General features: G+C 66.6%; 185 protein-coding genes, 3 tRNA genes, 1 pseudogene and 1 riboswitch (2 of these 190 only partly in view). Of the genes and pseudogenes, 68 read left to right on the forward strand and 121 right to left on the reverse strand.

Going from position 1 to position 230,686, the window contains the following annotated elements; genetic code table 11:
• Nucleotides 1–1,078 carry the 3' portion of an MFS transporter gene (locus tag CAL29_RS27620; RefSeq protein ID WP_094856085.1) on the forward strand. It extends 296 nt beyond the left edge of the window, so the window shows 1,078 of its 1,374 coding nt (coding positions 297–1,374); its start codon lies off the left edge, out of view; its stop codon occupies nt 1,076–1,078.
• A 31-nt stretch (nt 1,079–1,109) separates the two neighbouring features.
• Here the strand turns inward: CAL29_RS27620 and CAL29_RS27625 are convergent, their stop codons facing one another.
• The 5 genes from CAL29_RS27625 to CAL29_RS27645 form a co-directional block, all read right to left on the reverse strand.
• Nucleotides 1,110–2,114 (reverse strand): Bug family tripartite tricarboxylate transporter substrate binding protein, encoded by a 1,005-nt coding sequence (locus CAL29_RS27625; RefSeq protein WP_094856086.1) that lies wholly within the window; start codon nt 2,112–2,114, stop codon nt 1,110–1,112.
• A gap of 175 nt (nt 2,115–2,289) precedes the next feature.
• Nucleotides 2,290–3,030, reverse strand: coding sequence for an amino acid ABC transporter ATP-binding protein (locus CAL29_RS27630; RefSeq protein WP_094856087.1), 741 nt, complete (start codon nt 3,028–3,030; stop codon nt 2,290–2,292).
• A 60-nt stretch (nt 3,031–3,090) separates the two neighbouring features.
• Entirely contained in the window at nt 3,091–4,188 is a 1,098-nt protein-coding gene (locus CAL29_RS27635) for an amino acid ABC transporter permease (RefSeq protein WP_094856088.1), read from the reverse strand.
• Nucleotide 4,189: 1 nt separating this feature from the next.
• Complete coding sequence (locus tag CAL29_RS27640; protein ID WP_094856089.1) at nt 4,190–5,380, reverse strand: amino acid ABC transporter permease; 1,191 nt, start codon at nt 5,378–5,380, stop codon at nt 4,190–4,192.
• Between the two features lie 115 nt (nt 5,381–5,495).
• The gene (locus CAL29_RS27645; RefSeq protein WP_094856090.1) at nt 5,496–6,512 is read right to left on the reverse strand and encodes an amino acid ABC transporter substrate-binding protein; all 1,017 of its coding nucleotides are present in this window, start codon (nt 6,510–6,512) and stop codon (nt 5,496–5,498) included.
• A gap of 162 nt (nt 6,513–6,674) precedes the next feature.
• On the opposite strand from CAL29_RS27645, the gene CAL29_RS27650 reads away from it, so the two are divergent.
• From CAL29_RS27650 to cheD, 3 genes are all read left to right on the forward strand, one after another.
• Nucleotides 6,675–7,400 (forward strand): cell division ATP-binding protein FtsE, encoded by a 726-nt coding sequence (locus tag CAL29_RS27650; protein WP_094856091.1) that lies wholly within the window; start codon nt 6,675–6,677, stop codon nt 7,398–7,400.
• On the forward strand, nt 7,397–8,305 hold the full coding sequence (locus tag CAL29_RS27655; RefSeq protein WP_094856092.1) for a cell division protein FtsX: 909 nt from the start codon (nt 7,397–7,399) through the stop codon (nt 8,303–8,305). The genes CAL29_RS27650 and CAL29_RS27655 overlap by 4 nt, the downstream gene beginning before the upstream one ends.
• Before the next feature lie 258 nt (nt 8,306–8,563).
• The gene (cheD, locus tag CAL29_RS27660) at nt 8,564–9,211 is read left to right on the forward strand and encodes a chemoreceptor glutamine deamidase CheD (RefSeq protein ID WP_094856093.1); all 648 of its coding nucleotides are present in this window, start codon (nt 8,564–8,566) and stop codon (nt 9,209–9,211) included.
• Between the two features lie 40 nt (nt 9,212–9,251).
• On the opposite strand, the gene CAL29_RS27665 is transcribed toward cheD, so the two are convergent.
• Complete coding sequence (locus CAL29_RS27665; RefSeq protein ID WP_094856094.1) at nt 9,252–12,926, reverse strand: indolepyruvate ferredoxin oxidoreductase family protein; 3,675 nt, start codon at nt 12,924–12,926, stop codon at nt 9,252–9,254.
• 280 nt (nt 12,927–13,206) lie between these two features.
• Here CAL29_RS27665 and CAL29_RS27670 point away from each other — a divergent pair, with 280 nt between their 5' ends.
• Nucleotides 13,207–14,337 (forward strand): A/G-specific adenine glycosylase, encoded by a 1,131-nt coding sequence (locus tag CAL29_RS27670; protein WP_094856095.1) that lies wholly within the window; start codon nt 13,207–13,209, stop codon nt 14,335–14,337.
• A gap of 75 nt (nt 14,338–14,412) precedes the next feature.
• On the opposite strand, the gene rodA is transcribed toward CAL29_RS27670, so the two are convergent.
• The 5 genes and pseudogenes from rodA to CAL29_RS27695 all read right to left on the reverse strand — a co-directional run bounded on the left by rodA (nt 14,413) and on the right by CAL29_RS27695 (nt 20,487).
• A complete protein-coding gene (gene rodA, locus CAL29_RS27675; RefSeq protein ID WP_094856096.1) occupies nt 14,413–15,549 on the reverse strand; it encodes a rod shape-determining protein RodA in 1,137 nt (378 codons plus the stop codon).
• Between the two features lie 503 nt (nt 15,550–16,052).
• Nucleotides 16,053–17,891: pseudogene (gene mrdA / locus CAL29_RS27680) on the reverse strand (penicillin-binding protein 2); the annotation flags it as partial.
• A gap of 18 nt (nt 17,892–17,909) precedes the next feature.
• Entirely contained in the window at nt 17,910–18,434 is a 525-nt protein-coding gene (gene mreD, locus CAL29_RS27685) for a rod shape-determining protein MreD (RefSeq protein ID WP_306430709.1), read from the reverse strand.
• Nucleotides 18,435–18,462: 28 nt separating this feature from the next.
• Nucleotides 18,463–19,362, reverse strand: coding sequence for a rod shape-determining protein MreC (gene mreC, locus CAL29_RS27690; RefSeq protein WP_094856099.1), 900 nt, complete (start codon nt 19,360–19,362; stop codon nt 18,463–18,465).
• An 81-nt stretch (nt 19,363–19,443) separates the two neighbouring features.
• A complete protein-coding gene (locus CAL29_RS27695; protein WP_057653883.1) occupies nt 19,444–20,487 on the reverse strand; it encodes a rod shape-determining protein in 1,044 nt (347 codons plus the stop codon).
• A 293-nt stretch (nt 20,488–20,780) separates the two neighbouring features.
• Between CAL29_RS27695 and gatC the strand changes: the two genes are divergently transcribed.
• Genes gatC through gatB form a run of 3 tightly spaced genes read left to right on the forward strand, consistent with a single transcriptional unit; the run spans nt 20,781 to nt 24,094 of the window.
• A complete protein-coding gene (gene gatC / locus CAL29_RS27700) occupies nt 20,781–21,089 on the forward strand; it encodes an Asp-tRNA(Asn)/Glu-tRNA(Gln) amidotransferase subunit GatC (protein ID WP_094856100.1) in 309 nt (102 codons plus the stop codon).
• Between the two features lie 2 nt (nt 21,090–21,091).
• A complete protein-coding gene (gene gatA / locus CAL29_RS27705) occupies nt 21,092–22,633 on the forward strand; it encodes an Asp-tRNA(Asn)/Glu-tRNA(Gln) amidotransferase subunit GatA (protein WP_094856101.1) in 1,542 nt (513 codons plus the stop codon).
• 3 nt (nt 22,634–22,636) lie between these two features.
• Nucleotides 22,637–24,094 carry an Asp-tRNA(Asn)/Glu-tRNA(Gln) amidotransferase subunit GatB gene (gatB, locus tag CAL29_RS27710; protein ID WP_094856102.1) on the forward strand — a complete coding sequence of 486 codons (1,458 nt, stop codon included), beginning with the start codon at nt 22,637–22,639 and terminating at the stop codon, nt 24,092–24,094.
• Between the two features lie 302 nt (nt 24,095–24,396).
• On the opposite strand, the gene pyrE is transcribed toward gatB, so the two are convergent.
• A complete protein-coding gene (gene pyrE, locus CAL29_RS27715; RefSeq protein WP_094856103.1) occupies nt 24,397–25,074 on the reverse strand; it encodes an orotate phosphoribosyltransferase in 678 nt (225 codons plus the stop codon).
• 116 nt (nt 25,075–25,190) lie between these two features.
• On the opposite strand from pyrE, the gene CAL29_RS27720 reads away from it, so the two are divergent.
• Nucleotides 25,191–25,973: an exodeoxyribonuclease III gene (locus CAL29_RS27720; RefSeq protein WP_094856104.1), complete on the forward strand. Its 783-nt coding sequence runs from the start codon at nt 25,191–25,193 to the stop codon at nt 25,971–25,973.
• 49 nt (nt 25,974–26,022) lie between these two features.
• Here the strand turns inward: CAL29_RS27720 and CAL29_RS27725 are convergent, their stop codons facing one another.
• The 6 genes from CAL29_RS27725 to metX all read right to left on the reverse strand — a co-directional run bounded on the left by CAL29_RS27725 (nt 26,023) and on the right by metX (nt 31,719).
• Complete coding sequence (locus CAL29_RS27725; protein WP_094856105.1) at nt 26,023–26,214, reverse strand: hypothetical protein; 192 nt, start codon at nt 26,212–26,214, stop codon at nt 26,023–26,025.
• A gap of 108 nt (nt 26,215–26,322) precedes the next feature.
• Nucleotides 26,323–27,267 (reverse strand): universal stress protein, encoded by a 945-nt coding sequence (locus CAL29_RS27730; RefSeq protein ID WP_256977776.1) that lies wholly within the window; start codon nt 27,265–27,267, stop codon nt 26,323–26,325.
• A gap of 147 nt (nt 27,268–27,414) precedes the next feature.
• Nucleotides 27,415–28,377 (reverse strand): universal stress protein, encoded by a 963-nt coding sequence (locus CAL29_RS27735; RefSeq protein WP_094856953.1) that lies wholly within the window; start codon nt 28,375–28,377, stop codon nt 27,415–27,417.
• 112 nt (nt 28,378–28,489) lie between these two features.
• Complete coding sequence (locus CAL29_RS27740) at nt 28,490–29,734, reverse strand: muropeptide transporter (protein WP_179284265.1); 1,245 nt, start codon at nt 29,732–29,734, stop codon at nt 28,490–28,492.
• A gap of 30 nt (nt 29,735–29,764) precedes the next feature.
• On the reverse strand, nt 29,765–30,379 hold the full coding sequence (metW, locus tag CAL29_RS27745; protein WP_094856107.1) for a methionine biosynthesis protein MetW: 615 nt from the start codon (nt 30,377–30,379) through the stop codon (nt 29,765–29,767).
• On the reverse strand, nt 30,379–31,719 hold the full coding sequence (gene metX / locus CAL29_RS27750; protein ID WP_094856108.1) for a homoserine O-succinyltransferase MetX: 1,341 nt from the start codon (nt 31,717–31,719) through the stop codon (nt 30,379–30,381). Before metX ends, metW begins: the two co-directional genes overlap by 1 nt.
• A riboswitch (SAM riboswitch) is annotated at nt 31,709–31,787 on the reverse strand. It overlaps the preceding gene by 11 nt.
• A 233-nt stretch (nt 31,788–32,020) precedes the next feature.
• On the opposite strand from metX, the gene CAL29_RS27755 reads away from it, so the two are divergent.
• Nucleotides 32,021–32,377, forward strand: coding sequence for a helix-turn-helix domain-containing protein (locus CAL29_RS27755; protein ID WP_094856109.1), 357 nt, complete (start codon nt 32,021–32,023; stop codon nt 32,375–32,377).
• Here CAL29_RS27755 and CAL29_RS27760 read toward each other — a convergent pair.
• Nucleotides 32,289–32,852, reverse strand: a complete 564-nt coding sequence (locus CAL29_RS27760) for a hypothetical protein (protein ID WP_094856110.1) — start codon at nt 32,850–32,852, stop codon at nt 32,289–32,291. The two genes, CAL29_RS27755 and CAL29_RS27760, sit on opposite strands and share 89 nt — an antisense overlap.
• Nucleotides 32,853–33,094: 242 nt before the next feature.
• Here CAL29_RS27760 and gshA point away from each other — a divergent pair, with 242 nt between their 5' ends.
• Nucleotides 33,095–34,672: a glutamate--cysteine ligase gene (gene gshA, locus CAL29_RS27765; RefSeq protein ID WP_094856111.1), complete on the forward strand. Its 1,578-nt coding sequence runs from the start codon at nt 33,095–33,097 to the stop codon at nt 34,670–34,672.
• A 15-nt stretch (nt 34,673–34,687) separates the two neighbouring features.
• On the opposite strand, the gene CAL29_RS27770 is transcribed toward gshA, so the two are convergent.
• A complete protein-coding gene (locus CAL29_RS27770) occupies nt 34,688–35,029 on the reverse strand; it encodes an STAS domain-containing protein (protein WP_094856112.1) in 342 nt (113 codons plus the stop codon).
• A gap of 146 nt (nt 35,030–35,175) precedes the next feature.
• Here CAL29_RS27770 and CAL29_RS27775 point away from each other — a divergent pair, with 146 nt between their 5' ends.
• The 7 genes from CAL29_RS27775 (at nt 35,176) to CAL29_RS27805 (ending at nt 43,169) form a co-directional block, all read left to right on the forward strand.
• Nucleotides 35,176–35,601, forward strand: a complete 426-nt coding sequence (locus CAL29_RS27775; RefSeq protein ID WP_094856113.1) for an ATP-binding protein — start codon at nt 35,176–35,178, stop codon at nt 35,599–35,601.
• A 142-nt stretch (nt 35,602–35,743) separates the two neighbouring features.
• Nucleotides 35,744–36,880, forward strand: a complete 1,137-nt coding sequence (gene alr / locus CAL29_RS27780; protein ID WP_094856114.1) for an alanine racemase — start codon at nt 35,744–35,746, stop codon at nt 36,878–36,880.
• The gene (locus CAL29_RS27785) at nt 36,877–38,940 is read left to right on the forward strand and encodes a SpoIIE family protein phosphatase (RefSeq protein ID WP_256977778.1); all 2,064 of its coding nucleotides are present in this window, start codon (nt 36,877–36,879) and stop codon (nt 38,938–38,940) included. Before alr ends, CAL29_RS27785 begins: the two co-directional genes overlap by 4 nt.
• A 35-nt stretch (nt 38,941–38,975) precedes the next feature.
• The gene (locus tag CAL29_RS27790; protein WP_256977779.1) at nt 38,976–40,277 is read left to right on the forward strand and encodes an ABC transporter substrate-binding protein; all 1,302 of its coding nucleotides are present in this window, start codon (nt 38,976–38,978) and stop codon (nt 40,275–40,277) included.
• A gap of 95 nt (nt 40,278–40,372) precedes the next feature.
• The gene (locus CAL29_RS27795) at nt 40,373–41,293 is read left to right on the forward strand and encodes a LysR family transcriptional regulator (RefSeq protein WP_094856115.1); all 921 of its coding nucleotides are present in this window, start codon (nt 40,373–40,375) and stop codon (nt 41,291–41,293) included.
• A 128-nt stretch (nt 41,294–41,421) separates the two neighbouring features.
• Nucleotides 41,422–42,771, forward strand: coding sequence for an acyclic terpene utilization AtuA family protein (locus CAL29_RS27800; RefSeq protein WP_094856116.1), 1,350 nt, complete (start codon nt 41,422–41,424; stop codon nt 42,769–42,771).
• Nucleotides 42,768–43,169, forward strand: coding sequence for an AtuA-related protein (locus CAL29_RS27805; protein ID WP_094856117.1), 402 nt, complete (start codon nt 42,768–42,770; stop codon nt 43,167–43,169). The genes CAL29_RS27800 and CAL29_RS27805 overlap by 4 nt, the downstream gene beginning before the upstream one ends.
• A gap of 59 nt (nt 43,170–43,228) precedes the next feature.
• Here CAL29_RS27805 and CAL29_RS27810 read toward each other — a convergent pair whose 3' ends face one another.
• The 7 genes from CAL29_RS27810 to CAL29_RS27840 all read right to left on the reverse strand — a co-directional run bounded on the left by CAL29_RS27810 (nt 43,229) and on the right by CAL29_RS27840 (nt 53,760).
• Nucleotides 43,229–45,367, reverse strand: a complete 2,139-nt coding sequence (locus CAL29_RS27810) for a prolyl oligopeptidase family serine peptidase (RefSeq protein ID WP_094856118.1) — start codon at nt 45,365–45,367, stop codon at nt 43,229–43,231.
• Nucleotides 45,368–45,504: 137 nt separating this feature from the next.
• On the reverse strand, nt 45,505–46,353 hold the full coding sequence (locus CAL29_RS27815) for an EcsC family protein (RefSeq protein ID WP_094856119.1): 849 nt from the start codon (nt 46,351–46,353) through the stop codon (nt 45,505–45,507).
• 236 nt (nt 46,354–46,589) lie between these two features.
• Complete coding sequence (locus CAL29_RS27820; RefSeq protein WP_094856956.1) at nt 46,590–47,705, reverse strand: porin; 1,116 nt, start codon at nt 47,703–47,705, stop codon at nt 46,590–46,592.
• A 410-nt stretch (nt 47,706–48,115) separates the two neighbouring features.
• Complete coding sequence (locus tag CAL29_RS27825; RefSeq protein WP_143277758.1) at nt 48,116–50,587, reverse strand: TonB-dependent siderophore receptor; 2,472 nt, start codon at nt 50,585–50,587, stop codon at nt 48,116–48,118.
• Between the two features lie 161 nt (nt 50,588–50,748).
• A complete protein-coding gene (locus tag CAL29_RS27830) occupies nt 50,749–51,729 on the reverse strand; it encodes a FecR domain-containing protein (RefSeq protein ID WP_094856120.1) in 981 nt (326 codons plus the stop codon).
• Nucleotides 51,726–52,235, reverse strand: a complete 510-nt coding sequence (locus CAL29_RS27835) for a sigma-70 family RNA polymerase sigma factor (RefSeq protein WP_218831904.1) — start codon at nt 52,233–52,235, stop codon at nt 51,726–51,728. The genes CAL29_RS27830 and CAL29_RS27835 overlap by 4 nt, the downstream gene beginning before the upstream one ends.
• A gap of 151 nt (nt 52,236–52,386) precedes the next feature.
• Nucleotides 52,387–53,760 carry an HdeD family acid-resistance protein gene (locus CAL29_RS27840; protein ID WP_094856121.1) on the reverse strand — a complete coding sequence of 458 codons (1,374 nt, stop codon included), beginning with the start codon at nt 53,758–53,760 and terminating at the stop codon, nt 52,387–52,389.
• 93 nt (nt 53,761–53,853) lie between these two features.
• Between CAL29_RS27840 and CAL29_RS32335 the strand changes: the two genes are divergently transcribed.
• The gene (locus CAL29_RS32335; protein ID WP_373559840.1) at nt 53,854–54,027 is read left to right on the forward strand and encodes a helix-turn-helix domain-containing protein; all 174 of its coding nucleotides are present in this window, start codon (nt 53,854–53,856) and stop codon (nt 54,025–54,027) included.
• Between the two features lie 574 nt (nt 54,028–54,601).
• Nucleotides 54,602–55,807, forward strand: coding sequence for an AAA family ATPase (locus CAL29_RS27850; RefSeq protein ID WP_094856123.1), 1,206 nt, complete (start codon nt 54,602–54,604; stop codon nt 55,805–55,807).
• Between the two features lie 35 nt (nt 55,808–55,842).
• On the opposite strand, the gene CAL29_RS27855 is transcribed toward CAL29_RS27850, so the two are convergent.
• The 4 genes from CAL29_RS27855 to CAL29_RS31755 form a co-directional block, all read right to left on the reverse strand.
• Entirely contained in the window at nt 55,843–56,118 is a 276-nt protein-coding gene (locus CAL29_RS27855) for a BrnA antitoxin family protein (protein ID WP_094856124.1), read from the reverse strand.
• Nucleotides 56,105–56,371 (reverse strand): BrnT family toxin, encoded by a 267-nt coding sequence (locus CAL29_RS27860; protein WP_094856125.1) that lies wholly within the window; start codon nt 56,369–56,371, stop codon nt 56,105–56,107. Before CAL29_RS27860 ends, CAL29_RS27855 begins: the two co-directional genes overlap by 14 nt.
• Before the next feature lie 142 nt (nt 56,372–56,513).
• Complete coding sequence (locus CAL29_RS31450; RefSeq protein WP_143277759.1) at nt 56,514–57,050, reverse strand: hypothetical protein; 537 nt, start codon at nt 57,048–57,050, stop codon at nt 56,514–56,516.
• A gap of 195 nt (nt 57,051–57,245) precedes the next feature.
• Nucleotides 57,246–57,386 carry a hypothetical protein gene (locus CAL29_RS31755; protein ID WP_179284204.1) on the reverse strand — a complete coding sequence of 47 codons (141 nt, stop codon included), beginning with the start codon at nt 57,384–57,386 and terminating at the stop codon, nt 57,246–57,248.
• Between the two features lie 164 nt (nt 57,387–57,550).
• Between CAL29_RS31755 and CAL29_RS27875 the strand changes: the two genes are divergently transcribed.
• A complete protein-coding gene (locus tag CAL29_RS27875; protein WP_094856128.1) occupies nt 57,551–57,736 on the forward strand; it encodes a DUF3606 domain-containing protein in 186 nt (61 codons plus the stop codon).
• A gap of 56 nt (nt 57,737–57,792) precedes the next feature.
• Here the strand turns inward: CAL29_RS27875 and CAL29_RS27880 are convergent, their stop codons facing one another.
• The 26 genes from CAL29_RS27880 to CAL29_RS28005 form a co-directional block, all read right to left on the reverse strand.
• A complete protein-coding gene (locus tag CAL29_RS27880; RefSeq protein ID WP_094856129.1) occupies nt 57,793–58,173 on the reverse strand; it encodes a response regulator in 381 nt (126 codons plus the stop codon).
• 469 nt (nt 58,174–58,642) lie between these two features.
• Nucleotides 58,643–59,167 carry a hypothetical protein gene (locus CAL29_RS27885; RefSeq protein WP_094856130.1) on the reverse strand — a complete coding sequence of 175 codons (525 nt, stop codon included), beginning with the start codon at nt 59,165–59,167 and terminating at the stop codon, nt 58,643–58,645.
• Complete coding sequence (locus tag CAL29_RS27890; protein ID WP_094856131.1) at nt 59,164–59,622, reverse strand: hypothetical protein; 459 nt, start codon at nt 59,620–59,622, stop codon at nt 59,164–59,166. The genes CAL29_RS27885 and CAL29_RS27890 overlap by 4 nt, the downstream gene beginning before the upstream one ends.
• Complete coding sequence (locus CAL29_RS27895; protein WP_094856132.1) at nt 59,615–59,950, reverse strand: hypothetical protein; 336 nt, start codon at nt 59,948–59,950, stop codon at nt 59,615–59,617. The genes CAL29_RS27890 and CAL29_RS27895 overlap by 8 nt, the downstream gene beginning before the upstream one ends.
• Nucleotides 59,950–60,456: a glycoside hydrolase family 24 protein gene (locus CAL29_RS27900; RefSeq protein WP_094856133.1), complete on the reverse strand. Its 507-nt coding sequence runs from the start codon at nt 60,454–60,456 to the stop codon at nt 59,950–59,952. The genes CAL29_RS27895 and CAL29_RS27900 overlap by 1 nt, the downstream gene beginning before the upstream one ends.
• Before the next feature lie 62 nt (nt 60,457–60,518).
• Nucleotides 60,519–60,968 (reverse strand): hypothetical protein, encoded by a 450-nt coding sequence (locus CAL29_RS27905; protein WP_094856134.1) that lies wholly within the window; start codon nt 60,966–60,968, stop codon nt 60,519–60,521.
• A 13-nt stretch (nt 60,969–60,981) separates the two neighbouring features.
• Nucleotides 60,982–62,205 (reverse strand): hypothetical protein, encoded by a 1,224-nt coding sequence (locus CAL29_RS27910; protein ID WP_094856135.1) that lies wholly within the window; start codon nt 62,203–62,205, stop codon nt 60,982–60,984.
• Nucleotides 62,205–63,095: a hypothetical protein gene (locus CAL29_RS27915; protein WP_094856136.1), complete on the reverse strand. Its 891-nt coding sequence runs from the start codon at nt 63,093–63,095 to the stop codon at nt 62,205–62,207. The genes CAL29_RS27910 and CAL29_RS27915 overlap by 1 nt, the downstream gene beginning before the upstream one ends.
• Entirely contained in the window at nt 63,092–68,671 is a 5,580-nt protein-coding gene (locus CAL29_RS27920) for a phage tail length tape measure family protein (RefSeq protein WP_094856137.1), read from the reverse strand. The genes CAL29_RS27915 and CAL29_RS27920 overlap by 4 nt, the downstream gene beginning before the upstream one ends.
• 35 nt (nt 68,672–68,706) lie before the next feature.
• A complete protein-coding gene (locus CAL29_RS27925; protein ID WP_256977884.1) occupies nt 68,707–69,018 on the reverse strand; it encodes a DUF1799 domain-containing protein in 312 nt (103 codons plus the stop codon).
• Entirely contained in the window at nt 69,015–69,338 is a 324-nt protein-coding gene (locus CAL29_RS27930) for a phage tail assembly chaperone (RefSeq protein WP_094856138.1), read from the reverse strand. Before CAL29_RS27930 ends, CAL29_RS27925 begins: the two co-directional genes overlap by 4 nt.
• Nucleotides 69,339–69,424: 86 nt before the next feature.
• Nucleotides 69,425–70,081 (reverse strand): phage tail protein, encoded by a 657-nt coding sequence (locus tag CAL29_RS27935; RefSeq protein WP_094856139.1) that lies wholly within the window; start codon nt 70,079–70,081, stop codon nt 69,425–69,427.
• A gap of 99 nt (nt 70,082–70,180) precedes the next feature.
• Nucleotides 70,181–70,621: a hypothetical protein gene (locus tag CAL29_RS27940; RefSeq protein WP_143277760.1), complete on the reverse strand. Its 441-nt coding sequence runs from the start codon at nt 70,619–70,621 to the stop codon at nt 70,181–70,183.
• Nucleotides 70,618–70,971: a DUF3168 domain-containing protein gene (locus CAL29_RS27945; protein ID WP_094856141.1), complete on the reverse strand. Its 354-nt coding sequence runs from the start codon at nt 70,969–70,971 to the stop codon at nt 70,618–70,620. The genes CAL29_RS27940 and CAL29_RS27945 overlap by 4 nt, the downstream gene beginning before the upstream one ends.
• Complete coding sequence (locus tag CAL29_RS27950) at nt 70,949–71,458, reverse strand: HK97 gp10 family phage protein (protein ID WP_094856142.1); 510 nt, start codon at nt 71,456–71,458, stop codon at nt 70,949–70,951. Before CAL29_RS27950 ends, CAL29_RS27945 begins: the two co-directional genes overlap by 23 nt.
• Nucleotides 71,442–71,798 carry a phage head closure protein gene (locus tag CAL29_RS27955; RefSeq protein ID WP_256977780.1) on the reverse strand — a complete coding sequence of 119 codons (357 nt, stop codon included), beginning with the start codon at nt 71,796–71,798 and terminating at the stop codon, nt 71,442–71,444. Before CAL29_RS27955 ends, CAL29_RS27950 begins: the two co-directional genes overlap by 17 nt.
• A 112-nt stretch (nt 71,799–71,910) precedes the next feature.
• The gene (locus CAL29_RS27960; protein ID WP_094856143.1) at nt 71,911–72,390 is read right to left on the reverse strand and encodes a head-tail connector protein; all 480 of its coding nucleotides are present in this window, start codon (nt 72,388–72,390) and stop codon (nt 71,911–71,913) included.
• A 2-nt stretch (nt 72,391–72,392) separates the two neighbouring features.
• Nucleotides 72,393–72,569 (reverse strand): hypothetical protein, encoded by a 177-nt coding sequence (locus tag CAL29_RS31760; protein WP_179284205.1) that lies wholly within the window; start codon nt 72,567–72,569, stop codon nt 72,393–72,395.
• 69 nt (nt 72,570–72,638) lie between these two features.
• Nucleotides 72,639–73,913 carry a phage major capsid protein gene (locus tag CAL29_RS27965; protein WP_094856144.1) on the reverse strand — a complete coding sequence of 425 codons (1,275 nt, stop codon included), beginning with the start codon at nt 73,911–73,913 and terminating at the stop codon, nt 72,639–72,641.
• A 4-nt stretch (nt 73,914–73,917) separates the two neighbouring features.
• Nucleotides 73,918–74,784 (reverse strand): head maturation protease, ClpP-related, encoded by an 867-nt coding sequence (locus CAL29_RS27970; RefSeq protein WP_094856145.1) that lies wholly within the window; start codon nt 74,782–74,784, stop codon nt 73,918–73,920.
• Nucleotides 74,750–75,952 carry a phage portal protein gene (locus tag CAL29_RS27975; protein WP_444979154.1) on the reverse strand — a complete coding sequence of 401 codons (1,203 nt, stop codon included), beginning with the start codon at nt 75,950–75,952 and terminating at the stop codon, nt 74,750–74,752. Before CAL29_RS27975 ends, CAL29_RS27970 begins: the two co-directional genes overlap by 35 nt.
• A 71-nt stretch (nt 75,953–76,023) precedes the next feature.
• On the reverse strand, nt 76,024–77,736 hold the full coding sequence (locus CAL29_RS27980) for a terminase large subunit (protein ID WP_094856147.1): 1,713 nt from the start codon (nt 77,734–77,736) through the stop codon (nt 76,024–76,026).
• Complete coding sequence (locus tag CAL29_RS27985; protein ID WP_094856148.1) at nt 77,737–78,060, reverse strand: hypothetical protein; 324 nt, start codon at nt 78,058–78,060, stop codon at nt 77,737–77,739.
• Nucleotides 78,061–78,459: 399 nt separating this feature from the next.
• Nucleotides 78,460–78,708, reverse strand: coding sequence for a hypothetical protein (locus tag CAL29_RS27995; RefSeq protein ID WP_094856150.1), 249 nt, complete (start codon nt 78,706–78,708; stop codon nt 78,460–78,462).
• Complete coding sequence (locus tag CAL29_RS28000; protein WP_094856151.1) at nt 78,705–79,022, reverse strand: HNH endonuclease signature motif containing protein; 318 nt, start codon at nt 79,020–79,022, stop codon at nt 78,705–78,707. The genes CAL29_RS27995 and CAL29_RS28000 overlap by 4 nt, the downstream gene beginning before the upstream one ends.
• A gap of 76 nt (nt 79,023–79,098) precedes the next feature.
• Nucleotides 79,099–79,173 (reverse strand) — tRNA-Arg (locus CAL29_RS28005).
• A gap of 405 nt (nt 79,174–79,578) precedes the next feature.
• On the opposite strand from CAL29_RS28005, the gene aqpZ reads away from it, so the two are divergent.
• Nucleotides 79,579–80,301 (forward strand): aquaporin Z, encoded by a 723-nt coding sequence (gene aqpZ, locus CAL29_RS28010; protein WP_094856152.1) that lies wholly within the window; start codon nt 79,579–79,581, stop codon nt 80,299–80,301.
• A 192-nt stretch (nt 80,302–80,493) separates the two neighbouring features.
• On the opposite strand, the gene CAL29_RS28015 is transcribed toward aqpZ, so the two are convergent.
• The 8 genes from CAL29_RS28015 to CAL29_RS28045 all read right to left on the reverse strand — a co-directional run bounded on the left by CAL29_RS28015 (nt 80,494) and on the right by CAL29_RS28045 (nt 85,985).
• Nucleotides 80,494–81,084 (reverse strand): hypothetical protein, encoded by a 591-nt coding sequence (locus CAL29_RS28015; protein WP_094856153.1) that lies wholly within the window; start codon nt 81,082–81,084, stop codon nt 80,494–80,496.
• Complete coding sequence (locus CAL29_RS28020; protein ID WP_094856154.1) at nt 81,081–81,488, reverse strand: hypothetical protein; 408 nt, start codon at nt 81,486–81,488, stop codon at nt 81,081–81,083. The genes CAL29_RS28015 and CAL29_RS28020 overlap by 4 nt, the downstream gene beginning before the upstream one ends.
• Nucleotide 81,489: 1 nt before the next feature.
• Complete coding sequence (locus CAL29_RS32355; protein WP_444979155.1) at nt 81,490–81,843, reverse strand: DUF7696 family protein; 354 nt, start codon at nt 81,841–81,843, stop codon at nt 81,490–81,492.
• Nucleotides 81,844–81,986: 143 nt separating this feature from the next.
• A complete protein-coding gene (locus CAL29_RS28025; RefSeq protein ID WP_094856155.1) occupies nt 81,987–82,892 on the reverse strand; it encodes a PriCT-2 domain-containing protein in 906 nt (301 codons plus the stop codon).
• The gene (locus CAL29_RS28030) at nt 82,889–84,439 is read right to left on the reverse strand and encodes a DEAD/DEAH box helicase (RefSeq protein WP_094856156.1); all 1,551 of its coding nucleotides are present in this window, start codon (nt 84,437–84,439) and stop codon (nt 82,889–82,891) included. Before CAL29_RS28030 ends, CAL29_RS28025 begins: the two co-directional genes overlap by 4 nt.
• Nucleotides 84,432–85,565, reverse strand: a complete 1,134-nt coding sequence (locus tag CAL29_RS28035) for a hypothetical protein (RefSeq protein WP_094856157.1) — start codon at nt 85,563–85,565, stop codon at nt 84,432–84,434. The genes CAL29_RS28030 and CAL29_RS28035 overlap by 8 nt, the downstream gene beginning before the upstream one ends.
• Complete coding sequence (locus CAL29_RS28040; protein ID WP_094856158.1) at nt 85,562–85,756, reverse strand: hypothetical protein; 195 nt, start codon at nt 85,754–85,756, stop codon at nt 85,562–85,564. Before CAL29_RS28040 ends, CAL29_RS28035 begins: the two co-directional genes overlap by 4 nt.
• Complete coding sequence (locus tag CAL29_RS28045; protein WP_218831906.1) at nt 85,749–85,985, reverse strand: helix-turn-helix domain-containing protein; 237 nt, start codon at nt 85,983–85,985, stop codon at nt 85,749–85,751. The genes CAL29_RS28040 and CAL29_RS28045 overlap by 8 nt, the downstream gene beginning before the upstream one ends.
• Before the next feature lie 69 nt (nt 85,986–86,054).
• Here CAL29_RS28045 and CAL29_RS28050 point away from each other — a divergent pair, with 69 nt between their 5' ends.
• From CAL29_RS28050 to CAL29_RS31455, 3 genes are all read left to right on the forward strand, one after another.
• The gene (locus CAL29_RS28050) at nt 86,055–87,098 is read left to right on the forward strand and encodes a S24 family peptidase (protein WP_094856159.1); all 1,044 of its coding nucleotides are present in this window, start codon (nt 86,055–86,057) and stop codon (nt 87,096–87,098) included.
• 124 nt (nt 87,099–87,222) lie between these two features.
• The gene (locus tag CAL29_RS28055) at nt 87,223–88,089 is read left to right on the forward strand and encodes a DUF6731 family protein (protein ID WP_094856160.1); all 867 of its coding nucleotides are present in this window, start codon (nt 87,223–87,225) and stop codon (nt 88,087–88,089) included.
• A 4-nt stretch (nt 88,090–88,093) separates the two neighbouring features.
• On the forward strand, nt 88,094–88,564 hold the full coding sequence (locus CAL29_RS31455; protein ID WP_179284206.1) for a hypothetical protein: 471 nt from the start codon (nt 88,094–88,096) through the stop codon (nt 88,562–88,564).
• A 124-nt stretch (nt 88,565–88,688) separates the two neighbouring features.
• On the opposite strand, the gene CAL29_RS28060 is transcribed toward CAL29_RS31455, so the two are convergent.
• The gene (locus CAL29_RS28060; protein WP_094856161.1) at nt 88,689–89,066 is read right to left on the reverse strand and encodes a hypothetical protein; all 378 of its coding nucleotides are present in this window, start codon (nt 89,064–89,066) and stop codon (nt 88,689–88,691) included.
• On the reverse strand, nt 89,056–89,478 hold the full coding sequence (locus CAL29_RS31460; RefSeq protein WP_143277762.1) for a hypothetical protein: 423 nt from the start codon (nt 89,476–89,478) through the stop codon (nt 89,056–89,058). The genes CAL29_RS28060 and CAL29_RS31460 overlap by 11 nt, the downstream gene beginning before the upstream one ends.
• Before the next feature lie 816 nt (nt 89,479–90,294).
• Between CAL29_RS31460 and CAL29_RS28065 the strand changes: the two genes are divergently transcribed.
• From CAL29_RS28065 to CAL29_RS28105, 9 genes are all read left to right on the forward strand, one after another.
• On the forward strand, nt 90,295–90,999 hold the full coding sequence (locus tag CAL29_RS28065) for a hypothetical protein (protein WP_094856162.1): 705 nt from the start codon (nt 90,295–90,297) through the stop codon (nt 90,997–90,999).
• Entirely contained in the window at nt 90,992–91,282 is a 291-nt protein-coding gene (locus CAL29_RS28070) for a hypothetical protein (protein WP_094856163.1), read from the forward strand. The genes CAL29_RS28065 and CAL29_RS28070 overlap by 8 nt, the downstream gene beginning before the upstream one ends.
• Nucleotides 91,279–91,557, forward strand: a complete 279-nt coding sequence (locus CAL29_RS28075; RefSeq protein ID WP_143277763.1) for a hypothetical protein — start codon at nt 91,279–91,281, stop codon at nt 91,555–91,557. Before CAL29_RS28070 ends, CAL29_RS28075 begins: the two co-directional genes overlap by 4 nt.
• The gene (locus CAL29_RS28080; protein ID WP_094856165.1) at nt 91,557–92,381 is read left to right on the forward strand and encodes a BRO-N domain-containing protein; all 825 of its coding nucleotides are present in this window, start codon (nt 91,557–91,559) and stop codon (nt 92,379–92,381) included. Before CAL29_RS28075 ends, CAL29_RS28080 begins: the two co-directional genes overlap by 1 nt.
• Nucleotides 92,378–92,875, forward strand: a complete 498-nt coding sequence (locus tag CAL29_RS28085; protein ID WP_094856166.1) for a hypothetical protein — start codon at nt 92,378–92,380, stop codon at nt 92,873–92,875. Before CAL29_RS28080 ends, CAL29_RS28085 begins: the two co-directional genes overlap by 4 nt.
• On the forward strand, nt 92,872–93,504 hold the full coding sequence (locus CAL29_RS28090; protein ID WP_094856167.1) for a hypothetical protein: 633 nt from the start codon (nt 92,872–92,874) through the stop codon (nt 93,502–93,504). Before CAL29_RS28085 ends, CAL29_RS28090 begins: the two co-directional genes overlap by 4 nt.
• A gap of 4 nt (nt 93,505–93,508) precedes the next feature.
• Nucleotides 93,509–93,829, forward strand: a complete 321-nt coding sequence (locus CAL29_RS28095) for a hypothetical protein (RefSeq protein WP_256977781.1) — start codon at nt 93,509–93,511, stop codon at nt 93,827–93,829.
• Nucleotides 93,826–94,242, forward strand: coding sequence for a hypothetical protein (locus tag CAL29_RS28100; protein WP_094856169.1), 417 nt, complete (start codon nt 93,826–93,828; stop codon nt 94,240–94,242). Before CAL29_RS28095 ends, CAL29_RS28100 begins: the two co-directional genes overlap by 4 nt.
• A gap of 429 nt (nt 94,243–94,671) precedes the next feature.
• Nucleotides 94,672–95,850, forward strand: coding sequence for a tyrosine-type recombinase/integrase (locus CAL29_RS28105; RefSeq protein ID WP_094856170.1), 1,179 nt, complete (start codon nt 94,672–94,674; stop codon nt 95,848–95,850).
• A 72-nt stretch (nt 95,851–95,922) separates the two neighbouring features.
• On the opposite strand, the gene CAL29_RS28110 is transcribed toward CAL29_RS28105, so the two are convergent.
• A tRNA-Arg gene (locus CAL29_RS28110) sits at nt 95,923–95,997 on the reverse strand.
• A gap of 196 nt (nt 95,998–96,193) precedes the next feature.
• Between CAL29_RS28110 and CAL29_RS28115 the strand changes: the two genes are divergently transcribed.
• A complete protein-coding gene (locus CAL29_RS28115) occupies nt 96,194–97,138 on the forward strand; it encodes a c-type cytochrome (protein WP_094856171.1) in 945 nt (314 codons plus the stop codon).
• Between the two features lie 116 nt (nt 97,139–97,254).
• On the opposite strand, the gene CAL29_RS28120 is transcribed toward CAL29_RS28115, so the two are convergent.
• Complete coding sequence (locus CAL29_RS28120) at nt 97,255–97,863, reverse strand: SecDF P1 head subdomain-containing protein (RefSeq protein WP_094856172.1); 609 nt, start codon at nt 97,861–97,863, stop codon at nt 97,255–97,257.
• Nucleotides 97,864–98,207: 344 nt separating this feature from the next.
• Here CAL29_RS28120 and thiC point away from each other — a divergent pair, with 344 nt between their 5' ends.
• Together thiC and CAL29_RS28130 are read left to right on the forward strand one after the other, a co-directional pair.
• Nucleotides 98,208–100,121, forward strand: coding sequence for a phosphomethylpyrimidine synthase ThiC (thiC, locus tag CAL29_RS28125; RefSeq protein WP_094856173.1), 1,914 nt, complete (start codon nt 98,208–98,210; stop codon nt 100,119–100,121).
• A 114-nt stretch (nt 100,122–100,235) separates the two neighbouring features.
• Nucleotides 100,236–101,081, forward strand: coding sequence for a DUF1444 family protein (locus CAL29_RS28130; protein WP_094856174.1), 846 nt, complete (start codon nt 100,236–100,238; stop codon nt 101,079–101,081).
• A 24-nt stretch (nt 101,082–101,105) separates the two neighbouring features.
• Here CAL29_RS28130 and CAL29_RS28135 read toward each other — a convergent pair whose 3' ends face one another.
• Together CAL29_RS28135 and metH are read right to left on the reverse strand one after the other, a co-directional pair.
• Complete coding sequence (locus CAL29_RS28135) at nt 101,106–101,915, reverse strand: helix-turn-helix transcriptional regulator (RefSeq protein ID WP_094856175.1); 810 nt, start codon at nt 101,913–101,915, stop codon at nt 101,106–101,108.
• Nucleotides 101,916–101,925: 10 nt separating this feature from the next.
• Nucleotides 101,926–105,699 (reverse strand): methionine synthase, encoded by a 3,774-nt coding sequence (metH, locus tag CAL29_RS28140; RefSeq protein WP_094856176.1) that lies wholly within the window; start codon nt 105,697–105,699, stop codon nt 101,926–101,928.
• A 486-nt stretch (nt 105,700–106,185) separates the two neighbouring features.
• Between metH and CAL29_RS28145 the strand changes: the two genes are divergently transcribed.
• From CAL29_RS28145 to CAL29_RS28165, 5 genes are all read left to right on the forward strand, one after another.
• The gene (locus CAL29_RS28145) at nt 106,186–108,132 is read left to right on the forward strand and encodes a TonB-dependent receptor plug domain-containing protein (RefSeq protein WP_094856177.1); all 1,947 of its coding nucleotides are present in this window, start codon (nt 106,186–106,188) and stop codon (nt 108,130–108,132) included.
• 56 nt (nt 108,133–108,188) lie between these two features.
• A complete protein-coding gene (locus tag CAL29_RS28150) occupies nt 108,189–109,166 on the forward strand; it encodes a cobalamin-binding protein (protein WP_256977885.1) in 978 nt (325 codons plus the stop codon).
• A 249-nt stretch (nt 109,167–109,415) separates the two neighbouring features.
• Nucleotides 109,416–110,204, forward strand: a complete 789-nt coding sequence (locus CAL29_RS28155) for a thiazole synthase (RefSeq protein WP_094856179.1) — start codon at nt 109,416–109,418, stop codon at nt 110,202–110,204.
• A complete protein-coding gene (gene thiD, locus CAL29_RS28160) occupies nt 110,201–111,040 on the forward strand; it encodes a bifunctional hydroxymethylpyrimidine kinase/phosphomethylpyrimidine kinase (RefSeq protein ID WP_094856180.1) in 840 nt (279 codons plus the stop codon). Before CAL29_RS28155 ends, thiD begins: the two co-directional genes overlap by 4 nt.
• A 127-nt stretch (nt 111,041–111,167) precedes the next feature.
• On the forward strand, nt 111,168–111,848 hold the full coding sequence (locus CAL29_RS28165; protein WP_094856181.1) for a protein-L-isoaspartate O-methyltransferase family protein: 681 nt from the start codon (nt 111,168–111,170) through the stop codon (nt 111,846–111,848).
• 146 nt (nt 111,849–111,994) lie between these two features.
• Here CAL29_RS28165 and rfaE2 read toward each other — a convergent pair whose 3' ends face one another.
• The 5 genes from rfaE2 to CAL29_RS28190 all read right to left on the reverse strand — a co-directional run bounded on the left by rfaE2 (nt 111,995) and on the right by CAL29_RS28190 (nt 116,855).
• Nucleotides 111,995–112,480, reverse strand: coding sequence for a D-glycero-beta-D-manno-heptose 1-phosphate adenylyltransferase (gene rfaE2 / locus CAL29_RS28170; protein ID WP_094856182.1), 486 nt, complete (start codon nt 112,478–112,480; stop codon nt 111,995–111,997).
• 116 nt (nt 112,481–112,596) lie between these two features.
• A complete protein-coding gene (locus CAL29_RS28175; protein WP_094856183.1) occupies nt 112,597–113,499 on the reverse strand; it encodes a ferritin in 903 nt (300 codons plus the stop codon).
• A 253-nt stretch (nt 113,500–113,752) separates the two neighbouring features.
• The gene (gene ubiB, locus CAL29_RS28180; protein WP_179284207.1) at nt 113,753–115,306 is read right to left on the reverse strand and encodes a ubiquinone biosynthesis regulatory protein kinase UbiB; all 1,554 of its coding nucleotides are present in this window, start codon (nt 115,304–115,306) and stop codon (nt 113,753–113,755) included.
• Between the two features lie 5 nt (nt 115,307–115,311).
• A complete protein-coding gene (locus tag CAL29_RS28185; RefSeq protein WP_094856185.1) occupies nt 115,312–116,010 on the reverse strand; it encodes a ubiquinone biosynthesis accessory factor UbiJ in 699 nt (232 codons plus the stop codon).
• A 113-nt stretch (nt 116,011–116,123) separates the two neighbouring features.
• Nucleotides 116,124–116,855 (reverse strand): GntR family transcriptional regulator, encoded by a 732-nt coding sequence (locus tag CAL29_RS28190; protein WP_094856186.1) that lies wholly within the window; start codon nt 116,853–116,855, stop codon nt 116,124–116,126.
• A gap of 333 nt (nt 116,856–117,188) precedes the next feature.
• Here CAL29_RS28190 and CAL29_RS28195 point away from each other — a divergent pair, with 333 nt between their 5' ends.
• The 6 genes from CAL29_RS28195 to CAL29_RS28220 all read left to right on the forward strand — a co-directional run bounded on the left by CAL29_RS28195 (nt 117,189) and on the right by CAL29_RS28220 (nt 123,453).
• The gene (locus tag CAL29_RS28195; protein WP_094856187.1) at nt 117,189–118,193 is read left to right on the forward strand and encodes an ABC transporter substrate-binding protein; all 1,005 of its coding nucleotides are present in this window, start codon (nt 117,189–117,191) and stop codon (nt 118,191–118,193) included.
• A 17-nt stretch (nt 118,194–118,210) separates the two neighbouring features.
• Entirely contained in the window at nt 118,211–119,026 is an 816-nt protein-coding gene (locus CAL29_RS28200) for an ABC transporter permease (RefSeq protein ID WP_094856188.1), read from the forward strand.
• An 11-nt stretch (nt 119,027–119,037) separates the two neighbouring features.
• Nucleotides 119,038–119,811, forward strand: a complete 774-nt coding sequence (locus tag CAL29_RS28205; RefSeq protein WP_094856189.1) for an ABC transporter ATP-binding protein — start codon at nt 119,038–119,040, stop codon at nt 119,809–119,811.
• A gap of 73 nt (nt 119,812–119,884) precedes the next feature.
• Entirely contained in the window at nt 119,885–120,613 is a 729-nt protein-coding gene (locus CAL29_RS28210; RefSeq protein ID WP_094856190.1) for a maleate cis-trans isomerase family protein, read from the forward strand.
• Nucleotides 120,610–122,097, forward strand: a complete 1,488-nt coding sequence (gene hydA / locus CAL29_RS28215) for a dihydropyrimidinase (protein ID WP_094856191.1) — start codon at nt 120,610–120,612, stop codon at nt 122,095–122,097. Before CAL29_RS28210 ends, hydA begins: the two co-directional genes overlap by 4 nt.
• Nucleotides 122,098–122,109: 12 nt before the next feature.
• Nucleotides 122,110–123,453: an amidohydrolase family protein gene (locus tag CAL29_RS28220; protein WP_094856192.1), complete on the forward strand. Its 1,344-nt coding sequence runs from the start codon at nt 122,110–122,112 to the stop codon at nt 123,451–123,453.
• Nucleotides 123,454–123,721: 268 nt separating this feature from the next.
• Here the strand turns inward: CAL29_RS28220 and CAL29_RS28225 are convergent, their stop codons facing one another.
• The gene (locus tag CAL29_RS28225) at nt 123,722–124,765 is read right to left on the reverse strand and encodes a Tim44 domain-containing protein (protein WP_094856193.1); all 1,044 of its coding nucleotides are present in this window, start codon (nt 124,763–124,765) and stop codon (nt 123,722–123,724) included.
• Between the two features lie 182 nt (nt 124,766–124,947).
• Nucleotides 124,948–125,715, reverse strand: coding sequence for a bifunctional demethylmenaquinone methyltransferase/2-methoxy-6-polyprenyl-1,4-benzoquinol methylase UbiE (gene ubiE / locus CAL29_RS28230; protein ID WP_094856962.1), 768 nt, complete (start codon nt 125,713–125,715; stop codon nt 124,948–124,950).
• A 164-nt stretch (nt 125,716–125,879) separates the two neighbouring features.
• Here ubiE and phoB point away from each other — a divergent pair, with 164 nt between their 5' ends.
• The 3 genes from phoB to serA all read left to right on the forward strand — a co-directional run bounded on the left by phoB (nt 125,880) and on the right by serA (nt 129,360).
• On the forward strand, nt 125,880–126,578 hold the full coding sequence (gene phoB / locus CAL29_RS28235; RefSeq protein ID WP_057653923.1) for a phosphate regulon transcriptional regulator PhoB: 699 nt from the start codon (nt 125,880–125,882) through the stop codon (nt 126,576–126,578).
• Nucleotides 126,579–126,611: 33 nt separating this feature from the next.
• Nucleotides 126,612–127,907, forward strand: coding sequence for a phosphate regulon sensor histidine kinase PhoR (gene phoR, locus CAL29_RS28240; RefSeq protein WP_094856194.1), 1,296 nt, complete (start codon nt 126,612–126,614; stop codon nt 127,905–127,907).
• 244 nt (nt 127,908–128,151) lie between these two features.
• Nucleotides 128,152–129,360 (forward strand): phosphoglycerate dehydrogenase, encoded by a 1,209-nt coding sequence (gene serA, locus CAL29_RS28245; RefSeq protein WP_094856195.1) that lies wholly within the window; start codon nt 128,152–128,154, stop codon nt 129,358–129,360.
• A 40-nt stretch (nt 129,361–129,400) separates the two neighbouring features.
• Here serA and CAL29_RS28250 read toward each other — a convergent pair whose 3' ends face one another.
• Nucleotides 129,401–130,273, reverse strand: coding sequence for a LysR family transcriptional regulator (locus tag CAL29_RS28250; RefSeq protein WP_094856963.1), 873 nt, complete (start codon nt 130,271–130,273; stop codon nt 129,401–129,403).
• 242 nt (nt 130,274–130,515) lie between these two features.
• Here CAL29_RS28250 and CAL29_RS28255 point away from each other — a divergent pair, with 242 nt between their 5' ends.
• Both CAL29_RS28255 and CAL29_RS28260 read left to right on the forward strand, forming a co-directional pair.
• A complete protein-coding gene (locus CAL29_RS28255) occupies nt 130,516–130,950 on the forward strand; it encodes a VOC family protein (protein ID WP_094856196.1) in 435 nt (144 codons plus the stop codon).
• Nucleotides 130,951–131,167: 217 nt separating this feature from the next.
• The gene (locus CAL29_RS28260; RefSeq protein ID WP_094856197.1) at nt 131,168–131,944 is read left to right on the forward strand and encodes a LamB/YcsF family protein; all 777 of its coding nucleotides are present in this window, start codon (nt 131,168–131,170) and stop codon (nt 131,942–131,944) included.
• Nucleotides 131,945–131,946: 2 nt separating this feature from the next.
• Here CAL29_RS28260 and CAL29_RS28265 read toward each other — a convergent pair whose 3' ends face one another.
• The 3 genes from CAL29_RS28265 to CAL29_RS28275 all read right to left on the reverse strand — a co-directional run bounded on the left by CAL29_RS28265 (nt 131,947) and on the right by CAL29_RS28275 (nt 137,835).
• Nucleotides 131,947–132,633 carry a GntR family transcriptional regulator gene (locus tag CAL29_RS28265; RefSeq protein ID WP_094856198.1) on the reverse strand — a complete coding sequence of 229 codons (687 nt, stop codon included), beginning with the start codon at nt 132,631–132,633 and terminating at the stop codon, nt 131,947–131,949.
• A 462-nt stretch (nt 132,634–133,095) separates the two neighbouring features.
• On the reverse strand, nt 133,096–137,061 hold the full coding sequence (locus CAL29_RS28270; protein WP_094856199.1) for a DUF3683 domain-containing protein: 3,966 nt from the start codon (nt 137,059–137,061) through the stop codon (nt 133,096–133,098).
• A gap of 243 nt (nt 137,062–137,304) precedes the next feature.
• Nucleotides 137,305–137,835, reverse strand: coding sequence for a YqaA family protein (locus CAL29_RS28275; protein ID WP_094856200.1), 531 nt, complete (start codon nt 137,833–137,835; stop codon nt 137,305–137,307).
• Nucleotides 137,836–138,109: 274 nt separating this feature from the next.
• Between CAL29_RS28275 and ilvA the strand changes: the two genes are divergently transcribed.
• Nucleotides 138,110–139,618 (forward strand): threonine ammonia-lyase, biosynthetic, encoded by a 1,509-nt coding sequence (ilvA, locus tag CAL29_RS28280; protein ID WP_094856201.1) that lies wholly within the window; start codon nt 138,110–138,112, stop codon nt 139,616–139,618.
• 52 nt (nt 139,619–139,670) lie between these two features.
• On the forward strand, nt 139,671–140,564 hold the full coding sequence (locus tag CAL29_RS28285; protein ID WP_094856202.1) for a LysR family transcriptional regulator: 894 nt from the start codon (nt 139,671–139,673) through the stop codon (nt 140,562–140,564).
• Between the two features lie 21 nt (nt 140,565–140,585).
• Here the strand turns inward: CAL29_RS28285 and CAL29_RS28290 are convergent, their stop codons facing one another.
• The 6 genes from CAL29_RS28290 to CAL29_RS28315 form a co-directional block, all read right to left on the reverse strand.
• The gene (locus CAL29_RS28290; protein ID WP_094856203.1) at nt 140,586–141,557 is read right to left on the reverse strand and encodes a tripartite tricarboxylate transporter substrate binding protein; all 972 of its coding nucleotides are present in this window, start codon (nt 141,555–141,557) and stop codon (nt 140,586–140,588) included.
• A gap of 27 nt (nt 141,558–141,584) precedes the next feature.
• Nucleotides 141,585–142,736 (reverse strand): CaiB/BaiF CoA transferase family protein, encoded by a 1,152-nt coding sequence (locus CAL29_RS28295; protein WP_094856204.1) that lies wholly within the window; start codon nt 142,734–142,736, stop codon nt 141,585–141,587.
• 2 nt (nt 142,737–142,738) lie between these two features.
• Nucleotides 142,739–143,587 (reverse strand): HpcH/HpaI aldolase/citrate lyase family protein, encoded by an 849-nt coding sequence (locus CAL29_RS28300; RefSeq protein WP_094856205.1) that lies wholly within the window; start codon nt 143,585–143,587, stop codon nt 142,739–142,741.
• Nucleotides 143,588–143,599: 12 nt separating this feature from the next.
• A complete protein-coding gene (locus CAL29_RS28305; protein ID WP_094856206.1) occupies nt 143,600–144,052 on the reverse strand; it encodes a MaoC family dehydratase in 453 nt (150 codons plus the stop codon).
• Between the two features lie 321 nt (nt 144,053–144,373).
• Nucleotides 144,374–145,141 (reverse strand): IclR family transcriptional regulator, encoded by a 768-nt coding sequence (locus tag CAL29_RS28310; protein WP_179284208.1) that lies wholly within the window; start codon nt 145,139–145,141, stop codon nt 144,374–144,376.
• A 73-nt stretch (nt 145,142–145,214) separates the two neighbouring features.
• Entirely contained in the window at nt 145,215–145,766 is a 552-nt protein-coding gene (locus CAL29_RS28315) for an adenine phosphoribosyltransferase (protein ID WP_094856208.1), read from the reverse strand.
• 247 nt (nt 145,767–146,013) lie between these two features.
• On the opposite strand from CAL29_RS28315, the gene CAL29_RS28320 reads away from it, so the two are divergent.
• From CAL29_RS28320 to CAL29_RS28355, 8 genes are all read left to right on the forward strand, one after another.
• Complete coding sequence (locus CAL29_RS28320; RefSeq protein ID WP_094856209.1) at nt 146,014–146,994, forward strand: succinylglutamate desuccinylase/aspartoacylase domain-containing protein; 981 nt, start codon at nt 146,014–146,016, stop codon at nt 146,992–146,994.
• Nucleotides 146,995–147,101: 107 nt separating this feature from the next.
• Nucleotides 147,102–147,503 (forward strand): hypothetical protein, encoded by a 402-nt coding sequence (locus tag CAL29_RS28325; protein WP_094856210.1) that lies wholly within the window; start codon nt 147,102–147,104, stop codon nt 147,501–147,503.
• Between the two features lie 163 nt (nt 147,504–147,666).
• Complete coding sequence (locus CAL29_RS28330) at nt 147,667–148,644, forward strand: ABC transporter permease (protein ID WP_094856211.1); 978 nt, start codon at nt 147,667–147,669, stop codon at nt 148,642–148,644.
• A 27-nt stretch (nt 148,645–148,671) separates the two neighbouring features.
• On the forward strand, nt 148,672–149,589 hold the full coding sequence (locus CAL29_RS28335; RefSeq protein WP_094856212.1) for an ABC transporter permease: 918 nt from the start codon (nt 148,672–148,674) through the stop codon (nt 149,587–149,589).
• On the forward strand, nt 149,586–150,587 hold the full coding sequence (locus CAL29_RS28340) for an ABC transporter ATP-binding protein (protein WP_094856213.1): 1,002 nt from the start codon (nt 149,586–149,588) through the stop codon (nt 150,585–150,587). Before CAL29_RS28335 ends, CAL29_RS28340 begins: the two co-directional genes overlap by 4 nt.
• An 8-nt stretch (nt 150,588–150,595) precedes the next feature.
• Nucleotides 150,596–151,681, forward strand: coding sequence for an ABC transporter ATP-binding protein (locus CAL29_RS28345; RefSeq protein WP_094856964.1), 1,086 nt, complete (start codon nt 150,596–150,598; stop codon nt 151,679–151,681).
• A gap of 83 nt (nt 151,682–151,764) precedes the next feature.
• Complete coding sequence (locus CAL29_RS28350) at nt 151,765–152,667, forward strand: alpha/beta hydrolase (RefSeq protein ID WP_094856214.1); 903 nt, start codon at nt 151,765–151,767, stop codon at nt 152,665–152,667.
• A 105-nt stretch (nt 152,668–152,772) separates the two neighbouring features.
• Nucleotides 152,773–153,921 carry a M20 family metallopeptidase gene (locus CAL29_RS28355; protein WP_094856215.1) on the forward strand — a complete coding sequence of 383 codons (1,149 nt, stop codon included), beginning with the start codon at nt 152,773–152,775 and terminating at the stop codon, nt 153,919–153,921.
• A gap of 28 nt (nt 153,922–153,949) precedes the next feature.
• Here the strand turns inward: CAL29_RS28355 and CAL29_RS28360 are convergent, their stop codons facing one another.
• The 16 genes from CAL29_RS28360 to CAL29_RS28435 form a co-directional block, all read right to left on the reverse strand.
• Nucleotides 153,950–156,007: a UvrD-helicase domain-containing protein gene (locus CAL29_RS28360; protein WP_094856216.1), complete on the reverse strand. Its 2,058-nt coding sequence runs from the start codon at nt 156,005–156,007 to the stop codon at nt 153,950–153,952.
• A 7-nt stretch (nt 156,008–156,014) separates the two neighbouring features.
• Nucleotides 156,015–158,258, reverse strand: coding sequence for a primosomal protein N' (locus tag CAL29_RS28365; RefSeq protein ID WP_094856217.1), 2,244 nt, complete (start codon nt 158,256–158,258; stop codon nt 156,015–156,017).
• 374 nt (nt 158,259–158,632) lie between these two features.
• Entirely contained in the window at nt 158,633–159,709 is a 1,077-nt protein-coding gene (gene hemE / locus CAL29_RS28370; RefSeq protein ID WP_094856218.1) for a uroporphyrinogen decarboxylase, read from the reverse strand.
• 46 nt (nt 159,710–159,755) lie between these two features.
• Complete coding sequence (locus tag CAL29_RS32140; RefSeq protein WP_256977782.1) at nt 159,756–160,781, reverse strand: hypothetical protein; 1,026 nt, start codon at nt 160,779–160,781, stop codon at nt 159,756–159,758.
• Between the two features lie 143 nt (nt 160,782–160,924).
• Nucleotides 160,925–162,091, reverse strand: a complete 1,167-nt coding sequence (locus CAL29_RS28380; RefSeq protein ID WP_094856219.1) for a PepSY-associated TM helix domain-containing protein — start codon at nt 162,089–162,091, stop codon at nt 160,925–160,927.
• A 325-nt stretch (nt 162,092–162,416) separates the two neighbouring features.
• Nucleotides 162,417–162,842 carry a F0F1 ATP synthase subunit epsilon gene (locus CAL29_RS28385; protein ID WP_094856220.1) on the reverse strand — a complete coding sequence of 142 codons (426 nt, stop codon included), beginning with the start codon at nt 162,840–162,842 and terminating at the stop codon, nt 162,417–162,419.
• 9 nt (nt 162,843–162,851) lie between these two features.
• Nucleotides 162,852–164,252 carry a F0F1 ATP synthase subunit beta gene (atpD, locus tag CAL29_RS28390; protein ID WP_094856221.1) on the reverse strand — a complete coding sequence of 467 codons (1,401 nt, stop codon included), beginning with the start codon at nt 164,250–164,252 and terminating at the stop codon, nt 162,852–162,854.
• Nucleotides 164,253–164,312: 60 nt separating this feature from the next.
• Nucleotides 164,313–165,224: a F0F1 ATP synthase subunit gamma gene (atpG, locus tag CAL29_RS28395; protein ID WP_094856222.1), complete on the reverse strand. Its 912-nt coding sequence runs from the start codon at nt 165,222–165,224 to the stop codon at nt 164,313–164,315.
• 107 nt (nt 165,225–165,331) lie between these two features.
• On the reverse strand, nt 165,332–166,873 hold the full coding sequence (gene atpA / locus CAL29_RS28400; protein ID WP_094856223.1) for a F0F1 ATP synthase subunit alpha: 1,542 nt from the start codon (nt 166,871–166,873) through the stop codon (nt 165,332–165,334).
• Between the two features lie 35 nt (nt 166,874–166,908).
• Nucleotides 166,909–167,448: a F0F1 ATP synthase subunit delta gene (locus CAL29_RS28405; RefSeq protein ID WP_094856224.1), complete on the reverse strand. Its 540-nt coding sequence runs from the start codon at nt 167,446–167,448 to the stop codon at nt 166,909–166,911.
• Between the two features lie 12 nt (nt 167,449–167,460).
• The gene (locus tag CAL29_RS28410; RefSeq protein WP_094856225.1) at nt 167,461–167,931 is read right to left on the reverse strand and encodes a F0F1 ATP synthase subunit B; all 471 of its coding nucleotides are present in this window, start codon (nt 167,929–167,931) and stop codon (nt 167,461–167,463) included.
• A gap of 134 nt (nt 167,932–168,065) precedes the next feature.
• Nucleotides 168,066–168,308, reverse strand: a complete 243-nt coding sequence (gene atpE / locus CAL29_RS28415) for a F0F1 ATP synthase subunit C (RefSeq protein ID WP_003815363.1) — start codon at nt 168,306–168,308, stop codon at nt 168,066–168,068.
• Between the two features lie 141 nt (nt 168,309–168,449).
• Nucleotides 168,450–169,331 carry a F0F1 ATP synthase subunit A gene (gene atpB / locus CAL29_RS28420; RefSeq protein WP_094856226.1) on the reverse strand — a complete coding sequence of 294 codons (882 nt, stop codon included), beginning with the start codon at nt 169,329–169,331 and terminating at the stop codon, nt 168,450–168,452.
• A 69-nt stretch (nt 169,332–169,400) separates the two neighbouring features.
• Entirely contained in the window at nt 169,401–169,898 is a 498-nt protein-coding gene (locus CAL29_RS28425; RefSeq protein WP_094856227.1) for an ATP synthase subunit I, read from the reverse strand.
• Nucleotides 169,899–170,688: 790 nt separating this feature from the next.
• Nucleotides 170,689–172,176, reverse strand: a complete 1,488-nt coding sequence (locus tag CAL29_RS28430) for a DUF1254 domain-containing protein (RefSeq protein WP_094856228.1) — start codon at nt 172,174–172,176, stop codon at nt 170,689–170,691.
• Between the two features lie 318 nt (nt 172,177–172,494).
• Nucleotides 172,495–173,271: an enoyl-CoA hydratase gene (locus tag CAL29_RS28435; RefSeq protein WP_094856229.1), complete on the reverse strand. Its 777-nt coding sequence runs from the start codon at nt 173,269–173,271 to the stop codon at nt 172,495–172,497.
• A 149-nt stretch (nt 173,272–173,420) separates the two neighbouring features.
• Between CAL29_RS28435 and CAL29_RS28440 the strand changes: the two genes are divergently transcribed.
• Nucleotides 173,421–175,187: a M61 family metallopeptidase gene (locus CAL29_RS28440; protein WP_094856230.1), complete on the forward strand. Its 1,767-nt coding sequence runs from the start codon at nt 173,421–173,423 to the stop codon at nt 175,185–175,187.
• A gap of 146 nt (nt 175,188–175,333) precedes the next feature.
• On the opposite strand, the gene CAL29_RS28445 is transcribed toward CAL29_RS28440, so the two are convergent.
• Together CAL29_RS28445 and CAL29_RS28450 are read right to left on the reverse strand one after the other, a co-directional pair.
• Nucleotides 175,334–175,654, reverse strand: a complete 321-nt coding sequence (locus CAL29_RS28445) for a DUF4148 domain-containing protein (RefSeq protein WP_094856231.1) — start codon at nt 175,652–175,654, stop codon at nt 175,334–175,336.
• Nucleotides 175,655–175,834: 180 nt separating this feature from the next.
• A complete protein-coding gene (locus CAL29_RS28450; protein WP_094856232.1) occupies nt 175,835–176,800 on the reverse strand; it encodes an NAD(P)/FAD-dependent oxidoreductase in 966 nt (321 codons plus the stop codon).
• 109 nt (nt 176,801–176,909) lie between these two features.
• Between CAL29_RS28450 and folB the strand changes: the two genes are divergently transcribed.
• The gene (gene folB, locus CAL29_RS28455; protein WP_094856233.1) at nt 176,910–177,269 is read left to right on the forward strand and encodes a dihydroneopterin aldolase; all 360 of its coding nucleotides are present in this window, start codon (nt 176,910–176,912) and stop codon (nt 177,267–177,269) included.
• Between the two features lie 78 nt (nt 177,270–177,347).
• Nucleotides 177,348–178,331, forward strand: a complete 984-nt coding sequence (gene ttcA, locus CAL29_RS28460; RefSeq protein WP_094856234.1) for a tRNA 2-thiocytidine(32) synthetase TtcA — start codon at nt 177,348–177,350, stop codon at nt 178,329–178,331.
• Nucleotides 178,332–178,349: 18 nt separating this feature from the next.
• On the opposite strand, the gene CAL29_RS28465 is transcribed toward ttcA, so the two are convergent.
• The 5 genes from CAL29_RS28465 to hemA all read right to left on the reverse strand — a co-directional run bounded on the left by CAL29_RS28465 (nt 178,350) and on the right by hemA (nt 182,561).
• On the reverse strand, nt 178,350–178,922 hold the full coding sequence (locus CAL29_RS28465) for a UbiX family flavin prenyltransferase (protein WP_094856235.1): 573 nt from the start codon (nt 178,920–178,922) through the stop codon (nt 178,350–178,352).
• Nucleotides 178,919–179,245 (reverse strand): Grx4 family monothiol glutaredoxin, encoded by a 327-nt coding sequence (grxD, locus tag CAL29_RS28470; protein ID WP_094856236.1) that lies wholly within the window; start codon nt 179,243–179,245, stop codon nt 178,919–178,921. Before grxD ends, CAL29_RS28465 begins: the two co-directional genes overlap by 4 nt.
• Nucleotides 179,246–179,312: 67 nt before the next feature.
• Nucleotides 179,313–180,125 carry a peptide chain release factor N(5)-glutamine methyltransferase gene (gene prmC, locus CAL29_RS28475; RefSeq protein ID WP_094856237.1) on the reverse strand — a complete coding sequence of 271 codons (813 nt, stop codon included), beginning with the start codon at nt 180,123–180,125 and terminating at the stop codon, nt 179,313–179,315.
• Complete coding sequence (prfA, locus tag CAL29_RS28480; RefSeq protein ID WP_094856238.1) at nt 180,126–181,205, reverse strand: peptide chain release factor 1; 1,080 nt, start codon at nt 181,203–181,205, stop codon at nt 180,126–180,128.
• An 81-nt stretch (nt 181,206–181,286) separates the two neighbouring features.
• Complete coding sequence (gene hemA, locus CAL29_RS28485) at nt 181,287–182,561, reverse strand: glutamyl-tRNA reductase (RefSeq protein WP_094856239.1); 1,275 nt, start codon at nt 182,559–182,561, stop codon at nt 181,287–181,289.
• A gap of 224 nt (nt 182,562–182,785) precedes the next feature.
• Between hemA and CAL29_RS28490 the strand changes: the two genes are divergently transcribed.
• Nucleotides 182,786–182,861 (forward strand) — tRNA-Phe (locus CAL29_RS28490).
• 72 nt (nt 182,862–182,933) lie between these two features.
• Here CAL29_RS28490 and CAL29_RS28495 read toward each other — a convergent pair.
• The 8 genes from CAL29_RS28495 to CAL29_RS28530 form a co-directional block, all read right to left on the reverse strand.
• Nucleotides 182,934–183,812, reverse strand: a complete 879-nt coding sequence (locus tag CAL29_RS28495; protein ID WP_094856965.1) for an efflux RND transporter periplasmic adaptor subunit — start codon at nt 183,810–183,812, stop codon at nt 182,934–182,936.
• An 8-nt stretch (nt 183,813–183,820) separates the two neighbouring features.
• Nucleotides 183,821–185,791 carry a preprotein translocase subunit SecA gene (locus tag CAL29_RS28500; protein ID WP_094856240.1) on the reverse strand — a complete coding sequence of 657 codons (1,971 nt, stop codon included), beginning with the start codon at nt 185,789–185,791 and terminating at the stop codon, nt 183,821–183,823.
• A gap of 1 nt (nt 185,792) precedes the next feature.
• Entirely contained in the window at nt 185,793–187,946 is a 2,154-nt protein-coding gene (locus CAL29_RS28505) for a hypothetical protein (RefSeq protein WP_094856241.1), read from the reverse strand.
• An 18-nt stretch (nt 187,947–187,964) separates the two neighbouring features.
• Nucleotides 187,965–189,797, reverse strand: coding sequence for an HlyD family efflux transporter periplasmic adaptor subunit (locus CAL29_RS28510; protein WP_094856242.1), 1,833 nt, complete (start codon nt 189,795–189,797; stop codon nt 187,965–187,967).
• Entirely contained in the window at nt 189,790–222,330 is a 32,541-nt protein-coding gene (locus tag CAL29_RS28515; protein ID WP_094856243.1) for a DUF4347 domain-containing protein, read from the reverse strand. Before CAL29_RS28515 ends, CAL29_RS28510 begins: the two co-directional genes overlap by 8 nt.
• Before the next feature lie 140 nt (nt 222,331–222,470).
• Nucleotides 222,471–224,261, reverse strand: a complete 1,791-nt coding sequence (locus CAL29_RS28520; RefSeq protein WP_094856244.1) for a TolC family outer membrane protein — start codon at nt 224,259–224,261, stop codon at nt 222,471–222,473.
• A complete protein-coding gene (locus CAL29_RS28525) occupies nt 224,254–225,147 on the reverse strand; it encodes a hypothetical protein (RefSeq protein WP_094856245.1) in 894 nt (297 codons plus the stop codon). Before CAL29_RS28525 ends, CAL29_RS28520 begins: the two co-directional genes overlap by 8 nt.
• Nucleotides 225,148–225,207: 60 nt before the next feature.
• Nucleotides 225,208–226,002 carry a SapC family protein gene (locus tag CAL29_RS28530; protein WP_094856246.1) on the reverse strand — a complete coding sequence of 265 codons (795 nt, stop codon included), beginning with the start codon at nt 226,000–226,002 and terminating at the stop codon, nt 225,208–225,210.
• 589 nt (nt 226,003–226,591) lie between these two features.
• On the opposite strand from CAL29_RS28530, the gene CAL29_RS28535 reads away from it, so the two are divergent.
• The gene (locus tag CAL29_RS28535; RefSeq protein WP_218831907.1) at nt 226,592–228,325 is read left to right on the forward strand and encodes a sensor domain-containing phosphodiesterase; all 1,734 of its coding nucleotides are present in this window, start codon (nt 226,592–226,594) and stop codon (nt 228,323–228,325) included.
• Here the strand turns inward: CAL29_RS28535 and CAL29_RS28540 are convergent.
• Together CAL29_RS28540 and CAL29_RS28545 are read right to left on the reverse strand one after the other, a co-directional pair.
• On the reverse strand, nt 228,322–229,434 hold the full coding sequence (locus CAL29_RS28540) for a PepSY-associated TM helix domain-containing protein (RefSeq protein ID WP_094856248.1): 1,113 nt from the start codon (nt 229,432–229,434) through the stop codon (nt 228,322–228,324). The genes CAL29_RS28535 and CAL29_RS28540 overlap by 4 nt on opposite strands.
• 15 nt (nt 229,435–229,449) lie before the next feature.
• Nucleotides 229,450–230,686: the 3' portion of a TonB-dependent siderophore receptor gene (locus CAL29_RS28545; RefSeq protein WP_143277764.1), read on the reverse strand. Its footprint extends 1,040 nt past the window's final position; only the last 1,237 of its 2,277 coding nucleotides appear in the window; its start codon lies beyond the right edge, outside the window; it ends in the stop codon at nt 229,450–229,452.

Genomic DNA, 230,686 nt, shown 5'->3' on the forward strand with positions numbered 1-230,686 from the left:
CGGCGCCATGATGGTGCCGGTCGGCCGACTGGTGCTGCTGCGCGGCGTCCGCCGCGAGGACCTGCTCTCGGCCACCACCTGGCTGTCCATGCCGGCGATGCTGGGCCCGGTGATCGGGCCGCCGCTGGGCGGCTTCCTGACCGACACGTTTTCGTGGCGCGCCATTTTCTGGATCAACCTGCCCATCGGCCTGGTGGGCATGGTGCTGGTGGCGCGCCTGATTCCCCCCAGCGAAACCGAGCGGCCGCCCGCGCTGGACATCCGCGGCATGACGCTGGTGGGCGCGGCGCTGAGCATCTTCATGGTCGGCGTGGAAACCGTCGGGCGCGGCATCGTGCCCGACACCTGGTCCTGGCTGGCCATTGCGGCGGGGCTGGCGCTGTTCGGCCTGACCGTCTGGCATTGCCGCCGCGTCGACCATCCCGCCCTCGACTTCTCCCTGCTGGCCATCCCCACCTACAAGGCCTCGACCGTGGCCGGCAGCCTGTTCCGCGCCGGCGCCGGCGCCATGCCCTTCCTGGTCCCGATCACGCTGCAACTGGGCTTCGGCCTGTCGGCCTCGCGCAGCGGCTTCATCTCCTTCGCCAGCGCCATCGGGGCCTTCTGCATGCGGCCGATGACGCAGTTCTTCCTGCGGCATTTCCGCGTGCGCAGCATCCTGCTGGGCGGCACCTTCGCCTTCGCCGCCATGCTGGCGGCCTGCGCCACGCTGACGCCGGCCTGGCCCGAGACGGCGATATTCATCCTGCTGGTGTGCGTGGGACTGGCGCGTTCGCTGAACTTCGCGTGCATGAACGCCCTGGCCTATGCCGACGTGCCGGGCGAGAAGCTGTCCGCCGCCACGTCCTTCTTCGGCATGGCGCAGAACCTGCCGCGCGCGGCGGGCGTGGCCATGGCGGCGGGCGTCATGCAGCTATCGATGACCCTGTCCGGCCGCTCGCACGCGGAACATTTCGATTTCGCCTGCGCCTTCCTGGCCATCGCCGCCATGGTGCTGGCCTCGGCGCCCATGCTGGCCGAATTGCGGCCCGAGGCGGGCGCGGGGATCTCGCGCGGCCGCAAGCCCAAGGCGGCCTGAGCAGCGCGGCCGCCGCCTCGCGCGGCGGCGTTCAGTTGAGCTTGGCGCCCGACAATTTGACGATTTCCTGGTACTTGTTCTTTTCACGGACCACGAAGTCGGCGAATTCCTTTTCGCTCATGGGCTTGATTTCCGACCCCATGGACTGCAGGTATTGGCGCACGTCGGGTTGCAGCAGGGCCTGGCTATAGGCCTTGTTCAGCTTGTCGACCACGGGCGCCGGCGTGCCGCCGGTGGTGAACACGCCGAACCAGGTGCCCAGGTCGAAGTCCTTGACGCCGCTTTCCTGCACCGTGGGCACGTCGGGCAGCAGGGAGGACCGCGCGGCGGTGGTCACGGCCAGGGCCTTGACCTTGCCGTCCTTGATCAAGGGCGCCGAGGCGGCCAGGTTGTCGAACATGAAATCCGACTGGCCCGACAGCAGCGCCAGTTGCGCCGGCGCGGCCCCCTGGTAGGGAATGTGCTCGACGTCGATGCCGGCGCGCGCCTTCAGCAGCTCGCCCGCCAGGTGGCCGGCGCTGCCGTTGCCGCCGGAGCCGTAGTTCAGCTTGCCGGGATTGGCCTTGGCGTAGGCGATCAGGTCGCTCAGCTTCTCGATGTGGTTCTTCCTGGCGAAGTCCTGGTTCATGACCAGCACGTTGGGAACCGAGGCCACGATGGTGACCGGCGCGAAGTCCTTGATGGGGTCGTAAGGCAGGTTGGAGAACAGCCAGGGATTGATGGCGTGGGTCGCCACCGCGCCCATGACCAGCGTATAGCCGTCGGGCCGGGCCTTGGCCGCCAGGCCGGCGCCGATATTGCCGCCCGCGCCGGCGCGGTTCTCGACGATCACCGGCTGGCCCAGCGAGTCGCGCACCTTCTCCGCCAGCAGGCGGGCCATGGTGTCCAGCGGACCGCCGGGCGGGTACGGCACGATGAAGCGCAAGGGTTTGTCGGGATAGCCGGCGGCCTGGGCCAGGCCCGGCGCGAGGGCGGCCAGCGCCAGGGCGCCGCCCAAGAGAACACGGCGCAGGGCGCCCCATGCGGGAATAGCCATGATGAGCTCCTCTCCTCGAAATGCATCTTTTAAGCAGGGGCGTAGCATAACCCGGCCCATGCGAGGCATTCGATGCATCCGAGGCATCCGGCGCCCAGGCGCCGGAGAGGCGGCGCTTGCCGGCGAACCGGCATCCCGCCGCGCAGGCGCCGCCGGCGCCCGCGCGGGAGCCGGATCAGTGCAGGATCTGGCTCAGGAACAGCTTGGTGCGGTCGTTCTGCGGATTGTCGAAGAAGGCGTCGGGCGCGTTCTGCTCGATGATCTCGCCGCGGTCCATGAAGATGACGCGGTTGGCCACCTTGCGCGCGAAGCCCATTTCGTGGGTCACGCACAGCATGGTCATGCCGCTTTCCTGCGCCAGCGTCACCATCACGTCCAGCACTTCCTTCACCATTTCGGGGTCCAGCGCCGAGGTCGGCTCGTCGAACAGCATGACCTTGGGATTCATGCACAGCGAACGGGCGATGGCCACGCGCTGCTGCTGGCCGCCGGAGAGCTGGCCGGGGAATTTCTTCGCCTGGTCCGGGATGCGCACGCGCTCCAGGTACTTCATGGCGGTGGCCTCGGCCTCGGCCTTGGACTTCTTCAGCACCCACACCGGCCCGAGCGTCAGGTTCTCCAGCACGGTCAGGTGGGGAAACAGGTTGAAGTGCTGGAACACCATGCCGACGTCGCGGCGTATGGTCTCGATGTTCTTCAGGTCGTTGGTCAGTTCCGTGCCGTCGACCACGATCTGGCCCTGCTGGTGCTCTTCCAGCCGGTTGATGCAGCGGATCATGGTCGACTTGCCCGACCCCGACGGGCCGCAGATGACGATGCGTTCGCCGGGCTCGACGTTCAAATTGATGTTGCGCAGCACGTGGAACTGGCCGTACCACTTGTTGACGTTCTGCATGCGGATGATGGCCTCGGCCATGAGCGTGCTCCCTGGTGGCGGACGGCGCGTCCTCCCGGACGCGCCCCGCGAAATTGGCAATTAACGTTCGTGTCCGCGACGCAGCCGGCGCTCCAGCGCCTGGCTGTACTTGGACATCGAAAAGCAGAAGACGAAATAGATCAGCGAGATGAACAGGTAGGCCTCGACGCCGAAGCCGCGCCAGGCGGCGTCCGACAGGGCCGCCTTGGCCGCCAGCGTCAGGTCGAAGATACCGATGATCACCACCAGCGAGGTGTCCTTGAACAAGGCGATGAAAATGCTGACCAGCGGCGGGATGACGATCTTCAGCGCCTGCGGCAGGATGATCTTGCGCATCTGCTGCCAGTAGGTCAGGCCCAGCGAATCGGCGCCCTCGTACTGCCCCTTGGGTATGGCTTGCAGGCCGCCCCGCACGGTCTCGGCGATGTAGGCCGCGGCGAACAGGATGATGGCGATCTGCGCGCGCAGCAGCTTGTCGATGGAGAAGCCTTCCGGCAGGAACAGCGGCAGCATCACCGAGGACATGAACAGCAGGCTGATCAGCGGCACGCCGCGGATCAGCTCGATGTACACGACGCACAAGGCCTTGATCGCCGGCATCTTCGAGCGCCGCCCCAGCGCCAGCAGCACGCCGATGGGAAAGGCGAAGGCGATGCCGAAGGTGGCGAGGATCAGCGTCAGCGGCAAGCCGCCCCAGCGATCATTCTCGACGTAGGTCAGGCCCAGCACGCCGCCCCACATCAGTATGGCGACCGCCGTCAGCCCGACCACCCAGACCCACAGCAGCCAGGGCTTCCAGAAGCGCCGCACGCCGCTGCAGACGATCACGCCGATCAGGACGAAGGTGGCGATCAGCGGACGCCACTGCTCGTCGTAGGGATAGGTGCCGAACAGGATGAGGCGGTGCTTTTCGCGGATGAAGGCCCAGCAGGCGCCGCCCGACGCGCGGCACTCCTGCGCCGTCGAGGCCGAGAAATTGGCCTCGACGAACAGCCACTCGATCGCCGCGGGCACGCACATCAGCAGGGCCCAGACGATGAGCACCGTCAGCAGGATGTTCAGCGGCGAGGAAAACAGGCGGGCATGCACCCAGGCCCAGGGGCCGACGTGGTTGGACGGCGGCGGCAGGGCTTCGGTGGGAGTGTGGGAGCTTGCCATGTCAACGCTCCACCAGCGCGATGCGCTTGTTGTACCAGTTCATGAAAATCGAGATCGACAGGCTGACCGTCAGGTAGGCGGCCATGATGATGAGGATGCCCTCGATGGCCTGCCCGGTCTGGTTCAGCGTGGTGTTGACCACCGACACGATGTCCGGATAGCCGATGGCCACCGCCAGCGAACTGTTCTTGGTCAGGTTCAGGTACTGGCTGGTCATGGGCGGGATGATCACGCGCATGGCCTGCGGCAGCACCACCAGGCGCAGCACCAGGCCGCGGCGCAGCCCCAGCGAGCTGGCGGCTTCCGTCTGGCCGTGGTTGACCGCCTGGATGCCTGAGCGCACCACCTCCGCGATGAAGGCGCCGGTGTACATGACCAGGCCCGCCAGCAAGGCGGTGAACTCCGGCGACAGCGTCATGCCGCCCTGGAAATTGAAGCCCTTGAGCACCGGCACGTCCAGCGCGAGCGAAGCGCCGCTGGCCAGCCAGCCCAACACGGGCAAGACGACGATCAGGGCGATCGCCCAGCGCGTCAGCGGGAAGATGCGGCCGGTCCTTTCCTGCCGCTTGTTGCCCCAGTGCGCCAGGGCGATGATGGCGACGATGGCCAGTCCCAGGCCGCCCAGCATCCAATCCACCGCGTCGCCCTGCAGCGTCGGCAGCTTCAGGCCGCGGTTGGAAATGAACACGCCCGGCAGCGGCTGGTGCGCCTGGCGCGGCCCCGGCATGTTTTCCGTGATGATGGCGTACCAGAAGAACAACTGCAGCAGCAGCGGCACGTTGCGCATCACCTCGACGTAGATCGAGGCCAGCTTGGCCACCAGCCAGTTCCTGGACAGGCGCGCGACCCCGACCAGCGTACCCAGTACGGTCGCCAGCACGATGCCGATCACCGCCACCCGCAGCGTATTGAGCAGCCCGACCAGGATGGCGCGGCCATAGGTGTCGGCGGGCGAATAATTGATGGCGGTTTCGCCGATGGCGAAGCCGGCCTCGCGGCCGAGAAAGCCGAAGCCGGTGGCGATATTGCGCACCGCCAGGTTATGCAGTGTGTTCGAAACGAGGAACCACACCACCCAGGCGACGGCCGCCAGCGCCAGGATCTGGTAGACCACGGCTCGCACGCCCGGATCGTTCCAGGACAATTTGCGCGGCGGCGCCCCGGTGGGCGGGGTTTGGGAAGAAGTCGTCATTGCGTATCCGCATCCAGGGCAGGTTGAAAGCGGCGGACCGGAAGCCGGCCCACCGCGGGCCGCACGGCGCGGCCGGCCCGGCGCCCGTCGTGCGACGAGCGCCGCCGGCAAACAATCAGCGTACCGGCCAGCCGTACATCAGGCCGCCCTGATGCCATTGGGCGTTCAGGCCGCGCGGCAGCTTCATCGGGCTGGCGCCGCCTAGGTTGCGCTCGAAGCTTTCGCCGTAGTTGCCGACCTGTTTGATGATGTTATAGGCCCACTTGTCGTCCACGCCCAGGTTCTTGCCCATGCCCGGCGTCACGCCAAGGATGCGCTGGACGTTGGGATTGCTGCTCTTGAGCATTTCGTCGACGTTCTTCGAGGTGATGCCGTATTCCTCGGCCTCCAGCATGACGTTCAGCGCCCAGCGCACGACGTTGAACCACTGTTCGTCGCCCTGGCGCACCATCGGGCCCAGCGGCTCCTTGGAGAAGTTCTCGGGCAGGATGACGTACTTGTCGGGATTTTCCAGCGTGGTGCGGGTCGACGCCAACTGCGACTTGTCGGTGGTGAACGCGTCGCAACGGCCGGCCGAGAAGGCGCGCACGATTTCATCGTACTTGTCGATGACCACCGGCTTGAAGTCGATCTTGTTGGCGCGGAACCAGTCCGCCAGATTCAGCTCGGTGGTGGTGCCGGGCTGCACGCAGACCGTGGCGCCGCCCAGCTTCTTGGCGCTGTCCACGCCCAGGTCCTTGGAAACCATCACGCCCTGGCTGTCGTAATAGTTGACGCCGGTGCCGATCAGGCCCAGCGTGGTGTCGCGGGTCAGGGTCTGGGTGGTGTTGCGGGTCAGCACGTCGATTTCGCCGGACTGCAGGGCCGTGAAGCGCTGCTGGGTGTTCAGCGGCGTCACCTTGAACTTGGAGGCGTCATTGAACATGGTGGCGGCGATGGCGCGGCACATATCGACGTCCAGGCCATTCCATTCGCCCTTGCTGTCGGTGGCCGAAAAGCCCGGCACGCCGGTCGACACGCCGCACTGAACGAAACCTTTCTTCTTGACGTTGTCGAACGTGGTGCCGGCATGCGCGGCGCCCGAGGCTGCGAGAAACACAGCCGCGATTGCTGCGATCTTGAAGGTTTTCATTGTCATCTCCGTGGAACTTTGGGAATCCGGTGACGGGACACGGGGTGTACCGCCCTCGGAATGCGAGGTCGATGGTAGCTTTCCATCAAATATAGGGACATGCGGGAAATCCCTGTTCGGCCGGCTCACGCTACTATTGCAGCTACTCGCCTCTATTCCGCCATGATCGAATTCCAGCACGTCTTCAAATCCTATGGACACGGCCGCAATATCCTGGCCGACATCAACTTCCGCGTGACGGCGGGTGAGTTCGTATTCGTCTCCGGACCGTCAGGCGCCGGCAAGTCTACGCTACTCAAGCTGATCGGGGGACTGGAGCCGCCCAGCCGCGGCTCCATCCAGGTCAACGGGCAGCGCCTGGACAAGCTGCCGGCGCGGGCGCGGCCCTATCTGCGCCGCGCGGTCGGGGTGATCCTGCAGGATACCCACCTGCTGTACGACCGCAACGCCTTCGAAAACGTCATGCTGCCGCTGGCCGTCACCGGCCAGCCCTGGGATTCGGCCGCCAGCCGGGCCCGCGCCGCCCTGGACAAGGTGGGCCTGGCCGGCAAGGAAAACATGAATCCGATCGAACTGTCCGGCGGGGAGCAGCAGCGCCTGGCCATTGCCCGGGCCATCGTCAACCGGCCGGCCATCCTCATCGCTGACGAACCGACGGCGAACCTCGATCACGACACCGCCTTGCGCATTATGAACGTATTCCGCGACTTCAACCGGGTCGGCGTCACCACCCTCATCGCCTCGCACGACGTGGAGCTGATGGCCCAGTACGCGCATCGCGTGCTGCGCATCGACCCGGGCCGCTTCGCCGACTCCCATCCGACCCCGGCGACGCCGGCCCCCCGCGCGGCGGCGCCCGGCATGGCGGCCGAAGGGGGGCAAGCATGAACGCCTGGCTGCGACAACACCGCTACGCGCTGGGCATCACCCTGCGCCGCATGCTGGCCCAACCCTTCTCCTCCGCCGCCAACCTGCTGGTCATGGCGCTGGCGCTGGCCCTGCCCATCCTGGGCGGCGCCGTCCTGGTGTCCGTGCAGCCCGTGGCGCGCCAGGTGGCGGTGACGCCCGAACTGACCGTTTTCCTCAAGCTGAACGCGCCGGCGGGCAGCGCCGACGCCATCGCCAGCCGTATCCGCAAGGACTTCGACGCCCAGGTGCGCAACGTCCGGGTGATCGGCCGCGACAGCGCGCTGGCGGAGCTGCGCCGCAATCCCGCCTGGTCCGACGCCCTGGCGGTGCTGCCGTCCAACCCCCTGCCCGACGCCGTGGTGGCGACCCTGCGCGACGGCGAGGGCCTGGCCGGCATCGCCAGCGACCTGGCGGCCACCTGGAAGACCTGGGACCAGGTGGAGCAGGTGCAACTGGACAGCCAGTGGGTGCAAAGGCTGGAGGCGCTGTTGCGTTTCGGCCGCATCGGGCTGATTTTCCTGGCCGCCAGCGTGGCCATGGTGGTGCTGGCCACGGTTTTCAACACCGTGCGCATGCAGGCGCTGTCCCAACGCGAGGAAATCGCCGTGGCGCGCCTGGTCGGCGCGACGGAATCCTTCGTGCGGCGTCCCTTTCTCTACCTCGGCGCCCTGTCGGGCGCGCTGGCCGCCCTGCTGGCCATCGGCGTGGCCGCCCTGGCGCTGACGCCGCTGAACGACGCCATGCTGTCGCTGGCCCGCAGCTATGGCGCGGATTTCGCCATCCGCCTGCCGGACCTGCCCTGGCTGGCGGCGGCGGTGATCTGCGCCGGCGCGCTGGCCGCCCTCTCGGCGCGCTGGTCAGTCAAGCGCAGTACGCGCTTTTAAGCCGCTTAATCGGGGGTTATCAACCCACCCCCGGCATGCAATATTGTGCGCAAATCGCGGCACGAACGCGTGCCGGCGGGGCCGCGCGCCCGCTTCGGGCAGCCCGGATGGCGCCGCCGCCGTGGCCAGGCCGGCATGACGGACGCCGTCATGATGGAAGCCGGCATGGCGGAAGCCATATAACCGTATAATTATCAAGAATTTGAAACTTTTAGAAACTTTGGTCTTCCCTCTTCCACGTTTTCGCGATCCGCTTCCATGACGACTGCCCGTGACGCCCGCGCGACGCGCCACTATTTCGACAGTACGTTCAAGTGCCCGGCCATGAAGGTCCTGCCGAACGAGTACTACGTCACTGGCGAAAACCTGATGATCACGACCGTGCTCGGCTCCTGCGTCGCCGCCTGCATCCGCGACCCGCTGACGGGCGTGGGCGGCATGAACCACTTCATGCTGCCGGAAGGCGACAGCCAGTCGCCCGCTTCCGCCACCATGCGCTACGGCGCCTTCGCGATGGAAGTCCTGATCAACGAATTGCTGAAGGCGGGCGCCGCCCGCGAAAGGCTGGAGGCCAAGGTCTTCGGCGGCGGCGCGGTGCTGTCGGCCATGCAGCAGATGAACATCGGCGAGCGCAACGGCCAGTTCGTGCTGAGCTACCTGAAGACGGAAGGCATCCCCGTCAAGGCGCAGGACCTGGGCGACGTCTACGCGCGGCGCGTCAATTTCTTCCCGCACGACGGCCGCGTCATGCTGCGCAAGATGGATTCACGCACCCGCGCCGGCGAAGTCATCGCCAAGCGGGAAGAAGCCGTGGCTCAGACCCTGCACGAAAAAGCGGTCGCCAAGCCGCGCGTGGAGCGCTTCGCCATGCCCGTGCGCCGCAAGGTCAACGCCCCCGCGGCCTGAGCCGCGCACATGGACGGCGGCGCGAGGCCGCCGAGCCACATCAGGCCGCGCGCGCGCCGCCGATCTCCCGCACCGGCGCCGAGAACTTCTCCAGCAGCGCCATCCGCTGCCTGGCCGCCTTCTCCATCGCGGCCTCCTTGACGTGCCCATAGCCTCGGATCTGCTCCGGCAGGCTGGCCAGCGCCACCGCGGCATCCAGGTTGCCGCGATCCAGCTTGGGCAGCACGCTGCGCAAGAGCGTTTCCCGGTACTCCTCGATCAAGGCCCTTTCGGCGCGCCGTTCCGCGGTGCGGCCGAAGGGATCCAGGGCCGTGCCGCGCAGGAAGCGCAGGCGCGCCAGGATGCCGAAGGCCTTGAGCATCCACGGCCCATAGGAACGCTTGACCAGGTGTCCCTGCGCGTCGCGGCGCGCCAGGACGGGCGGCGCCAGGTGGAAATTCAGCTTCCAGTCGCCCTCGAACTGGCGCCGCACCGCGTCGAGGAATTCGCCGTCGGTATAGAGCCGCGCCACTTCGTATTCATCCTTGTAGGCCAGCAGCTTGAAGTAATAGCGCGCCACGGCCTCCGTCAGCCGGGACGTGCCGGTGGCGGCCTGCTCGACCTGGGCAACCTGCTCCACCAGCGCCTCGTAGCCGCGCGCGTAGGCGGCGTTTTGATATTGCGTCAGGAATTCGCCGCGGCTGCGCACCAGCGCCTGCACCGCGGCGGGCAGCCGGCGCAGCGACGGACCCGCCGAGCCGGCCGGATCGGCGCCGCCGGCGCTGCCGCCCTCGCCCGCCGGGCGCGCGCCGCGGCGGATCTCGATGATCTCCGCGCCTTCCGCGTCCAGGCGCGTGCCGGCGCCGCCCGCGGGCGCCTGGACCAGCGACTGCACGGCGGCCGGGTCCTGCGCCACGCGCCGGCCCCAGGCAAACGCCGCCTGGTTGCGGGCGACCTGCTGCCCATTGAGCTCGATGGCGCGCAGCAGGCTCTCGCGGGACAGGGGAATCCAGCCCATCTGCCAGGCGTAGCCCATCATCAGCGGATTGGCGTAGATGGCGTCGCCCAGCAGGCCCACCGCCAGCTCGGCGGCATCCATCGCATGGACGTTGTCCGCCCCGCATGCGCGCCGCAGATCGTGCAGCAGGTCGCTGCCGGGCAGATGCCAATCCGGATTGCCGACGAAGGCCGCCGTCGGCGCGACGTCGCTATTGAGCAGCAGCCGGGTGCGGCCGGCGCGCATGCGCGCCAGCGCATCCTGGCCGGTGGCGACCACCAGGTCGCCCGCCAGCACCACGTCGGCCTCGCCCATGGCGACCCGCGTATTGAGCAGGCCCTCCGGCGAGGCCGCCAGCACGACGTGCGAATGCACCGCCCCGCCCTTTTGCGCCAGACCGGCCATGTCCAGCACCGAACAGCCCTTGCCCTCGATATGCGCGGCCATGCCCAGCAACTGGCCGATGGTGACCACCCCCGTGCCGCCCACGCCCGCGATGAAGATGCCATAGGCGCGGCGCAGTTCGGGCGTCTCGGGTTCGGGCACGTCCGCGTCGATGACGCCTTCCTGCGCCAGCGCCTTGGGCTGGCGCAGCTTGCCGCCCTCGACGGTCACGAAGCTGGGGCAGAAGCCCTTGAGGCAGGAAAAATCCTTGTTGCAGCTCGATTGATTGATGACGCGCTTGCGGCCGAATTCGGTTTCCAGGGGCTCGACCGACAGGCAGTGCGATTTCTCCGAGCAATCGCCGCAGCCTTCGCACACCCGCTCGTTGATGACCACGCGGCGGGCGGGATCGGGGTAGGCGTTGTGCTTGCGGCGGCGGCGCTTCTCGGTGGCGCAGGTCTGGTCGTAGATCAGGACCGAGACGTCCGGGTATTCGCGCAGCTCGCGCATCACCGCATCCAGTTCGTCGCGATGGCGCACCGGCACGCCCGGCGCCAGGCCCTGCATGCCGCGATACTTTTCCGGCTCGTCGGTGACGACGATGATTTTCCCTATGCCCTCGGCCGCCACCTGCCGCGTGATCATCGGCACGCTGATGGGGCCATCCACCGGCTGCCCGCCGGTCATGGCCACGGCGTCGTTGAACAGGATCTTGTAGGTGATGGGCACCTTGGCCGCCACCGCCGCGCGTATCGCCAGCAGGCCGGAATGGTAGTAGGTGCCGTCGCCCAGGTTGGCGAAGACGTGCTTCTCGTCGGTGAAGGGCGCCTGGCCGATCCAGGGCACGCCCTCGCCACCCATCTGCGTGAACACCTGGGTATTGCGGCCCATCCACGTCACCATGTAATGGCAGCCGATGCCCGCCATCCCGCGCGAGCCTTCCGGCAGCCGCGTCGAGGTGTTGTGCGGACAGCCCGAACAGAACCAGGGCTTGCGCTCGGCCACCACGCGCGGCCGCGCCAGCGCGCGCGCGGCGGCGTCGATCGCGTCCAGGCGCGCCTGGATGCCGGCGCGCACGTCGTCCGGCAGCTCGAAGCGCAACAGGCGCGCGCCTATCGCCTTGGCCACCACGGCGGGGGAGAATTCGTAGTGCGCGGGCAGCAGCCAGTTGCCCTGCGGCACCGACCATTCGCCGCCGTCCTTGTCGTCGAACTTCCCGACCACGCGTGGGATCTTGCGGCCGGTCCCTATCCAGCCGAACAGTTCTTCCTTCAACTGGTATTCCAGCACCTGGCGCTTTTCCTCGACCACCAGGATCTCGTCCAGCCCCTCGGCGAAGCGCTGCGTGCCGGTGGCCTCCAGCGGCCACACCATGCCCACCTTGAACAGGCGCACCCCGATGCGGCGGCAGACGTCTTCGGTCAGGCCCAGGTCCACCATCGCCTGACGCGTATCCAGGTAGGCCTTGCCCGACGTCATGATGCCGAAGCGCGCCTCGTCGGCCGGCACCTGCCAGAGCTCCCGGTTCAAGCCGTTGGCGCGCACGTAGGCCAGCGCCGCGTACAGCTTGTAGTCCAGCAGGCGGGCCTCCTGCTGCAGCGGCGTATCCGGCAGCCGGATGTTCAGGCCGTCGGGCGGCATCTGGAAATCCTCCGGCAGGAGGATGCGCACGCGATCGGCGTCGACGTCGACCGACGCCGAGACCTCGACGATGTCCGTGATGCACTTCATGCCCACCCAGACGCCGGCATAGCGGCTCATGGCCCAGCCGTGCAGGCCGAAATCCAGCACTTCCTGCACGCTCGACGGGAACAGCACGGGAATCAGGCAGGCCTTGAAGATATGGTCGCTCTGGTGCGGCAGCGTGGAGGACTTGGCGGGATGGTCGTCGCCCGCCACCACCAGCACGCCGCCATGGCGCGAGGTGCCGGCGGCGTTGGCGTGCTTGAACACGTCGCCGCTGCGGTCCACGCCCGGCCCCTTGCCGTACCACATGCCGAACACGCCGTCATAGCGCGCGCCCGGGAAAAGGTTGACCTGCTGCGAGCCCCACACCGCGGTGGCGGCCAGGTCCTCGTTGATGCCCGGCCGGAACTCGACGTGATGTTCCTTCAGGTACTTGGCCGCCTTCCACATATTGAGGTCGACCCCGCCCAGCGGCGATCCGCGGTAGCCGGACACGAAGCCGGCGGTATTGAGCCCCGCCTGCAGGTCGCGCACGCGCTGCATCATGGGCAGGCGCACGAGGGCGTGGATGCCGCTCATCCAGGCGCGGCCGGTATGGAGGGTGTACTTGTCGTCCAGTTGGACGGAGGCGAGCGCCGCGCTTTGCGCGGGCGTGAGGGGGGCGTTCATCTTGTCTCCAGTTTGTCGTGGATAGCCCGGCCGGCACGGCATCCGCTCTTTTGGAGCATTGCGGACCGATCCAGGCGTTCGCGCTCGGCGGCCGCCCGGACGGAGCCGGACAGGACTTGCCGATCAACTTGTTATGCGTTCGGTTGTAACTCCGGGCGGCCCTTCCCGCAATAGGGGACATCTACGGGGGCGGCGGGTAGCCTCCGGGGGCTTTCACGGCCTGGCCGCCGCCGGTCCGGCGCGCCTCCCGGTCGGGGCGCCCGAGGTGCATAATCACGCCATGGATTTCGCCCCCCGCATCGTCGCCTGGCAACGCAGCCATGGCCGTCACGACCTGCCCTGGCAGAACACCCGCGACCCGTACCGCATCTGGTTGTCGGAGATCATGCTGCAGCAGACCCAGGTCAGCACCGTCATCCCCTATTACGAACGCTTCCTGGAACGTTTTCCCGACCTGGCGGCGCTGGCCGCGGCCGAGCAGGACGAGGTCATGCCCTACTGGGCGGGCCTCGGCTACTACGCCCGGGCGCGCAACCTGCATCGCTGCGCGCAGGAGATCGTGCGCGACTGGGGCGGCCGCTTTCCGCCGGACGCTGCCGGCATCGCCACCCTGCCCGGCATCGGCCGCTCTACCGCCGCCGCCATCGCGGCCTTCGCCTACGGCGAGACCGCGCCCATCATGGACGGCAACGTCAAGCGGGTGTTCACGCGGCATTTCGGCATCGCCGGCGACCCGTCCAAGCGCGACGTGGAGACGCGCTTGTGGACCCTGGCGGAGGAGCAGGTGGCGTCGGCGCCGGCCGACGCCGGCGTCCTGGCGGCCGTGGCTGCTGCCGCCGCGGCCACGCCGGAAAGCGACGCTGTGGCCGGCTATATGGCCAGCTACACCCAGGGCCTGATGGACCTGGGCGCCACCCTCTGTACGCGCGGCAAGCCGGACTGTCCGCGCTGCCCGGTGCAGGCGACCTGCGTGGCCCGCATCGAAGGACGCCAGGCCGAGCTGCCCACGCCCAAGGCCCGCAAGGCGACGCCGGAGCGCAGCACCGGCATGCTGGTGCTGCGCCACGACGGCCGCGTGCTGTTGCAGCAGCGGCCCTCCCCCGGCATCTGGGGCGGTCTCTGGAGCCTGCCGGAATTCGATCCGGCGCAAGACGCGGCGGCGGCCTGCAAGGCGCTGGGCGCGCAGCCCGGCGAACTGTGCGAACTGGCGGCCTTCGCGCATACGTTCACGCACTTCCGCCTGCACGTGCGGCCCTGGTTCGTTTCCCTGAAGCAAGCGCCGGCCGCGCTCGACGCGCCGCAACGCTGGGTGGACGAGGCCGAGCTCGCCCACGTCGCGCTGCCGGCGCCGGTGCGCAAGCTGCTGGATGGCTTGTTCGCGGCGGGCTTGCCGCACATGCTGCCGGCTTGAACCGGCGCGCCGGCGGCGGCGCATCGCGGCCCCGCCGCGTGGCGGGATCAGGCGCGCCGGCCTCTGCGCCGGCGCCTACGCCTTGGTCCCGCGGTAGCGGTTGATGCTCATCAGCATCCCGCAAGCCACGCCGACCGTCAGCAAGGCCGTGCCGCCGTAGCTCATGAAGGGCAAGGGCACGCCCACGACCGGCAGGATGCCGGTGACCATGCCGATGTTCACGAACACGTAGATGAAGAACATCATGGTCAGCGCCCCCGCCAGCAGGCGGCCGAACTGGGTGGTGGCGCGGGTGGCGATGGTCAGCCCGCGCGCGATCAGCAGGCCGTACAGGACCAGGATCATGACGCCGCCGTAGAGGCCGAATTCCTCCGCGTAGACCGCGTAGATGAAATCGGTGGTGCGCTCCGGGATGAAGTCCAGGTGCGTCTGCGTGCCCTTCATATACCCCTTGCCGTACAGGCCGCCGGAACCGACGGCGATCATCGACTGGATGGTATGGAAGCCCTTGCCCAGGGGGTCCGAGCTGGGATCCAGCAGCGTGCAGACGCGGTGCTTCTGGTAGTCGTGCAGGACCACCCAGTCGACGTCGGGCTGGCATAGCTGGTCTTCATAGGACACCAGCGTGCCGACGCCGATGGCGGCCGCCAGCACCACGGGTATCAGCAGCTTGAAGGACAGGCCGGCGAAGTAGATGACGCAGAAGCCGGCGCCGAACACCAGCAGGGCGGTGCCCAGGTCGGGCTGGCGCACGATCAGGAAAAAAGGCACGACCAGCAGCGCGCCGGCCACCAGGAAGTCGCGGATGCGCACCTGCCCTTCATGGCGCTGGAAGTACCAGGCCAGCATCATGGGCAGGGCGATCTTCAGCATTTCCGAGGGCTGGATGCGCGTGAAACCGAGATTGAGCCAGCGCGTCGCGCCCTTGCTGGTCTCGCCGAACAGGTCCACGCCCACCAGCAGGGCCACGCCCAGGATGTAGAAAGGCAGCGCCAGCCGCATCAGCAGCGGCGGCGGCGTCAGGGCCACGGCCCACATGGCGAAGAAGGCAATGAGGAAGTTGCGCGACTGGTCGGCGAAGCGCCAGTCGGTGCTGCCCACGGCCGAATGCATGACGGTCAGGCCCAAGGCCGTGAACATGATCAGGATGAGCAACAGCGGCCAATCGAACGCGGTGAAGATGCGCAGCAGGATAAGGGCGATGCGTTTCATTGACGTCCTTGTTGCGCGCCGCCGGCGGGTGGCGGCGCCAGCCTGGGCGCGGGAACCTGGCGCAGGCCGCCTGGCGCCGGCCGCGGATCCGGGTCCCGGAGCGCCTCGGGCGTGCGCGACGGGCGCGGCGTGCCGCCCGCCGCGGTATTCGCGGCCGCGTTGCCGGCGTTGCGCGAGCCCGGCGCGCCGGGGGCCACGCCGGCCGACGACAGGCCGCCCGGCCGGCCGGGCACGGGATCGTTGGGCGCATCGGCGGGCACGGCCATATTGCGCGACGGCGCCACCCGGCCCACGCTCTCGGGCTCGCCGCCGTGGCCGTCGCCGGCCTCGCCGCGTCCAGGCGCATCATCCGCCGCCTCGGTGTCCGCCAAGGCATCGGCCTTGCGCGCCACGGCGGCGGCGCGGCCGGCGGCGGCGCTCAGGCCGGCGCGGTCGATGGCGGCGTTGTCGCTGGCCGCCACATTGGGGGTGCGCGGCGGCTCCTGCCCCTGCTCCCCATGATCCCTGAGCAGCCAGTAATCCTCCACCTTGCGCGCGATCGGCGCGGCGACGCTGGCGCCCCACCCGGCGTTCTCGACGATCAGCGCCACCGCGATGCGCGGATGGTCCACCGGCGCGAAGCCCATGAACAGCGCGTGGTCGCGCAGGCGCTCGTCCACCGCGCTGGCGTGGTAGCGCGCGCCGCGCAGGCTGTAGACCTGTGCCGTGCCGGTCTTGCCGGCCGCCTGGTAGGCCGCGCCGCGGAACGCCTGGCGCGCGGTCCCCACCCTCACCACGTCGGCCATGGCGCCCTTGACCACGGCCAGGTTCTCCTTGTGCAGCGGAATCTGGTAGTCGGGCGCGTTGGGCGTGGGCTTGTACTTGCCCGTGCGCGGGTCCTCGATGGCATGCACCAGGTGCGGCTTGCGGTAGAGCCCGTCGTTGGCCAGCGTGGCGGTGGCCTGCGCCAGTTGCAGCAGGGTGAAGGCGTTGTAGCCCTGGCCCACGGCCACCGAAATCGTTTCGCCGGCGTACCAGCGCTGCTTGTCCTTGTCCTTGTAGGCCTTGCGCTTCCATTCCGTGGACGGCAGCACGCCGCGCTTCTCGCCTTCCAGGTCGATGCCGGTGATCTGGCCGAAACCGAACTGCTTGGTGAAGTCATGCAGCGCGTTCACGCCGATCTCCGGCCCCAGCGAAAAGAAGTAGGTGTCGGAGGACACCACGATGGCCTTGTGCATGTCGGTCGGACCGAACACGGCGCCGGCGGCGTTGCGGAACTTCTGGCCGCCGAACTCGAAATAGCCGGGATCGGGAATGCGGTCCGTGGCGCGGCGCTTGCCCAGCTCCAGCGCGGCCATGGCCACGAAGGGCTTGTAGGTCGAGCCGATGGGATAGGTGCCGTACAGCGGCCGGTTGATCAGCGGATGATCCGGCGAGTCGTTGAGCATGCGCCAGTTGTCGACGTCGATGCCGTCGACGAACAGGTTGGGGTCGAAGGACGGCTGGGAAACGAAGGCCAGCACCTCGCCGGTATCCGGGTCGATCGCCACCAGGGCGCCGCGCTGGTTGCCGAAGGCCTCCTCCGCCACCTTCTGCAGCCCCATGTCGATGGACAACTGGATGTCCGATCCCGGCACCGGATCGATGCGGCGCAAGGTGCGCACGGGCCGGCCGCCGGCGGTCACCTCGACCTCCTCCAGCCCGGTGCGGCCGTGCAGCTCCTTCTCCCAGGTCTTCTCGATGCCCTTCTTGCCGATGTTCTCCGTGCCGCGATAGTTGCCCAGCTCGCCCGCGGCGTCCAGTTCCTCGACGTCGTTATCGGCGATCCGGCCGATGTAGCCGACCACGTGCGCGGCCGACGCCCCTTGCGGATACTCGCGCACCCAGCGCGCGCGCAGCTCGACGCCCGGAAACTGGAAGGCATGGGCGGCGAACCACGCGGCCTCGGTCTCGTTCAGGTTGTTGCGCAGCACCAGGCTGGCGTAGCGGCTGGATTCCGCCACCTTGCGCTTGAAGCGGCGCTGGTCGGTCGGGCTGACGTACACCACCTGGGTCAGCGCCTGGAACAACTGGTCCAGGTTGCCGGCGTTGGCCGGCACGACTTCCAGGGTGTAGGTGCGGTAGTTGCGCGCCAGCACCACGCCGTTGCGGTCGAGGATGTCGCCGCGCCGCGGCGGAATCGGCACCACCGCGATGCGGTTGCGGTCCGCGCGCTCGGACAGGCCTTCGTAGCGATCCACCTGCAACAGCCAGAAGCGGCCGATCAGCGCGGCGAAGCAGGCCAGGGCGAACAGGCCGCCGACCCAGGCCCGCAGCCGAAAGCGCTGCTTCTGCTGCAAGCCGGTTTTCTTGAATTCGAACATGAGGCGAAAACGCGGCCGTCAGACCGAAGCCGATTCGACGTCGTCGGCGCCGCGCGTGGGCAGGTGCAGCACCCAGCCGACCAGGGGCCACATCGCCGTCGTCAGCGCCACGCCCACCGCCCATCCCCAGCCCGGCCACTTGCCGGCCATCCAGGCATGGATGACGGTGGTCAGCAGGTGCGCGCTGAAGAAAATGGGCAGCATGTGCACGGCCTGGCCCCACAGGTCGAAACGTTGCAGGCGGCGGTGCAGGATGATGGCGCCGTAGGCCACCAGGGTGTAGCGCAAGGCCGTGTCGCCCAGCACGCTGGCGTCGTGCACGTCCATCAGCAGCCCGAAGACGAAGGCGGTGACCATGCCGACGCGCCGGGGCTCGTGCACGCACCAGAAGGCGATGACCAGCATCAGCACGTCCGGCGCCTCCGGCCACAGCCGCCAGGGCAGCAGCGACGCCAGCCACACCAGGATCAGCGAACCCCATACCAGGAAGCCGTGCGCGGGCCGCGCCAAGCGCTCGGGTTCGACCGAGCGCCGCGGGCGCACCAGGGACAGGCGGTCCGGCAGCGAGGATTCAGTCTGCTTTGTCCGGCTCACTGGGCTCGGCCTCCTTGCGGTTGGACTCGGCACGACCCACGTCCACCTGCAGAACCAGGAAATGGCGATAACGCTCGGGATGGGCCAGGGGTTCGCACAACGCGCGCGCGAAGCCGGAAGCGGTGTCCCGCTCGACCGACTTCACCTTGGCCACGGGCAGGCCGGCGGGAAACAGGCCGCCGACGCCGCTGGTCACGAGTGTATCGCCTTCTTTGATGTCGGCATTGGCCGACAGGTATCGGACTTCCATATTGCCCGGCGAGTTCCCGCCGAACGCGATCAGGCGCAGGCCGTTGCGCAGCAACTGCACGGGGATGGAGACCTGTTCGTCCGTCACCAGCGCGGCCTCGGCCGTCATGGGCGTGACGCGCACGATCTGCCCGACCACGCCGCCTTCGTCGATGACCGGCATGCCCGGCGCCAGGCCCTGGCTGCTGCCCTTGTTGAACACCAGGCGCTGGTTGAACGCATTGGGCGGCTCGTACAGGACCTCCACCACCACCGCCTGCTGCGACAGCGTGTCGGTGACGCCGAGCAGGCGGCGCAACTGCGAATTCTCAGCGGCGAGCTGGGCGGCGTGCGTGGCCACCTGCGCCAGTTCGATGCGCTGGCGCTGCAGCGCTTCGTTCTCGCTGCGCACCAGGTTGGCGGCGTTGAACCACTCGTTGACCTGCTGCACGACGTCGCGCGGCAGCAGCACCACGCGCTGGAAGGGATAGAGCACGACCGAGACGGCGCGCCGCAGGGGTTCCATGACGTGCCACTGGGCGTCGCCCAGCAGCAATACCAGGGCGAGCACGACCAGGACGACCAGCCGGGCTTCGGCGGGCAGTCCTTGTCTGAATAGCCGCGGAGCGGTGCCGTGATGTTGGGGCATGGATACTCACAGGCGCGCAGCCCGGTTCCAGGCCGCCCCGCCGCTGCCACCCGGCAGGTAGCGTCGGAAAGGCGGGATAAATCAGTCGTTGATGAAAATGGCGCCCAGCTTTTCCAGATGCTCCAGCGCCTCGCCGCAGCCGCGCACCACGCAGGTGAGCGGATCGTCGGCCACCACCACCGGCAGCCCGGTCTCCTCCTGCAGCAGGCGGTCGAGGTCGCGCAGCAGCGCGCCGCCGCCGGTCAGGGCGATGCCCTTGTCGGTGATGTCGGCGCCCAGCTCCGGCGGCGTCTGTTCCAGCGCGATCTTGACGGCGGAAACGATCTGGTTCAACGGATCCGTCAGCGATTCCAGGATCTCGTTGGACGATACCGTGAAACTGCGCGGCACGCCTTCGGCGAGGTTGCGCCCCTTGACTTCGATTTCGCGCACTTCCGAACCCGGGAAGGCGGAACCGATCTGTTTCTTGATGAGTTCGGCGGTGGGTTCGCCGATCAGCATGCCGTAGTTGCGGCGGATGTAGTTGACGATGGCCTCGTCGAACTTGTCGCCGCCGACACGCACCGACCCCTTGTAGACCATGCCGCCCAGCGAAATCACCGCCACTTCGGTGGTGCCGCCGCCGATGTCCACCACCATCGAGCCGCTGGCGTCGGAAACCGCCAGGCCGGCGCCGATGGCCGCGGCCATCGGTTCCTCGATCAGGTAGACGTGGGAAGCGCCGGCGCCCAGGGCCGATTCGCGGATGGCGCGGCGCTCGACCTGCGTGGAGCCGCAGGGAACGCAAACGATGATGCGCGGGCTGGGAGCCAGCATATTGCGCGGATGCACCATGCGGATGAACTGCTTGAGCATCTGTTCGGTGACGGTGAAGTCGGCGATGACGCCGTCTTTCATCGGGCGGATGGCTTCGATGTTGCCGGGAACCCGTCCCAGCATTTGTTTGGCTTCGTGACCGACTGCCTGGATGATCTTCTTGCCGTTGGGGCCGCCTTCGTGACGAATGGCGACGACCGAGGGTTCATCCAACACAATGCCTTTGCCGCGAACGTAGATCAGCGTGTTGGCGGTGCCAAGGTCGATCGCCATATCGCTGGAAAAATAACTACGCAGAAATCCGAACATGGATGGTGGCTCAGCTAAATTCAGGAATTGGGTACGCGCTGCTACCGGGCGTTGGCCTGCAGGGCAGGCCCGCCTACGGGTGCAGCAATTAAACCGTGAATCATAACTTATAATTTCCCGGGAAATAGGCGGCTTTTTCCGGCTATTCCCTGGTTTGTAACGGAAAGACCTGGCCCTCGGATGGGCCTCCGGTCGCCCCCGCCGCCAGGGACGCCACTGCGCCGCGCCCGGGACGATCGCCCGGACGCGGCGGCCGCTCCCGACCCGCCTGCCTCAACATTTATTACATTCCCATGGCGCTGAACGAAAAAGACGTGGCCCGCATCGCCCGGCTGGCCCGCATCGAGCTCACCCCGGAACGCCTGACGCGTGCCCAGGACGAGCTCAACGGCATGCTGCACATCATCGAACGGCTGCAAGCCGTCGATACGGAGGGTGTCGAACCCCTGGCCCACCCGCTGTCGGCGCACGAGGACGTCGTCCTGCGCCTGCGCGAGGACGCCGTCACGGAAGCCGGGTCGCCCGAGCGCCGCGCGGAACTGCTGGCCAACGCCCCGGACGCGGCCGACGGCCTGTTCCTGGTTCCCAAGGTTCTGGAATGACCATGACGAAACCCGCCCTGCATACCGAATTCGACGACATCGCCGCCCTGCGCGCCGCCCTGGACCAGCGCAAGGTCAGCGCGGTGGAACTGGCGCAAAGCGCCCTGGACGCGGCGCAGGCCGCGCAGGACCTGAACGCCTTCCTGCACATCGACCCGGCGCTGACGCTGGCGCAGGCGCGCGCCGCCGACGCCGCCATCGCCGCCGGCAACGCCGGCCCGCTGGCCGGCATCCCCATCGCGCACAAGGACGCCTTCGTCACGCGCGGCTGGCGCAGCACCGCCGGCAGCAAGATGCTGGCCGGCTACGTCAGCCCTTTCGACGCCACCGTGGTCGAGCGCCTGCAACAGGCCGGCGCGGTCTCCATCGGCAAGCTGAACTGCGACGAGTTCGCCATGGGCTCGGGCAACGAGAACTCCGCGTTCGGCGCGGTGCGCAACCCCTGGGACACGGCTGCCGTGCCGGGCGGCTCCTCGGGCGGCTCGGCCGCCGCGGTGGCCGCCCGCCTGGTGCCCGCCGCCACCGGCACCGACACCGGCGGCTCGGTGCGCCAGCCCGCCGCGCTGTGCGGCGTCACGGGCATCAAGCCCACCTACGGCACGGTCTCGCGCTTCGGCATCATCGCCTTCGGCTCCAGCCTGGACCAGGCCGGCCCGCTGGCCGCCAGCAGCCGCGACGCCCTGGCCCTGCTCGACGCGATGGCGGGCTTCGACCCGCGCGACGCCACCAGCCTCGAACGCTGCGACGGCGCGGTGAACGAGCCCGGCCGCATCGGCCGCGACTTCGCCGCGGCGCAAGCCCGCCATGACGGCGCCGGCGCGCGCCCGCTGGCCGGCCTGCGCATCGGCGTGCCGGCCGAATACTTCGGCGACGGCCTGGCCGCGGACGTGCAGGCCGCGGTGGAAGCCGCGCTGCGCCAGTTCGAGGAACTGGGCGCGGTGCGCGTGCCGGTCTCGCTGCCGCGCACCGAGCTGGCCATCCCCGCCTACTACGTCATCGCGCCCGCCGAGGCGTCCAGCAACCTGTCCCGCTACGACGGCGTGCGCTACGGCCATCGCGCCGCCGAATACGGCGACCTGAACGAGATGATCAGCCGCTCGCGCGCCGAAGGCTTCGGCGAGGAAGTGAAGCGCCGTATCCTGATCGGCACCTACGTGCTGTCGCACGGCTACTACGACGCCTACTACCTCCAGGCGCAGCGCCTGCGCCGCCTGATCGCGCAGGACTTCCAGCGCGCGCTGGGCGAGCAGTGCGACGTCATCATGGGACCCGTGGCGCCCACGGTGGCCAAGGACATCGGCGAGAACCGCGACGACCCGACGGCCGACTGGCTGGCCGACATCTACACGCTGGGCGTCAGCCTGGCCGGCCTGCCCGCCATGTCCATTCCCTGCGGCTTCGGCCAGGGCGCGCACGCGCGCCGTCCGGTCGGCCTGCAGATCATCGGCAATTACTTCGACGAAGGCCGCTTGCTGGCCATCGCCAACCGCTACCAACAAGTGACCGACTGGCACCGCCGCGTGCCGTCCATGCAGGACGCCTGACACATGAACTGGGAAATCGTCATCGGCCTGGAAACGCACACGCAGCTTTCCACCGACTCCAAGATTTTTTCGGGCAGCAGCACGCGCTTCGGCGCCGCGCCCAACACCCAGGCCAATCCGGTGGACCTGGCCTTGCCCGGCAGCCTGCCGGTCATGAACCGGGGCGCCGCCGAACGCGCCATCCGCTTCGGCCTGGCGGTGGGCGGCAAGGTCGCCGAACGCTCGGTGTTCGCGCGCAAGAACTACTTCTACCCCGACCTGCCCAAGGGCTACCAGATCAGCCAGTACGAGCTGCCGGTCGTGCTGGGCGGCTCGCTGTCCTTCTTCGTCGGCGACAAGCCGATGACCGTCAACCTGACGCGCGCGCACCTGGAAGAAGACGCCGGCAAGTCCCTGCACGACGACTTCCACCTGTCGTCGGGCGCCCCCGCCAGCGGGATCGACCTGAACCGCGCCGGCACGCCGCTGCTGGAAATCGTCACCGAGCCGGAAATGCGCTCGGCCGCCGAGGCCGTGGCCTATGCGCGCGCCCTGCACAGCCTGGTGATGTGGCTGGGCATCTGCGACGGCAACATGCAGGAAGGCTCGTTCCGCTGCGACGCCAACGTCTCGGTGCGCCCGGTGGGTCAGGCCGAGTTCGGCACGCGCACGGAGATCAAGAACGTCAACTCCTTCCGCTTCCTGGAGCGCGCCATCCTGTTCGAGGCGCGGCGCCAGATCGAACTGATCGAGGACGGCGGCACGGTGGTGCAGGAAACCCGCCTGTACGACGCCGACCGCGACGAAACGCGCAGCATGCGCAGCAAGGAAGACGCGCACGACTACCGCTATTTCCCCGACCCCGACCTGCCGCCGCTGGTGATCGCGCCGGAATGGATCGAGCAGGTGCGCCAGTCCATGCCCGAACTGCCTTCGGCCAAGCGCGATCGCTTCGTCCGCGACTACGGCCTGTCGGACTACGACGCCGCGCAGTTGACCGTCAGCCGCGCCATGGCGGACTACTTCGAAGCCGTGGCGCAGGCCTTGCCGGCCGGCCAGGCCAAGCTGGCGGCCAACTGGGTCATGGGCGAAGTGGCGGCCACGCTGAACCGCGAGGAAAAGGACATCGAGCAGTCGCCGGTGCCCGCGGCCGCGCTGGCGGGGCTGATCGCGCGCATCGCCGACGGCACCGTCTCCAACAAGATCGCGCGCGACGTCTTCGGCGCCATGTGGGCCGGCGAGAACGGCGGCCAGGCCGACGCCATCATCGAGGCGCGCGGCCTGAAGCAGATCAGCGACAGCGGCGCCATCGGCGCCATGGTCGACGAAGTGCTGGCCGCCAACCCGGCCATCGTCGAGGAATACCGCGCCGGCAAGCAGAAGGCCTTCAACTCCCTGGTCGGCCAGATCATGAAGGCGGCCAAGGGCAAGGCCAATCCGCAGCAGGTCAACGAGCTGTTGAAGCAGAAGCTGGAAGGTTAAACCCACCCCCTACCGCGCGGAGCGCGGCCCCCTCAAGGGGGCCGCACTGGCGGACCGGCGGAGCCGGAGGGTTAAGCCCACCCCCTACCGCGCGAAGCGCGGCCCCCTCAAAGGGGGCGGCACTGGCGGACCGGCGGAGCCGGCTCCGCTGTGCCTGCGATTGATTGGGACGGTTGTGGCGGGCTCGTGGCGGGCTTGTGGAATCCGCATAAATGAATCGCCCCGTGGGTTGGATGATTTCCAATCCACGGGGCGATTCGTTTTGTGAAGCTTCCGCTTGGGAAGCTTCCGCGGTCCGGGCCTTATGCGGTCACGCCATACTTGGCGCGGTACGCCTGTACGTTGGCGCGGTGATCGGCGAACTGCGCGTCCTGCTCCAGCAGCGCCATGATATCGCTCAGCGAGGCGATGCTGACCACCGGCATGCCGTAGGTGCGGGCGACGTCCTGCACGGCGGAGTGGGCCGACAGCGCGTCGTCCGGGCCGGCGCGTTCCATGCGGTCCATGGCGATGAGCACGGCGGCCGGCTCGGCGCCGGCGGCGCGGATGATTTCCACCGATTCGCGCACCGAGGTGCCGGCGGTGATGACGTCGTCGATGATCACGACCTTGCCCTGCAGGGGCGCGCCCACCAGCGTGCCGCCCTCGCCATGGTCCTTGGCTTCCTTGCGGTTGTAGGCGAAGGGGATGTCGCGGCCCGCGGCCGCCGGATGCTGGGCCAGGGCCACGGCGGTGGCGGTGGCCAGCGGAATGCCCTTGTAGGCGGGCCCGAACAGCATGTCGAAGGAAATGCCCGAATCGATCAGGGCCTGGGCGTAGAAGGCGGCCAGGCGGCCGACGGAAGCGCCGCTGTTGAACAGGCCGGCGTTGAAGAAATACGGGCTGATGCGGCCCGACTTGACCTTGAAGCTGCCGAAGCGCAGCACGCCCTGGTCGAGGGCGAAACGGACAAAATCCTGGGCGGAGGAAGACGTGGACATGCGAACGATCCGGAAAGTGGCGCGAAACCGGCATTTTATCGGCGATCAGCCGACGCGCGCTTTAAGTTACTCTACCGCGTCCGGCCCGGCGCCGAACCACAGAATCAGGAATCCCCATGCTCCGCGTCATCTCCGCCAATCTCAACGGCATCCGCTCCGCCACCACCAAGGGCTTCTTCCCCTGGCTGGAAGCGCAGAAGGCCGATTTCACCTGCCTGCAGGAACTCAAGGCGCAGGCCGCCGACATGACGACGGAGATGCTCAACCCGCCCGGCCTGCACGGCTATTTCCACTACGCGGAGAAGAAAGGCTACAGCGGCGTCGGCATCTACGCCCGCAAGCAGCCGCTGCAGGTGATCGAGGGGCTGGGCGTGCCCGAGATCGACAGCGAGGGCCGCTACATCGAGCTGGTCTACGACAAGCTGTCCGTGATTTCCGTCTACCTGCCTTCGGGCTCCAGCGGCGACCACCGCCAGGCGGCGAAATTCGCCTTCATGGAGCACTTCTACGGCCACCTGGCGACGCTGTTCAAATGCGGCCGCGAAGTCATCCTGTGCGGCGACTGGAATATCGCGCACCAGGAGATCGACCTGAAGAACTGGAAGGGCAATATGAAGAACAGCGGCTTCCTGCCCGAGGAACGCGCCTGGCTGACCAAGGTGCTGGCGGAACTGGGCTGGGCCGACGTATACCGCGGCCTGCATCCGGACACCACCGGCGAAGCCTATACGTGGTGGAGCAATCGCGGCCAGGCCTGGGCCAAGAACGTGGGGTGGCGCATCGACTACCAGATCGCCACACCGGCCATCGCCGCCACGGCGCGGCGCGCGGCCATCTACAAGGAGCAGCGCTTCTCCGACCACGCGCCGCTGACCATCGACTACGACTTGAAATTCTGAGCGTGAAATTCTGAGCGGAAGCGCCGCGCGGCGGCCCGCCGCGCCGGCCTCAGGCCGTGACGTGCAACTGCGTGCCGACCATGCCGTAGGAAGACAACTGGGGCACCGAATCGACCAGGCTGGCGATGGTCTCGGCCTGGTTGTCCAGCACCTTGCGCACCAGCGAGTTCTGCGCCTCGGCGAAGGCATTGGCCTGCTGCAGGCCGACGGCGGCGCCGACGGTGGCTTCGATGGCATCCATGTCCTGTCCTCGATACGATGAAAGACGATTGAAAGTGTCCGAGCATAGCCCGGACGCGCCGTCATTGTCGAGCGCCTCGGCCGCCCGCGCGTGACCGAATCGCCGCGCTCAGCCCTGGCGCGGCTGCCGCACCACCATGACGTCGCAGGGCGCCCGCTCCAGCAAGGCGTCGGCCACGCTGCCCAGGAGCACGCCGGCCAGTCCGCCCGTCCCATGCGTGCCGGCCACCAGCAGGCTGGCCTGCGTTTGCCGCGCGTAGTCGACCACCACGCGCTCGGGCCGGCCGGCGGCCACCTGGATGCGGGGCAGCGGCTTGCCGTGCAGCTCCGGCGTGGCGTTCACGAAGTCGATCGCGTTCTCCTCGGCCATGCGCTGGAAGCCCTTGGCCGTCTCCGACGCCGGGGCCGTATCGCGCAGCGGGCCGCGCGGCAGCTCGAAGGCATGGAACAGGGTCAGGGCCCCGGACGGCAGCAAGGCCAGCGCGGCGCGCAAGGCCCAGCGCGATCCGGGTGAAAAATCCGTGGCGACCACGGCGTCCCGGTAAGGGGTCCGGGCGCGGCGCTTGACCACCAGCACCGGCTGCGACGCCTCGCGCGCCAGCCTTTCCACGGTCGTGCCCAACAGCATGCGGCCCAGCGTCTCGTCGCGCGCCACGCCGGTCACGATGAGGGCGCACTTCTCCTCGTCGGCCACCTGGCGCAGGCGCGCGGCCGGCTCGCCGGTGTACACCCGCACCGCCAGCCGCACGCCGTCGACCATGTTTTCCAGGTCGCGCAACAGCCGGGCCTCGGCCTGCTCCTTCAAGCTCTCCAGGTCGACCGGGGCCGGCGCGCCCATGGGCAGCGAATACGGCGGCGACAGCACGTGCACCGCCAGCAGCGGCGCATCGAACTGGCGCGCCAGCAGGACGGCGCGATCCAGCGCGCGATCGCAGCGCCCGCTCAAGTCCGTCGCCAGGAGAATGGGGCCCATCGGCGCGCCGCCATGGGACTGGCCGAGCGTGCGACGCTCCCCGGGCGCCGCCGGCATCGAAGAACCAGACGAAGTTTGCATGACCGTCTCCCTCCCCCTCCCCGCTGTGGACGGCGTCGCCGCTCTGCCGGCGGCCAGGCCCTGTCGATACTGCAAAGCGCCGCGCGCGCCCAGGCGATCGGACCGCTTGCGCCGCCGGCCCGGGCAAACCGGCCGCGGCGCTTCGGATCACCTGGCGTCCGGCCCGGCGTCGCGCACCAGCAGCACGTCGCAGGGCAAGGCCTCCAGCAAGCGCTCGGCGACGCTGCCGACCATGGCGCCCATGATGCCCTTGATGCGCCGCGTGCCGGCCACCACCATTTCGCAACGCTCCGCGAACACGTAATCGGAAAGCAATGTTTCAGGTTCGCCATCCATGACCAGCGTGCGCGCCGGCACCCCGGCCGGCAAGCCAGGCGTGGCGGCCAGGAATTCCTCCATCTCCCTTTGCGCGTCGCGCCGGGCGTCGTCGCCCAGGCCTTCGGCCAGGCGGCGCATGCCGAAAGGCGTGTCGTAGGCGTGGAACAGCAGCAGGGACGTATTCGGGAACAGGGCCGCGGCCATCCGCAAGGCATGCCGCGACTCGGGCGAAAAATCGGTGGCGACCACGGCCTCGCGGTACACGCCGTGCGGACGGTTCTTGACCACCAGCACCGGCACGGACACGTGCCGCACCAGCTTCTTGACCGTGGAGCCCAGCAGCAGCTTGCCCAGCGATTCGTCGCGGGCGATCCCCGTGACGATCAGGCTGCATCCGTGCCGCGTCGCCAGTTCGACGATGCGGTCGGAGACATCCCCGCTTTCCACATGGATATCGGCCGACAGGGCGGGATCGTCCAGGTCCAGTCCCAGGCGATAGCGCGCGAGTTCGCGATGATCCTCGCTGAAGCGGCGCCAGGACGGCGCCGACGGGCTGGCGGTGGTGGGCGCCGATTCGAGGACGTGCAGCGCGATCAGGGGCACGCCGCGCGTCTTGGCCAGCACCACGGCGCGGTCCAGCGCCCGGTCGCAGCGCGCGCTGAGGTCGGTGGCCAGCAGGATAGGACCATCCGGCGCTAGGCTGTCCGGGGCGGCCGATCCGGGGGCCGGGGCGGCGTCCACGGGGGAGGCCGGTGAGGAAGACGATGCCGAAAACTCCGTGGGCGCTGTCATGACGTGCTCCAGGATGCTTTGCAACGATTATCACACTGCCCGTGGCCGCTTGGGCGCCACGGGGACGGCTTTGCTGGCAAACCCTTAGGTTTTCAGGGCCCGCCCCGGCGCGTCACGCCGCGTCGGTGTCCAGGGCCTCGATATCGCCGCGCCGCAGGCGCAGCAAGACCAGCCCCGGCAAGGCGATCAGCACCGTGACCAGGAAAAAGCCCGGCCAACCCAGTTTACCGACGAGCACCGGCGTCAGGGGCCCGGCCAGGTAGGTTCGTCCCACCGCCGACAGGGCCGACAGCAGCGCGAACTGCGTGGCGGAGAACTCCTGCTTGCACAGCGCCATCAGCAAGGCCACGAAGGCGGCCGTCCCCATGCCGCCGCACAGGTTCTCGAAACCGACCGCCGCCGCCATGGTGTAAAGATGATGGGGGCTGACCGCGACAATCCAATACCCGAGATTCGAAACCGCCTGCAGCACGCCGAACAACATCAGCGAACGGTACAGCCCGACGCGCGCCAGCAGCGCGCCGCCGGCCAGCGTCCCGACGATGGTGGAGGCCAGGCCCAGGACCTTGTTGACCGTGCCCACTTCGGTGGGCGAGAACCCGGCGCCGCGCAGCAGGAACGTGGTGGACAGCGCCCCGGCGAAGGCGTCGCCCAGCTTGTAGAGGACGATCAGCAGCAGCACCGTCAGGGCGCCGTGCCGGCCGAAGAATTCCTGCAGGGGCTCGGTCACGGCCTCGGAGAGCGAGCGGGGCGGCGGCGCGGGGTGTTCGGGCTCCGGGCCCCATAGCGTGCCGATCACGCAAAGCAGCATCAAGACGCCCATCAGCACATAGGTGGCGCGCCAGCCCAGCCAACTGTCCGCCAGGATCAGCGCCAGGCCGCCGGACACCAGCATGGCGATGCGATAGCCCAGCACCTTGACGGCCGCGCCGGCGCCGCGTTCCTCCTTGTGCAGCACGTCGGTGCTGTAGGCGTCGAAGGCGATGTCCTGGGTCGCCGAGAGAAAGGCCACCGCCACCGCCAGCAGCGCCAGCGGCAGCAGGTGGCTGCCCGGCGACAGCAGCGCCATGCCGGCGATGCCCAGCCCCAGCAACGCCTGGGTCAGCGCCATCCAGCCGCGGCGGCGGCCCAGGAAAGGCGGCACGTAGCGGTCGACCAGCGGCGCCCAGAGGAATTTCAGGGTGTAGGCCGTGCCCACGAGCGTCAGGAAACCGATGTCCTGCAGCGATACGCCCTCGACCGTGGCCCAGGCCTGCAAGGTGCCGCCGGTCAGGGCGAGCGGCAACCCGCTGGAAAAACCGAGCACCAGCAAAGGGGCGACGCGGCGGCTGGTGTAGATGTTGGCGACGACGGAAATATCGGAACTCCCTGACCCGGCCGCGCGGGCTCAGCCGGCGGCGAAACGATAGAGCGCCAGGGTACTACGCCAGCCGGGCAGCAGGCGCACCTCGCGGTCGTGGTTGAAGGTGGCGCGTTCTAGTATGCGCAGGCCCAGTTGACGCGCCAGGCTCTCGAAATCGCGCAGCGTGCACAAGTGGATGTTGGGCGTGTTGTACCAGGCGTAGGGCATCTGTCCCGTGACCGGCATGCGCCCCCGCAGGATAGCCCAGCCGTGCGGCCAGTAGCCGAAGTTGGGGAAGGACACCACGCCGTAGCGCGCCACGCGCGCCATTTCCCGCAGGATGTGCTCGGTGTGGCGCATGGACTGCAGCGTCTGCGACAGCACCACGGTGTCGAACTGCCCCGCGTCGAAGAGCGCCAGCCCTTCCTCCAGGTTCTGCTGGATGACGTTGACCCCGCGCCGCACGCAGGCGATGACGGAATGGTCGTCGATTTCCACGCCGGCGCCGTTGACCTGGCGTTCGTCCCGCAGGTGCGCCAGCAATTCGCCGTCGCCGCAGCCCAGGTCCAGCACGCGCGATCCCGGCTCGATCCAGCTCGCGATGCGCGCCAGGTCGTTGCGCAACTCGCCGTGTCCCGGGGACAAGGAAGATCCATCCATCACCGCTCTCCTCCCGGCGCCGCCGCGCCCACGGCCGGGAGCGCGGCGGCGCGCTCCGGCAGCCCCAGTTCGCGGGCGATGCGGTCGTAGTAGGCCCGCACCACCGCGTGATACCGCTCGTCGTCCAGCAGGAAGGCGTCGTGACCGTGCGGCGCGTCGATTTCCGCGTAGGTCACCGGCCGGCCGTTCTTCAGCAGCGCGCGCACGATCTCGCGCGAGCATTCCGGCGGGAAGCGCCAATCGGTTGAGAAGGACACCAGCAGGAAGCCGGACCGCGCCGGCGAAAGCGCCCGCGCCAGGTCGCCGCCATGCGTGCGGGCGGGATCGAAATAGTCCAGGGCGCGCGTGATCAGCAAATAGGTGTTCGCGTCAAAATAGCGCGAAAACTTTTCGCCTTGATAGCGCAGGTAGGACTCGACCTCGAACTCGACGTCGTAGCCGTAGCGGTATGCGCCATCCGCGCCGGGCGCGCGCTGGTTGCGGCCGAACTTCTCGGCCATGTCGTCCTGCGACAGATAGGTGATATGGCCGATCATGCGGGCCACCGACAGGCCGCGTCCCGGCACCGTGCCGTGCGCGTAATAGTCGCCGCCGTGGAAATCCGGATCGGTGATGATGGCGCGCCGCGCCACTTCATTGAAGGCGATGTTCTGCGCCGACAGGCGCGGCGTGCTGGCGATGACCACGCAGTGCGCCACCCGCTCGGGGCAGACGGTGGCCCAGCCCAGGGCCTGCATGCCGCCCAGCGAGCCGCCCATCACCGCGGCGAAGCGCTGGATGCCGAAATGATCGGCGACGCGCGCCTGCGCATGCACCCAGTCTTCCACGGTCAGGACCGGAAAGGCCGCGCCCCAGGGGGCGCCGGTATCGGGATTGATCGAGGCGGGCCCGGTGGAACCGAAGCAGGAGCCCAGGTTGTTGACGCCGATGACGAAAAAGCGGTCGGTGTCCACCGGCTTGCCGGGGCCCACCATGTTGTCCCACCAGCCGATGTCCTTGGGATTCGCGCTATTGATGCCCGCGACGTGATGCGAGGCATTCAGCGCATGGCAGATCAACACGGCATTGGTGCGCGCGGCGTTCAGCGTGCCATAGGTCTCGACCGCCAGCTCGTAGCGCGCCAGGGATTGCCCGCTGGCCAGCGGCAAGGGGGTGTCGAACGCCAGGAACACCGGCGCGACGTGGCCGACGGAACCGGGTGAAACCGGCGGCGCGGACGCGGCGCCGGAAAGGGGGGAACTGGAAACGGCGGGGTCGGCGGCGATCTGGGCGCCGGCCTGCGCCGGGTTGGCGTCGGGCGTTGCGGCGCCGACAGCCGGATGCGGGATGGTTGCAGTCATGCAGACCTCTTTAGCTGGATTTATGAGGCGCCCGCAAGCGGATCAGGCAAATCGGCGCCGAACGAATTGATCAGGGATTCTAACACCAGGGCCATGGGCACGGGCCGCCCCGCGCAAGCGTGATTCGCCTGCCCGCGCGAATCGCGCCATGAACCGCGCCTGGATCAATGCTGGCCGCGGACCTGGAAACGCGGCAAGATGGCCGGCATGGCGCCGATCGAAGGCCTCGGCGCCATGCCGCTGCCGGCGCTCGCGTCCCGCCAGGGCCGGATACCGATCACACACCTACACGGTTAACGTCATGACCAGACGCGCATTGTCGATCCGGGAGCGCGCCTGCCTGCAGTGGGCGGCGCTGGGCAAGTCCAGCCGCGAAATCGGCCCCTTGCTCGGCATCCGCGAAAGAACCGTCAATTTCCACCTGCAGAACGCCTGCCGCAAGCTGTCGGCCCGCAACCGGCGCGCGGCGGCGGTCACCGCGCTGGCCATGGGCCTGCTGGACCTCGGCCCGCACGGCCCGCACGGGCCGCAGGGCCCACGGCCGGCGGAAGACGCCGCCGGGCGCGGTCTCACTGGCGAAAGCGCAGCGAATGGACGAAGGTTTCCGCCTCGGCCGGTGGCAGCTTGTCCGCCGGTCCGGTTGCCACCGCCTCGATAAGCAGGTCCCCCCGCACCCATACCCGCGCCAGCAGCAGGACGGGCTTGCCGCCTGCCTCGCCCCGCACCGAGATATCCGAGCCGGCGGGCGGCAGATCGGCCGGCGGCTCCGCCTTCAGGTTGCGGTACAGGGCGCGCACGAGCGCCTTGGCCAGCGCCTCCCGGCGCGCGTCGGGCAGCCCGGCCAGCGAAGCATGGCCGACGGCGAAGACCGCCTGGTCGACCCGCGCCGCCTCCAGCGTATAGGCCAGGGAAGCGCCGTCCAGGGCGATATCGCGGCTTTCCTTCCGCATCCGCGCCGGAAAGGCGGCCCGGGCGGCGCCGTCGGCCACCTCCAGTTCGCGCCAATCGTAGGTCGGGCTACAGGCGCTCAGCACGGCCGCCAACATGCCCGCCAGCGCCATGGCCGGCAGGATGCCGGCCCGGAACGGGCGTCGGGCGAAGCTCAGCGATGGAAGGGCGGGCCAGGGGATCATGGCGGGTCGGCGGGGAAAGCACCGATAATACGCCAGCGTCGCGGCCCGGAAGATCGCCGTGGCGGCCGCCAGGATGCGCGGCGCCGCCCTGCGCGCGAAGGCGCGATTTCCGGGGGAAGCGGACCTCGGGAACGCGACGCCGGCGGCCGGGATTGTCCCCGGGCGATGCAGGTTACTCCGCGCCCACCCCGGGATAGCCCGTAAAATCTCCATCCTTATCGCCTATTTTCATAAAGCGCGCCGTGACCGACCTATCCTCCCTTCGCCTCGCTCGCCTGCGAGACCATCGTGAACTCCTGGGCCTCACCTTGCGCGGCATCGAAAAAGAGGGGCTGCGCGTGGATGCGCAAGGCCGCCTGGCGCGCACGCCCCATCCGGCGCTGCTGGGCTCCGCGCTCACCAACGAACACATCACCACCGACTATTCGGAATCCCTGCTGGAGCTGATCACCGGCACCCGCAACGACGTCCCCGGCCTCATCGGCGAACTCGAGGACACGCATCGCTACGTCTATGCCTGTCTGGGCGACGAGGTCATCTGGAACCAGTCCATGCCGGCGGAACTGCCGCCGGAGGCCGACATCCCCATCGCCTGGTACGGCGCCTCCAACACCGGGACCCTGAAGCACGTCTACCGCCGGGGCCTGGCGGAACGCTACGGCAAGACCATGCAATGCATCGCCGGCGTGCACTACAACTTCTCGCTGGACGACCGCCTGTGGGAAGTGCTGGAGCAGCCCGGCGCCAGCGACCAGGCGCGCCGCTCCGCCGGCTATATCGGCCTCATCCGCAACTTCACGCGCTACTCCTGGCTGCTGATGTATCTGTTCGGCGCCGCGCCGGCGCTATCGCGCGATTTCCTGCGCGGCCGCGAACATCCGCTGAAGGCCTTCGATGCGCAGACCCTGTACCTGCCTTACGCCACCAGCCTGCGCATGAGCGACCTGGGCTACCAGAACAAGGCGCAGTCGCAGCTCAAGCTCTGCTACAACGACCTGTCCACCTTCCTGGACCGCCTGCACGCCGCGGTGACGCAGCCCTGGGAACCCTATCGCCGCATCGGCACCCACCGCGACGGCCAGTGGATCCAGCTCAACACCAACATCCTCCAGATCGAAAACGAGTACTACTCCAGCATCCGTCCCAAGCGCGCCACGCGCCGCGGCGAACGCCCGCTCACGGCGCTGGCCGAACGCGGCGTGCAGTACGTGGAAGTGCGCTGCCTGGACATAGACCCCTACGCGCCCGTCGGCATCTCCGCGGCCACCAGCCGTTTCGTCGACGCCTTCCTGCTCTTCTGCGCCGCCAGCGAAAGCCCCTACTTCCCCGTCAACGGCTTCTGCCAGCACAGCGCCGACAATTTCGGCGTGGTGGTGACCGAAGGCCGCCGGCCGGGGCTGCAACTGAGCCGCGAAGGCACGCCCCTCGCGCTGGACGACTGGGGCCGCGAGCTGCTGGACCGCATCGCGCCCTACGCCGAACTGCTGGACGAGACCTACGGCGGCGACGCCTACCGGCAAGCGGTGGCGGCCCAAACCGAAAAAATGGCCCACCCCGACTCGACGCCGTCCGCGCGCCTGCTGGACGACATGCGCGGCGCCGGCGCGTCCTTCCACGAATTCACGCTGGCGCAAAGCCAGGCGCACGCACAGGCGCTACGGGCGACGCCCTTGCCCGCCGAGAAAATGGCGCAGTACCACGAATGGGCGCGCGCCTCCGCGGCGGAACAGCAGGCCATCGAGGCGGCCGACGACGTCGATTTCGATACCTATCTGGCGCGCTATATGGAAGCCGTGCAGGCGCCGCTGCCGCGCGCGTGACCGACGGGGCGGCGTTCAATCGGCCGCCAGGCGCGCGACCGCCTGTTCGCGCGTATCCGTCACGGTGAGGATCGCCAGGAAGCCGCTGACGTCGAATACCTCGCGCACGTGCGGCGACATGTCGCACAGCACCAGGGCCCCTTCCTGCTGCTTCAGGCGCTTGGCCAGCCCCAGCACCACGCGCAGGCCGGCGCTGGAAATGTAGTTCAGCCGGGACATGTCCAGCACGACCTGCCGCTGCCGCCCGTCGACCAGGGAAATGAGTTCCGCCTCGATGGCGGCGGCGTTCGCGCTGTTGATCTGTCCTTCGGGAGAAACGATGAGGATGGAGCCGATTCGGGCCGTGGTGAGACTCATGGGGAAATGCTCCTGTGTGGGCGCGCGCCGCAACGTTGCCGCCGGCCTGGATTCGACCCTGGCTCGCGCCGCTATCGCCGCCGCTCCAAAATTCCGTTATGTGGCAGAAGCTCATTCCTGGTTCACTCTCACGCCGACACGCCGCCATGCCCGCCCTTACTGACACGCTCCATGTCGTCCCCGACGACACTGCCGTCGCCCAGGCCCTGCACTGGCTGGCCGACCTCGCCCGGCGCGAAGCGTGGCCCGAGCGCGCCGGCTTCGGCCTGACGCTCAGCGTCGACGAGGCGCTGACCAATATCGTCTCCTACGCCTTCGCCGGCGCGCGCAAGGCGCAGCCCGCGGTCAGCCTGGCCTATCGGCGCCACGGCGCCGACCTGGTCGTCGACATCCGCGACAACGGCCACCCCTACGATCCCACCCTGCCCATCGCCGCGGCGCTCGCCGGCAGCCTGGACGAATCCGAGGAAGGCGGCCACGGCTTGCGCCTGATGCGGCACTACCTGAAGGACATCCGCTACCGGCGCGAGGGCGCGGAGAACTGCCTGACGCTGGTCGCGTCCGCGGAATAGGAAAGATCGGCCGGAAAAACCGGCCGGTCTCCGCGGCCGGCGCGGGAGAGGCCGCCGTCGCAAGGCCCGCGGGGAACCGGAATCGGGATGCATCCACTTAGATGTTTCCAATTCCAAACAACCCCGACACCAAGGGCCTCTCATGATGTTCCATTCCACGATAGGCTCGGCCGGCGCGCGCGTCATGGCGCGGGTGGATCGCGCCGCCATCGCGCACAACCTGGAACACGTGCGGCGCCGCCTGGACAAGGGCGGATCGACGGCCGGCGGCCCGCGCATCTGGGCGCCGCTGAAGGCGGACGCCTACGGCCACGGCATCCGCAACGTCGTGCCCGCGCTCGCCGGCGCCGACGGCCTGCTGGTATCGCAACTGGCCGACGTCACCGTCTGCCGCGAGGCCGGTTGGCAAGGCCCCATCCTGGTCCTCGCCGGCCTGCGGGACAGCGCCGAAGCCGCGCAACTGGACCAGCCCGGCCTGCACCTGGCGATCAACCACGCGGCGCAACTCGACTGGCTGGAAGCGCGGCCTTTGGGCTGCCCGCCGCCCTGGATCTGGCTGCGCTACATCGGCGACCTCGGCTACCTGGGCCTGGACTACGGCGCCTACCAGGCTGCCTATGCGCGCTGCGCGCCCTGGCTGGCGCGCGGCGACATCGCCGGCATCGGACACCTGCTGCACTATGCCTCGGCCGACACGCCCACCGGCATCGCGGCGGCCGAGGCGCGCTTCCGCGCCTTGACGGCGGCGCTGCCGGGGCCGCGCAGCACCTGCAATTCCGCCGCCATCCTGTGCCATCCCGCGCATACCGCCGGCACCGACTGGGTTCGTCCCGGCCGGCTGCTGTACGGTCTCAGCCCCTTGCCGGACAGGGACGGCGCCAGCCTGGGCCTGCGCCCGGCCATGTCCCTGCATGCCCGCGTGGCCGCCGTGCGCGAACTGGCGGCGGGCGCCTCCATCGGCTATCACGGCGCCTTCGTCGCCCCGGCCGCCATGCGCGTGGGCCTGGTCGGTTGCGGCTACGCCGACGGCTATCCCAGCCGTCCGCCCATCGGCCTGCCGGTCCTCGTGAACGGCCGGCCGGCGCGCGGCCTGGGACTGGTGACGATGGACTTCCTGCTGGTGGACCTGGGCGACCACCCGGAGGCCACGGCCGGAACGCCGGTGGTGCTGTGGGGCGTGCCGGAATTGCCCGCGGAGCACGTGGCGGCGGCTTGCGGCGGCATCGCCCCCGAACTGCTCACCGGCCTGACGGGCCGCGTGCCGATCCGCGCATCGTGATCACGCTGCTTCACTCCTTCAAGCCGCTACGTTCGCTGCGCGGCAAGATCTTCCTGTTGATCGTCGCCCTGCTGCTGGTCATCGCCGCCTTCGTCATGGTGGTCAGCCGCAGCGACGTGACGCAGACCGTCTCCACCAGCGAGGCCCACGCGGTGGGCAATGCCGTGGACCTGGTGCGGCGGGACATCGAGGCGCGCTGGGCCGCCCTGTTGAACGACAAGATCACGGCCGTGCGCGGCGGACGGCGGCAACTGCAGCAGCTCGGCGGGACGGTGCAGTCGGTGCTCAGGGAGTTCGCCGAACTCGCCCGCCGCGGCGTCTTCACCGAGGAAGAAGCCAAGCGCACGGCGCGCGCCTGGATCAACGAAATGCCCCTGGGACGTCCGCGCTACGCCGCCATCTATGACGCCAATGGCCGCGTCATCGCCTCCGGCGACCGGCGCTGGATAGGCGAGGACCTGACCGGCCTGACCGACTTCAAGGGCAGGCCGCTGGCCCAGGCCATGTATGACGAAAGCCGCGCCCTGGGCCGCGGCTTCGCCATGTACCGCAAGCCCGAGCCGCCCTCCCTCGCCCATGCCGGGGAAAGCGACGAGCCGCCCGGCGCGCGGGGAGAGACCCGCTACGCCTACTTCGGCTACTTCGCGCCCTGGGACTGGGTGGTGGTGGTCAGCGACAGCGTGCAGGACGTCATCGACCAGGTGGAGATGCGCCGCCAGCAGATGAATACGGCCCTGCGGGAAACCTTGAACGAATTGACGCTGGCCCGCTCCGGCTGCATGTTCATCCTGGCCGACGACGGCGGCATGGTCGCGCCGCCGCCCCGCGAGACCGGCCTGGAGGTGGGCGTGGACCGCCGCACGGGCCTTACGCTGATGCAGACCCTGCAAGGCATCACCGCTTCCGAGCACCCCGACCGGCTGGACTATGACGACGGCGAGGGCCGCTGGATCATCGAGGCGGTGCGCTTCAAGCCGCTGGGCTGGACGCTGGCCGCCGTCGTGCCGCAGAGCGACTTCACCGCGCCCGCCATGGCCTTGCTGCACAGGCAGGCGCTGATCTTCGGCAGCACGCTGCTGCTGGCGCTGCTGCTCGCCTGGATGTTCGCCATCCGCATCGTGCGTCCGCTGGAGCAATTGACCGGCTACGCGCGCCGGTTGCCGCAGCAGAACCTGACCGCCGCCGCCAACGTCCCCGACCATATCGCCGCGCTGCCGCAACAGCGGCAGGATGAAGTCGGACGGCTGGCCGCCTCCTTTCTTTTCATGAATCGCCGCCTGCGCGAGAACATCGGCCGGCTGATGCAGGAGACCTCCGCCCGCGAACGCTACGAAAGCGAACTGAACATCGCCCGGGTGATCCAGACCGGCCTGCTGCCGGCCCCGCCGCGGGCCGACGCGGCGCTGGGCGGCGCCGACCTGTATGCGCTGATGCTGCCCGCCAAGGAGGTGGGCGGCGATCTGTACGACTACTTCATGCTGCCCGACGGCCGCATGTGCATCGCCATCGGGGACTGCTCCGACAAGGGCGTCCCGGCGGCGCTGTTCATGGCCGTCACCCGCACGCTGATACGCGCCACCGCCGAGGACGAGACCGATCCCGCGCGCATGCTGCAACGGATCAACAACCGGCTGGCGGAAAACAATCCCAACATGATGTTCGTCACGCTGCTGCTGGGCGTGCTGGACCTGCGCAACGGCCACCTGCGCTGGGCCAACGCCGGCCATCCGCCGCCCGCCGTCATCGACGCGCAAGGCCAGGCCCGCCTGCTCACCGACCGCAGCGGACCGGCGTGCGGCGTGATCCCCAACACCGTCTATCGGCCGCTGGCCGCGCAATTGCAGCGCGGCGAAATCCTGGTGGGCTACACCGACGGCGTGACCGAAGCCGCCGGCCCCGGCGGCGGCCTCTACGGCGAAACGCGGCTGCTGGCGCGGTTGAGGAAACCCGCGACGTCGTCGGCGGCGCTGGCGCTGGGCCTCGTCGAGGACCTCAAGCACTACGCGGCCGGCGCCGAGCAATCGGACGACATCACCTTGATCGTGATTCGCCGTCCGTGACCATCCCCCCGCGACGAACCGGTTCCCGCCTCTCCATGCCTGCCATCCGCCCTCGCCTTCCCATCGCCCTCCCGATCGCCCTGCTGCTCGCCGCGGCGCTGCTGCTCGCGCTTCGCGGGATCTTCCCCGGACATTGCGCCGCCGCGCCCGCCGCATGCGGCGACGGCGCGCTGCTCGCCGCCTCTCCATCCGCCGCCCCGCCCGCCGGGCCGGCGGCCCAGCCGCCGCCGGCGATGCCCCGCCTGCACCGGCCGATGGCCAACCGCAACCGCAACATCCCCACCTCGCCGCGCCGGCGGCCGGACGGGGCGAAGTGGCGCATCGCCTACGTGGCCAGCGGCGAGCATTACAACTACCAGCGCATCCTGCGCGTCATCGTCGACGGCCTGCAGGCGTTGGGCTGGCTGAGCGTCCCGCCCATCCCGGACGGATTGTCCGACCGCGAAACCTGGGAATTCCTCGCGTCCAATACGCACAGCGACGTGCTGGAATTCGTCGCCGACGCCTGGTGGAGCCCCGGCAATTTCGACAACAGCCGCCGGCCGGCCATGCGGCAGGCCATCGCCGAGCGCCTGAACGAGCGCCACGATATCGACCTGATCGTCGCCATGGGCACCCTGGCGGGCCAGGACATGGTGGCCCTGGGCGCGCCGGTTCCCACCATCGTCGCGTCGACCAGCGACGCGGTGGCCGCGCACATCGTCAAGAGCGCCAAGGACAGCGGCCTGGACAATCTGTTCGTGCACATCTACCCGGAACGCTATGCGCGCCAACTGCGCCTGTTCTACGACACGGTGCCCTTCAAGACCCTGGGCCTGGTCTACGAGAACACGCAGGAAGGGCGGATCTTCAGCGCCGTGGACGCCATCGAGCGCCTGGCGGGCGAACTCGGCTTCACCCTGGTCCACTGCGATGCGCGCGCCCAGGGCCTGGACGCCGACACGGCCGTCCGCAACGTGGTGGCCTGCTATCGGGAAACCAGCGCGCAGGTGGACGCGGTCTACGTCTCCACGCATATCGGCATCACTCCCCTGACCATCGGGCGCGTGGCGCAGGTGCTGCGCGAGGCCAAGGTGCCGAGCTTCTCCATGCACGGCTCGGAAGACGTGCGGCACGGCATATTGATGAGCCTGGCCCAATCGGACCATACGGCCCTCGGCCTGTTCTTCGCCGAGACCATCGCGCGCATTTTCAACGGCGCCCAGCCGCGGCAGCTCAAGCAGATATGGCGCGATCCGGCCACCATCGCCCTGAATCTCGAAACCGCCCGCGTGATCGGCTTCGACCCGCCCGTCGACGTCCTGCTGGCGGCGGACGAAGTCTATGAAGCCCGCTGAGGATTAAGGGGATTAAAGGGATTAAGGAAGCGGCGGACGGTTTTTCCCCGATAGAAATAAAATAGAACAATCCCCTTCCTCCATCGGTTTTCCAGATGAATCTTTCGACCCGGCAGTTGCGCGCCTTCGTGGCCGCCGCCGACCACGGCAATTTCACGCGGGCGGCGGCGGACATCGGCCTGTCGCAGCCCGCCTTCAGCGCCCTGGTCAAGTCCCTGGAAGAAGAGCTCGGCGCGCAGTTGTTCGTGCGCAATACCCGCAACGTGGAGCTGACGCCCTTCGGCCGCCTGTTCGACGCCTTCGCGCGCCGCACGCTGTTCGAGACCGAGACCGCGCTGCGCGACCTGCGCGACTACGCCACCGGCCGCGTCGGCAAGGTGCACGTGGCCGCCCTGCCCTCCATCGCCGCCAATTGGCTGCCGCCCGTGCTGCGCCGCTTCCGCGAGGAATATCCCGCCGTCACCACCGCCGTCAGCGACGGCATGTCGCAGCAATGCGTGGAGCTGCTGACCCATGGCGAAATCGACTTCGCGCTGGCCACCACCGACCATTACGCGCCGGACCTGCGGCGCGAGCTGCTATGGACGGACCGCTTCCACCTGGTCTGTCCGCGCGGGCATCCGCTGGCCACCACCCGCAAGGCGGTCACGCTGGAGCAGATCGCCCGCTATCCCTTCATCAACTTCGTCAGGCACAGCAGCGTGCGGCAGTCGCTGGACGCCGCCTTCGGCAAGCACGAGTTGAACAACGTGCTGGAGCTCGAACACCTGGCCACCGTCAGCGCCATGGTGGAGAACAACGTCGGCATCACCGTGGTGCCCACGCTGACGCTGTACCAGTTCCGGCGGCCGGCGCTGGCCATCCGCGACCTGGGCGGCCTGCCGCTGACGCGGGAGATCTACATCCTCAGCCGCAAGAACAAGGAGCTGTCGATGCCGGCGCAGGCGCTGCACGACATGCTGGGGGAGCACGTCCGGGCGCTGGGCGGGGCTGGAGGGCAGGAACCGGCCGGTTGAAACGCCGCCGCGCCGCCCCGCCCATCATCGGCCTTTCAAATCAATTATTCTGAATTTTCGATTTTACTTCTGGCCCCTCTCCTGCCGACAATCGGTCATTCCTCGAATAACGTGAGCGAGACGCAAGCATGGGCAAACTCCCCCTGTGGGTAGGCTGCGGCGCCGGGTTTTCCGGCGACCGTATCGACGCGGCCATCCCCGTGGTCGACACCCTGCGCCGCCGCGAGGGGCAACGGGCGCTCATTTTCGAGACCCTGGCCGAGCGCACCCTGGCGCTGGCTCAGATCGCGCGCCGCGCGAACCCCGACAAGGGCTACGAACCGCTGCTCGATCTCTTCCTGCCGCCCATCCTCGGCCCCTGCCTGGAACACCGCATCGCCATCGTCAGCAATTTCGGCCAGGCCAATCCGGCCGGCGCCGCGCGGCGCATCACCGAACTGGCGCGCCAGGCTGGCTTGCGCGCGCCGCGCATCGCCGTCGTCAAGGGCGACGACCTGACGGCGCGGCCGGACAGCGCCGAGCTGCTGGCGCAGGCGGGCCTGACGCACGAGGGCCAGTTGCTCAGCGCCAATGCCTACCTGGGCGCGGAGCCCATCGCCGCCGCCCTGCGCGACGGCGCGGACATCGTCGTCACCGGCCGCGTGGCCGATCCTTCGCTGGTGCTGGGACCGGCCATGGCGCATTACGGCTGGGATCCCGCCGACTGGGAGCGCCTGGGGCCCGCCACCATGGCCGGCCACCTGCTCGAATGCGGCTCCCAGGTCTCGGGCGGGTATTTCGCCGACCCGGGCTACAAGGACGTTCCCGATCTCGCGCACGTGGGTTTCCCCATTGCCCGCATCGACGCCGACGGCGCTTGTGAAATCGGCAAGGCCGAAGGCACGGGCGGCGTCGTCGACCGCCGGACCGTCACCGAACAACTGCTCTACGAAGTCCACGATCCGGCCTCGTACCTGACGCCGGACGTCGTCGCCGACATCTCGCAGGCGCGGATCACCGAAACCGGGCCGGACACCGTCGCGCTGTCCGGCGTGCGCGGCCATGCGCGTCCGCGCACGCTCAAGGTCAATGCCTACTACGAGGGCGGCTGGCTGGCCGAGGCGGAGATTTCCTACGGCGGCCCGCGCGCGGAGTCGCGCGCGCGGCTGGCCGCCGACGTGGTGCGCGCCCGCCTGGGCGATCGGGCGCACCGCCTGCGCGTCGACCTGATCGGCGTGCTGAGCGTCCTCGCCGACGACCGCGGCAGCCTGCTTGCGCAACGTCCCGACGGCGGCGCGCGCGACGTCCGCCTGCGCCTGGCCGCCAGCTTCGCCCGGCGCGACGACGCCGAGGCCCTGACGCGCGAGGTCAACGCGCTCTATTGCTGCGGCCCGGCCGGCGGCGGCGGCGTGCGCACCGCCATACGGCCGCGCCTGGAAACCCGCTCCGGCTATATCGACCGCGACCTGGTCCAGGCGTCCTACGAGATCCTCCCATGAACGCTTCCGCCACCACGCCTGTTCCCGGCGCCGCCACCGTGGCGGTCCGGCTCTATGACATCGCCCATGGCCGCACCGGCGACAAGGGCGATCGATGCAACATCAGCGTCATTGCCTACCGGCCGGAGTATTACGACATCCTGGTCGAACAGGTGACGCCGGAGGCGGTGCGCGCGGTCTACGCGCATCGCCAGCCCGGGACCATCACCCGGCACCTGCTGCCGCGGCTGTACGCCATGAACTTCGTCATCGACCACGTGCTGGATGGCGGGGTCAACGACTCCCTGAACCTGGACTCGCACGGGAAGTCGCTGGCGGGGTTCCTGCTGGACCTGCCCATCGCCCTGCCCGCGCATCTGGCGCCGCAGGCAGCGCAAGACCGCACGCGGCAGGAATAGGCGCCGGCGCGGAATGGCCGCCGGCGCGTCCTGGGACCAGTCTCGTGTCCCCGCCGAGACTAGGGATTCGTCTTCGCCCAGAGAAACCCGGCCTCCAGCGCCGCCGTCCTGGCCATGGTGCGCGCGTCGACGCCCGCGCCATGGCCGCCTTCGCGGCGTTCCAGATACCACACGTCCTCGTGCCCCTGCGCCTGCATCTTCGCCGCCATTTTGCGCGCATGGCCGGGATGCACGCGGTCGTCGCTGGCCGAGGCGCTGAACAGCACGGGCGGATAGTCCACGTCGGCGCGCATCCGGTGGTACGGCGAATAGGCCAGCAGGGCGGGCAGGACCCGGGCGTCGTCCGGGTCGCCGTATTCCTCCGTCCAGGTCGCCCCTTGCAGCAGCTTGTGAAAGCGCGCCATGTCCAATACCGGCACGTCGGACAGCACCGCGCCGAACAGGCCCGGCCGCTGCACCATGCAGGCCGCGGTCAGCAGGCCGCCATTGCTGGCCCCGCTGATGGACAACTGCCGCGGCGTGGTGACGCCGGTGTCGACCAGCGCCCGCGCCACCGCGATGAAATCGTCGAACGCGACCTGCCGTTTCTCGCGCACGGCGGCCTGGTGCCAGGCCGGGCCGAACTCGCCGCCGCCGCGTATGCAGGCAATGGCGTAGACGCCGCCGCGCTCCAGCCAGGTCATGCCCGTCGTCGCGGAGTAGGCCGGCGCGTCGAGCGCTTCCTCGAAACCGCCATAGCCGTATAGCTGGCAGGGCAGCGGCGCGTCACCGGGCGCGGGCAGGCGGCCGATGACCCAATAGGGAATCGACACGCCGTCCGGCGCGGCCGCGTAGCGCAACTGCGCCGACATGCCGGCCACGTCGAACTTCGGCGGCATCTGCGACAGCAGCCGCCAGTCCGCGGCGCCGCCCCCCGCATCGCCCAGATCCGCGTAATACAGGGACGGCGGCACCAGGAAATGGTCGACGTGGATCAACACCGTGTCGTCGCGTTCGGCGTCCACCGACTCCAGAGAAACCTCGCTCTCCGGCGGCAGCGGGTACGGACGCGGCGTCCAATCGCCACCCTCGCCCGCCGGCAGGCGCCACAGCGTCAGGCGCGGCACGCTGTCCTCGCGCTCGGCCACGAGCACCCAATGCCGGGTGAAGTCCAGGTCGTCCAGCACGCGGCGGGGACCCGGCGTGAACAGCACGTCGAAATCGCGCCCGCCGGCGAGGAAGGCCTCGCGCCGGATGGCCAGCAGGCAGCCGGTGGGATGCGATTGCCCGCCCACGCGCCAATCCGCGCGCAGCGTGATGAACAGCCACCCCTGCCATTCGTCGATCTCCGCGTCCGCGGGCACGTCGTATTGCCGCCATTGCCCCGCGGCCTCGTCCAGCCAGTACCAGTCCGTGCGGAAGAACGCCGTCGCCCGCGCCGCCAGGTGACGCCGCTGGATATAGTCGTACCAGACGTTGACGGAGATATCCGACTGCGCGCATTCGAACTCGACGGGCGCCGTTTCCAGCGGCGTGCCGCGCCGCCACTTGCGGATCTGGCGGGGGTTGCCGGCGTTCGTCAGCGCGGGCTCCTCGTGCGCGGCGCTGTCGTCCCAACCGACATAGACCGTATCCCCGTCTATCCAGCCGATGGAATGCTGGCCCTCGTCCAGGATCTCGAAGCCATCCTCCACGAAGCAGCGCGCCTCGACGTCGAACTCCATGACGATGCAGGCATCCGCGCCGTCCGGCGACAGGCTGACCAGCGCGCGGGTGTAGTCGGGATGGCGCAGCTCGAAGTCCTGCAGCGTCCAGCGCGTTTCGTCCTCGCCGTCCTCCGCGTTGCGGTTCAGGTCCAGGGCGTCGACGTCGAGCACGGTTTCCCACACCGGGGAGCGATCCAGCCATGCCTGCCAGGGCGTGCGGCGCACCAGCCCCAGCGGATGATCGGCGTCGGTCCACGTGTTGTAGCCCCAGTCGCCGCAGCGCGAGCACGTGACGATGCGGTCCTCCGAATCGTAAAGCGCCGTCAGGCGCTCCACCATGGCGTCGAATTCCGGCCCCTTGCCGAAAGCGTCGAGGGTGCGCCGATTCTGCGCCGTCACCCACTTTTCGACGGCGGGACTGTCCAGGGATTCGAGATAACGGTACGGGTCCTGTCCGGCCTGGCCGGCGGAATCCGCGGAGGTTTCCGGGGAGGAAGATCGTTCGTGCTGCATGCGTTGGTTGGCACCGTGGAATTGATTGCGAGCGGCATGGCGCGCGGATGCGCGCCAGCATGAGTCAGGTAAATCGGGGAAAGGCGAGTGGGGAAAAAGATTCGAGTATGCCCGGGATGCGCCGGGACACAAGCAGACTATTCCGAGGCCTCGGCCAGCCGCTGGTAGGCGGCCTCGACCGCCTCCTTGCCGTACTTGCCTTCCAGGCGCCGCACCGTGAAGTGCCCCCGCGCCATTTGCTGGTAATGGTTGGTGAAGGCGGTATTGATCAAGGCCCCCGCGGCCGCGCCGATCACGGGCACCGCCTGGGCGGCCACCTTTTCCGTGACCTGGACGCCGAAACGGCCGGCCACCACATTGATCAGGCGCACCAGGGGCGGCGCGGCGGCGCCCCCCAGCTTGCCGCCCGCCGCCAGGAAGGACGAGGCGTCGACCGCCGCCTTGGCCATGGCCTCGCGGGCGGCGAAGTAGCCCACCTCGGCGGCGTCGTCGGACTTGGCGCGGCCGCCCAGCCCGAGCACCTGCACGCAATCCAGTTGCGTGGTCACGTCGTTCAGGTCCGCGCCCTCGCCGCGCGCCACGTCGGCAATGGCCCGCATCATGATGGTGACGGATATGGGCAGTTCGACGGTGACCGCCGCCAGGCCGAAAAAGCCGCCCACGCCGCCGCTGACCGCGGCGCCCGCCTTGTGCAGCCACTTCGAGGCGGCCGGCGCGGGCTCGGCCGCCTCGCCGCCGCCCTTGCCCATGGTCAGCAATGCCGCCTTGAGCGCGGCGTGTATCGCCTTGTGGGTGGCCTCGGTGATCAGGCCGCCGGCCTTGGCCGGCAACATGTCCAGGGCGTACTCGATGGGCTTGCCGACGTAGTTGGACAAACGCGCGGTAAGACTCGGATGCTCGAGGATGTCGCGCGCCAGCTTCAGGCTGCTCAGGTCTTCCGCGCTCAGGGATTCGAGCGCGCCGGCCGCGCGGGTTTCGGTGGACATGGTCATTCCTCTGGGGGCCTGCCGATACGGGAAAATGCCGCGCCATTCCAGGCGTCGGGTTCGGCCTGCTGAAAGATGGGCGTTCGGCATTCAAGACGAATATACCGTCTCGCGGTCATGGCCACGGCGCGGCGCCGGTACGGATGAGCTTGCGGCGCGGGCCGCGGGCGGCCGCGCGATGCCGGATCCGCTCGGCATCGCGCGGAATCCGCGCTTCCGGGACGATCGCCCGTCAATCAGAACTGATGGCGTATGCCCGTGACCACGGCGGTGTCGGTGACGCCGTCGTGGAAGGCGTAGTTGTCGCCGTAGGACGCATAGGCGTAGACGCTGGTCCGCTTGGACAGGTTGTGCAGGGCGCCGATGGCGTAGACGTTGAAGGTCTTGGCGCCGCCGGTGAGCTTGCCGTTGTTCGGATCGGCGCGCTGCCATGAGCTGAAGACCGACGTGGCGCTGCCCACGGGCACCGTCAGGCCCACCATGGTCGACGTGGCGCGAAAGCCATCGGCCAGCTTGAAGTAGCCGAAGTCCCGGTCGCTGCCGCCGGGCATGACGCCCAGCGTCTGGCCGGCGAACCAGCCGTCCAGGGTCTGGCCGACGGATGCCGCAACCTTCACGACCTCGAAGTCGTACGTGCCGCCGATGGCGTACTCCTGCAGCGTGGCGCGGGACTGGCCACCCGGCGCGGCGGCGCTGCCTTTCAGGCGGTCATAGGACGCCGCCAGGAACAGCGGGCCATTGGTGTAGGACAGGCCGGCCGTCACGGCGCGGTTGTTGTCCGGCGTGGAGAATTTGCCGGAGCCGTCGTCCAGCGTGTCGTCGGCGTTGAAGGAGTAGCCGACGCCGAACTGGAAACCGCCCATGACCGGGCTGTGATACATCGCCAGGTTGTCCAGGCGCATCGTATTCGCCGCGCCCAGCGTGGTTCCCAGGTTGGCCGCGTTATAGCTGGTGTAGAACGGGTCGACCAGGGCGAACAGTTCGGACGCCATGTTGACCTGGCGGCCGAATTCGAAGCGGCCCCATGTCTCGGAATTCAGGCCCAGCGTCGATTGGCGGCCGAACAGGCGGCTGCCCTGCTGCCGTTGGCCGTCGGTCGGCGCGAAGCCGTTCTCTACCTTGAAAACGACCGACCAGCCGTCGCCCAGGTCTTCCACGCCGCGCAGGCCGACGCGCGAACCGCTTTCGACGCCATGGACTTCACCGACGCGGCTGGCGTGAAAGCCCTCGCCCCGGATGCGTTCGTAGCCGACGCCGATATCGACGACGCCGTACAGGGTGACGGCGGTTTCCGCGTGCGCGGCGCCGGCGAATGCCGCCGACAGCGACAGGGCAAGCAAGGTCTTCTTCACGGGTTTGCTGAATAACACGGTCACGGGCTGTGGATCTCCCTGGGCGCGAGGCCCTGCTGGTCACGGATGGCTTTTCATGCGGGCAAAAGCACGCCGGGCCCTGGAACAGGGCCGGGTGCCGCCGATGGATTTACCGATAGGTCGGGAAGCCGGCAAGGCGCGGAGAACGCCGCCGCCCCAGGAGGGCGGATGAGGGCGCAGCGCCTGGGCCGGCATGCCGTTCGCGTTCGCGGATGGAGGCAAAACGGCGGGAGCCAAGACAGAGGCGCGCGGCCCGGCAATACCGACCGAAATCGGGTCGGTATTGTAGCAATTAACGCCACTTGACGCCAATAGACAGGGAATAGGCGCCAGGATCGCCGCAAATCGATGGCGCAAGGCCTCGATCGCGGCGCGCTACCCCCGATGGCTCAATGGTAGAAATTCAGCGTCAGCATGGCGGAACGGCCGGGGCCCCACGTCGCGTAGATGGGGTACGAGCTGGCGTAGTACTTGCGGTCGAAGATGTTGTAGACGTTCAACTGCAATTCCACCGCTTTCGACACTTCCCACGTGGCGGCCGCGTCGATGCGCGTATAGCCCGGCGTCCACTTGCGGGTGGTCGCCGATACCGACGCATATTGCAGGCTGGACACCGTCGCGCCGGCGCCCACCTTCACCTGGGGCAGCACGTCGTAGCTCGTCCACAGCGTGAAGTTGTGCTTGGGCACCTGCACCATCGGCAGGCCGGACAAGGTGGGGCTGCCCGGACCCGCGTCGCGCGTGACCGCGTTCAGGTAGGAATAGCCGCCGAACACGCTCCACTTGTTCGTCAGGTTTCCGGCGAAGCCGAATTCCACGCCGCGCACGCGCTGCGCGCCGGCATTGACGGTGCCGCCCAGCCCGTCGCTGACCCGCGCATTGGTCTTGTCCGTCTGGAAGACCGCCGTGGTCAGCGACAGGCGCTCGTCCAGCACGTCCCACTTGGCGCCCACTTCGATATTGCGCGAACGCTCGGGCGACAGGTCCTGGTTCGTCACGGTGAGCTGGTCATTGCCGCCGCCCAGGCCGGAATTCGCGCCCGGCGGGTTGGCCGACGTGCCGTACGAGGTGTAGAGGCTCAGGTTGCGAACCGGCTTGAACACCAGGCCGGCCTGATAGCTGAACAGGGTCGAGGTGTTCGACAGGTTAGGCACGCCCTCCTGCCGCGCCCGCACGTCGTAGTGGTCCACGCGCGCGCCGGCGTTGAACACCCAGCGCTCGGACAGGTCCACGCTGTCGAACAGGTACAGGGAGGCGATATCGGTGCGCGTGCGGGTGGCGGGTCCCGGGAATCCCATGTCGCCATTGAGCTGCGTATGGCCGGTCCAGGGGTTGGCCGGATCCCACCCGCCGTTGATCGAGGTGCAGTTGTAGGCGATCGAGCACGGTCCGCCGCTGCGGATGTTGTTGCCCGCCGAGTCCGTGACGAGGTAGCCCTCGTAGAGATCCCGCTCGTGGCTGAACTCCACGCCGGTGGTGAGCGTGTGCCGCATGCCCAGCAAGTCGAACTTGCCGTTCAATTCGGTCTGGTTCGCGATGCTGTCGGTGGCGTACTTGCCGCTCTTGGCTTCCAGCAGCAGGGTGTCGGTGCTGCCGCTCTTGAACTGCGGGTTGGTGCCGATGTAGTCCAGCGTGGCGCGGCCGAACATCGTCGTGTTGCGCACCTTCCAGTTGTCGTTGAAGACGTGGTCGATGCGGATTTCGCCCGTGTCGTTCTGCGTATGGCGGAAGTCCCGCGCGTTCAGGCCGAAGAACTTGTCCCGGCCGACGCTGGCCGGAGGGCCGCTGGTGGAGCGGAACGGCACGCTGAAGTCGGGCATGTCCGAGGTATTCAGGTGGTAGTAGCTGAGCGTGACCGTGGTGGGGCTGTGCAGCCCGAACACGATGGACGGGGCCACGCCCCACCGCTTGCTGTAGACGTCGGAGCGGCCGGCCTGGTCGGCATCGTGGCCCATCGCGTTCAGGCGAAACGCCGTCGAGTCGTTCAAACGCTGGTTCAGGTCCAGGGTGGCGCGCCGATAGCTGTCGGTGCCCAGCCCGACGCTGCCGCGGATGAAATCGTCGTCGACCGGGGTTTTCGTCTTGATATCGATGCTGCCGCCGACCGCGCCGCGGCCCGCGTAGACGGAATCCGGCCCCTTGATCACGCTGATGGAATCGATGTCGAAGGTTTCCCGGTTCTGCAGGCCCGAATCGCGCATGCCGTCGACGAAAATCGAGTTGCGCGACTCGAAGCCGCGGATGACCGGCCGGTCCGCCGACGGGTTCGCGGCGGCGTCGCCGCCCAGGAAGGAGATGCCGGGCACCGTGCGCAGGGCATCGGTGAAGCTGGTGATGTTCTGCTGCTTGATCACCTCCTGCGGGATGACGGTGACCGAGCGCGGCGTATCGATCAGGGGCGAGGTGAACTTGTAGGACGGCAGTTCGCGCGTCTGCATCGGAGCGACATCGCTGCCGACGACGTTGACCGTGGGCAGCGTGCTGGCGCCCGCGCCCGCCGTCGAGGCCGCGCCGGCCGCCACGCCGGCCCGCTGTTTCACCAGCCGGTAGCCGCTGCCGTCGTTGACGACCTGCAGGCCGCTGCCGGCGAGGATGGCGGCAAAGCCGGCGTCGGGCGCATAGTCTCCATGCAGCCCCGGGCTGGAGCGGCCGGCCGTCAGGGTGCTGTCGATGGTCAACAGCACGCCTGTCGCGCTGGCGTAGCGGTTCAGCACCTGGTCCAGCGTGCCGCCGTTGATGTCGTAGTGCCGGGCGGTCGCCACGGCGGGCGCCGCGGTGGAGGCGACAGGCGCCAGCAGCCCCATGGCGGTAGCGACGACGCAGCAGAACGCCGCGGGCCGTGCTCCAGACGGGTATTTCATCGATCTTTCCTTTCTCGATTCCGGGTAAACAGCGTGTTCCTATCTGATATCCCGGACGAAAACGGAAAAGTGTTACTCCAAATCCGATTTTTCCCTGAAAAATTCTGGAAAATTTCTTCGTCGGCGCGGCCTGGATGCAGCGGGGCCGGCCGTGACGCCTCTCACGCCGGCACGACCGACACCCAATAGCGGCTCCAGTAATGCACCCGCACGGGCAGGGAGTGCTCCAGGGCGTTCAGTACGCGCGTCGTGTCCGGCAGGGGAAAGACGCCGGACACCAGCAGGTTCCTGACCGCGGGGTCGCAACGCACCCAGCCGGCACGGTACCGGCCCAATTCCTTCAGGAAATCGCCCAGCCGCATGCGTTCGACGATCAACTGGCCATGCGTCCAGGCGTAGGCGTCCGGATTGGCGGCGGTGGCGTCGGCGACGACGTCGGACGTGAACGATGCCTGCCGGCCGGCGTCGAGGCGGGTCGGGCGGACGGCGCGGGACGGCTGGATGGCGACCGCGCCCTCGTACACCGCCACGCGCGAATGCGAGCGGGATTCGCGCACCAGGAAGCGGGTGCCGAGCGCCTGGACGGTCCCGCGCGGGGTCTCCACCAGGAAGGGACGCGGGGACGGCCTGGCTTCAGGGTGAGTCGCGATGAAGACCTCGCCCGCGCGCAGCACCAGCCGCCGTTCGAGCGCGGTGAAGCGCACCTCCAGCTCCGTGGCGGTGTTCATGGCGACGCGGCTGCCGTCGTCCAGCACGATGGCCCGCGATTCGCTGGTGGCGACCCGGTATTCGGTTCCCTGCCTGAACCATGGAGCGCCTTCTCGCGCGGCCAGGGCAAGCACGCCCGCGCCGCCCGCCAGCATCAGCGTGTAGCGCAGCGCGCGACGCCGTTGACGCAGGCGCGCGCCGCCGCGCAAGGCGGGCCCGGCCAGTTCGGGCGGCAGCGTCGAGAAATGCCGGTCCAGCGCCTGCACGTGTTGCCAGGCCGCCTCGTGCGTGGGATCGGCGCGGCGCCAGCGCTCGCACGCGGCCCGTTCCTCCTGCCCGGCATCGCCCGACCACAGCGTCACCAGCCAGGCGACGGCCTGCTCGACGACGGCGGCGTCCGGGCCGGCGCCGCCGCCCACCTTGGCCCGGGTCATTCGGCGACCAGGGGCAGGCACGCGTACACGGCCTTTACCATGTATTTCCGCACGCTGGCCACGGACACATGCAGGCGCGCGGCGATCTCCGCGTAGGTAAGCCCGTCGAAGCGGGACAGCAGGAAGGTCTCCCGCACCTTGGACGGCAGGGCATACAGGACCGCATCGATTTTCTCCAGTGTCTCCAGCACGATGGCGCGGCTTTCCGGCGAGGGCCACAGCTCTTCCGGCAACACGGACAGCGTTTCCAGGAACGCGGCCTCGATCTCCCGGCGGCGCGACTGGTCGATGACCAGGCCCTTCGCGATCTGCATCAGATAGGCGCGCGACTGATCCGGCGCCGGCATGCGGCGCGCCGCCAGCAGCCGCACGTATGAATCATGCGCAAGGTCCGCCGCGGCAGCGGCGCAGCCCACTTTTCGACGCAGCCAACCATACAACCATGCGTGATGATCGGCATAGAGGGAATGCGCGCCCTCGGGATCGATGGGAGGAAGATCGGACACGAAAAAGCCTGCCGGCGAGTGAATCTAGGAATCTATAATGAGAATTAATACTATTTTTGATTATATCTATATAACACATCAGGGGACCAACGCCGCCGCGCGGGGCGTTGCTATCCCCCTGCCGGATCGAACCGGCGTGTCGCGTCTTCCGTCAGGCCGTCGATTTGCGCGCCACCGCTTCACGGTCCTGTTCGCGCCATTTGGCGCGCAGCGCGGCGATTTCCCGAATCGCCGCCTGCAGCATGGTCCACCAGCCGAATGGACGGGGGTCCGCCAGCATGCTCAGCGCGCGCGCATAGTCCAGGGTCAATCCGGGCGTCCACGCCATCGTCAACGCCCGCTTGCGGATCTGCGAAGCCACCCACAACTCCGGTGTCACCAAAAGGCGCAGCAGCACCCGCCAGCTCGTATTCGCGTCGTGCAATCTGCACACGGCGCCGTCCAGCGCCGCTTCCAGCGCGGCCGAGACCGAGCTGGAGCAATTACGGTAGGTCAGGTTATAGATTTCGGTCTTGCGGTATTCATTCCAGAATTCCCGCAGCTTGGCCGCGTCATAGTTCCGGATTCGCACTTGTACCGTAGACGGACACCACGCCTTGGATTCCGTCAGGTAGTCCGGCTGATAGACGCCCGGGATATTGTTTTCCGGCGTCGCACGCAGCAGCGCGCCGAACTGTTCTGGCGAGCGGTCGATTTCCTGGGCCGGATAGAGGCTGATGTAGATCCCCTCCGGTGACTCCAAGGCCGCATGGCCCGTGGACACGACGCCATTGACGTCGACCGCGGCAATGTAGCGGTCAATGACGGGATAATTTCGCGTTTCCCGTTTGGCCGACCCCGACGGGGTCCAAACGTGTACGGTCAAGGCGCGCTCGGATGTCAGCGGCGGACCATCGAAGGTGGTAGGCGTGCGGTTATCGGCTTGGGCCGGCATGAAACCGGCGCGAGCATTCTCGCTCAGCGCCGGATTGGATTGCATGTCGCGCACGCGCCGAGCCAACGACAGAAGTTTCAAGCCCGCGAAAGCCAGAAAGAGTCCCAGACAATACGGAACGGTGCCCACATAGTGGGTCGGATACGGCTGAAAGAAAAAGACGGCGAGCAGGCACTCGACCACGCCGGAGGCAAAGACGTAGCGCCATCGCGCATAGCGCACGACGTAAGCGGCGATGCATTGCAACAGCCCGTCGGCGAGAAACACCAGGCCGAAGATCATCGAGAGCGCGAAGTGCCCATGGTGATGGCCCGCCAGAATGAGAAGACCCGCGGCCAGCACGAGGAAGCCTTTGACGTAGCGCAGGACCTTCTGGCCGCCGACGCCTGATTTTGCGATGACCAGGGTAGCCAGGCCGTCGATCACGAACAGCGTGGCGAAGAAATTCAGGGGGAAATACAACGCGGAGTCCAGCGCATCGACGAACACGACGACGCCGCAGATGAGAAAAACCCAACCCGCGGCGCGAAGCGCCGTGATGCGCGTCTTCAAGTAATCGACACCGAGCAGCAGCAGCACCAAATTACCCATGATCTCGTTCCCCGACAGGTCGGTGTGCGCCGCACGCGAACCTTGGAGATCGTGGCCGGCACGGATGGCCATCGAGGGAATCGGTGCGGCACGGTGCGCGGCGCTGCGGACGCGTCGGGCATTGAACCCTCGGCGATCAGCCGGCGGATACAGCAGATGGAAGGCGTGCTGGGCGTCGATCCGTTCGAACGCAAGGGGCGCCGCATCGCCCCGGCCGACGTCGCGTCGTTGCCATGCGACGATCGCACGCCACGCCTGAGTCATTGATTCTGGCGCGCCCGACAGGAATCGAATTTGTTTATAGACGATTTTGCGCCAATTTACACCACTTTTCTTAGGAGATGGCTGAATCTAATTAGCGCTATTTGGCGGCGTTTGTCCCAAATTTTGGCCCACGGGAAAACGCCGCCGCTCCCAAAAACTACGGGTCGCCAGTTTTGTAGAGGCCTCCAAGATTCCCACCAAACCGAATCACTTCCCCGGCGGCTTCCACCCGCACCTCGCGGCCCCGCCTTGTTGTGGATGATCGGCTTGAAGGTTTGTCATGACGTGTCTATCGTCCGGGTCTTCACGACGATCTCAGGTTCGGCCGCCCCCCCTTACCCTGACCTTGCCTGCCGCTATCGCTTGGTCATCTCCCTAGAGGCCGACGTCTCCGTCCGCGTTCTCGGCCGAGTCGTCTGGGGCGGGGGTGAAGCTGTGAGGGGTTCGGCCTGCGCAAGAGGGCGGAGGCGGGGTTGTTGTAAAGCTACTCGCTAGGACGAATGAGCAGCGGTTGAGTGGATATTTTTATCATTCAGCATCATACTTATATCTTGTCGGCCCATATTATGAGCATCTGATGGATAAATTTGCAGTCCACTCGAAGCTTGCTTCCGTCTTCAGCCCTAGCGCCCCGATCGATCAACAAACGCTTTTCTCGGGTCGGATGTCTCAGTTGCTTGACGTAATGAACGCGGTAAGCCAAAAAGGTCAACACGCGATACTTTTCGGCGAGCGTGGCGTGGGAAAGACGTCTCTCGCCAGGGTTATTTCCGCAGCCGTGCGCAGTAGTGGCGCGCAATACGTCGCGTCAATCAACTGCGATCCGCAGATGACATTCACGACACTATGGCAAAAGATATTTCGTGAAATACCGGTTACCCATGGAAAAGCACCCGTAGGATTTACAGGGGAGCCGTCTTTTACTGTTGACTCGTTGGCGAACCATCTCCCAGCGGTTGTCACGCCGGATGACATTCGATACTTATTGGCTCGTATGCCTGGGATTCTGGTAGTGATTGACGAGCTGGATCGGCTAGAGGATCACTCTGTAACCGCTTTACTGGCCGACACGATCAAAACCTTGTCTGATCACGCAGTTCCTACAACAGTGCTACTCGTAGGTGTGGCCGACTCTGTCGATGCGCTAATACAAGAGCACCAGTCAGTAGAGCGCGCGCTCGTGCAGATCCGGATGCCGCGCATGTCGCCTGCAGAATTGTACGAAATCATCGACAAGGGCCTCGGGCAAGCGGGAATGACAATAACACCTGAGGCTCGCGACAAGATCGCAATTCTGTCGCAGGGTCTTCCTCACTATACCCATCTCCTGGCGCTCTATGCTGCACAACGAGTGGTTCTAACGGGGCGGACTGAAATTACGGCACAGGACGTTAGGACTGCTATTGACGGCGCACTCGCAAAGGCCCAGCAGAGTATCATTAGCTCGTACCACAAGGCCACCACGAGCCCTCAGGATAATCTTTACCCACAAGTCCTATTGGCGTGCGCCTTGGCCAAGGCTGACGGTCTCGGTTCATTTGCTGCATCTGACGTACGCGGTCCCTTAAGTCACATCATGCAGAAGACTTATGACATCCCCGCGTTCGCGCAGCACTTGAACAAATTTTGCGAAGAAATCCGTGGCCCAGTTCTTCTCCGAACTGGCAGCGCCAGGCGTTACCGGTTCCGCTTCGTCAACCCACTTCTTCAGCCTTATGTGCTGATGGACGGGATCAAGAAAAGCCTCATTAAAGAGGCCGAGATAACTGACCTTGCGAAATGATCAATCCAGCCCGCCCCGCGCGGGCTTTTTCATGCTTACGCTCGGTGCTCCTTCAGCCAGTCCCGCAGCGCATCGTTCATGCGCGATTGCCAGCCAGGCCCTTCAGCCTTGAAGGCGTCTACCACGTCCTGGTCGTAGCGAACCGTCAGTTGGACTTTGGGACGCTCCGCGCGCGGGCGCCCTACCCGCTTCAATCGCTTGAATTCGGCCTCGCCCAATTCGTAGGTATCGGGATCCGCGTCGATGCCGCGCTGGATCTCCGCGTCTTCTTCCGGCGTGGGGATAATCGTCCCCGGCTTAAGCTTTGGCATAGCGTTTGATCTCCCGTGAATTTGCCTTCCTCAGACTGAGAATTCGGCGCGCATCGTCACGGTCTACATAGACCGCCACATGCAGGCGCAGCCCGATGTAGCCGATAGCGATCATGCGGCACTCGCCATAATCACAACGCGCGTCCTCTTCAGCGAGAGCCCCATCCCATTCGAATTCCTCGGCCTTGGCTAGCGACACCCCATGCTTGCGCTGGTTGATGGCGTCCTTGGCAGGGTCGAATGTAATTTCCATGGATTTATTGTAGTTACGGAAATTTCGGTCCGCAAGAAGTTTTTGTAGCTACAAATTCTAGAGGTTACTTGCCGCCTCCCTCCACAGAGAAGAGCCCGAAGCAAATCTGGATGATCCTGGCCTTGATGTGCTGCGCCTCGGCCTAGCAAAGAGAGCCGACATCCAGATCAAGTGAAAGCTGAAGCCACCGTTCCGGCATGACCAGCTTGAACGGCCGCCATGGCCCCGGCAAAAAGGATACATCGCCGATAATGGGTTGCAGGTTCTCCTGCACGATGACCGCGGCCTTCGCCTCATTGAAGCGGAAGTAGCAATACGATAGCGAGATACGAAGCGCGGCTGCGGCGACACGCATACTATTGCCACAGCGTTCAAGCAGATGGAGATATGCCGCAGCCCTGGACTCATGCGGCGTAACGGTCACAGAAACGGATGCGGCCTCCTTGGCCAAAAGTTGAGCCAGTGGGTCAGCGGGCTCGTTTCCGGCATCGACTCGACGGCGCATCGCCGGGTGATCTTCAGCGCTGATCTCCTCGCCGTCGATTGGCTTGTCGAGTCTCACCGCACCGCGGACTATCTTTTCGGTGTATTCGACAAGATGTTGGTACAGATGCCTGAAGAGGCGATCCTGGAACTCAGGATCGTCGAAATCTGGCGCTATGCCGGATTTCTCAGCCATCTCAATCGCGATTAGAAGTGCTTGGCTAGACACGTCTTCCGGGCGGTGTTCGCCCTTCGTGGCTCCAGAGATTTTCCCGAATTTCCGCTGATGACGACTGACAAAACGCTGGTATGCTTCGAAGTTAATGGAACACATCGCTGCAACCCGTTGAGTTTTAACGGTATTGCAGCCTAAAGATTCCGCCGGGCAACATCAACCGATTACATATCCCGTTTCGAAGAACACCAACGGTTGCACCGCCCGTCCAGTGACAATCCAACCCGGCCCGAACGCCGCCGTCGATGCGCTGAACTCCGCCGCGTCTGCCGCCGCGCGCGCGGCGATCGAGGCCATGGCGAAGGCTCAGGATGCCCTCGCCAAGGTTGCCGCCTCAACCCCAGCCGGCCGGCGCCGACGCATCAGCGGCATGACGGCATGACGTGGGGTGACCGGCCGCAGTGTGCGTGCCGGGACTGACGTTTGCTTCCTGGGGACGTCACATTGCTGAAGAGGCCATCATGGTAGACGACCTGAAGAACCGCGGCGCCCAGGACCGCTCCCGCATCAGCCTGTCCGAGGAACACGAGGTCCGATACTGGACCCAGGCGCTGGGCGTGAGCAAGGAAGTTTTGACGAAGGCGGTAGCGAAGGTGGGTAATTCAGCCAATGCGGTGCAGGATTATTTCAAAGGCAAAGGCCTTTAGTTCCACAACTATCCCACCGCGCTCGGCAGCAGCACTTCATAGCGGACCGGCGCGAGCTACATTGCGAGGGCGGTGATGGCCTCTTTTAGGCCTTCTGCCCCGAATGGCTTTTGTAGGATCTGAAGGTGCGCATCGCGGTGGACGTCGGCGAGCACGTCGGCGGCGTCATAGCCCGTGACGTAAAGGACCGGAAGTGTAGGGTATCGATCGCGGACAGCAGCAACGACTTCCCTACCAGTGGCACCTGGCATGGAGAAATCTGTGACCACCAGATCGAATTCACGATCCGATCTGACCGCCGCGATGGCTTCTGGGCCGGTCGCTGCAACCACCGGCAGATATCCCAAGTCAGAGAGCAACTCAGCAATCACGGCAGCTACCAACGGTTCGTCTTCGGCAAGCAGCACGAGCCTGCCAGTTTCTGTGAGTCTGGGCATGCCAATGGCCGTAAGTTTGCGACAACAGGAGTGAGTGTAGGGCCTCACCGTCCAGCCCTCGACCGAAAAAGAGCAACATCGTTACTTGGGAATCGTAAACACGTAACATTACGTATGCAATACTTCGCGAGCCCTGCACCGCGGCCGCCTGGGAGTAGAGTATGTATCTAGCGTCAGACAAATTTGGCTCTGACAAGGTGTAACCGGACAGCTTTGATTCGGGGTACGCCGCTGCTAGGGTTCACAGCGTGGATGTGACCAAATTGCAGCGCGTGTACAACCGCATGCGGACGCACCTTGATGCCGCGACTTCGGTCGTGGCTTTTTTCTGTAAGATCGGTACGCTGAATTGCACTGACGCCACCGCGGCCCGTGGCATATGGCAACTATCGCCTGGACGAGGGCGAGACCATCGATTGCGCGAAGCTCGGCGGCACGCTGAGATAGTGCGCCGGGCCTCGCCCTAGGATTATTTCATGCCGGCGCCCATCGCGCGGACGTAGCCCTGTAGGCCGTTCACTTGGTCGGCGAGTCCCGCAGCATATCGGACCACCTGATCATATCGCCCTGTGCACTCTCCAATAACTGTGAGGATGTCAGGGCCGGCGGCTGCATCAGTTCGGCTTGCGGGCTGGGGATTCGGGGCGGCGCGACGGGTGCGCAGTTCATCGATCTGCCGGCGCAGCCCTGCAACAGCATCAGCATACCGGCCATCAGCAGCAGCTTGTGTAGCCAGGATTTGCCCACGGTATTTCGCATAGTTCGCCTCTACGGTTTGTTGGACGGCCGCTTCTTGCGCACGGTATTGCTCGGATAGCTTCTGCGCGGCCGCCTGGGCCTCAAGAAGCGCCTGGGCGCGGCCGGCCTCGTAGCCGCTGTGATGCAGCCACCAGCCGCCGGCCGCCAGCGATCCGACCAGCGCAGCGCCGCCAGCAGCGGCCCACATCGATCCGGTGCCGCCCACAGCGGCCTTGATTGCGTCCAGGATGCTCATGGGGTGTTCAGCCATTCGGGGACGTCGCCCTTCTTGTGGGAGGGCCGTGCAGGCGCCGGCGGCGCCGAGGCCGGCCCAGGACGGATGTTCGCGCGGGCGGCGTTCACCGCGGCGCCATTGGCCGTCGCTGCCGCCTGGCTCGCGGTGCGCGACGCGCGCGTGGCCGCACTCGCAGCCTGGTCCAGTTTCTCGCTGGCCTGGTCAAGCTGGCCGGCGGCCTGGTCGACCTTGCCGACGAGCGGCGGCAGACGGTTGTTGATGACGGCGATCAGGTCGGTATTGGCCGACTGGAGACGGTCAATTTCCGGCTGCATCAACTGCCGCATCCATAGCGCGCCGAAGCCGGAGCCCACGCCCACCAGGAAGAAAAAGAGCGTCCACAGCTTGATCTGCGCGGCTATGGCCGTCAGGCGGTCTTGCCGGCATTCGCACCACCGGCGGATTTTCTCAGGCATGCGATTCTCCTTTGGGTTGGGGAGGGATCCCCTTCAGCTCGGCGATCTGCGCCTGCGCCTCTTCCAGTTGGTATTCCATCAAACCGACCCGCGCCTTCATCTCCGCCCACTCGCGGAACATCGCGTCGTACTTCTCGCGCAGATCGGAAAGCAGCGCGCGGAGCTGGTCGCGCTCCGACCGGACGTTGGCGAGCGTTTCGCCGCCGGCGGTGACGCTGGCCAACGCGTTGTCCAGCATGCGGCTCAGCATCGGTAGCACCCATTTGCCGATGCCGAAGGCGGCCGCAGCGCCGCCGCCAGTGATCAGCCACATCTTGAAGTCGTCCATTACGCCTCCAGCGTGCCGCCGGCGCGCGTGTAGACCGCCCGCAGGGTATCGAGCTGCTGTTCCCGCTGGCCGTAGCCGGCGCCCGGAAGGCTGGCCCATTCCTTCCGGCATTTCTCGACGGCCGCATCGAAGCGGCCCGCCAGCACGTCGGCGAGCGCTCCGCGGCGAGTGATCAGGTAGATCGCCACGCGGTCCTGGCTGATGGGCGTGAAGTCGCTCACGCCAGCGGCGCGGCTCGCCCAGTCCCAGGTGTCGGTGCGGATCTGGCCGGGCACGGCTGCCATGATCTGGTAGCGGCCGGCGGCGTCGGTCAGGCCGTATTGCGTCTTGACCGCGATGCGGGGATGGTCGGCGTAGCCGTTGAACGTGCCGCCGCCGACCAGCACGTCGTAGCCATCGTCATCCGTGGCCTGCCGTCCGTTGTCCGTCCCCTCCGAATACGCGATCGTGTCCAGGAACGCCAAGACGTTGCGGCCGCCGGCGGCGCTTTCTGAGATCCGTGCCATGCTTTCTCCAAGGCGAAAAAAACCCGCCACAGCGGGCGGGTGTTCATTGAGTGGATGGCGAGCTATTTAATTTGGCTGGCCTCGACAAACATCTGGTCGATCTGCTCGTCGGTCAGGCCCAGCGCGTGAGCCGCAGCAATCAGCGCCTCGCTGTCGCGCCGCACGGAAGGCGCCTCGTTCCATGCGAGCTTACTCATGTCGGTGTCGGGCAGGGCATCGAAATAGGCTTGCACCTGCGAGAGCAGGCCCCGCTCAGCAAGAACACGGCGCGCTTGATAGCGGGTAACCTCCGCCGGCACGACAACCGGCGCGGGCTTTGTGGGGTCGTGGTCAGCCAGAACGGCAGCAATGGCATCGCGCTGCTGTTGCGTAAGGCCCGGATTGCTTACGGTGATACCGTCCAGGCCCGCGGTGTCTCCATAGTTAACGCCCTCCGCAGTCCACGAGATAGGCGCGTCCGCCAATCCGGCCGCGATAAGTTCAGAAGCAAAAGAAGGTCCGATTTTGTCCATGGTGACACCTCGTTTACGGGCGAGCGATGATGGCCTGAGTGATAGTGAAAGTGCCCGTAGTGCCGGAATTCACCGCGACGTAGGTAGCAACTGCGTGCATCCCTTCGCTTGGCTGATCCGATACGCAGAGTGAAACACCTACGGCTTGCCCGTTAACTCCACTGTGATATACCCCAGAAAATTTCGCGGTGCTGTCTTCGTACAAATATATGGAGCACCCATATCCTTGCTGGTTGTTGGAGACGGTTCCGTTAAGTTCAAGAAACACGCTCTCGCCCCCCCATACCCAAACATACGTAGGGCTGATGACTTGAGTTGGTGACGTGTTTATCGTGGCAGCGCCAAACGCACTCCCCGCGGCAGCGGGGTAGTATCTGTTATGCCATGACGCTACGCCCCGGATGTTGCTGTCGAACTGGAATTGCGCGCTGGCATTCCGATAGGCCATTCCCACCAACGTCCGCGAGGGATCGCCGGCCTTAATTTCCACGCCATCCGTGTGGGTGGCGTGAGATATAGAGCCGGTAGGCACTGCCTCCAGGGCGATCTCGCCAGCCCCATCATCTTTCGCAAATACGAAATAGGACCCCGCCCCACCAAGCGCACCTATCGCCAGGGCGACCCCGGCCGCTGGAATCCGATACTGTCTCCCATTGATGATCAGGCCATTGCCGTTATACGGGTATAGACAGCACCACTGAGCACTCACAAACCGGAATTGGCATTGCCCATGCTCGCGCAGCAACACCACGTAGCGCGAACCGTCCCATTCCATCGGGCCCTGCGTCGGCACGAAGATAGGCCCCTGGTTCGTCGTAGGGATGGCATTCAGGGCATAGAGCGGCAATCCGGCGCCGGCGGCCGCCAGCAGCGCGTACTGATACGCCGACAGGAACGCGGTGCCGCCCACAGTACCGCTCTCCTTGCTCGCCCAATCTTTCGCTAGATTCCGAGACTGCAGCGCGAGGGATTCCCAGGAACTCGCAGCGGTCGCCGACTGTGCCGCGCTCCCGGCCGACGCTGCGGCCGCCGTCGCCCGCTGGTCGGCATAGGTCGCGCTCGATGCGGCGGCAGTCGCATCCGCGTCGACAGCAGAGGCCGCCTCGTTGACCTGCTGCTGCAGGACGTTCGCCTCGGTTGCGAACTGAGGCAAGGCCGCCATGAACGCGTCGGCCCGATCGGGAAAGTTCGCCGGGTCGCTGCGGCTGGGCGGCGTCGGCAGTGCGGTAATGCTCATTATGTAAGCCCCTCGATTTCAAGGTTGCAGAAATTCATGAGTGGATATGCGATATCGATGCTGAAATCGCGGTAGAAGCCGAAGATCGTGAGCGGGCCGTAGTCGTCGCTTTCGGCACCGATATACACGCAAGGGGTTGCGCGCAGGCTCGACAGCAGGCGGTACACGGCGGTGAAACGCCCTGTCTCGACCCACAGGCGCTGTGACGAACGACGCGAGTATCGGCGCTCGCGGAACGTCGTGACGCCTGTCTCGGAGGTGTCCTTGCGGCTGAAATCCTGGATGCCAGCGCTGCCGCCATACTCGGCTTCCCCAAGGAAATAGGCCGAGCCCAAAATCATGGAGCCGCAAGCCACGGACGCGCCGGCGGCGATGATGGACACCTGCAGGACGAGACTGCCGTAGGCGGGCAGGTCCGTCAGCACCACTTCCGAGACCTGCGAAAACGGCTCAAAGAAATACTCGTACCAGTTTGTCACCAGAGACCCTTCCAGCGACCGCTCGAACTCGTAAATCACCGGGCCGCCAGCGCCGTCGCGGCCGGTCACTTCCAGACGTCGAGCATCGAGTTCGAGCAGCGCCAGGCTGTTCACCAGGCCGGGCTTCACGATGACCGTAAGGGGGCTGTCCACCACGGTCCGCGTGCTGACCTGATCGTCGAACATCGCCCATCGGTTCGACGGGCCGGTGAGCGACCAATACAGCGGCGAGGTGTTGGGCGGGTTGCCCATGTTCGGCGCCTGCACGGACTGGTAGACGTTTCCCTGGTACAGCACCACCGAGCCGAGCGCATAGTTAACGTTCGGATCATAGGCAGGCGCATCGTTCTCCGGCACGTTCGAGGAAAGTAGCTGCGCCTGGCCGATGGTCACTGGCTTGATAACTTTCATGCTTGCTGTACCTCCACCACAGCCAGGGGCTCGTCGGATTCCGTGCGCACCAGCAGCCCGTCCGCCTCGATCCGATCCAACTGGCGCGCGGTCTTGGCGGTGTTGCTTGCCGCGGCGCGCGCCTCGATACGCAGCCCTGCCAATTCCTCGCGCAAGGCCTGCTGCTCGCGCAGCAGCGAATGCAGCGCCGCGATCATCTCGCCCTGGTCCCGGCTATCGGCGAGGATGGACTGGGTCTGCTGGGCATTGAAGATGCGCGACGGGCCCGTGACCTCCAGTTCGGGACCATTCTCACCAACCAGCCGTAACCCGCCGGCGTGATCGCCGCCGGCCGCGAACGCGGCGACAGGCTTGCCCGTCAACGCATTCACGACCTGGCGCAGCCCGTTGACGGTCGCGTCCTTGGCTGCGTTGATGGCGTTGGCCAGGATCTCGTCGCCGCTGAGCGCCGAACTCTCCAGCGCCGCCAGGGTGGTGTCGATCTGCCCCAACAAGTCAATGCTCTGCTGCTCGTAGCCCTGCGGCGCGACCGCATCCATCCGGCCGGCCACCGCCTCGGCGCGCGCCAACGTCGTGGCGATGAAGGACTGGTATTGCGTGTCCGACGAGAATGCGCTCTGCGCCGCCTCCAGCAGCGGCTGCAGCATGCCATTGAGCTGGTCCGCGACGGCGGTCAGGTCATCGCCATTCGAGCCCATCGCCTTGGCATAGGCCGCAGCGAAATCGCTCTGCAGGACGTTGAACTGGTCCTCCGGGTCCAGTTGGCTGACACGGTAGTCCTTGACGGTCTTGCGCAGTGTGGCGGCCCCTTCCGACAAGGCGGTGGCGAGCGCCTTCTGGGCCTCGTAATACTTCACCGTCTGGTCGCGGAGGTCGCTCAGCGTCGCCACAGACTTGGTGGCGTCCAGGGCGAACTGCTGCAGCGAGTCCGCGTAGGCCAACTGCTGATCGCGCGCATTCTTCGCCGCCTGCGTGGCGGCCGCCTGCGCATTCGCGGCGTTGATGACCGACTGGGTATACGCCGCCTGGGCCTGCCATACGGCGCCGTCGCTGGGGGCGTTGTTGCTTCGGTCCAGCGCCGCCTGCAATGCCGCCTGCGCATCGTTGTATGCCTGCTGCGCCGCCGGCAGTTGGGCCTGAGCAACCGAGCGCGCGGCGTCCAGCTCCTCCCAGTTCTTTTTCTTGTACGGAACCGTCTTGGGCGCGTAGATATCCCAATTCAGCTTCGACAGCCAGGCCGAGGCGTCGTCGGCCTGCTTTTGCGCAGCGGCAACGTCGGCCAAGGCCTTGTCATGCGCGGCCTGCACCGCGTTGTAGGTCTGTTCCGCCGTGTTGCGCTCGCTGACGCGCTGCGCCGACAGCGCATCAGCAGCGTTCAGCGCGGCTGCGGACTGCAGCACTCCGGCATTGGTGGGCAGTGCGGTATTGATGCCGGCGATCGCCGCCCGGATCGCGGCCGGGCTCATCGGCGCCGGATCCAGGATATCCCGCGCCGACTGACGCACCGACATACGCTCGTTGCCGATGGAGTCGAGCAACGATTTCATGCGGTCGGCCAGTTGCTGGAATGCAGCATTGACCGTCGACACGAAGACGTCCGCGTCGACGTTCGCCAGCGCTTCGCCCATCGACTTGAAGTCGATGATCGTCCCGCCCAGGCCCTGGCGCAGCAACTCGATCTGCCCGCCGAGGTCCGAGCTGGCCTGCTGCGCGCCGGTGAGCGTGCCGTCCAGGCTGGACGTGCTGCTCTCGAAATCCAGCAAGCCGGACGTCAGGTCCAGGAACAGCCGGGATATCTGGCCGGTCACGGTTGACGTGCGGTTGAGCGTGTCCGCCAGCACCAGCGCGCTGACGGCGGCCGCATCCATCGCCGGCGCCACGCCACCGTGGCCGGTGTACGCCGCCAGGATGGCAGCGGCCATTTGCTGGCCCTGCTGGGTGGTGGACTGCACCACGGCGGCGAACTCCGGCGCCACCGCCAACAACGCGGCATAGGCGGCCTGGCCCGAGTCCGTCGTCAGGTCCAGCGCCGACACCATGGCGCGGAATTCCTCCATGGTGTCGGGCAGCACGATGTTCAGCCCCTTCAACTGGTCGTTCATGGAGGCCAGGCTCAACTTCGCCCGCTCCGATTCCGAGTAATACTGCTGGTAATACTGCTGCGTCGCCTGCGTCATCGCGTCGATGCTGCCGAAGGCGTCGACCAGCTTGGAGGCCGTGGCGGCGCCGCTGACCGACACGTCGAACAACTTCAGGTCCAGCAGCTTCAACGCCTGATTGGCTGCGGTCAGGTTGCTGCCGAGGCGCGCCAGGGTCGCCGAGGCGGCCTCCCCCTCCTTCGCAAAGTCCGCGATGTTCGGCACCAGCGAGCGAACCATGTTCTCGCCCACCGCGGTAATCGCGTCCTCGATGAGCTTCTGGTTTTCGTCGTTGTCCTTGCCCAGCTTGACGCGGATTTCCTCGCTGTACGTGTCCAGCGACTTGGCCGACACGCCCACGACCTGGGCCAGCGCCGCCGCGTTCGCCTTCATCTGGTCGAAGGCGGCATTGGTCTGGTCGATGAACGAATCATCGAGCGTGCCGATTTGCGTCCCGCTCTTGTTGCTGCGGAACAGCCCGCCCTTCTGCTTCCAGGGCGTGCTGGTATATCCGTTGAAGCCGAGCGTACCGAAATCGCCCACCAGGGTGGTGTCGCCGTACTTCACCGGCCCCATGCCGAACAGTCGAGCGATGGTCGAGGAGCCCGACAGCATGGAGGCCAGTTCGCCGCTCAGCCCCATGCCCTTCAGTACCTTGTCCGTCCACAGAGACGGCCCTGTGATCGGGTTGTACATGGCGATCGGCGCCATGGTGCCATTGTCGGCATCCCACCCCTGCTTATACAGGGACTTGCTCAGCATCGCGCCGGCGGCGATCCAGCCAACAACCGGGATGGCGCTGGAAGCCATCGACCCTAATCCTGCCGCCGTACTGCCGGCGGTGGTCGGGCCAGCAAGGCCGGCCGCCAGGGTCGCCCCCTGGCCGGTCATGCCCAGCGCGAACTGCTGCGCCGCGGTGGAGCCGATGGCGCTGCCGATCGAGGAAATGCCGGAAGCCAGAGAGGCCGTAATGCCGCCGGTCAGCGCGCTGTACGCGGTGCGGGCCAAGCTGAAGATGTTGGCCGTATTCATGCCCAGGCCCGCCAGCCCCGAAGCGCCCGACGAGCCGGTGCCCGACAGCGAGGACACGGCACTCGCACCAGACGCCAGCAAGTTGGTGCCGGTCAACCCGGCCATGTTCCCCACCAGATTCACGACGATGGGCTGCAGGAACATCTTGTAGATGGCGTCGGCCACCGTCGTCTTGAACGTGGTCACCAGCGAAGTGGTGAACGACTTCCAACCCGCCTTCCCGTTGTTCAGCATCGCGGCGAAGCCCTGGCGAAACACGTCGCCATACTGGTCGACGGTCTTCTGCCAGTCGCGGACATAATCCTCGTTCGCTTTCTTCTGCGCGTCTTTCACATCCTTGGCGCGCACGGCGCTGGCCAGGCGCTGCCGGGCGTCGATCTCCTGGTTGATGAGGTCGATTTCTTCCTGAGCCCCGTCGAAGCCTTGAAGCGCCGCCTTGCGGTCCTCCAGGCGAGCGATGGTCAACTGCTCCAGCGCGGCCTTGCTCATCCCGTAGGTGGCGACTTGATCCTCCGTCGCCTGGGCCTCCTGCGTGATCTTCGCAATGCCGTCGCGCATGTCGGCGAAGTACTTGTCGCGCGACTCCAGAAAGGCCTTGGTCTCGGTGTTGGCGCGGACCAGCGCGCCGGCCTCAGCGGCAAGCGCCTGCGTGCGCTCCAGGCTCGCGCGCACCTGCCCCTTGACGTTGCCCTTCAGCAGTTCGCCGATCTCGGCCGACCGGCGCTCGAATTCATTCAGCTTGCTGGTTTGCAGGCCTCGTTCGGCCAGTTCGGACGACAGGGCCTTTTCCTCGGCAATGCGCGCAGTCAGGCGCGCCGCCTCCGTCTCTCCGCCGACAGAGCCGGTGCCCTTGCTGTCAAACTGCTTGTTGATCGCATCCAGGGCGGTGCGGTGCGCCTCGTAGACCTGGCGATATTCTTCGGTGCCCTCTTTCAGCCCCGCAATGGCCTTCTCGAAGGCCTGCTGCTCTTGCTGGACGGCCTTCACACGCTGCTGCGACGGCGAATTCCGGCTGGCGTCGTTCAGGTAATCAGCGCGGAACGATGCGCGGTCCACGTCCTGCCGCCGAGCGCTGCCGGCCGCGGCCTGGGCGGCCTCGGCGAAGTATTCCTTCTCCAAGCGGTCCTGCTCGGCTTGCGCGGCCGCCAACTGCGCGGCCAGTTGGCCGGTGGGTCGGCTGCGCGCAGTTTGCGCCAGGAGCTTGTCGCCCAGGTTCTGCACGACCGCCGCCTGCTTGGAAATGCGGTCTTCCAGCGTGCCGGGCCGGCCAATATCAAGCATCGCGTCCCAGGCGCTTTTCGCCACGGATTTGACGCTCTCCCACGCGCGCTCCAGCGTCCCGAGATTAGCCTGCAGCTTCGGCGCGCGGTCGTTCAACGCGTCGGCGTATGCCTTTTGCGCCACGGCGGCAGCCTGCGCCACCTGGCCCTGGCGCTCCAGGGAGCGGATCTGCTCGTAGGTGCTGGCCGTGAGGAAGTTCATTCCCTCGTTCAGCTTCATCACCGCGTCGAGCGGCGCCTTGCCGATCTCGATGAAGGCCTTCACCGTATCTTCAGCCGCCGTGCCGGTCGCGTTTTCCCAGCGGATGGCCGCGGCCGCGAACGCCTCCATGTTGGATGCGCCGACCTTGGTGGTACGAGCGAACTGGTCCAGGACCTCCGCGGCCCGGCCCTGCGTACCGATGACGTCGCTCACACGGCGCGCCATCTGTTGCAACTGGTCGGCCGTCTGGCCGGCCATGGCGCCGGTCTGGAGGACGGTGGCCCGAAAGCGCTGCGCCTCGGCGGCGCCCTGCGAATAAGCGGCCGCCAGCGCAACCCCGGCAGCGGCGGCCAGGGTGAAGGGATTGACCAGACCGGCGACATACCCGGCCATGGCGCGCGCGGCCGGCGCGATGCCGCCGAACATGTCCTTCAACTGCCCGCCCTGCTGCAGCAGCACCGTCATGGGGCGCTGGCCGCCCTGCAGCGACACGGCGATATCGGTGAACTGCGCCGGCAGGCTGCGCGTGGCGGCCGTCAGCGCCTTGGCCGACATGCCCGCGTCGCCCTGGGCAACGGAAACCGCCTTCAACTGGTCGAGGTAGGGCTTGAGCTGGTTGGGGTCGACGCCGCGCTGCTGAGCGATCGCCTGGTAATACTCCGCCGTTCCCTTTGCGCCGGCCTGGGTGACAGCGATTTGCCGCTCGATCTGGTTGATGAGGCTCTGGGTCGAGCGCTCCATCTTGCGGGTGGCTTGGTCGCCATCATTGGCGGCCTTCGTGAGACTTTGCGAGGCGCCGCGGCCAAGATCCTCGATCGACTTCTTGGCCTTGCCCGTCTGCTGCGTCACCTCGGCCATCGTGGCATTCAAGCCCGAGGCGTCGCCAGTGACCGCGACGACGCCTTCCGCGATGAGTTCAGACATAGCCGATTCCAATAAAAAATGCCCGCCGAAGCGGGCTACTTCTTCGCCATTTCTTCCAGGGCGGCACTTTCCATGACCAGGATTTCATCCTCCAGGTCTTCATAGCGCTCAGGCGACAGGTCCATGCGGTCCATCTTGTGAAAGAGCGCGACGTAATCCAAGCCGGTGGCGCCGGAAAACCCGACGCGCCATTGCGTGCGCATTGCCACGAACAGGGAGAATGCTTCCTCATGGCCCGGCCAGATTTCAACCGGAGGCCCGGCGACGTCCTCTAACGTCAGGCCGAAGGCTGCCAGCTCCCTCGGATCGGGACCCTTCGCATAGAGCGCTGCGCCCAGCGTGGTCAGTTTCCCACGCGCGCCTTGATCAGCTCGTCCACGTAGGCCGTGAAGATCGCGCGCGCGGCACCGACGAAGTTCTCGACCAGCTTTTCGACGTTCTCCCGGTCGAACGACTCTTGCAGCTCCCAGCCGCAGGCCATGTCCATCACCAGCGCCGCGTCGTCTTCCTGGTCCTTCGCCTGCTCCATGAATTCCTTGAACTCGGACTTGCTGCGGTGCCTGAACGTGAACTCGACTTCCGCGAAGTCCGCGCCCGGGATGGGCAGCTTGACCTTGTGCTTGAAAGTGGGTTGCGGATTGAGGGTGAATTTGATCTTGGCGGCCATGTGGCGGTCCTTTCAGAATGAAGTGGGGGAAAAAGTGGGGAGCTGGCTGTGCTGGTGCGCGCGGCACAGCCAGCGAGGCGGCCGTATTAGGCCGAAGGCGCCGCGTAGCGGACCGGGCGGGACAGCAGGGAGAACGTCGCTTGCACGGCCATCACCTGGCCCTTCGTCATGGTCGGCGTTTCGTTGAACGACACGTAGCCGTTATAGAAAATCACCGAACCATTGGGGAACGTGATGCGCAGCGCGCGGACGTCGCGCTTCTCGGCCGCCGCCTGCACCGCCTTGTAGCCGGCCAGCGTCGGATCGTCGGCGATGGTCAGCGTGAACGACTGCGCGCTGGCCTGCGTCGGGATTTGCGACTCGAAGTCGTTTTCGAGGAAGCTGAAGGTGGCGAACTGCATATCGCCGCCGGAGGTCGACGTGTCCGTGACCTGGGTGATCTGCGTCCACGCGGTGACTTCCCGCACGGAACCGACGCCGGTGCCGGCCGGATACAGCACCTGCGATTGGGTATCGGTGCCTTCGAGCGAGAAGGCGCTCGCGGCGGCGTCGGACACACGCATGATACGGTCGTTCAACTTCTGCCAACCGGACTTCACTTCCACGATTGCGCCGTTGGACAGGCCATGGGCGGCGCTGGTGGCGACGGCGGGCGCGGCATTCGACAGCGCGGTGACGTTCTTGACCGACCCGTAGGCGGTCGCCAGCGCCAGGATGACGCCATTGGGGAGGGATACAGACATGGGGATTGCTCCAATCAAGGGACGAAAAAAACCCGCCGAAGCGGGTTGAAGGGATGCGCCCCCTCGATCGAGGGTCGCGGGGCCTGATTGCGCAGGCGATCAGATGGGTTCTAGGACGTCGCTTTCGACTTCCAGGGCGACGGTGCTGAGCGCCAAGTCAGTGGCTCCGCCCAGCCCCAGGGCGCGGCTGGATACGCGAGCGGTGAAGTAGTGCGCGCCAAGGCCTGGCACGACAATGCGGAAGCTGTAGGGGGCGTCCTGGTCGACGGCGGCGCGCAGCAGGGCCTGGCCGGTGTCGTTCAGCCGGTACAAGTCCAATTGCAAAGATAAGAGCGCCCAGCCGACACGGCGCTGCCGTGGGCGGCCGCCCGCCAGCGGCGAGAAGGTCACGGTCTGAAACTGCCTGGTGAGGCTCCCCGACGTGCGAACGCCCCGAACCTGCGTGAACGACAGCGCCTCGAACGCCGCCGGCGTCATCGCCGCAGGCTGAGCGGCTGCAACGTAAACCGTCGAGCCTGAGAGCGCGGATGGATTGCTCATGATGGCGAATACCAAATGCTGAAGTCCTGCTGCGAGCCGAGGAACTTCGTCACGTCATCGCTGCGGCTGACGGCGGGCCCAGCCGGCTGCGCCAGGGTCGGCGCGCCGCACAGCGTCTCTTTGATCTGCCGCATGAGCGTCGAGGCCTCGGTGCGCTTGCGCGCCCATACCACGACCTGCACGCGGGCATTTTCTTTATCGGGCAGCGTGCCATCGAGAAACACCGGATCCACACCGCCGACCTTCTGGTAAATGACAAAGGGGAGTTTCGTGTCGCCGGCCGCCGAGTCCGGGAAAACGCGGCCGCCCACCAGCGGGCCGACGATATCAACCATCAGGTTTTCGAGCATTCTGGATATCCTGGATCTTCTCGGCCAGCCGCCGGCGCCCCGCCTCCACCGCGGCGGAAAGTTTCGCGTCCACCGACACGCGCAGATATGGCTTCGCGGGCACGAATACGGGGACCTTAAGCGGCTGGCTTTTCACAGTCACCCAGGCGCCGGAGGGAAGCTGAATCACAGCGTGGCGGCGCCAGTGTCCATGCTCCACCAGCCACCAATGCGGGGCCTTCCTCTTGTTCACGCCAATGAGATAGGTCTTGCGGTCCGACCCGGAGTCCTTCTCGTCAAACCAGCGATATATCGCCTGTTGCAACGTGCCCATCTCCACGGGAACCCGGGAACGCATCTCGTCGTACAGCACCATCGCCATCGCATGAGCCGCGGGCCGCAAGGCTTCGTTCTTGATCCTGTCGAAGAACTTGCCCACCTGCTCGGCAATGTCTCCCTCGAACGAGAATGAAACGCTGTTGGGGGCGTACTTACGGCCCTGCTTCATCGCTCTCCACCTCCCGCGGTGACAACAGGCGACAGACGAGGTCCACGTATTCACGCCGATCCTCATCGGGTAGAACCGCCTCCACCACATAGTGGTCGTCGCCGTGGACCAGCCGCATACCCATGGACACGTCACGGCGATAGCGAAGGCGAACACTCGCCCGCACGATGGGCCTGTCAGCTCCGGCGATCAGCGCCTTCAGGCCGGACGTGTGCCTGATCGATGCCCACGCGGAGGCGAACTCAACCCATTCGAGATCCGCCTCGTTGGCGGGGTTCTCGCGCTGCTGGGGGTGCTGAAGCCTGACCCGACGATTAAGGCTTCCTGCGGCTATCCCCACGCTACACCCCCATCCCGCCTCATCTGGGCTGCAGCCGCGAACGGGCTCCCCGCGACGGCGCAAGCGCGATGGCCGCTCTGGATCGCAGTCCGGCGTTTCAGTTCACCACCTTTCACGGCATTTGCTCCACGCGGTACGGGCGAAGCAGGTCCGGCACGCCAAGCGGCAGTTCCGTGACCGTCACGCCCGTGATTACAGCCTCCCGATTCGCATACAGGTGACCAAGCGTGAGGCGCACCGCCGCCAGAAGACTGCCGTTCGCCACAATGCCGTCTATGGTGCGCTGCGCGTCCAAGCGGAAATCGGCCAACTTCTTTTCGGCCACCTGCCGCGCCATTGCGGCGGCGGCTGGACTGTTCATTGCGTTTGCTGCCGCTACTGCCTGGTCGTATGCGTCCTGAGCTGCGGCGGCATTGTCCGCCAGGCGTGCCATGGCCACATTCAGATCGGAAAGAGTCCCGTACACGTTGCGGTTCAGGTGCGCCGCGACTGCATCTTCGGCCGAGCTGAGCAGATCGAGAAGTTCCGCATCCTCATCGCTATCACTGACGCGGCACTGCGCGCGGCATTGCTCCACGGTCAGCAGCGACATGATCAACCCCTACCTTTAGCCGACGTTTTTTCGTCGGCTTTGTCGCCGGCATCGTCAATCGCCCCAAAGGCCTTCGCCGCAGACTCCAGCTCGGGCGGGCAGTCATCGCCCGCTTTGAACTGCGTGGGGTAGATTTCGCCCTTCTTAACCCCACGGAATGCTTTCGTGAATTTCGCCATTTCATATCCAGAAAAAAAGGAGGGTGACCACCGGCTACCCTCCAAACGAGCCCAAGAAACCCCTTGGTTTTAGGCGCTCATCACCATCGCGCGCATCGGTTCCGGGTTCTGCACGCCGCCGCCCACGCGTTTGGTCGTGTAGAACGACACATACGGCTTGTTGGTGTACGGGTCGCGCAGCACACGCACACCCACCCGATCCAGGATCAGATAGGTGCGGCGGAAATCGCCGAACAACAGCGGGATGGCATTGGCGGCCACATCCGGCATATCGGGCACTTCCGTCACCGGGAAGCCGGCCACAGTGGCGGGCTGACCGGCCACGAAGGATGGCTGCCACAGGTAGTTACCCTGGCCGTCCTTCAGCTTGCGGACCGCGCCCTGAGTCTTGCGATTCATGGCGAAACGAGCATTGGCGGTGAACGCGGAAGGCAGGTCGTAGATGATGTCCACGATAGCGTCGGACGTGATCCCGTTCGGCGCGCCCGAGCTGACAGTCGTAATGGCGCCGAACGGGTGCTTGGCCGCGTTGGCACCACCGGTGACATAGGTCAGAATGCCAAACGGCTTATTGGCGCCGTCACCGGCGATGTACGCCATGCCCTCCTGCTTGGAAAACTCGGTCTGCACTTCGCCGGCCAGCCACGCCTCCAGATTGATCGCGGCGTCATCGAGAATCTGTTGCGTCGCCGCGGGGTTCGCATAGATTTCCCCCCAGCCGAAGCCCAGCGACGCGAACGTGCCGGTGCCGGTATTGGGGCGGGGGGCCGTTTCACCAACCCAGCCGGAAGCGGTGCCGCCCATGTTGAAGAGCTTGCTGAAGCCCGCACCCGTGACCGGCTGCACCTGGGCCAACTGGCGCATCGGCGATACCTCGACCAGCTTGTCGGTGATCGTGCGATCCCACTCGACGGGCGCGAGATAGCCGCCCTGGTCATCGGCGCCCTTGTTCAGCGCCGACTGGACATCGCCCTTCTTGAAGTGCGCCTGGAATGCCTCGCTGTATTCGGCGTCCTTCAGGCGCCGGCCGGCGGTGCCCGCGCCCATTTCGGACGCCGCGATCTTGGTGTTGGCTTCATCGACAGCCTTTTGCAGGCGGTCGATATCGGCGTTGATATTCTCGACCTTCAGCGCCTGGAGGGCATCGTGGGTACCCTTCTTGACTTCTTCGAGCTGCTTCCCATGCTCTTCCTTGAAGTCGGCAAAGGCCTTGTTCAACTGCTCGATGAGCGCCTTGACGTCGCCGGGCCCTTCGGCACGGACATACACGATGCCGCGCGGAACGAAGCCGGTGGTGGGCATAAAAAAGGCCGCGAGAGCGGCCAAGATGGGTTTGGATTGCATGGATTTAACCTCGCAGAGTATTGAGAGTGTTTCGCAGCAGGGCTGCAACGTCTTCGCCAGCGCTCGGCGTGGCAGAACCGGCAGCGCCAAGCGTGCCGGGGTCGGCAGCGCTCGGCTTGCCGGAAAACAGGGCTTTGAACGCGTCACGCCGGGACGAGCGACTATGACCAGCTCGTGCCATGGATGCCTCGATCGACGCCATTGCGCGGCGGTATTCGCTGCTGGCATGCGCGGCATGCGTCGCCGCGCCGGCTTCCAGCAATCCCGTCGCAAATCCATCCTCGACAGCTTGTTCCGCACCGATCCAGGTTTCTTTGTCCATCAGCGCGGACGCTTGGGCTTTGGTGATCCCGGATCGGCTGGCATAGACGCCGGCCATGGCATCGTCAAAGGGCGCCAAGCTCGCAGCAGCGGCGGCTAGATCATGGCGATTTCCAATCGCAACGGCCCAGGCGTTATGGATCATCAGGAATGACCCGTCTCCCATCAGAATCTCGTCGCCCGCCATTGCGATGACGGAGGCGGCGGAAGCTGCCAGGCCCATTACCTTGACCGTTACCTTCGCCTTGTGTTCGCGCAGTGCGTTGTAGATCGCCACCCCCTCGAAGAAATTCCCACCGGGAGAGTTGACATTGACCGTCACGTCACGCGTGCCGATGGAGCGTAGAGCTGCGCTGATGCGCTTAACCGTGACGCCGGAGCCGTCCCAGGCCTCGCCGATGGAGTCGTAGATTGAAATGGTCGCGTCGTCATCGGCCGCCGCGGCGCGCACTTGCGGTTGCCACCGCTCCAACGCATCCGGCCGGAGGTCGAAGTCAGCGGCGCCCAGCCGGAAGTCAGCCCGGATTTCGGGAAGTTGCAGCAGGCTCATTGGTGGGTCCTTTCTGTGTCATGGGGTTGCGCAACTTATCGGCATCCGGGTCACTGGACCGCGGGTAGTCCTGCAATTCGCGCACTTCGTTTTGCGTGTTCCAGGGCGCTTGGCCGCCAGCGCCAAGAGCCTTCGCGAAGAAATCGGCCTGGTCTTTTAAGGTTCCTCGCAGCAGCGCCCGCTCGTTGAACTTGGCCGTTAGATAGTCCATCTCGTCTTCTTCCAGCAGCACCCTCATGACGGCCTGCTCCCACGCGGTGAACCAGTATTGCAAACCGTATTGCACGAAGAAGATTCCAAGCTGCTCGATGCCGGAACCCCAACTGGTGTCGTCCATCATCAAAAGCGGACGAGGCACACCAAAGGCTCGGGCTACCTCTTCAATTTGGGCGTTTCGGTTCTCGATGTGTTGCGCGTCCTGAGCGGTGCTCGCAAACCTATTTGCCGTGGCCCCCTCTTCCAGCAACATCCATCGCTGAACATTCTCCGCGCCGGCGAAATCCTCATCCAACGAACTCCGCATGCGGCCGTATGCTTGGTCGGAAAGCGCCTTGGGCACTTCCACGGCCCCGCCTGCCATGTTCCCGGTCTGGAACACGCGCTGTGCGGCGCGTTCGGCATCCTGAGCCAGCCGTATCGCATCGCGCGCCAGGCGCATACGCGCCATTCCCTCTACGCCATCCAACGAAAGATCGCGCAGGTGGAAGATGTCGCGCGTGCCCAACACCAGCATTCCGCCATCCGGCCGCGTATATTCGTATTCCACCTTCCAGCCGGACACAAGGCGCGGTACCACCGTCCCACGTTCCAGCGGGATCATGGCGATGGGGCGGCCTGCGGACCAGACGACGCGCGCATATGCGTTGCCGTCCATCAGGGCGTGCAACTGCATCTGCGACTTCCATTCAAAGGGCGTCTGCCAGCTATTCGGCTTCAGCTTCAGGAGACGGTAGCCAGGATGCCCCTTCGCCAGCGCCTTGCTATCGTCGTTGTGCAATAAGTTCAGCGGCAGCATGCCGATGGATGTCGAAATGAGCGACACACAGCGCAACGCGGCCATGTTGCGCAACGAATTCATGCGCGCGCCGTAATCACCACTCCGGATGTATTCCAGAAGCGTCGGGTCGTCCAAGCCTTTGAACGCTTGTCCTGCGCTCTGCTGGGCCATCACCGACGGGCGAGTCTCCGCGCTCGGCGCAGTCGTCCGCCGAAATAGATCAAAAAATCCCATTGGTGCCCTTAAATGAAGCGGATTCCCCGCGTCTCGTATACAGAGCTGCCGCTTGCTTCCGGATTCAGTGCCATCAGGCTGGCCGCATTCAACAGTGCCATCAGCGGATCGATCTTCGCCGTACCGCTGGCCTGCTTGGTGATGAGGATGGAATTCGCTCGCGGCTCGATCCTGGCGTTGCTGACGCACCAGGCCATCAGGGGCTGACCGCCGTGCAGCAGCGTGCCGTCCGCAAGCTTTCGTTCCATCATTTTTATGGTGCCGCCCAACTTCCAGCCCTGCGAGACACCGACGATTAGCCCAGCGGGCACGCCCGCGTCGGCGAGATCCTCATCAAAGTTGATTCCGCTGGGGTCTACACCGACTGCGTTTGCATCGGGGAACAGGCCGGCATCGTGGATCCTACTCACGATCTTGGCCAGCTCTTGCACGTCCTGGCCAATTCGCTCCACGATCACCAGATCTCCGGCGGTCTGAAGATCGCGCAGTTTCGGTGCTATTTCCTTTCGCCGCTCCAGGACGGTGGGGTGCGCCCAGCCGCGGCCCCAGGCCAACCAGTTGCCCGTACCGCGTTCCCGCCCGACGGCCGCGGCGCCGAGCAAGTCGTCCAGCCCACCGCCGTCAATCCCGAAGGTAACAACCTCCGAACGCGCCAGCAGCTCGTCGAACGTCACCCATTCGCGCACCTGGGCCTGCCAGTGGTCGGCGCCCGCCCAGCGGTCAGATCGCAACGCGAGGCCAATCTCGACATTGAGATGCTTTGCGAGGAACTGCTGAAAGGCACCATCTGTCCGGGCGCGCAGCAACTTCAGTTGGTCCTCAAGCCACTCGGCGCTCACCGATCGGCCGATGTTTGGATTGGTGATGTAGAAGTTCGCCGGGCTCAGGTACGCCTTGGACGCCAACATGTCGTCAGGGAACTCGTATAGGATTCCCAACGTCTTCGGGTCGAGCACTTCGCCGTTTCGCACCGAACGCCAGTAGGACAGCTTCTCCTTGAAAACGCCGGCGGGGGAATCGTCGCTTTGCGTGGTGAGATAGATAACCCATCCCTCGTCGCGGGAGATCTGGCCACCCAGCGCCTCGAGGAACATCGCCACCGCGTTTGAGCGCTTGCCAAACAGCCATAGCTCGTCGACGAGTATTCGGCCGGCTTTCTTACCCGAAACCGTATCGGTGTCCGCCGCTACGACCTTCAAGGTGTTACGCGTCACCCGATGCGTGATGGTCCGAATATGGTCCTGGATTTGGAACATGTCGGCCAGCTCCTCGTCCGCGCGGATCATCGCCGCAGCAGGCTTGAAACTGTTATCTGCGACTTCCTTGGTCGGCGCGAGGATCAGATGTTCCTCTTCGTTTCTCCAACAGATGATCACGGCGGTCAACATAATGCCGGCGGCGATCGTCGATTTCGTGTTTTTCTTGCTTATCAGCAGTCCATATTCACGAATGAGCTGCTTGCCGGTTGCTGCGTCATAGGCGCCGAAGATGGCCCGGACAAAATCGAAAACCCACTCCTCGGAGCACTCGCCGAACGTTGGGGCGCGCCAGGCCTGTATGTCTTCGTCGTAGATCTTCGGCAAGTCGACGACCTTCAACTGCTTGAAAATCGCCAGCGCGTGCTCAGCCTGCTCCGGGAAGATAGGCGGCGGGATAATCGATTCGCGCGCGCGCAGTCGGTCCGCCCAGTCAGGGCAAGCAGTACTCCAAGTCGGGAGCATTTACTGCACCGTGCGAGGCGGCGGCGCCGTAGGAGCGAACCGCCCGCCTGTGGTGGCGGTAGCCGCGGCGGCGTTCTTGGCGCCCTTCTTGCCCTGCTCGCCGATTCGGCCATGGACAAACGGCAGCGCCGCCTTCGCGGCATCAACTCGCAATTTCCCGTCGGCCGTGTCGTCCTTCCACACGCTCTTCAGGAATTCGAGCGGGTCGTCCGAGGCCTTGGCCAGCAGCAATATGGTCGGCCCTTTGGGCGGACGGCCGGCGCCTGGCCGCTTGCCGCCGGAATTGGCGCGCGGGCCGCCGCTCTTACCCTTGACACCTGCCATTTGCTGATTGCCTTTCCATTTGCTGATTAATCGATACGGGGATATTTTCTGCGCGTGAGGGAACTGGCGGTTTCCAGCCCGAGGGGCCGCCCGGGTTTCGACCCCCCCCACCCCCTAGGCCCCGGAGGGCTCCCCCGAAACCGCCCCCGCAGGCCCCTCCTGAGGTCGCTCAGGACGCTTTCTAAGGCGCGACCAGCGCGCGCCATCACCAGAATCTCAAACGCCTCCTACGCCCTTCTATCGCGTCGACGCGGATCGCCTTTCGGATCCACCTACTTGCCTTGTCCAGGTCGGGGGGCAAGCCGGTCAGTCTGCTGGTCAGCGCCACGCCGAGCAGGTACCAGCGCAACCACCATGCGATACGCACGCGCAGCGTGACCTGGTAACCGAGGGAGGCCATCACACCCACCCTGGCGCCTCGGGCATCGCCTGGGGCATGTGGTCATCGATGATCTCGACGCGGACGTCGTGCCGGATGCCGGTGCTGGTATCTCGGCTGGAGTGGTAAGCGTGCCAGGTCACGCTGGCCGCATCGAGGTTGACGCCGACCTTGTGGGCAACCACCTCGGCGATGAGGCGGTGAACTTCGGCTTCGTCCACGGTGACGGAGTGGATATCGCGGTGCTGTTTGTTGGTATGGACGTTCATCGCTTCTGCCTGTGTCCAAGGTCGTCGGCCGTCTTCGCCGCGTGACAGCCATCGGCGCCGGCGCATAGGATCTGGCAGTTGTCGTCCGTGTCGGCGCCGCCCTGGTGCAGCGGCACCTTGTGGTCCAGCTCGAAGCCCTGGGGGAACTCGGTGAGCTTGCCGCAGTTGGCGCAATAGGGACACGCGGACCACAGGCGCAGGCGCCGGGCCTGCAGCTTCCGGCCGGTCATGCGCTGCTCGGACGGCGACGGGGCGATGGCGCGCCGCGGCTGCGCCACAACGGCGCGCGGCTTCAGCATCGCGTATTTGGCCATGAGGGGAGATTCCTTGGATGGATAAGGAGGCGCGCTCCTGCCGCCGTTTCCCGACAGTGACACGAGTGGAGTCACATGGCGCGCCTGGATGGAATCGAACCACCATCGCGAGGTTCGTAGCCTCGAATCCTGTCCATTGAACGACAGGCGCACTTAGCCCCCGCTCCCACTGGTCTGCCGCCTCGAGCCTTCCTGTCACCCTGGGGAGGAGAGGCCCATTTGACGTGGGGCGAAGCGGCAGACCGGTGAAAGCGAAGAGCCCCGGCTGCATATTCCCACCCGGGGCACTGTGACACGTTTATTGAGAGCCAAAAGCAATTCTTGGCGCCGTGAAGATGTTAGCAAACGTAAACCATTTCTCAGCGAGGGAATGAGATTGATCTCCCCCGAGCCTCTGCCGCTGCGACATTCAGAAATGGCGCCACAACTCTAAAGATGAGCGGCCCAGACTCACTTAATTACAGGAATAACGCCGGAGAAAAGGTTGCCAAGGCTCATCTCCTGATTTATAGATGAGCAGCAATTTTCTTCACCAATCCAACTTAGGAGTTCACGAATGGCCTTGGCCAAGAAGTTCATCGCGGAGTTTATCGGTACGTTCTGGCTCGTGCTAGGCGGATGCGGCAGTGCGGTGTTAGCAGCCCATGTGGCCGGGAGTGATGGGTATCCATTCGGAATCGGATATGCGGGAGTAGCCCTAGCCTTTGGCTTGACGGTCCTGACGGGCGCCTATGCTTTCGGCAGCGTCTCGGGTGCGCATTTCAATCCAGCCGTCAGTTTCGGACTATGGGCCGGCGGGCGCTTTGCCGGGAAAGACCTGATTCCCTACGTGATTGCCCAGGTATTGGGAGGCCTTCTCGCTGGATGGGTGCTATACCTGATCGCTACCGGCAAGTCGGGTTTTGCAATTGATCCTTCGGCTCCCGGCGCCTTCGCCTCCAATGGATATGGCAGCCGGTCGCCCGGTGGCTTTTCGCTTGGCGCTGCATTCCTGACGGAAGCTGTACTTACCGGCATGTTCCTGGTCGTAATCATGGGCGCAACGCACAAGACCGCCGTGGCTGGATTCGCGCCGATCGCAATAGGACTGGCGCTGACGCTGATTCACTTGATAAGCATTCCCGTAACCAATACTTCGGTAAATCCGGCTCGTTCGACGGCTGTCGCCCTGTTCGCCGGGTCCGGAGCCTTGGATCAACTGTGGCTGTTCTGGGTGGCCCCGATCATCGGGGGTGTCATCGGTGGTGTGATTTACCGCGCCCTCAATAGCAACGACTAGACCTGCGCTGTCACCCGGGTGTAATAGCGTCATCCGGGTGACAGGCGGTTTTCCAAGCCTGGTTCGGCCCCCGTCAAGAAATGCAGAAGCCCCGGCCAATGGCTCGGGGCTCTGGACAGACTTCTGACGAAGTCCAATGACGCGTATTTTGACGTGCTTTTTATTCAGCGTCAAAAAAATCTTTGGTCGGCGTTATTCGATAAATCCCCCGCCTCGGAGTATGCCCTCGGCGCGCTCGAAGGCGATCTGTTCGACTCCCTGGATGGGCGCTGTATCGGACTTCGTCTTACGGGCACCCCTAAGCCAGGGCACCACCAGCGAGTTGGCACGACTTACGCTTGATAGGCTGACGCCGTGGTTACCGGCCAACTGCTCAAGGCCCGGCGTGTTGCCCTCGTAATATCGCTGGATGAGCGCCGCCAGCAGCGGACCACGGATGCTCGGCATATCGACCGTGGGCGAGGCGGCGCCCGCCAGTTCCCGCAAAGCCGCTTGCCAGTCCTCGCGCGGAACCTGCTGGTTGCAACACGGGCAACGGCGCTGGCGAGGCGCATACCGTGCGCGCAACGCGGCCAACTGCAGCTTCGTCAGCCCCTTGGTCAGCATATCGAGCGCGGTCGCCTTCTCGGCGCCGCCATCGGATCCGCCGAACTCCGGAACGTCGGCCAGTCGCTTGTCCGCCAGCCGTGCCGAAGCAGGCCGGGCACCGCCATGGCGCTCGTCGTTGAAGGCGTGGACAATCGCCGCCGTCGGCGTCTTGAAGGGGAATTGCGTATCCGTCATGCCATGCTCCCGCTATAGGCCGGTTCATTTTCCTGGCTTCCGCCAGCGATGCGGATCCAAGCCGCGAGCTGGATGCGGCCCTCACGGCCATGACGCGGATTGGCAGACCACCCGGCGATGAAGTAGTCCCGCTCATCCGAGGGTAGCCGCGATAGGTGCAAGCCCAACAGCCGGTCAAGCACCGGACGATCCGACAGCGCAACACCCCCACGGCACCGCCAGCAGCGGCAAGGGGGATGCACCACGCGCACCCAGAGATCGCCCTCAGCAATCCGATGCCCAACGAGTGACGCCGGCTGCCGCGACAATTCGCCGGCAGCGCGTAGTTCCTCGTCAACCTGCTGTTCCAGCACCTCTAGCCAGTCACCTGCCTGGGACACGGCGATTTCCGTTACTTCCTGCATCTCATACACTCCTTGCCTTGGTTTTGCCGGCCGCCGCGGCCTTGATCGCCTTGTGCTGCTTCAAGATTTCTGCCTCCAGATCCCGCCTGCCCACTTCGCCGCGCTGGCGCTGCACCAGTTCGAGATACGGCTTTCGAGCGCCGAACGGCTGGGCCAGAACCCAACGGGCCTCGCATTCCCGTCTGTGTTCTTCTGTAGATGTGTCAGTTCTATTCACTACTTCCTTACGTTGTCGCATTTGCTGCCGGGTCGGTTCGGCGGGCTCCGGGCAAAGCACCCCCCAGCCCCGCCGAAGCGGGAACCGGTGGATGCTCGTGTTGTCTGCCGAGTTCGGACAGGCTGGGACACGTTGCATTAGCCTCAGACTATTCAGCGGTATCGCTGCCCCGGCGCGCTCTGAGGAACTACCACCCCACGCTTGCCCTGCCGGTCGTTCTTGGCTCTCGGTGCGCTGTCGCTCGGCGGTTGCCCCTCCCTATTCAGCGCCCACGTATCGGCCTACATGACCATCCCCCGTAGAAGGTGGGCCAGTGCCGGCAAGCCGCTCCTCATGTGCATGTCGTTCGCGTCATCGCCGACCGTGGGCGGCATGACCCACGGCAAGCCCGTAGACACGGCGCACTTCCGGCCCGTGTCGCTTTCGTCGTTGTCGGCGACCACATACCTCGGCCCCCGCAGCAGGCCGGCTACATGTGCCAGATTCCCAGCGGAGAAGCACACGCAAACGCGCACGGTTCGATATAGAAGCTTGAGCGCGGCATGCACACTCAAGCCCGTGGCGAAGCCCTCCACGAACCACGTTTCCGATCCTGATCCGATCATGAACGCCGAACCCTTTGTCGTTCCCTTCGGCAAGAACTTCTTCGTCCCGTCAGATGCGATCCATTGCAGACTGGTGATCTGCCGGTAGTCCAGGACGCTGCGCATCGGAATGACTAAACGCCCGTCGTAATCCAGCAGGCGTTCTTCCTGCGGTAACCCCTTGGCAACGAGATAGGGATGTCTGCCGACCTGGCACTTGCTGATGATGTCCTGGGCGGTCCGTGCTGCGGCAGCACGTTGCTCACGATCCCGGCGCGCCTCCTCGATGTCCTCTTGTGTTTTGCGCCGAGGCAATGCAGGGCGCTCGACTATCGTCCTTTGCGACGGCTCCCAGCCATTGCGAATCGCCGCTGCAAACAGCGTTCTTATCGTCGTTCCGCCATACGCTTTGACCGACTTCCATACCGCACGGGCGTCGTTCGCCCGGTAGCTGCGTTCGTCGCGCTGGCTCCAGTCGTTCCAGATGTCAAAGCCGGCTTCACCAAGCTCTGACTTAACCGCCATCGCCATGCGCACCCATTCATCCCGATCTATGGGCGGGATGTAGCTCAGGGCCGATCGAATCTCTTGCGTATCGGTCATGCGGCCCTCTTGGTTTCGCCATGGGCTTTGCGGATGGCGTGATAGGCCGCGCGCTTCCTGATGTGATCCCTTAGCCACTCGCTGGGCGGCTCTGCAATACCTTCCGAGTAAGGGACGCGGGAGAACCTACCGTAAAGATCCATGTGATTTCGCTGCGCAAAGCGCCGGGCTGCATCGTGATCGTCGCCCTTCTTCTCACGGGCCAGGCCGCATAGTTGGCGCCATATCGCGGCGGCATCAGCCAGTTGGGCATCCTTGTCGCTCGACTTGGCGGCCTTCTGCGGCTTGACCGCCTCCAGCACGCCGGGTAGCGCGATGACCGTGTTGTGCTTGACCTGCTCCTTTCCGCAGATGGGACACTGGCTCATGCGCTGCTGAAAGATGTACCCACAAGAGCACGTCCACGCCTTATGCTCGGCTTCGGTCGGCTCTCGACGGACCTGCGAGTCTTTCTTTATGCCGTCGTCCAGCGACGTCAGCCCGCGTTCGAACAAGTCGGTCATGTCCGCCAGAAAGCGAACATAGTTCCCGCTATGGTCAAGCCACAGCGCGTAGTCTTTGCCCGGCGACTTGCGCATCACCCTGCCCAATTGCTGTATGTGCTTGGACAGGCTTTTTCGGTACGGTCGAGCCGATATGCCGCAGCGGATGTCCGGCACGTCAAAGCCTTTCGTAAAGACCTCGCATGCGACCAGACCAACGATGCTGCTGTCCGGCTTGCGGAACTCGGCAATCAGCGCCTCGCGTCGGTCTTCGTCCTTATCCTTTGAGCTTATCTGCTGGAAATTGAAGCCCAAGGCCTGAAACTGCCGGCAAAGCTCCTGGCCGTGTGCAATGGATGCTGCGAAGACCAGCGTTTTGACTGGGCCGCCAAAATGCTGCAACGTCTTATGCCGCCATTCAGACACCACGTCCCCCACGATCTTCAGGGCGCGACCCGCGACAACCTTCTCGTTCCATTCGCCGGTGCCAGCCATCTGATCGGTCATGTCGATCTGCTTGGCGGCGTAGGGAACGATGGGCGCCAACTCTTTCAACTCAAGTAGCTGGTTCGTGGTGCAGACGTTCACCAGGTTGCCATAGATCGCTCCTAGCCCCTTTGCGAAGGGTGTGGCCGTCAGGCCAATGACCTTAACTTTTTCGTTGCTCTTGATGAACTGCGTGATCAAGGCACGCGTATCGTGGCATTCGTCCACGATCAATAGCTTCGTGTCAGGGAAGTAGCCTTGCGCCTCAAGGGTCTGCGCCGAGCAGACTTGAACAAGCTCGTCATTGTTGCGCGGGACGCCGGACCGGATGATCCCGTGACTGATCCCGTAAGAACTCAACGTTTTACTGATCTGGCTCACCAGAGACACGCGGTCGACGATGAATGTACTGGGCGTTCCCTTGGCCGCGGCAAGCTTCAAAAGGCTCGCCGCGAGGACGCTTTTCCCGAACCCTGTGGGCGCCATGAGAAGCTGTTTGCGATGCCCAGACGCAAAGCCTTCCCGCAGTGCATCGACAGAGGGCAATTGGTAGTCTCGGAGAACCAGAGGCTTAACCACGTGCCTTGCCCCCCTTGTTCATCCGCTTGAGCTTGATGTTTTCTTCATTCAGACGGCTATTCGCCTGCATCAAATCGTCGCGGATGACCTCTACGGCGCGCAGCTTCTCTTGCAGGGTACGCAGTTGATCGACCGCGCCGGGATCTACAGCCGCGCGCAGTTCGGCGTTCTCGCGCTCCAGGCGCTCGACCTCGGACCGAAGCGCTTCCAGTTGATCGTCGGCATCATCCTCGACCAAGCTTCTGCATCGATCGGCGATCTGCCGCAGATACGCGTATTCGTCCTCGTCGGGGCCACCCTCGCCTAGGTCTTCAATGGCGGAAAGCAGCGTTCGAGATGCCCAGCAGAAATGGGACTGAGGCAACCCCATGGCCTCTTCCAGATCCTGGCGGCGTGCCTCTTTCACGCCTTTCGGCTTGGCGCGTTTCTGCGCCTTGGCCGCTTTCTTGATCGCGGCCGGACCAGCGGCGGCCAGCGCAACCTGTTTTTCCTTCGACAGGTTAGAGATGGCTTCCGCATCTTTCAGCGAAATCTCGTCTTTCTTCGTGCTGTTCTGGATTTCCGGGATAGCGTCTCGCAAGACCTTCTTCGCTTGCTTAACTGTGCGTGTGCTATAGCCCCCGCCCTGTGCGATCTCGGCTGCTGTTTTCCTCGCCTTCTCGACGCCATCCGATAAATGGGCACCGGGTGCCCTTTTTTCTGTTTCCTCGTCGGCGCCATCCGACAAATCTGCACCGGGTGCGGGATTGTCCGAGGGGTCCGCGAACTGCGGGAACGGCGCAGTAACGATGCCGGCTTTGTTCACGGTAGGCCGCCCGCGCGAGAACCAGTCCCACAGTTCGGCCTCGATCAGCGCCCACGCCCCGACGCTCAGATGCCGACGCTCCTTGTTCTGCGCTTTGACGAAATCGAACGGATCAACATCGGCGGCCAGCTCGACCTCAGGGCACGGCATGCCCAGGTCCTGCGCCGCGCAATACCGGTGCCATCCGTCCAGCACCATCCCCTCGTACAGGGTGATAGCGTTCTGCACGCCGATGTTCTCGATGCTGTCTTTCAGGGACTGGAATTCGTCCGCCCCCATCGGGGGGAACGCGGCAGACAACGGATGTTGCTGGTACGTCATGCGCGGCCCTCCCCCATAGAGGCACGCCGGCGCGCCCGCTTCTTCAGGCCAGCATCAAAGTCCTTGATCCACCACCGGAGCGACCAGCGGCGCCAGGGGAACCAGACGCCCGCCAGCAGCACCGCGGCGAAGGTCAGCAGCCAAGTGATGGCGGCTACCGCCAGGAGGATGGGATAGGAGATGTCAGGCATGATTGCGCCCCGCTGCGGGCGGCCCCATCGTCTGGGACGGCAACATGGAGCCCTCCCACGCTTGATAGACATCCGGCCGATGGGATCGGAAGAATCTCTTCCATCCCTTGGGAATTCCATTGATTCGCCATTGCGAAACGGCCCCCGTCGTCAGTTCGCAGAGTTCAGCGACTTCGACCGTTCCGCCGAGAGCGTCGATAAGTTTGGAATCATGGATTTTTTGACTCATGGCTAAATCTTAGATGACTAAGAGTTAATATGCAAGCCACCTAAGATTATTTTTGTTTAGCATACTAAGATGACCTTCCAGGAAAGAATCCAACTCGCGTTTAGCGAAGAGGCGGCCCGCCGTGCGGCCGCTGGTGAGCCACGCCTTACGAAAACCGAGATTTGGAAGGCTGCAGGCGCATCGTCCGGGGCGGCCACCCACTGGTTTAATGGATCGAATGGAGCCGACCTAGCGACCTGCATGAAGATCGCAGCGAAGCTACGAGTAGATCCATACTGGCTCTACGATGGCTCGGCACCTAAGAAATCACACGGAAGGAAGGACGCGGCCAGTGCGCAGACAACTATGCGGGAGTGGCCTTTTCAGACCATCGCAGAGGATGAAATCCGTGCCCTCCCCCCTGCGCAACTCAACTCGTTGGAGGGCGCCATAGCCCTCGCCATCGCCCAACTGAAGCTCGGCATCAAGGTGGCGCCCTCTTCGGCACCACGGCCCGCGCCTTCCCACGGCGGCCTTGTCGACATCGACGCCATGGACGACCCGTTCCCTATGCGTATCCCAGGTACACCTGCGCCGTGGGATGGTGGCAAGACAACGCTACAGGCAGAGCGCGAGCAGGCTCAGTTCTCCGCTGGCCGGATCTTGGTGAACGTGACGGCGGGCGAGCCGCCGGCGGCCAACGACAAATTCGAGAAGGTGCCGGAGCTGGCCGACGTGCGCCTGGCAGCCGGCCATGGCATCGAGAACGACAACGAGCTGGCGAACGGAATGATCCAGTTCCGCCGGTCGTTCCTGCGCTCGGTCGGCGCAGACGGCGGCCGCGGGCGCGTGGTGTATGCAAAAGGCGACAGTATGGAGCCGGTCATCAAGGACGGCGCCGCGCTGCTCGTCGTGCCCGACGAAGGCCTGACCATGCGCGACCTGGTGGTAGGCGGCATCTATGCGATCAACTACGACGGGAAGATGATCGTGAAGGCGCTGGCTAAGGATCGCTTAACCGGCCACTGGGTGGCGCGGTCGCTCAACTCGGCGAAGTACGCGGACATCCCGCTGGAAGGAGATGTCTCCGTCCGCATCCTAGGCCGTGTGGTGTGGGCGGGGGTGAGGTTGTGAGTTGAGCAGTGGGGTGGGTGCGGGGTTGTTGTGAGGTCGTTCCCCAAGGGCGGCCAAGCAATGTCTTTGTATCAAAGAAAGAATAAATCGTTCTAACCGATTCTAAGAACTTTAGGAGAGCGTGGTGGCGTCTCAGAAATTCAAGCAATTCAAAGTCGATTTCTACGTTGTGACTCTCGACCAAGATCGCACCACGAGTGTGTTGAAAGACATGCTTTCCGCAGCAGATGGGATCACGGATGCTCTGACGCTCAATGCCGGGGAAGATGAGCATTTTCAGATTAGGTCCATCGTGTCGATCAACAAGGGGATGGCATATAAAGCAGTGTTCGGTCGGTGCCGCTTCGGGGAGACCCCAGAACAAGGGGCAGTCGATGGAAGAGAAGCGGACGTTGAGTTGAAGCCGGGACACGGTCTGGTGGAGAAGAACTACTTCTTGTTTTTTCCGGAGACGAATCTCGTCGTGTATCAACGAAACTCGTCCGGCAGTCACTATTCGAAATTTCAGCGATACCTCGGTCGGGCTTCCGGCCACGACGGCGTCACGTTTGAGCCGATCCTGACATCCGACTCTTACGAGCGGCTGCTTACGCCAGGCGTCCAGGCTAAACGTGTAGATATATCGTTCCAGCAGCCGAAAGATCCATCCTTATATCGACAGGCGTGGACAAAAGATGCAATCCGACTAGTGAACTCGGCTGGTGGGGTCACCGCAAGAATAACTATTGGGGTCGGAAGGACCCACGGTAAACTACTTTCTCAGGCCAAAGATGCGGCCGTCATGCTTGCCCGAGCAGGGCTAGCGAAAGTAGCAAGGGTGAAGGTTGAGGAGCAGAACGAGCCTATCGACCTTATCGCAGACCGAGTAGTAGAAACTGCGCAGGCTCTCATTGGCGATAACGGCCGACCAATTCCGGAGATGGTTTATGCAGCTCTTGATCGAGCGAAGACCAAGCGGAAGAAGGATCTCGATACTTTCTTCGGCACGTAAGCCTATGACGATATTTCGGCTCATTGCATTCGTGCTCTCATGTCTGGCGCCGTACGCATTGGCCAAGCTGGGTCCTTCAGCGATCTCCGCTGCAGACCTGCGGTCGAATTTGAGCACCCTTGTGGGAGCCGCATCTGCCCTATTGGGCTTCCTCGTTTCGGCTGGAGCATTGCTCTATGCTGTAGCGAACACCACTCTGGCCAGGAACCTGCAGCGCACGGGTCACTTTCAGGCGCTGCTCTCTGACCTTTATGTCTGCGCTTCCGCATATTTCGTTGCGCTAGGCATCAGCGTCGCCAGCCTTTTTATTCCCACTACTGCAATAGCCTCCACGCGATTCTCTTTATTGGAAGTAGCGGTGGCTGTTGTAGTCTTCAGCAACTCGTTCGCATATCTTCTACTGATCCCTCTTGGGCGCAAGATGTGGCTTTTGCTGTCGAATATCCAGCCAGAAAACCCAGGACGTCTGGAGTAAGTTGGCGCGACTCCTGCCAATACGATCCTTGTCACCATGCCCGCCCCGCGCGGGCTTTTTTGTGGGTGGGGTGAGGTTGGGGAAGCAGCAGATTTACAGAAGGCCAAGGCCCTGCGACGAACTGCTAGGGATTCTTGTCAATCCAGTCATGCTCTCCGCAGACCCGCAAGTACGCCTCGCCATTTTCGATAGTGAAGCTTGCCTTGTACTTATCGTCTGCCGATATATGAAAGGTATAGACTTTAATTTTCTTGTTCGGATCCAGCATCGAAGCTACCGTCTTGCTGCTCAGCGGGTGCAAATGAAGCTTCGCGGGAGCCTCGCTGACCTTCAAGAATAGTAGTTGTCGAATTCGATCTTTGGCCTCGTCAGGGTATTTGCCTTTCAGTTTTTTGAGCCCGCGCCCGAACTGCACACTGATCCTTATGCCTGTGATAACAAGACCGCCGTCACCAGGCTCGGCTCCCGCATTTTCCTCAACCTCTTGAACCTTAGGCTTCATGGGACGAGGCAAGACGCTCCAAGAGATCCGTCAACTCTTTTTCTGAACTCGCGACATCACCGATGAGGCCCAGAAGCGGCGCATCGTGCTCGCCTATCTCCCATTGAAGACGGGTCACCACGTCTCGGCTGTCTAGAGCAATCTGCCGCAACCTTGTCGCAGACTGTCGGACATCAGGAAGCGTTTCTCTCGTAGAAAGATCTATCTTCTCGACGCGATCTGCTGTCGCCGACAGGGAGGCAATCACTGCATCCAACGATTCATCTATTACGCCCCGAGGATCCAGCACCTCGTCTGGCTCGGCTACTCTCACCGCCGACCGAACTCGCTCATAGTCGAGCGCAATCGATGCGATCGATTCCGCCGCCGCATCGAAATTGCGACGCAAGCTCCGCGTAAAGACGAACTTCATCCCACGAAGAACCAGTCGTTCTAGGGGGCTAGGCAAACGCCTTATCGTAGATATACGGTTTACGCGCTTCCCTGCGTCAGCTAGACGGCGAGAAGCTGCATCCAATGCAGTGCTGAGTACGAGAGTCGACATGCTCCACCTCCCTTCTAACTTCGCCTCCCCCGACGGCTATCGCGAAGAGTCACTACCAGATCGCTAGGAAGTTGGTCTCCCTAGGATCCGGCCGAGCGCCGAAACGCCCGAAATATCAAGTGTAGTTTAGCGTTTAGCCGCCCCATAACACAAGCATCGCTTGGGCGCTAGAGGTATTCGCCGCCAGTTATGCCCAGCGCTGGCGCTACACTCCCCCATCCCTACGAGAGAGAAGAAGATGGGGGATAGCCAATGAGGGGGCGCCTGGGAGCATCTCGGCTCCACGTGGGGCTGAGATGCATCCAACCCTGGCCACGATCTATCAAAGCGCCCCCCTCCTGCTGCTGAGCCGCCTCCGGGCGGCTTTTTAACGGGCTAACTGATGCCCCCGAGTTCTGAGATTCGGGCAGTACTGGGCCAAAAAATAATCTTAGTTGAGTAAGATTTCTATTGACCCACAATGCTTAGCCATCTAAGATTTCTCTAACCACGCCTCCATAGCGCTACGCAGTATCTGAAGATGGCGTGAAGCAGCACTCTTTCCCGTACCGCTGAGATGGCAACCCAGATGATTCACCTGTCGGTCATGCGGACAAAGCAAAGCCCCGGTTAGCGGCCGGGGCTTCACAGGGAGAACAGCGGTTAGCGGCCGCTGCCCTCAAATCGGACTATCTAGGAGAGATCATGTCCAATCGAAATATCCACCCGCAAGGCGCGGAGGGGACTTCTCACGCTCGCACTGTAGCAAAGCGTGTCAACACGGTCAAGCAGGGCCCAGTGCCCACGACTGCCAGCATCTCCACAGACGGCTTCGTGGCGGCCGAACAGTGGTATGCCGCCTTTCACGAAAAGGCCGAAGCGAAGCGGGGTTACTACTTTCGCTCCCAACTGCGTGAGGCATTCAACGCGCTACCCCAGGCGCAACGAGGCGATTTCCTCGACGCCATCGGCGCATTGCTCGTTGACTGGCGCGCGGTCGGCGGATGGCCGATTCCCGGCAAGAAAAACCTGCTGGAAAGCATTTCCCTGGGGCTCATGACGCCGGAGGAACAAGATCGCTGGCAATCGAGGGCGTACCCGCAAGAGGAGGATGGCGCCGCGCCGGCCGAGGGCGGCGAAAAGGCGCCCAGCGACGCCGAGCCGACGCAAGTGGCACCCGAGACCGAGCTGGACACACTGGGCGTTGCCATCGCCCGCCTTGATGAGATTACGCACGACCTTGATGGAGGTCACGTCGTCCTTGAAGCCATCAAGCGCTTGAGTAGTGACAAGGTGGTGCAGGATCTCGTCGAGCACGTTCTCGGCATCGTGTCGTACCAATTGTGCAGCATCGACGAATTGGTGACTGACTTGGCGCTCTATCGCCGCGCGGGAGGTGACCATGAATAACGTCACCATACCCCGCCACCCGCTGCTCGTCGCCCTGGAAGATGACGCGATGGTTTGGCTCGACGAGTCCAGCCAGAAGCTCTGCCAGTTGGCTACCCTGTTCGAAACCATCCGTGACTTGAGCCAGTGCACCGATCTGTCCGACACGAAGCGGCGGTGCCGCATCGAGGCCCTGGCAGAGCTGGGCCGGGCAGTGGCGGATGACTTCGCCGAGTTTGCGGGGACCGCGCACGACCGCGTTTCGGCCGTGGTTGCTGGCGTGAAGAAGGGGGATTTGCGATGACCACTCCCCGCAAGCCCTCTACCCCTGTGCTGCCGGACACCGCGGTCGCGGTGGACCGCGCGCTGCTTTCCTATTCGGTCGACTGCGCTTTCGCGCTGCGGGAGCAATTGGAAGTGATGCGAGAAATCATCGGCGTGCAGATTCACATGCCGACGATGACCAGCGATGCCGCGCTCGAACGCGTCAAGCAGATGGCGTTCCTTGCCTCCGTGACGCTGGACGAACTGGTGAACGTGATCGGCGAGCGGATGACCATCGAAGCGGAGGCCGCATAATGAGCCACCTCATTCCGTTCCAATTCGAAGGCCAAGACATCCAGGTCATGACGGACGCGCATGGTGAACCCTGGTTCGTGGCCAAGCAGGTTGCCAGCGTTCTCGGCTATTCCGACGCGGAGGCGATGACTCGCAGGCTGGACGATGACGAGAAGCAAAACCTACAGATCGTCGGTTTTGGACCTCGCGGCGTTACGCTCATTAGCGAGTCCGGCCTGTATGCGGCGATCATCGGCAGCAGTAAGCCCGAAGCGAAGCCGTTCAAGCGTTGGATCACGCACGACGTGTTGCCCAGCATCCGCAAGACCGGAGCGTATTTCTCGCCCTCGATGTCCAGACCGGAGCCGGCGCCGAAGCTGGTCGGCGAGTTGGCCATCATGGAGTGCTTTACCAAACTACTCCGGCCAGCGCCGTCATCTCAAGTCGCCATGCTGCAACACATCGGCAAGCGGCATTCTCTCGACACGTCGTTCCTGCCCGCCTACGTGGGCGACGCCGCGGTGGACGGACCGGCGGGCAGCAGCATGCCCACCGCGTCGCTGACCGCCTTGCTCAAGGAACACGGCATCACGACGAACGTTCCCGCCTATAACGCTCTGCTGCGCGACGCCGGCATGCTGGAAGAACGGACACGCGCGAGCAAGTCCGGTCCTGGCGGGAAGAAACACTTCTGGTCGATCACCGAACAGGGTCTTGCCTATGGCAAGAACATCACCAGCCCCGCTTCGCAGCGCGAGACGCAGCCTCATTGGTACGTCGACCGCTTCGCGGAGCTGCATCGCATCGTCACCGGTCGGCTGATCGGAAAGCGGGGTGAGGAATGAATAAAGCCACCGTCACCATGCTGCCCACCGCCGCCGCCGCGCCGGTCGTGAACCCGCGCACGCCTGGCCGGCGCCCGAAAAGCATAGCGTCGCTGCAGGCTGCTCGTGCCGCGCGCCAGGACCAGGCGCTGCCCGACGAGGTTCGCACCGTCGAGCCGCCGCCCGTCGTGAAGGGAAAGTTCAACTATCCGAAGTCGTTGTTGCGGCAGGCTTATTTCTGCCAAGGCGGGAACGGGACATGGCGCACGCCTGACATGCATCTACGCATGCTCGTGAGCGATAAATTCCTGTCCCCACTTGGCGCGCTACTGGACCAGATGGAGCAGGAAGGCCATAACGTCAGCGGCGCGCGGGCGGAATGGATGGCGTTTCGTGAGCTGGCAAAGGGACTGGAATGCAAGATCGTCGCGCTTGAACAGTTCGTAAGCAACATGCGCTTTGCCGATTCGCCTCTGGTCACTGCCTTCCTGCAGCACGGGAGAGACGGCCTATGAGCAACGCGCCCCGCCCTATCCCGCCGCGCACTTGGCACGCCATGCGCCGCGCGCGCGAAATCGAGCGCCACGATGCGCACTTCGCCGAGCTGACCGAGGTCAAGGCCCAGTTGCACCTGGAGCGCGCCCAGCGTGGCCGGCTCGAAGCCGCGTTGACCGAAGTCATCAAATCCCTGGAAGAAGGCTGGTCGCCCATGTCCGTTGCGCGCGAGGCGCGCATCGCCCTGGGCCTGCCAACTTTGCAGCATACCGAGGAGGCACAGCAGGCCGGCCACGAAACCGCAGGTCAGCCCGAAAAGTGCAGGTCCGACGAAAAAGCGCAGGCAGTGCAGGAGGCTCCGACCGACGAAGAATTGCTCGAAATCGGCAAGCTCATTGAGCAAGACATTGACCCCCGGTATGAGTTCCTGGACCAAGCTCGCGCGCTGATGGCTTTTGCCAGAGATGCGGCTCTCCAAGAAGCCTGCCGGGTCCTGGTCGACATCGACTTGTACCAACGGACTTACTCTTCGGGGTATCCGCGCCACAACCCTCGGGAAAAGCCTGCGGCCGCAGTCGTCGCCGAGGCCGTCGTCGCGATCAATGCCGCCCGGACACAGCGCGCCGGAAGTGGGGCCAGCGATGAATAAACCCATGATCCTGACCGGTGACGAGGCTGTCCCCGCCATGCCGATGACGGACGCCCAGGTCAACCACCTGCGCCGCCTGCTGGCCTGGCTGCGCTGCGAATACACGTTGGACGAAGACATGCAGCGCGGCTTGCTCCAGGGCGTTTCGGAGTCCGTTCGCATGGGCTACACCACGCCGGAACGAGGCTGGCACCTTATCCAAGAGCGCGCGGATTTCATCAACCGATGCCCGGCCTACGTCCGCCAGGCCGTCAAGATGCTGACGAAGGCGCTGCGCGAGCACGACCGCCAGGCCGGTGTCGTCGACGCGGAGGGCAGCCGATGACCACGACGATGCAAATCGAGCAGCGCCGGCGCGCCATGCTGATCCAGGCCCTGGAGGAACGTTGGCCGGGCTGCGGCGCGCACTCGAAGCGCGACCAGCAGACGGCCAAGACGGTCATCGTCATCAGCGACGCGCTCCTTTCCGGGGTTCAACGCCAGATCCATGCCTACATCGACGGTTGGGAAGCCGGAGGTGCTGCGATGCTGGCGTGCCTACAGGCGGCAGCGCCCTTCCCCGACGTCGATACCGCGGCGCTGGCGCGGGGTCAGCGCCAGGGTAGCGTGCCGCGCCGGCCGCGTGCGCGCGGGGCCATCCCGGCGCCGAAGGGCCGACAGCGCCAGGAAAGCCGCGCCGCCGAGGCCCGGGCCAACCTGGAAGCGCTGTTCTCGCCGGACGGAGGTGACCAGGAATGAGCTTGCGCTATGATCTGGCCGTCACCGGACCAACGGTGAACGGGCGTGGAAACCCGAAATTGCAAGGCAACCTGTGGCAGCTCCAGCACTTGGGGCGGTCACCTCGTGCCCATTGTCGTCGCACGTCTATGGTGGCGCCGGGCGGGGCCAGCTTCGGCTGGGCCGGTTGTGCCTTGCATCCGGTTTTCCACCCCCGTTCGTGCGCTGCCGCCCCCACTCGTTCAGCGCATGCCCCCATGGCAAGGGGCGCCCTATGAACCTCAATTTCCGCCCCGTTATCTGGGTGACGTTGGAGAAGGCATCGGAATACACCGGCCGCTCGGTCGATTCGTTTCGCCGCCTTATCCGCGACGGGCGGCTTGTCGAGAACCAGCACTGGAAATGGTCCCCCGACAACCGCCAACACATCAACCTGGAGGGATATGACGAATGGGTAACAAACAGCAATTCAAAGGGGTCTACCCGCGGGAGGCGTCGATCAGGATCGCATTCCAGTGGGATGGGCAGCGATACCGGGAACGTCTGAATCTCGCGCCCACCGTGCCAAACATGCGCGCTGCACAACGCATGCGCGCGGAGATAATCGCTGCGATCGATATCGGGAAATTCACCTGGGAGGATTTCGCACGATATTTTCCCGATTCGTCCAGCGTGCCCAAAGAGGGCGGCACCGTCGCGCTGCCCACGTTCAATGAAGTCGCCAACATATGGGAGAAGCTGACAGCGGCCAACGTCGCCGCGACGACGTTGAAGGAATATCAAAACGCCCTAAATCGGTACTGGCGCCCGATGTTCGGCGAGCGCGCAATCCGCAGCATCGAATACGAGGAGTTCGCGTTGTATGTGGCAAGTTTGCCCGTCAAGAACGCCAAGACCTTCAATAACATCATGGTGCCGGCGCGCGGCGTGTTTGCCTACGCCTTCAAGACCAAGAAAATCCCGCACAACATCACGATCGAGATTGAGAGTCGGAAGGGGCAGCGGCTGCCGCCGGATCCACTGGACCTGGAGGAGGTCGAGTTGGTCCTGGCCCACATTCTGCAAAAGTACGGGCCCCAGTGGCACAACTATTTCGAGGTGGCATTCTTCGCCGGCCCGCGGCCGTCCGAGGAAATCGCCCTGCTCTGGCCGAAAATCGACTTTCGCCGGGAGCAGATGCGGATTGACGCGGCGCGCGTGCGGACGCTGGACAAGGACACGAAAACGCATGTCTCCCGCGACGTCGATCTTCAAACGCGCGCGCTCGACGCGCTCCAGCGCCAGAAGGAGCACACCTTCCTAGCCGGCGGCCATGTATTCCTGAATCCTGAAACGGGTCAGCCGTTTGTCGACACATCAGCGCCCATGGATCTGGTATGGCGCCCGACCCTAAAGGCCCTGGGAATCCGTCACCGCGATGCCCGGCAGACTCGCCACACTTACGCGACACTCTGCCTGGTGGCGCAGATGAACCCGGCCTATGTCTCGCGGCAGATGGGGCACCGCAACGCGAAGATGTTCTTCGAGGTCTACGCCAAGTGGATCGACGGCGCCGCGAACGAGCGGGAGAAGTCGAAAATGGATGCGATGCTGGCTGCGCGGATGCCGGGAACCCAGCGGGTGGCGTAGGACTAGGCGCGGGATCAATTTGCGGATTTTGTCCCAAACGTGTCCCAGACCACACCTAAGTCATTGATTTTATGGCGCGCCCGACAGGAATCGAACCTGTATCTAGAGCTTCGGAGGCTCTCATTCTATCCATTGAACTACGGGCACAAGGGAGGCGGTATTGTACCTAAATCCGCAATCGGTGCTGGCGCTGCGGCGGCGCACCATTCCGGGGCCATTTCAGGCCGCTATAATTCTCCGGTTTGCACTCGCTGCAAATGGCGGTTTGCTGGCTGGCCGCCCTGCTTTGAATCACTGTTGCCGCCGTACAGGCGCCCCGGTACACCGATAGCAGGAATAGGATATGAGCAAAGAGCAAGAACATGCAGAAGAACATGCCTCACTCATCAAGACCCCCCAGCAGTTGGTCGTCACAGTCGTCTTATCCTTTGTCATCCCGATCATCATCATCCTGATGCTGGTCAACGTCGTGGTCTCGAAAGGCCGCAGCGGCGCCGGCTCCAATGCGCTGACCCCCGACGCCATCGATAAGCGCATTGCCCCGGTGGCGGGTTTCGATTTCGTCGACATCACCGCGCCCAAGGTCTTCAAGACCGGCGAGCAGGTCTTCGGCGCGGTCTGTACCTCCTGTCATACCGCCGGCGTCGCCGGCGCGCCCAAGGTGGGCGACAGCGCGGCCTGGGGTCCCCGCATCAAGGAAGGCTACGAGGCGATGCTGAACATCGCCCTCCACGGCAAGGGCGCCATGCCCGCCAAGGGCGGCAATCCCTCGCTGAGCGACTACGAAGTGGCGCGCGCGGTGGTCTACATGGCCAACAAGTCGGGCGGCAACCTGCCCGAACCGCAGGCGCCCGCTCCCGAAGGCGGCCAGGGCGCGGCGCCAGCCGCATCGCAGCCGGCCCAGGCGCAGGCTCAACCGCAGCAAGCCCCCGCCCAGACCCCGCCGGCAGCGCCCGCCACTGCCGCCGCCGCGGCAGCCGCGCCCGCGCAGCAGGCTGCCCCGGCCGCGGCGCAACCGCCCGCGCAGGCCGCCGCGCAGCCTGTCAATCCGGCCGGCGAGAAGCTGTACAAGAGCACCTGCTTCGCCTGCCATGGCACCGGCGTGGCGGGCGCGCCCAAGTTCGGCGACAAGAGCGCCTGGGATAAATACATCCAGACCGGCGAAGACACCATGGTCAAGACGGCCATCAGCGGCAAGGGCGCCATGCCGCCCAAGGGTGGCGCCGCCAACGCGTCGGAGGACGATATCCGCGCCGCGGTGCGGTATATGGTCAACGCCGCGAAGTAAAGTCAGGCGGCCTGGCGCCAGAACTCAAGGAAAAAGACATCGGCCCGCATTGCGGGCCGATGTCTTTTTGTGAATCAGCAGTTGTGAACCACGAATCACGGTTCACGAATTGCCGCTTACTGGCGCGGCGCCGTCGATGCGGGCAGCGCGCCCGGCGCGGCGCCGCCCACGGCCGGCTGGTCGCCGCGCACCTTCGCGACGATGTCCTGCGCGGTCTGCGCGCTGTTCACGCTGAAGGCCAGCACGCCGCGGGTCAGGGGCTCGCTGATGCGCAGGGCGGCCAGGATATTGCCGTCCGCGACCAGCACCAGCAGCTTGCCGACGTTCTGGCTGGTCACCGTATTCAACGTGCGGGCGCCGCTTTCCGAGAACCGCAGGCCCACGTAGTTCTCACCCTGGCGGCTGGCCAGGGGCGCGGCCTCGGTCAGGTCCGCGCGGGTCAGCACGGGCTGGCGCTGCACATAGATGGAGCCATCGCTGAGCTTGACTTCGGTCAGGCCGGGGCCGGGGTCGTTCTGCGCAAGCAGGAAGCCGACAGCCGGCACCGTCGCCTGGCCCGACGGCGGCGCGCCGGGCGTGGTCGACGGCGTGCCGGGGGGCGTGGAGGCACCGGACGTCGACGGCTGGGTTCCCTGCCCGGTTTTCTGGCCCGTGGTCTGGCAGCCTGCCAGGGCCAGTGTGGCGATAAGCAATGCGGGAGCCAGCTTGCGAAGGGTGGTCTGCATGGAGTTCTTCCTGTTTTTGGTCTGGTTGATCACGCCGGCGAGCCGGCGGTTACAAAAAAGTTTACAAGGGGCTGAGCACTCGGCACAGGATCAGACTGCTTCCATATGTAATGCCGATGACAACACTACAGGCTTTTAACCCGTTCTATACTTTCGCGTTCACGCGGGGGTACTTTCCGCCGGCCTGGCCGGCGGGAGGTTGAGAGAGTCCCTTCGTACCAGTACGGATAATGCCGATGCTGGGAGCGTTCCGGCGTCGGGTGTGGGGTGACTTCGTGCAACAACCCGCATCCTCGCGCCGGTCCGACCCGATTCGGCTCCAACCTCTAGTCTTGGAGCTTCATATGAACGCCAATCCCAAATTCCTCGCCGCAACGGCCGAGGTCGATGCGGCCGCCGTCGCCCCCCTGCCCCGTTCCCGCAAAATTTATCAGCAAGGCTCACGCCCGGACATCCGCGTGCCGTTCCGGGAAATTTCCCAGGACGATACGCCGACCATGTTCGGCGGCGAAAAGAACCCCCCGCTGACCGTGTACGACACCAGCGGCCCGTATACCGATCCCGACGTCAAGATCGACATCCGCCGCGGCCTGCCCGAGCTGCGCCGCGCCTGGATCGAGGAGCGCGGCGACACCGAGCTGCTCTCCGGCCCCACCAGCGACTACGGCAAGGAACGCCTGGCCGATCCCAAGCTGACCGCCATGCGCTTCGACCTGCGCCGCCCGCCGCGCCGCGCCAAGGCCGGCGCCAACGTGTCGCAGATGCATTATGCCCGCCGCGGCATCGTCACGCCGGAAATGGAATTCGTGGCCATCCGCGAGAACCTGCGCCGCGAACAATACCTGGAAACGCTGCGGGCCAGCGGCCCGGAGGGTGAAAAACTCGTCCGCCGCCTGACGCGCCAGCATCCCGGCCAGTCCTTCGGCGCCGCCATTCCCAACATCATCACGCCGGAATTCGTGCGCGACGAAATCGCCCGCGGCCGCGCCATCATCCCGGCCAACATCAACCACCCCGAAGTGGAGCCGATGGCCATCGGCCGCAACTTCCTGGTGAAAATCAACGCCAACATCGGCAATTCCGCGGTCAGCTCCGGCATCGCCGAAGAAGTCGAAAAGATGACCTGGTCGATCCGCTGGGGCGGCGACACGGTCATGGACCTGTCCACCGGCAAGCACATCCACGAGACCCGCGAGTGGATCGTGCGCAATTCGCCGGTGCCCATCGGCACGGTGCCGATCTACCAGGCCCTGGAGAAGGTCGACGGCAAGGCCGAGGAACTGACCTGGGAGATCTTCCGCGACACGCTGATCGAGCAGGCTGAACAAGGCGTGGACTACTTCACCATCCACGCCGGCGTGCGCCTGCCCTTCATCCCCATGACCGCGGACCGCATGACGGGCATCGTCTCGCGCGGCGGCTCCATCATGGCCAAGTGGTGTCTGGCGCACCACCGCGAAAGCTTCCTCTACGAACGCTTCGAGGAAATCTGCGAAATCATGAAGGCCTACGACGTCAGCTTCTCGCTGGGCGACGGCCTGCGCCCGGGTTCGGCCTGGGACGCCAACGACGAAGCGCAGTTCGCCGAGCTGAAGACGCTGGGCGAGCTGACCCAGGTGGCCTGGAAGCACGACGTGCAAGTCATGATCGAAGGCCCCGGCCACGTGCCCATGCAGATGATCAAGGAGAACATGGATCTGCAGCTCGAGCACTGTCACGAGGCGCCCTTCTACACCCTGGGGCCGCTGACCACCGATATCGCGCCCGGCTACGACCACATCACCTCCGGCATCGGCGCCGCGCTGATCGGCTGGTACGGCACGGCGATGCTGTGCTACGTGACGCCCAAGGAGCACCTGGGCCTGCCGAACAAGAAGGACGTCAAGGACGGCATCATCACCTACAAGATCGCCGCCCACGCGGCCGACCTGGCCAAGGGACATCCCGGCGCGGCCATCCGCGACAACGCCCTGTCCAAGGCGCGCTTCGAGTTCCGCTGGGACGACCAGTTCAACCTGGGCCTGGATCCCGATACGGCGAAGGAGTTCCACGACGAGACCCTGCCCAAGGACTCGATGAAGGTGGCGCACTTCTGCTCGATGTGCGGCCCGCACTTCTGCAGCATGAAGATCACCCAGGACGTGCGCGACTACGCGGCCACGGTGGGCGTGACCGAGAAGGACGCGCTGCAGAAAGGCATGCAGGAAAAGGCCGTCGAATTCGTCCGCAAGGGCGCCGAGGTTTACCACAAGATGTAGAGGGTAGGCTCCCCCGCCAACCGCGTGGAACACAGGATTTCGCGGTTTGCGGGCGGGGCGGATATCATCGGGGTCTCTTTTCCGTCCCGCGACGCGGGTCTTTGTGGAACCCCGATGACCTTTTTTTCCCGTATTTTCGCTGCCCGGCAAGCGCGCCCGCTGGACGTGGCGGCGTTCGCCAAGGCCTATGCCAGCGCCGCGCAGGCACGCTTCCCCGGCGCCGAGGTGAAAATCGAGCAGGCCGCCACCGCGGCCGGCGTCAAAGTGCACTGGACCATGCCCGGCGGCATGCAGGTGAACCAGTTCCTGGGCAATGCCTACGCGGCCTATCAGCGGGCGCCCGCCGACATCGACGCCATCATCGCGGCGCACCTGGATGCCGCCCCCACCGGCGAGGAAGCGGACCCCGCCACGCGGCGCGCCCACATCCTGCCGCTGGTCAAGACCACGATGTGGCTGGCCACCAGCCTGAAGCAACTGGACGCCGCGGGCATCGAGGACAAGGCGGCCTTCATCACCGAACCGCTGACCGATGAACTGCTGGTGGCCTTCGTGGAAGACAAGCCCGAGGCCATGAGCTATGTCGCCCCGGGCGAACTGGAAGCGCTGGAACTGACGCCCGAGGCCCTGATGCCGCTGGCGCTGGAAAACCTGCGCCGCCAACTGCCGGCCTTGACCGTCGAAGGCCAGAACGGCCGCTACGGCGTGCGCGCCGACGGCAACTACGACGCCAGCTTCGTCTTCCTGGCGCAGGAGTGGCGCGATCGCGTCGATATCGACGGCGAGCCGGTCCTCGCCCTGCCCGCGCGCGACGAACTGCTGGTCTGCGGCAGCAAGGACGGCGACAGCGTGCGCGCGCTGCGGGACATGGCCGCGCGCATCATGGCGCAGTCGCCCTACGGGCTGTCCGCGCAATTGTTCACGTGGCAGGACGGGAAGCTGGCGGTATTCACCGGCTGAGCGATCGCCCGGCGCCGCCACGCCTCACTCCTTGAGCAGCATGATCAGCTTCATGTCCGTGTGCGTCGCCAGGCTGAAAGTCACTTGGCGGTAGCGCAGAAGGCCCATGCGCGGGTGCGCGAAATCGCGCAAGCCGCCTTCCCGTTCGATCACGGCATGGCGGGTCCACCAGTGGCCGAAGGCGGGGCTGGCGCGCGTCAGGTCGTCCAGCAGCGCCCGCACGTCGTCTTCGTCCAGGTGCGCGCCGGCGTCGGCGCGGAACTCCGCCACCACGCGCCGCGCGCGCTGTTCCCAGTCCACCACCAGTTCACGCGCGGCCGGATCCAGGAAAATGTAGCGCAGCAGGTTGGGCGCCGGATCGCGCACGGGCCAATCGTCGAACAGCTCGCGCATCTGCGGGTTGTACGCCATCACGTTCCAGCAACGGTCCAGCGCGTAGGCCGGCACGCCGACGGCGTCCACGCTGGCCTGCAGCACTTCCGACACCCCCGCCGACTCGTCGCGCGGGTGGCTGGGATCGGCGCACTCCGCCAGCTCGAACAGATAGGCCCGTTCGGCCCGCGCCAGTTGCAGCACGTTGGCGATGCGCGCCCACACCGCGGGCGACACCGACACCTCGCGCCCCTGCTCGATCCAGGTGTACCAGGTGACGCTGATGCCGCAGAGCTGCGCCACCTCCTCGCGCCGCAGTCCCGGCGTGCGCCGCCGCAAGCCCGCGGGCACGCCGGCCATCTGCGGCGTGATGCGCGAACGCGCCGCCCGCACGAAGTCGCCCAGCGCATGGCGGCGCAGGGCGGAGCCTTCGTGGGCGACGGGGCCGGCGGGAACGTTCATGGCCGGCCGGCTATCCGAGGTTGGGAGCCAGCGTGCGGCGCACGTCTTCCTCGGCGCGGCCGCTGCGCTGCACGTAGTCCCGCAATTGGTCCTCGCCTATCGTGCCGACGTTGAAGTACTGCGAATCGGGATGGCTGAAGTAGAAGCCCGACACGCTGGAGGCCGGATACATGGCATAGCTTTCGGTCAGCGTGATGCCGACGTCGGCCGCGTCCAGCGTCTCGAACAACTCGCGCTTGACCACGTGTTCCGGGCAGGCCGGATACCCCGGCGCCGGCCGGATGCCGACGTACTTCTCGGCGATCAGCGCGTCGTTGTCCAGGGTCTCGTCCGCGACGTAGCCCCACAGGTCGCGCCGCACGCGCGCGTGCAGGCATTCGGCGAAGGCCTCGGCCAGGCGGTCGGCCAGGGCCTTGAGCATGATGCCGGAATAGTCGTCGTGCGCGGCCTCGAATTCCGCTTCCTTCTTCTCGATGCCCAGGCCGGCGGTGACGGCGAACAGGCCGATGTAGTCCAGCTTGCCGCTTTCCCTGGGCGCGATGTAGTCCGCCAGGCACTTGTTGCTGACGCCTTCGCGCTTCAGGCCTTGCTGGCGCAGGTTGCGCCAGGTGAACAGCACGCGCTCCCGGCTCTCGTCGGCGTAGACCTCGATGTCCTCGTCGTTGACGCGGTTGGCCGGATAGAAGCCGACGACGCCGTTGGCGGTCAGCCAGCGGCCCTCGACGATGCGCTTGAGCATGGCCTGGCCGTCGGCCAGCACCTTGCGCGCCTGCTCGCCCACGACCTTGTCGTCGAGGATGGCGGGATACTGGCCGAACAGGCTCCAGGTCTGGAAGAAAGGCGTCCAGTCCAGGTAGGCCGCGATCTCCGCCAGGTCGTAGTGCTTGAAGGTGCGGCGGCCGATGTACTTGGGCCGCGGCGGCGTGTAGGCGGCCCAGTCGATGGCCGGTCGCGCCGCGCGCGCGTCCGCGATCGGCATCAGCGGCGTGGCCTTGCGGTTGGCGTGGCGCCGGCGCACGTCTTCGTATTCCTGCGCCAGCTCGGCGACGTAGGCGTCGGCCTGGTCCGAGACCAGGTTGGTGGCCACGCCCACCGAGCGGCTGGCGTCGGGCACGTAGATGACGGGGCCCTCGTAGTGCGGGGCGATCTTCACGGCGGTGTGCACGCGGCTGGTGGTGGCGCCGCCGATCAGCAGCGGCACCTTGCGGTCGCGGAAATACGGATCGCGCTGCATCTCGGAGGCGACGTAGGCCATCTCCTCCAGGCTGGGCGTGATCAGGCCGGACAGGCCGACGATGTCCGCCCGCTCCTCCTTGGCCTTTTCCAGGATCTGCGCGCAGGGCACCATCACGCCCATGTTCACGACTTCGAAGTTGTTGCACTGCAGGACGACCGTGACGATGTTCTTGCCGATGTCGTGCACGTCGCCCTTGACGGTGGCGATGACGATCTTGCCCTTGGCGCGCACGTCGCCGCCGGCCGCCGCGATCTGGCGCTTTTCCTCCTCGATGAAGGGAATCAGGTGCGCCACCGCCTGTTTCATCACGCGGGCCGACTTCACCACCTGCGGCAGAAACATCTTGCCTTCGCCGAACAGGTCGCCGACGACGTTCATGCCGTCCATCAGCGGCCCTTCGATCACCTCGATCGGGCGGCCGCCGCGCGCCGCCACTTCCTGGCGCACTTCCTCGGTGTCCTCGACGATGAAGGTGGTGATCCCGTGCACCAGCGCGTGCGTCAGGCGCTGCGCCACGGGCTGGGCGCGCCAGGCCAGGTCTTCCTCCCTCTTCGCGCCGGAGCCCTTGACGGTGTCGGCGAACTGCACCAGCCGCTCGGTGGGCGTGCGCTCGTCGTCGGCCTCGGTCTTGCCGACCGGCTCCTGGCGATCCAGCACCACGTCCTCCACCAGGTCGCGCAAGCGCGGCTCCAGGTCGGCGTACACGCCCAGTTGGCCGGCGTTGACGATGCCCATGGTCATGCCTTCGCGGATCGCGTAGTACAGGAAGACCGTGTGGATGGCCTCGCGCATCGGCTCGTTGCCGCGGAAGGAGAAGCTGACGTTGGAGACGCCGCCGGAGATGCGCGCGTGCGGCAGGTTCTCGCGGATCCAGCGCGTGCCCTCGATGAAGTCGACGGCGTAGTGGTTGTGCTCTTCGATGCCGGTGGCGACGGCGAAGACGTTGGGGTCGAAGATGATGTCTTCCGGCGCGAAGCCTTCCTGCTCCACCAGCAGCTTGTAGGCGCGGCCGCAGATTTGCTTGCGGCGTTCCAGCGTGTCGGCCTGGCCCTGCTCGTCGAAGGCCATCACCACCATGGCCGCGCCGTAGCGGCGGCACAGGCGCGCGTGGTGCAGGAAGATCTCCTCGCCTTCCTTCATGGAAATCGAGTTGACCACCGGCTTGCCCTGCACGCACTTCAGCCCGGTCTCGATGACTTCCCACTTGGAGCTGTCGATCATCACCGGCACCCGCGCGATGTCGGGTTCGGAAGCGATCAGGTTGAGGAAGCGCCGCATGCAGGCCACCGAATCCAGCATGGCCTCGTCCATGTTGATGTCGATGATCTGGGCGCCGTTCTCCACCTGCTGGCGCGCCACGGCCAGGGCCTCGTCGTACTTTTCCTCGCGGATCAGGCGCGCGAACATCTTGCTGCCGGTGACGTTGGTGCGCTCGCCCACGTTGACGAACAGGGTTTCCTCGTCGATGTTCAAGGGCTCCAGGCCGGACAGCCGCGTCTTCACCGGGATGTCGGGCACCGGGCGCGGCGTCAGCGCGCGCACCTTGGCGGCGATGGCGCCGATGTGCTCGGGCGTGGTGCCGCAGCAGCCGCCCGCCATGTTGACCAGGCCCGCGCGCGCGAACTCCTCCAGCAGCGCCGAGGTATCGGCCGGCGTCTCGTCGAAGCCGGTGTCGCTCATGGGATTGGGCAGGCCCGCGTTGGGGTAGACGCAGACGTAGGTGTCGCAGATCTTCGACAGCTCGGCCACGTAGGGCCGCATCAGCGCCGCGCCCAGGGCGCAGTTCAGGCCGATGGTCACCGGACGGGCATGGCGCACCGAGTTCCAGAACGCCTCGACGGTCTGGCCCGACAGGATGCGGCCCGAGGCGTCGGTCACGGTGCCGGAGATCATCACCGGCAGGCGCACGCCGCGCGCCTCGAAGACTTCCTCGACGGCATAGATGGCGGCCTTGGCGTTGAGCGTGTCGAAGATGGTCTCGATCAGCACGATGTCGATGCCGCCGTCCAGCAGGCCGTTGAGCTGCTCGACATAGGCCACCCGCAGTTCGTCGAAGGTGACGTTGCGCGCGCCGGGATCGTTGACGTCCGGGGAAATCGACGCCGTCTTCGGCTGCGGGCCCAGCGCGCCGGCGACGAAGCGGGGATGCGCCGGCGTGCTGTAGGCGTCACAGGCCTCGCGCGCCAGGCGGGCGGACTCCAGGTTCAGCTCGTAGGCCAGTTCCGGCAGGTCGTAGTCGCCCTGCGCGATGGACGTCGCGCCGAAGGTATTGGTCTCGATGACGTCGGCGCCGGCCTCCAGGTACTGCCGGTGGATTTCGGAGATGACGTCCGGCCGGGTCAGCGACAGCAGTTCGTTGTCGCCCTTCAGGTCCTTGCCGTGCCCGGCGAAGCGCTGGCCGCGGAAGTCGGCCTCGGTCAGCTTGTAGCGCTGGATCATGGTGCCCATCGCGCCGTCCAGGATCAGGATGCGCTCGGCGAGTCCGCGCACGAAATCGGCGCCATGCGTGTAGGCGGACAGGGGATAGGGCATGGCGGGATAAGACACGGTCGATCCTGAAGTATGGGCGCGCGGGCGAACCCGGAAGTATGGCAAATAAGCGAAAAGGAAGGTACCGCGCGCCGGCGCGCCCTGCTCGGGGCAAGCGCGGCCGGTGGCGTAACGGCAACAAAAAGTCCGCTAAATCAAGGCGTAATGGTAACAAAAGCCCTATATATGGCAGATGGCGTGTTACAGTCCGCAACCTCGAATCGGTGCTCTCGACGCATCCGGGCCTGCTCGCGGCATTCGCCGCGCCGGGCCTGGCGGGCGAGAGTCAAACGGGAAACAGGAAGGAGGGCCGCCCAGCCTTGGGCAAGCGCCCCCTCAGCCTGTGCTGCCCCCGCAACGGTCATCGCGCGGCGACGCGCGACAGCCCGATACCGGCCGGTTCGTCCGTGGAATCGCCCGCCGGACGGCCAATGTGCCCTCTCCCGGACGACTCCGGTTTTCGTGAATGACGTGCGGGGTCGCGCGTCCCACCGAGGTCAACTCATGAAGTCCCGCTTTGTCCTGCGCAGCGCAGGCCTGCTCGCCTGTCTGGCCCCCGCCTGGGCCTGGTCCCAGCAAACCCCCGCCACCGACGCCGCCGCGCCCGCCGCCCCGGTCGCCCAGCTCGACACCGTCGTCGTCACCGCCGCCCGCAACGAGCAGTTGCTCAAGGACGTGCTGGGCGACGTCACCGTGATCGACAGCGAAGAACTGCGCAACGCCGGCCAGAGCAGCCTGGCCGAAGTGCTGTCGCGCAGCCACGGCATCGAATACAGCAACAACGGCGGCCCGCAGACCGTGACCAGCCTGTTCATGCGCGGCGCCAACAGCAACCAGACCCTGGTGCTGGTGGACGGCCAACGCATCAACAACGCCACCAACGGCATGGCGGCGCTGAACGCGCTGCCCGCCAGCAGCATCGACCACGTCGAAATCGTGCGCGGCGCGGCCAGCAGCCTGTACGGCTCGGACGCCATCGGCGGCGTCATCAACGTCATCACCAAGCACAGCACGGACAAGCCGCTGTCGGCCTACGCCGACGTCGGCTTCGGCACCTACGGCACCAGCAGCTACAACGCCGGCCTGTCGGGCGCGGCCAACGGCTGGACCTACAGCCTGTCCACCGGCTACCAGCAAAGCCACGGCTTCGACGCCACCAACAAGAAAAACTACTATCACAACCCCGACAAGGACAGCTACTACCAGAACAACGTGGCGGCCTCGCTGGGCTACGAATGGCTGCGCGGCCAGACCCTGTCGGTGCAGTACTACCGCACCTACGTGAACGGCGGCTACGACATGGGGTCGTCGCCCGACTTCAACGACCGCTCCATCCAGAAGCTGGAAACCTACTCGATCGCCAGCACCAACCGCCTGACGGACTTCTGGACCAGCACCCTGCGCTTCGGCACGTCGGTGGACTACAACCGCAGCGAGAACGCGCCCGGCGACGAGGTCTACGGCAATACGCCGAGCGGCCGCAGCGTGTTCCGCACGCGCCAGAACCAACTCAGTTGGCAGCACGACCTGCAACTGGCCCCCGGCCAGAAACTGACGCTGGCCTATGAGCACCTGGAACAGCGCGCCAACGGCGACATCGGCAATTTCAACGACTACCCGGTCAGCTTCGGCAACTACGACGAGTCGCGCCGCCACGTGAATTCATTCACCGGCGTCTACCTCGGCGACTTCGGGCGCCATCACCTGCAGGCCAGCCTGCGCAACGACCACAACTCGCAGTACGGCAACCGCACCACCGGCGGCCTGACCTACGGCTTCGACATCACCAGCAAGGTCCGCGCCACCGCCGGCTACAACACCGGCTTCCGCGCGCCGGACTTCAACGAGCTGTACTGGCGCAACGACGGCGGCTTCCAGGGCAATCCCAAGCTGCGTCCCGAGACCTCGCGCAACTACGAGCTGGGCCTGCGCTACCAGGACGACGACGCCGAAGCGGGCGTGACCTACTACCACAACAGCGTCAAGAACCTGATCGTCAATCAGCCCATCGACGCCGCCGATCCCTTCAGCGTCTACCAGCCCTACAACATCTCGCACGCCGTGCTAGAAGGCGTCACCTTCACGGGCATGCGCAAGTTCGGCGATACGCGCATCCGCGCCAGCCTGGACCTGAGCAATCCCCGCAACACCGACACGCACCAGCAATTGCCGCAGCGTTCGGACACGGTGCTGCGCCTGTCGGCCGACCATCGATGGGGCAGCTTCCTGCTGGGCGGCGAGGTCTACCTGACCGAGGACCGCACGGACGCCATGACCGGCGACAAGCTGGGCGGCTACGGCCTGTTCAACCTGCTGGCGTCGTACGAGATCACGCGCAACCTGCAGGTGTCGGTGCGTTGGAACAATGTCTTCGACAAGAAGTACACCCTGGTCGAGGGCTACCGCACGCCGGGTTCCAATGCGTTTGTGAACCTGAGCTGGCGCATGTAGGATCGCGGCATCGCGCCGCGCGGGCGGCGCCTTGTCCACGGGACATCATGCGACGCATTCCTTTCATTGCCGCCCCGTTGCGCCTGCCGGCGCGGCGGGGCGCTTTGCTTGCGGGGCTGCTGGCGGCGACGCTGGCGACGACGGCCTGCAACGCCGCGCCGCAGGATAGCCAGGCGGACGCCGCGCCGTCCGCGTCGGCCGGCCCCATCACGGTCACCGACGACCAGGGCCGAGACGTCACCCTGGCGCGCCCGGCGCGGCGCGTCATCACGCTGGCGCCGCACGCCACCGAGCTGGTCTACGCGGCCGGCGCGGGCGACGCCATGGCCGGCACGATCGCGGGCAGCGATTTTCCGGAAGCGGCCAGGCAGGTTCCCTCCATCGGCGACGGCACCCAGCCCAACGTCGAACGCGTGGCCGCCCTGCGCCCCGACCTGGTCATCGCCTGGCTGCCCGGCGCCACCGAACCCTTGATGCCCACGCTGAAAACGCTGGGCGTGCCCGTGTTCTTCAGCGATCCGCGCACGCTGGCCGCCATCCCCGACGAGGTCGAGACCCTGGGCCGCCTGCTCGGCACGGAAACCGCCGCCGCCAAGGAAGCGGCCAGCCTGCGCGCGCGCCTGGCCAAGCTGGCCGAGCGCTATCGCGGCCGGCCGCCGGTGCGCGTCTTCATCCAGGCCGGCAGCAACCCGCTGTACACGCTGAACAAGCGCAGCATCGTCAACGACGCGATCCGCATTTGCGGCGGCGTGAACATCTTCGCCGACGCCCCCGCCACCGCGCCGCAGGTCGGCCTGGAAACGGTCATGGCCGAGCGTCCCGACGCCGTCGTGTCGGGCGTGAGCGGCATCGAGGACCTGCGCGCGCTGGCCTCCGCCTGGAAACAGACGCGCCTGCCGGCGGCGCTGGCGGGGCACGTCTATGGGGTGGACGCCGACATGCTCTACCGTCCCGGGCCGAGGCTGGTCGACGCCGCCGAGGCGCTATGCCAGGTGCTGGACCAGGCGCGGGCGCCCGTGCCGGCAAGGCGCTGACGGACGGCGCCGGCACGGGCGCGGCGCGGATGTGCGCTGCCGACAATGGGCCTATAAGGGCTTATAAGGGCCTGCAAAGCGGGCCGACAAAGACCCGCAAAGGCCCTTGCAACCAGCCGCCGCGCCCGGCCCCGTCAAAAACCCTTCCGCCAACGCGGCGGATCGCGGCCCCCGCTGTTTTATGATGAGGGTCTTGCGCGCGACGTCATCCTGGCGTGGCCCCGTTTCGGCATCACTTTCGGCATCAACATGGACTCCCAAGACACTTTTTTCGTCGCCGGCCGCGGCTTCCGCTCGCGCCTGGTGGTGGGCACCGGCAAGTACAAGGACTTCGAGCAGACCCGCCAGGCGCTGGACGCCAGCGGCACCGATCTGGTGACGGTCGCCATCCGCCGCGTGAACATCGGCCAGAACGCCAACGAACCCAGCCTGCTGGATTTCGTGCCGCCGTCGCAATTCACCTACCTGCCCAATACCGCCGGCTGCTATACCGCCGACGAGGCGGTGCGCACGCTGCGCCTGGCGCGCGAACTGCTGGACGGCCACGACCTGGTCAAGCTGGAGGTGCTGGGCGACCCCACCAACCTCTTTCCCAACATGCCGGAAACGCTCAAGGCCACCAAGACGCTGGTCGACGAGGGCTTCAAGGTGATGGTGTATTGCGCCGACGACCCCATCCAGGCGCGCATGCTGGAAGACCTGGGCGCCTCGGCCATCATGCCGCTGGCGTCGCTGATCGGTTCCGGCATGGGCATCCTCAACCCCTGGAACCTGCGCCTGATCATCGACCAGGCCCGCGTCCCGGTGCTGGTCGACGCCGGCGTGGGCACGGCCTCGGACGCCGCCATCGCCATGGAACTGGGCTGCGACGGCGTGCTCATGAACAGCGCCATCGCCGGCGCGCAGAATCCCGTGCTGATGGCCGGCGCGATGAAGCTGGCCGTCGAGGCCGGCCGCGCGGCCTACCTGGCCGGCCGCATGCCGCGCAAGCTGTACAGCGCCTCGCCCAGCTCGCCGACCGAAGGCGTGGTGCGGTGAGCAAGCCGTCCGCTCCCATCCCCAACGCGCTGACCATCGCCGGCGTCGACCCCTCGGGCGGCGCCGGCGTGCTGGCCGACATCAAGGCCATGAGCGCGCTGGGCGCCTATGGCTGCGGCGTCATCGCCGCGCTGACCGCGCAGAACACGCACGGCGTCACCGGCGTGTCCCCGGTGCCGCCCGCCTTCGTCGGCCAGCAGATCGACACGCTGTTCGCCGACGTGCGCATCGACGCCGTCAAGATCGGCATGCTGGGCCAGCAGCCGGTGATCCAGGTGGTGGCCGAGAAGCTCGCGCGCTGGCGGCCCGCCGACCGCGCCTGGCACCTCGTGCTGGATCCCGTGATGGTCGCCAAGAGCGGCGACCTGCTGCTGGAACGCGACGCCGTGGGCGCGCTGCGCGAGGCCCTGCTGCCGCAAGCCACGATGCTGACGCCCAACCTGCCGGAGGCCGGGGTGCTGCTGGAAGAGCGCCCGGTCGAGTCGGTGAAGGAAATGCGCCGCGTGGCCGAGCGCCTGCGCAACAAGATGGCCTACGACGGCCGGCGCTGGGTCATGCTCAAGGGCGGGCACCTGCCCGGCAACGACGTCGTCGACCTGCTGCACGACGGCGACCGCATGATCGAGCTGCCTGGACATCGCATCGATACCGCCAACACGCACGGCACGGGCTGCACGCTGTCGGCCGCGCTGGCGGCCCTGCTGCCGCAGATCGACGACGTGCCGGAAGCGGCGCGGCGCGCCAAGGCCTACCTGACCGAGGCCATCCGCCACGCCGGCCGCCTGCAAGCCGGCGACGGCCATGGGCCGGTGCACCATTTCCACGCCTGGTGGTAAGGGGGGCCCGCTAAGGGCCTTGTAAGACAGCGGCCCCGCTCGCCCGCGGCAGGGCGCCGCCGCGCACCCTGCCGCGCAAGCCGGTACAATTGCCCCGCCGTCATCTCCGAAATTCTTCCGTGCTGTCATGAACGCATCCACTCTGCCCGACGTCGAACAAGCCCGCTTCAACATGGTGGAACAGCAAATCCGCCCGTGGGATGTGCTGGACGAAAACGTGTTGGCCGCCTTGTTCAAGGTCCGTCGCGAACAATTCGTCCCCCCCGCCTACCGCGCGCTGGCCTTCTCCGACCTGGAGATCCCGCTCGAAATCAACGCGGTGGACACGCGCCAGAACATGCTGGCGCCGAAGATCGAAGCCCGCCTGGCGCAGGAACTGCTGCTCAAGCCGACCGACGCCGTGCTGGAAATCGGCACCGGCTCCGGCTACCAGGCCGCCCTGCTGGCCGCGCTGGCGCAACAGGTCACCTCGGTGGAAATCGACAGCCGCCTGGCCGCCTTCGCCCAACAGAACCTGCAGCTCAACAACGTCGGCAACGTCAAGGTCGAGACCGGCGACGGCCGCAACGGCTGGGGCACCACCGAATACGACGCCATCCTGATCACCGGCTCGGTGCCCGTGGTGCCGGACGGCCTGAAGTACCAGTTGTGCATCGGCGGCCGCATGGTCGTGATCGTCGGCCAGGCGCCGGTGATGACCGCCTGTCGCATCACGCGCAGCACCGCGGCCAGCTTCGAAACGGTCAACCTGTTCGAAACGGTCGTGAAGCCCCTGCGCGGCGCCACGGTCTCGCAATTCAAATTTTAGAAGCCCCCCGTACCGCGCGGAGCGCGGCCCCCCCAGGGGGGCGACACCGGCGGACTGGCAAAGCCAGCTCCGCGGTGTCCGCGATTGGGACAGCGCGGTGTCCGCGATTGGGACAGGGTTCTTAAGAAGGTTCGCTGCGGGGCCGGTTACTGGCCCTGGATTTTCCTGACCAGGGCGGTGGTTGAGCGCTGGAATTCGAAGGGGATGGCGACGGCGCGGCCGCCCCATGTGCGCACCAGCGCGGTTTCCGGCAACGTTTCCATGTCGTAGTCGCCGCCCTTGACGATGATGTCCGGGCGCAATTCGGCGATCAGTTCCTGCGGCGTGTCCTCGTCGAACCAGGTGACGGCGCTGACGCAGGCCAGGGCCGCCAGCATGGCGGCGCGATCGTGCTCATTGTTCAACGGACGCTCCGGGCCCTTGCCCAGGCGGCGGGCGGAGGCGTCCGTGTTGACGGCCACGACCAGCGTGGCGCCCAACTGGGCCGCCTCGTCCAGGTACGTGACGTGGCCACGATGCAGGATGTCGAACACCCCGTTGGTGAACACCAGCGGGCGCGCCAGGCGGCCCGCCGCGATGGCGGCGGCGCATTCCTGGGGCGTGAGGATCTTGGATTCGAAGCGGGCTGTCATGCCCGCATTTTACGGGACCGCGCAAGGCGGGCGAAGCCGCCGCGGCCCATGCGCCCACTACGCGCCCACTACCCGCCAACTGCACGCCAGCTACGCGCCGACTATGTACGCGCCGGCTATACCCCGACCAGGCCCTGGCCGCCGGCGCTCGCCGGCAGGATGAGGCCGGACTTGCCGCCCATCGCCGCCAGGGTTTCCTTGCGGTAACGGTTCAGGTCCTTGGCGGATTCGAAGGTGCGGTCCAGCAGCTTGGACAGGATGTGCAGGATGCGGTCGCCGACCTTCTTTTCCCAGCCGCCGTCGAAACGGATCTGCGAATCCAGCCAGCGCTCCAGCCAGCCCGGGTCGGGCAGCCGGGATTGCACCGTGTCGTTGGGGAACATGTCCTTGTTGACGTGCAGGTTGGTCGGATGCAGCGCCTGCTGGGTGCGGCCGGCCGACGCCATCAGCATGCCGATCTTGGAGAAGGCCATCTTGGCCTGCAGGCAGGTCTCGTCGCCGCGCTCGAACAGCGCGCGCCGCATGTACTGCAGATAGGCGCCGGCGTGGCGCGCCTCGTCCTTGGCGATGGTGCTGTAGATGGCGCGGATCACGGGCTCGGTATGCCATTGCGCGGCGCAGCGGTACCAGTGGTTCAGGCGGATCTCGCCGCAGAAATGCAGCATCAGCGTTTCCAGCGCCGGCGCGCGATCGAATTCGAAACGCACCTTGTGCAGTTCCTCCTCCGTCGGCAGGAGCTCCGGGCAGAAGCGGCGCAGATACTCCATGAGCACCAGCGAGTGCTTCTGCTCCTCGAAGAACCAGACCGATATGAAAGCGCTGAAATCGCTGTCGCCGTGGTTGTCGCGCAGGAACATCTCGGTGGCGGGCAAGGCGGCCCACTCCGTGATGGCGTTCATTTTTATCGTATTGGCCTGCTCGTCCGACAGCTTGCTCCGATCGAAGTCGTCCCAGGGTATGTCGGTCGACATATTCCAGCGCACGGCTTCCATGGTCTTGAAGAGTTCGGGATAAAGCATGAGATTTTTTAGGCCTTGATGGTGGTCGAAAATCCCATCCTTCAGGTCACCAATCGCGATAGACGCGCGAGTCTTCCCTCCGGACACGGGTGCGCGAGGCACCTGGGATCGGGTTTGTAAGCGGCCGGACGGAAGTTGAACGTGCGTACGGCCGCGAACCCGCAGTCGTCTTTATCGCTCTCGCGTGCGAACGTGTAATGACAGAATTATGTCAGAAACATGACGACGGCCTGGCGCGGCCGTGGCCAGGCTCCTAACGGACGTTGAACCAGATGACCAGCGCCACGCCCACCGCCAGCACCGCCGCGATGACCGTGAGCAGGCGGTTGCCATGCTCGCGCGCCTTGCGCAGGCGGCCCAGCTCGGCCAGCACGGCCGGCTCGACGTTGCCGCGGGACAGGCGCTCGTGCAGCAGGCGCGGCAGCGCCGGCAGCATCTGGGACCACTGCGCGGCCTCTTTCTCCAGTTGCTTGCGCAGGCCGGACAAGCCCATGCGCTCGCGCATCCAGCGCTCCAGATAGGGCTTGGCGGTCTTCCACAGATCGAGGTTGGGATCGAGTTCGCGTCCCAGTCCCTCGACGTTGAGCAGGGTCTTTTGCAGCAGCACCAGTTGTGGCTGGATTTCCACATTGAAGCGGCGCGAGGTCTGGAACAGGCGCAGCAGCACCTGGCCCAGCGAAATTTCCGACAGCGGCCGATCGAAATAGGGCTCGCAAACGGCGCGCACCGCGCCCTCCAGTTCTTCCTCGCGCGTGCCGGCCGGCACCCAGCCCGACTCGATGTGCAACTGCGCCACCCGGCGGTAGTCGCGGCGGAAGAAGGCCAGGAAGTTCTGCGCCAGATAGTTCTTGTCGAATTCGGACAGCGAGCCGACGATGCCGAAATCCAGGGCGATGTAATGCCCCAGCGTCTGCGGCCGGTCGGACACGTAGATATTCCCCGGGTGCATATCGGCATGGAAAAAGCCGTCGCTGAACACCTGGGTAAAGAAAATCTCCACGCCGGTGCGCGCCAGCTTGGGAATGTCGATGCCGGCGGCGCGCATGCGGTCCACCTGGCCCACCGGAATGCCGTACATGCGCTCCATCGTGAACACGGTGCTGGTGGTGAACTCCCAGATCACCTCGGGCACGATGAGCACGCCGCCGCGCCCGGTGTCCGGGCCGAAGTTGCGGCGCAACTGGCTGCAGTTGGAGGCTTCGCGCACCAGGTCCAGCTCGTCGTGCAGGTACTTGTTGAACTCCGCCACCACCTCGCGCGGCTTCAGGCGCCGGCCGTCGGGGCCCAGGCGCTCGATCACGCCGGCCAGCATGCGCAGCAGCGCCATGTCCTTTTCGATGATGCCCAGCATGCCCGGCCGCAGCACCTTGACCGCCACCTCGCGGCCGTCATGCAGCACCGCGAAATGCACCTGGGCGATGGAGGCCGAGGCCACGGGGTCGACCTCGAAATGCTTGAACAGCGTGGCCGGCGGCGCGCCCAGCGCGGCCTCGATGCACTCGGCCGCCTGCCGGGAGGGGAAAGGCGGCACGCGGTCCTGCAAGAGGGCCAGCTCCGTCGCGATGTCGGCCGGAATCAGGTCGCGGCGGGTCGACAGGACCTGGCCGAACTTGACGAAGATGGGGCCCAGCGACTCCAGCGCGCGGCGCAGGCGCACGCCGCGCGGCGTGCGCGGCCGCCTGCCGAAGCGCACCACGCGCAGCAGCAGCGCGGCCAGCGGGTGATTCAGGCTGGAGAGCACCAGCTCGTCCAGGCCATAGCGCCAGGCGACGAAAACGATACGGACAAAACGCAGGAAGGTCAGCATGGCGTTCAGGCTTGCCCCGCCGCTGGCACGCCGCCCGCCGGCTTGCCGCCGTCCAGCCGGCTCAGGCGGGCGTCCAGCCGCGCCAGGCGCGCGGCCAGGGCATCGGCCCCGGCGGCCGCGCGGGCGATGCCGCCGCGCCAGCCTTCGACGACCGGGCGATTGGCCAGCATGCCTTGCTCATACGACAGGAATTCGGCCACGTTGTCGCCGACGCGCCGGGCCGCTTCCCGCGCGCCGCGCGCCGCGCCGCGCACGCCTTGCGTCAGGCGGGTGGCGGGGATGTCGCCGACGACCCGCGCCAGTTCGTCTTCCACGTCCCAGCGCAGATTGGCGGCAAGTTCCGCGACCACCTGGGCCAGGCCGGCGTCGCCGGAGATGTGCGTCATGCCGGCGAACGCATCGGCCCGCTCGCGCGCCGAGGCCCGCGCCAGCGCCCTGCCCTCCTCGCCCAGCAGCCGCGCCAGGCTGAACCTGGCGCTGTCCAGGGTCAAGGTGACGTCGGGCACGATGGCGGCGTCGGCGACCTCCGCGTAGCCCTGGGCGTCCACCGTCAGCGACAGTTCGAACCGCCCGAAGGAGAAGCGGACCGTCTTGCCCGCATGGCGGGCCAGGCGGTCGCGCGCCCACTCCTCGCGCTTGAGCAGGGCGTTGAGCCCACCGCACAGCAGGCGCGATGGTCGAGGCAAGGCAGGGAAAGGCAGCATGAGCGTTCTGGCGCGGCCCGGCCGGGCCGCCGGTATGGGTATAGGCAACGGTAAGGGTCGAGTTTACCGGGTTACCGGACCGGGAAACGCCAGGGGGCGGCCCCGGGCCCCGCTCAGGAGAAAAGCGCCTGCAAATCGACCGGCGCGTCGGGCGCCGGGCCTTCCAGCGCCAGCGTCTGCTCGATATGACGCAGATGGTGGCGCATCAGTTCCGCCGCCCGCGCGCCGTCGCCCGCCTCGATCGCGGCGATGACGTCCTCGTGCTCGTGATAGGGGCAGGCCGGCGTATTGGGCTTGTCGTAGAGGGTGATGACCAGGCAGGTCTGGGCGCAGAGTTCGCGCAGGGTGCGCGAGAGAAGGCGATTGCCCGTCAGCTCCGCCAGCAGCATGTGGAACTCGCCGGACAGGCGGATGATGCGCGGCCGATCCCCCGCCGCGCGCGCCTCGGCCTCCTGCGCCACGTGCGCGCGCAGCCGCTTGATATGCGCCGGCTGCGGTCGCTCCGCCAGCCACTGCACCATCGACGGCTCGAGCAGATGGCGCATGGCGAACACCTCGCGCGCCTCTTCGACCGTGGGGCTGGCCACGCAGGCGCCGCGATTGGGCACCAGGGTGACCAGGCTTTCATGCGCCAAACGGGCGAGCACCTGGCGGATGCGCGCGCGGGTGGAGCCGGCGACTTCGGCCAGATGATCCTCCACCAGGCGCGTGCCCGGCTTGAGGCGGTGCTCCAGGACGGCCTGCTGCAACTTGGCGTGGATCTCGTCGTTGGACAGGGATCGGGGCGGCCGGCCGCGGGCGCCCGCGGCGGCCAGCGGAGCGTCGACGTCGAGAGGGGATGTCATCGTGGAAATGGGCAGGGATCACGGGCGTTGGAACAATCGCATTTTAGATTGCGCGCAAAACGCTTGAAAAGCGAAAACTTCCGGATGGCATATCGGCACCAATACGGGGCGTAATCCAGTGCGCCCGGGCCCATTCCAGGGCATGGATCCCACCGCCAGGCACGGCCATGACCGGGGGACGGGTGCCACCCTGGCCGAAATTCCCTTATTCCACAAACGCTTCCAGGATTGTGCGCAATCCGGCCAGGAATTGGCACAGTCCTTGCATGAAGGGCAGCAGCATCGCTGACGCGCAGGCCGCCCGGGCCCGCACCGAACCCTCAGGAGCCTCTCATGCCTTTCCTTCGCACGCTGGCCGCCGTGGCCATGGCTGCAATCGTGCAGTACGCCCCGGCCGCGCGGGCCGCGGCGCCGACCATCACGCTGGGCTTCGCCAAATGCGCGCACTGCCTGCCCATGGCCTTGACGCCGCAATTCACCAAGGACGCCACGATCGAGGCCACGCCCTTCACGTCCGGCAACGACGTGCTGACCGCGCTGGTTTCCAAGAGCGTCGACGTGGCGCAGGTCACCTACCTGCACTTCGTCACCGCGCTGGACAAGGGCTTCGACGTGGTGGCGATTTCCGGCCAGGTCAACGGCGGCTCGGAAATGCTGATGGCGCCGGGCCTGGCCTTGCAGGGCGAGGACTGGGCGGGCCTGCAAAAGCTCGTGGCCGAACGCAAGCAGGCCGGCAAGCCGCTGCGCGTGGCGGCCTCGCGCGGCAACGCCCAGGACCTGCACATGCGCGGCGTGCTGGCCAAACATGGCATCGACCCCGACAAGGACGTGCAGTTCATCAACATCCCGAATCCGGCCGACCACGCGGCGGCGCTGCAGCGCGGCGAGATCGACATGGTGTCGACGGTGGAGCCCTTCGCTTCGCAGATCCGCATCTCGGGCGCCGGCAAGCACTTCGACTTCCCCTATGACCAGGCGGCCGGCAAGCTGACGAACCTCATCGTCACCCGCTCCGACGTCATCAAGAACCATCCGAAGGAAGTGCAGGCCACCGTCGACGCCGTGGTCGCCCTGGTCGACAAGCTCAAGACCGACCACCAGATGTGGGTGGACGTGATTTCCAAGTACACCGCGCTGGATCCGGCCGTGGCGAAGCAAGCGCTGCAAAACGCCGACCCCGACTACAACATGTACCTCAAGCCCACCCTGGCCATCGCCAAGATGATGAAGGACCTGCACTACGTCGCCACCGACGTCTCCGCGCAGATCCCCGGGCACATGGACTACGACTTCCTTGCCAAGGCCACGGGCAAGCCCAAGACCGAACTCGGTTTCTGACCGCGGAGCAGACATCCATGCGTTTTTTCGCTTCCGTTCTCGGCAACAAGGAGCGGTACATCGTGCCGCTCGTCATCCTGGCCGCGTGGGAGGCGTTCGCGCGCTCCGGCCTCATCCCGCCCGCGCTCCTGCCCGCGCCCTCGCGCGTGCTCCTGACCTGGGCCGACTGGATCTTCGGCACCGACGGCAGCACGCAATCCTATAGCGGACACTGGCTGGGCGCCGCGCTGGCGAGCCTGACGCGGGTGCTCGCCGGCTACGCCATCGCGGCGGTCAGCGGCATCCTGCTGGGCGTGGCCATCGGCTGGTGGAAATGGGTCGAGAAGACGCTGGAACCCACCGTGCAGGTGTTGCGCCCGATCCCGCCCGTCTCCTGGATACCGCTGGCCATCATCTGGTTCGGCATCGCCGACAAGCCGGCCATCTTCCTGGTGTTCCTGGGCGCCTTCTTCCCCATCCTGATGAACACCATCCACGGCGTGAAGAACGTGGACCGCAACCTGATCCGGGCGGCGGCGATGATGGACGCCACGCAAGGCCAGTTGCTGCGCCACGTGGTGCTGCCCGCCTCGCTGCCCAGCATCTTCGCGGGCCTGCGCATCGCCATCGGCTCGGCCTGGATGCTGACGGTCACCGCCGAGATGGTGGCGGTCAAGAGCGGCCTGGGCTATTCGCTGTGGGACTCCTACTACTTCCTGCGCTACGACATCGTGGTGGCCGCCATGGCCAGCATCGGCCTGCTGGGCTATCTGTCGGACCTGCTGCTCAAGCGCCTCATGGCCTCGGCGCTGCACTGGCAGCGCGGCACCACCCTGCAAGGCGGCCATCGCTGAGGAAAACGACCATGAGCCATGTGATTTTCGAAGGCATCGGCAAGACCTTCCGCGATGCGCGGCGCCAAACCGAACTGGTCACCCTGCAGGACGTGTCGCTGAGCCTGGGCGAGCACGAGCTGCTGTGCCTGCTGGGCCCCTCCGGCTGCGGCAAGTCCACGCTGCTGAACATGCTGGCGGGCTTCGAGCATCCGACCGAGGGCAGGGTCCTGGTCGACGGCAAGCCGGTCACGGCCCCGGGCGCGGACCGCGGCATGGTGTTCCAGCAGGCCACCCTGATGCCCTGGCTGCCGGTGTGGGAGAACGTCGCCTTCCCGTACCGGCTGCGCGGCGCCGGCAAGGCGGAACGGCGCAGGCAGGCCCAGCCTTTCATCGACCTCGTCGGCCTGACGGGCTTCGAGGAACATTACCCGGCGGAGCTGTCCGGCGGCATGAGCCAGCGCGTGGGCATCGCCCGCGCCCTCCTGCTGAACCCCGGCGTCATCCTCATGGACGAACCCTTCGCCGCGCTGGACGCGCAGACCAAGGCGGACATACAGGAGGAGCTGGTCACCATCTGGCAGAAGTCGCGGTCGACCATCGTATTCGTGACGCACAGCGTCGAGGAGGCGCTGATCCTCGGCACGCAGGTGGCCGTCATGACGCACCGGCCGGGCCGCATCCGCGAACTCATCCCCGTCGACCTGCCGCGCCCGCGCGACACCACCACGCCGCGCTTCAATGAGATCAAACGCCACGTCCTCGGCCTGATCCGCGAAGAGGCCGCGCTGGCGCGGGCGGCCTGACATCGTCCTCGTCCTCGATCACGCAACGCACGCAACGCTTACGCGCCCTTTCCCGAACGGACACCCGACACCCATGACCAAACGCCTGCTGCTGGGCATGCTCACGCCCTCCTCCAACACCATACTCGAACCCGTCACCAGCGCCATGCTGGCCGGACTGGACGACGTCAGCGCGCATTTCGGCCGCTTCGTGGTCACCGAGATCGCGCTTTCCGAACGCGCGCTGGCGCAGTTCGACGACGCGCCCATCCTGCAGGCGGCCGAGCTGCTGTCGCACGCGCGCATGTCGGCCATCTGCTGGAACGGCACCTCCTCGGGCTGGCTGGGCTTCGACGCCGACCGCCAGTTGTGCCGTCGCATCGAGGAACGCACCGGCATCCCGGCCTGCACCTCGGTGCTCGCGCTGAACGAGATATTCGACGCCAGGAAGGTCGCGCGCTTCGGCCTGGTCACGCCCTACACCGACGACGTGCAGGCGCGCATCCTGGCCAACTACGCCGCCGGCGGCTATGACTGCGTCGCCGAACGCCACCTGGGCAAGCGCGACAATTTTTCATTTTCCGAAGTCGATGCCGACACCATCCGGCGCATGGTGCGGGAAGTGGCCGAGGCGCGGCCGCAGGCCATCGCCATTTTCTGCACCAATCTGCGCGGCGCGCCGCTGGTCCGGGAACTGGAGCAGGAAACCGGCATCCCCATCTACGACACGGTCTCCACCGCGGTCTGGAAATCCATGCGGCTCGCCGGCGGCGACACGCGCCGCATCCAGGGCTGGGGCTCGCTGTTCCAGGAGCTCGCATGAACGCCGCTATCGCGCCCGACGCCGCTTTCGACCTTGTCGTACGCAACGCCCGCGTGGCCACCGCCGGCGACGTCTTCGACGCCGACATCGGCGTGCGCGCCGGCCGCATCGTGGCGCTGGCGCAAGGACTGGCCGCGGGCGCCAGCGAGATCGACGCCCGCGGACGCTGGGTGCTGCCCGGCGGCGTGGACGCGCATTGCCATCTTGCCCAGCCCACCAGCGACGGTTCGCGCATGGCCGACGATTTCGTCAGCGGCACCCGCTCGGCCGCGTGCGGCGGCACCACCACGGTCATCCCCTTCGCGGCGCAGATGAAGGGCCAGTCCCTGGCGCAGGCCGTGCGCGACTACCACGCGGTGGCCGACGGCAAGGCCTGCATCGACTACGCCTTCCACATGATCGTCTCCGACGCGACGGCCGAGGTCGTGCGGGACGAGCTGCCGGCGCTCATCGGGCAGGGCTATACGTCGTTCAAGATCTACATGACCTACGACGACATGAAGCTCGGCGACCGGGAGATCCTCGACGTCCTGGACGTCGCGCGGCGGGAAGGCGCATTGACCATGATCCACGCCGAAAGCAGCGACTGCATCGCCTGGCTCACCGAGCGCCTGCTGGCGCGCGGCCTCCAGGCTCCGCGGTATCACGGCCTGTCGCGGCCGCCGGTGGTGGAGCGCGAGGCGACGCACCGCGCGATCTCGCTGGCCGAATTGCTGGACACGCCCATCCTCATCGTGCACGTCTCCGGCCCCGAGGCCACCGACCAGATCCGCTGGGCGCAGACCCGCGGGCTGTCGATCTATGCGGAGACCTGCCCGCAGTATCTCTTTCTCACGGCGGACGACCTCGAAGGCGAAGGCATGCACGGCGCGCGCTGCATCTGCAGCCCGCCGCCGCGCGATGCCGCCAGCCAGCAGGCCATCTGGAACGGGCTGGCCAACGGCACGTTCCAGGTGTTCTCGTCGGACCACGCGCCGTTTCGCTACGACGATCCGCAAGGCAAGCAGCCGCAAGGGCCGGACACGCCCTTCAACCACGTCCCCAACGGCATCCCCGGGCTGGAAACGCGTCTGGCGCTGCTGTTCTCCGAAGGCGTGCTGGAAGACCGCATCGACATCAACACCTTCGTCGCCCTGACGTCGACGAATCCCGCCAAGCTGTATGGCCTTTATCCGCGCAAGGGCACGATCGCGATCGGCGCCGACGCCGACATGGTGATCTGGGACACCGATACCCCGCGCGTCGTGCACAACGCGGAACTGCACCATAACGTCGACTACACGCCCTACGAAGGCCGCCTCCTGCGCGCCTGGCCCGCCGTCACGCTGTCGCGCGGCAAGGTGGTGTACGAGGACGGCGTCTACCGCGGCCAGGCCGGCGCGGGCCAATTCCTCCAGTGCGAAAAGCCCGCGCCGGCGCGCACGGCCCGCTCGCGCCACCGCCACCTGCCGTGGCTGTCGGCCCTGGCCGATGCCGCATCCTGAATCCGAGGCCGCATGCAGAACATCACGCCCCCTTCCGCCCCGCTGGACCTGCTAGTGACCGGCGCCACGATACTCACCGCCGACCCGCGCCAGCCCTGCCTGGAATCCGGCTGCCTGGGCATCCGCGACGGGCGCATCGCCTGGCTGGACGCCGCGCCCCCGCCGCAAGGCGCGAAGGCGACGCTGGACGCGGCCGGCCGCTTGATGACGCCCGGTTTCGTCAACGTGCATACGCACTCGGTCCTGACCATGGTGCGGGGCGTCGCCGCGGACCTGGGATTCGCCCCCTCCTACACGCCCGGCATTCCCAAGGCCTCGGACCTCACGCCCGAGCAGGCGTGCGCCTTTGCCCGCCTGGGCGCATTGGAGGCCTTGCTGGCCGGCTCGACCGTCATCGGCGATCACTTCACGCACGCCGACGTCACCACCGGGACCATCGCCGCGCTGGGCCCGCGCCTGGCGGCGAGCTGGCGCATCCTGGACGTGGACTTCGACCGGGTCGCGCGCGACGGCGAGTGGGTGCACGACCTGGACGCCGGCATGCGGCTGCTGGAACAAGGCCTGCGCCTGGCCGACGACTGGGCCGGCCACCCTCGCGTCACGGTGCAACTGGCCGCCCACGCGGCGGACACCTGCTCGGACGCCTTGCTGGCCGCCATCGCCGAGGCAGCGCGTGCGCGCGATCTGCGGGTCAACACGCACCTGGGCCAAAGCCGCGCCGAAGCCGAGCGGGTCCATGCCCGCGGCGGCAAGACCTCGGCCCAGGTATTCGAGGAGGCGGGGCTGCTGGACGATCGCCTTATCGCCGGCCACTGCATCTACGTCGACGAAAACGATGCCCGGCGCATGGCGCGCGCGGGCGTGCACGTCGCCCACATTCCCAAGTGCAATGCCGCATCCGGCCGGCTGGCGCCCACGCCCATGCTGCGCCGCGCCGGCCTGAACATGGCCCTGGCCACGGACACCCAGCACGGCGACATGATCGAAGTCATGCGATGGGCGCTGGCCACCGCCCGCATACAGGAAGGCAAGGTCAGCGAGCAGTGGCAGCCGGAACACGTCTTCCACATGGCGACCCAGGGCGGCGCGAACGCCATGGGCCTGGGCGAGGAACTGGGCAGCCTGACGGTGGGCAAGGCGGCCGACCTGGTGCTTCTCGATGCGCGCAGGCCGCACCTCGTGCCGCTCACGCGTCCAGCCGGCACCCTGGTCCACACGGGCCAGGGCCGCGACGTCGACACCGTCATCGTCGGCGGCGAGATCGTCGTGCGCGACGGTCGCCCGGTGCACGCCGACCTGGAAGCGGTCTGCGCCGAAGCCACCGAGGCCGCGCGCGCCTTGTGGGCGGCGGCATGATGTGTTTGCACCGCTTGCGGCCCCCCAGGAGGGCTTTTTGCCTTGGGGCGCGGCCCCAAAAAAAACCGGCTCAATGAGCCGGTATCAGGGCGGCTGCCCGAGCAAGGCGCACCGCTAGAGAAGAAAACCCACATGCTCTTTACCCGTCCGCCGTTGGCGGGACGACGCGATGGCAGGCCATCGTGCGTCCGTACCCTCCCCCCCGGGAGCGGCGAACGGGAGGGCGGAAGGCAGGCTTGCGCCGGCTATCCGCCCGCTCAGGCCACCCTCAACTGGCGTACTCGACGGGAATCTGCTGAATCCCGGCGAGCAGCCAACCACCTTGGGCGGGCTTGAACAAGTTCCAGACTTCCTCGAAACGGAAGGCTTCGGCGGCCGGGGCCTCGCGCAGCATGCCGGAGAAGCGCACGCTGGCCAGGTGCCCATCGGACACGGATTCGATACCGAGCAGTTCCGCATTCAGCAGGACCACGTCGGTCTTGGCAGGCTCGCCCTTGCGTTCGAGCATCTGCGGCTTGAGTTCGGCGATGAGGTCGTCGGTCAGGAATTCGCGCAGGCGATCGGTGTCGCCGCTATCCCAGACGCCCTGGATGCGCTTGAACTGTTCCTTGGCTTCCTGCAGGAAGCGCGGCGTGTCGAAATCGCCGGGGATGAACCAGTCGCTGCCCTGGCCTTGCGAAGCGTCCGATGCACCCGATGCACCCGAGGCAGCGCCTTGCGGGGCGCCCTGCACGGCTTGGAAGGCGGCCGGCTGCACGGCGGGCGCTGAGGCGGCGGCCTGGGGCAGCACGGCATCGCGCCAGGCGGGCGACTGCTCGTTGGCCGCGCCGTTGCCGCGGTTCATGCCGTAGGCGCCCTGCATGGCGGGACGGGGCGCGGCGCCGCGCAGACGGCGCACGAGGAACATGACGGCGAAGACGACCAACGCGATCAGCAGCATGCTGGAGAGCATTTCGGCGAAGGCGCCGGACAGCCCCAGATGCGATAGCAAGGCGGCGATGCCCAGCCCCGCCGCGATGCCGGCGATGGGGCCCAGCCAACGCGAGGCGCCGGTGCGCGCGCCGGCGGCGGCCGCACCTGCCGTGGCGGCGCCGGCGGCCGGGGCCGCGGCGCTCGCGCCCGCGGTGTTGCCCGCGGCGGCAGGCGGGGTAACGGCCTGGCGTTGCGTGGTGACGTTGCTGGACTGGCGGCCTACGCTGCTACCGCCGCCGACGCGCCGGGCCTCGGCATCGAAGGAGGTGGCGACCATCGCGGCGCCGGCGACGGCAATCAATGCCGCGGCGGTGAACCGGGTGAAAAAACGGCTGGACATGACGAATACTCCTGGGTATCGCGCCACCGCCCGATCGGGGATAGCCCTTTCAGGATGGCCCCGCGGCGCAAGACGCGCGCAGGACCAGGCGATTGCTTACAGATTTCTGAAAGCCAGAGAATATCCGAGTTTTCCCCCGGGGACAAGCGCGGTCTCCGCGGGGGGCCGGGCGGGCGGCGCGATCAGGCCAGCCGCACGCCCTCGTGCAGGGCGGCGATGCCCGCGGTCAGGTTGAAATACTGCACGCGCTCCAGGCCGGCGGTCCGCAGCATGCCGGCCAGCGTCTCCTGGTCCGGGTGCATGCGTATGGATTCGGCCAGGTAGCGGTAGCTGGCCTCGTCGCCCGCCACCTTGCGGCCCAGCCAGGGCAGGACGTTGAACGAATACCAGTCGTAGGCCGGCGCCAGGGGCTTGGCGACGCGCGAAAACTCCAGCACCAGCAGCTTGCCGCCCGGCTTGAGCACGCGCGTCATCTCCGCCAGCGCGCGGTCCTTGTGCGTCATGTTGCGCAGGCCGAAGGCCACGCTGACCCGATCGAAATAAGCGTCGGGAAAAGGCAGTTTTTCCGCGTCGCAGACCGCCGTGGGCAGCAGCAGGCCGGCGTCGGTCATGCGGTCGCGGCCGACGCGCAGCATGGAATCGTTGATGTCGGTCAGCCAGACTTCCCCCGTCGGTCCCGCCCGGCGCGCGAAGGCCTTGGCCAGGTCGCCCGTGCCGCCGGCGATGTCCAGCACCCGCATGCCGGGCCGGATGGCGGCGCGGCCGATGGTGAAGGCCTTCCATATACGGTGCAGGCCGGCCGACATCAGGTCGTTCATGACGTCATAGCGCGACGCCACGGAATGGAAGACTTCGGCGACTTTGCGCGCCTTGTCGTTCTCCTGGACCGTCGAAAAGCCGAAGTGCGTGGTGCCGGCGGCCGGCTCGGGGGGAGTGGAGGGGTTTTGCATGGTCGATTCCGGAATCATGGCGCAATGGTAGCCGATTGACGCCCCGCGGCCGCCCGGTCACATACCTGAAATATTACGGCCATACTATCGCAATGTTTCGGCGCCGCCCGCCCCTGGCGGCCCTATTCCGCCAAATAGAACCGTATCACCGCCACCGAACCGACATGTCCAGCACCATACTCGTTGTCGAAGACGAACCCGCGATCCAGGAACTGATCGCGGTCAACCTGTCCTTCGCGGGCCACAAGGTGCTGCGCGCCTTCGACGCCGACCAGGCCCAGACGCTGATCCGCGCCGAGCTGCCCGATCTCATCCTGCTGGACTGGATGCTGCCGGGGACCTCGGGCCTGTCGTTGGCGCGCAAGCTGCGCAACGAAGAGCGCACCCGCACCGTCCCCGTCATCATGCTCACCGCCAAGGGCTCGGAGCAGGACAAGGTGGACGGCCTGGAAGCCGGCGCGGACGACTACATCACCAAGCCCTTCTCGCCCAAGGAGCTGATGGCGCGCATCAAGGCCGTGCTGCGCCGCCGCGCGCCGCAACTGACCGACGACGTCATCGACGTCGCCGGCCTGCGCCTGGATCCCGTCACCCACCGCCTGAACGGCAGCGGCCATTCGCTGCAGATCGGGCCGACCGAGTTCCGCCTGCTGCATTTCTTCATGACGCACCCGGAACGGGTCTTCTCGCGCTCGCAGTTGCTGGACCAGGTGTGGGGCGACCATGTCTTCGTCGAGGAACGCACGGTGGACGTGCACATCCGCCGCCTGCGCAAGGCGCTGGAGCCCAGCGGCCACGACCTGCACGTGGAAACGGTGCGCGGCAGCGGCTACCGCTTCACCGCCCAGCTTCCCTCGCGCTGAGCGCGCCGGCGCCAAGGTTAGAATGCCCGCACCATGATCTGGCTGCGCACCCTCGTTTTCATCCTGTTGTGGGCGGCCGCGGCTGCCCTGGTCCAATGGCTTCTGGGCGCGCCGTTCGGCTGGGTCCTGATGTGCGCGGGGCTGTCGCTGATGCTGATCGGCCGCAGCCTACGCACCCAGCGCGCCGCGCACTGGGCGCGCAATCCCGAGGAATCGCCGCCGGCGGCGGTCGGTCCCTGGGATGACATCCTCGCCCCGCTCTACCGCTACCTGCGGGCGCAAAGCCGCCAACTGGCCGAGAGCCGCGACGCCATGCAGGGCATGCTGGCCGCCGCCCAGGCCCTGCCCGACGGCGCCGTCACCCTCAACCAGGACCTGCAGATCGACTGGTGCAACCGCGTGGCCCGCCAGCACCTGGGCTTGCGCCTGCCGGCCGACCGCGGCGCCAACCTGCTGAACCTGGTGCGCGCGCCGGAGTTCATCGAATACAGCCGCCAGGCGGACTGGCCGGAGCCCATCCTCGTGCGCGTCGCCATCGGCAGCCAGGAAAGGCTGCTGATGATGCAGTTGACCGCCTACGCCCGCGACCAGCGCCTGCTGATCACCCGCGACGTCACCCAGATCGAGAAGCTGGAAACCACGCGGCGCGACTTCGTCGCCAACGTTTCGCACGAGCTGCGCACGCCGCTGACGGTGCTCGCCGGCTTCCTGGAGACCTTGCGCGACATGCCGCAGGAAGCGCTGACGCAGGAGCAGCGCGACCAGTATCTTTCCATGATGCACGAGCAGGCCCAGCGCATGCAGGCCATCGTCGCCGACCTGCTGACGCTGTCCACCCTGGAATCCTCGCCCAGCGCGGAGCCGCATCCCGTGCGCATCGGCACGCTGCTGCGGACCGTGCGCCAGCAGGTCGAGGCGCTGTCGGCCGGACGGCACGACATGCAATGGAAGATCGACGACGGCCTGGACGTGCTGGGCGCGGAAAACGAACTGTCCTCGGCCTTCTCCAACCTGCTGACCAACGCCGTGCGCTACACGCCGGACGGCGGCACGATCACCGCCACCTGGGAACGCCTGCCCGACGGCGGCGCCCGCTACAGCGTGCAGGACACCGGCATCGGCATCGCGCCGCGCCACATCCCGCGCCTGACCGAGCGCTTCTACCGCGTCGACCGCGGCCGCTCGCGCGCCGTGGGCGGCACCGGGCTGGGACTGGCGATCACCAAGCACATCGCCATGCGCCACGACGCCGAACTGGACATCGCCAGCGAGGTCGGCAAGGGCAGCACGTTCTCGCTGACCTTTCCCGCCGAGCGGATCGCGGAATGACGGCGCTCCGCTAAGCCCCCATGCCCCTCCCCGCGCCATGGGCTTGGGGCATGGCGGCGGCACCCGCGCGCTACGCTAGCGCCACGTCAGGGTTAATACGTACGAGGCGGCGACCCAAGCCGCCGGATACCGCCGCCGTCCGATGTCCGATGCATGGCGGCGAGCGGGCGCGGCGTTTGCAGCACCCATGGCAGTTGCGGTACTAATAGAATATGATTCTCATTTGTATTTGGAGCTAGGCAGCATGGCGCAGATCGTCCTTTTCGAGAATGTCCACCCCAGCGGCGTCGCCGTTTTCCGCGATGCCGGATTCAACGATATCGCGACCTACTCCTCGTCGCTGCCGCCGGCGGAGCTGCGCGCGGCCCTGGCGGGCGCGGAGGTGGTGGGCATCCGCTCGCGCACCCACCTGGATGCGGCCCTGTTCAAGGAGTTCCCGTCCGTGCGCGTGGTCGGCTGCTTCTGCATCGGCACCAACCAGGTCGACCTGGACAGCGCCATGCGCGGGGGCGTGCCGGTCTTCAATGCGCCGTTCTCGAACACCCGCTCGGTGGCCGAACTGGTGCTGGCCGAGGCCATCCTGCTGCTGCGCCGCGTTCCCGAGAAGAACGAGCGCGTGCACCAGGGCCATTGGGACAAGACGGCCACCGGCGCCTATGAAGCGCGCGGCAAGACGCTGGGCGTGGTCGGCTACGGCAATATCGGCTCGCAGGTCGGCACGCTGGCCGAGAGCGTGGGGATGCGCGTCGTATTCCACGACGTCGAAGCCAAGCTGCCGCTGGGCAACGCGCGCGCGGTGTCGACGCTGGCCGAACTGCTGGCGCAGAGCGACGTCGTCACCCTGCACGTGCCGGGCGGGCGCAGCACGGAGAACATCATGAACGCCGAAACGCTGGCGCAGATGAAGCCGGGCGCGATCCTGATCAATGCCTCGCGCGGCACCGTGGTGGACATCGACGCCCTGCATGCGGCGTTGTCGTCGCAGCGCCTGGGCGGGGCCGCCCTGGACGTGTTCCCGGTCGAACCCAAGAGCAAGGACGAGCCCCTGGCCAGTCCGCTGGTGGGCCTGCCCAACGTCATCCTGACGCCGCACATCGCCGGCAGCACCCAGGAGTCGCAGGAAAACATCGGCCGCGAAGTGGCGGAGAAGCTGGTGCGCTTCATACAGAGCGGCACCACCAAGGGGGCGGTGAATTTCCCGGAGTTGCCCTTCACGGAATACTCCGGCGCCGCGCGCATCCTGCACATCCACAAGAACGTCCCGGGCGCGCTGGGCACGCTGGACAACCTGCTGGCCGAGCATGGGCTGAACATCTGCAGCCAGAACCTGCAGACGCGCGGCGAGATCGGCTATGTGGTGACCGACGTGGACGGCGAGGTCAACGACAAGGTGATGGCGGCGCTGCGCGCGCATCCCATCACCATCCGCTGCGAGAAAGCGGCGTCCCTCTGAGGGGCGCGCCGCGGCCCTGGCCCCGGCCGGGGCCCGCCGTTCAGGCCGGCGCGGCGCCCGCCGCCACCAGCAGGCAGCGCGACATCTTGCCGGCCAGGCCGTCCGGGTCGGCGGTGCGGCGCGCGACGATGCCGATTTCGCGGTCGAAGGCGGCCGCGCCCAGGTCCAGCAGGCGCAGACCCGACACGTCGAGCTGCCGGGTCTGCGGCAGCATGGCCACGCCCAGGCCATGGCGCACCAGGTTGGCGATCGCGTCTATTTCGTCCAGTTCGACGGCTTCATGGACCGCGAGGCGGTGGCGGCGCAGGAAGTTGTCGACCAGGCGCCCGCCGAAAGAAGCGCGCTCGTAGCGGATGAAGGGCTGGCTGGCCAGCGCCTCGCGCCACGGCATGTCGGGCAGCCCGGCGGGCACCGCCACCACCATGGGCTCGGTCAGCAAGGGCCGCCACGTGAGTTCCGGCGGCAGGGTGAAGGGCGGACGGATCAGGACCGCCAGGTCGACTTCCCCGGCGTCCACCTGTCCCAGCAAGGCCAGCGAGACGCCGGGCACGATGCGCACGCTGACGTCGGGATAGTCGGTCCGGAACGCGGCCAGGGACTGGACCAGCAGGCTCTGCTGCACCGACGCGATCGCCGCCACGCGCAAAGCGCCGGACACGTGGCCGCTGCCTGCCTGGCGCACCATCCGGTCGACCAGTCCCAGCAATTCCTCGGTATGCGCCAGGACCTCGCGGCCGGCGGCGTTCAACGAGGCATTGCGGGCGCCGCGGTCGAACAACTCCACGCCGATGAAATCCTCCAACCGGCGGATCTGGGCGCTGACGGCGGACTGGGTCAGGCCCAGTTGCTGGCCCGCGCCGGTAAAGGTGCCGTCGCGCGCCACGGCAACGAAGGTCTTGAATTCGCGCAGCATGCTCATGGGAGGTACGCAGGGGAGAAAAGCAGCAAGCCGGAAGACCCGATATGGCCATGGGCGCGGCACGGCCGCCGTAAGACCGCACAGACGGATAAGCATCGATTTTAGAGATGCTAAGACCCAAAAAATATCGTTTTTCAATCGAAAAAACAAGCCCTAAACTGCGTCTGCCTGATGCGACGGGCGCCCCCGCGCGGCCCAGGCATCCATTCTTTCGTTTTCCCGATCCTGGAATCATCATGAGTGCTCAGACTGCCGCCATTCCTCCTTTCCACCTCGCCTTCCCCGTGCGCGACATCGCCGAGGCGCGCGCCTTCTACGGCGACCTGCTGGGCTGTCCGGAGGGGCGCAGCGCCCCGGAATGGGTGGACTTCAACTTCTACGGCCACCAGATCGTCGCCCACCTGGCGCCGGACGAGTGCGGCCACAAGCAGACCAGCGCGGTCGACGACCACGACGTGCCGGTGCGCCACTTCGGCGCCGTGCTGCCGATGGAAGCGTGGGAAGAAATGGCCGGCAAGCTGACCAAGGCCGGCACCAAGTTCGTGATCGAGCCCTACGTCCGCTTCAAGGGCGAAGTGGGCGAACAGGCCACGATGTTCTTCCTGGATCCGTCGGGCAACGCCCTGGAATTCAAGGCGTTCAAGAACATGGAATCGTTGTTCGCCAAGTAAGTCCGTAAAGGACCGCGGGTCCCCCGTGTCCAAGCTTCGTGCGACTGTCTTCGCACGCGAGCCTCCGCGACACGGCATCGGCCGCCGCCGGCGTGAACACGCAGGGCGGCGGTTTTGCATTGGGCGCCCCGGCCGCGCGGAGTGTGATTACACTGGACGACAACGACGCAGCGGCGAAGCGGCGGGATTCGACAACCACACGACCGGAATCAAGCAGATGGCACAATCCATAGATCTGAACTGCGACATGGGCGAGAGCTACGGCGCCTGGCACATGGGCAACGACGAGGCCGTATTGCAGCACGTCACCTCGGCCAACATCGCCTGTGGTTTCCACGGCGGCGATCCCGGCACCATGCGCAAGACGGTGGCCGCGGCGCTGGCGCGGGGCGTTGCGCTCGGCGCGCATCCCAGCCTGCCCGACCTCTCCGGCTTCGGGCGCCGCGTCATGCAGATCACGCCGGCCGAGGCCTACGACATGGTGGTCTACCAGATCGGCGCGCTGGCCGGCGTGGCCGCTTCGCAAGGCGCCCGCCTGCATCACGTCAAGGCCCACGGCGCCCTGTACAACATGGCCGCCAAGGACGCCCCGCTGGCGCAAGCGATTTGCCGCGCCGTGCGCGACGTCGACGCATCGCTGGTGCTGTACGGCCTGGCGGGCAGCGAACTGGTGCGGGCCGCGCAGGATCTCGGCCTGCCGGTCGCCAGCGAGGTGTTCGCCGACCGCACCTACCAGGACGACGGCTCGCTGTCGCCGCGCAGCCGGCCGGGCGCCATGATCGAGGACCTGGAGACGGCGGTGGCGCAGGTGGTGCGCATGGCTTCCGAGGGCAAGGTCCGCTCGGTCAACGGCAAGGACGTGCCCGTGCAGGCGGACACCTTGTGCATCCACGGCGACCAGCCCAACGCGCTGGTGTTCGCCAACGGCATCCGCGCCGCGCTGGAGCAGGCCGGCATCGCCGTGCGCGCGATGCCGGGCGGCCCCGTCGCCTGAGTTCAGACGATGGTCGAGGCCTCCGGGTAGACCTCGGCGGCATAGGCCTGCAGGATCAGCGGCAGGATGGCCTCGGTCATCTCGCGGCGCATCGCGGCGGCGCGGGAAAGATCCCTGTCCTTCAACACCCTCATGATGCTTCCGACGCCTTCGACCATCTGCTCGCCCGGCGCGGCCTTGCGCCGCAGCACGATGTGGCGCAGCGGGCCGCAGCGGTCGTTCAGCTTGGCCACCGCGGTTTCCAGCGGCTTGTTGTCGTTGGCGCGCACGATGGCGTTGAAGAATGCCCGGATCAGTTCCAGGCGTTCCTGCTCCGCCGCTTCGGACAGACAGGCCCGCAGGCGCGCGAGCAGTTCTTCCAGCTCGGACATGAGCGGGGCCAGGGTGGTCTGCTCCGCCAGCCGGATGATGGCGTAGGACTCCAGTTCGGCGCGCAATTGGTAGAGATGGCGGATTTCGCGTTCGCTGTACAGCGCCACCCGGAAGCCCCGGCGCTGGGCGTGGGTCACCAGGCCGCTCAGTTCCAACAGGCGCAGCGCCTCGCGTATGGGGCTGCGGCTGGTGCCGAAGCGCCGCTCCAGCTCCTGCTCACGCAGCGGTTGTCCAGGCCGCAACGTGCCGTCCACGATCATCCGTTTGATCTGTTCCTGCAAAAAATACGGGATCGTCGCGGGCGCCTTCATTTCCATGGATTCGTCTTCTCCGTTGTGCAAGGAGGCGCCGGGGCGCCGCGATTAACCATGCTTGGAAACCGATAGATACATCATTGTATTACCGACGACAATTGTTCGGCGATTATTTGCACAGACTTTCTTTGAATATCGGAAATAGCACTGAAATTTTTGAGGAAATTCCGATTCCCGCCGAGATAATCGCAATTCAATTCAATCGATCACTGAATTGTTACTCAGCAGTAACGCCCTATCCCCTCGACATCAGTTCCCCAGCCCGGTTCGAAGGCAACCCGCGTGCCGGCAGACGCGGAAAGAAAAAACCCGCGTCGAACCCCGGACGGGCCGGGCCCGCCCAGGAGGCAGTCCGCGGGCGGCTGTTGGAAGCGCCGGAAAAGTCCGGTCCATAAAATCCGACCCATAAAAGAATGGGCGCCGCGAAAGCGGCGCCCATTTTCCTGCTCCTGACCGGGTCTCCCTTTAGACCAGGACCCGCTCGATCCCGCCCGCGTTGGCGCGCTTGACGTAGGACGCCATCCAGTCCTCGCCGAGGATATGGCGCGCCATCTCGACGACGATGTAGTCCGCTTCCATGCTGGTGTCGCCCTGGTAGCGCGACAAGCCCTGCAGGCAGGACGGGCAGGACGTCAGCACCTTGACGTCGCCGTCATAGCCGTCCGCCCGCAGCGCCTGGCCCCCTTTCCGCAATTCCTCTTCCTTGCGGAAACGGACCTGGGTCGAGACGTCCGGCCGCGACACCGCCAGCGTCCCGGACTCCCCGCAGCAGCGGTCGCTCTTGATGGCGCCGTCGCCGACCAGCGACTTCACCGTCTTCATCGGATCCTGCAGCTTCATCGGCGTATGGCAGGGATCGTGATACATGTAGCGCACGCCCTGGACCCCATCGAGCTTGATGCCCTTCTCCAGCAGGTACTCGTGGATGTCGATCAGCCGGCATCCGGGGAAGATCTTCTCGAATTCATACCCCGCCAACTGGTCGTAGCAGGTGCCGCAGCTCACCACCACCGTCTTGATGTCCAGGTAGTTCAGCGTATTGGCGACCCGGTGGAACAGCACCCGGTTGTCGGTGATGATCTGGTCGGCCTTGTCGTTCATGCCGTTGCCGCGCTGCGGGTAGCCGCAGCACAGATAGCCGGGCGGCAGCACCGTCTGCACGCCGGCGTGCCAGAGCATGGCCTGGGTGGCCAGGCCGACCTGGGAGAACAGCCGCTCCGAACCGCAACCCGGGAAGTAGAACACCGCCTCGGTATCCGCGGACGTGGTCTTGGGATCCCGGATGATGGGAACGTAGTTGGCGTCCTCGATATCGAGCAGCTTGCGCGCGGTCTGCTTGGGCAGCCCGCCGGGCATCTTCTTGTTGATGAAGTGCACCACCTGCTCGCGCAGCGGCGCCTTGCCGACCGAGGCCGGCGGCTTGCGCGTCTGCTTGCGCGCCAGCCCGGACAGCAGGTCGTTGGCGGCGCGCTGCACCTTGTAGCCCACGCCCACCATGGCCTTGCGGGTGGCGTTGATGGTGGCCGGATCCTTGGCGTTGAGGAAGAACATGGCCGCGGCCGTGCCCGGGTTGAAGGACTTCTTGCCCATGCGGCGCAGCAGCGCCCGCATGTTCATCGACACGTCGCCGAAATCGATGTCGACCGGACAGGGGTTGTAGCACTTGTGGCACACCGTGCAGTGGTCGGCCACGTCCTCGAACTCCTCCCAGTGCTTGAGGCTGACGCCGCGGCGGGTCTGTTCCTCGTACAGGAAGGCTTCCACCAGCAGCGACGTGGCGAGGATCTTGTTGCGCGGGGAATAGAGCAGGTTGGCGCGCGGCACGTGCGTGGCGCACACCGGCTTGCACTTGCCGCAGCGCAGGCAATCCTTGACCGACGAGGAAATCGCGCCGATCTCGCTCTGCTGCATGATCAGCGACTCGTGCCCCATCAGGTTGAAGCTGGGCGTCCAGGCATGCGTGAGGTCGGCGCCGGGCATCAGCTTGCCGGCATTGAAGCGCCCTTGCGGGTCCACCTTGCGCTTGTAGTCCTGGAAAGGCTGCAGCTCTTCCTGGGTGAGGAATTCGTACTTGGTCAGGCCGATGCCGTGCTCGCCCGAAATCACGCCGTCCAGGTCGCGCGCGATCTGCATGATGCGCGCCACGGCCTCGTTGGCCTCGCGCAGCATTTCATAGTCGTCGGAGTTGACGGGGATGTTGGTGTGCACGTTGCCGTCGCCGGCGTGCATGTGCAAGGCCACGAACACGCGGCTCTTGAGCACGCGGGCGTGGATGGCGCGCATTTCGTCCAGCACCTTCTTGCAGGCGCTGCCCGGGAAAACACGCTGCATTTCCGCCAGCACTTCGGTCTTCCACGAGGTGCGCAGGGTGCGGTCCTGGACCACGTCGAAAACGCGCGCGTCCGGCTGCGCGGCGATGCGGTCGGCCAGCGCCGACTGCATGTGGACCAGGCCAAGGCGCGCCAGGTCCGGCAGGGCCTGCGTCAGCGGCAGGTCCAGGTGGTCCAGCATCCAGCGCCACCGCAGGCGGGTGGCGGCGATGACTTCCTGGGCCAGGCGGGTGCGCTCGTTGAGCACCTCGACGCGGGTGATCTCGGCGTCCTCGGCGTCTTCCGACTTGCCCAGCGGCAGCGGTTCGGCCAAGAAGGCATCCAGCGCGTCCAGCAGCTTGAGCTTGTTGCGGGTCGACAGCTCGATATTGATGCGTTCGATGTGGTCCGTGTACTCACCCATGCGGCTCAGCGGGATCACCACGTCTTCGTTGATCTTGAAGGCGTTGGTGTGGCGCGCGATGGCGGCGGTGCGCGAGCGGTCGGCCCAGAACTTCTTGCGCGCTTCCGCGCTCACCGCCACGAAACCCTCGCCGTGGCGGGTGTTGGCCAGGCGCACCACCTCGCTGGCGGCGGCCGCCACGCCGGCGTCGTCGTCGCCGACGATGTCGCCGATCAGGACCATCTTGGGCAGCACGCCCCGCTTGCTCTTGGTGACGTAGCCCACGGCGCGCAGATAGCGCTCGTCCAGGTGCTCCAGGCCGGCCAGGATGGCGCCGCGCGCCTTGCCCTCGGTGTCCAGGTAGTGCTTGACCTCGACGATCGACGGAATGGCGTCGCGCGCCTGGCCGAAGAATTCCATGCAGACGGTGCGCGTATGCGCGGGCATGCGGTGCAGCACCCAGCGCGCGGAGGTGATCAGGCCGTCGCAGCCTTCCTTCTGCACGCCCGGCAGGCCGGCCAGGAACTTGTCGGTGACGTCCTTGCCCAGGCCTTCCTTGCGGAAGCGGCGCCCTTCGATTTCCAGGATGTCGCTGCGCAGCGGCGTGGCGCCCGGCTTGCCGCGGCCGTCGAACCACTTGAGCTCGAAACGGACCACGTCCACGTCATGGATCTTGCCCATGTTGTGCGCCAGCCGCGTCACTTCCAGCCAGTTGCCCTCGGGATCGACCATGCGCCACCAGGCCAGGTTGTCCAGCGCGGTGCCCCACAGCACGGCCTTCTTGCCGCCCGCGTTCATGGCGATATTGCCGCCCACGCAGGAGGCTTCCGCCGAGGTGGGATCGACCGCGAAGACGAATCCGGCCGCGGCGGCGGCGTCGGCCACGCGCTTGGTGACCACGCCGGCGCCGGTGAAAATGGTCGCGACTTCCCCATCGCGGCCCGGCAGGGTACAGGACTCCACCTGGCCCAGCGTCTCGAACTTCTCGGTGTTGATGACGGCCGATTTCCAGGTCAGCGGAATCGCGCCGCCGGTATAGCCGGTGCCGCCGCCGCGCGGAATGATGGTCAGGCCCAGCTCGATACAGCCCCGCACCAGGGCGGCGATTTCTTCCTCGCTGTCGGGCGTCAGCACCACGAAGGGGTATTCGACGCGCCAGTCGGTGGCGTCGGTGACGTGGGCCACGCGCGAGAGGCCGTCGAACTTGATGTTGTCGCGCGCGGTGACGCGTCCGAGGACCTTCTGCGCCTGCTTGCGCAGCGCGTCGGTTTCGTCGAATTGCGCTTCGAAGGCGGCAATGGCGGCGCGGGCGCGCTCGATCAGTTGCAGCACCTTTTCGTCGCGGTAGAGGTCCCGGCCTTCCTGGAAATCGATGCGCGCCGGCTCGCGGCGCTTGTCGATTTCGGACAGGCGATGGTGCAGGGCCTCGATCAACTGGCGGCGGCGCTTGGGGTTCTCCAGCAGGTCGTCCTGCAGGTAGGGATTGCGGCGCACCACCCAGATATCGCCCAGCACTTCGTACAGCATGCGCGCGGAACGCCCGGTGCGGCGCTCGGCCCGCAGATCGGAGAGCAACTGCCACGCGTCCGCGCCGAGCAATCGGCCGACGATTTCCTTGTCGGAAAACGAGGTGTAGTTGTAGGGGATTTCTCGCAGGCGGGCGCCGGGAGCCGGCGGCGTCGCCGCGTCGAGGATCAGGCTGGCGATGGGGGCGTTCATGGATGCTGAGGGTGGGCCCTTAAAAGCGCATTTTACGTCATGGCCGCGGGGGAACCGGGGGATAACCCCCGGCCGGCGCGGGGAAAGCGTTGCACGGCCGCACGCTTACAAATATCTGAGCGAAACGGGCGGGCGAAGACCGGCGCGCCGGCCGCGGGCAATGGACGATCCTTGGCGGCCGGAGCGGAAGCCGCCGCATCGCCGGCGCCGGCCGCGCGGGACACCCGCGTCGGCCCTCGGCCCTCACCCTTGCGGGAACAGCCAGAGCAGGCCGCCGGTCATCGCGACGTAGCGCAGGAATTTACCGATAGCCATGTAGACCACGCAAGGCCAGAAGGCCAGGCGCAGCCATCCCGCCACGGCGCACAGCGGGTCGCCCACGCCCGGCAGCCACGACAGCAGCAAGGCGGGCGGCCCCAGCCGGTGCAGCCACTCATGGGCATGCTTGTGCCAGCGGCTCTCGGTGGCGGTGGACTTGGCCTCGTCCGCCTTGTGGGGATGCTTTTCCTTCCATTTCTCGGCGGCGCGCCAGGCGCCCAGGCCCATGGCGTAGCTGATGGCCCCGCCGATGGTGTTGCCCGCCGTCGCCACCAGGATGGCCGGCCAGAACATGTCGGGCGCCAGCTTGACGTAGCCGAACACGGCCGGTTCCGAGCCCAGCGGCAGGAGCGTGGCGGATATCAGGCTGATGATGAAAATCGCGCTCAGGCCGACGTTGGGCAGGGCCAGGAGCTGCAACAGCCAGTTGATCGAGGACATCAGGGATTCTTCCATCGCGGCAGTTTAGCCGCCCCCGAAGGCCCTGCCCGCCGGCCGGCATGGCGCCGGATCGCCCACCCGTTTCACGCCCGGATTGCCGGCCCTCCCCCTGTGGTAATCTGCCCGACGCCAGAGCGCTCCCAGAGAATCAAAACCCCCGATAACCTTCCGTCAAGCCGCAAACCCCCGTTCCGCGCGATCCGGGGCGCCACGGACCCGGGTCTTCCGGTCCGCCCGCGCCGCCCCCTGGAGGGCGCGCTCCGCGCGGTAAGGGGGGGTACCCCACCTCATGTCTACCGATTACTTGAAACGCATCCTCACTTCGAAAGTCTACGACGTCGCCGTCGAGACGTCCCTGGAACCGGCCCCCCTGCTGTCCCAGCGAATTTCGAACGCGATTCTGTTCAAGCGGGAAGACACGCAGCCGGTATTCAGCTTCAAGCTGCGCGGCGCCTACAACAAGATGGCCAACCTGGCGCCGGCGGCGCGCGCGCGCGGCGTGATCGCCGCCTCGGCGGGCAACCACGCCCAGGGCGTGGCCCTGTCGGCCCGCAAGCTGGGCTGTCGCGCCGTCATCGTCATGCCCACCACCACGCCGCAGGTCAAGATCGACGCCGTGCGCCGCCTCGGCGGCGAGGTGGTGCTGGCCGGCGAAAGCTACTCCGACGCCTACGCCCATGCCGCCAAGCTGGAAAAGACGGAAAAGCTGACCTTCGTCCACCCCTTCGACGACCCCGACGTCATCGCCGGCCAGGGCACGGTGGGCATGGAAATCCTGCGCCAGCACCCGGGCGACCTGGATGCCGTCTTCGTCGCCATCGGCGGCGGCGGGCTGATCGCCGGCGTGGCGACCTACATCAAGCAACTGCGTCCCGAGGTCAAGGTGATCGGCGTGCAGACCGAGGACTCGGACGCCATGGTGCGCAGCGTCAAGGCGGGCCGCCGCGTGACGCTGAACGACGTCGGCCTGTTCGCGGACGGCACCGCGGTCAAGCAGGTGGGCGCCGAGACCTTCCGCCTGGTCAAGCAGTACGTGGACGATTTCGTGGTGGTCGACACCGACGCCATCTGTGCCGCGATCAAGGACGTCTTCCAGGACACGCGCAGCGTGCTGGAGCCCTCCGGCGCCATGGCCGTGGCCGGGGCCAAGCAGTACCTGGCCCAGCACAAATGGAAGAACAAGACCGTGGTGGCCATCACCTGCGGCGCCAACATCAATTTCGACCGCCTGCGCTTCGTGGCCGACCGCGCCGAGGTGGGCGAGATGCGCGAAGCGGTCTTCGCGGTGTCCATGCCGGAACAGCGCGGCAGCTTCCGCAAGTTCTGCGAACTGGTGGGCAACCGCAGCGTCACGGAGTTCAACTACCGCATCTCCGACAGCGCGCGCGCGCACGTCTTCGTCGGCCTGCAGGTGGCCTCCCCCGCCGAGCCGGACAAGATCGCCGCGCACTTCCGCAAGCACGGCTTCGACACGCTGGACCTGACCCACGATGAAATGGCCAAGACCCACCTGCGCCACATGGTGGGCGGCCGCTCGCCGCTGACGACGAACGAAGTGCTGTACCGCTTCGAGTTCCCGGAGCGGCCGGGCGCGCTGATGCGTTTCCTCAGCTCGATGAAGCCGGAGTGGAACATCAGCCTGTTCCACTACCGCAACCAGGGCGCCGATTATGGCCGCATCCTGATCGGCATCCAGGTCCCGCCCTCGGACAAGAAGCAGTTCAAGGCCTTCCTGGAGGAAGGCGACTACCCCTACTGGAACGAAACCGAGAATCCGGCGTATAAATTGTTCCTGTAGGCCGGAGCGTCGATATTGCATAGCGCCTCGCACGAGCGCCGGGACTTCAAACGTGGATATCCAGCTTAACGACATCGCCTTGTTCGTCGAGGTGGCCAAGCGCAAGAATTTCAGCCATGCCGCCGAAGCGCTGAACATCCCGCCGGCCACCCTCTCGCGCCGGGTCACCGAACTGGAGCGCTCGGTGGGCGTGAAGCTGCTGAACCGCACCACGCGGCGCATCGACCTGACCGAGGCCGGCGCGATCTATTTCGAACGCTGCCGCCACATCGTCGAGGAAGCGCGCATCGCCCACGACCAGTTGCAGGACATGGCGGCCCAGCCCAAGGGCCGCCTGCGCATCTCGCTGCCGCCCAGCCTGGCCACCCTGTTCCTGCCGCTGATCATTCGGGATTTCATCGCCGAATACCCCGAGATCGAATGCGACTTCGATCTGAGCGTGCGCTCCATCGATCCCATCAGCAATCCCTACGACCTGGTGCTGCGCTTCGGGCAGCAGCCGGACTCCAGCCTGATCTCGCGCCAGGTGGTGCTGATGGCGCACCAGTTGTACGCCGCGCCGTCCTATCTCGCCCGCCACGGCGAGCCGCGCACGCCCATCGACCTCACCCATCACGAGTGCCTGCGGCCCATCGCGGACAACGCCTATCAGTTCTGGATGCTGCATTCCGGCGAGCGGGTCGAGCGCGTGCAGGTGGTCGGCCGCCTGGCCGCGAACAACATGGGCATGCTGGGCCGGCTGGCCGTGCGCGGCATGGGCATCGTGCCGCTGCTGGTCTACGACGCCATGGAGCGCGCCATCGAACGCACGGGACTGGTGCGGGTGCTGCCGGAATGGCACCTGACGCCGGTGCCGCTTTTCGCCCTGCTGCCCTCGCGCACCCTGCCGGCCAAGACGCGCGCCTTCCTGGACTTCATCAAGCCGCGGTTGAAGGACCGGCGCTAGCGCCGGATCCCGGAAGGCGCGCTATTCGGGCTGGATACCCGCCTGCCGGATTTGCTGCCCCCAGCTTTCATACTGTTCCCGCACGAATTCCTGCAAGGGCGCGCCGGTCATCGGATCCGGCTCCATTCCAATATTTCGCAACCGCTCCTGGACCGCGGCATTACGCATGGTGTCGCTCAACTGCACCGTCCACCAGCGCATGACTTCCGGGGGCAGGCCCGCGGGGCCGGCAACGCCTATCCATCCTGTCAGGTCGAGTTTGCCCAGCTCCAGTTCCTGAGCGGTCGGCACGTCCGTCAGGATGGTTGAACGCTTGCCTGACATCAAGGCCACGGCGTTCAGCTTATGGGCACGGATTTGCGCCAGCACCGCCCCCAGATCGGAAGCCACGAAATCGACCCGGCCGCCGATCAGATCGGTCACCGCCGCCGGCTGCCCCTTGTACGCGACACCCAGCACCCGCGCCCCGGCGGCCCTGCTGAAGGCAGCCGCGACCACTTGGCCGGTGCCCGAGCCGTAGCCGCTGGTCACGCCATCCGGCTTGGCCCTTGCCGCGGCGATCAACTGCCTGGCGCTTTCGAGCGGACCTCCCGTCCGGGTCACGATCACCACGTCGAAGCGCACCACCCGGCCGACTTGCGTGAAGTCCTTGAGGGCGTCGTAGCGCTGGAAAGCCTTGGACAGATGCGGGCCGGATGAACTGGTGGCGCTCGAGCTCGGCATCATGGTGTAGCCGTCGGGCGAGGCGCGCGCGACCGCGTCCACACCCAGGACACCCAAGGCTCCCGGCTTGTTCTCCACGATGATCTCGGCGCCGGTTCGTGCGCGGATGTCGTCGAGCACGATGCGCGATACGTTGTCGATGCTGCTGCCGGCAGGAAAGCCCACCACGAAGCGTATGGGCTTGCCCGCCTGGGGATAGCCGGCGGCCCCGGCCGCGACGGATGCGCACGCCATGGCGGCCAGCAGCGTGGCTTGCATGAATTTATTCATCGATGTCTCCTCGCACCTCTGGCGGCGTCAGGCGCCTTTGTGAATTTTTCCCAGGATTTCCTCGGTGTGCTCACCCAGGTTGGGGGGATGGCGCCGTATATCGGGCGGCGTTGCGCTGAAGCTCACGGGCAGGCCGGGTTGAACCAGCAGACCTTCGGTGGGATGCTCCGACTCGCGCCAGAAACCCACCGCCCTCAGATGCGGATCCGCCAGCAGCGCCTCGAAGTCGTTCACGGGAGCGAACGGGATGTCCGCCGTCGCCAGAAGGTCGAGCCATTCGGCGGTGCCGCGCTCGGCCAGCACGGCATCGACGTAGCGGTAGAGCTCCGAAAAATGGCGGCTGCGGCTGTTCAAGGTCCGGTAGCGCGGGTCATCGGCCATCTCCGGGTGCCCCGTCAGGGCGAAAAAGCGCTGCCACTGGGGCGTGGTGTATGGCACGACGCTGATATAGCCGTCCCTGGTGCGGAAAGGCCTGCGATATTCGTTGAGAAGGCGCGCATACCCCGCCGGCCCTTCCGGCGGCACGAAGGTCAGTCCAGCCAGATGCTCGGGCGCCAGGAAAGCCACCATGCACTCGAACATGGGGACCTCGATCGCCTGGCCGCCGGCGCCACGCTCGCGCGCGAGCAGTGCGCTGGTCACGGCGTTAGCCACGTATAGCGCCACCACCTTGTCCGCGGCCACGGTGTTGACGTACCGTGGAGCCTGTCCTTCGGTCCCGCCTTGCAACCAGGCCAGGCCGGACACGGCCTGGATGGTGTCGTCCACGGCAGCCCGGCCGGCGTATGGGCCGCGCTCCGAGTACCCATAGCAGGCGCAGTAGACCAGATTCGGAAAGCGCGGCTGCAGCGATGCATAGTCCAGGCCCAGCCGCCTTACCGCGGGCGCGCGCATGTTGGTGATGAAGACGTCCGCCTCGGCGATCAAGGCGTCGAGTTGCCGGCGGCCAGGCTCGGACTTGACGTCAATGACCACGCTGCGTTTGTTGCGGTTGAGATTGAGGTGGGTATGGCTCATGCCGGCATGGCGCTGCGGCGTGACATGACGGAACACGTCGCCGTCGGCGGACTCCACCTTGATGACGTCCGCCCCCATGTCGCCCAGCATCTGGGTGGCCATGGGGCCCATGCCCACGCTGGTCATGTCGACTACCTGAATTCCATGCAGAGGACCCGGCATTCCTAGCCTCCCAGCAGACGGCGCGCCAGACGCAGGTGGGGCATGTCTATCATCATGCCGTCCAGCTTCAGCGCCCCCGCCCCCGGATTCGCCTCGAAGGCCTCGACGACGGCGCGCGCCCACTGGCGCTGCTTCTCATCCGGACTCAGCAGCGCATTGATGGTTTCGACATGGCGCGGATGGATGGCCATCTTGGCGACGAAGCCATCGCGGAAAGCCTCGCTGGTTTCATCGGCCAGGACTTCGGGAGCCTGCAGATCGACGCACACCGTATCCACCGCGAGCACGCCCGCCGCCGCGGCCGCCATCAGGCACAACGAGCGCGCCAGGCGGAAGGGCTCGGTGTAACGGCCCGCCACCCGGTTACGCAGCGACCCGAGATCGGCGGCCAGGTCTTCGCCGCCCCAGGACAAGCCCCAAAGCCGGGTCGTGGCGCCACGGTAGTCGTGCAGCCCGAACAGCGATTGCGCGGTTTCGGTGACGATGGCGAGAATGCGGGTGCTGCCCGGCGCGATGCCCGCGGCGACCTCCAGGGCGTCGAGGTAATGCGCCAGGCGCAGCAGGTCGGCGCGGCCCGCGCATTTGGGCAGGACGATGCCCCGCGGGCGCGCGGGCATGACGGCGGCCAGGTCGGCCAGGGCTTCCGCGCTATCCAGGGCATTGATGCGCACCCACAGGGCCTTATCGCAGGGGCTTTGCAAGGATGCCTGCACCTGCATGCGCGCCGCGGGCTTCTGGCCCGGGGCGACGGAGTCTTCCAGATCCAGGATCAAGGCATCGGCCGCGCTGGTGGCGGCATGCTCGAACTTGCGCCCGGAATCGCCAGGCACGAACAGCATGGAACGGATCATGTGGGGCAGCTCCTACGCCGGGCGCTTATGCATCAGGGCCGAGCGCTTGCACACGGCCACGACTTCATCGCGATGGTTGATCGCGGTGTGCTCGAATTCGACGATGCCGGCGCTCGGACGCGACTTGCTCTCGCGCATCGACAGCACGCGCGTGCGCACGTGCAGGGTGTCGCCCGCAAAGACGGGCTTAGGGAACGTGATTTCGCTCATGCCCAGATTGGCCACCGTGGTTCCCAGCGTGGTGTCGTTCACCGTCATGCCGATCAGCAGGCCCAATGTGAACAGGCTGTTGACCAGGGGTTTGCCGAACTCGGTCCTGGCGGCGAAGTGCGCATCCAGATGCAGAGGCTGCACGTTCATCGTGAGCGTGCTGAACAGGACGTTGTCCATCTCGGTTACGGTGCGGGTCCAGTCGTGATGGAACGTCTGGCCCGGGGAAAACTGCTCGTAGTACAAGCCTGCCATGTTGCTTCCTCTCCAAACGGGGCGCGGCGTCGCGCCAGGCACGCGGAAACCTCCGAGTCCTTACTTTTTTTGATTCTTATTCATGAACTTCTGTTCATAAACATAAATGAGAACCAAAGTTTATATCCATGAACAGAAACAGAAAATACGGCACCCATAGGTAGAAACCCGGAATTCGCGGACGAACGGACGAACGGACGAACGAAACCACGGCCGCAAGGGAGGCCATGCCAGGAAAAGAGGGGAAGCGTCGGGCTGAACCGCCCGGGAGGCGGGGCGGCGCAAGGCCGCCCTGAGGGGACTACTACCGGCCGCGAGGGCCTACCTGGAAAGCGGCGCGGGAGGAAGATGCTCGAATTGCCGGGCCAACCGCTTGCAAGCCGCAAGCAGGGCCTGGCCGATGGCATCCGCCTTCGGGCCCGCGCGGTCGAGCGGCGCGCCCACCACGATCGCCAGCGTCGTGTCATAGAGCACCAATGGGGCAGCCACCGACAGCGTGTCGGCCTGGTGCTCCCCCAGGTTCACATGCCAGCCCTGCCGGGCTTCGGAGGCGACCAATGCCAGCAACTTCCGGGGGGTTTGCAGGGTTCGGGCCGTATAACGCTCCAGCTTCAGGCGGGATACCAGCGCTTCGCGCTCGTCCAGCAGCAAGGCGCCAAGCAAGGCTCGTCCCGAGGCCGATGCGTGCAATGGCTTGAGTTGACCCGCCTTGGCCGTGAAACGCACGGTGCGGTCGGGTTCCGCCACGTCCAGGTAAATCACGCGCTCGCCCGAGCGTTGGGCAAGGATCAGCGTTTCATCGAGTTCGTTGCGCAATGCTTCCAGGGTAGGACGGATGCGCTCGATCAATTGGTCGTGTTCGGCAACGGCCCGGGCCTCGTTCAGCCAGCGCCGCGTCAGGCAGTAGCGCCCGGCAACCTGGTGCGCGTAGCCGTCTGCCTCCAGCGTGTCGAAGAGGGCCAGACAACTGGACTTCGGGATATTCAGCGCCACCGAAACCTGGGTCAGGGTTGCCGGCGCCTGTGTCGCGGCAAAAAACTGGAGGATCTCCAGGACGCGCCTGGCGCTTTTAACGTCGTTCGTACTCATGGGTATGAATGTAGATGCATGAACGCCGCGAACCAGGCCCGGAAAGAGACGGCTTCCGTGCCGGGAGTTGGGACTAGGCGCTTTCCGCGTCGTAGCGGCAGATCGAATACAGGGGCGTGCCGGTGGCCGCGATGTTGGCCGCGCCGCCCAGTTCGGGCAGATCGATGATGGTGGCGGCTTCCACCACATTGGCGCCCAGGCGCTGGAGCAGCTTGACGGCCGCCATCATGGTGCCGCCGGTGGCGATGAGGTCGTCGACCAGCAGCACGCGCTGGCCGGTGCGCACCGCGTCCGTATGGATTTCCACCGCCGAATTGCCGTACTCCAGCGAATAGGGCTCCGCCACCGTGCGATACGGCAGCTTGCCCTGCTTGCGCACCGGCACGAAGCCGAGATTCAGCTCATAGGCGAGCACGCTGCCGATGATGAAGCCGCGCGCGTCGATGCCGGCGACCAGGTCCAGGCGCTGGCGCATGTAGCGATAGACGAAAAGATCGATCAGGGCGCGGAAGGTGCGCGGGTCTTGCAGAACGGGCGTGATGTCGCGGAACACCACGCCGGGCTTGGGCCAATCCGGTACGCTGCGGATCGTGCGTCGGACAAGTTCTGCGTAGTCGGTTTGCATGGTGGCGGCCCGGCCAGGAAGAATGGGTGCAAACTATAACCGGCCCGGGGCGACTCGCCAAATGTCGACGCCGTTACGCTGAAATTTTCGAACGAACAGCCGGCGGGGATTGAGAATTTCTATCCTCCACGCGACGCCGCCCGCCATGGGCCGGACGTCGGGGACACCTCTCCCTTGACCGATGCGCGGCAATGCGTATGCTTGCGCTTTTCGTGTTCTTCGTCCGCGACCACATCCAGGAGGCCCGATGTCTACCGCCAGCAGCACCGGCATTCCCCTGCGCCCTTTCGAACTCGCCGTTCCCGACATCAACGTGGAACGTGCCGGCAACACCGGCACGGAAGGCGTCTGGCATTTCGACTCCGGCCAGCCTGGCCCGACGGTGTTGATCACCGCCCTGATACACGGCAACGAACTGTGCGGGGCGTGGGCGCTGAAGGACGTGCTGGGCGCCGCCGTGCGGCCGCGCCGCGGCGCCCTGACGCTGGCGTTCTGCAACCTCGCCGCCTTCGACCGCTTCGATCCCGCGCTGTACACCGAGTCGCGCTTCGTCGACGAGGATATGAACCGCGTCTGGTCGGACGACAGGCTGTCGGATCCCTCCACGCAGGAGCGGCGCCGCGCCGCGCAGCTCCTGCTCTGGGTGAAGAAGGCGGACTGGCTGCTGGACATTCATTCCATGAGCAATTCCACGGTGCCCCTGCAGATGTCCGGCGTGCGCCAGCACAACATCGACCTGGCGCTGACGCTGGGCAATCCGGCCCACATCATCGCCGACGCCGGCCACGCCTCGGGGGTGCGCATGCGCGACTATGGCCGCTTCGGCGCCGAGGAAGACAACGGCTCGCGGTCGCTGCTGATCGAATGCGGCTTCCACGGCGCGCCTTCCGCGCGCCAGGTCGCCATCGACCAGGTGGCGCGTTTCCTGGTGGCCTCCGGCATCGTCGAGGCGGCCGATCTTCCCGGCGCGTGGTTCGCGCCAACCGCGCCCGCCCAGGAAGCGCTGCGCGTGACGCACGCCATCGCCGCCCAGAGCATGGACTTCCGCTTCGACCAGCCCTGGAAGGGGCTGGAAAAGCTGCCGCACGCCGGGACCGTCATCGCCTGGTCGGACGGCGAAGCGGTCGCCACGCCCTACGAGGATTGCGTTTTGATCATGCCCGCGGTCACGGTCCGCCCCGGCGTGACGATGGTGCGGCTGGCCCAGCCGGTCGCGCCCAGGGCCTGAGGCCTGAGGCCCGTGGCTCGGGCCCGCGGCGAAAAAGTCCCTGCCGCAACCGGGAACACCGGCGGGCATGGGGTGACACACAGGGTTCCTTTCCTGGAGCCAACGCCATGTACAACACCCTGTCCCTCTCCCGTCCGGCGGCCGCCGGCCCGAACCTGCCCGCCGGCGACGATGCGCGCGCCCCGAACGTGTACGACCGCCTGTGCGCGCTCGACGAGCCGGACCAACTGCACAGCATCGAGGTGCACGGCTTCGCCGGCACGACATCGCCGGGAAAAATCGACAGCATGATGGAGGCGGTCGGCAGGCGCCTGGCCGACCGCTGCAACGTCCCGGCGGACCGCATCCAGCGCATCGCGCACCGGCAACCGGATGCCTATCCCGCCGCGCTGTACGACAAGGTGCTGGTCGACGTCCGGCATGCCTCCCGCCCCGAGGCGCCGCGCCTCGCCATCTTTGCCGGCACCGGCCCCGCCGCCGGCGCCCGGGAGGGCCAGCATTCGAACTAGGTGTTTGCCCTAGCTTTGCCCGCCCCGCCGCGGGATCTTCCCTCGGCGGCGCGCCGCGGCCCTTCGTAACAGCGCCGCGGCGCAGCGCCAGCCGGCGGTCGCCGGGTTAAAGTATCGCCCGCGTCCCTTTTGGGCGCGCGCAATACTGTTAGGGAATTCCCGCGTGGCCTTGTTCATCCTGCGCAGGCTCTTGCAAAGCCTGTTCGTTCTACTCGCCGTCTCGGTCGTCGTTTTCTGTGCGGTGTATGCGGTGGGCGATCCCATCGAGCTGCTCGTCAGCCCGGAAGCCAGCCCCGCCGACCGCCAGGCCATGATCATCCGGCTGGGCCTGGACCTGCCGCTCTGGCAGCAATACACCCATTTCCTGTGGAATGCGCTGCACGGCGATCTCGGCAACTCCTTCGTCCAGGGCGTGCCCGCGCTGGACATGATCCTGCAGCGCATGCCGGCCACGTTCGAGCTGGTGGCCGTGGCCATCGCCATGACCTGTCTGTTCGGCATCCCGCTGGGCCTGGTCGCGGGCCTGTACCGCGACACGCCGCTGGGCCGCACCATCATGAGCACGTCGGTCCTCGGCTTCTCCCTGCCGAACTTCTGGCAGGGCATGATGCTGATCCTCATGTTCGCGGTCTGGCTCGGCTGGCTGCCGGCGTCCGGGCGCGGCGACACCGTCTCGGTGTTCGGCGTGCCGTTTTCCTTCCTCACGCGCGACGGCTGGGCGCACATCATCATGCCGGCCATCAACCTGGCCCTGGCCAACGTCGCGCTGGTGCTGCGGATGACGGCGTCCGGCGTGGCCGAGGCGCAGAGCCAGGAATACGTCAAATTCGCGCGCGCCAAGGGCGTGCGGCCGGGCCGCATCGTCAGCCGCCACATCCTGCGCAACATCCTCATCCCGGTGGTGACCGTCATCGGCATGGAAATGGGCCACCTGATCGCCTATTCCACCATTACCGAGACCGTGTTCGCCTGGCCCGGCATGGGCAAGCTGCTGATCGACAGCGTGTACCAATTGGACCGCCCCGTCGTCGTCGCCTACGTGATGTTCGTCACCCTGCTGTTCGTGGTCATCAACCTGATCGTCGACATCCTCTATGCCGTGCTCGATCCGCGCGTGCGCTTGCTCGCTCCCGCGAATTGAACCTGGCCAAGGACCGCCACCCTCATCATGCCCACTCCTGAACATTCCGGCCGCACGCGCACCGTGCCTCCCCTGGCGGACACCCCGCGCCGCGCGGCCATACTCAAGAAGCTCCATGCCGTGCCCACCGCGCGCGGCACCCTGCTGATCCTGCTGGTCCTCGCGGTCGTGATCCTGCTGGCGCCGCATTTCGCGCCGCAGAATCCCTACGACCTCGCCAACCTGAACCTGCTGGACGGCCGCCTGCCGCCGCGCTCGGCCTCGATGGACGGCCACATGTACTGGCTCGGCACCGACGACCAGGGCCGCGACATGCTCAGCGCCATCCTGTACGGCCTGCGCATCAGCCTGATGGTGGGCCTGAGCGCCGTGATCCTGGCGACGGCGGTCGGCAGCCTGGTGGGCCTGGTGGCCGCCTACGCCGGCGGCCTCGTCGACGCGGTGCTGATGCGGGTGGTGGACTTCGTGCTCGGCTTTCCCTCCATCCTGGTGGCGCTGGTGCTGCTGGCCGTGATGGGGCGCGGCGTGGACAAGGTCATCCTGGCCCTGGTGCTGGTGCAATGGGCCCACTACGCGCGCATCATGCGCGGCCGCGCCCTGCAGGAACGGCGCAAGGAATACGTCGAGGCGGCCGCCAACCTGGGCTTTCCCGCCTGGCGCATCATCCTCTTTCACCTGATGCCCAACTGCATCGGCCCCGTCATGGTGTACGCCACCGTGCAAATCGCCAACGCCATCGCGCTGGAAGCGACGCTGTCCTTCCTGGGCGTGGGCGTGCCCATCACCGAACCGTCCCTGGGCCTGCTGATCGCCAACGGCTTCCAATACCTGCTGTCGGGCGATTACTGGATCAGCCTGTTCCCCGGTATCGCATTGCTGCTGCTTATCCTGACCATCAATATTCTGGGCGACCGTCTGCGCGCCAGCCTGGATCCGCGACGATGAGCGACATTATTCTCGACGTGCGCAACCTGCGCACCGCATTCCACACCACCGCCGGCGCCTGGCCGGCCGTCGACGGCGTCAACCTGACCCTGCGCCGCGGCGAGATCCTGGGCCTGGTCGGCGAATCGGGCTCCGGCAAATCGGTCACCGGCTTTTCCCTGCTGGGGTTGATCGACCCGCCGGGCGAAGTCGTCGAGGGCGAGGTCAAGTTCCAGGGCAAGGACCTGCGCAAGCTGGACGAGGAAGGCATGCGCCGCCTGCGCGGCAACCGCATCGCCATGATCTTCCAGGATCCGCTGATGACGCTGAACCCCGTGCTGCGGGTCGGCGAGCAGATGGCCGAGGCCATCCTAACCCACGAGAACGTCAGCCGCGCCGTAGCCATGGCGCGCTGCCGCGACGCCCTGGCCATGGTGGGCATTCCCTCGCCCGAGACGCGCCTGCGCAGCTACCCGCACGAGTTTTCCGGCGGCATGCGCCAGCGCGTGGCCATCGCCATCGCCATGCTTAACGACCCGGACCTGATCATCGCGGACGAGCCGACCACGGCGCTGGACGTGACCATCCAGGGCCAGATCCTCTACCGCATGCAGGAGATCTGCCGGACCAAGAACACCGCGCTGATCTGGATCACCCACGACCTGGGCGTGGTGGCCGAGCTGGCCGATCGCGTGGCCGTGATGTATGCCGGCCGCATCGTCGAGACCGGGCCGGTGGCGGAGGTGCTGGAAGCGCCGCGCCATCCCTATACGCAGGGCCTGCTGCGCTCGATGCCGGGCACGGCCCTGCCGGGCGCGCGCCTGCAGCAGATCAACGGCATGGCGCCCACCCTGTCGGCGCGGCCGTCGGGCTGTCCCTTCCGGCCGCGCTGTCCGAACGCCGTCACGCGCTGCACGGAGACCTTCCCGGGCGTGACGAACGAAGGCAAGCGCAGCTTCCACTGCCATGCGCCGGTGCGGCGCGCCAGCCAGGGCACGCCGGCGGAGGTGCGGGAATGAGCATGGACATGAATGCATCGCGGCCGGACGACGCCGCCCTGGATGCCACCCCGGATGCCGTGCCCGCGCCGGCCAGGACGCCGTTCAAGGCGCCGGGGGCGCCCGTGATCGAACTGACCAATGTGCACAAGCGCTTCGAACAGCGTCCCGACCTGGCGCAGCGCCTGCTGGCCCTGGCCGGCAGGCCGCTGGACCGCCGCACCGTGCACGCCGTCAACGGGGTGAGCCTGTCGATCGCGCGCGGCGAGGTCGTCGGCCTGGTCGGGGAATCCGGCTGCGGCAAATCGACCCTGGGCCGCGTGGTGGCCGGCCTGTATCGCCAGACCGAAGGGGAATTGCGCTACCAGGGCCGCCCCGTCGCGGAACTGCGCGGCCGCGACCGCCTGGACTACGTGCTGGGCGTGCAAATGGTTTTCCAGGATCCGCAGGCCTCGCTCAATCCGCGCCAGCGGCTCCGGCAGATCCTGGGCGAATCGCTGAAGGTGCACAAGCTGGCGCCCGCGGCGGAAATCCCCGCCCGCGTGGACAGCGCCCTTGCCTCGGTCGGCCTGGACCGCGAGTATCGCGACCGCCTGCCGCATCAGATTTCCGGCGGCCAGCGCCAGCGCATCGGCATCGCCCGCGCGCTCATGGTGTCGCCGTCCTTCCTGGTGTGCGACGAGCCCGTGGCGGCGCTGGACGTGTCCATCCAGGCCCAGGTGATCAACCTGTTCATGGACCTGCGCGAGCAGCACGACCTCACCTATCTCTTCATCAGCCACGACCTGGGCGTGGTGCGGCACATCTCCGATCGCGTCGCCATCATGTACCTCGGCAAGATCGTCGAGCTATCCACCGCCGCCGAGATATTCGCCCGCGCCAACCACCCCTACACGCAGGCCCTGCTCGCCGAGGTGCCGGACGTGGCCCGGCGCGGCCGCAAGTTCACGCCCATCAAGGGCGAGATCCCCTCGCCGCTGGCGCCGCCGCCCGGCTGCGCCTTCAATCCGCGCTGCCCGCACGCCATGCCGCGCTGCCGCGAACAGGTGCCGCCGCTGAAGGAAATCGCGCCCGGCCACTGGTCGGCCTGCCACCTGAACGAGGCCGCCGCGTGAAGCCGCGCCGGCGCCTCCGATCCATGCCCCGGCGGGCGATCCCCCGCGCGGGACGCCGCCCCGCCACTGCCTGAGACCCCATCATGTCCGCGCCATCCAACAACGTCGAACGCCTGATCCTCGAGCTGAACCATGCCGGGCGCAACGCCATCGCCTACCTGGACGAAGACCGCAACAGCGACCGTCCCTTCACGCTGCACACCTACCGGCCCTACGGCTATACGCCGGACCGCCCGGTCGTCATCGTGCAGCACGGCGTCCTGCGCAACGGCGACGAATACCGCGACTTCTGGATCCCGGCGGCCGACAAGCACAAGCTGCTGATCGTCGCGCCCACCTTCTCCAACGAGATCTGGCCGGGTGTCGAGAGCTACAACAACGGCCGCGTCTTCACGCCCGGCGGCAACGTGCGGCCGGTGGACGGCTGGACCTACGTGCTGCCGCAGCGCGTCTTCGCCGACCTGCGCGAGGCGGAGATCACCACGACCGACAAGGCCTATCTGTTCGGCCATTCCGCCGGCGGGCAGTTCGTCCATCGCCTGATGTCCAGCCAATCGCATGAACCCTACAAGGCCGTGACGGCGGGCAACCCGGGCTGGTACACGCTGCCCACCTTCGACCATCCCTATCCCGAGGGGCTGGACGGCGTCGGCCTGACCGAGGATCACCTGGCGCGCCTGCTGGCCTACCCGCTGACCGTGCTGGCCGGCGACCAGGACATCGCCACCAGCGATCCCAACCTGCCGTCCGAACCCGCGGCCATGCGCCAGGGGCCGCACCGTTATGCGCGCGCCCACCACTATTTCGAAGCCGGCCGCCGCGAGGCCGAACGGCGCGGCCTGCCGTTCAACTGGCGCCTGGTTTCCGTGCCCGGCATCGGCCATGACGGCAAGGCCATGTCCGCCGTCTGCGCCAGCCTGTGGTTCGACGGCGGCATGCCCGACGACGCCACGATGGCCGCGCTGGCCGGCAAGACCGTGGCGTAGCGCGGCAGCCCGGCCCCGAGACGGAAGACGCGCCCCGCCCGACACCTGCATTCCACCGAACCGAAGCCACCGATCCGAACCTACCGAACCGTACGAGGAATTCCCATGTCCGCCCTGCCTGCCTCCCCCGACCTGCCCGATTCCGCCGCGCTGGCCGCGGGCATCCGTAGCTGGATCGAATGCGAGTCGCCGTCGAACTACCCGGCCGGCGTCGCCGCCATGGCCGCCCTGGTGGAAAAGCAGGCGCGCGCCGCCGGGCTGACCGCCCAGTTGAGCACGCTGGGCGACGCCACCGGCCCGCTGCTGTACGTGACCAATCGCGCGCAGGGCGATACGCGGCCCGGCATCCTCGTGCTGGCCCACCTGGACACCGTGCATCCGGTCGGCACGCTGGGCGAGAATCCCTGCCGCATCGAGGGCGACAAGCTCTATGGCCCCGGCAGCTATGACATGAAGGGCGGCATCTACCTGGCGCTGACGGCGCTGGCCACCCTGGCCAAGCCGGGCGCGACCCGCCTGCCCATCGATTTCCTGATGGTGCCGGACGAGGAAACCGGCAGCCATGCCTCGCGCGCGTCCATCGAATCGTATGCCCGCAACGCGCGCTACGGCCTGGTGTGCGAACCGGCCCGCCCCAATGGCGGCAAGTGCGTGACCGCGCGCAAGGGCACCGGCATGCTGCGCCTGCAGGTCAAGGGCCGTCCCGCGCACGCCGGCATGCAGCACGAGAAAGGCCGCAGCGCGATCCGAGAAATGGCGCACCAGGTGCTGGCGCTGGAAGCCATGACCGACTACGAGCGCGGCGTCACGGTGAGCGTCGGCACCATCAACGGCGGCACGGTCACCAATACGGTTCCGGCCCTGTGCAATTGCGTGGTGGACTTCCGCGTGCCGGACATGGAAGCCGCCGCGGACACCTTGTCGCGCATGCGCGGACTGAAAGCGGTGGGCGCGGACGTGGCGCTGGACATCGATGTCGAGCTGAATCGTCCGCCCATGGTCAAGTCCGAGGCCACGACGCAGTTGCTGGGCAAGGCGCGCCTGTTCGCGACGGCGGCGGGCTTCCAACTGGACGATGCGCCCATGACCGGCGGCGGCAGCGACGCCAACTTCACGTCCGCCATGGGCGTGCCCACCCTGGATGGCCTGGGCGCCGACGGCGACGGCGCGCACACGCTGAACGAGTACATCCTGGTCAGCACGCTGGCCCCGCGCGCGCACTTCTGGCAACTACTGTTGCGCGATCTAGAGTAGAGGCCCCCGTACCGCGCAGAGCGCGGCCCTAGTTTTTCTTCAGCAGCGCCTTGAGCATGTCCAGGCGTTGCTTGGGGCTCATGGCGCGGGTGGCTTCGTCTTCGGGGAAGCGGGCGTCGCCCAGGCCCATTTCCTCGATGAAGCGCGAGGGTTCGCGCACGAGGTCTTCGCGGGCGCGGCGGCGTTTCTTGCACCAGCTCAGGTTCAGGGTCCGCTGCGCGCGCGTGATGCCGACGTACATGAGGCGCCGCTCTTCCTCGATGCGGCTCGCCAGCGATTCGGCCGCCTTGGCCGGGTCGCCTTCCTCTTCGTCCTTGCCCATGTGCGGCAGCAGGCCTTCCTCCACGCCCACCATGTAGACGTGCGGATACTCCAGGCCCTTGGAGGCATGCAGCGTGGTCATCTTGACGGCGTCGGGCGTTTCTTCCTCGCCGCGCTCCAGCATGGTGACCAGGGCGACGTGCTGCACCAGCTCGAACAGCGTCAAGCCGTCTTCCTCGGACTTGCGCTTGAGCCAGGACGTCAGCTCCAGCACGTTCTGCCAGCGGGTCTGCGCCGGCTTCTCTTCCATGATGTCGTAGAGATGGCGTTCGTACTGGATGGCGCCCAGCAGGTCGTCCAGGATGACGCCGGCCGGCTCCGCCGAGGTCGGCTTTTCACCGCCCTTGCCGCGGCCGGCGCGCCACTGGATGCGCTGGATGAACTCCGCGAAGATGCGCAACTGCTCCAGTTGGCGCGGCTGCAGGCGCGTTTCCAGGCCGTGCTCGAAGACCGCCGCGAACAGGGACAATTGCCGGTCGGCCGCGTACTGGCCCAGCGTCTGCAAGGTGGCCTGGCCGATGCCGCGCTTGGGCGTGGTGGCCGCACGGATGAAGGCCGGATCGTCCTCGTCGTTGGCGATCAGGCGCAGATAGGCCAGCACGTCGCGGATTTCCGCCTTGTCGAAAAAGCTCTGGCCGCCGGCGATCGTGTACGGGATCTTCAGGTTGCGCAAGGCCTGTTCGAGGATGCGCGACTGATGATTGCTGCGATACAGGATCGCGTAGTCCTTCCACTGCGCCTGCCGTTCGAAACGCGACGCGGAGATCTTCATGGCGGTCGCTTCGGCCTCGGCCTCCTCGCTGTCCATGGGGGTCACGACGATGGGCTCGCCGTGCGCCAGGTCCGACCACAGCTTCTTTTCGAACAGCTTGGGATTCTTCTCGATGACCTTGTTGGCCGCGGCCAGGATGCGCTGCACCGAGCGGTAGTTCTGCTCCAGCTTGATCAGCTTGAGGCTGGGATAGTCCTTGGGCAGCTTGGCCAGGTTCTCGATGGTGGCGCCGCGCCATGCGTAGATGGCCTGGTCGTCGTCGCCGACCGCGGTGAACATGGCGCGGTCGCCCGTCAGCAGTTGCACCAGCCGGTACTGGCAGACGTTGGTGTCCTGGTATTCGTCCACCAGCAGGTAGCGCACGCGGTTCTGCCAGCGCGTGCGCACTTCCTCGTTGGTTTCCAGCAGGCGCGCCGGCACCAGGATCAGGTCGTCGAAATCGACCGCCTGGTAGGCGGCCAGCGTGGCGGCATAGCTGCGATAGACGCGCGCGGCCTCGAACTCCGAGGGCGTGGCCGCCGCCTTCTCGGCGCCGTCCGGATCCAGCAAGGCGTTCTTCCACAGCGAGATGGTCTGCTGCACGGCGCGCAGGCGGCCCTTGTCGGTGGTGGCCAGCAGCTCCTGCACGATGCCCATGGCGTCGTCGGCGTCGAGGATGGAGAACTGCGGCTTGAGGCCCGCGTGCCGGGCTTCCTCGCGCAGCAGGCGCACGCCCAGCGCATGGAAGGTGCTGATGGTCAGGCCCTTGGACAACTTGCGCTCGACCAGCGTCTTGACGCGCTCGTCCATCTCGCGCGCCGCCTTGTTGGTGAAGGTCAGCGCCACGATGTTGCGCCCCTGGTAGCCGCAATCCTGCAGCAGGTAGGCGATCTTCTGCGTGATGACCCGCGTCTTGCCGCTGCCCGCGCCGGCCAGCACCAGGCAGGGGCCGCCCAGGTAGAGGACGGCCTCGCGCTGCGGCGCGTTCAAACCGGCGGGAACGGAATTGGACATGGGCGGATCAGATTTCCAGGGGATCGACTTCCAGTTGCCAGCGCACGCGGCTGGCGCTGGCCAGTTGCGGCAGCAGGGCGGACCAGGTGGACAGGAAGGCCTGCAAGGCCGGGCGGTGCGCGCTTTCCACCAGGAGCTGGGCGCGCTCGACGTTGGCCACCCGCACCACGCGCAGCGGTACCGGATCGTAGCGCGTAATCGTCGAAACCAGGGCGCCGAAGGCGCCGGTGCTTTCCGGCAGCGCGCGGGCTTCCTGCAGGAACGCCAGCGCCTGCGCCAGTTCGCGGGCCTCGGCGGTGAGCAGGGCCTGGTAGGCATACGGCGGCAGGCCGGTGCTCTCGCGCTCGCGCAGGGCATGCCGGGCGAAACCGGCATAGTCGTGGCGCAGCAGCGCCTGGTAGACCGGCTGTTCGGGATAGCCGGTCTGGATCAGGACCTCGCCGCCCTCGGCATGGCGGCCGGCGCGGCCCGCCACCTGCATCAACTGCGCGAACAGGCGTTCGGGCGCGCGGAAATCGTGGGCGAACAGCATGGAGTCGGCATTGAGCACGCCCACCAGGCCCAGGCGCGAGAAATCGTGCCCCTTGGCCACCATCTGCGTGCCGACCAGGATGTCGACCTCGCCGGCATGGACGCTGGCGAACAGGGCCTGCGCGCTGCCCTTGCGGCGCGTGCTGTCGGCGTCGATGCGCAGGATGCGGGCGCCGGGGAACAGTTCGCCCAGGTGCTCCTCCACGCGCTGCGTGCCGCGCCCCATGGGCTGCAGGTCCTGGTCGCCGCACTCCGGGCAGGCGCGCGGCACGCGGGCCTGGAAACCGCAGTGATGGCAAGCCAGCACGTGGCCGCCCGCGCCGGGGCCCCGATGCAGCACCGTATAGGCGGAGCAGCGGGGACAATGGCTGACCCAGGCGCAGGACGCGCAATGCAGCACCGGCGCATAGCCGCGCCGGTTGAGGAACACCAGCGATTGCTCGCCGCGCTCCAGGCGCTTGCCGATGGCGTCCGTCAACTGCGGCGACAGGCCTTGCTTCATCGCCAGCCGGCGCGTGTCGACCAGCCGCACCGCCGGCAGGCTGCTGGACCTGGCGCGCCCGGCCAGGGTCAGGCGCAGATAGCGGCCGCGCTCGGCATGCAGCCAGCTTTCCAGCGAAGGCGTGGCGGAGCCCAGCAACACCGGGATGTCCAGGTCATGGGCCCGCCAGATGGCGAGGTCGCGCGCGGAATAGCGCAATCCGTCCTGCTGCTTGTAGGAGGCGTCGTGTTCTTCGTCGACGATGATCAGGCCCAGGTCGGGCAAGGCGGCGAAGACGGACATGCGCGTGCCGAGCAGCACGCGCGCCTGGCCGCGCTGCGCGCGCACCCAGGCCTGCAGGCGCTCGCCGTCGGCCAGGCCGCTGTGGAGCACCGCCAGCGCGCCCGGGCCGGCCACGGCGTCCAGGCGCGCGCGCAACACGGCCTCCAACTGCGGGGTCAGGTTGATCTCCGGCACCATCAGCACCACCTGCCGCCCCGCCGCCAGGACACGTTCGGCGGCGTGCAGGTAGACCTCGGTCTTGCCGCTGCCGGTCACCCCGTGCAGCAGGATGGGCTTGAAGCCCCGCACGGCGGCGATGGCGTCGACCGCGGTCCGCTGGTCGTCGTTGAGCACGGGCGCCACGGCGGCCACGGGGGCACCGGCGAGCGGCATGGCGCCGTCCGGGACGATGCCTGCGGGATCCACGTTGTCCACAGGCGTGGACGTTTCGGGTGCCGCTGCCTGAGCGGCCTTGGCTGCCCGCTTCTTCTTCACCGGCTTGGGCGCGGCGCGTTGGTCCATGCGCGCCACCGGGCCGGCCACCGAACGCTGGCCTTCGTAGGCCGACACCTTGCGCAGGGGCGGCGGCAGCGCCGGCAGCATCACTTCCCCCAAGGGCCGCTGGTAATAGTCGGCGGCAAAAACGGCCAGGCGCAGCCAATCCGCGCCGAACGGCGGCAGATCGTCGAGGACCCGCTCCACGGCCTTGACCTGGGCGGGGGCTATCGCCGGCTCGGCCGGATTATCCACAACCACGCCGACCAGGCGGCGCCGGCCGAACGGCACGATGACGCGCAACCCGGCCGCCAGGGGCGCGGCCGCGCGGTAGTCGAAAGGCCCCGGCAGGGGCACGTCCAGCGCCACCCTGACCCAGCAGGCGGGGCCCGATTGCGCCGTCGACGCGTGTTCGCCCGGAGCGGCGGCGAGCAGGTCAGCGGACGTATCGGACGGCGTCATAGGGCGGAATGCAATTGGCGAAAAGGATGAGGGCGGATGGGTCGCCGGACTTAAAGTGAATTCTCGGATTGCAGGCTAAGGCACTGACAACCCGTGACTTGAAATGCGGCTGAAATGTGGAAAGGGAGCCTGTGGATAACTTTGGGGAAAATCTCGGGGACATCCTGGTACCACACCCTTAGCACAAGCCTGGAATTGATGCCAAATATTTTTTTATTTTTGATCTTCCTTATAAATCAAAGAATTACGCCGATTTCCAAGATTGCAACTCAGAAGATGCTCCATTCCGGCCCTCCCCCCGTTGCTGTGCACAACTCCGTTTGGGCACGGGCCGTGGACGGGCCGATCGGGCGAAGCGATTACTCACATAATCGCTAGGCGGCATGAAAAGCGCGGCTGTAGCCATGCACTTCGTCGACCAATTCAGCTACTGCTTCCGGCGGAGTGAATTGGGAAATGCCGTGGCCGAGATTGAACACGTGGCCGCCCCTGCCCACGGGGCCGTAGGCGTCGAGCACACGCCTGGCTTCCCCCCGCACGGCGGGGCCGCCGCCGAACAGGGACATGGGGTCGAGATTGCCCTGCAGGGCGACGCTGTCGTTCACGCGGCGGCGCGCCTGCGCCAGGTTCACGGTCCAGTCCAGGCCCACCGCGTCGGCGCCACAGGCGGCGATGTCCTCCAGCCACAGGCCGCCGCCCTTGGTGAAAACGATGACCGGCACGCGCCGTCCCTCGTTTTCCCGTTTCAGGGAGGCGACCACCTTGCGCGTGTAGGCCAGGGAAAATTGCTGGAACAGGCCGTCGGCCAGGACCCCGCCCCAGCTATCGAACAGCATGACGGCCTGGGCGCCCGCGTCGATCTGGGCGTTGAGATAGTCCGCCGTGGCCTGGGCGTTGATTTCCAGGATGCGATGCAGGAGGTCGGGCCGGCCGTACAGCATGGACTTGATCAGCCGGTAATCGGCGCTGCCCTTGCCCTCGACCATATAACAGGCCACCGTCCACGGGCTGCCCGCGAAACCGATCAGCGGCACCCGGCCATCCAGTTCGCGGCGGATGAGGGACACCGCATCGAAGACATAGCGCAGCGTGTCCATGTCGGGCACGGTCAGCGCATCCACGTCGCGTTCCTCGCGAATGGGACGCTCGAAATGCGGACCTTCGCCGGCGCGGAACTCCAGGCCCAGCCCCATGGCATGCGGCACGGTCAGGATGTCCGAGAACAGGATGGCCGCATCCAGCGGATAACGCGCCAGCGGCTGGAGGGTGACCTCCGCGGCGAACGACGGATTCTGGGCCAGGCCCATGAAGGAGCCGGCGCGTGCCCGGGTCGCGTTGTATTCCGGCAGGTAGCGGCCGGCTTGGCGCATCAGCCACACGGGCGTGTAGGGAACCGGCTGGCGCGACAGCGCGCGCAGGAATACGTCGTTCTTCAACGGGGCAAGGGACACGGGGTTCTCGGGTGCGTTCTCTCTGGACAAGCCTGCCATTTTACCCTCAGGGCCCTCCCGGGCCACTGGACAGGCCGGACAGGCTGGATAGGCCGTCCTCGTCCCCGTCATCTTCCTCGTGGCTGCGGTAGGGATCCGCGTCGATCGCGTGCTTGCGCATCAAGGCCCAGAAGGCGCGCCGATGCTTGGCCGAGGCGCGGGCCGCGCTGGCCACGTTGCCGGCATGGCGCGACAGCGCGGTGCGGACGTAGTCGCGCTCGAAACAGCCGACCACGCGGGATTTGGCCACGCGGAAGGGTTCGTTGGGCGCGATGCGCGTCCCCGGCTCGCACGCGCCCATGCGGCGCGGTCCCCGGCCGTGGCCGGCGATTTCGTCCAGGAAGGAGATGGCGTCGGGGTCGTCCTCGCGCGCGCCGTCGGCGGCCGCCTTGGCGGCCCTTCCCCATTCCATGGGCACGGATCGCCGGACCTCGCCAAGCCCGGCCGCCTTGCCCGACAGGTCGTAGGTGGCCATCACGTCATTGACGGAGAGCGCCGCCGCGGGCTGCAACGTATAGACGGCCGGCGGGCTGTCCGGGCGCGATGCCGATTCGGCCAGGCGCGACAGGCGGGCGCGCAGTTCGTCCGCGCAGGCGCGGTGCAGCGCGAAGTCCTGCAATCCCAGCCCCAGCAGGTCCTGCACGGCGGCGGCCTTCAGGCCGCGCGCCAGCGCGAGCAGCGGGGTATGCAGTTGCGCGCGGGCGCAGGCCAGCGCCGTGCGCGTCCAGGCCACGGTGGCCGGCGTGACCGGCAGGACGCAGACATCGTAGCGGCGCAAAGGAATGGCCAGGCGGGCCAGCACCTCGGCGGGAACCTCCGTCACCGGCGCCTCGGCCGGCGGCGCCGCGCCGGCCGCGGAAGACGCGGCCGATGGCGCGGCCGGATCCGCCGGGCCGCCCAGGGTCTTCTCATCGAAGTGCACGGGGTACAGCCGCAAGCGGCCCAGCGCCTGGCCGTGCCGGCCTATCCATTCGTGCATCCAGCCGTGATGCGGCGGCACCATCAATACACCGCAGTCCAGCGTCTCGCGCATTGTGCTACTCCCGTAAATCCCATGCCTCGGAGAACCAAGGCTAAAGACCGGTGAGTACCTGGGCAATACGGAAGCTCCGCATTGCAACGCGCACCTAAGGGTAAGACTGCACGGACGCTTTGATCGCCGCGCGGAACGGCGCCTCAGGCGCGGGCGTCCGCCCAGGCCTTGTGGCGGGCCTCGAGTTCCGCGATGCGCGCCGCCGCGGTCTTGCGCCGGGCGATCCACAGATACAGCCCGCTGCCCAGCACGATGATGGTCACCACGTCCAGCAAGGCCCAGATGATCTTCAGGGGCATGCCGCCGTAGTCGCCGAAATGCAGCGGCCGCGACACCTCCAGGGCGCGCAGGTACCAGGGCATCTCGACCTGGGCGACCAGCTTGCCCGTCTCGCCGTCCACCAGCGAGGGACTGAACAGGCGGGAAGTCAGCGGCGTCTGTCCCTTGGACCAGACGATGAAGTGATAGGGACTGCCATAGAGGTTGCCGGGGAAGGCGAAGGACGTCACCGTCATCCCGGGCGAGGCCTTGCCGACGGTCGCGGCGACGCCGTCCAGGGAGGCCAACTGGCCCATCTGCGGCGCCGGCTTGCCCCGGTAGGGTTCCAGCAGCCCTTGCAACGCCGTCGCCTGCCAATAGCGGAACATCGGCGTGGACAGCTCGTTGATCACCCCGGTCAGGCCGACCACGAAGGCCCAGACCAGCGTCACGACGCCCAGCAGGTTGTGCAGGTCCAGCCACTTGATCCGCGCCGAGCGTTCGCCGCGCACCGTGCCGAATTCGATCTTCTTCATGAAGGGGCCGTACAGGACGACGCCGGAGACCACCGCCACGACGAACAGCAGGCCCATGAAGCCCAGGAACAGTTCTCCCGGCAGGTCGGCGAACAAGTCCATGTGCAGGCGCAACATGATGTCCATGAAATCGTGGCCGTCCTGCGCCGTGGAACCGACGGCCTTCACCACCTCGCCGGTGTGCGCGTCGAAACGCAGGGCGTGGCCCAGCGAACGGTCGGCGCGATTGGGCGTCAGGCCGATATAGACCTGCGGCTCATCGTCGTCGATGAAGGCGTAGTCGATGAGCTCGTTGGGGAACATGCGCATGGCCGTGGCGACCATGCCGTCCAGGCTGGCGCGCGGCGTGCCCTCCGGCACCTGGGCGTAGGGCTTGGCGTCGTCGAGCCAGTGCTCGATCTCCTCATGGAAGACCAGGGGCAGTCCGGTGACGCAGATGATGAGCAGGAATACCGTACAGACCAGGCTGGTCCACTTATGTATGGCGTACCACGTTTTGATCGGCAGCTTGGCCATTCCAGGGGTCTCCGCGCGGACTGACTAGTATGTTGAATGACAATCGATCTCAACATTTTAGCCAGATATCGAGATATGTAGCGTTTACGGGTGCGAGACGGTCAAAACAGGGCCGGGTGCAAGTCTCGATGCCCATCCAGGGCGTCGCGGAGCCGGCTTTGCCGGTCCGCCGACGCTGCCCCCTTGAGGGGGCCCGCGAAGCGGGTACGGGGTGGGCTTCCCTTGCCCGACGGCAAAAAAAACCAGGCCGAAGCCTGGTTTTCTTCTCCGGCGGCCGGCCCCCGGAGGAGCGCGGCGCGACGGCGGGATCGATCGGCGCTGAAACTCAGTGCGAGCTGCGGCCTCGGCGCAACCGGTGGGCGGCGGCGGCTTGCGCCGTCAGCATCGCCAGTTCGGCTTCGACCACGGCGATGTCCGCCTTGTCCTTGGCGTTGCGCAAGGCCTCTTCGGCCTTCTTGCGCGCCGCTTCGGCCTTGGCTTCGTCCAGGTCGGCCGCCCGGATGGCGGTGTCGGCCAGGACCGTCACGCTGCCCGGCTGGACTTCCAGTATGCCCCCGGCGACGAAGACGTTTTCCTCGCCATCGTCGGCCCGCACTATCTTCAGCGTCCCCGGACGAATCCGCGAAATCAGCGGGGTGTGACCCGGCAGGATGCCGAGCTCGCCCGCTTCGCCAGGCAGCACGACGAATTTCGCCTCGCCGGAGAAAATCGACGCTTCCGCGCTGACGACATCCACATGCAGGGTAGCCATATCCGATCCTTATTGCAGTTTCTTGGCCTTCTCGAAGGCTTCGTCGATGGTGCCGACCATGTAGAAAGCCTGCTCGGGCAGCGCGTCGCACTCGCCGTTGACGATCATCTTGAAACCACGGATGGTTTCGGCCAGCGGCACGTACTTGCCGGGCGAGCCGGTGAACACTTCGGCCACGTGGAACGGCTGCGACAGGAAGCGCTGGATCTTGCGGGCGCGAGCCACGCTCAGCTTGTCTTCCGGCGACAGTTCGTCCATGCCCAGAATGGCGATGATGTCGCGCAGTTCCTTGTAGCGCTGCAGCGTCTGCTGGACGGCGCGGGCCACGGCGTAGTGCTCTTCGCCGACGACTTGCGGATCCAGTTGGCGGCTGGTCGAGTCCAGCGGTTCCACGGCCGGGTAGATACCCAGGGCGGCGATGTCGCGCGACAGCACCACGGTCGAGTCCAAATGCTGGAAGGTGGTGGCCGGCGACGGGTCGGTCAAGTCATCCGCCGGCACGTACACGGCCTGGATGGAGGTGATCGAGCCGGTCTTGGTCGAGGTGATGCGCTCTTGCAGCTTGCCCATTTCCTCGGCCAGCGTGGGCTGGTAGCCCACCGCCGACGGCATACGGCCCAGCAGCGCGGACACTTCGGTGCCGGCCAGGGTGTAGCGGTAGATGTTGTCGACGAAGAACAGGATGTCGCGGCCTTCGTCGCGGAACTTCTCGGCCATGGTCAGGCCGGTCAGCGCCACGCGCAGGCGGTTGCCCGGGGGCTCGTTCATCTGGCCGAACACCATGGCCACCTTGTCCAGAACGTTCGACTCTTCCATTTCATGGTAGAAGTCGTTGCCTTCGCGGGTACGCTCGCCCACGCCGGCGAACACCGACAAGCCGCTGTGCTGCTTGGCGATGTTGTTGATCAGTTCCATCATGTTGACGGTCTTGCCCACGCCGGCGCCGCCGAACAGGCCGACCTTGCCGCCCTTGGCGAACGGGCACACCAGGTCGATAACCTTGATGCCGGTTTCCAGCAGTTCGACGGAAGGCGAGAGTTCGTCGAAGTGCGGGGCTTCCTGGTGGATGGCGCGCTTTTCTTCGTGCTGGATGGGACCGGCTTCGTCGATCGGACGGCCCAGCACGTCCATGATGCGGCCCAGGGTGCCGGTGCCGACGGGCACCGAGATGGGGGCGCCGGTGCCGGCGACCTTCATGCCGCGGCGCAGGCCGTCGCTGGAGCCCAGCGCAATGGTGCGCACCACGCCGTCGCCCAGTTGCTGCTGGACTTCGAGGGTCAGGCCCTTTTCCACGAACGAAGTGCCTTCATCCATCAGGGTGAGGGCTTCGTAGATCTTGGGCATTTGATCGCGGGGGAACTGAATGTCCACCACGGCGCCGATGCACTGAACGATGGTTCCGTTGCTCATGTCGATTCCTTTGATAACTTTCCTGTCGGGATGCAGCATCCGCGGACGTCCTGGCGGACGTCAAACGGCGGCGGCGCCCCCCACGATTTCCGAAATTTCCTTGGTGATCGCGGCCTGGCGGGTCTTGTTGTAGACCAACTGCAAATCACCGATCACTTTCTTGGCGTTGTCCGAGGCGGCCTTCATCGCCACCATGCGGGCCGATTGCTCCGAGGCCATGTTCTCGGCGACGGCCTGGTACAACACGCCTTCGACATAGCGGTGCAGCAGCTCGTCGATGACGGTGCGCGCATCGGGCTCGTAGATGTAGTCCCAACTGTATTCCGTCTTCAGCTCGGCGCGGCTGGCTTCCTCCGAATCGGCGCCGTGGAAGGGATCTTCCATCTTGGCGTCCGGCAGGGGCAGCAGGCGCAGGAACACGGGCTCCTGCTTCATCGTGTTGATGAAGCGCGTCGTGGCCACGTACAGCTCGTCGATGCGGCCGTCCAGGTAGGCGTCGATCTGGACCTTGATGGCGCCCAGCAGGCGCTCGAGATTGGGCGCGTCGCCCAGCCCGATTTCCTGCGACACCAGGTTCGCGCCGATGCGGGTCAGCAGGCCCAGGCCCTTGTTGCCCAGCGCCGTGGCCTGCACCTGCACGCCGCGTTGCTGGAAGTCCTTGATCCTGGCCAGCGTGATACGCGACACGTTGGTGTTCAGGCCGCCGCACAAACCCTTGTCGGTGGTCACCAGAACCACGCCGACCGCCTTGACCTGCTCGCGCTCGATCAGGAAGGGGTGGCTGTACTCGGGATTGGCCTGCATGAGGTGCGCGGCGATCTCGCGCACCTTGGTGGCGTACGGACGGCCCGCGCGCATCCGCTCCTGCGCCTTGCGCATCTTGGATGCGGCGACCATTTCCATCGCCTTGGTGATCTTGCGCGTGTTTTGCACGCTCTTGATCTTGGTTCGGATTTCCTTGATTCCGGGCATTGCGCTTTCCTGGTGTGACGGGCCGGCGGCCGGAGGGCGGCGCCGGCCCCGTTACGCCGGGCCGGCGGCTTGCCGCCGGCGCCAACCTAACGGGCAGTCAAGGTGTCTTAAAACGCACCGTGCTTCTTGAACTCCGCGATGGCGGCGGCCAGCTCGGCCTCGTCATCCTTGGACAGTTCCTTGGTGTCCTCGACGCGCTGGACCAGGCCTTCGTGCTTGGCCTTGATGTGGTCCTTCAGGGCCTTTTCGAAAGCCAGCACCTGCGACACGTCGACGTCGTCCAGATAGCCGTTGTTGACCGTGTACAGCGTGATGGCCAGTTCCCACACCTGCAGCGGCTGGTATTGCGGCTGCTTGAGCAGTTCCACCACGCGCTTGCCGCGCTCCAACTGGCGGCGGGTCGCGTCGTCCAGGTCGGAAGCGAACTGCGCGAAGGCGGCCAGTTCACGATACTGGGCCAGGTCGGTACGGATACCGCCGGACAGCTTCTTGACGACCTTGGTCTGGGCGGCGCCACCGACCCGCGACACCGAAATACCGGCGTTGATGGCGGGGCGGACACCGGCGTTGAACAGGTCGGTTTCCAGGAAGATCTGGCCGTCCGTGATCGAGATCACGTTGGTCGGCACGAACGCGGACACGTCGCCGGCCTGCGTTTCGATGATGGGCAGCGCGGTCAGCGAACCGGTCTTGCCCTTCACGGCGCCGTTGGTGAACTTCTCGACGTACTCTTCGTTCACGCGGGCGGCGCGTTCGAGCAGGCGCGAGTGCAGGTAGAACACGTCGCCGGGGTAGGCTTCGCGGCCGGGCGGGCGGCGCAGCAGCAGCGACACCTGACGGTAGGCCCAGGCCTGCTTGGTCAGATCGTCATAGATGATCAGCGCGTCTTCGCCGCGGTCGCGGAAGTATTCGCCCATCGTGCAACCGGCGTACGGGGCCAGGTATTGCATGGCGGCCGAATCCGAAGCCGTGGCGGCGACGATGATCGTGTAGTCCATGGCGCCGTGCTCTTCGAGCTTGCGCAGGACGTTGTTGATGGTCGACGCCTTCTGGCCGATGGCGACGTACACGCAGGTGACGCCCTTGCCCTTCTGGCTGATGATGGTGTCGACGGCGACGGCGGTCTTGCCGGTCTGGCGGTCGCCGATGATCAGCTCGCGCTGGCCGCGGCCGATGGGCACCATGGCGTCGATGGCCTTGACGCCGGTCTGCAGCGGTTGCGACACCGAGCGGCGGGCGATAACGCCGGGCGCCACTTTTTCGATGATGTCGGTTTCCTTGGTGTTGACCGGGCCCTTGCCGTCGATGGGCTCGCCCAGCGTGTTCACCACGCGGCCTTTCAGTTCCGGACCGACCGGGACTTCCAGGATGCGGCCGGTCGTCTTGACCTGGTCGCCTTCGGAAACGCCGGTGTAGTCGCCCAGAATCACGGCGCCGACGGAGTCGCGCTCGAGGTTCAGCGCGAGGCCGAAAACGTTGTTGGGAAATTCGAGCATTTCGCCCTGCATCACGTCCGACAGACCGTGGATGCGGGTAATACCGTCGGTCACGGAAACCACCGTGCCCTGGGTGCGAATATCGGTCGAAGCGCCCAGGCCCTCGATGCGGCTCTTGAGCAGTTCGCTGATCTCGGAGGGATTGAGTTGCATGTTCAGACTCCTGGAATCCTGTTTAGTCGCCTGGCTTACGCCGCCAGCGTGTCGCGCATGCGGGCCAATTGGGCTTGCACGGATGTATCGAGTACCTGGTCGCCGACCGCCACGCGCACGCCGCCGATCAGCGACGGGTCCACCGTGACGCGCGGCTTGAGCTTCAGCCCGAACTTCAGTTCGAGCGCCGAGGTCAGGTCCTTGACCTGGGCTTCGGACAATTCGAATGCGCTGGTGATGTCGGCCTGCGCCGAGCCCTCGTGACGATTCTTCAGCGTCACGAACTGGCTGGCGATTTCAGGCAGGAGCAGCAGGCGGTCGTTCTGGGCGAGCAACTCGATGAAGTTGCGGGCGGCCTGCGGCACGTCGCCCTTCAGCAGACTGGCGAAAGTCTGCGCGCGCTGCGCATCGTCCAGACGCGGGTCGGCCATGGCCTCGCGCACGTCCGGGTTGGACGCCACCTGCGCCATTTCGTCCACCAGCTCGGCCCAGCCTTGCAGGCCGGCCTTCTCGTCGAGCGCGGCGCCGAACAGCGCTTCGGCGTAAGGTCTGGCGACAGTCGATAGTTCAGCCATGACGTTCCCGGATTAAAGCTGCGCCTTGAGCTGGTTGAGCAGCTCGGCGTGGGCGCGGGCATCCACCTCGCGCTTGAGGATCTGTTCGGCGCCCTTGACCGCCAGGGCGGCCACGTCGTCGCGCAGCGAGTCGCGCACGCGCTGACCTTCCAGCTCGGCGTCCTGCTTGGCTTGCGCCACGATGCGCGCACGCTCGGCTTCGGCTTCGCGGCGGGCCTGCTCGATCAGCATGGTCGCCTGCTTTTCCGCCTCGACGATACGGGCGTGGTTCTCGGACTTGGCAGAGGCCTCGATGAGGCTGATGCGCGCCTGCGCCTGAGCCAGGTCAGCCTTGCCCTTTTCGGCGGAGGCCAGGCCGTCAGCAATTTTCTGGCGGCGTTCGTCCATCGCCTTCGTCAGGGGCGGCCACACGAATTTCATCGTGAACCAGCCCAGAACGAAGAACACGAGCATCTGGAAGATGATTGTCGCGTTCAGATTCACGGTCGTTCCCTTTAAACCCTTAAGGCTCCGGCGTCTTCATCGAAGACGCCGCGAGCACTCGATACTGTGCCGGCGGTAAGGCGCATGGCGCGCCGCCGGTCTCCATGCCCGCCGCGCGCGGCGGGACTTCGCCTTTAGCCGACGAACGGGTTGGCGAACGCGAACAGCATGGCGATACCGACACCGATCAGGAACGCGGCGTCGATCAGGCCAGCCAGCAGGAACATCTTGGTTTGCAGGGCGTTCATCAGTTCAGGCTGACGAGCCGAAGCTTCCAGGTATTTGCCCCCCATCAGCGCGATACCGATGCAAGCGCCGATAGCGCCCAGACCGATGATGAGACCGCAAGCGAGAGCAACGAAAGCTACGTTGGTCATGACAACTCCTTGTTTAAAAATCTGAAGTCAAAAATTAGTGGTAAAGGGGTGAAGCAGAGGTACAGCGCTATGCAAGAGGATCTTGCGGCCGGTGCGGGAAACTCCCCCGCCCCGGCTGAACTCGGGCGTCCGGGCTTCCGGTCAGTGCCCTTCGTGTGCCTGGCCGATGTAGACCAGGGTCAGCATCATGAAGATGAAGCCCTGCAGCAACACGATCAGGATGTGGAAAATAGCCCAGATGGAGCCGGCCAGGATCTGGCCGATACCCAAACCGATGCTGGTGGCGTTGAAACCGGTCCAGGCGCCGCCCAGCAGGGCGATGAGCATGAACAGGAGTTCACCGGCAAACATGTTGCCGAACAACCGCATGCCCAGGGAGACGGACTTGGCGGCGTACTCGATGAGGTTCAACAGCAGGTTGAACGGAAGCAGGACGACGGCCCAGAAGCCATGGGCGTGGAAAGGCGCGCCGATCAGGTCCTTGACGAAGCCGCCCGGGTGCTTGATCTTGATGCCGTAATAGAACATCAGCAGCAGCACGCCCAGCGACATGCCCATGGGCACGTTCAGGTCGGCGGTCGGCAGAATGCGGTGGTAGTACAGGGGATCGCCGTGGTGCGCGCCCAGGCCGACCCAGCGGAAGATGGTGCCGGGCAGGTCGACGGGGATCAGGTCCAGCGCGTTCATCATGACGATCCACAGGAAGACCGTCAGCGCCAGCGGCGACACGAAACGGCGCGACACTTCGCTGGGAACGATGCCCTTGGCCTGCTCTTCGACCATGTCGACCAGCGATTCCACGAACATCTGGAAACGGCCCGGAACGCCGCTGGTCGCCTTGCGGGCGGCGCGCCAGAGGAAGAACACCACCAGCAGGCCCATCAGGATGGACCAGAACAACGAATCGTAGTTGACGATGTCGAACTGGGCGATCGCGGACTGCTTTTCGCCGATGTTGTTCAAATGCACCAAGTGGTGCTGGATATATTCCGACTGAGGCGACACGTCGCTGGCAGCAGCCATGTGATTCCTACCCTGTTTGCTGTCGCTGGCGCGGACGCCAGCCGTTAGAACAAAAACTTTGATGCGTCGCTATGACAACTTGCCCGTCATCAGCAGCAGCACATGCCCCTTGAGCACGCACAGCAAACCGATCAACAAAGCCGGCCAGACGATTTGTCCACGACCGAAGTAAACCGTGAGCCCCAACAGCAGAACCGTCATGCCCAGCTTGAATGCTTCGCCCAGGAAAAACGTAAACGGATTGGCCCGCCCGGGTTGGTGCGCGTTGAGCAACAACCGCAACGCAAACAGGGTATTTGGCACGAAATATGCCCCCGCCCCCGCCAGCGCCGACCAGGCTGCCGCCGATCCCGCTACCGCCCCGGCAATCACTGTCGCCAGCACCGCCATCACACCCTGGGCCATGACCGCCCGCACCAGCCCCCGGCCTGCCCTCGCATCCAGCGCCGCCTTGTCCTCGGCGCTGAGCTTGATGCCGCCCGGCTCGTACGCATGAGCGTATGCCGCACTTTCTGCGACCCGGTCCGCATTGGATGCGTCCCGGTTTTCCGTCCCATGCCCGGTCATGCCACCCCCTGGTCAAGGTTACCGACTTTCATCGTTTACCCGCACCCGGTTGTTTTTCACTATTGCTCACTACTTATCCGCCCCGCCGTTGCCGCCTCGCCTGGCTTCGCCAACGCCGTCATCCGCTTTCTTTCCGTAACATCCAAGGATTTCCAGGCTGACCGCCCCTGGCCACCGCACGCCGACGCTCGCGCGCCGCATGGTGAACCGCCAGCGGACTGTTAAACCCGACCTATCTACCTGAAATTTATACGAAAAACCGGACGACCAGAGATGCTTCGAAACCGCTTGGAGGACGCGTTCGGACCGTTGCCGCCAGACCCGATTCGCTGCCCTTAGGGATGTCTATGTAGTGATGCCTATCGTGAAGCTTATGTGATGAAGATTCCCTGCTGACGACGCGATGCGTTATGTAACCCGCAAGCGTCAAACTATTGGAGTATAGCGTGTTAGTTACGCTCCCCGCAAACGAAAAGGCTGACGCAGCGCTGAGCACGGGGCCCCAATCCGGGGACGTGTCATTTGCGCAACGTCCCTCTCCACGCGAATCGCGGACAAAAAATGCCCCCACGCCGCGCGGCTGCGCCGCTTGCTGCCCCCCGAGGGGGCGTTTTTGCCTTGGGGCGGCCCGGCGGCAAAAAAAAGGCGGCCGCAAGGCCGCCTAATGGCGCGATCCCGGCCGCGGGGACAAGCCGCGGCCGGCCGCGATCAGCAGGGCGCCGGAGAGCGGGGAGCTCCCCGGCAGGAGGCCGCCGTCGAACGGACGGCAAGCCTGGGATCCCATGTCCGATCAGTCACGTTGCACCGGCGGGGGCGCCCAACTGCCGTCCAGGGCGGTGCTGCGCGGCCAGTACAGCCGCATGTTCATCATGAAGGGGCCGGACTTCGGCGTCGGCAGCCAGTTGCTCTGCTTGTCGCGGCCCGGCGCCTTCTGGCGGATGTAGATGTCCAGCGAGCCGTCGGCGTTGTACTTCAGCGCGTCCGTGCTGTGGATGGCGTACTTGTTGGCCTGGTTATCGACGAAGGTCTGGTTCGGGCCGTACACGACCAGCGACCAGAACGCGTTGACCGGCGGCAACTGGCCCTTGTCGAAGTGCAGGACGTAGTCCTCGTCGCCGTCCAGCGCCCGGCCCTTGGAATCGATCGAGGTGACCGGATACATCACGTCTTCCGGCACGCCGGCGCCCAGCCCCGCATAGGCGATGGCGGCGCGGCGCAGGTAATCGGTGCCGTAGGTGCCGATGCCCTCGGACACGGTGTTCCAGCCGTTGTAGCCGTCGCCCAGGCCCGACAGGTAGTCGGCGATGCGGCGGCCGGCCTCCGGACCCGCCTGGGCCAGGGCCTGCTGCACCGCCGGATCGAGGCGGCTGTACACCAGGGGCTGCCCGGTCCCCACGCCGATGCGGCGCAGGCGGTCGAGCATGGGATAGTCGTTGGCGTGCGGCGGGTTGTTGCGCACGGCCTCGGCGAAGATGCCCCAGAACGTCGCGGCGTCCATCGAGGCGACCAGGTCGGCCGGCGGCGTCTGGGTATTCAGGTTGGGATCGACGTTGCCGGTCACCGGCATATAGGTCCGGCCCGCCTGCTGGCCATAGGCCGGGCTGACGGTGCTCAAGGGCTGGGTGACCAGGCCCGACTGGAACTGGTTCACGGCGGCGTAGTCGGCGGGACCGTTGGTCTGGACGTGTCCGAGCACCCACCCGGTGGAGGTCGGGCTGCGCACCCCTTCGACGCCGGGGGGCAGGGTGCCCTGCCAATACGGGCCCACGATCGCGAACGCCTGGGGCCGGTTGCCGACGGTCCGGGTGCCGCGCGACGCGTACACGTCCGTCCACATATCCAGCAGGCTCAGGAAGTAGTAGCGGTTGCCGGCGTCCGGCACCCGCACGATCAGCGGCTCGCGGCTGACGTCGTACCACATGCTGGAATAGAGGGTGTCGGTGCTGGGCCAATGGACATCCGGGGTGCGCGCATCGGGGAAAGCCGTCTTGTGGCCGAACATGTTCATCGGCGCGCGGCCGTCCAGCGGCGTCTGCACGTTGGTCGCATTGCGGCGGGTCAGCTCCATCAACACCATCGGGTAGGCATACACATAGGCGTCCACCGCGATGTCGTGCAGTTCCTGCCCGCTGACCGTCGGCGCGGCGGCTTGGAGCGGCGTTTCGGAGACCAGGCGGAAAGTGGGCTGGGGCGACTGCGCCACGGCCGCGCAGCTCAAGCCCAGGGCGCAGGCCAGGACGGCCAGGCGCAAGGGACGAGGATGTGAAAGATTACGCATCGAGGGCTCCTTTGTTATTTGCCTGAAGCTGAGTCGGCGCCCTCGCAAGAGAGATGCCCGCCTCGGGAGAGGAAGTCCGGCCGGACGGCATCGCGAGCAAGGACAAGGCCGGCGCCGGGATGGACAACCATCCATCCGACGTCTTTTCAGGTAGTCAGGGCTTTTCAGGATAGGCCCGGGGCATGAAACAAGTGTGCCCTATGCGTTTCAAGGCGCAACGACGAGGGACACATCGCTACGTCCCTGGAAATGGGCGGCCGCGCCTGTCCGGGCGCGGCCGCGCGGAGCGCCAGGGCCCCGCGGGGGATGCAACAAATACTAACGATGCTTGAACCGGGCCTCGCGCTTTTCGACGAAGGCGGCCATGCCCTCTTTCTGGTCCTCGGTCCCGAACAGGGCATGGAAGACCCGGCGTTCGAACAGCAGCCCTTCGTTGAGCGAGCCCTCGAAGGCCCGGTTGACCGATTCCTTCGCCATCATCACCGACGCGAGGGACATGGAGGCGATGACGGTGGCCGCCTCGATCGCCTCGTCCAGCAGCTTGGCGGCCGGCACCACGCGCGAGACCAGGCCCGCGCGCTCGGCTTCCTCGGCGCCCATCATGCGCCCGGTCAGGATCAGGTCCATGGCCTTGGCCTTGCCGACGGCGCGCGGCAGGCGCTGGGTGCCGCCGGCGCCGGGGATCACGCCCAGCTTGATTTCCGGCTGGCCGAACCGGGCGCTGTCGGCGGCGATCAGCAGGTCGCACATCATGGCCAGCTCGCAGCCGCCGCCCAGGGCATAGCCGGCCACCGCGGCGATGACCGGCTTGCGCACGCGCTTGAGCGTTTCCCAATTACGGGTGATGTAGTCGCTGCGATAGACGTCCATATAGGACCAGTCCTTCATGGCGCCGATGTCGGCGCCCGCGGCGAACGCTTTTTCACTCCCCGTGATGACGATGGCGCCGATGCCGTCATCCTGCTCGAACGCCAGCAAGGCGCTGCCCAGTTCGTCCATCAGCGCGTCGTTGAGCGCATTCAGGGCCTTGGGCCGGTTAAGCGTCAATAAACCGACCCGGCCACGGGTTTCGACCAGCACCAACGATTCGCTCATGGTTGTCTCCTGGATGCCGGCCCTCGCGGGTCGCGGCAAAGGTTGCGCAAAGATTGAAGGACCGCCCCCGCGGGCGGTGGAAAGTCGATATTTTTTAGCATTTAGAATGCGGCAATCACTACACATCAATCACCCAGCCACCGCATCCCATGACGCATCCCGTAATTTACCGCTTGGAACCCCACGATCCGGCCGGGCATCGCTATCGCGTCACGCTGACCGTCAGCCAGCCCGACCCCGATGGCCAATCGCTGTCCCTGCCGGCCTGGATTCCGGGCAGCTACCTGATCCGCGATTTCTCGCGCCAGATCGAGACGCTGACGGCGCGCGCGGGCGGACGGCGCCTGCGGGTGCGCAAGACCGACAACCATACCTGGAAAGTGGCGCCCTGCGAGGGCCCCCTGGTGGTGGACTATACGGTCTATGCCTGGGATCTGTCGGTGCGCGGCGCGCACCTGGACGAAAGCCACGGCTTCTTCAACGGCGCCAGCGTATTCCTGTGCGTCGAGGGCCAGGCGCAACAGCCCTGCCTGCTGGACCTGGCGCCGCCGCCGGGCATCGCCGGCTGGAAGGTGTACACCAGCCTGCCCGAGGCGCGCGGCGTGGCCGGCGCGGCCCGGCGCCATGGCTTCGGCCTGTACCGCGCGCCGGACTACGACGCGCTGATCGACCATCCGGTGGAAATGGGCACGCCGCAAGTGGCGCGCTTCGAGGCCCACGGCGCCGAGCACGAACTCGTGTTCACGGGCGTGATTCCACGCCTGGACCTGCCGCGCATCGCCGCGGACGTGAAACGCATCTGCGAAACCCAGATCGCTTTTTTCGAACCCCAGAGCAAGCGCGCGCCTTTTCTCGACAGCAGCGATCGCTACGTGTTCATGACCATGGTCACCGGCGACGGCTATGGCGGGCTGGAGCATCGCGCCTCGACCGCGCTGATGACCGCGCGCAAGGACCTGCCGGTGAAGGGCCAGATCGGCCAGGGCGAAGGCTACCGCGGCTTCCTGGGCCTGGTCAGCCACGAATACTTCCATACCTGGAACGTCAAGCGCATCAAGCCGGCGGCGTTCGCGCCCTATGACCTGCGCCAGCCGGCGCTGACCCGGCTGCTGTGGGTATTCGAGGGCTTCACCTCGTATTACGACGATCTCTTCCTGCTGCGCTCGGGCGCCATCGCCGAGAACGACTATCTGCGCCTGCTGGGCAAGACCATCACCACGGTGACGCGCGGTCCCGGCCGGTTCAAGCAATCGGTGGCGCAAAGCTCCTTCGACGCCTGGACGCGGTACTACAAGCAGGACGAGAACTCGCCCAACGCCATCGTCAGCTACTACACCAAGGGCTCGCTGGTGGCGCTGGGGCTGGACCTGACCATACGGAAGGAATCCCGCGGCCGCCATTCGCTGGACGACGTCATGCGCCTGATGTGGCGTCGTTACGGGCGCGATTTCTACCAGGGCAAGCCGCAAGGCATCGCCGAGGACAGCCTGCCCGCGCTGGTGCGCGAGGCGACCGGCGTGGACGCGCGCGCGTTCATCGAACGCTACGCCGAAGGCCTCGCCGACCTGCCGCTGGCCGAGCTGCTGGCCGGCCAGGGCATCGCCCTGCAATGGAAGCCGGCCTCCAACCTGCCCAGCCTGGATGCGCGCACGCGCAAGCAGGGCGACGGCGTGGCGCTGGCCGGCGTGCTGGAAGGCGGCGCGGCGCACAAGGCGGGCCTGTCGGCCGGCGACGAACTGGTGGCCATCGACGGCCTGCGCGTGGCCGGCCCCGCCGGCCTGGAACTGCTGCTGGCGCAATACCGCCCCGGCGACACGGTCGCCGTGCACGTATTCCGCCGCGACGAACTGCGCGTGTTCCGCGCGCGCCTGGCGGCGCAGGCGCCGCTGGATTGCGTGTTGACGCGGGCGGGCTGATCCGCCTGGCCGCCCGTGGCCGCCGGCGAGGCCCGGACCGCGGGTCGGCAGGACCGGCGCCCCGGGGCCGAAAAAACCAATGCCCCGCGCTTGTGGCGCGGGGCATTGGCACTTCAACGAACGCCGGCGCGATGGCCGGCGGCCGATCAGCCTTGGAAGGGCACGTTGTTCAGGTCACCGATGACGGTGGGGTGCTGCGCGGCTTGCGCGGCGACTTCAGCACGCGACACGCCGGAATCGGCTTGCGCGGTGAAGGGGGCGTTGTCGACGTCGCTGTTGGCGACCAGACCTTCATTGCGGGCCTTTTGCAGTTCGGCCTGCACCTGGGCGCGGCTGGTCGAGTTGTCGGCCTGGCCGTAGACGCCTTGGAAAGGCAGGGTGTCGATGCTGCTGCCGACGGGGCCCGCGGCTTGGGCGGCACCGATCAGGGCAAACGAAACGATCAGCGAGGTAGCAATGGTCTTCATGGCAGTTCTCCTAGTCCTTGACAGTGGGAGCAGACCTGGCCGGGTGATTCCGGGAGGTCTGTTGCTGTTCCCGATGACTGAATTCTGCGCTTATGAAGGGTAGGGATAAACCCGAATTTTCTTAAATCACTTTTCCACAAAACAGGACAATAGGGCTATTAACCCGATAAGCAGTCCCTATTATGGGTTGCGATGGAATGAATGCGCGGCGCCGGGCTGCCGGCCGGACTCCTGCTCGATGGCGGCCTGTATCGCCTTGGCGGCCACCACGCCATCCGCCATCGACGTCACCACGCAGGGGTGCATGCGATTGGCCACCTCGCCGATCGCGTAGACGCCCTCCGCGCTGGCGCGCGCGGTGGCGAAGTCGGTGTGGATATAGCCGCGATCGTCGCGCCGCAACGCCAGGGAGGCCGCGAAATCCGCCTGAGGCTCCCAGCCATGGAGCACCAGCAGCAGATCGTAGGACTGCTCCTCGACCCGGCGCGCGACCGGATCCACCTGGTAATCGCCCAGCCGCAGGTCCGCCGCCGGCACGGCGTCGACCAGTTGCGGCCGCGCCCGCACGGTGCGCGCGTACAGATGGACCGCGCTCGCGCCCCGGCTCTTCACATAGGCATAGTTCTCGAAACCGTTGTCGCCGCCGCCCAGGACGGCCACCGACCGGCCCGCATAGTCCTGTTCCACGATGGCCGATCCCGGCCCCACCAGCACGCCGGGCCAGCGGTCGCCGGGCGCCGCGTCCGCGAGATTGCGCGCCCGCACGCCGGAGGCGATGACCAGATGGCGGCCGTACAGGGCTTCGGATGCGGGTGCGGGTGCGGCAGGCATGCCGCCCTGCGCCGCCTGGACCGTCACCGCGAACCCGGTTTCCGTGCGTTCCACCGCCACGGCGCGCCGGCCGCAGCGCACCGGCACGCCGGCCGCCTCGACGCTGCGGGCGATATTGGCGCCCACCTGCTGGCCGGTGACGCCGGGCAAGGCGGCGATCCAGTCGTCCGCGAAGGGATTGTCGTTGGGCAGGCCGCCCGGGCGCGCGCCGGCCTCCACCAGCAACGGCGCCAGTCCCAACCGGGCCAGCCAAATGGCGCACGAGGCCCCCGCCGGACCGCCCCCCACGATGATGGCGTCGCTGTATTGCGGCATTTCAATCTTTGCTCAAGTTGATTATGAGGAGAATTGTAGCGGCGGCTCCCGCAACGGAAGGCCCCGCCACGGACTTACAATGCGAAGGCTCATTCCTCTATCCGCCATCATGCCTACCCGCCGCATCATCTTTTCCCGCCTCGCCCTCGACGCCCGCATCGGCATCCTGGAGCACGAGCGCCGCGCCACGCAGCCGCTGCACGTCGACGCGGAAATCGACGTCGACATCACGCGCGACGTCGACGACCACGACATCCACAGCGTGCTGGACTACCGCGCCCTGCGCGAGGCCATCGTGGCGGTCTGCACGCATTCGCACGTCAACCTCATCGAGACGCTGACCGAACAAGTGGCGGAGCGCCTGATGAACGAGTTCAAGGACATCCGCGCGGTGCGCATCCGCATCAGCAAGCCGATGGCCTTTTCCGATTGCGCCGCCGTCGGCGTGGAGATCTACACCAGCCGCTGAGCCGCCCCCAGGCTTCGCGGCGCCGGCGTGCAGCCCCTTGCCGTTCCAGCCGCCCCGCCACCGCTACCCTGCCCCATCATGAACGCCCCTGATCCCTCCGTGGCCGCGGCCGCGGAAGCCGCCAAAGCCGCCCGTTCCAAGGCCCGCCTCGAAGCCAACAAGCTGGCCAAGCGGCTGGCCCGCGAAACCACGCGCGCGATCGCCGACTACAACATGATCGAGGCGGGCGACCGCGTCATGGTCTGCCTGTCCGGCGGCAAGGATTCGTACAGCCTGCTCGACGTGCTGATGCGGCTGCGCGAACGCGCGCCCTTCCCCTTCGAGCTGATCGCCGTCAACCTGGACCAGAAACAGCCGGACTTCCCGTCCGAGGTGCTGCCCGGCTACCTGCGCGAACTGGGCATCCCTTTCCACATCGAAACGCGCGACACCTATTCGGTGGTGAAGCGCCTGGTGCCGGAAGGCAAGACCATGTGCTCGCTATGCTCGCGGCTGCGGCGCGGCATCCTGTACCGCGTGGCCGACGAGCTGGGCTGTACCAAGATCGCCCTGGGCCATCATCGCGACGACATCCTGGGCACGTTCTTCCTGAACATGTTCTATGGCGGCAAGCTCAAGGCCATGCCGCCCAAGCTGGTGTCCGACGACGGCCGCCACACCATCATCCGCCCGCTGGCCTACATCCAGGAATCCGACCTGGCGGCCTACGCGGAGGAAAAGCGCTTTCCCATCATCCCCTGCAACCTGTGCGGTTCGCAGGAGAACCTCAAGCGCAAGGAAGTCGGGCGCATGCTGCGGGAATGGGACCGCCAGCATCCGGGACGGTCCTGGAACATCTTCAACGCCCTGTCCAGCGTGGCGCCGTCGCACCTGATGGACCGCCAGTTGTTCGATTTCGCCGGCCTGCGCCCAAGCGGCCAGCCCGACGTGAACGGCGACACCGCATTCGACCAGGAGGATCCGGGCGGCGGGCATGCGTCCGGCGACGAAGATGCCTGTGCGGCGCCTTCCGGGCAAGAGGGCCCCCGCGAGACGACGGTCTCGTTCGTCAGGTTCGAGTGAGCAGCGCCGGGAACGACGTCAGGTGCCTTCCCATTGCGGGGCCGGCGTCGAGATACCGAACAGGTCCAGCACGCGCGACACGGTGTGGTCGACCATTTCCTCGATCGAGGACGGCTTGAAATAAAAGGCCGGCAGGGGCGGAAACACGATGCCGCCCATTTCGGTGACGGCCGTCATATTGCGCAGGTGCGCCAGGTTGTAGGGCGTTTCGCGCACCATCAACACCAGGCGGCGGCGCTCCTTGAGCGTGACGTCGGCCGCGCGCGTGATCAGGTTGTCGGAAAGACCGTGCGCCACCGCCGCCAGCGTGCGCATGGAGCATGGCGCGATCACCATGCCGGCGGTGGGAAAGGCGCCGCTGGCCAGGGTGGCGCCGACGTCGCGCACGCTATAGGCATGGTCCGCCAGCGCGTGCAGCGCCTGCCGGCCCATGTCCAGTTCATGCTTGGCGTTGAGCACACCGGAGGCCGAGACCACCAGGTGCGACTCGACGTCGGGCACCGACCGCAGCGCCTGCAGCAGCCGCACCGCGTAGAGGGAGCCGGTGGCGCCGGTGACGCCGACCACCAGCCGGCGCCTGGGCTGCGTCACGCAGTGGCTCCGGCGGCTTCGAGCATCTTCTTCAGTTCGCCGCTTTCGCTCAGTTCGGACATGATGTCCGAGCCGCCGACGAACTCGCCGCCGATGTACAACTGCGGAATCGTGGGCCAATTCGAAAACGTCTTGATGCCCTGGCGGACTTCGTCGTCTTCCAGCACGTTGACCGTGACCAGCTTCTTCACGCCACAGCCCTTGAGGAGCTGGATGGCGCGGCCGGAAAAGCCGCATTGGGGAAACTGGGCCGTGCCTTTCATGAACAGCACCACCGGATGCTGCGTGACGGTTTCACGGAGGAATTCTTGAACGTCGCTCATGGTTCGCTCGCTGGGCCTGTCGGCCCCTGGGGAAAGAATGGGTTATCGGGGACAAGCAATGCAGTGATTATAGGTACCCGCCGGAAATCCGCTCGATGCCGGCCAGGTCCCGCCGGCTGTCGACGCCGCGCAGGCCGGCCGCCTCCAGCAGGCCGCGCACCGCGGCCGCCTGGTCCCAGCCGTGTTCGACCCAGATGGCGCCGCCCGGTTTCAGGTGCGCGGGCGCCCCGGCGATGATGACGCGCAGGGCCTGCAAGCCGTCGGCATCGTCGGTCAGGGCCCGGCGCGGCTCGAAGCGCAGGTCGCCCTGCTCCAGATGGGGATCCTGGCGGGAAATATAAGGGGGGTTGGACACGATCAGGTCGAACTTCCGCACCGCCGTCAGGGCCCCGTACCAATCGCCCGGCGAGAAATGCACCCGGGCCTTGAGCCGCAGCGCGTTCTCGGCCGCCACCTTCAGGGCGGCCAGGCTTTGGTCGGTGGCCAGCACCGCGACGTCGGGCCGGGCCAGCGCGATGGAAATGGCGATGGCGCCGCTGCCCGTGCCCATGTCCAGCACCGAGAGCGAGTCGAAGCCCCGCAGCCACTCCAGCGCGGTTTCCACCAGCAGTTCGGTTTCCGGGCGGGGGATCAGCACGTCCGGTCCCACCTTGAACGCATGCCCCATGAATTCGCGTTCGCCCAGCAGGTAGGCGATGGGCTCGCCGGCCGCGCGGCGCGCCGCCAGCACGGCGTAGGCGCGCACCGCCTCCGGCGGCAACGGGTCCGTATCGTGCGCCAGGATCCAGCTACGCGGCTTCTGCAGGACGTGCTCCAGCAGCATGCGCGCCTCCAGCCGGGGCAGGCCGGCGGCGAACAGGATGTCCTTGGCGGTGGCCACTCAGTCCTCGCCCAGCGCGGCCAGCAGCTCGGCCTGGTGCTCGGCGATCAGGGCGCCGATGAGCTCGTCCAGGTCGCCTTCCATGATCTGCAGCAGCTTGTACAGCGTCAGGTTGATGCGATGGTCGGTCAGGCGTCCCTGCGGGAAGTTGTAGGTGCGGATGCGCTCGGAGCGGTCGCCGCTGCCGATCAGGCTCTTGCGCTGCGCCGCTTCCTTGCTCTGCCGTTCGCGCACTTCCTTGTCGCGCAGGCGCGCCACCAGCACCTGCATGGCCTTGTCCTTGTTGCGGTGCTGGGAACGGTCGTCCTGGCATTCCACCACCAGCCCGGTCGGCAGGTGGGTGATGCGGACGGCGGAATCGGTCTTGTTGATGTGCTGGCCGCCCGCGCCGCTGGCGCGGAAGGTATCGATGCGCAGGTCGGCCGGATTGATGACGATATCGGTCATCTCGTCGGCCTCGGGCATCACGGCCACGGTGCATGCCGACGTATGGATGCGGCCTTGCGCCTCGGTGGCGGGCACGCGCTGCACGCGGTGGCCGCCGGACTCGAACTTCAAGCGGCCGTAGGCGCCGTCGCCGTCGATGCGGACGATGACTTCCTTGTAGCCGCCCAATTCCGACGCGCTTTCCGACATGAGCTCGACCTTCCAGCCCATCCGTTCGGCGTAGCGCGTATACATGCGCAGCAGGTCGCCGGCGAACAGCGCGCTTTCGTCCCCGCCGGTGCCCGCCCGGATTTCCAGAAACAGGCTGCGGCCGTCGTCCGGGTCGCGCGGCAGCAGCAGCACCTGCAGCGACGCGCCCAGTTCCTCGATCCTGGCCTTCGCGCTCTTGATCTCGTCCTCGGCCATGGCTTTCATTTCCGGGTCCGCCAGCAATTCCTGCGCGGTGGCCAGGTCGTCCTCCGCGCGCGTGTAGGCGGCGTAGCCCTGCACCACGGGTTCGATTTCGGCGCGTTCGCGCGAGAGCTTGCGGAAGCGGTCCATATCGGACGCGGCGTCGGGCTCGGCGAGCAAGGCGTCCAGCTCGACCAGCCGCCGGGACAATTGCTCCAGGCGATCACGCATGGAAGATTTCATAGGTCAGCGCAGAAAGGAAAAGGGGAAACGGAGGCGCGGACCAGAACGGCCGCGCCGGCGGCGAGCAGGCGACGGGAGTCGCTAACGCCGGTTGTCGCGGCCGGGGAACAGGCGCGGCACCATGGCCAGCAGTTGGGTGCGGTCTTCGCCTTCGCTGCGGTTCAGGGCGGCCAAGGGCGCGTGAAGGTACTTCTGTGTCAGCGAGTGGGCCAGTTGTTCCAGCACCGCCTCGGGGGATTCGCCGCGCGCCAGCAGGCGGCGGGCGCGTTCCAGTTCGGCCGCGCGCACGTCGTCGGCGGCCGCATGCAGGTCCTGGATGACCGGCACGACGGCGCGGGTCTGCAGCCAGTGCATGAAATTCTGCACGCGGTTCTCGATGATGGACTCGGCCTGCACGACAGCGGCGCGGCGCGCGTCGGCGCCGCTTTGCACCACGCGGCCGAGGTCATCCACGGAATACAGGTAGACGTCGTCCAGCCGGCCGACTTCGGGTTCGATATCGCGCGGCACCGCCAGGTCGATCATGACGATCGGGCGGTGGCGGCGCTGGCGCGTGGCCCGCTCCACCATCCCCAGGCCGAGGATGGGCAGTGAGCTTGCCGTACAGGACACGATGACGTCGAATTCCGCCAGCCGGGCCGGCAGGTCGGCCAGCTTCATGGTGCCCGCGCCGAAGCGGCCCGCCAGGGTCTCGGCGCGCTCGGCGGTGCGATTGGCCACCACCATCTCGCGCGGCTTCTGGGCGGCGAAGTGGGTGGCGCAGAGTTCTATCATTTCGCCCGCGCCGATGAACAGCGTGCGGGCATCGGCCATATTGCCGAAAACGCGCTCGGCCAGGCGGACGGCGGCGGCGGCCATGGACACCGATTCGGCGCCGATGGCGGTTTGCGAGCGCACTTCCTTGGCGACCGAGAAGGTGCGCTGGAACAACTGGTGCAACAGGGTACCGAGCGACCCGGCTTCGCCGGCGGCGCGCACGGCGTCCTTCATCTGGCCCAGGATCTGCGGTTCGCCCAGCACCATCGAATCGAGGCCGCTGGCCACCCGGAAGGCGTGGCGCACGGCGCCGTCCTGCTGGTGGCGGTAGAGATGCGGCTGCAGGTCGACGGCCTGGATGCGGTTGACGTCGGCCAGCCACGCGGGCAACTGCTCGGCGACCTGCGGCTCGGCCGCGCAGTAGACCTCGGTACGATTACAGGTCGACAGGATGGCCGCCTCGCGCACCTTGCCGCCGAAGGCGGCGCGCAGGCCCTCCAGGGCCGGACGCAGCAGGTCGACGGGCATCGACACGCGCTCGCGCACCGAAACCGGGGCGGAGGTGTGATTCAGGCCGAAAGTAAGAACGTCTACCGACATTTGGGCGTAATCCGCGTGCAACGCGGAGGGAACTAGGAGGGCCGGGCGTGGTGGAACCGGGCGGATCGCCAGACGCGGGGCTCCCAGGGCAAATGATTATAACGCTTGGCGTAAAAATGACAGATTGCGACGAGCCTGACACGCACAAGTCTTAACTTTCATCAAATTTTCTGCTCCCTGCCCGGCACGAAGCCAAAAAATTGTGTATAGTTGCGGACTTCGTTGGCCTGGTAGCTCAGTCGGTAGAGCAGAGGATTGAAAATCCTTGTGTCGGTGGTTCGATTCCGCCCCAGGCCACCACGAATTCGATGCCCAGCCTTCATGGCTGGGCATTTTCATTTGTGCATCAAGGACTTGGATCGGGGACTCGGGCTAGAAATGCACCGAGCACCGAATCCCCGCGGGGATCCGGTTGTTCTTGTTGTCGACCTTGAGCAGCACCACGAAAGTGCCGCTGGCTGCGTCCATCACCTTGTCGATACGCCATACGCTGGCGCGCAGGGGCTTGTCGCTGATGGCGCCGTTGACCGTCACCTCGGCGGCCGCTTCCATCTTGATCTGCCCGTACAGGCTTTCAGGCACCACGACCTTGACCAGCAGGGGATCGATCTGGGCCAGCTTGACGATCTTGTTGTCGTTGACGCGATCGCCGGGGCCGGCATAGCGCTCGGCGACCACGCCGTCGAAGGGGCTCCGGATGCTGCGCTCGGCCAGGATGGCCTGCTGCAGCTCGACCTGCAGCGCCGCCTGGCGGCTCTTCGAGCTGATCTCGTCGTAGTCGCTGGCCGGCAACAGCTTCTTCGCGTACATGTCGCTGTTGCGCTGCACGGCGCGCGCCAGGTAGGCGGACTCGGCGCGGCGCACGTTCAAGGTGGCTTCATCGACCCTGCTGTTCAAGGTGACCACCACGTCGCCCTTCTTGACGGTGTCGCCGCGCTGCACCGAAATCTTTTCGATGACGCCGGCGACGGGGCTGCCCAGTTCGGAAACCATATAGGGTTCGATCAGGCACGCCATGGGCGTTTGCAGGCTGACGGCGTCGTGGCCGCCCGCCCCGCCGCCGGGCAATGCCGTCGGCGAGAGCCTGTCGGATGACAGATCGGATTGCGCGGAAGGCAGCGCCAGGGGCGGCGATTGCGCGAGGGCCGGCGCCTGGCTCGCGAGAAGCAGGAAGGCGGCCGCCACTGGCCCCAGGACGCGGCGGGCGCGCGGCGCCCCGGAGGATGCGGATGTGATTCGGTCTGTCGGCATGATCATCTTCAATCGCCCTGCCCGGAAAAGGACAGGGACTTCTCCAATTGCTCGTCGGCGGCGACCAGGCGCTTGCGGTCGCGGGCCTGGGTGATTTCGGTGCGTCGTTGGGCGTGGCGCAGCCAGCGCGCGCCCAGCCCGGGAAAGGCCGCCAGGATGGGGACCATGGCGCGCGCCATCCACGTGCGGGCCACGCTGTCGAGCACCGCGTCCTCCAGCGACAGGATGGCCTCCGCGTGCCCGGGATCGCCCTGGCGCGCGCAACGGCCCTGCAACTGGCGGTCGATGCGGGCGGACTCGTGCCGCTCGGTCAGGATCACGTGCAGCCCCCCGGCCGCGCGGGCCTCGTCCGACAAGGCGATGTCGGTGCCGCGCCCGGCCATGTTGGTGGCGATCATGATGCTGCCCGTCTCTCCCGCCCGCGCCACCATCCCGGCCTCGTCGGCGTCCTGCTTGGCGTTGAGGATCACGGGCGCCAGGCCCGCGGCGGCCAGATGGCGGCCGACTTCCTCGGACGCCGCCACCGACCGGGTGCCGATCAGCACGGGCACGCCGCGCGCGTGCAGCGCCGCCGTGCGCGCGCACACCGCCGCCCATTTGTCGCGCAGGGTGCGGCAGACCACGTCGGGCCGGTACAGGCGCCGCGATTTGCGGTGCGTGGGGATGGGCACCACCGGCAGGTCGTAGACGCGGCCGAGCTCCTTGCGGATTTCCGCGGCGGTGCCCGTCATGCCGGACAGGCGCAGGTAGTGCTTGAAAAACCGCTGGTAGCTGATGCTCTTGAGCGTCTGGCGGGGGTCGGTCAGTGCCAACCCCTCCTTGTATTCGATCATCTGGTGCAGGCCCTGGCCCCAGGACCGGTCGGCCATCACGCGGCCAGTGAACTCGTCCACCACCATGATCTTGCCGTCGCGGATGATGTACTGCTCGTCCACCTGGTAGAGATGCAGGACGGTCAGCGCGTTCAGCGTCAGCTCCTCCCGCCGGAAGGGGATGTTCCAGGGCTCGGGCAGCGCGGCGCAGCGCGTCCGCAACGCCTCCCGGCCCTCCTCCGTCAGGCCCACGCGGCGCTCGTCGCGCAATACGCGATAGTGTTCCGGCGCCAGCGCGCGCGCCAGGTCCACCGCCTGGCGGGTGACGCCGGCGATGTCCTGCTCCTGCACGCCGGAAATGATCAGCGGGGTGCGGGCCTCGTCCACCAGCACACTGTCGGCCTCGTCGACGATGGCGTAGCACAGGCCGCGCAGGTAGAGCCGGGAAGTGCGCCCCGCGCCGCCGCGCAACCGCTCCAGGCGCAGGCTGTCCTCGTCCTTGTCGTCATCGAGCACGATGAGATCGCGCAGGTAGTCGAACACCACCGTCTTGTTGGAGCAATAGACGATATCGGCCCGGTAGGCCGCGCGCCGCGCCGGTATGTCCATCTCCGCCGTGACGGCGGCCACGGTCAGGCCCAGCGCCTCGTAAACCGGCGCCATGATGGCCGCATCGCGCTCGACCAGGTAGTCGTTGGTGGTGATGACGTGCACCGGCAGGCCGGCCAGCGCGGCCGTCGCCGCGGGCAGCGTGGCGGTCAGGGTCTTGCCCTCGCCGGTATGCATCTCGGCGACCATGCCTTGCAGCATCACCCAGCCGCCCAGCACCTGCACGTCGAAATGCGTCTTGCCCAGGGTCTGCCGCGCGGCCTCGCGCACCAGGGCAAAGGCGCGCGCGGCGGTGGCGGCGGTAATGCCCTGGCAGCGCAGGTCGTAGGCCGCCGCGGCCGCCTTTTCCCGCAACTGCTCCAGCGATGGCTGCCCCAGCAGCTCCCCCTCGCGCCGCACCCGCGCGACGATGCGGCGGCTGCGCCACAGGGGCTGGCGCCATTGCCGCCGCAGGCCGCGCAGCCATCCGGTTCCCCACGCTTCCAGGCGATTGGCATAACGCTCGCTTTCCCTTTCGGGATAGAGCGGGTTGGGCTGCGCGATGGCGACGCTATCCATGTCACACCTGAAGCTGATGCAGGACGACCTGCCTCAGGGCGTCATAGGCCTGCTGCAACAAAGGCCGCGGCGCATGCTCGAACTTCACGTAGACGCGCCCGCCCAGATACAGGCGCGGCATGCCGGGCGGCAGCGCCAGGTCCATGACGAACAGGTTTTCGGCGGATTTCGCCGCGCCGTCCTTGGACTTGCGCGTGTCCACGCCGATGGTGCCGCCGCCTTGCAGGCTGAGCGCCATGCTGGGAAGTTCGTCGGTGGCGGCGGGCACCTCGCGCGCGATGGCCACGCCGTAGGAGCGCCCGGTATCCTGCGCCAGCCGCACGCTGACGCCTTCGTTCGAGCGGTGGATGCGCTCCAGGCCGGACTGCGGCACGACCACCCGCACGTATTCCGCGTCGGTCAGCACATAGCCCAGCAGCTCGCCCCTTTGCACATAGCGGCCGACCATGTCGCCCGGATGGGCCGGCACGAAGCGGCCCTCGTGCGCGCTGGCCACGCGCTGGGCGTCGGCCTGGCCCTGGACGATACGCCGCTCCGTCTGCAAGCTGGCCCATTGGTGCCGCATGATGTCGGCCTGCACGCGGTTCTTGGCGTAGGCCTCCACGTACCTGGCCTGGTATTCGTCGGACTGGGCGGCCAGCGTGGCGAGCCGGCGGTCCAGCTCGTCGTTGTCCAGGATGACCAGGGGCGTGCCGGCGGGGATCACCCTGTCGTCCTCGCCCAGCGCCTGCCGGATGAAACCGCTGACGGGGGCCCGCAGTTGCGCGGTGGGCGGAACCCACACGACGCCTTCGGTATTGGTCGACGCCGGCACGGGCGCCAGCCCCAGGAGCCCCGCGATGGCCACCACGCACACCGCCGCCACCAGGTAGGACCGCGCCGGCCGGGCCTGGATCTGCGGATCCGTGCAGAGGTGACGGACCAGATGCCACAGCGGCAGGACGATGGCCGTGTACAGCGACCACAGCGCCAGCAGGATGCCGAAGAAGAAAAACCGCTTGGCCACGATGAAGATGGCCAGGCTCATGATGAACAGGCGGTAGCAGAAGGACAGTACCGCGTAGCAGACGAACCAGGCCTTTTCTCCGGCGCCGGCGTGCGGCGGCTCGGCCGCCTCCAGCCAGAGCAGGTAGCGCTTGGCCAGGTAGCCCACATAGGCATTGGCGCGCTGGCCCAGGTTGGGTATCTCGATGGCGTCCGACAGGACGTAGTAGCCGTCATAGCGCAGCAGCGGATTGCCGTTCATCAGCAGCGTCGATACGCCGCAGATCAGCACCACGGTATAGGCGACCGAACGGAGCGGGCCGGGATCCAGTTGCACCCAGGCCGCCATCGCCAGGCCGGCGAGGAACAGCTCCACCATGATCCCCGCGGCGCCGACCAGCATGCGGTGGCGCTTCTCCGGAAAGGCCGCGGCCGCCGACGCGTCCACGTACGGGATGGGCACCAGCAGCAGGAACATCAGGCCGATCTCGTGCACCTCGCCGCCGCGCACCTTGATGGCATAGGCGTGTCCCAATTCATGGATGGCCTTGACGATGGGATACACCAGCACCATGGTCACGACGTTGCCGGCGGAAAACACCTGGTCCCAGACGTTGTGCGTCAAGGCCTGCCAGTGCATGGCTCCCTGCGCGGCCCCATAACCCACCACCGCCAGCCACAGCAGGGCGCCGAACCAGGTGAAGATCCAGCGCACCAGCGGCAGGGTGCGCGCCAGCCAGCGGTCCGGATCCACCAGCGGCAGTTTCAGCGCGCTGGGATTGCCGACGTACTGCTTGATCTTCTGCATGCGCTGGCGGCGCCGGCGTTCCACCAGGTCGCGCACGTCGGGGGCCCGGTCGGTCAGCAGCACGTCCGCGCGGTGCAACTGCGCCATCAGCCGGATGACCTCGTCCTGGGGCATGGCGTCGTCGGGCAACTGGCCGCAGGCGATGTCCCAGATCTGCTGCACCGTGCGCCGGCCATCCATCAGGCTGATCAGCAGATTGGCCTCGGGCGTGTAGCGGTGGAATTCGCCGTTGCTCTGGTCCTGCATCACGTACCAGATTTCGCCGCGATAGACGTGGCGATGGATGCGCACGTGCGAACGCAGGCGCGGCCGCAGGTTGCCGACGCGGTGCCAGGCGCTGCTGTGGAGGGCGGTGACGGCCATGGTCTGCTGTCCGCCTCGCTATTGGAACCAGTCCCACCACTTCAGGCGGAACCACTCGACGAAGCCGTGCGTCCAGATCCAGAAGTAGCTGCGCCGGCCGATGTCTATCTTGCCCACGCCTTCCATGCCGGGACGCAGGGCCGGCAGGGCGTCGCCGTCCAGGCGCGCCTCCAGGCGGAACACGCTCTTGCCCTCCTGCACCTGGGCCAGGGGCACCACGCGCAGGACGGTGAAGGGAATCTGGCGGTCGGGCATGGCCGCCAGCGCCACGCGGCCGGTCTGGCCGACGGCGATGTCGTCGATCTCGCGGTCGTCGACGTCCAGCCACAGGCGGTAGCGGTCCATCGGCGAGATCTTGAACAGCTCCTGGCCCCGCTTGACCGCCTCGCCCAGTTGCTGGGTGAGGTCGCCGCTGACCAGGATGCCGGCGAAGGGCGCCTTCAGCGACGCGCGCGCGATCTGTTCCCGGTAGAACTGGATCTGTGCCGACGCCTGGCGGGCCTGGGCCTGGGCGATGGCGGCGGCCGCGCTGTTGCCTTGCGCCATCGCCTCCTCGGACTGGCGACGGTATTGCACCTCCAGGTTGCCGGCGCGCAGCAGCTCCAGCTCGGTCTCGCGCGTGTCGAAGGTGGCCAGGACCTCGTCCTTGGCCACCACGTCGCCGGCGCGCCGCGGCGCGTCGCTGACGTAGCCGTCGAAGGGCGCGGCCAATGAACGCTGGATGACGCCTTGCACCGTCGCGGTGGCGGTGACGCGGAACGGGCCCGGCACCAGCACGCCGAAAAGCACCACCGCCAACAGCAGCAGCGCCAGCAGCTTGCGGCCGATATGGCGCGCGCCGAACAGGCGTCCGCACTCGCGCAGCGCGGCATCGCGCCAGCGTAGCCAGAACGGGCGCTCCTGCTGCTGGCGTTGATAGAGGATGCGTCCGACCAGCACCACGATGCTCTGGCACAGCTCGATGTCGTGGCTGTCGAAAGGACGGTCGTCGGGCCGCTCGAAGACCATGGCCCCCTGGGTCTGCGCGTCGGGCGCGAAGGGGATGGTCAACAGGCTGAGGTTGCCGAACTCGCGGCCCAGCTTCTGGTGGGCGCGCGATTGCAGCGTCCGCTCTCGGTCCTGCGGCAGGCAGACCAGGGTGTTCTGGTCTATCGCCTCGTCCATCGCCTCGGCCACGGCGTGGATCAGGTTGGTGCTCTGGGAGAACTTGCTGCTGTGCGACAGCGCGTACACGCGCGAGCGGCCATCGCGGCGCAGGCCGATGCTGACACGGTCGCAGTCCAGCCGCGTCGCCAGGTCGGTCGCCAGCGTCAGGGCCACGTCCTTGAAGCTGCCCTCCTTCAACGCCTTGGCCACGCTGTTGATGACCGTCATCAGGCGCTCGACGCTGCGCTCGCTGGCCTGGTCGGCGCTTTGCGCCAGCCATGACTCCAGGACGCCGGCGCCCCAGCGCAGCTTCTGGATCAGCGGCTCGGGCGGCTGCGGCGCGGTCTGGAAGGCGGCGACGCCGTGCAGGCGTCCCCCCAGCAGGATGGGATACGCCACCACCAGCCGCTGGCCGTCCAGGCTGACGGCCACCTCGCGGTCGGCCAGGGATTCGTTGACCGTGTCGTAGAGCGACGCGTCGGGGGCGCCGCCCTCGGGGAACCAGGCCGCCGGCTCGAAAGGCCCGGTGTCCGGCTCGCCCAGGACCAGGACGGCCTGGCGCGCGCGCGGCAACTGGCCGGCCTGCAAGGCCAGCCACGCGCCCAGGAACGCGGACTTGTCGCCGGCCGCCGACAGCGCCGACCACCACGCGAGCTCCGCGCGATTGACCAGCACCGACACGGCGGCATTGCCTGCATCATTCATCCGCGCTCACAGCCTCCACCGCCTGCCCAGCTTCCGCTGCGTCCATTGCATCCACGGCTTGCGCCGCCGCCACGCCGACCGTCGGTCCGCGCCTGCCCCCGGGCTTGCCCTTGCCCTTCGATTCCCAGGTATTGGTGCGGGAATTGAAGACCACGGTGCCCTTGCCTTGCTGGCCGTTGGCCGTGCCCAAGGCGCCGGCCAGGCCCAGCAGCGCCACGCCCGCGGCCAGCGCGGCGTGTTCGTGGCCGCCCTGCCCTGCCGTGGCGCCGGCGCCGGCGTGAGGCCGCGCGGCGGCTTTCGCCTGGGCCGATGCTTCCGGCTGGGCCGTATTGTCGGCATGTTCGGCCGCCGTGTCAGCAGGCGTTACAGGTGCTGTGGTTTTGCCGCGATTCTCCGGCGGCGCGTGGCGATGACGCACGGAGGCGGCGGTGTCCCGCGACTGGCCGCCCTCGCCGCCGCGCGGATCGTTGCGCGGCACGCTGACGGCGTCGCCGGCCACCCGCGCGCCGCCATTGGCGATGTCGTCTTCCTGCACGCCGATGACGATGTCCGGCTGGCGCGGCGTCATGCTGACCCGCGTTTCGCGCGGATCGCGGTTGCCGGCGAGCAGGGACAGCGCGCCGCGCGCGGCCCAGCCGTCGCCGGCCATGGGGCTGGCGACGCGCGGGATTTCCGGCGACTGCAGGTTCCAGTGGAAGGTGTAGAGATCCTCCAGCACGCGCGTGATCAGGTCCGGCCGGTTGCCGCCGGGGCCGAAACGCGTCAGGTTGGTGGCCACCCCGTTCTCGTTCAGCGTGATGGCCGCGTAGTCGCCCACCATGACGTCCTTGCCGAGGTTGCCGTTGAACAGGTCGCCGCCCTTGCCGCCCAGCATGATGTTGGCGCCGGAACCGGCCCACAGCGTATCGTCGTCGCCGTAGGCGATATCGGTGGTGGCGATCAGGCGCGGCAGGTCGTCGACGAACTGCACCATGCCGTTGTCGCCCAGCATGATGTTGTCGCCCGCGCCGCTCTCCAGGTAGTCGCTGCCCTGCCCGCCTATCATCACGCCGGCGCCGTTGTTGTACAGCCTGTCGTTGCCGCCGGTGGCCGGGGAGAAGGACTGGAACAGCGCGATATGGCCGTTGGGGGTGTAGCTGGCCTGCGCGGCGTCGCCGGCGATGAGGTTGTAGCCCCCCGCGCCGGTGGCGCGGATGACGTCGTCGCCCATGCCGCCGAACAGCACGTTGCGGCCGCCGCCCACCGTGATGGTGTTCACGCCGCCGGCCGACGGCAGGTCTATCGTGGACAGCGCCACGAGGCCCGCCCCGGACAGGTAGCGTACATTGCCGCCGGGCGCCGCGCTGTCGATGAAATCGCCACGGTCGCGCAGCCAGTTGACCGGCGCCGCCGTGACGATCTGGCCGTAGTTGGCAAAAACGATGTTGTTGCCGTCCAGCGCGTCGATGGCGTTGTTGCCGACCGCCAGGCGATCCGCCGCGGCGCCGACCGCCGCCTGCGCGGCCGCCGCCGGCGTCAGCACCAGGGTCAGCGAACGCAGCGACTGCTGGTCCACGCTGGCGCCGCGCGCGCTCATGTCCATCGGCGTGCCCAGATCGATGTTCAGGCCCGCGTTGCCGAAGACGATGTTCTCGCCCTGCCCGGCATGGATGACGTTGCTGCCGCCGCCCCCGGCGATCAGATCATTGCCCGAGCCGCCGACGATGACGTCGTTGCCCGCGCCGCCGTACAGGATGACGCCCTGCGTGGTGGCGCCGGCGTCCAGCGTGTTGTTGCCGGTGTTGCCGAAGTGCAGCGCCTGGCCGGCGACGCGCTGGCCGGGGGTGGCGGTGTAGTAGGCATCGTCCTGGCTGGTCGAGCCGAACAACAGCACGGGCCGGTCGGCGCCGCCCACGGTGTCGCCCTGCGCGATCAGCAGGTTGTCGCCGCCGCCGCCCTGCACCAGGGTGACGGTGCCCACGGGCGCGTGCTTGACCGTGTAGACGTCGTTACCCGTGCCCAGCATGGTGTTGACCGACTCCACGCCGTGGAAGACCACGCCCTGGTCGTACACGTGGGAGGTGCCCCCGTGGCCGGTCTGGGTGACGGTTCCCGCGGCCGTGTCCAGGCCCTGCGTCATGCCCAATCCGGTCAGCCAGCCGAAGTCGGCCGCCCGCGGATCGTTGTAGACCTGGCCCAGGCCGTCGGTGCTGCGCGCCTGGCTCTGCATGCCGGCCTGGCCCACGGCGGTGCCGTCGTCGAACACGCGGACGCGGTCGTTGGTGGCCGTCGCCGTGGGGGTGCCGGTGGCGCGCGGCGCCAGCGTGCCGTCGGTTTCGGACGGCAGGTGGACGGCCTGGTGCAGCACGCCGTCGTAGTCCGGCTTGTCGAGCACGTCGCCTTCGATCAGCAGGCCGCCCTGGATGCCCGAGACGTCGTGCGCCTGGTCGGGGTAGTTGGCGTAGCTGATGCCGGTGACGGGATCGACGACGATGCCGGCCTGGTCGGCGGCGCGCGGCGAGCGCACCTTGTCGACGTCGTTGGCCGGCCCCGCGTAGGCCGGGTCGGCGACCGGGATGACGATGGGCGCCAGGGCCACGTCGCGCAGGCCGGGCAAGGTGGTGAAGAGCGAGGCGGACAGGTGCAGGTCCATGCCGGCAAGGTCCACCGCCGGCAGACCGGCGCCGGCGCCGTTGTCGACCTTGACCAGCACCTGCTGCGTGGCCGTCCAGGCCTGGGCTCCGGTGCCGTTGGCATCGAAGGTCAGGACCACGCTCTGATGCCAGGTCAGGCCGCCGTCGGTGGACAGCAGCAGGCCGCGGCCGTCCAGGCTGTCGAGCGCCTGGGCCAGCGTGCTGCTGGCCGGCAGGCCCGCGCCTTGGGTCAGCGAGCCGTACAGGGCCGACGATAGCATCGCGCTGGTCAGCGACACGTAGGCCTGGCCGCTGGCCGGTTGCGGCATGACGCGGCTGTCCAGGCTCACGGACAGGGACAGGCTGTTGCTGCCGTCGCCGTTCAGTTGGCCGGACTGTTGGGCGATGGCCACCGGGACCGCATCGTCGCGCACGTCGCGCGACGCCGAGCGGCCGGAGACGATGGTGTCCGGGGCGACGTCGGCCGCCAGGTCGAAGGTGTCGCTGTCGCGGCCGCCGATCAGGGTGGTGATGGCGTTGCTGCGGGTGGACAGCACGTAGATGTGGTCGTTGCCTTCGCGCGCATCCAGGTTGACGCGCTGGATGTTCTGGTAGGCGGTGTTCAGGCCGGCGCCACGGATGCCTTCCTGCGTGACCGTGAAGTCATCGTCGTCTTCCGAACCCAGCGTGGTGTAGGTGTTGACGCCGCCGCCGCCGTCGATGGAGACGGGACCGTCGATCACGTAGTCGCGGCCGCCGCCGGCATTGGCGGCGGCTTGCTTGAACGCGTAGACCATGAACTGGTCGTCGGCATTGCCGCCGTACAGGGCCAGGGGAGCGGCGTTGCTGTAGACGCGGAAGATGTTTTCGCCGTTGGCCGCGCCGTGGATGGTCGTGGCGTAGCTGTTGCCGCGCGACAGATAGCCTTGCGTGGTCAGCGTCGTGTCCACCGCGTCGCCCAGGGCGACGTTGGGGAACAGCGGCGCTTGCGCATACAACTGGCCGATCTGGAACTCGTTGTGCTTGGACGGATCGCTGCCCAGGCCGGCATCGATCGTCACGGTGGTGCTGCTGTCGTCCAGGTAGAAGCGGTTGCCGCCGTCGACAGCGTTCAGGCGCAGGCCGCCGGTCGTCGTGCGATCGTAGTTGATGCGCTGGACGGCCGCATCGTAGGCGCCGCTCGCGCCGTCCGGGGTGATCAGCGCGACGAAGTGCTCGCGCAGCAGGAAGGTCTGGTCCTGGGCGTTGCCGTTGATGATCAGCGTGTTGACGTCGGCCAGGTTCTCCGCGCCGTGGTCGTCCGTGTCGTGCACGTTGACGTCGATCGAGGTGAGCTGGCTGTTGAGGTTGACGATGACGCGATCGTTGCCGGCGCCGCCGTCGACGTCGACGGTGTCCGGCTGGCCGGCAACGGCCTGCTGGCTGGTCAGGGACGGTAGCTGGTCGAGAATGATGAGGTCGTCGCCGGCGTTGCCGTGCAGGGTGACGTGGCCGGCCAGGGCGCGCGCCGACAGGTAGATGTAGTCGTCGCCCGTGCCGCCGGCGACATCGGCGCCTGCCCGCAGGATGATGCGTTCGATGCGGACGATGTCGCCGCCCGCGCCGCTGTCCACCGTCAGGCGGCCGTCCATTTCGGAGTCGCTGACGGTGATCAGGTCGGCGCCGTTGCCGGTGATGATGGCGCTGGTGGCGTTGACGAGCACGCGGGTCAGGGTGACCGTATCGCGGGCGCCGGCGTCGCCGGACTGGATGGCCAGCGCGCCGACGATGTGGGTATCGACGAGGGCGATGACGTCGTCGCCGCTGCCGGTGACGATGCGGGTGTCCGCCGTCACCTTGACGGTGTCCAGGTTGACGGCGTTGTTGCCGTTGCCGGCATCGATCGCCAGCGTGCCCGTGCCTGTCACGCGCAGCAGCGAGATTTCGTCGTTGCCTGTGCCGGATGTGATTCCGGTGTCGCCGCCGATGGTGACGTCGGCCAGCGAGACGCTGTCCAGCGTGGCGGCATCGCCGGTGGCGATGGTCAACGCGCCGGTCAGGCCGGAGTTGACGAGCTTGATAACATCGTCGCCCATGCCGGTGGCGATGCGGGTGTCCAGCGTCACATTGACGGTGTCCAGGCTGACGGTGTTGTTGCCGTTGCCGGCATCGATCGTCAGTGCGCCCGTGCCCGTCACGCGCAGCAGCGCGATTTCATCGTCGCCCGTGCCGGACGTGATTTCCGTGTCACCGCCGATGGTGACGTCGGTCAGCGAGACGCTGTCCAGCGTCGCCGCGTCGCCGGTGGCGATGGTCAGCGCGCCGGTCAGGCCGGAGTTGACGAGCTTGACGACGTCGTCGCCCGTGCCAGTGGTGATACGGGTGTCCAGCGTCACATTGACGGTGTCCAGGCTGACGGTGTTGTTGCCGTTGCCGGCATCGACGGTCAGTGCTCCCGTGCCCGTCACGCGCAGCAGCGAGATTTCGTCGTTGCCCGTGCCGGACGTGATTCCGGTGTCGCCGCCGATGGTGACGTCGGTCAGCGAGACGCTGTCCAGCGTGGAGGCATCACCGGTGGCGATGGTCAGCGTGCCAGTCAGGTCGGTGCTGACCAGCTTGACGACGTCGTCGCCCGTGCCGGTGGTGATGCGGGTGTCGAGCGTCACATTGACCGTATCCAGCGTGACGGCGTTGCCGCCGTCGCCGGCATCCACCGTCAAGCCGCCGGAAATGGTGCTATCGGTGACCTTGACGATATCGGCGCCGCTGCCGCCGGCGATCCCCAGATTGCCGGCCACCGGCGTGGCGTTCACGGACACCGTGTTGGCGCCCTCGCCCGCGTCGATCGTGATGGAGCCGGTCGACGAGGTCGTGTCGAACGTCACTTCGTCATCGCCGTCCAGCGTGTTCACGATGAAATTCGTCGTGTCCAGCGTGAGGGCATACACCTTCACCGTGTCCACGTCGGTCCCGCCGGTCACGGTGACCGAGGTTCCTTGCGTCAGCCCCGCGGCCGAGTCCAAGCCGCCCCCGATCTCGGCGGTATTGGCGAAGGTGATCGTATTCCCGTTGCTGACGCTGCCGTCGATGAACATCTCCGGCGCCAGCAGGCGGCCTTCGATGGCGATCGTGCTGGCCTTGCCGTAGCCGTTCGCGCCCGACCGGTCATCCCGATCGCTGCGCAGGTAGAGCTGCTGTCCCGCCTGCGCCACCGACCCGAAGGCCTGGCTGACATTGTTGCCCGCCAGCAGGCTCAACGTCCCCGTCACGCCGATGAGCGAGCTCGCCGACAGGACGATATCGCCCGTGGCGCCGTTCGCCGCCGCGGCGGCGTCGTAACGCGCCACCAGCCACGCATTGCGCGCGTTCACGGTGCCCACGTTCAGCACCAGCGACTGCGAGACCCCCGCGGCCCCGGCGACGTCCAGCGCGCTGGCCACCTGCACCAGCGCGGCATCTTCCGCGGCCGTGACGTTGATGGTCGCATCGCTACCCACCGCCGCCACCACCAGCGCGTCGTTCGTGGACAGCCCATCGACCTGCGCCTGCCCATACCCCCCCACCGACTTCCCAGCGGTGAAGTACAGGCTGCCGCCTGTCACCACCGGATCGGTGCGATCCGCCGAAATCCCCGCCTGCGACGTCTTGTCATTGACGATGCTCGATGCGCTGGACAGATGAATCTCGTCCCGCGTGCGCGACTCGATCTGCGCCAGCGCGAGATCATGCGTGCCGACCTGGCTCAGGTAGATTCCTTCCTTGGCCGACACCCTCAGCCAGCCCGACAGGTCCGTCAGCAGCGCGTCGCCCGCGATCCCGACCGTGTGATTCGTGGTTTCGAGATAGGCATTCCCCGCCACCAGCGCGGCCGCGCCGCCCGTCGAGCCGTTCAGCAAGCTGTCCGTCGCATAGAGGCGCACGTCGCCGCGGCTGCCCGCCACGCCGCTCGTATCGATCGTCCCCACCCGCAGCGAGTTGAAGCTCCAGAGATTCACCCCGCCCGCCGCGTACGCGCTGACGGTCGCCAGCGTATCCAGCGGCGCCACGCGGATCAACAGCGGCGTGCCGACCTGCGTCAGGTCCGCGTCCAGCTTGCCCACCGTCGTGCCGGCCTTCAGGACGATCTGGCGCGTATAGCCCAGCGCGTCCAGGTCAGCCTGGCTCATATCGGACAACACCACGTTGGCGTACTGCCTCTGGTTCTCCGGCGTGTTGTTCAGGATGGCCCCACCCGCTTCCAGCGTCAGGTTGCCGGCCGCCGAAATCTGGCCCACCAGCAGGTCGGCGCCCGCCTTGAACAGCGACGGCGCGGCGTCCGTTCCCGTCATCGTCGCCAGCACGACGTTCAGGTCCACGGTCCCTTGCTGCTCGACCCGGGCGATGCCGCCCGCCTCGACGTACAGCGCATGGCCCTCGCTCAGCTTCAACTGCAGGTTCTTGCCGGGCGCGGCCTGATAGACGCCATCGGCGTCCTGAGCGCCGCCGACCACATTGCCCTTGGCCACCAGGCTGACCTGGCCGCTGCTCTCGATCGTGCCCGCATCGGTGCCGATGATGGAAGCGCCCTGCCCCGACGCGTCGATGCTGATATAGCCCGCCGCGTGGATGTCGCCCAGGCGGATATCGCCGTTGGGCGAATCCAGCCCCACGGTGGTGTCGCTGTACGCGGACACCACGCCGTGATCGGCTTCGACCGCCAGCGAGCGCGTCAGCCGCAGCGTCAGGTAGCGCGGATCGCGGATGTCGCCGATCAGCATGCCCGAACTCAGGTCTTGCGCGCTGTCGCCGTCGTGACTGGTATAGGGCACGTCCACCTTGGCGAACACCGCGTCGCGGAAACCGCTGCCGATATCGATGACCTGCATGCCGCTGGCCCGCGCCTGCGCGACGGCCGTCGCCTGGTCGATCTTGTCCTGCGCCGAGACGGCCAGCTTGCTGTTGTACACGTAGACGTCGCGCGTCGTCTCGTACAGGTTGAAGTCGTCGGAGAAGAGGAACTGCACCAGCGAGCCGCTTGCCAGGCTCTCGCCCTTCAGCAGCGCGGCATCGCTGGAGAAGACCGGGTTCACCGCCTGCCACAGGCTCGTGTCGCTGAAGTCGATGGCGTTGCGGTCCAGGCTCACCGACCCGTCCGGACCGATGTACTCGTAGAGCGTGTGGTAGACACCCGCCAGGTTCACCGCGTTGGCGCGTGAAATCACCGCCTGGTCGGCTTCCGACAGATAGTTGAACGCATTGGCGCGGTCGGCATCGGAGAGCGTCTGGGTCAGGTCCGGCAGCTTCAGCGTGTAGTCGCCCAGCGACGCGCCTATGGTGCCCGCGCCCGTGGTGGTCAGCTTGATGTCCTTGCCGGCCTTGATGTTGAGGAAGCGGTCGGACGAGGCAGCGCCGTTGGAATCCGCCTGCACGCCGAACACCGTCTCGTTGATCGCGGCCGAAACCGGATACAGCAGGTTGTTGGCGATGTCGCCGAGGGCGGCGCCATTGATGTAGACGAACCTGGCCGGATCGTAGGAAGACCCGTAAGCCCCGATCTCGGCGGCGGTCTGCGCGGGCGCGTCGGCCTTGGCCGTATAGACCCGCGTGTAGGCCGTCACGGAGGCGCCGTTCAGGCTGGAGGCGTCGAAGGCGACCGTCACGGGCTCGCCCAGCGCGGGATACAGCTTCAGCAGGTCGCCGTTCTGCGCGTCGCCGGTCTGGTACAGCATGGCGTCGGCCAGGGTCGCCGCCAGACGGATGGTGCCGTCGGCGGACACGATGGCATAGTAGGCCGTGTTGGCCTGGATGGCGCCGACCGAATAGTTGAACAGGATCTGGTCGCCGGTGCGCAGCGCGCGCAACGTGCCCGTGCCGTCGTCGACGATGTTCATGTTCGCCAGCCTGAAGCTGCCGTCGGCAACATTGGTCAGGCCGGAATTCACCGAGCTGTTGGTCACGTCGACACGCTGGGTCCAGTAGTCTTGGTACTCGACTGTCTCGGCGACTTCCTTCGCGACGACGTAGTCATAGACCGGCTGGTTGCGCACCGACTTGACCACGTTGCCCGCCGCGGTCGCGTCCAGCACCGGCGGCAGGTAGTCGGGATCGTAGGCCTGGTCCTTGTACTGCTGATCCAGGGCCTGCATCTGCGTGCTCAGGCCGGCCACGTTGGCGGCGGCGGCGGTGGTGAACACATGGGTGGACACCGTGAAATTACTGGACAGGTTGGCGACGCTGAAGCCGGTCACCATCTGCGGCACCAGGCCCTGATCGGTGAACAGCGTCTTGGCCAGCGCCTGGCCGTCCGCCGTCTTGTTCAATTCCTGGATCTGCTTGTACAGCACCGCGTCCGCCCGGGTGGCGAACAACTGGATGCTCTTGGTGGCACTGTCGACCAGCACGTAGTAGGCCACGTTGTTCTGCAGGCTGACGAACTGGCCCGAGACCGGCGTCACGTCATTCAGGTAGACGCGATCGTAGTCCTGGAGGTCGCGGTAGGACGTAACGTTGCCCGACGCATCGGTCACCGGGACGATATCCAGCGTCGTCAGCGTGATGTGGTCGGGGGAATTCGCCGCCACGTGGGCGCCGCTGGCCGCGGCATCCAGCAGCTTCACGGTGACCGCGCCCAGCGACGTGCCGGCGGCCTGGAAAAGCTGGTCCACCGTCAGGGTGGCGCCGTTCGTGCCGAAGACGCCGTCGGCCGTCGCCGATAGCGTGACCGTGCGGCCGGAGATGGTCTTGATGTAGTACACCAGCACCTGGGCGGAATTGGTGAAGCTGAGCTCCACCCGCTGGCCCAGGCTCAAGGCGTCGGTGCCGGCGATCTGCAAGGCCACGTTGCCCGCCTGGGTCAGCGTCTGCTGCACGAAGCCCTTGTCCTGCAGGCGGATGCCCGCATCCACCGTCATGCCCGTGATGTCGGGGGTGTAGGTCCCGGTGGAGCCCACGCCATAGACGTCGGTGTTCCTGAAGACGTTCATGTCCTTCAGGGCCTGCTCTTCCGCATAGACGCTGCCGCTGAAGGTGATCTTGCCGGAGAGCCATGCGCTGTCCGGACTGCTGCTCGTCAACGCATTGCCCTGGGCGTCCGTGATGGTCAGGATGCTGAGCATGCCGTTGTCGTACACGCCCAGGTCGTGGCCGGTCAGGGTCTGGCCGTCGCGGGTCAGGTACAGGTCCAGGCCGGTCAGCGAGATGTTCGCGCCCTGCGTGAGCAGCGCCTTCAACTGATTCATCATCTGCAGCTTGGCGTCGGCGCTCAGCGTCGACGACGACAGGTCCCAACTGAAACCGTCGCCCAGGCTGACGTAGGTCGTGTAGGTCGAGGAGGATTCGTTATAGCTGTAGAACGGCAGCACCCCGCCGAAGGACCAGCCCCAGTACCAGCTCGGCGTGTCCTGCGTGAGCGTGCCGCCCCGCAGCGCCTCGGCGGAGAAGCTCGTCTGGAACGTGTAGGTGATCTTGCCCGCGTTCGCGCTGTCGGCCTTGCTCAGGCCGGTCAGGCCGTAACGCAGCTCCGCCGGCAGCAGGTCGGACGTGTCCGTGCCGTCGCCGGCGCGGATCGCATAGTTCTTCCTGGCGATGGCCGCGCCGTCGAAGGCCACCTTCAGGTAGGCGCCCGTACGGTCGCTCATCGAACCGAAGTCGCTGCCGTCGGCCTTGACCAGGCTGATGGCCGTGATGGTGCGCGTATAGGAAACGCCGTCGATGGTGAAGGCCAGCTTGGTGCCGACGATGCCATGGCCCACGTCCTGCATCCACGCGTCATAGTCGGCCACCGTGGAGAACGAGCCCACGGACCAGCCGAGCGAGTCGCCGGCCAGCATCAGCACGTTGTCGGTCACGGTGGTTTCGATGACGGACTCGGCCCCCGTCGTCGCCGTGAGCTTGGCGTACAGGCTGCCGTCGCCGGTGTCGATCTTGGCGCCCGGATGGTCGGCGTTGTAGTTGTCGATGGCGTCGATGACGGTCGACGTGATGTCGCGCGTCGTGGTGGTGGCGTCATCCGACGCCGAACTCGCGCGCACGGCCGGCTCGACCGTATCGACCGTCGCCGTGTTGCTGCCCAGGGCGAGCTGGGTGCCGTCGTCCCGCTGAAGGACGAGGTTCAGTTGCTTGTGCCCCGATGCATCCAGGACGGTGAGATCGCCGACGTAGGGCGACTTCAAGGTGATCAGGACGGTGTTGAAGCTGGACTGGCCGAACCAGCCCCCCGCGCCCTGGACCGGCGAAATCGATTCGATGGCCAGCTTCTGGCCGCCCACGATCACGTAGTCGTACGTGCGCAGCGCGGTCAGGACGTTCTGGTAGGCATTGGCGTCGAACAGGGAACCGTTCGCCAGGCTGGCCAGCGTGCTGTCGTCGAAGGTCAGTTGCAGCGTGTTGGAGCCCTGCTGGGTCGTCGCGCCCGCCGGCACGGTGAAGGACACCGGCAGGCTGGTGCTGGAGGTATCCCCGCCCTGGGCCAGCGCGTACACCGGCCCGTAGAGCACGCCCTGGCTGCCCAGCGTATAGCCGATGGCGCCCAGGTCGCTCAGCGCGGTGGCCTGGCCGGTCGCCGGATCGTAGAGGGTGAACGAGAAACGGTAGGAGCCGTCCGCGGCCTTCGTGGCCAGCGTCAGGTAACCCAGCACCTCCTTGCGCGTGCCGTTGTCGAGACTATCGTTATAGGCCAGGCGCACCAGTTGATGCCCCGTCACCGACGCCGCGAGGCTGCTCGCGTACTGGGCGTCGGTCATCGGCACCGTCAGGTACTTGCCGCCGTCGTTGGCGGTGGTGAGATAGGTGCCGCTGCCGCTCAGGGTGACGGTCGCCATCTGTAGCGAACGCACGCCCGACCAGTAGCTGTCGTAGGCCGCGAGCTGGTTGTCCAGGCCGGACACGATCTGCGCCGTGACTTCCGGATAGGCCTTCTCGGTGGCCGTGCGCGTATCGGCAAGTTCGCCGTCCAGCAGGGAGCCGCCGTTCAGGGTCAGGGTGACGCCGCCCAGCTCGGAATACACCGACGCCTGCGGGCTCGACCACGACGTGGGCTTGACCAGCACCAGGTCGGCGTTGATGGCCGACTGGGACACGTAGATGCTCTTGTCGAGCCCGGCCAGCGCGGCCGCGCCGGTGGACAGGCCGGCCTGCGCCGCGAAGCCCTGGCGCGCATTGATGGTCAGCGCCTGGGCCGACGTGCCGATGGCGCCGTAGCCGGCGTTCAGCTCGATCCGGTTGCCGGCCACCGCGACCGGCGGCGTCGTGCCCGTGTTGGCATTGAAGATGCCGTCCATGGCGCTGACGTAGACGTTGCCCGAGGACGAGGCCACGTTCTTCAGATACAGCCAGGAGCTCGTGCCGCCGTCCGAGAAGGCGGTGAGCGTGATGTCGTTGCGCGCCGTGGCGCTGGTGGCGCCGTGCGACCCCATCAGGTTCAACGCGATGGCGCCGCCGTTGGCGACCGCGCTTACGTTGAGGTTCGCATCCGCCGCCGCCGGCATGTTGCCGTCGGCGCCGCGCGCCATGATGCCCGCGTTGCCCGCCATGGTGATATTGGCGGCGCCGGCGACCGAATTGGCCTCCAGGTAGACGCTCTTGCCATTGCCCACGATCAGGTTGCCGACGATGGAAACACTGCTGTTGCTACGGATGTAGATGGCGTTGGCCGCCGTGCTGGAGCCGAGGAAATCGACCGTGATCGGCTGCGAGGCCGGCACGTAGAAAGTGAAGAGTTCCTGCTGCTTCTTCTGCACCACCTGCGTCAGCGTGGTGGTCTTGTAGCGCAGCCAGCCGCCGCCCGAGGTATGCGGACCGTCGTTGCTCACGACCACGCCGGTATTGACCTTCTGGTAGGCCACGGTGAACTGCGTGGGGTCGATGGCCGTGCCGCCGCTGGCCTGCAGCGTGTAGTGCTGCCCGTCCGGGCCGACGATGTCGCCGGCGTCATCCTTCACCAGGGTCTGGGTGCCGCTGCCCAGCACCGTGCCGGGGACGACGGAAGCCTGCTGCTGCGCGCCCGTCATCTCGGACTGCAACACCGACGGGATGTCGCCGAGCTTGTCATAGGCGACCACCGTCGACACCAGCACCGGGCGCGGCGTCTCCATGACGGTGACGGGGCCGGTCTTGGTGGTGTTGCTGTTGGTGAGCCAGCCGAGCGGGTCGACGCCGTCGCCGATGAGGTTCAACTGCTTGGTGGTGTAGGTCGTGGTGGTGGTTTCGCCGGAGCTCCAGCCCATCACCCACACCATGACCTGGCCCGCTTGCGGGGTGTACGAGAAGCTGGTCGTGCCCCCGGCGGTCAGCGTCTTGCTCTCCGTCCGCAGCCCGGCTTCGCTCAGGTTCCCGCTGCCGTCCTTGTACTTCCAGACGTAGTCCGGCCCCGTGCCGGCATCGGTCACCTGCACGAAGGCGTTCCAGACCGTGTGCACGACCTGGTCTGTGCCGTCCAGTTCATAGACGTCCTTCTGGCCGCGCGCCGTATCGATGATCTGGATGCGTCCCTTGCGATAGGTGCTGACGTCGATGTCGTGCACGATCAACGCATAGGTCGACTGGTTGTCGATGTGCACCGAGGGGTAGCCGTTGGCGACGATGAGGTCGCCGTTGCCCACGGAAACGATCTGCCCCGTCAGCGAGATGCTGCCGCCGGCCAGGCGCACCGGGTCCAGCACGATGCTCTGCGTGGCGTAGTCGAAATAGCCCGTGATGCCGCCGTAGCGCGTCACGCTGCCGTCGGCGCTGTAGGACACGCCGCTGATGGCGTAGCCGTTGGCGTCCTGCAACTGCTTGGTCTGATCGCCCTTGAAGGAACTGCTGATGCTGAGGTAGGCGTCGGTGATGCCGCTCTGGATCTTGCCGTCGATGTTCAGGGTCAGCGCGGAAATGTTGATCGCGCCGAGCGCGAAGATGCGCGAGTCGCGCGCCTGGGCATTCTGGTTCAGGTAGGTCGCGAACGAGTTCAGCGTCGTCGAGTTCCAACTAAGCAGCGCGTTGGACAACTGGTCGCTGACGCCCGTGCTCTTGGCGCCGCTCTTCAACTGGCTGATGACGTCGGCCCAGCTATCGTTCAGCAGCGTGGGATCGGTGCCGGTGTTGTACCAGCCGTCGCTCATCAGGCTGAAATTGCCCTTGGCGGCGATGTCCAGGCTCTCGGCGTCGATGCTGCCGGTGACGTTGATGCTGCCCAGCGAGTTCGAGATGCCGACGTGGCCCAGCGGATTGACCACCGCGCCCACCAGGCTCAGGTCCACCGGCGCGTTCTGCAACAAGGCGACCATCCCGGCGTCGAGCGCGCCGCCGTAGGGATCGGCGCTCCAGCCGCTCTTGAACTGGCTGATGGTGATGTCGGCCGTGTCGGCGCCCGCGGCGCCGCGCACGGCGGCGTCGTTCACGTAGACGAAACCCGACTTGAAGACCTTCAACTGGCCGTCCGTGCCCGGGCGGATGATGGTGCCGTCCAGCACCACCGCGTCGTTCACGTTCATCAGCAGCGGCGAGTCGTTGACGATATTGATCTGCGTGTTGGCGCGCGCCTGGATGTTGCCGTCCAGCGCATGCTGGGTGTTGGTGGCGTTCACATAGACCGAACCGCCGGCCGCGTACAGATTGGGCACGTCCAGGAAGAAGGTGCTGAACGACGTCAGGTACGTCAGCGTCCCGTCCGTGCTCACCTGGGCCATCTGGATGCTTTGCAACTGCTGCTGCAACGCCGCGATGTTGGCGTCATAGCGCGCCACGGCGGCCGCATCCGAGATGTGCTCGGACTTCATCTGCGTCAGTGTGCGGATCTGGTCGCTGATGATGTTGGACTGGTTGGCGTACAGCAGGGTCGGACGGCCGATGTCCACCGTCTTCAGGATGTAATAGGTCCCGCCGATGTTGGTCATCGCCGTGGCGCCGAAATCGGAGGGCAGCGCATCGGCCTTCTGGTCGTCGGTGGGCTGGATCCTCACCCAGCGCGCCGTATTGCTGTAATTCTCGGTGGCCAGGTTCAGGTTGCTGCTGGCCGTCTGGTTGTAGTAGTAATAATTACCCTTGTCGCTGATGACCATGCCGGTCGTGACGTTGACGAGCACGTCGGAAGCCTGGAAGGCGGTCAGCTCATACCTGACGTCGATGTTGACGGTGCCGGACGCGCCGTCCGTGCTGGTCTTGCCCGCGCCCAGCAGGGCTTCGAGGATGCGCTTGACGACATCCGAATTGGCGTCGTAGGTCACCGTCGGATTGGCCGTCGTGGGCAGCGTCACGCCGCCGACGGTCGTCAGCAGGTCGGCCGGGATCACGAACAGGTTGGACGCGTTGTTCGTGCCGGCGATGATCTGCGTGGCCGTGCTGGTGCTGACCGTGTTGCCGCTGGTGTCGACCACCCCGGACGCCAGGTCGACGCTGGGATTCAGGTTCAGGCCGATGACCTGCACCGAGCCGTTCACGTGGGCCTGGTCGAGCGTGGCGGGGTTGGCCTCCATGCGCACGTTGCGCTGGGCCTTCAACAGCGAGCCGCTGCTGCTGACGCCGTCGATGACGATGGTGTTGACCTGCCTGGCCTTGGCGCCGCTGTCCACCACCGGCACGACGCCGATGCCGACCAGCGTCAGGGAGACGTTGTCGTTGGCCAGCAGATAGCCGGTCGGGGCCGCGTCCGCGGCCGCGCCGCTGCCCGCCAGCAGGATGATGCTGTCGCCCTCGATGGAGGAGTTGTCCACCGCCACCGAGTTGTTCACCGTCAGGTTGTTGTTGCTGGCCGACTTGCTGGCCGAGGCCACCGACACCACCAGCATGTCGCTCATGGTCGTGGTGACGCCGAGGGTGATCGTCCCCACCATCACGTCGCCGAAGGTGTTCTTGACGAAGGCGCCGTCCAGGCCCACCTTGGCCAGCGTGCCGTCGGTGCTCAGCTTGTTGGTGGAGAGCGTGACGGCCAGGCCGGATACGCCCTTGATCTTGTTGCTCGACGTGTAGATGATGTCGTTGGCGGCAACCAGGTTCAGCGTCGCGGGCGTGTCGTAGTCGCCCGTCGCCAGCACCACGGTCATGCCGGCGCTGTCGATGGTCGAACCGCCGTTGCGGCTGCCGTTGACGTTGATCGCCGACTGCGGCGTGATGTCGACCGTCTGCGAACTGGCGTCGACGTTGGCGACGGACACCGAGAAGCTGCTCAGCTCGGAGGTCCCGCGCACGGTGTTGTACGTGCGGATGTCCAGCTTGTTGCCGGTCACGTGGGCGCCGCCGTCGATGGTGATGACGGACGAGCCGCCGATCTCCACGACCACCGACCCCTTGCGTCCCGACACGCCGGCTATCGTGCCGGCGTCCATGTTGGCGTCAGTGTACAGGTCCTGGTCGGCGCCGATGCTCACCGCCGTGCCGGTAATGCGGGCGCCGTTGGTGACGGTGACGCCGGAATCCAGCTTCGTCGTCAACGCCGCCGTGTCCGCCTGCACCGTGCCCAGCCCGACCTCGAGCGAGCGCGAATCCACAGTCAGGCCCGCCTGGCCGTTGCGGTCGGTCTTGGAGGACGTGCTGACGTTGATCAGGTCGGCCTGTAGCGCGGCGTTGTCCACGCGCGCCTTCAGCGAGCCTTCCAGCGTCGTCTCCGCGCGCATCACGCCGACGTTGACCACGCCCAGGGTGATGGACTTCGCGGCCGCCTGGCCGTAGTAGGTGCCCAGCGCCTGGACGTTGACCACGCCCGGCGTCACGGAACCGTCGAGATTGGTGGTCGTCGGGCCTTGCAGCGAGGCGCCGCCCACGGCTTCCGCCAGGGTCGCCGTGGCAATGTCCACCACGGCCTTGTTCACGTTCACCGACAGGCCGGTGGTGGCCGCCACGCCGGCGGTCTTGGTGTTGCTGAAGTCGACCTGCGTGTTGGCCACCAGGTCGACCACGGGCGCCGACACCGTCGCGCCGGAAACGCGGGCGGTGGTGCTGTCGGTGGCCTTGTTCTCGGCCAGGCCCACGCCCACCGCGGCGCCGATGATGCCCACGGCGACGCTGACCTGGGTCAGGTCGATGGCCGATTGCACTTCCGTATTGGCGTGGATGACCGCGCCGTCGTAGCCGCCGGCGTTGCCGCCGCCCGTCACCTCCGAGGTGACGGTATTGTTGGTCGTGGTGCTCACCTGCACGCCGGCGCCGGCGCCGGAGAATCCCAGCCCGGCCGCGACGGATGCCGTCACGGCATCGAGGTTGTTGAACGCCGTCTTCTCGTGGGCCAGCACCTGGAGGGTGTTGTAGGCGCCGATGCCGTAGGTGTGGCCGCCGCTGTCGGCGGCGGTCCCGACGTAGGCGTGGACGATGTTGTCCGCGTGATTGTCGACCAGGGTAACGGCCACGCTCACGTTGACCGAGCCGGCGGGGACCAGGGAGAAGCTGGCCGCCACGCCATAGGTGCCGGACTTGAGGATGGTGCTGGTGTCGTCGGCGTCGACGAGCACCGAGCCCTGCTTGCCGTCCATGCCGGCCCTTACGTAGGACTGGTTTCCGATATAGGCGGTGGTCTGGGTGGCGAAATAATTGGACGTCTGGGCGCCCGAGCCGGCGGCGGCGACGCCGCCCGCGGCCGCCACGGCCAGGGAACCCGCGAAGTTGACCGAGGTCAGCGTTTCGGTCGACGTGGCCCGCACGTCGACGTCGCCCTTGGCCACCGTGACGCTGCTGTTGTCGATATAGGCCTTGGCGCTGTTGACCCTGCCGGTGCCGGCGCCGTCATCCGCGCCGAAGGTATTCCTGGCGAGCGACACGCCGATGCTGGCCGCCAGGCCCACGCCGGTGGCCGCGATGGAGAGCGCGCCGGTCACCGTGCTGATCGTGGCATGGTTGGCGGCATCCACCGAGACGCCGGTGCCGGCCGCCAGGGCCGACCCGTTCGAGACGCTCGCGGACACCGCGTTGGCCACCGTGTTCTGCGTCGACGCGCCCGAGCCGGTCACGGCAACCCCGCCGAGCGAACCCGACACCGAGGCGGCGACGACCGTGCCTTTCAGGGTGGCTTCTTCGTCGGACGTCACCGACACATCGCCCGCCACGGAGATCGTCGAATTGCCGATCGAGGCGCCGACCGTATTGGCGGAAATATTCTTCAGCGTGGCGGCGCCCACCGCCACCGAGCCGCCGCTCGCGGAGAAGCCCAGCGACGCGCCCACCGACGTGCCCGTCAAGGTGGTGGTGTCGGCGGCGCTGAGCGTGACCTTGGCCAGTTGCGCGCCGGCCGTGGCCGACAGGTTCGAATTCGAGATATGGGCGTCGACGGTGCCGAGCGCCTCGTTGTCCGCCACCGAGGCGCCGACCGCCACGGCCACGTTCTGGGTGGTGCCGGCCAGGCTGGCGCCGGCGGCGGTCGCCGTCAGGATGGACGTGTTGGTGGCCGTGACGCTCAAGCTGTTCGCCACGCGGCCGGTGCCGATACCGGCCAGGTTTTCGACGTAGGCCTTGGTGCCGGCCCTGGTCCGGTTGGTGGCCGACGACCCCGCGCCGGCGAGCACGCTGCCGTTGTAGGAAAAGCCCACCGCGGCCGCGACCACCACGCTCTCCAGCGTCTGGGAAGTGGTGGCGTCCACGGTGACGGCGCCCAGGTTGTCCGCCGTGGTGTTGGCGATGCCGGCGCTGGCGCCGGCCGCCGACGTGATTTCGTTGTCCGCGACGGATGCCCCGATCGCCAGGGACGGGCCGCCGACGCTGAAGGCCAGGCTGGCCACCACGACGGTCGCGTCGATCGCGCCCGTCATGCGGGCCTTGACCGACAGCGTATCGCCGCCGGCGCCCTGGACCTTGGCGCCGTTCATCAGCGCGCTGGCCGACGAACCGATGGTGTTGTACGCATTGGCGCCGCCGCCCGAGAAGGTGGCCGAACCGAGCCCGACGGCCACGCCGACCGACACCGCCACCGAGACGGTCTTTATCGTCGCTTCGCTTGCCGCGTCTATCGTGATCGAGGGCGTGTTGACGAAGCCGACGCCGTCGACGCCGGCCACCACCGTATTGGCGACCGAGTTCTGCCCCAGGGAGGCCGCGACCGACAGGCTCGCGGACACGCCCAGCGACACCGCGACGCTGATCGCCACGGCCGCGATGGTGCTGTTGATGTCGGCGCGGTCGCCCGCCTCGACGTCCACGCTCGACGCCTGCCAGCCATGGGCCTGGCCGATGTCGGTGATCCTGGCGCTGATGCCGGTGGTAATGGCGTTGACCGCCTGCGCGCCGGCGCCGGCGCCCGACAGGCCGATGCTCAGGCCGTCGACGATGGGCGGCGCGTAGCCGACCGCCACCGCCACCGCGCCCGCCACCACGACGGCATGGATGCTCTGCTGCCGGTCGACGCTGCCGTCGCTCTTGAGCGTGTAGTTGCGCGCCGTGATCGTGACCGCGCCCGCCGTCATGGTCGTCGTGTCGACCAGGGCCGTGATGGCGTTGACCGGCTTGGAGCTGCTCAGCGCGACGATGTTGCCGCCGCTGTCGACGTCCATGCCGATGGCGTTCTGGGCGATGGACACGCCGATGGCGGCCGAGGCCGCGCCGTACTGGCTGACCGACACGGCCGCCGACATGCCCAGCACCACCGCGTCGATGCCGGACAGGCCCAGCGCGTTGACATTGACCGCGCCCTTGTCGGCGCCGCTCACGGTATCGATGGTCGAACCGGTGACCTTGGCGGTCACGTTGCCCGAGATGACGTTGCGCGCCAGCGCGCCGCCGCCGCCGATGGCGGCATTCACCGCGCCGCCGGCGGACACCGCCACCGAGGCGCCCAGCACCACCGCCAGGATGGAGGCCTGCTGCGTCGCCTGCACCGTCACGGCCTGGCCGGCCGTCTCGATGACGCTGCCGGACACCGCGGCCGACACCGTGGTGTAGACCTTGTTGACCGCGGCGCTGACGCCCACGGCCAGGGCCACGCCGGCGTCGCCGGCCTGCACGGCCACCGAACCGCCGATGGCGATGGCGTCGATGCGGGAATGATCGACGGCCGAGACCGTCACCGTCGCGCCGCTGCCGCTGGTGCGGATCTTCGAATCGTCGACGTGCGCGGATACCGTGGTGCCGATGCTGGACATCGCCACCGACACGCCGATGGAGGCGCCCATGCCCACCGCGCCGGCCGACACGGCCACGCCCAGGGCGCCGGCCACCGTCACGATGGAAGCGTCGTTGCTGGCCGTCACGCTGACGGCGCCCTTGTTGCGTTCGTCCGTCCCGGGGGTGCTGGTGTCATCCACAGGGGTGTCGACGTTCTTCAGGTAGGCCTCGACGCTGCCGCTGATGTCGTTGCCGCTGCCGGCGCCCGCGCCCGCGCCGGCGAAGCCCGTGCCCGCGGCGACCGCGGCCGCCACGCCGATGGACACCGACACGATGCGCGACGTGTTGGTCGCCGCGACATCGATGCCGTTGGCCGTCTGCAAGGTCGTGCGCTGGCTCGCGTCGCCGGCGCTGCTGCCGTCGATATAGGCGCGCGTGTCGTTGCCGACGTCGTTCTGCGTGGCCGAGACGCCCGCCGCGATGCCCGCGCCGTTGCCCGGCGAGACCGCCACGCCCAGGCCGCCGGCGACGGCCAGGATGTAGCCTTCGTCGTCGGCATGCACGGCGATGCCGGGGGTGCCGTCCGTCGCCAGCGCCTGGACCAGGCGCGCGTTGCGGATGGAAGCTTCGTTCTTGCCGCCGATGCGGTTCACCGAAACCGCGCCGCCCACGGCCACCGCCACCGTCCCCACGGCCACGCTGCCGGCCACGGTGACGTTGTTGATCTTGCCGCTGAACAGCGACGCCACCTGCACGTGGTTGCCCTGTATCGTGCCTTCGGTGTCGTGGATGCTGGCCGTGACGCTGTGCGACCGCGACGTGCCCAGGGGCGCGCCGCCGATATAGTTGTAGGACAGGCTGGCGCCGACCGCCACGCCCACGCCCTCCGCGCCCCCGCCCACCGCGATGGCGCCGGCCAGGCTGTTGATGACCGAGGTATCCCGGGCCCGCACGACGATGTCGCCGTCGGCCTTGACCGCCTGCGCGCTGGCGGTATTGGCGATCTCGGCCGTGATGCCGGTGGCGATCCAGTTCAGGGACGCCGACCCGCCGAAGCCCACGTTGGCGTCGGATGCGCCGACGGCCACGGCGCCGCTGACCGCCATGGCGGCGATCTGCGCGTTCATGCCCGGCGGCAGATCGTCCGGCTTGGCGAAGTCGGCCAGCACGTAGAGGTTGCCCGTGCTCGACAGCGTCGATCCGACGGCGCCGGCATGGATGGTGTCCAGCACCAGGTTGACGGCGAAGGCCATGCCCGCGGCCACGCGGCCGGACGCCGACACGGCGACGTTGCCGGCCAGGGTGTCGAGGTTGGCCGTGTCCAGCGCGGCGATGCGGATGTCGCCCGCCGTTGCCGTCACGGTGGAACCGGTGATCAGCGCGGAGACCGAATTCTCCAGTTGGCTGACCGCCACCGAACCGCTGATCGCCACCCCGGCGCCGCCGGCCAGGCCGACCGCGATGTTGTAGATGCTGGCGCTTTCCGTGGCCAGCACCTGCACCGAATTTGCGCTCACCACGGCATTCCTGATCGAGGCGGAGACCGTGTTGCCGATCTCGGCCACGCTGACCGAGGCGCCCAGCGCCAGGGACTTGCCCTCGTCCACCGCGATGCCCAACGCGCCGGCGGCGGAGACGATCCGGCTGTTGTCCTGCGCGGACACGGCAACGCTGCCGTCGGTGGCCGTCACCGCGGCGCCCGCCGCCGCGCCGCCGTTGTCGATATAGGCCCCGACATCCGCATGCGAGAGGTTGACCGCCACGGCGCCGGCGCCGCCGAAGGACTTGCCGCCGGCGCCGGCCACCGTGATGGCCAGCATGTTGTTCGTCAGGCCGTAGCCCTGGGTCAGATTGGCGATATCGACCGAGATCAGGCCATCGCCCGTGGTCAGGGTGCTGACCGTTTTCTGCAGGGTGATCCCGCCCGTGCCCGCCAGGGCGCCCAGGTGGATGGCGATGCCGTCCTGCGCGTCGGCCAGCGAATTCGCCAAACGGACGCTGTAGCTGCCGGTCCCGGTCGCGGCGTAGATGACGTAATAGCGCTGGCCATCGACCAGGCCGCCCACGGTGCTGCCGTTGCCGCGGTAGATCACCACGTCACCGGTCGCCAGCTTGGGATCGGCCGTGAAGGTCAGGCTGTTCTCGTTGTCGACCTTGCTGTTGGCGCTGCTGGCCGCCAGCGTGGCCGCGGTCGACCCCTGCTGGGTGATGGTGGTGCTCTGGGCGCCGTTGCCGTCGGTGGTGGTCTGCGTGCTCGACTGCGCGTGCGTCAGGTCGATGCGCGTGAACGACAGCATCGCATCGGGATTCACCGCGGTGGGATTGCCCTGGGCGTCCAGGACCCGGCTGCCGTTGGCGTCCGCCAGGTAGTAGCTGTAGGTACGGGTGACGCTGTCGAAGACGCTGACATAGGGCAGCGTGGACAGGGTGACGGCGGTGCCGTCGACGTTCTTCAGCTTGATCGTGGTGGCGTCCACCTTCTCGACCACGTAGACGTGGTTCTCGGTGAGCCCCTGCACGACGCCGTTGGCGCCCAGGTTGACGACGACCATGTCGCCGGTATCCAGGCCATGGGCCTTGGGCAGCGTGATGCCGCCGTCGCCATTGATCAGCGCGCCCGCGGTGTTCTGCACGGAGAAGCGCTGCAGGGCGTTGCCCACGGTGGCGCCGCTCAGGTCGATGACATGGCCGGCGGCGTCGCGCAACTGGAAGCTGGTCTGGTCGGCGCTCAGGTTGTAGACGTAATAGGCCACGCCGACTTGCAGGGCGTCCGCGCCGTTCCTGACGATGCGGTTGGCGAGAACGTCTTCGATCTTGCCGTCCTTCAGCGAGCCGCTGTAGACGACGATCGAACCTTCCTGCAGGCCGGTGAAGGCGGTGCCTAGCTGGATGGTGTTGGTGGCCTGGTTCACCGTGACCGTCGTATCCACGCCGTGGTACGGCTGCAGATTGACGCTGGTCGCCTCCTGCATGCGCACGTGCGCGAACTGGATGCCGGCCACGTCGGCGACGCTGGCGAATTGCAGCGCCAGGCCGCGCATCGCGTCTTCCTGGGTGGCGGCCAACTGGATCCTGGCGCTGCCGTCCGTCGTGGCGACGCGGATGATGTAATAGATGCGGTCCGACTGCAGCGTGCTGCCGTCGGCCAGCGTGATGTTGGCCGCGCCGGCATTCACGTAGATGCCGTCGCCCGTGCTCCAGCCGGCGAATTCGTCGCCCGAGGACGTGCCGGTGCCGACCGGCAGCCCGGCGCTGCCGGTGTCGTCCTGCGTGCCGTTGATGATGGCCGCCGCCGTGCCCGTGAAGGTCAGCGTGCTGCCGCCCTGGTCGACGTGGATGTCGTTGGCGCCCACCGCCAACTGCGTGCCGTCGCTCAACTGGGCATTGCCGCCCGCGGCGAGCGGGTCGACCAGGCCGGCGAACACATTGACGTTGCCCTTGGCGGCATTGACGTCGCTCTTGTAGACGTAGGCCGTGATCGACGGATTGCCCGCGGCCGCGGTGCCGTCGTCGCCGTTGATGCCCACCGTCTGCACGGTGGCGCCCGAGTCGGCCAACTGGGCATTGTTCACGTCCAGCAGGTCGCGATTGAAGGGGTCGGCGCCCCCCATGACGTTGACCGCCAGGGCCAGGCCCACGGCGCCGCCATCGGTGCCGATCGCGCCCGCCACCGTGACGGCATACATCGCCGCGGCGTTGGAGGCATTCACCCGCACCGCGTCCGCGGCGTTGGAGAAGGCGGCCGATTGGCCGGCCTTCACCGTGCCGTCGGCGATGTGGGCATCGACCGCGCCCTTCATCACGTTGACGTTGACCGCGCCCGCCAGGGCGAACTTCTTGGCCAGCGCGCCGGCCGCGCTGATGGAGACCAGCAGCGGCGCCGAATGCGCCTCCACGTCCACCGCGCCGGCGACGTCGACGTCGGAAGACTCGACGATGGCGGCCACGTGCGAGGACGTCTGGTTGTAGCTGACCGAGGCGCCCACCGCGGCCTTGCCGCCGGTCGTGCCGGCCACGCCGCCGGTCACCGCGACCAGCGTGGTGTCGTCGTCGGCGTCGACATCGAGGGCCGAGGCCGTGATGGTGCTGCGCGTGGCGACCGTCTGGTCGGCGTTGTAGGTAGGCAGCACATAGGCGGCCACCGTGGTGCCGACGATATTGACCTGCACCGAACCGGCGCCGGCGAAGGTCGCATCGCCCAGGCCGATGCCGACGCCGAGGGCGCCGCCGCCCAGTGACGCGTCATCCGAGGCGCTGACATTGACGGCGCCCGCCTTGCCCGTATCCACGGTCGAGCCCTGGATGCCGGCCATGACGGCGTCGCCGATCTGGTTGTAGCTGACGGCGATGCCCGCGCTGATCTTCTTGCCGACGCCGACGGCGCCGGTGACGGCCACCAGCGTGGTCTTGTCGTGCGCGGTTACGTCGACGTCATGGTTGCCGGTGACGGCGCTGTCGGCCTTGTACTTGACCGTGCTGTTGAGCAGGTAGCTGTCGATTCGGTTGGCGACGATGTTGACCGTGATCGAGCCGGCGCCGGCGCTGCCCTCGCGGGCCATGCCGAAGGCGCCGGCGAGGCCGACCACCGTCTGGCCGGAGGTGGCGTCCACCGTCAGATTGCCGCTATAGGACAGGTCGGGAACGTTGACGATGCCCGCTTCGACCGTGCTGCTGCTGAGATTGACGGCCACGCCGGCGCCGACCGCCAGCTTGCCCTGCGACGTGGCGCCCGAGCCGGCCACCGTGACCAGCACGGTCGTGTCGCCGGCGGTCACGCTGACGTCGCGCGCCGTGACCTTGCCGGCCGTCAGGCGCGCGATGTCGGCATAGCCGACGTCGGCCACCGCCGCCGAACCCGCGATGGCGACGCCCTTCTCGCCCTTCGCCCCGGCCAGGCCGGCGGCGATGGTCACCGTGACGCCGGTGCGCTTGGCATCGAGGCTCAGGTCGGCGCCGACCAGCAACTGCGCGGCCGCGGCCACTTCGGCCAGCGCCTCGCCGCCCAGCATGTTCATGCTGTAAGCGCCCGCGATGCCGATATTCCCCTTGCTGCCGTCCGTGTTGGCGAATGCCGCCGAACCGGACAGCGCCAAGGCCACCGTGTCGTTGTGCGACTCGACGGTGGCGCTGGTGCCGATGGTGATCGTGACGCCCGCGGCGTTGATATAGGACTGCGCGTAGTCGTTGGAGACGTTCACCGCCACCGAGCCGGAGACGGCCAGGCCGCCGCTTTCCTTGGCCGGGCTGGACGATGACGACGCGCCGCCGCCGGCGGCCGACGAGCCCGCGTCCTGCGTCACGCTGTTCGTCTTGTCGCTGAGCTCGGCGAGGATTTCGCTCAGGCTCAACAGCTCGTCCGGATCCGCGGCGTCGCTGTGCGAACCGATGGACGTGTCGCTCTTGCTGCCCGGCGCCAGGGCGTCGAGGACGTTGGTGGAGCCGCTGCCGGCATCCCCGCTGCCACCGGTGCCGCCGCTTCCGCTGCTGCCGGAGCCGTCCGCGCCATCCGTCGCGCCGGCGGCCGGCGTGCTCACACGCGAACCCGCCACGCTGAAGCTGCCGATGAAGCCGGCGTTGCGGCTGTTGATCTCCAGGGCGTTGGCCGAGAAGCTGCCCGCCGGCGCCGCGCTCGGCGCACCGTCCGAGGCGTCGAGGAAGTCGCCGATCAGCGCCTGCGTCGAGCGCGTCACGACGTTGATGCCCACGCTCAGGCCTACGCCGACGGCCTGCGAGCCGGCGACGCCGCCGGACAGTACCCCCACGTAACTGGTGTCGTTGGCTTCGATGTCCGCCTTGCCGGCGGCGGACACCGTGGCGCCGCGCCCCACCTGGGCGATGGTCGTGCTGGAGATCACGTCGATCAGCAGCGCGCCGTTGATCGCGGCGTCCTTGGCCTGCCCGCCGGACGCGCCCATGTCCACCGCCACGACGTCGTTGCTGGCGGTGACATTGAGGTCACCCGAATAGATCCTGGCGGTATCGGAAATCACCGCCCGCGTATCGTGGGTCGCGACGTTCAGATAGACGCTGACGCCGATGGCCGAGCCCTCTTTCGACTCGCTACCGTAGTCAAAGCCGGCGAACGTGGGCTTGGCGAAGCCCTGGGCCGCGTTCTTGGCGCTGCTCAGGCGGCCCGTCACGCCGCCGCCAGGCGCGCTGCCGGACGACGTCTGCAGCGCATTCGCGCCGCCGATCGACACCAGGCCGGGCAGGATGATGTTGCCCACGAAATTCAGGCGCTGCGTGGAATTCTCCGTGTCCACGGTGACCGCGCCGGCCGCGCCCGTCGTGGGGCGCGTGTCGATGACGCCGTTCACCGTCGCGTGCGTGTTGGTGTCCTGCACCTGCACCGTGAAGGCGCCGGCCAACGCCAGCTTCTTGCTCTTGGACGTGGCGCTGGACCACGTGGACATGCTGTTGGCCGGACCGCTGCCGTTGGCGTCTATGGTGGATGCCAGGTTCTTCAGGAAGGCCTGGCCGTCGGTCTTCAACGCGTCGGCCTTGGCCGACAATCCGTCGGCGGCGCTGAAGTCGCCCACCATGGTGCTGAACGGCTTGTACAGGTTGTACAGCCACAGCTTGTCGGGATCGATCTGGTTGAGGGTCCTGGCCTGGACCGTCGCCGCCCCGCCGCGGGTGTTGATGGTGGCATTGCTGTTGACCGTCGCCTCGGTGGTGACGGTATCCACGTCGACCACCACCGCCGCCGCCGCGCCCAGCTTGGACGAGTCGCCGCCCGTCGCCACGGGCGTCTGGTCCGTGGTGGCGGCGTTCTTCTTCTTCAGGAAATCCTGCTTCTTCTGGATGGCGCTCTCGTCCACCCCGGACTGCACCATGATCCTGGGCGCGTACTCGGTGGTCGAGGTCAGCGTGACCGCGCCGCCGTCGGTATTCACGGTCGCCGCGCCGCCCGCGCCGCCGGTGCCGATGCGCGCTTGCGTATTGATGACGTTCATCGACATGCCGATGGCGCCGCCGACCTGGAAGTCGGTCTTCGGATTCTTGATCTCGTCCGCGATCTTTGCGTCGTTCTTGGCCTTGTCCTTGGCATCCAGCTTCGTCTTGTTGTCGCTGACGGTATCCGTGAAGCTCTTCTCGCTCTTGTCGCCGATCGACTTGAAGAAGGCGAGCGCGTATTGCGAGCCGGTGCCGAGCCCCTTCTTCGCGCCGGTCGTGATGGGCTTGACGGTCTTGCCCAGGGCTGCCGCCTTGCCCTGCGCGACTGCCGTGTCGCTGTAGCCGGAGGGCACCGCGGCGCGCCCGCCGAGGATGGCGCTCACGGTCAGCAGGCTGCCCCCGTCCTTCGCCTCGGCGCTGACCGTGACGGCGCCACCGCCATGGACGGTGGCGGCGCCGTCCATGTAGGCCTGGGTCGTCACCTGGTTGTAGAAGAAGCCGATGCCCACGCCCACCTTGGCGTAGCCTGCGCCGTACGTGCCGGTTTCACCGGCCGGCGCGCTGCTCGCCGACGGCGGTTGGCTGGAGGGATCGCCGGCATCGACCGTCTTGGTGTCGTCCGTCGAGGACATGCCGCCCGCCGCCGAGACCGAGATCTTGCTCTTCAGGTGCGTGACGGCGGAGATATCGATGGCGCCGCCGGTCGTGAGCACCGTGCCGGCGTCGCCGAGCGACGCGTACTTGATACCGGTCACCAGCGTGGCGCCGGCGTTGACGTGCACCGTCGACTCGCTGATCACCACCCCCACGCCCACGGACACCGCCGCGGGCACCGAATCGAGTTGGCTGGGCTTGATCTTCAGGCTGAGATCGTTGGTGACGTCGGACGTGATGGAGATCTTGCCCTGCGCCTGGATCGCGCCGTCGATCTCGATATGCGAGTAGTTCTGGATGACCCCGACGCCGGCCGACACCACCAGGGAAACAAGCGGGCTCAGGTCGAGCTTGGCGACGGTCTTGGACGAGATGGTCACGTCGCTGGCCGAGACCAGGCGCGCCAGCGCCGACACCGTGATGTCGGACTTGTAGGTGACGCCGGCGAAGGACACGAGCAGGCCGGCATTGTCGACGAAGGTTTCAGCCGCCTGCAGGGCCGAGTTGGTCTTGTCTTCCAGCGTCTTGAGGATGCCGGAGTCGCCGGCGGTCGAGATGGCGTTCGCGAACTTGTCGCCGTCGAGCTCGCTGGACACCGTGACGCCCGTGCCCGCGCTGTTCGTGGCCCACAGGACGGCCTTGTTGATGGTGATCGAGTTGGCCAGCGTGTAGATCTGCGCGAAGGCCGAACGGAAGGGCCGATACTGCTGCGCCGTGAGCGCGATGGCCCCGGCCTGCAGCGTCACCAGGGCGGCCGAGGCATCCGCGGCGCCTATCGTGATGTCCTGGCCGGAGATCGTCAGCGTCTTGCTGGCGTCGACGGCGATGTCCTTCAGGATCGTCACCGTGCCGCCGGTGATGGTGACGTTGCGGCCCGCCACCGACCAGGCCGTATCCAGCGTGCCGTCGCTGCCCAGGTCGACCTTGTAGTCCAGGCTGCCGGTGTTGGCGCCGAAATTGACGGCTTTCAGCGTGCCGCCGGCAGCCAGCACGCTGGACAGGTTGGTGGTCGCGTCTATCGAGACCAGGTTCACGATGTTGCCGGTCCCGCCCGCATGGGCGAGCGACACCGTCACCACGGCGCTATCGGCCGCCGATTGCGCGACCACGAAGGTCACGTTGCTGGTGTTGCCCTTGAGCGTATCCGCCGCGCCGCTGGTGGCCAGCGTGACCGCGTTGGTCCAGCCCGTGGCGTCCAGCGTCGTCGCCGTGGTGGCGCTGGTGGCGTTCACCGTGGCCGACGACATGCCGGCGCCGGCCAGCGTCACCGCGCCGACCTGGGTGGAACCCGACATCTGGTTGTAGAGCAGGCCGTCGGCCAACACAGCGCCGGTGGCCGAGTTCACGGTCAGCGTATTGCTGCTGGCGGCGGCGCTGGTGACGATGCGGTTGCCGGCGCCGGTGTCGTTGACGCCTTGGCCGTAGCTCACCACGAAGGCGTTGGCGCCGCTGCCCGAATTGATGGTGGCATTGGACCCCGCCAGCACGAACTGCGTGTTGTGCGCGATGCCGAGCGCAGCGCCGTTCAACACGCCGGCGCCGGTCGAATCCTGCTGCATCAGGCCGGACGAGATCAGGCCCAGCTCGTAGGCCGCGGACGCCACGACGACGTTGGCGGTGCTGACGTTGCCGTTCGCATCCAGCGTCGTCTGCAGGCCCGGCGTCACGGAGAACTTGCCGCTGAAGCCGGCGGCGATGGCCTCCTGGCTGTAGGCGATGCGCAGGCTGCCGTCGGCGTTCAAGGATGCCGTCAAGGCATAGAGGTAATCCCAGGCCGAAACCTGGTCGTCGGCGGCGAGGAGCTTGCCGTCGTTGGCGCCGCCCACGCCGATGCGCAGCGCCGTGCCGGCGCCGTCGGTGGCGATGCTGCCGTTGATGGCGTCGAGCACGTCCTGCAGCGTCTCGACGGCGTCCAGGCCGACGTCGACGCGAGCGTCGTTCGGCAGCATGAAGGTCAGCGCCGTGCCGGTCGCGTCCTCGTAGCCGGACGTCAGCGCCGACAGATAGGTCTTGGTGGTGACGCCGCTGAACTGCGTGGTGTCGACGGTGCTGCCCGCCGTGCCCTGCACCACGAAGCGGAAGTCGTTGACGTTGGTGAAACTGTCCTGGATGCCGCCCACGGTCAGTTGCGTATTGGTCAGCGCGACGTTCTTGCCGCCGGTCGACAGCTCCAGCGTATTGACCTTCGACGAGCCGGTCACCGTGGTGGCGTAGGCATTGCTGATGACGAAATAGTTGGACTGCCCGGTGCTGCCGTTCAGCGTCGCCGTACCCTTGAACGCGGAAGTATCGAGGTAGTTGGCATAGGCGCCGCCCCGCACCTCCACGCTGTCGATGTGGGTGAAGGTCGACTGGTCGGAGCCGTCCAGGTTGCGACTCAGCCACGTCTGCGCGCCGTTGTCGTAGAACTTGACGTAGGCAGTGTTGTTGTCGGCTGCCTGCTGGGCCGCGTATTGGGTTTCGTCCAGGCCGACGTAGCCGTCCGCCGCCACGATCAGCCCGGTCGTGGCGCCGGCGCCCGTGCCGCCCGTCAGCGCGTAGTTGCCGCCCAGCAGGACGATCTGGTTCTGCGTGTTGGCGCCGTTGCCGGACTTGATGGTGCCGCCATCGATCAATCCGCTTACCAATAACGTATAACCGCTGAAGGCGGAGGCGTCGATGGTGCTCGACCCCAGGCCGCCGTTCAAGCGCGCGCCGGTGAAGACGTGCGCGCCGCCGTCGTCGAACTGCAGCGTGTCATGCAGCGCCGGCGTGCTCGAGTAAGCCGTAATGCCGTCCGAGGCATAGGCGCCGGTCAAATCGGTATTGGTAAGCGTAAAGTTCCACTGGCCCGCTTCGTCCAGCACGTTGCTCGCGGCATCGTGCCTGGCGATCAGGGTGTTGTTGCCCTGGTAGCCGGTGAAGGTGTTGTTGCCCGTGCCGCCCATCAGCGTGTTGTCGCCGACGCTGCCGATCAAGGTCAGGTCGCCGCTGTAGCCGCTGCCGTCCAGCGTGACGCGGGTCGAACTGTTGTAGGCCGGGTCGGCGCCCGCCGTGTTGTCGATGGTGCGGTAATCCTGCAACGTCACGGCGCCGATGTTGACCAGCGTCACCTTGTCCTGGGTCGTGGCCCCGACGGGCGTATTGGTGATGGTCGCGCTGGTCCTGGAGCCCGTGAGCGTGGCGGCGGTTTCGTAGCCGTCGATGTACTCCGTGGCGCCGCCGGCCGCCAACGCGCCCGCCGAGCCGTAGTTGCCGACGACCCAGTCGCTGCCGCCGCCGCCGCTGACGCGGTTGGTCCCCGTGCTGGCGGCGACGGTGATGATGTTGTTGCCGGCGCTGCCGACGATGTCGTTGTCGTGCAGGCCGCCGGCGCCGATGACGTTGGCGATGCGGTCGACGCCCGCCATGCCGCTGGCGTCGTACAGGCCCGTGTCCTCGTCCCAGTAGGCGAGGTTGACCGTGACGTTGCTGTCGTAGGCCGAGTAGTCCAGCGTCGTGCGGTCGCCGTTGCCCAGCAGCACCTGCACGTCGAGGTTGTCGACCAGGACGGTGGCGCCGGCCATCGAATTGACGGTGCCGCCCGCGGTCACGCCCGCGCTCAGATAAACGCTGATGCCGCCGTCGGTATGTACCTGGGCGGTGAGGTCGGCGCCGGTGTATTGGGAGAGATCCAGCGTGTTGCCGCTCTGGCCGGCTTGCTGGGTGAGGGAGAAGCCGCTGACACCGTTGGCGACGACGTAGACGTTGTTGCCGCCGGAGCCCTTGATGACGTCGCTGTTGTTGTCGATGTAGACGGTGGTGCCGCCGACGACGGTGATATTGTTGCCGCCCTTGGTGGAGCCCTTCACCGCGCTGACGTTGCTGACCGAGCCGAAGCCGGTGGGCGCGGGCGGCGGGACTTCGTCGCCGTTGCTGTCGGCCGTCGGGCCGGACAGGTCCACGGTGACGCCGGTGGCGTAGCCGCTGTAGTCGAGTATGGTCTTGCCGGTGAGCGCCGTGCCGATCAGGTTGAAGGTCTTGTCGCCGATCTTCAACGACTGCGAGCCGTCGGCGGACTTGAACGACACGTCCACGTTGTGGCTGGTGGCCACGCCGCTGGTGTCGACGGTCGTGTAGGTGATGAGGTAGTGATCGTCGTTGTTGATGGTGACGGTGACGTCGCCCTTCACGCCGGAGAAATCCAGGGTGTTGTTGGTGTTGGTGTCGTCGCCGTTCTTGACCCAGACGCCGTTGGCATCCTGCTTCATGCCTTCGCGCAACTCGATGAAGACGGTCGACGCCGCCGTGGCGTTGTTGTCGAAGACGAAGGTGTTGTCGCTGCCATAGGCCGTCAGCGTGGCGCTGGTCGCCACCGCCGTCAGGGTGGCGCCGCCGTTCTGCGCGCCCACGGAATCGGCCATCAGGCCGTTCCAACTGGCGACGGTGAGCGTGGTCGCCTCGATGGCGCCCGTGCGATAGTCCAGCGTCCAGTCGCCGCCCAGCGCGGCGCTGCCCACCGTATGGGTAGCGGCCGCGACGTCGGCGCGGGTGATGGCGGACAGGCTGTTGACGAACTCGGCGCCGCCCCGGGCGCCCGCGACGCCGCAGCCGTACAGCAGGATGTCTCCCTGCGGCGCCAGCGCATCGCCCCAGGCCTTGAGGCTGTCCTTGTAGGAAGACAGGTCGTTCCTGTCGAGCACGGCGCTGCCCAGCTCCAGCGTGCCGGCGCTGCCATGGCTCATGATCTGCACGGCGCTCAGGTCGTGGTGCTGGCCGAGGATCTGCGTGATCTGGGCCACGCCGTCATAGCGGCTGTCCAGCACGACGATCTCGGTGTCATGGCTGCGCAGCACCTGGATCTGCGGACCGTCGCCCGTGGGCGTGGCCAGCGTCGTGCCCAGGCCCTGGGTCTTGCCGCTGATCATGCTGTACAGGCCCTGCACCAACTGGGCCGCGTTGTCGACCTTGGGGTCGACAAAGATGATCTGCCTGACCGCCGTATCGTCCGCGTTGCGGGTGTAGCCGTTGAGCTTGATGGGCGCGGCGGCGTCCTTGGCCTGCGGCGTGTCCTTGGCCTGCATCGCGTTCTGGCCGGGCAGCCAGGCCTTGGCGTCGCCCTGGCGGGCGGCCGTTTCCTTCTGGTACTGCTGCAGCGTCATGGACTTGCCGAGCTGCTTGGCGGAGCTGTAGGCCTCGCGCTCGACCAGGTAGGGATGGTTGCCCGGTCCCGAGGACGGGGCGTTGCGCGCCGCCTTGGCGCCGTGATGGTCGTTGGGCGCGACCACCGGGGCGTCCTGCGTCCGGGTGGGCGGGGGCGGCGGCACCAGTTCGGCCGACATCAGATAGCGGCGCTCCAGCGCTTCGAACAGAGGACGGCGGCGGAACAACGATCGCTGAACCTCGCGCGTGCCGCGGCCCAGGCCCAGATGACGCATCATTTTCTTCATGCTCATGGCATTGCTCTTTCGTTGTCTTCGTTCTTGCCGCCCGCGTTCGTCGCGCCGGCCTGGTCGACACCGCCGTCCGTCATGGCGGGTCTCGTCTCTTGTTCATTGCGCGCTGCGCCAGGGGCGCCGCGCGCCGCGCCCTGCCCTTACAGCACCGCGCGGCTGATGACCGCGATGTCCATGCCGCTCAACACGCCGGCGGCCTGCTTCAGCTTCAAGGTGTCCAGCAGATAGTTGTAGCGAGCCTCGGCCTGCTGCCGCTTGGCGTTGTACAGATTGCGCGTCGCGTCCAGCACGGCGACGATGTCGTTGATGCCCGACCGGTAGCCTTCCTGCTTCAGGTCCAGCGCCTGCTGGAAGGCCAGCACCGAACTGTCCAGCGCCTTGATGCGGTCGACGCTGGCGAGGATGCTTTGCAGCGAGGTCAGGACCTGGCGCTGCACCTTGCGCCGCACCAGGCTCAGTTGCGTCTGTGCCGTGCCCAGGCGGCTGGCCGCCGCGTGGCTCATGCCGTACGTGTAGCCGCCCTGGAACACGGGGATCAGCAGGTTCAACTGCGCGCGGGTGTCATTCACCGTGCTGCCGCCGCCGAACAGGGAGCCGCCGGTGTCGTTGCGGCCGCTGGAAACCTTGACGTTCAGGGTCGGCAGATAGCCCGCCTTCTGCACCGCCACCTCGCGCTCGGCCACCGACACTTGGGCGGCCGCGGCGCGGATCGACCAGTTCTGCTCCAGCGCCTTCTGCACCCACGCATCGGGGTTCAGCGGCTGGGGCACCACCGGTTCCAGGTCCTTGCGGATCGGCAGCAACTGCACGTCGCCGTAGCCGATGATTTCCTGTAGCGCCTGCTGCTTGTCGAACAGATCGTTCTTCACCAGCAGGTAGTTGGCGTCCTGCACGTCCAGGCGCGCCTGGACTTCGCTCACGCCTACCTGGGTCGCCTGGCCGGCCTTGAACTTGGCCTGCACCAGGTCCATCTGGCCGCGGGTGGTCTTGCGTTCCGCGTCGGTCAGGGAGATCTGGTCCTCGGCCGCCAGGATGCTCAGGTAGGCCGTGGCCGTGCGCAGCATCAAGTCCTGCTGGGCGTAGGCGAAGTTGGCGACTTCCTTGCGCTCGGCGTCCTGCGACTGGCGCCACTTCTGGAAGGCGGCCGGATCGTAGATGGGTTGCGTCAGGGTCAGCGCGTAGCCGTTGTCGCCCCACGAGGCGCGGCCTTGCTGGTAGACCGCGTTCTCGCTCTTGACCACGTTCTGGTTTTCACGGGCGTAATTGGCTTCGATGTTGATGTTGGGCAGCAGGGCCGCGCGGGCGGCGGTCACGCCATAGCCCACCGCCTGCATCTCGCCGTAGGCGCCGCGCAGCGTGGGATCGTTGTCCAGTGCCATCGCGAAGACCTGCTGCAGGCTCAGGGCTTCCGCGGTGGGCGGCTGCGCGGAGTCGTAGGCCTTCATCTTCTCCGGGTCGATGGCAGCCGGCGCCGGCGTGACCAGGGTTTCGTCCAGGCGCGGCGCGGGCTGGGTCGGCACGCTGTCCAGTTGCGCGCCGGTCCTGGCCTTGAGGAGCGCCTGGCTGCCTTGCGCGGACGCGGGCAGGGAAATGGTGTCGCTGGCGCCCTTGAAGCCGCCGCCGGTGTCTTCGGGCGCACCGCCCATGACCAGTTCGCCCGCGGCGGTGTGGATGCCCGGCGCGTTGTCGCCGGCCTTGCCGGCCTGCTTCGCTTCGACGGCCTTGGCGACCGTGTCGCCGTCCTGCTCCGACTCGACCTTCGTGCCGATGTAGTCCTTGCCGGGGTCGCTGCGGGGCGGCGCCGACGGCGCGCCGGTGCAGCCCGCCAGACCGACGAAGGCGGCCAGGATGGAGAGCCGCAGTCCCTGCCAAGGCGCGGGGACGTGGACGGGTTGTTGCTCGCGCTGCGCTTTTTTCTTGTTGTTAGTCATAGTAGACCGTCATGAATTCGTTGCCGTCCCTGGCACTGCCGGCGGCAAGGCTGTAGATGCTGCGGGGTTCGTCGGGCACAAAGAAATCGAGCACGTCGCCGGCGGCCAACGCGAAGCTGCCGGCCACGCGCAGCAGATCGGGGATGTGGGCGCGCAGCGGCAGGTCGGCGCCACGGAAGGTGACCGTGAAGGACTCGCGGCGCGTGTCGGCTTCGTCCACCTCCAGGAACATGAAGCCGGCCGGATCGGCGAGGCCGCTGGCCGCGCCGATGATGTCGGTGGCCACCGCGCGCACGACCGGGTTGCCCAGCCCGGCCAGGAACGGTTGCAGGTGGGCGTCGAACGCGGCGCGGTCTTCGAGGTGGCGCATGCGGTAGGTGGTGATCGCCGCTTCGCGTCCCGTCTCCGGGTGCCACTTGTAGCCGCAGCCCAGGGGCAGCACGCCGTGGCGGCGCAGCGCATCGGGCGCGGGCATGAATTCGACGTAGACGCGGTAGGTGCCGGCGCCGGCCGTGTCGGGCTCATAGGCGAAAAAGATGGCGCGCGCGTGATCCATGTCCTGCAGGATGCGCACCCACAGGCCTTGCGGGATGGCCAGCGCGCGCGGCAGCGCCGCGAAGTCGATGCCGCCCCAGTTGCGGCGGTCGAGGCCCAGCAGGAAGCGGTTGCCGACCAGGCCGGCCATGGAGAATTTGAGCGACCATTCGACGCCGTCGATCGGGCGGCCATGGAAGGCCGCGATCAGCCGGTCGGCCCATACGCGCTGCTCGCCCTTGAGGGTGTGCAGGGGGATGTGCAGTTCCGGGCCGGCGTCAGCGCCGGCATCCGCCGCGCCGGCGGCTGCCGGGGCGGTCACGGATGGCGTCAGGGTCGCTGTCGTCGGCATGGGGCGATTCGCGAACGGCTCTGGTGAGGGACGTCACGCGAGTCCCGGCAACGGCGGCAATCAGGCCGCGCTGGCTTCCTTGGGGGCGATGTCGGTCGACGACTCGACGTCCTTGCGGCTCTGTTCCTTCAGGCGGCGGCGCTCGTCCAGGCGCGCGGCCAGGCGTTGCACGTTGCCCAGCGAGGCGCGATGCAGCTCGATCAGGCGCAGCAGCCCGGAGCGGAACAGTTCGACGACGCGCTGGTCGTCCAGGCCGGCCAGCTTCTGGTCGTCCACGACCCAGAAGCCGCTCAGGTAATGGTCGCGGCCGTTCTGCGAGATGGTGATCGACTTGGCGACGATCAAGCCCAGCTCGTGCAGGCGGTTGGCCATCTTCTTGGTCAATTCCATCTCGTCCTGGAAGACACGCAGGAATTCCATCATCTGCGCCAGGTACGGCGTTTCCTTGTCGCCGTCGAACAGCGCGACGCCGTCCTGCTGGTTCAGGCCGGGATAGGACTCGTCGATGCAGACGGCCAAGCGGCCCTCGTCGTTGGTCGTGCCCAGGACGAAGGGATAGCGGCGCGCGAACGCGGGCACATACGCTTCGGGCGCCCAGGTGCCCTGGTCGGTGATGAACAGATTGCTCTTGTCTTCCAGGCCCAGCAGCACGGCGACGTGGAAGGAGCCGGGGCCATCGCCCACGAACACGATCGGGTAGTGGCGGCCGGCATCGGCGAACTCGCTGGCGGAAATCGGCAGCGCGTTCGTTTCACGGGCGAAGGAGTAATGGTCAGGCTGTATCTGGATTCGCGTATCGCGATGCGTGGCCCGGTCGAGGGCTACAGCGCGTTCATAGAAAACTGCTGCTGACATGTGCTTACTCTCCGCCTTTTTGATGGCACTATTTTGATACATCTAATCATGGTTTTTGGAAATTACGCAAGCCATTATGAAAATTGCATCAATTTTGAGGGGGTTCTGATGCAATGCGACATAATTTCCGAGTATTACCTGATGAGTAAAAACGCTCCTGGGGATTTGGGCGTGCATCGCTGAATATGCCCCCTTTTGGCGTACAAAAAAGGCGTATGACTGGGTTTTCCTGAGGTTAAAAACCAACAGCAGAGCAAAGAGACGTCCTGGGCAGTTAAATCGGACGACTGGCAAAACGCTGCGCCGAATCCGGGGGCCCGGCTTATTAATTCAGATACAAGTCTAGAAATATTTAGCCGATTAATACCGGCATATCAGAGACATCCGGCAATATTTGAGATTGCGGCAATTCAATCTCGCTCGCCTTGCTCAACCGTTGGCAGCCCCGCGCCAGGGCGACGGAAACTCGCAAGGCGAGACCTCTGTTCGGGATAAACTTCCAGCATCCGACTATCGCCTTGACACCATGGCTTCCGCGCCTCTGCCCGCCAATGAAGCGGAGCGCCAGCTCCGCGTCCAGGACCTCTGTTTGACCGACAGCACGCCTGATAAGGCGTTCGATCGCATCGTCGCGTTGACAGCGAAATATTTCGAGGCACCGATTGCGCTCATCTCGATTCTGGATGACCAACGCCAATGGTTCCGCGCAAGCGTCGGGGTAGACATTCGGGAGACGCCGCGTAGAGATGCGTTCTGCGGCTACACAATCCTTGGCCGGGATGTATTGGAGGTCTCCGATGCGACGCTGGACGAGCGTTTCCTCGACAACCCGCTGGTAACGGGGGCGCCTGGAATCCGCTTTTATGCCGGCGTTCCACTGGTCACCGAGGATGACATCGGGCTGGGAAGCCTGTGTGTCATCGATACGAAGCCGCGCTCGCCGCTGAGCGAGCGGGATCTGTCGATGCTCAAGGGATTCGCGGGCCTCGTCATGGGGCGCATTGCGAGCTTGCGCGATCGCAACTATATCGACGAACCAACCGGCTTGTTCAATCGCCTGCGCCTCGAGGCAGATGTTGCGCTGGCCTTCGAACGCCATGAGGAATTGGTCGTCGTCGCCGCCGACATGCTCTCGCCGCGTTTCATTAACGATGTCGTCAACGCCCTGGGCTATCCGTTCTTCAATGAAGTCATCCTCGCGATGAAGGAGCGATTCCAGACGCTGCTGCCCGCGGGCACCATGCTTTATAAGATCAGTCCAACCCGATTTGGTTTCCTGTTGGATTCCGCGCACCGTGCGCAGGAGACGGATCTCTACAAGCGCATCCTGCAAGCATTCCAGACACCGGTGATAAGCCGGGGCATCCCTGTACGTGCCGAGGTCGGACTAGGGGTACTGCCCCTGCGTCTGGAGCAATTGCAGAATCAGGATTGGCTGCGGCTGGTGGTCAGCGCCGCCAACGAGGCGCGCGACCGCGATATAGGCTGGACGCATTTCGAGCCGCGCACCGATCAGGCGCAGCAGCGCGCGTTCACGCTATTGACCGAACTTTCGCGCGCGATCGATACGGAAGACCAGTTTTGGTTGGAATATCAGCCTGTGCTCGACCTCGAAACCGGCCAATGCATGACGGTCGAAGCCTTGTTGAGATGGCGTCATCCCACGCTCGGCCAGATAGGTCCCGGAGAGTTTATCCCGTTGGCTGAAAAGACCGCGTTAATGCGCCCGCTGAGTCGATGGGTGCTGCGGCGTAGCATCGAACAAGCCGTCGAATGGCAGCGCCGGGGATTCCGGTTCAAGGTGGCGGTGAACGTCTCGGCGCAAGACCTGGATGGACCCTCGTATGTCGATCTGATGATGGAACTGCTGGCGCAGCACGGCATCGATCCGTCTGGCTTCAAAATCGAATTCACCGAAAGCGCGTTGATGACCGAGCCGGAAGAAGTCGCAAGTCGATTGCGCCGGGCCCGCGACGCTGGCGTGACGGTGGTCATCGATGACTTTGGAACGGGTTACAGCAACTGGATCTACCTGCGCGAGCTACCCGCCACGGTGGTCAAGATCGACCAATCCTTTGTCAGGAATCTCGCTGCGGGCGAACGCGACCAACGCTTGGCTCACTCCATCATCGAATTGGCAAGAAGCATGGGGTTTCGCGTGGTGGCCGAGGGCATCGAAACACGTGAAGCGCTGGAACTGCTGCGGAGTTGGGGCTGTAACGAGGGGCAAGGCTATTTCATCGCACGGCCGATGCTGCCGGAGAAACTGATCGAATGGCTGGATGCGCATCGGCCAAGCGCCTTCGCATCCCCTCCTCTCTAGAACTTCGCGATCCAGAGGTATATGCCGGTCCCCAGCACCGCGATGGCGATCAGGTCCAGGACCGTCCACAGGATCTTCAATGGCATGCCGGCATAATCACCGAGGTGCAAGGGCCGGGCGATCGCGATGAGCCGCATGTACCAGGGAAAGGAAGCCGCGGACGTGAGCGTTCCCGTCGCCGCGTCGACCAATATCGGCGAGAAGACGAAGCGCTCGTACGAGCGGGCGCCTTTCGCCCACAGGAAATAATGATAGGGGCTGACGGAGTCTTCCCCGGGATAAAGCACGCTGACGATGTCCATATTGGGCGGCAGCGCCTGGCGGGCCACGTCGACGGCCTGCTGGACCGGGACCAGATGCCGGGGGTCGGGAGGATGCACGCCGTCGTATGACGCCAGCGCGTCGTGCACCACCGTATCCTTCCAGTGATCGAACATCAGGTCGGAGAATGTCTGTATCGCCCCCGTCGCGCCCACGGCGGCGGCCCAGGCGACCGTCGCAATGCCCAGAAGATTATGGACGTCCAGCCATTTCAGCCGCCGGGACCTGCCGCGACGCACCGTTCCGAACGCGATCCTTCGCATGAAAGGTCCATAAAGGACCACGCCGGAAACCAGCGCCACGAGAAACAGGATGCCCATCGCGGCCAGCAGCATGGCGCCGGGCAATCCGGACAACAGGTTCATGTGCAGCCCCGCCATGATGTTCAGGAAATTCGGTCCCGTGCTTTTCCGCGCATGCTGGCTGGAGTCATACAGCACCCTGGCCGTCCTGGCGTCCAACTGCAACCTGATGTCCTCGTCGCCGCCCTCCGCCTTGGGAATCTCCATCGATACCCCGAGCCTGGGTTCGCTATCGCTCAACCCCACGATGGCCTCGATATGCGCCGCCGGATGCCGGCGCAAAGCCTGGTCAGCGATGACGTCGAGCGATACACGAGGCGTCCCGGGCGGCAATTGCTGTAGCGCGGGCGGCGGATCTTCATACAGCGGGCCGTAGAGATCATGCAGGAAAATCAACGGCAGCCCCGTCAGGCATAGCAATAGCAGGAATATCGTGCAGACCAGGCTGCTCCATTTGTGCAGCCATGCCCAGGTTCTGAGATTCAAGTCGCGGTCCTCGCCTCAGTAGGTCGCGCGCAGGGTCAGCATCACATTGCGCGGCGTGCCGTAGATATTTCCGGTTTCGCCGCCGCCCAGGGACTGCCAATACTTGCGGTCCAGCAGATTGCCGATATTCAACGCCGCGGAGAGGTGAGCGTTGATGCGATAGCCGACCCGCATGTCGACGACCGCGTAGCCTCCCTGGCCATAAGGCTGCGCCCCGCCCCGGCTGAACACGCGAACGCCGACCCCGGCATCGAGGCCGGGAAGCAGCGCCCCCAGGTCGTGATCGCTCCATACCTTGACGCTGTGCTTGGGCGCGGTGCTGTATGCCGCGCCCTGGTTGTTGGGATCCTTGAGATACTTTGTCTGCATGAAGGTATAGCCGGCGGAGAGATTCCAACCTCGCATCGGGCTGCCCGATACCTCCGTCTCCCAACCTCGGCTTTGCACCTCGCCGGCCGCCAGGTAATAGCCGCTGTGCGCGGGATCGGCGTAGGAACGGTTGCGGTCCCGCAGATCGAAGGCCGCTATGGACGCGTTCAGCCCCCCGTCGAAAAACGACCCTTTGGCGCCCACTTCATATTGCCTGCCCACCCGGGGCTTCAGGACACTCCCTTCGAAGGTCTGCTGCGTCTGGGGAATGAAGATGTCGCTATAGCTGCCATACAGGGACCAGTTCCGGGTGATGTCATAGATCAACCCGCCATATGGCGTGAACTTGCCCGAAGCGTCGGCATGGCTATAGCTGGTCGTGGCTTCGAAGTCGGTAAGACGTCCTCCCATGACGACCGTCAGCGGGTCGAGGACCGACAGCCGCATTTGCCCATACAGACTCTTCTGGACGATGTCGGTCTTGCTGGGAGAACCGAAGCCGCCCCAATCGGGTTCCGCGACGTCGCGCTCGAAGATATTGACGCCCGTCACGGTTATGCAGCAGTTGTCCGCGTAGCGATCGCTGAGTCGATATTTGTTGTAGTTCACGCCAAGCGCCAACTGGTGCTTCCGTCCCAGCGCCTGGAACGAACCATCGGCATGGACGTCGGCGACGAACCAGGTTGCCCGCGTCTTGTCGCGATTCAGATAGTAGGAGGATTCGTCGGTCGCGGAATCCAGCCCGCTGAACGTGGGATACCCTCTCTTGTACTTTCCGTCTTGCGTGCGATAGATGGTGCTGGCCTCGATGTTCCAATCGTCGCCCAATCGTTGCTTCAGGCTGGCATAGAACTCATTCGTCTGCTCTTCCGAACTGGTCCAG

This window comes from Bordetella genomosp. 10, from assembly GCF_002261225.1.
Lineage (GTDB): Bacteria > Pseudomonadota > Gammaproteobacteria > Burkholderiales > Burkholderiaceae_B > Bordetella_C.

Bases quoted from the DNA above. Each gene is read 5' to 3' on its own strand.
- CAL29_RS27625 (WP_094856086.1), bottom strand. From the start codon at position 2,114: ATGGCTATTCCCGCATGGGGCGCCCTGCGCCGTGTTCTCTTGGGCGGC.
- CAL29_RS27630 (WP_094856087.1), bottom strand. From the start codon at position 3,030: ATGGCCGAGGCCATCATCCGCATGCAGAACGTCAACAAGTGGTACGGC.
- CAL29_RS27635 (WP_094856088.1), bottom strand. From the start codon at position 4,188: ATGGCAAGCTCCCACACTCCCACCGAAGCCCTGCCGCCGCCGTCCAAC.
- CAL29_RS27640 (WP_094856089.1), bottom strand. From the start codon at position 5,380: ATGACGACTTCTTCCCAAACCCCGCCCACCGGGGCGCCGCCGCGCAAA.
- CAL29_RS27645 (WP_094856090.1), bottom strand. From the start codon at position 6,512: ATGAAAACCTTCAAGATCGCAGCAATCGCGGCTGTGTTTCTCGCAGCC.
- CAL29_RS27650 (WP_094856091.1), top strand. From the start codon at position 6,675: ATGATCGAATTCCAGCACGTCTTCAAATCCTATGGACACGGCCGCAAT.
- CAL29_RS27655 (WP_094856092.1), top strand. From the start codon at position 7,397: ATGAACGCCTGGCTGCGACAACACCGCTACGCGCTGGGCATCACCCTG.
- cheD (WP_094856093.1), top strand. From the start codon at position 8,564: ATGACGACTGCCCGTGACGCCCGCGCGACGCGCCACTATTTCGACAGT.
- CAL29_RS27665 (WP_094856094.1), bottom strand. From the start codon at position 12,926: ATGAACGCCCCCCTCACGCCCGCGCAAAGCGCGGCGCTCGCCTCCGTC.
- CAL29_RS27670 (WP_094856095.1), top strand. From the start codon at position 13,207: ATGGATTTCGCCCCCCGCATCGTCGCCTGGCAACGCAGCCATGGCCGT.
- rodA (WP_094856096.1), bottom strand. From the start codon at position 15,549: ATGAAACGCATCGCCCTTATCCTGCTGCGCATCTTCACCGCGTTCGAT.
- mreC (WP_094856099.1), bottom strand. From the start codon at position 19,362: ATGCCCCAACATCACGGCACCGCTCCGCGGCTATTCAGACAAGGACTG.
- CAL29_RS27695 (WP_057653883.1), bottom strand. From the start codon at position 20,487: ATGTTCGGATTTCTGCGTAGTTATTTTTCCAGCGATATGGCGATCGAC.
- gatC (WP_094856100.1), top strand. From the start codon at position 20,781: ATGGCGCTGAACGAAAAAGACGTGGCCCGCATCGCCCGGCTGGCCCGC.
- gatA (WP_094856101.1), top strand. From the start codon at position 21,092: ATGACGAAACCCGCCCTGCATACCGAATTCGACGACATCGCCGCCCTG.
- gatB (WP_094856102.1), top strand. From the start codon at position 22,637: ATGAACTGGGAAATCGTCATCGGCCTGGAAACGCACACGCAGCTTTCC.
- pyrE (WP_094856103.1), bottom strand. From the start codon at position 25,074: ATGTCCACGTCTTCCTCCGCCCAGGATTTTGTCCGTTTCGCCCTCGAC.
- CAL29_RS27720 (WP_094856104.1), top strand. From the start codon at position 25,191: ATGCTCCGCGTCATCTCCGCCAATCTCAACGGCATCCGCTCCGCCACC.
- CAL29_RS27725 (WP_094856105.1), bottom strand. From the start codon at position 26,214: ATGGATGCCATCGAAGCCACCGTCGGCGCCGCCGTCGGCCTGCAGCAG.
- CAL29_RS27730 (WP_256977776.1), bottom strand. From the start codon at position 27,267: ATGCAAACTTCGTCTGGTTCTTCGATGCCGGCGGCGCCCGGGGAGCGT.
- CAL29_RS27735 (WP_094856953.1), bottom strand. From the start codon at position 28,377: ATGACAGCGCCCACGGAGTTTTCGGCATCGTCTTCCTCACCGGCCTCC.
- metW (WP_094856107.1), bottom strand. From the start codon at position 30,379: ATGGATGGATCTTCCTTGTCCCCGGGACACGGCGAGTTGCGCAACGAC.
- metX (WP_094856108.1), bottom strand. From the start codon at position 31,719: ATGACTGCAACCATCCCGCATCCGGCTGTCGGCGCCGCAACGCCCGAC.
- CAL29_RS27755 (WP_094856109.1), top strand. From the start codon at position 32,021: ATGACCAGACGCGCATTGTCGATCCGGGAGCGCGCCTGCCTGCAGTGG.
- CAL29_RS27760 (WP_094856110.1), bottom strand. From the start codon at position 32,852: ATGATCCCCTGGCCCGCCCTTCCATCGCTGAGCTTCGCCCGACGCCCG.
- CAL29_RS27770 (WP_094856112.1), bottom strand. From the start codon at position 35,029: ATGAGTCTCACCACGGCCCGAATCGGCTCCATCCTCATCGTTTCTCCC.
- CAL29_RS27775 (WP_094856113.1), top strand. From the start codon at position 35,176: ATGCCCGCCCTTACTGACACGCTCCATGTCGTCCCCGACGACACTGCC.
- alr (WP_094856114.1), top strand. From the start codon at position 35,744: ATGATGTTCCATTCCACGATAGGCTCGGCCGGCGCGCGCGTCATGGCG.
- CAL29_RS27790 (WP_256977779.1), top strand. From the start codon at position 38,976: ATGCCTGCCATCCGCCCTCGCCTTCCCATCGCCCTCCCGATCGCCCTG.
- CAL29_RS27795 (WP_094856115.1), top strand. From the start codon at position 40,373: ATGAATCTTTCGACCCGGCAGTTGCGCGCCTTCGTGGCCGCCGCCGAC.
- CAL29_RS27800 (WP_094856116.1), top strand. From the start codon at position 41,422: ATGGGCAAACTCCCCCTGTGGGTAGGCTGCGGCGCCGGGTTTTCCGGC.
- CAL29_RS27805 (WP_094856117.1), top strand. From the start codon at position 42,768: ATGAACGCTTCCGCCACCACGCCTGTTCCCGGCGCCGCCACCGTGGCG.
- CAL29_RS27810 (WP_094856118.1), bottom strand. From the start codon at position 45,367: ATGCAGCACGAACGATCTTCCTCCCCGGAAACCTCCGCGGATTCCGCC.
- CAL29_RS27815 (WP_094856119.1), bottom strand. From the start codon at position 46,353: ATGTCCACCGAAACCCGCGCGGCCGGCGCGCTCGAATCCCTGAGCGCG.
- CAL29_RS27825 (WP_143277758.1), bottom strand. From the start codon at position 50,587: ATGAAATACCCGTCTGGAGCACGGCCCGCGGCGTTCTGCTGCGTCGTC.
- CAL29_RS27830 (WP_094856120.1), bottom strand. From the start codon at position 51,729: ATGACCCGGGCCAAGGTGGGCGGCGGCGCCGGCCCGGACGCCGCCGTC.
- CAL29_RS27840 (WP_094856121.1), bottom strand. From the start codon at position 53,760: ATGGGTAATTTGGTGCTGCTGCTGCTCGGTGTCGATTACTTGAAGACG.
- CAL29_RS27850 (WP_094856123.1), top strand. From the start codon at position 54,602: ATGGATAAATTTGCAGTCCACTCGAAGCTTGCTTCCGTCTTCAGCCCT.
- CAL29_RS27855 (WP_094856124.1), bottom strand. From the start codon at position 56,118: ATGCCAAAGCTTAAGCCGGGGACGATTATCCCCACGCCGGAAGAAGAC.
- CAL29_RS27860 (WP_094856125.1), bottom strand. From the start codon at position 56,371: ATGGAAATTACATTCGACCCTGCCAAGGACGCCATCAACCAGCGCAAG.
- CAL29_RS31450 (WP_143277759.1), bottom strand. From the start codon at position 57,050: ATGGCTGAGAAATCCGGCATAGCGCCAGATTTCGACGATCCTGAGTTC.
- CAL29_RS31755 (WP_179284204.1), bottom strand. From the start codon at position 57,386: ATGGCCTCGATCGCCGCGCGCGCGGCGGCAGACGCGGCGGAGTTCAGC.
- CAL29_RS27875 (WP_094856128.1), top strand. From the start codon at position 57,551: ATGGTAGACGACCTGAAGAACCGCGGCGCCCAGGACCGCTCCCGCATC.
- CAL29_RS27880 (WP_094856129.1), bottom strand. From the start codon at position 58,173: ATGCCCAGACTCACAGAAACTGGCAGGCTCGTGCTGCTTGCCGAAGAC.
- CAL29_RS27885 (WP_094856130.1), bottom strand. From the start codon at position 59,167: ATGAGCATCCTGGACGCAATCAAGGCCGCTGTGGGCGGCACCGGATCG.
- CAL29_RS27890 (WP_094856131.1), bottom strand. From the start codon at position 59,622: ATGCCTGAGAAAATCCGCCGGTGGTGCGAATGCCGGCAAGACCGCCTG.
- CAL29_RS27895 (WP_094856132.1), bottom strand. From the start codon at position 59,950: ATGGACGACTTCAAGATGTGGCTGATCACTGGCGGCGGCGCTGCGGCC.
- CAL29_RS27900 (WP_094856133.1), bottom strand. From the start codon at position 60,456: ATGGCACGGATCTCAGAAAGCGCCGCCGGCGGCCGCAACGTCTTGGCG.
- CAL29_RS27905 (WP_094856134.1), bottom strand. From the start codon at position 60,968: ATGGACAAAATCGGACCTTCTTTTGCTTCTGAACTTATCGCGGCCGGA.
- CAL29_RS27910 (WP_094856135.1), bottom strand. From the start codon at position 62,205: ATGAGCATTACCGCACTGCCGACGCCGCCCAGCCGCAGCGACCCGGCG.
- CAL29_RS27915 (WP_094856136.1), bottom strand. From the start codon at position 63,095: ATGAAAGTTATCAAGCCAGTGACCATCGGCCAGGCGCAGCTACTTTCC.
- CAL29_RS27920 (WP_094856137.1), bottom strand. From the start codon at position 68,671: ATGTCTGAACTCATCGCGGAAGGCGTCGTCGCGGTCACTGGCGACGCC.
- CAL29_RS27930 (WP_094856138.1), bottom strand. From the start codon at position 69,338: ATGGCCGCCAAGATCAAATTCACCCTCAATCCGCAACCCACTTTCAAG.
- CAL29_RS27935 (WP_094856139.1), bottom strand. From the start codon at position 70,081: ATGTCTGTATCCCTCCCCAATGGCGTCATCCTGGCGCTGGCGACCGCC.
- CAL29_RS27940 (WP_143277760.1), bottom strand. From the start codon at position 70,621: ATGAGCAATCCATCCGCGCTCTCAGGCTCGACGGTTTACGTTGCAGCC.
- CAL29_RS27945 (WP_094856141.1), bottom strand. From the start codon at position 70,971: ATGCTCGAAAACCTGATGGTTGATATCGTCGGCCCGCTGGTGGGCGGC.
- CAL29_RS27950 (WP_094856142.1), bottom strand. From the start codon at position 71,458: ATGAAGCAGGGCCGTAAGTACGCCCCCAACAGCGTTTCATTCTCGTTC.
- CAL29_RS27960 (WP_094856143.1), bottom strand. From the start codon at position 72,390: ATGTCGCTGCTGACCGTGGAGCAATGCCGCGCGCAGTGCCGCGTCAGT.
- CAL29_RS31760 (WP_179284205.1), bottom strand. From the start codon at position 72,569: ATGGCGAAATTCACGAAAGCATTCCGTGGGGTTAAGAAGGGCGAAATC.
- CAL29_RS27965 (WP_094856144.1), bottom strand. From the start codon at position 73,913: ATGCAATCCAAACCCATCTTGGCCGCTCTCGCGGCCTTTTTTATGCCC.
- CAL29_RS27970 (WP_094856145.1), bottom strand. From the start codon at position 74,784: ATGAGCCTGCTGCAACTTCCCGAAATCCGGGCTGACTTCCGGCTGGGC.
- CAL29_RS27975 (WP_444979154.1), bottom strand. From the start codon at position 75,952: ATGGCCCAGCAGAGCGCAGGACAAGCGTTCAAAGGCTTGGACGACCCG.
- CAL29_RS27980 (WP_094856147.1), bottom strand. From the start codon at position 77,736: ATGCTCCCGACTTGGAGTACTGCTTGCCCTGACTGGGCGGACCGACTG.
- CAL29_RS27985 (WP_094856148.1), bottom strand. From the start codon at position 78,060: ATGGCAGGTGTCAAGGGTAAGAGCGGCGGCCCGCGCGCCAATTCCGGC.
- CAL29_RS27995 (WP_094856150.1), bottom strand. From the start codon at position 78,708: ATGAACGTCCATACCAACAAACAGCACCGCGATATCCACTCCGTCACC.
- CAL29_RS28000 (WP_094856151.1), bottom strand. From the start codon at position 79,022: ATGGCCAAATACGCGATGCTGAAGCCGCGCGCCGTTGTGGCGCAGCCG.
- aqpZ (WP_094856152.1), top strand. From the start codon at position 79,579: ATGGCCTTGGCCAAGAAGTTCATCGCGGAGTTTATCGGTACGTTCTGG.
- CAL29_RS28015 (WP_094856153.1), bottom strand. From the start codon at position 81,084: ATGACGGATACGCAATTCCCCTTCAAGACGCCGACGGCGGCGATTGTC.
- CAL29_RS28020 (WP_094856154.1), bottom strand. From the start codon at position 81,488: ATGCAGGAAGTAACGGAAATCGCCGTGTCCCAGGCAGGTGACTGGCTA.
- CAL29_RS32355 (WP_444979155.1), bottom strand. From the start codon at position 81,843: ATGCAACGTGTCCCAGCCTGTCCGAACTCGGCAGACAACACGAGCATC.
- CAL29_RS28025 (WP_094856155.1), bottom strand. From the start codon at position 82,892: ATGACCGATACGCAAGAGATTCGATCGGCCCTGAGCTACATCCCGCCC.
- CAL29_RS28035 (WP_094856157.1), bottom strand. From the start codon at position 85,565: ATGACGTACCAGCAACATCCGTTGTCTGCCGCGTTCCCCCCGATGGGG.
- CAL29_RS28040 (WP_094856158.1), bottom strand. From the start codon at position 85,756: ATGCCTGACATCTCCTATCCCATCCTCCTGGCGGTAGCCGCCATCACT.
- CAL29_RS28045 (WP_218831906.1), bottom strand. From the start codon at position 85,985: ATGAGTCAAAAAATCCATGATTCCAAACTTATCGACGCTCTCGGCGGA.
- CAL29_RS28050 (WP_094856159.1), top strand. From the start codon at position 86,055: ATGACCTTCCAGGAAAGAATCCAACTCGCGTTTAGCGAAGAGGCGGCC.
- CAL29_RS31455 (WP_179284206.1), top strand. From the start codon at position 88,094: ATGACGATATTTCGGCTCATTGCATTCGTGCTCTCATGTCTGGCGCCG.
- CAL29_RS28060 (WP_094856161.1), bottom strand. From the start codon at position 89,066: ATGAAGCCTAAGGTTCAAGAGGTTGAGGAAAATGCGGGAGCCGAGCCT.
- CAL29_RS31460 (WP_143277762.1), bottom strand. From the start codon at position 89,478: ATGAAGTTCGTCTTTACGCGGAGCTTGCGTCGCAATTTCGATGCGGCG.
- CAL29_RS28065 (WP_094856162.1), top strand. From the start codon at position 90,295: ATGTCCAATCGAAATATCCACCCGCAAGGCGCGGAGGGGACTTCTCAC.
- CAL29_RS28070 (WP_094856163.1), top strand. From the start codon at position 90,992: ATGAATAACGTCACCATACCCCGCCACCCGCTGCTCGTCGCCCTGGAA.
- CAL29_RS28075 (WP_143277763.1), top strand. From the start codon at position 91,279: ATGACCACTCCCCGCAAGCCCTCTACCCCTGTGCTGCCGGACACCGCG.
- CAL29_RS28080 (WP_094856165.1), top strand. From the start codon at position 91,557: ATGAGCCACCTCATTCCGTTCCAATTCGAAGGCCAAGACATCCAGGTC.
- CAL29_RS28085 (WP_094856166.1), top strand. From the start codon at position 92,378: ATGAATAAAGCCACCGTCACCATGCTGCCCACCGCCGCCGCCGCGCCG.
- CAL29_RS28090 (WP_094856167.1), top strand. From the start codon at position 92,872: ATGAGCAACGCGCCCCGCCCTATCCCGCCGCGCACTTGGCACGCCATG.
- CAL29_RS28095 (WP_256977781.1), top strand. From the start codon at position 93,509: ATGATCCTGACCGGTGACGAGGCTGTCCCCGCCATGCCGATGACGGAC.
- CAL29_RS28100 (WP_094856169.1), top strand. From the start codon at position 93,826: ATGACCACGACGATGCAAATCGAGCAGCGCCGGCGCGCCATGCTGATC.
- CAL29_RS28105 (WP_094856170.1), top strand. From the start codon at position 94,672: ATGGGTAACAAACAGCAATTCAAAGGGGTCTACCCGCGGGAGGCGTCG.
- CAL29_RS28115 (WP_094856171.1), top strand. From the start codon at position 96,194: ATGAGCAAAGAGCAAGAACATGCAGAAGAACATGCCTCACTCATCAAG.
- CAL29_RS28120 (WP_094856172.1), bottom strand. From the start codon at position 97,863: ATGCAGACCACCCTTCGCAAGCTGGCTCCCGCATTGCTTATCGCCACA.
- thiC (WP_094856173.1), top strand. From the start codon at position 98,208: ATGAACGCCAATCCCAAATTCCTCGCCGCAACGGCCGAGGTCGATGCG.
- CAL29_RS28130 (WP_094856174.1), top strand. From the start codon at position 100,236: ATGACCTTTTTTTCCCGTATTTTCGCTGCCCGGCAAGCGCGCCCGCTG.
- CAL29_RS28135 (WP_094856175.1), bottom strand. From the start codon at position 101,915: ATGAACGTTCCCGCCGGCCCCGTCGCCCACGAAGGCTCCGCCCTGCGC.
- CAL29_RS28145 (WP_094856177.1), top strand. From the start codon at position 106,186: ATGAAGTCCCGCTTTGTCCTGCGCAGCGCAGGCCTGCTCGCCTGTCTG.
- CAL29_RS28155 (WP_094856179.1), top strand. From the start codon at position 109,416: ATGGACTCCCAAGACACTTTTTTCGTCGCCGGCCGCGGCTTCCGCTCG.
- CAL29_RS28165 (WP_094856181.1), top strand. From the start codon at position 111,168: ATGAACGCATCCACTCTGCCCGACGTCGAACAAGCCCGCTTCAACATG.
- rfaE2 (WP_094856182.1), bottom strand. From the start codon at position 112,480: ATGACAGCCCGCTTCGAATCCAAGATCCTCACGCCCCAGGAATGCGCC.
- CAL29_RS28175 (WP_094856183.1), bottom strand. From the start codon at position 113,499: ATGCTTTATCCCGAACTCTTCAAGACCATGGAAGCCGTGCGCTGGAAT.
- ubiB (WP_179284207.1), bottom strand. From the start codon at position 115,306: ATGCTGACCTTCCTGCGTTTTGTCCGTATCGTTTTCGTCGCCTGGCGC.
- CAL29_RS28185 (WP_094856185.1), bottom strand. From the start codon at position 116,010: ATGCTGCCTTTCCCTGCCTTGCCTCGACCATCGCGCCTGCTGTGCGGT.
- CAL29_RS28190 (WP_094856186.1), bottom strand. From the start codon at position 116,855: ATGACATCCCCTCTCGACGTCGACGCTCCGCTGGCCGCCGCGGGCGCC.
- CAL29_RS28195 (WP_094856187.1), top strand. From the start codon at position 117,189: ATGCCTTTCCTTCGCACGCTGGCCGCCGTGGCCATGGCTGCAATCGTG.
- CAL29_RS28200 (WP_094856188.1), top strand. From the start codon at position 118,211: ATGCGTTTTTTCGCTTCCGTTCTCGGCAACAAGGAGCGGTACATCGTG.
- CAL29_RS28205 (WP_094856189.1), top strand. From the start codon at position 119,038: ATGAGCCATGTGATTTTCGAAGGCATCGGCAAGACCTTCCGCGATGCG.
- CAL29_RS28210 (WP_094856190.1), top strand. From the start codon at position 119,885: ATGACCAAACGCCTGCTGCTGGGCATGCTCACGCCCTCCTCCAACACC.
- hydA (WP_094856191.1), top strand. From the start codon at position 120,610: ATGAACGCCGCTATCGCGCCCGACGCCGCTTTCGACCTTGTCGTACGC.
- CAL29_RS28220 (WP_094856192.1), top strand. From the start codon at position 122,110: ATGCAGAACATCACGCCCCCTTCCGCCCCGCTGGACCTGCTAGTGACC.
- CAL29_RS28225 (WP_094856193.1), bottom strand. From the start codon at position 124,765: ATGTCCAGCCGTTTTTTCACCCGGTTCACCGCCGCGGCATTGATTGCC.
- ubiE (WP_094856962.1), bottom strand. From the start codon at position 125,715: ATGCAAAACCCCTCCACTCCCCCCGAGCCGGCCGCCGGCACCACGCAC.
- phoB (WP_057653923.1), top strand. From the start codon at position 125,880: ATGTCCAGCACCATACTCGTTGTCGAAGACGAACCCGCGATCCAGGAA.
- phoR (WP_094856194.1), top strand. From the start codon at position 126,612: ATGATCTGGCTGCGCACCCTCGTTTTCATCCTGTTGTGGGCGGCCGCG.
- serA (WP_094856195.1), top strand. From the start codon at position 128,152: ATGGCGCAGATCGTCCTTTTCGAGAATGTCCACCCCAGCGGCGTCGCC.
- CAL29_RS28250 (WP_094856963.1), bottom strand. From the start codon at position 130,273: ATGCTGCGCGAATTCAAGACCTTCGTTGCCGTGGCGCGCGACGGCACC.
- CAL29_RS28255 (WP_094856196.1), top strand. From the start codon at position 130,516: ATGAGTGCTCAGACTGCCGCCATTCCTCCTTTCCACCTCGCCTTCCCC.
- CAL29_RS28260 (WP_094856197.1), top strand. From the start codon at position 131,168: ATGGCACAATCCATAGATCTGAACTGCGACATGGGCGAGAGCTACGGC.
- CAL29_RS28265 (WP_094856198.1), bottom strand. From the start codon at position 132,633: ATGGAAATGAAGGCGCCCGCGACGATCCCGTATTTTTTGCAGGAACAG.
- CAL29_RS28270 (WP_094856199.1), bottom strand. From the start codon at position 137,061: ATGAACGCCCCCATCGCCAGCCTGATCCTCGACGCGGCGACGCCGCCG.
- CAL29_RS28275 (WP_094856200.1), bottom strand. From the start codon at position 137,835: ATGGAAGAATCCCTGATGTCCTCGATCAACTGGCTGTTGCAGCTCCTG.
- ilvA (WP_094856201.1), top strand. From the start codon at position 138,110: ATGTCTACCGATTACTTGAAACGCATCCTCACTTCGAAAGTCTACGAC.
- CAL29_RS28290 (WP_094856203.1), bottom strand. From the start codon at position 141,557: ATGAATAAATTCATGCAAGCCACGCTGCTGGCCGCCATGGCGTGCGCA.
- CAL29_RS28295 (WP_094856204.1), bottom strand. From the start codon at position 142,736: ATGCCGGGTCCTCTGCATGGAATTCAGGTAGTCGACATGACCAGCGTG.
- CAL29_RS28300 (WP_094856205.1), bottom strand. From the start codon at position 143,587: ATGATCCGTTCCATGCTGTTCGTGCCTGGCGATTCCGGGCGCAAGTTC.
- CAL29_RS28305 (WP_094856206.1), bottom strand. From the start codon at position 144,052: ATGGCAGGCTTGTACTACGAGCAGTTTTCCCCGGGCCAGACGTTCCAT.
- CAL29_RS28310 (WP_179284208.1), bottom strand. From the start codon at position 145,141: ATGAGTACGAACGACGTTAAAAGCGCCAGGCGCGTCCTGGAGATCCTC.
- CAL29_RS28315 (WP_094856208.1), bottom strand. From the start codon at position 145,766: ATGCAAACCGACTACGCAGAACTTGTCCGACGCACGATCCGCAGCGTA.
- CAL29_RS28320 (WP_094856209.1), top strand. From the start codon at position 146,014: ATGTCTACCGCCAGCAGCACCGGCATTCCCCTGCGCCCTTTCGAACTC.
- CAL29_RS28325 (WP_094856210.1), top strand. From the start codon at position 147,102: ATGTACAACACCCTGTCCCTCTCCCGTCCGGCGGCCGCCGGCCCGAAC.
- CAL29_RS28335 (WP_094856212.1), top strand. From the start codon at position 148,672: ATGCCCACTCCTGAACATTCCGGCCGCACGCGCACCGTGCCTCCCCTG.
- CAL29_RS28340 (WP_094856213.1), top strand. From the start codon at position 149,586: ATGAGCGACATTATTCTCGACGTGCGCAACCTGCGCACCGCATTCCAC.
- CAL29_RS28345 (WP_094856964.1), top strand. From the start codon at position 150,596: ATGAATGCATCGCGGCCGGACGACGCCGCCCTGGATGCCACCCCGGAT.
- CAL29_RS28350 (WP_094856214.1), top strand. From the start codon at position 151,765: ATGTCCGCGCCATCCAACAACGTCGAACGCCTGATCCTCGAGCTGAAC.
- CAL29_RS28355 (WP_094856215.1), top strand. From the start codon at position 152,773: ATGTCCGCCCTGCCTGCCTCCCCCGACCTGCCCGATTCCGCCGCGCTG.
- CAL29_RS28360 (WP_094856216.1), bottom strand. From the start codon at position 156,007: ATGTCCAATTCCGTTCCCGCCGGTTTGAACGCGCCGCAGCGCGAGGCC.
- CAL29_RS28365 (WP_094856217.1), bottom strand. From the start codon at position 158,258: ATGACGCCGTCCGATACGTCCGCTGACCTGCTCGCCGCCGCTCCGGGC.
- CAL29_RS32140 (WP_256977782.1), bottom strand. From the start codon at position 160,781: ATGCGCGAGACGCTGGACTGCGGTGTATTGATGGTGCCGCCGCATCAC.
- CAL29_RS28380 (WP_094856219.1), bottom strand. From the start codon at position 162,091: ATGGCCAAGCTGCCGATCAAAACGTGGTACGCCATACATAAGTGGACC.
- CAL29_RS28385 (WP_094856220.1), bottom strand. From the start codon at position 162,842: ATGGCTACCCTGCATGTGGATGTCGTCAGCGCGGAAGCGTCGATTTTC.
- atpD (WP_094856221.1), bottom strand. From the start codon at position 164,252: ATGAGCAACGGAACCATCGTTCAGTGCATCGGCGCCGTGGTGGACATT.
- atpG (WP_094856222.1), bottom strand. From the start codon at position 165,224: ATGCCCGGAATCAAGGAAATCCGAACCAAGATCAAGAGCGTGCAAAAC.
- atpA (WP_094856223.1), bottom strand. From the start codon at position 166,873: ATGCAACTCAATCCCTCCGAGATCAGCGAACTGCTCAAGAGCCGCATC.
- CAL29_RS28405 (WP_094856224.1), bottom strand. From the start codon at position 167,448: ATGGCTGAACTATCGACTGTCGCCAGACCTTACGCCGAAGCGCTGTTC.
- atpE (WP_003815363.1), bottom strand. From the start codon at position 168,308: ATGACCAACGTAGCTTTCGTTGCTCTCGCTTGCGGTCTCATCATCGGT.
- atpB (WP_094856226.1), bottom strand. From the start codon at position 169,331: ATGGCTGCTGCCAGCGACGTGTCGCCTCAGTCGGAATATATCCAGCAC.
- CAL29_RS28425 (WP_094856227.1), bottom strand. From the start codon at position 169,898: ATGACCGGGCATGGGACGGAAAACCGGGACGCATCCAATGCGGACCGG.
- CAL29_RS28430 (WP_094856228.1), bottom strand. From the start codon at position 172,176: ATGCGTAATCTTTCACATCCTCGTCCCTTGCGCCTGGCCGTCCTGGCC.
- CAL29_RS28435 (WP_094856229.1), bottom strand. From the start codon at position 173,271: ATGAGCGAATCGTTGGTGCTGGTCGAAACCCGTGGCCGGGTCGGTTTA.
- CAL29_RS28440 (WP_094856230.1), top strand. From the start codon at position 173,421: ATGACGCATCCCGTAATTTACCGCTTGGAACCCCACGATCCGGCCGGG.
- CAL29_RS28445 (WP_094856231.1), bottom strand. From the start codon at position 175,654: ATGAAGACCATTGCTACCTCGCTGATCGTTTCGTTTGCCCTGATCGGT.
- CAL29_RS28450 (WP_094856232.1), bottom strand. From the start codon at position 176,800: ATGCCGCAATACAGCGACGCCATCATCGTGGGGGGCGGTCCGGCGGGG.
- folB (WP_094856233.1), top strand. From the start codon at position 176,910: ATGCCTACCCGCCGCATCATCTTTTCCCGCCTCGCCCTCGACGCCCGC.
- ttcA (WP_094856234.1), top strand. From the start codon at position 177,348: ATGAACGCCCCTGATCCCTCCGTGGCCGCGGCCGCGGAAGCCGCCAAA.
- grxD (WP_094856236.1), bottom strand. From the start codon at position 179,245: ATGAGCGACGTTCAAGAATTCCTCCGTGAAACCGTCACGCAGCATCCG.
- prfA (WP_094856238.1), bottom strand. From the start codon at position 181,205: ATGAAATCTTCCATGCGTGATCGCCTGGAGCAATTGTCCCGGCGGCTG.
- hemA (WP_094856239.1), bottom strand. From the start codon at position 182,561: ATGTCGGTAGACGTTCTTACTTTCGGCCTGAATCACACCTCCGCCCCG.
- CAL29_RS28495 (WP_094856965.1), bottom strand. From the start codon at position 183,812: ATGCCGACAGACCGAATCACATCCGCATCCTCCGGGGCGCCGCGCGCC.
- CAL29_RS28500 (WP_094856240.1), bottom strand. From the start codon at position 185,791: ATGGATAGCGTCGCCATCGCGCAGCCCAACCCGCTCTATCCCGAAAGG.
- CAL29_RS28505 (WP_094856241.1), bottom strand. From the start codon at position 187,946: ATGGCCGTCACCGCCCTCCACAGCAGCGCCTGGCACCGCGTCGGCAAC.
- CAL29_RS28510 (WP_094856242.1), bottom strand. From the start codon at position 189,797: ATGAATGATGCAGGCAATGCCGCCGTGTCGGTGCTGGTCAATCGCGCG.
- CAL29_RS28515 (WP_094856243.1), bottom strand. From the start codon at position 222,330: ATGAGCATGAAGAAAATGATGCGTCATCTGGGCCTGGGCCGCGGCACG.
- CAL29_RS28520 (WP_094856244.1), bottom strand. From the start codon at position 224,261: ATGACTAACAACAAGAAAAAAGCGCAGCGCGAGCAACAACCCGTCCAC.
- CAL29_RS28525 (WP_094856245.1), bottom strand. From the start codon at position 225,147: ATGCCGACGACAGCGACCCTGACGCCATCCGTGACCGCCCCGGCAGCC.
- CAL29_RS28530 (WP_094856246.1), bottom strand. From the start codon at position 226,002: ATGTCAGCAGCAGTTTTCTATGAACGCGCTGTAGCCCTCGACCGGGCC.